Consider the following 230686-nt stretch of genomic DNA (forward strand, 5'->3'; position numbering starts at 1 on the left):
GGTGCGGGCAGCGCGGACGGGCTCGGCGGCACCGGGGCGGGGGTCCCGGGCACCGGGCTCGCCTCGACCGGGCTGGGCGCGGCGCTCGCGGGGGTGGGGGCCGGAGCGGGGGTGGGCTCCGGCGCGCCGTCCACAGCGGAGGCGATGACGGGCACCGCCACGGCGGCGGTCACGGCGACCAGGGCGCTGACGACGAACATGCGGCTCGGCACGTGCGGGCTCCTTCCGGGGGCACCACCGGGCTCGGTGGTGCTGTCACCACTCCCCCACGCGGTGGGCGGGCCGACCGGTTGCCCACGACTTCGCGGTCCCCCTTGCGGCCCGCGCCGGGCACCGCTAACGTACAACCATGTGGTTGTAGATAGCGACCTGAGCAGCGACGAGGTGGACCGGATCTTCCACGCGCTCGCCGACGCGACCCGGCGCGACATCGTCGCCAGGGTGCTGCGGGAGGAGCAGTCGGTGTCCGGTCTGGCCAGCAGCTACGCGATGAGCTTCGCCGCGGTGCAGAAGCACGTGGCGGTGCTGGAGCGGGCCCGCCTGGTCATGAAGCGGCGGCGCGGGAGGGAGCAGCTCGTGCGCGGCGACCCCGACGTGCTGCGGCGCGCCCGCCTGCTTCTCGACGAGTACGAGCGGCTGTGGCGGCACCGCGCGGCGGCGATCGAGGACATCCTCTCCGAGGACCAACCGGAAGACAGGAGCGAGAAGTGACCGTCATCGACGTGCAGAAGGACCCCGAGGCCCTGACGCTGACCTTCACCGCGGAGTTCACCGCGCCGGTCGAGCGGGTGTGGCAGGTCTGGGAGGACCCGCGCCAGCTGGAGCGCTGGTGGGGCCCGCCGACCTGGCCCGCGACCTTCACCGAGCACAACGTCAAGCCCGGTGGGCGCAGCGCCTACTACATGACCGGCCCGGAGGGCGAGCGGGCGGGCGGCTGGTGGGAGTTCACCGCCGTCGACGCCCCGCACTCCCTGGCGTTCCGCGACGGCTTCGCCGACGCCGACGGCAACCCCAACCCCGCGATGCCCACCACGGAGGCCACCGTCGTCCTGGAGGCCACCCCGACCGGCACCCGGATGACCACCACCAGCCGGTTCAGCTCCCTGGAGCACCTGGAGCAGCTGCTGGAGATGGGCATGCAGGAGGGCATGCGGCTGGCCATGGGCCAGATCGACGAGCTGCTGGCGGCCTGAGCCCCGGCGGACCCGCCCACCCGCCCCGGCGCGGCGACCTCGACCTTGGTGGAGGTCGCGCACCGGGTGGGCGGGCGCGCGGGCGCGCCCGCTAGCCTCAGCCCGTGTCGAGGTGGCGGATCAGGGGCGGGCGGTGAGCACGTCGACCCGGGACGGGCGGGTGGCGGTGACCAGGTCCGCGCTGGCGCTCGCCGCCTGCTGGGCGGTGACCAGGGCGGTGCTGGTCGGCATCGTGTTCACCATCGGCGTCGAGGCCTGGCGCGAGGTGACCTACTACCAGCGCTGGCACGACGTGCTCTCCAGCGGCACGTTCCCGGTCGACGACGTGACCTGGCAGTACCCGCCGGGTGCCGCGCTGGTGATGCTGCTGCCCAAGCTGCTGCCGTTCGCCGGGTACGTCCCCGCGTTCGTGGCCTGCGTGGTCGCCGTGGACGCGGTGGTCGCCTGGGCGCTGGCCAGGGCGGTGCTGACCACCGGCGGGCCCACGGCCGCGCCATGGCTGTGGGTGCTGGGCATCCCGGCGCTGCTGACCACCCCGTTCACCCGATACGACGTGATCGTCACCGGGGTCGTGGTGCTCGGGCTGCTCGCGCTGCGCGGGCGGCCCCGGCTGGCCGGGGTGCTCGCCGGGCTGGGCGCGTCGGTGAAGGTGTGGCCCGCGGTGGTGCTGCTCGGCGCCCGCTGGCGGTCGTGGTGGTGGGCGCTGGCGACGGCGGTGGGGCTCTGCGCGGTGCTCGCGCTGACCTCGCACAACGCCTTCGGCTTCCTGTCCGCGCAGAGCAACCGGGGCCTGGAGATCGAGTCCGTGGGCGGGTCGGTGCTCATGGCGGCCGCGCTGTTCGGCTACCCGGCCCAGGTGGAGTACCGGTACGGGTCGTTCGAGGTGCTGGGCCCGCTGGTGCCGCAGATCGCCACCGGGTGCGTGGTGGCCAGCGCGGTCGCGGCGCTGTGGATCGGCGTGTGGCGGCTGCGGACCCGGTCGGTGGGGCCGGTGGTGGCCGCCGACGCGGCGCTGACCGCGGTGCTGCTGTTCGTGGTGACCAGCCGGGTGATCAGCCCGCAGTACGTGATCTGGCTGGTGGGCCTGGGCGCGGTGTGCCTGGTGTCGCGGCAGACCACGCAGCGGCCGGTGGTGGCGCTGATCGCGGTGATGGTGCCGCTGACCTCGCTGGAGTTCCCGCTGCTGTTCAACGAGCTGCTGAAGGGGTCGGCGCCCGCGGTGGTGGCGGTGCTCGTGCGCAACGCCGTGCTGCTGGTCGCCGCGGTGTGGTCGGCAGTGCTGCTGCACCGCGGCTACCGCAGGCGCGCCGCCGAGCCGGTCGCCGTCCTGCCGCCGCCGCGCGAGGAGCCCGCCGAGGCCGAGCAGGAGCCCTCGGAGCGGTCCGCGGGGCGGTAGGGCCGTTCCGGCAGGGCGGGGGTGCGCGATCGGGCGTGCCGGGACGGGGCCGTGGCACGCTAGCGTCGTCGGCGTCGGTGTTCCAGCGGCCCGGGAGGACAGCGTGGGCGGTCCCATCACCTACCTCGACAGCGCGGACGTCGCCGGGCTCTGCGCCGGGCTGCCGCTGGTCGACCTGGCCAGGGACACCCTGCTGGCGGTGCGGCGGGGCGAGGCGGGGCTGTTCCCGGAGACCGGGCTGCGCTGGACCAACCCCGCGGGTGCCGCCGCCCGCAGCCTCATCCTGCCCGCGTGGGCGGGCACCAGCTACGGCTGCAAGATCATCAACGCCTCGCTCGGCAACCAGGCGCTCGGCCTGCCCCGGGCCGCCGGGCTGATCGTCCTCAACGACCCGGAGACCGCCCAGCCGGTGTGCGTCATGGAGGGCGCGCGGATCAGCGCCCTGCGCACGGCCGCGGTCTCGGTGGCCGCGCTGCGCGCCGCGCGCGACCTCGGCGCCGTCACCAGCGTCGCGTTCCTGGGCAGCGGGCGGCAGGCCGAGGTGCACCTGGAGCTGCTGGCGCCGCTGTGCCCGCGGCTGGGCGAGGTCGTGCTGCACGACGTGGTGCGCGGCCAGGCGGAGAAGCTGGCCGAGGCCCTCTCGACCACCCGGCCGGGCGTGCGCGTGGCCGAGGACGCCCGCTCCGCGGTGTCCGGCGCGGACATCACCATCGCCGTCACCACCACCACCGAGCCCTACGTGGACCTCGACTGGGTCGCCCCGGGCGCCACGTTCGTCAACGTCTCCCTCGACGACGCCACCGAGGGCCTGCTGCTCGGCTGCGACCACCTCTTCGTCGACGACTGGGACCTGGTCGTGGACGACGACCACCGCCTGCTCGGCAAGCTCGCCCGCTCGGGCCGGGTCTCCGCGCCCGGCACCGCGGCCCCCGAGGGCGGCCGGGCCGTCGACGCCGACCTGCCCGCCCTGTTCTCCGGCGAGTACACCCGCCCCATCACCGCGACCGACCGCGTGGTCGTCAACCCGTTCGGGATGGGCGTGCACGACGTGGCCATCGCCGCCGCCGTGCACGCCACCGCCCTGGAGCGCGGGATCGGGCTCGCGCTCCCCCGCTGAGCCCTACCGGCCCGCCGGGGCGGGCGCGCAGGCGAGCAGGGCCGCCCCGAGCAGGTCGACGGCCTCGTCCAGTTCCGCCTCGGTGATCGTCAGCGGCGGCAGCAGGCGCAGCACCGCCTCCGCCCGCCCGCCGGTCTCGACGATCAGGCCGCGGTCAAGCGCCGCGCGCTGGGTCGCCGCCGCCAGCTCCGGGGCCGGGGCCCCGGTCGCCGGGTCGGCCAGCTCCACCGCCCACATCAGGCCCAGGCCGCGGGTGTCGCGCACCCACGGGCAGACCGCGGCCAGCCCGGCCAGGCGGGCGGCGAGCTGGGCCTCCCTGGCGAGCACGTTGTCCAGGACGCGGTCGCGGGCGATGACGTCGAGCGCCGCCAGGCCCGCGGCGAACGCCAGCTGGTTGCCGCGGAAGGTGCCGATGTGCGCGCCCGGCGCCCAGGTGTCCAGCGCCCGGTCGTAGAGCAGCATCGACACCGGCAGGCCCACGCCGCTGAGGGCCTTGGAGGCGACGACGACGTCCGGTTCCACGCCGTAGCGCTCGAAGGCGAACCAGGTGCCGGTGCGCCCGCACCCGGTCTGCACCTCGTCGACCACCAGGGGCACGCCCAGCTCCCAGGTCACCGCGCGCAGCCTGCGCACGAACTCGGGGGTGGCCGGGATGCCGCCGCCCTCGCCCTGCACCAGCTCGACGATCACCGCCGCGGGCAGCTCCACCCCGCCCTTGCCGTCGGTGAGCACGTTCTCCAGGTAGGTCGCGCAGTTCGTGTCGCACACCGCCGGGGTCAGCCCCAGCGGGCAGCGCGCGCAGTACGGGAACGGCATGAACTGCACGCCCGGCACCCCGTTGGCCACCGACTCCTTCGGGTACCGGTTGCCGCTGACCGCCATCGCCCCGGCCGTGCTGCCGTGGAAGGCGCCGTGGAAGGCCACCACCGCGCCCCGGCCGGTGGCGAGCTTGGCCAGCTTGATCGCCGCCTCGACCCCGTTCGCCCCGGTCGGCCCGCAGTAGTGCACCTTCATCCGCTCCCGCAGCGGCGCGGGCAGCATGCCCAGCTGCCGCCGGGTGAACTCGTCCTTGACCGCGGTCGGGAAGTCCAGCCCGTGCGCCAGCTCGCCCAGCTGCGCCGAGGCCGCGGCCACCAGCTCGGGGTGCCCGTGCCCGAGCGAGAGCACCCCCGCCCCGGCCAGCAGGTCCAGGTAGGTGTTGCCGTCGAGGTCCTGCACGTAGCAGCCGCGCCCCCGGCGCAGCGCGATCGGCAGGCTGCGCGGGTAGGTGCGCGCACCGGACTCCACCCGGTCCTGCTCGGCCAGAAGCGCGCGGCTGCGCGGCCCGGGGACCTCCGTCCTGCGCACCACCCGCTGGGGTACCTCGTCCGTGCTGGTCACGCGTGCTCGCTCCGATCGGCCGTGGTCGGTGGTCGGCTGCCGGGACCGGCCCGGTGGTGGGCGAGCGGGCGGGGTGACCGGGCAGCGCCTGGGGCCCACGTTGTACACCCTCGGCCCCGGCCCCCCGATCGGGTGTCGGGGATACTGGCGGGGTGGAGCACCGCCGTCCCAGCGTCGACTCGCTGGTCGAGGGACCGCACAACCGCTACCGGCTGGCCAGCCGCGCGGACGACTTCACCATCTGGGGGCTCGTCGAGACCCTGTTCACCGGGGGGCGTGGCCTGCACGGCGACATCCCGCCGCTGCACCCGAGGCTGCTGCGCGACCTGCTCTCGCACGCGCCCGACCCGGAGTTCCTCGGGGTGCTGGCGTGGCGGCGGGCGCTGCGCGCCGATGAGATCGCGGTGACCTTCGGGGACCGGCCACCGGGGCGGGCGGAGTGGTTGCTGCGCGCGGATGAGGTGGCGCGGGCGTGGGGGTGGGGGTTGTTGGGTGAGGACGGGGTGGTGGCGGTGGTGCTGGGGCCGGACGCTCCTGGGCACCTGCCTGATGCGCCTGGGGTGTGAGGGGTCTGCTGGCTTGCCTGGGTGGGGGATCTGCTTGCGCAGATCAAAAGAAGCGGGATTTTGTTGGCTTGCCCGGGTGGGTGGTTCTGCTTGACAGGGGCCCCTGCGGCGATCATGTGCTCGGGGTGGGGAAAAGGTGAGGCCTGCGGCCCCACCCCCCGGCCGTGGGTAGCACATGATCGCCTTCCCCTGTCAAGCAGAACCGCCCACCCGGGCGTTTGCGTAGCCGGGCCGCCGGTTTCGTTGGTGGCGGCTTCTTTGGGAAGCGGGTTGGGTGGGGTGGCTGGGTACTCGGGGGTGGGTGGCGTTGGGAGCGGGGTGGCGTTGGGGGGGAGCGTGGCGTTGGGGGGGGTGAGGGGGGAGCGGGTGGGGGTTAGGACTCGGGTGGGGTGGGCTGGGAATCGGGGTGGGGGGTGGGGCGGGTGAGGCCGTGGGACAGGAGGGCGGTGAGGGTGTCCAGGACCTCGTCGGCGGGGGTGGGGTCGGGGGTGGTGAGCCAGGCCTCGCACAGGGATTCGGTGAGGGTCGCCATGGCGGCGGCGAGGGTGGCCGGGGGGCCTGCGAGGGGGGTGCCGCGGGCGGCCAGGTCTTCCAGGTGGGAGGTCCAGGGGGCCAGTTGGGCGGTGCGGATGGCCTGCATGCGGGCGGCGAGGGTGGCGTCGACCAGGGCCGCTTGGCGCATGGCGGTGATCTCGGGGTGGTGGGTGGTGTAGACCTGCCAGAAGACGGCGAGGTGGCGGCGGAGCTGGCGGGGGTCGGAGAGGTCGTGGGGGGTGCCGTCCGGGGGGCCGATCAGGGTGTCGGCGGTGGTGGCGAGGTCGGCGGCGAGGGCGTCGAGGAGGTCTTCCTTGCTGGTGAAGTGGTTGTAGAAGGAGCCTGCTGAGCGGCCCGCGGCGCGGGTGATGTCGGCGATCTTGGTGTTGAGGTAGCCGCGTTCGGCGAACAGGGTGCGGGCGGCCTGCTTGAGGGCTGCCGCCGTCTGGGCCGCTTGGGCCTGGCGGGATCCGACCAACGTGACCTCCTCCTTGACACCAGCATCGCACAGCGATCACGATGAATCCAGATTCAGTGAATTGAGATTCAGCGAAAGGGGCGGACATGAAGGCGGCGGTGCTGCGGGCGTACGGGGTGCCCGGGTTCGAGGAGTTCCCGGATCCGGAGCCGCGGGAGGGGGCGCAGGTGGTGGCGGTGCGGGCGGCGACGGTCAACGCCGTTGACGTGGCGATCGCCGCGGGGACGCACTACCTGAGCCCCCGGGAGTTGCCGGTGGTGCCGGGGATCGAGGGGGTGGGGGTGCTGCCGGACGGGCAGCGGGTGTACTTCGGGTGGCCGGTGGCGCCGCACGGGTCGATGGCGCCGGTGGCGCTGGTGCGCGACGAGCTCAGCACGCCGCTGCCCGACGAGGTGCCCGATGCCGTGGCGGCGACCCTGGGCAACGCCGGGCTGGCGGCGATGATGCCGATGTCGTGGCGGGCGGGGCTGCGGGCCGGGGAGTCGGTGCTCGTGCTGGGCGCGACCGGGGTGGTCGGGCGGCTGGCGGTGCAGGTGGCGAAGCTGCTCGGGGCCGGTCGGGTCGTCGCGGCCGGGCGGGACCCGGAGGCGCTGGAGGAGTTGGCCGGGGTCGGGGCGGACGCCGTCGTCCGGCTCACCGAGGACGACCTCACGACGCGGTTCACCGAGGCCGCGCAGGGGCGGGTGGACGTCGTCGTCGACTACACCTGGGGCGCCCCCGCCGAGGCGGCGCTGCGGGCGATCGCGACCAACGGGCGGCTGGCGCAGGTCGGTGACCGGGCGGGCGGCACCATCACCGTGCCGTCGCAGGTCATGCGCAGCACCGGCGCGGCGGTGTTCGGGTTCATGCCCACCCACGCGGGGCCGCGGGTGATGGCGGAGTCCTACCGGCGGTTGCTCGGGTGGGGCGCCGCCGGGGAGCTGGACGTGCGGGTGGAGGAGCTGCCGCTGAGCGAGGTGGCCGCGGCGTGGGAGCGGGAGCGGACCTCGCGGCACAAGCTCGTCCTGGTGCCCTGAACCGCCGCCGGGGCCCGGCTCACCCCGGCGCGACCAGCGGGAGTCCGAACGCGACAGTCGCGGCGAACAGGGTGGTGGCGGGCACCGAGCGCAGCGTGCCGTGCAGCAGGGCCTCGGCGGCGGGGTGGCCGTCCCGGTGGTGGGTCGGCGGGGTGATGACCGACAGCAGCACCGGCGCCGTGGCCAGCAGCCCCGCGAGGTGGGTGCCGAGGACGTCCGCGCTGCCCGCGACGGTGACCACGATGCCGACCGAGGTGGCGGCACGGGCGGGCACGTCCCACCACGGCGTGCCGCGCACGGGCACCGCCGCGGGTTCGGCGGGCAGGGCGGCCAGGGCCGCGCCCACGCCCAGCAGCGCGACGGGCACGGCGGCCCACGTCGGGGGCAGCAAGCTGAGCGCCGCCAGGGTCAGCGCGACGGCGCCCAGGGTGGCCGCCAGGGCGACCGGCGGGCGGGTGCGGCGGTGCGCGAGGTGGGCGTAGACCAGGCAGAACACGGCCACGCCCACCTGCCCGACCATCGACCCGCGGGCGGCGTCGGCGGCGGCGGCCGGGCCGCGGGCGACCACGAGCGCGGCGAGGAACGGGACCATCGTCAGTGGCAACCCGACGACGACACCGCCCACCCGGTGCCCGAAGCGGCGTTGCACGAGGGCGACCGCGGTGACGGTGAGCAGCGGGAACAGGATGTGGACGACCGTGACTCCCATGCCGTCGACCCTGCCGCCGATCGCGCCGAAGGTGGCGCGGAGATCACGGCGACACCCCGCGAACCGCCGCGCTTTCCGAGGTGTTTGCCACCGATCACCGAGCTATCCACACTGGGGCTCGTGGATGACATCGATCGGGAGCTCGTGCGGCTGCTGCACGACGACGGCCGCAGCACCTACCACGAGCTCGGCAAGCGGGTCCGGCTCTCCGCCAACACCGTGGCCGACCGGGTGCGCAGGCTGCGCGCTTCCGGTGTGGTCAGCGGCGTGCACGCGCGCGTCGACCCCACCGCGCTCGGCCGGACCCTGCACATGATCAGCGACGTGCGGCTGCGGGAGTCCACCGACCGGGCCGAGTTCGAGCGGGGCCTGCGCGCCATCCCGCAGGTGGTCTCCGGTGCCCGGCTCACCGGCGACTACGACTACCAACTGCGCCTGGCGTGCACGACCCCGGCGGAGTTCGAGTCCACGATCGACACCCTCAAGCACAGCCACGGCGTGTTGCAGCTGCGCAGCAGGCTGGTGCTGCACGACCTGCCCCTGGACGCGACCGGCCTGCTCGGCGCGTGATCAGGGCACGCGCGACAGGGCGGTGATGGCGAACCGGCTGCCGTCGCGGCGCACCTCGACCACCCCGGGGCCTGCGAAGTGCGCGGGCACCACCAGTTCCCGCCGGTCCGCCGCGCGCTCCAGCACCGCGCGCCGGGTGCGCGCGGCCTGGTCGAGGTCTTCGCAGAAGCAGCTGTTGTGCACGGGGTCGAGCACCTGCACCGGGCTGTGCACCAGGTCTCCGACGAACACGGCGCGGTCGGAGCCGGACTCGACGCGCACGAGCGAGGACCCGGGGGTGTGGCCGGGTGCGGGGTCGAGGGTGATCGCGGCGTCGACGCGGTGGTGGCCCTCCCGCAGGACCGCCTGCGGGAGAACGGGTTCCACGCTGTCGCGGTAGAGGATCGGACTGGCGGCGTGGCGCTGCCGCTGCGCCTCGTCGCGGCCCGCGGGCATCCGGCCCGCGTTGGCGGGGTCGTAGAACTCCTTGTCCGCGCGGGGGATCAGGTAGGTGGCGTTCGGGAAGGTGGGCACCCAGGCCGCGCCCTCGGCCCGGGTGTTCCACCCCACGTGGTCGAGGTGCAGGTGGGTGTTGACGACGACGTCGACGTCCTCTGGCCGCACCCCGGCGGCGGCGAGGCGGTCGAGGTAGTCGGTGTCGAGGTGGTCGAACCTGGGCAGGGTGGGGCGGTGGGCACGATGGTGGTCAACGGGGCGATCGGGCCCGCCCACTCGGTGACCCGGGTGATCTCCACGTCGCCGATGCGCGTGACGTCCATGTCGACGACGTTAGGCGGGTCCGGTGAGCAGTTCGATGCGGAGCAAGCTCAAGGTGATGCGCGATCGGCTCACGTGACGGGCGACTTGGTGCTGATCCCGCGCGGTGACGCGCACGTGCTGGCGGATTCGCCCTCCCCGGCTGGGGCGACGCCGTTCGACGACGCGGTGGACAACCCGGCAGGCACCACCGACTTCCTGTGCGGCAAGTACCGCGTGGACACCGCCCGCGCGCACCCGCTGCTGAGCGGGTTGCCCGAGGTGGTGCACCTGCCCACCGCCGACGGGCAGAACCCCACCCTGCGCACGACGATCGACCTGCTGGGCGCGGAGGTGGCGGCGCAGCGCCCGGGGCACGGCAGCGCGGTCCGGGCCCTGCTCGACCTGCTGCTGGTGCACGCCCTGCGCGCCTGGCTCGACGCGGACCCGGCGTCGGGGTGGCACCGGGCGCTCACCGACCCGCCGACCGCCGCCGCGCTCTCGGCCCTGCACGCGGACCCGGGGGCGCCGTGGCGGCTGCCTGACCTGGCCGCGCGCGTCGGGCTCTCGCGGGCGACGCTGGCCCGGCGCTTCGCCGCCTCCACGGGCCGATCCCCGATGGCCTACCTGGCCTGGTGGCGGCTGGCCACGGCCGCGCACCTGCTGCGCGACAGCGACCTGCCGATGCGGGCCATCGCGCGCCAGGTCGGCTACACCTCGTCCTACGCGTTCTCCACGGCGTTCAAGCGGCAGTACGGTCAAGCGCCGACGCACTACCGCGCGGACGCCCTCAGCGGGTGAGCGCGCGCACCAGCAGGTCGACGAGCTTGTCCAGGTAGTCGTCCTCCAGCTCGGCTTGGCGCACGCGCACCCGCCAGTACAGGGGCGCGGCGACGAGGTCCATGGCCAGCTCGACGTCGACGTCGGCGGGCAGCTCGCCGCGGGCGACGGCCCTGGTCAGCACCTCCGCGCCGCGGGCGCGGCGGGGTTCACCGATCATGTCCGCGATGACCCCGGCCAGCGCCGGGGTGCGGGTGGCCTCGGCGGTGAGGTCGGGCAGGATGCGCGAGAGCAGCGGGTGGGTGATCCACTCGTGCACCCCGGCGAGCACCGCGCGCAGGTCGCCGCGCAGCGAGCCGGTGTCGGGGACGCGGGCCATCGGCACGCTCAGCTCGGACACCACCGAGACGACCATCTCCCGCTTGGACGGCCAGCGCCGGTAGAGCGCGCTCTTGCCCACCCCGGCGCGCTTGGCCACGGCCTCCATCGACAGCCGCCCGTAGCCCGCGTCGGCCAGCTCGGTGAGCACCGCGTCAGCGATCGCGGTGGTGACCTGGGGTTGCAGGACGGCGGCGCCGGTGGGGGCGCGGCGGGTGCGGTCGGCCATGGCGCCCAGCATACGACTGGACGGGACGGTCCCGTCCGGCCTACTCTGGTCGGGACGGAACCGTATCGTCCACTTGGAGGGACCCCGATGACCCCGCGCGACCTGCTCGACGAGGCCCTGCGGCTGCTGCTCGCCAAGGACATGGCCGGGTTCAGCGACCTGTGGGCCGAGGACGGGACCATGGAGTTCCCGTTCGCCCCCGAGGGCTACCCGCGGCTGGAGGGGCGGGCGGCGGTGGCCGACTACGTGCGCGACTACCCCGACCTGCTCGACATCCACGAGTTCACCGACCTGGTGGTGCACGAGACCGCCGACCCCCGGACCATCGTGGCCGAGTTCGCCGCCCGGGGCGCCGTGACCGCCACCGGCGCGCCGTACCAGCTGCGCTACATCGCCGTGATCACCGCGGTGGACGGCAAGATCACCAGCTACCGCGACTACTGGAGCCCCGCCGCCGTCGCGGGCATCACCGGTTCGCTGGACGACTTCGCCGCCGGGGTGCGCTCGTGACCACCCTCGTCACCGGCGGCACCGGCACCACCGGCCGCCGGGTCGCCGCGGCGCTGGCCGCGTTGTCCGAGCCCACCAGGATCGCCACCCGAACCCCGCGGGCACCCGGGCAGGTCCGGTTCTCCTGGGCCGACGGGTCGACGTTCGCACCAGCGCTGTCCGGAGTGGACAGCGTGTACCTGCTCGCCCCGGCCGGCTCAGCGGAACCGGCCGAGCTGACCGAGCGCTTCCTCGACGTCGCGCGGGCCGAGGGCGTCCGGCGGGTGGTGCTGCTCAGCTCGTCGGCCGTGCCGGACTCGCCGTCGGGCATCGGCGCCCTGCCCGCGCTGGTGCGGCGGATGCCGGAGTGGGCGGTGCTGCGCCCGTCCTGGTTCATGCAGAACTTCACCGGCGACCACCCGGTCGCGGTGGGCATCCGCGAGCGCGGGGAGGTCCTGACGGCGACGGGTGACGGGCGCGTCGCCTTCGTCGACGCGGGCGACATCGCCGCCGTCGCCGCCCGCGCGCTCACCGATGCCGCGCCGCACAACACCGACCACATCATCACCGGCCCGGAGGCGTTGAGCTACGCCGAAGCCGTCGCCATCGTCTCCCGCCACACCGGGCGACCCGCGCGCCACCGCGCAGTGACAACGGAAGACCTGGTCGCGCTGCTGGAGTCCTCCGGCATGTCCACGCCCTACGCGCGGATGCTCGCCGCGCTCGACGAGCACATCCGCGAAGGCGGCGAGGACCGCACCACCTCGGTGGTGGCGGAGGTGACCGGTCGCCCGGCGCGCTCGTTCGAGCGTTTCGCCTCGACGGACCTGGTGCCTGCGCTGTCCGGCTGACGCCTGTCCGGTCGATTGCCCGCGGCGGGCGCAGGCGCCACGATCTCCGCTGTCGGACATTCACCGGGTGGAGGGCGTGATCGTGATCCGTCGACTGGGCGTGGTGCTGGCGGCCCTGACAACCATGCTGGTGGCCGTCCCCGGTGTCGCGTCCGCGGCGTCCGCGACCGTGGGCCGCACCGACGGCGACGGGCTCACGATCCGGACCGGGCCCACCACGGGCAGCGCCTCGCGAGGGCTGGTCTGGGACGGTCAGGTCGTCGACATCTCCTGCCAGGTGGTCGGCCAGGCGGTGACCAACACCCGGGGCTTCACCAGCGACCTGTGGGACTTCGTACCCGCGCTCGGCGGGTACCTGTCGGACGCCTACATGGCCACCGGCTACGACTACCGGATCCCCGGGGTGCCCGATTGCGGCGGGGCAGGCGGCGGTTCCCTGGTGCCCGTGTCGCAGTTCCAGGGCCAGCCCAACCAGGGCGAGGACTGCGGCCCGACCAGCGTCGTCACCGCCCTGCTCGCCTCCGGCCGGGTGCCGAGGGCCTGGAGCGCGGGCACCCCCGTGGCCGCGATCAACCAGGCGCGCCGGGACATGGGCTTGGACCCGACGTGGAACGACCCGGCGCAGTTCGGCACCAGCGAGACCGACGTGGTGCGCGCCCTGGGCGCCAACGGGGTGTCGGCGTGGACGTCGTGGGACCTCGCGGCGTCGCTGGCGCACGTGCGCGCGGGCGGGCAGGCGGTGATGGCGGGCAACATGATCAGCCTGCCGTGGTCGGGGAACGACGTCGCGCACTTCCTGACCGTCGCCGGGTACGAGGGCGGCCAGTACCTCGTGCTCGACCCGGCGTCGCAGCCGGTCGTCTACCGGGCCACGCAGGCGACCCTCGCCGCGTACTGGGACCACCAGTACGGGCGGGCGGCCGTCCTGTTCTCCTAGGGCCTGTCCTCGGCCGTGTTCCAGGCACGGCCGAGGAGAACAGGACGGCCGCCCGGCAGCAGCGCCCCCGACAGCGGTACCTGCTCGGGCGGGTCGAGCACGGCGACGGGCAGCGGGCTCACCGGTGCACCTCCCCGGACCTGGCCGCCGCGGCCAGGTCGGCGCGGGTGGGCAGGCCCTCCCAGTCGCCGGGGACGGTGCAGGCGTAGCCGCCGACGGCGTTGGCGGTGGCCAGGCAGCGCTCGACGGGTTCGCCGAGGACCAGCTCGGCCAGGTAGCCGCCGACGAAGCCGTCACCCGCGCCCACCGGGTCGACGACCCGCACCGGGGTCGTGGGCGCCGGGACGAACCGGCCGTCCGCGTGCGCGAGGGCGCCCCGCTCCCCCAGCTTGAGCACCGCCGTCGCCGGGCCGAGCGCGGTGAGCCCGGCCGCCAGCTCCTCGTCGGTGCCGCCGCGCCCCAGCACCAGCTCGGCTTCCTCGACCCCGGCGAACACCAGGTCGGCCGACGCGACCAGGCGGGCGAGCACCGGCGCGGCCCGGGAGTCCGCCCACAGCGTGCGGCGGTGGTTGACGTCGAACGACACCGGCACGCCCGCCGCGCGGGCCAGCGCGATGGCCCGCTCGACCGCGCGCAGCGGGCCGGGGCCGAGCGCGGGGGTGATCCCGGTCAGGTGCAGCACGTCCGCGGCGGCCACCAGCTCCGGGTCCACATCGGACTCCGAGAGCCGGGACGCCGCGCTGCCCGCCCGGTAGTAGCGCACCGCGCTCGGGTGCCCGCCGCGCACCTCCTTGACCATCAGGCCGGTGGGCGCACCGGGGTCGAGCGGCGCGCGGACGTCGACGCCCTCGGCCCGCACCTCCCGGGTGACCGCGCGGCCCAGCGCGTCGTCGCCGACCCGGCTGACCCAGGTGGCCCGGCCGCCGAGGCGGGCCACGGCGATGGCGACGTTGGACTCCGCGCCGCCCACCCCGAGCACCGGCGGGCCGGTGGCGACCCCGCTGGCGGGCACGGTCAGCAGGGCCATCGTCTCGCCCAGCGCGAGCACCCCGCTCACGCCGCGCCGCCCAGCCGCAGCACCTCGCCGCCGCCCACCGCGGCGCGCTCCAACACGGGCACGGCGTCGTCGAGGCCGTGCCCACCGGCCCCCAGCGGCTCCAGGTCCGGGCCCGCGCTGGCGGTGATCTCGTCGACGAACCGGTAGCGGTCGACCCAGGTGACCTCGCGGGTGACAAGGTCAACCAGGGCGGCGGGGACCGGGGTGCAGGGGAGGTTGCCCACCTGCCCAGCGTGCCGCGCTGGGCGGTGGCGCGCAGCACCGGGCCGAGCGCGCCGGAGGCCTCCAACACCAGCTCCACGTCACTGGCGGTCTGGGATCAGCCCCGGCGACGACACCGAGTGACCGGATGCCGCTGCGCGGATCACCGACCGGTGGCACCCCCACCGCCGCGCTCGGAGCAGGATGGACGGACCTGTCCCCAACCTTCGAGGGGTGGTCGGCGGTGACGCCAGGGACCAGTGCGGCGGACCTGCTGCGGGGCGTGGCCGAGCGGGCCGCGACCGGTGGGGCGCCGTCCGGCGCGGGGCGCTACCACTACGTGCGGACCTGCGGGTGGTACCTGCGGTCGGTGACGCGGATCTCGCGGCGCGGAGCGGCGCACGGGCCGAGCACCAGCACGGTGGAGCCCTTCGAGCGCGAGCAGTGGATCGCCCCGGACGGGTCGGGGCGGCTGGTGGTCACCAGCAACGGGCACCCCGTGCGGCCCAGCGGCGAGTTCGGCCCCGGCGGCCTGGGCGCCAGGTTCCTCACCGGGACCGACCGGGCCGCGGTAGCCGAGGTGGTGCGCGACGGGGACGGCACCGCCGGAGCCCTGCGGGCGATCACCGGGGTGTGGCTGCGGCAAGTGGTCCCGCCCGACCTGCGCCGGGCGCTGCTGCTCGCCTTGGCCGACCTCGACGGCCTGGAGGTGGTGGGCGAGACCCGCGATCACCTGGGCCGGGCCGGGGTGGCGGTGGCCCACCACGACCGGGAGCGCCGCACCCGGGTGGTGCTGGTGTTCCACGCCAGGCACGGGTGGTTGCTCGGCCGGGAGGAGATCGCCCTGCCGGGGGCGCGGGTGTCCCTGCCGACGCCGGTGTCGACGAGCAACACGCTGGTGACGCTCACCGGCTACACCGAGACGACCACCGAGCAGCCGCAGGCCTAGAGGCTGTCGCGCAAGTGGGGCGGGGTCAGCCCTTGTGCCGGTGTTGCCTCGAACGGTGCCGGGTGCAGGTTGGGGACGCACAGCCTGACTAGGGCATCGGCGGCACGGCGAAGTACCCGCCGCCCACCGCGAGCAGGTACGGGTGCAGCGCGTCCGCGGTCAGCCGGGACTGGGCCAGGGCGAACCCGGCGGCGAGGTCTCGCTGGAAGGCCATGAACACCACGCCCTCGTCCTGCGGCGAGGTGGAGTAGATCCACGAGCGGCGCAGCATCCGGGGTGCCGCGCTGCCGGGCGTGCGCGGGTTCATGGTGCGCACGTGCGAGTCGAGCGGGGTGGTGGCGCCGTCGGGGTCGGCGGTGAAGTCGGGGGTGGCCCCGGCGGCGGTGCCGTCGAGCCAGGTGCCGTCCGGGTGGCGGCCGATGACGGCGGCCTGGCGCTCGGGCGGGTCGGCGCGCCACTGCCCGTGCGCCATCCGGATCACCCGCACGGCCAGCAGCGAGGCGCCCGAGGGCAGCAGCACGTCCGGGGTGTTGGTGTGGCCCTCGACGAAGCCGAACGGGTTGCGCTGCAAGCCCGCGGGCGACCCCTCGCGCGCCACGACCTCGCGCCGCACCGGGCACTGCCAGGCCACGTCGAGCCCACGCACCACCTCGGCCAGGCGCGCCACCGCGTCGGGCCCCTCGACCTGCACGAACGCCTCGGCGCCGGTGCGCTCGCGCATCAGCACCTCGCCGGGGAACGGCGGCATCCCCACCAACCCGGCGGCGTACGGGGTGCCCGCCGCGAGCGCGGGCGAGAGGCCCACCAGCACGTCCGGGGCCCGCAGGCCGAGCAGCTGCGCCGACGACCCGCCCCGCACGAACGCCACGGCCCCGGACGCGTCCGGCGGGCGCAGCGCCGGGTGCGTGGTGGTGTCCTGCGGCGCCTGCTCGCCGGTGGAGCACGCGCCCAGGCACGCCAGCACCGACAACCCGGCCGCCCCGGACAGCAGCGACCGGCGCGACAGCGCCGTCCCCCCGGTCACGGCGCCAGCTTCCCGAGGGCCTTCTTGGCCTCCCGGCGCACGAGCGGGCGCGGGTCGTCGAGCAGCCGCTCCAGGTCCGCGCGCGCGGCCGGGTCCTTCTGCCTGCCCAGGGCGATGACGGCGTGCGCGGTGACGGTGTCGTCGTCGAGCAGGCCCCGCAGCAGGCCGACCACGCGCGGGTCCTTGGACTTGCCGAGCGCCTGCACCACCATCTGCCGGGCCGGGCCCCACTGCCGCTCGGCGGCGATGGTGGCCAGCCCGTCGTAGTGCTTGTCGTCCGCGACGACCGACAGCGCGTTGCCCACCGCCCAGCGCAGGCCGAACCCGGTGTCGTCGGCCACCAGCCGGAACTGGCGCAGCAGCTCCGGGGCGGCCCCGGCGCGCTTGGCCGCGGGCACGCTCAGCGCCCGCACCAGCCCCTCCCGCAGCGCCTCGCACCGCTCCCCCGGCTCCACCCTGTCCTCCAGGGCGGTGAGCCAGTCGAGCAGCACGGGGACGCCCGCGCGGTAGTCGTGCCCGCCGTTGACGAGGTCCCACACGCTGGCCACCGGCACCCCGACCCCGGCGAGCGCGGCGAGCAGGTCGGCGGGGGTGTCGGTCGGGGTGTCGGTGGCCATCGCTACCTTCGGATCACGTTGATCAAGCCGTTGTTCACGGCGTTCTGCAAGCTGGGCGAGAGGGTCGTGCCCGGTCTGACGTACAGGTCGAACCGGTACCCGTTGGCCTGAGCATAGGCGACGTAGTCCTTGAGCTGGTTGGTGTAGCCCAGGTTCTTGACGTTCTTGGCCTCGCTGAGGACCTTCGTCGCCGCGTTGAGCCCGTCGGGGAAGCGGCGGGCCGCCGTGCCGGTCAGCGAAGGGATGGCCTGGCGCGGGCCGCTGAGCCCGAGCGCCTGCTCGAACGCCTTGCCCGCCGCGGCGTTGGCCCGGATGCCGTTCTGGGCGCCGTTCGCCGCGGTGCCCGCCCGGCCGAGCAGCTTGCCCAGCGCCCCGGACAGCCCCGCCCCGAGCCCGCCGCGCAGCAGCGCGCCCAGCCCGCCGAACGCGCAGCCCGCGGCCGCCGCCCCGGCCACCTGGCCCCAGTCGACCTTGCGGCCGGACAACCGCTGGCCCGCGTAGTCGAGCGCGCCACCGGCCAGGCAGCCGAGCAGCACCGGGTTCTCCCCCGAGGGGTCGGAGTAGTTCGCCGGGGAGTTGGCCGCGTAGGTGAACAGGTTCGGGCCGCCGGACATGCCGGTCGGGTCCTCGGAGGTGAACCGCTGCGCGGCCGGGCTGTAGTAGCGGCCCCGGTAGTGCAGCAGCCCGGTGCCGTCGTCCTGCCTGCCGGTGTAGGACAGGTCCGAGCCGCGCGGGTCGCCGGTGGTGGCGGGGACGCCGAACGGGTCGTAGGACTGCGACGCGGCGATGGTGCCGTCCGCGCGGCCGAGCCCGATCACCGAGCCCTGGGCGTCGGTGAGGACGGTGTCGGTGACGCCTGCCTTCGTCCGCGCCGCCCACTGGTCGGTGCCGACGCTGAGCAGCGACGCCGTGAGGGTGCCCGCGCCGTCCTGCTCGGCGATGGCGTTGGAGCCGTCCAGGACGAACTTCGTCGTGGTGGCCCCGACCGTGCGGCTGGTGCGGTCGCCGAGGGCGTCGTAGGTGTAGCTCGCGGACAGGCCCGCCTTGCTGGTGGCGGTGAGCCTGCCCCGGGCGTTCCAGGTGTAGGCGGTGGTGCCGTCGTTGAGCAGGTTGCCGTCGTCGTCGTAGGTCAGGGTCGTCGACCCGGCCGTGACCAGGCGGTTCGCGTCGTCGTACACCAGGCCGGAGCGGGCGGCGGGGAGCCGCACCGCGGCCAGGCTGCCGCCCACCGACGACACCCGCCCGCCCGCGTCGTAGGCGTAGGTCAGCTCGCCCTTGGCGGTGCCGCCCTGGGCGTAGGCGATGCGGGTCAGCTGGTTGGCCGCGTCGTAGGTGCGGGTCTGGGTCCACCCGCCGGGCAGGCTGATCGTGGTCGGCCTGCCCCCGGCGTCGCGGGTGATGGCCACGGCGTCGGAGCCGCGGGCCACCCCGGTGAGGGCACCGGCGTTGTCGTAGGAGTAGGTGGTCGCGGCCACCCCGGGCGCGGTGGTGCCGGTCTGCCGGTCGACCGCGTCGTAGGTGTAGCCCACGGTGCCGGTGGGCCGGGTCTCGGTGACCACCCGGTCGCGGCTGTCGTAGGTGAACGACACCGAGCCGCCCGCGGAGTCGGTCAGCGCGGTGAGCCGGTCGGTGCTGTCGTAGGTGTAGGTCACCTGCGACTGCTGGGCGGTGGTGCTGGTGACCCCGAACCGCACCTTGGTGGGCAGGCCGAGGGTGTTGTAGGTGTACTCGGTGCGCTTGCCCGCCTCCGACACCGTGGCCGTGGTGCGCCCGGCGGCGTCGTAGGTGGTGGTGGCGGTCTTGCCGCGCGGGTCGGTGGTGGACACCGGCAGGTCGGCGCCGTTGTAGGCGTAGGTGGTGACCTTGCCGCGCGGGTCGGTGACCGAGGTCAGGTTCCCGTTGGCGTCGTAGCCGAGCTGCTGGGTGCCGCCGAGCGGGTCGGTGGTGCTGACCGGGAGGTTCTGCGCGTTGTACTTGGTCAGCGTCACCGCCCCGGCCGGGTCGGTGGTCGCCACCGGCCTGCCCGCCGCGTCGAAGAACGTGCGCGACACCCGGCCCAGCGGGTCCTTCACCGAGACCGGCGCGCCCGCCTCGTAGGTGTAGGTGGTGACCCCGCCGGAGGCCGACGTCGCCGTGGCGACCTGCCCGGTGCTGGTGCGGGTGAAGGTGGCCTTGCGGCCCGCGCCGTCGGTGGAGGTGAGCAGGTTGCCCTTGGCGTCGTAGGTGTTGGTCGTGGTCTTGCCCGCCGCGTCGGTGACGACGAGCGGCTGGTCGAACGGGCCGTAGGTGGTCTGCGCCGCGGTGTAGGCGCCCGCCGTGCCCGCCAGCTCGGTGACCGCGGTGGGCCTGCCGGAGGCGTCGTAGGTGTACTCGGTGCGCCGCCCGTACGGGTCGACCTCGGCGTCGATGCGGTTGTCCTGCCCGCGCACGTAGGTGGTCGTCCTGGCCAGGCTGGTGCCGAACGCCTCGGTGTCGGTGGCCACCATCCGGTTCGCGTCGAAGGTCACCCGCCGCACCGACCCGCTGGGCTGGGTCACCCGCGTCTCGGTGATGTTCCCCGCCGCGTCGAGGGTGTAGGCGAACTGGTAGCTGCCGCCGTCGGCGAGGTTCTGCCGCTGCACCCGGCCGTTGGCGTCGTAGACGACGTCGAGGTAGGCCACCCCGCGCGCGTCGGTGATGCGGGTGATCCGGTTGGCGGTGTCGTAGGTGTAGGTGGAGGTCTTGCCCGCCACGTCGGTGACCGTGGCCAGGCGCCCGGCGGTGTCGTAGGTGTAGGACACCGCGCGGCCGATGTTGTCCGTCGCCTTGACCACCCGCGCGGAGGCGTCGTACTCCAGGGCGATCCAGCGGCCGTTGGGCGAGACGATCTGGGTGACCTCGCCGTTGGACCCGCCCGAGCGCACGAACGTCACCTGGTTGCCGTTGCGGTCCTGCATGGCGCGGGCGCGGGAGTACCAGGGGAAGAAGAACTTCGTGCCGTCCCGCAGCGACAGCACCCAGTCGCCGTTGACCTGGGCGATCGTCGAGCCGGTGTAGCGGCCCGGGGAGCCGACGGCGCCGAAGACGGCGTCGCCGTACCCGGTGCCCGGGGAGGTGCGCACGTAGTGGGCGCGCCCGCCGCCGGGGCTGTAGAGGTCGACCTCCTGGTACTGGTTCTCCGAGGCCAGGAACAGGTTGAAGTCCGAGCCGGAGTTGAGGCCGAACTCGCGGTTGTGGTTGTCGCCCTGCCAGTACTCGCGGGTCAGCGAGATCGGCACGGTGTCGTCCACGCCGAGGTCGGTGTGGGCGTCGGTGAGCAGGCCGGTGGACAGGTCCACCGGGTCGCCGGAGAGCTTGTCCAGCAGGTCCTGCCACCACGGCTTGTCCGGCTTGGGGTTGCCGCCGGTGTTGAACATCGCGCCGTCGAGGGTCCACAGCTTCGTGGCCTCGTCGGGCACGACCCTGCTGGCGTCGGCGTTGACCTTGCCGTGGCCGTAGACGTACCACTGCTTGTCGACCGGGTCGTAGTTCCAGAAGTCGACGGTCGTGCCCGCGGGCAGCTTGGTGTAGTTGGGGTACACCACGCTCGCGCCCTGCGGGAAGATCGTCGCCCCGCCCGGCTGCACGGTGAAGTACGTCGGCACGATCCCGTTGCGCGGCAGCGGGTACGGCGGCCGGTCCAGCGGGATGGCGGTGATCCCCAGTTCGGTGACGACCTTGCCGTCGAGGTCGCGCACCACGGTGCCCGCCGGGATGCGCACCTCCAGGCCCGGGATGGCCGGGGTGGACAGCACGGTGTCACCCGTGGTCGGCGCGGCGAGCTTCACCGTGTGCGCCATGTCCAGCTTGGGCAACCACACCGTCGCGTCGAGCGGGGTCGTCTGCCCCGCCACCACGCGGGCGTGGATGCGGAACGTGCCGTAGCGGGTCTTGCCGGTGTCTGCGGCGTACCCGTCCACCACGATCGTCGTGGCGTTGGCGCGGACGCCCGCGAGCAGGAACCGGCCCTGCGCGTCGGTGGTGGTGCGCACCTGGTCGACGCGCACCGGGATGCCCAGCAGGGGCTTGCCGTCCAGGCCGAGGACGTGCCCGCTGATCGCGGTGACGCCCTGGGGCGCGGACAGGTCCCGCACCGGCGCCTGCGCGCCGCGCCGGGTGAGCCAGTCGGCGCCGGAGAGGTTGCCCGCGTCCGGGGTCCAGGCCGGGCTCAGCCGGTCGTCGGGCACCAGGGTGGCGGCGTTGGGCGAGCCGAGGTCGGCGACGCGCTGGGTGCTGTCGTCCGCGCGCGGCTTCTCGGCCGGGCGCTGCACGACCACGCGGGGCTCGCGGTCGGCCTTCGCGGGCGCGCTCTGCTGCTGCTGCGCGCCGGGCTCGGCCTTCGGCGCCGCCTGGGTGCGCTCGGGCTGGGTGGTGGCGCGGTCGGCGGAAGCCGGGGCTGCGGCGAGGCCCGCGGGCTGGGTGATGGTGAAGGTCGAGCCGCCGACGAGGGTGCCGTTGGGCGACATGTACAGCTTGTAGGAGCCCGCGGCGGGCAGGGTGATGTCCAGCGACTCGTTCGGCCAGCGCGCGCCGCCGACGCGGGTGCCCGCGGAGTCCTGCACCCACCAGTTCATCGCGCAGCAGCCGAAGGCGGCCGAGGTCGCCGAGGACTGCACGATGAGCCGCTGCCCGGACGACCCGGTGAACGTGGCGAAGGCGTTGCGGCCCGGGTTGCTGACGCTGAGGGTCTTGGCGGTGCCGGTGGTGATGGCGCCCGCGTCGAGGTCGGCGGGGACGTCGTAGACCTTGAACGTGCCGGAGCCGGTGCTCGCCCCGCCCGGGTCCATCCACACCTTGTAGGTGCCGGTCTGCGGCAGCTCCAGGGTGTCGATGAGCTCGTTGGGCCAGCGGTTGCCGCCGACGTGGGTGGTGCCGTCGGGGGCCAGCAGCCACCAGGTCATGCCGCAGCAGCCGAAGGCGGGGCTGGTGCCGCTGGACTCGACGATCACGCGCTGGCCCGCGGTGCCGGGGAAGCTCGCGAACGCGGCCTGGCCCGGGGTGGTGCTGGTGAGCACCTTGGCCGTGCCGTCGAGCGCCTGCGCGCCCGCGTCGGCGTCGGCGGGCACCGTCCACGCCTTGAACGTCGTGGCGCCGGTGTTCGCGCCGCTCAGCCCGAAGTGGATCTTGTAGGTACCGGTCTGCGGCAGCGTCGTGGTGTCGACGATGTCATTGATCCACTTGTCCGCGAGCCGCGTGCCGTCCGGCGCGAACAGCTGCCAGGACGCACCGCAGCAGCCCAGGTTGGCGGAGCTGTCGGTGGACTGGAGGAACACGCGCTGGCCGGTGGTGCCCGCGAAGGTGACGTAGCCGTCCTGGCCGATGTTGGCGACGGTCACGGTCTTGGCGGTGCCGTCCAGGGGGAGGGTGCCCGCGTTGAGGTCGGCGGGGACGGTCCAGGCCTTGAACGTCGTGGAACCGAGGTTGGTGCCGCTCAGCCCGAAGTGGATCTTGTACGTACCGGTCTGCGGCAGCGTCGTGGTGTCGACGATGTCATTGATCCACTTGTCCGCGAGCCGCGTCCCGTCCGGCGCGAACACCTGCCAGGAGGCGCCGCAGCAGCCGAGGTTCGACGAGCTGTCGGTGGACTGGAGGAACACGCGCTGGCCCGCGGTGCCGGAGAAGGTCACGTCGGCGTCCTGGCCGACGTTGGTGATCGTGACGACCTTGGCGGTGCCGTCCAGCGGGAGGGTGCCCGCGTTCAGGTCGGCGGGGACGGTCCACGCCTTGAACGTCGTGGAACCGAGGTTCGTGCCGCTCAGCCCGAACCAGACCTTGTACGTGCCCGTCTGCGGCAGCGTCGTCGTGTCGACGATGTCATTGATCCACTTGTCCGCCAACCGCGTGCCGTCCGGCGCGAACACCTGCCAGGAAGCACCGCAGCAGCCCAGGTTGCCGGAACTCTCGGTGGACTGGAGCAGCACCCGCTGACCCGCGGTGCCGGAGAAGGTGACGAACGCGTCCTGACCGGTGTTGGAGACCGTGACGACCTTGGCCGACCCGTCCAGCGGCAGCGTGCCCGCGTTCAGGTCGGCGGGGACGGTCCAGCCCTTGAAGGTCGTGGAGCCGAGGTTGGTGCCGCTCAGCCCGAACCAGATCTTGTAGGTACCGGTCTGCGGCAGCGTCGTCGTGTCGACGATGTCGTTGATCCACTTGTCCGCGAGCCGCGTGCCGTCCGGGGCGAACAGCTGCCACGACGCGCCGCAGCACCCGAGGTTGCCGGAACTGGCCGTCGACTGGAGCAGCACCCGCTGACCCGCGGTGCCGGAGAAGGTGGCGAACGCGTCCTGACCGGTGTTGGAGACCGTGACGACCTTGGCCGACCCGTCCAGGGGGAGGGTGCCCGCGTCGAGGTCGGCGGGCACCGTCCACGCCTTGAGCACGACCGACCCGACCAGGGTCGACGACGGGTCGACCACGATCCGGTACGTGCCCGCCTGCGGCAGGGTGGTGGTGTCGAGGGTGTCGTTCGGGTACTTGGTGCTGCCCACCCGCGTGCCGTCCGGCGCCACCAGCCACCAGTACATCCCGCAGCACCCGAACTGCGACGACGCCTCACTCGACTGGATGATCACCCGCTGGTTCACCGCACCGGTGAACGTCGTGTAGGCGTTGCGCCCCGGGTTGGTGAGCGAGACGGTCTTGGCCGTGCCGTCGAGCGGCTGCGCGCCCGCGTTGAGGTCGGCGGGCACCGTCCACGCGCTGAACGTCACCGAGCCGGTGTTGCCGGACCCGGGGTCCATGTAGACCTTGTAGGTGCCCGCCTGGGTGAGCGTGGTCGTGTCGAGGGTGTCGTTCGGGTACTTGGTGCTCCCCACCCGCGTGCCGTCCGGCGCCACCAACCACCAGTACATCCCGCAGCACCCGAACTGCGACGACGCCCCGCTCGACTGGATGATCACCCGCTGGTTCACCGCACCGGTGAACGTCGTGTAGGCGTTCTGCCCGGGGTTGGCGACGGTGACGACCTTGGCGGTACCGGTCAGCGACTGCGCCCCGGCGTTGACGTCGGCGGGCACCTTGTGCACGGTGACGTTCGTGGTGCCCGCGGCCCCGGTGCCGTTGTAGAGCAGCAGCGACCGCAGCCCCGCGCCGCTCACCGGCCCGGTCTCGATCCACCCGTCGGTACCGACGCACCCGGAGCCACCGGTCTGCTGGTTGCGCTCGTTGTACATCCGCGAGTCCAGCCCGCAGGACCCGAACGTCCCCCCGCTCAGGGACACCGCGAACCGCTCACCATCGGCAGCGGAGAAGTACCGCATCACCCACTTGCCCGCCGCCACCGGCACCGAGGTCGCCGTCCCGACCGTGATGGCGCTCGCGGTGTCGATCGACGCCGCGTCGATGCCCGGGGGCGGCACCACGAGCACCGCCGAGCTCGTCGCCGACCCCGCCGGGGTGCTGAGCTGCACGGTCCCGGTACCCGCGTTCGGCGGCAACTTCACCGCCAAGCTGTTGCCCGACCGGGACGTCACCGCCGCCAACACCCCGTTGACCCGCACCAGGTTGTTCGCGAACTCCGGGTCGGTGTTGGTCGCCGTGACCGTGATGGTCGCCCCCGCGGCCGCCACCTTCGGCGTGAAGTCGCTGATCGCGGGCTTGTCGTTGCGCACCACCGTCAACACCGGCCCGGTCGCCGTCCCGGCCCCGCTGGTGATGGTCACCGCCCCGGTCGTGGCCGACGTCGGCACGGTGAACGTCACCCGGTCAGCCGCGGCCGTCTTGACCGTCGCCCCGACCCCGTTGACCTTGACGGTGTTGCCCGCCACCGTGGTCGCGAACCCCTTGCCCGCCAGCGCCACCGTGTCCCCCGGCCGCGCCACGCCCGGCACCACCGACAGCACCACCACCGCGGGCGTCCCCACCCGCTCCACCGCCAACGGGTTCCCCGCGGCGTCGTACGAGTACTTGGCCACCGACCCGTCGGCGGCCACCGCCCCCACCAACCGCCCCGCGGCATCGTGGGCGTAGCTCATCGCCCCCGGCACCGGGTCGACCTGCTGCTGGGCCCGAACCACCCCACCACCGACCCGAGACCCCCCGGGCACCGCGTCCGCCACGCTGACGGTGGCCCCGACCACCGCCACGACAGCCAGCCCCACCGAGAACAACCGTCGTCGCTGTCGCACAGGACTCTCCTCAAGCGGCGTAGCGGACACCGCCCACGCCATCGACCCCCGAACCCCCCGCGTAACACCAAACCGGAATGTTCGGACAACTGCCGCAGCCCACCCCCGCAACCGGCTCACCCACCCCACCCCGAAAGGCCCTATCTCCCGCTCATCGAGACACCCACCCCCTCCTTCCCCCTCCCTCTCCCCTCCCTCTCCTTCTCTCCCCTCCCCCCACCCCCGACCCTCCCCCCACCCCCACGACGCCGAAGGCGAGCCCCCTGGTCCCTAAAGCCGTCGTTCGGCCAACGCACCCGCTCCCCGCAACCCACCGCGCCCAGCCCCACCAACCCCCCGGCACACCCAACACCGCTCAACTGACCAACCAGTCACGGCGTTGCTCAGACCCCCCGGCCTGACCCAGTCCCGGCCGCTCGTAACTCGGTGGAGGCGGTGTCCAGGGTGGGCGAAGCCCATCGCGAAGCGACGCCGAAGGCGCCCTTGACTCCGCCTCCACCGAGTTACACACTCGCGGCCCCCGAGGACAGGCCCCCACGCGAGCGGCCCCTCAAGCGAGCCCACGAAGACACACCCACACGCGCCCGATGTGCGCGAATGCGCCACTTCTGTCGCCCCCCACCCGTATCTTGGCCACGTCGTCCACCCCCGGACGGCGGTCGGTGCGGCAGGAGCACGTCATGTCGGATCCTTTGGCCAACGTCCAGCGCCTGGTGGACGAGTGGGAGCGGGACGCGGTGGAGAAGGCCGCGCGCTACGAGGCGATGCGGCAGGAGGTGGAGCGCATCTCGCTGACCGGGTCGGCCGCGGAGGGGGCGGTGCGGGTGACCGTGGGGTCGAACGGCATCCCGAGCGGGGTGGAGATGACCGACCGGGTGTCGCGGATGCAGCCGCAGGAGATCGCCGCGGCGGTGCTGGCGGCGATGCGGGACGCGCAGTCGCGGTACCCGGCGGAGCTGGCGCGGGTGGTCGGGGAGACGGTCGGGGACACCGAGGCCGGGCGCCACATCGTGGCGACGGCGGAGCGCAACTTCCCGCCGCCGGAGGACCCGGGTGGGGAACTGGGCGGCGCTGGGCCGCGTCCACGACGGGACGGGCCGGACGACGACGGCGACTTCAGCGATCGGAGCTTCATGCGATGACCGCCCCCGACGGCTACGGCGTCCTCACCGGGGAGTTGGACGCCCTCGCGGGCCGGGTCGACGGCCTGGCCGACCGGCTGCGCACGGCCACCGACGCCGCCCGGTCGGTGGCCATGAACGACAGCGCCTACGGCGTGGTGTGCCAGCCGTTCGCCGCGCTGCTGCAACCGTTCGAGCAGCTGGGCGTGGACGCGCTCGCCCAGGCGGGCGAGACGGTCACCGAGCACGCGGCGAAGGTGCGCGGCGCGGCGCGGGCCTACGACGCCAACGAGGTGTCCGAGGCGAGCCGGTTCGACGGGATGGTCCGATGACGAACCCGCTGGTGGCCGCCCCGAAGTCCGACACCACCGCCGTGACCGGCATCGGCATCGCCGAGGCGTGCACCGACCTGGCCTCGGGCATCAGCAGCGGCGACTGGGTCGAGGCGGGCATCGGCGCGGTCGGCGTGGGCCTGGAAGTGCTGTCCATGGTGATCGACCCGGTCGGCACCGTGGCCTCCTACGGGGTGTCCTGGCTGATCGAGCACGTGCAGCCGCTCAAGGACGCCCTGGACTGGTTCGCGGGCGACCCGCCGGTCATCCGCTCGTTCTCCGAGACCTGGGCCAACATCGCCGCCGAGGTCGGCGGGGTGGCGGGCGACCTCGGCGGCGAGGGCGGCGGCGGTGCCCAGCAGTGGCGCGGGGAGGCCGCCGACGCCTTCCGCCGCGGCAGCGCCGAGGCCGCCGACGCGATCTCCGGGGCGGGCGCGCTGGCCGACGGCGTCTCCGCCGGTGTGATGATCATGGGCGAGGTCGTCGCCGCGGTCCGCGAGCTGATCAGGGACCTGGTCGCCGAGGTGGTCGGCAAGCTCATCACCTGGGCGCTGGAGGCGGTGGCCACCCTGGGCCTGGCCACCCCGGTGATCGTCGCGCAGGCCTCGGCCACCGTCGCCAGGGTCACCAACCGGATCGCGGACCTGGTGCGCAAGCTGGTCAAGACGATCGGCAACGTCACGCCGCGGCTGCGCAAGGTCGTCGACAAGCTCGGCGAGATCATGGAGAAGCTGCGCGGCCTGGCCCGCCGCGCCGACGCCCCCGGCGGCACCACCCCGTCGAGCGCCGCCCCCAGCGCCCCGCACGCCGACGCCCCCACCGTGCGCGGCGGCGACGCCCCCACCAGCCCGTCCGGCGCGGGTCCGGACGCCGTCACCCCCTCGGGCAGCACGTCGCCGTCCGGGTCGAGCAGCCCCGGCAGCTCCCCGGACACCAGCCCGAACCGCCCCGCCGACCCGAACGACACCCGCACCCCCGAACCGGACCGGGTGTGCGAGAACGACCCCATCGACGTCATCACCGGCGAGATGGTGCTCGCCCAGACCGACGTCGACCTGCCGGGCGTGCTGCCGCTGGTGCTCAACCGCACGCACGTGTCCTCCTACCGCGCGGGCCGGGTGTTCGGGCCGTCCTGGGCGTCCACGCTGGACCAGCGGCTGGAGTTCGACGCCCGCGGCGTGCTGCTGCTGGCCGACGACGGCGTGGTGCTGGTGTACCCGTCGCCGCCCGTCGAGGGGTCGGTGCTGCCCGAGGTGGGCCCGCGCTGGCCGCTGTCGCGCACCGCGGACGGGTACGCCGTGCGCCTGCGCGGGTCGGGCCGCACCCTGCGCTTCGCGCCATCGGGCCTGCTCAGCGCCCTGGTCGACGACAACGGCAACCGGGTGGAGTTCGACCGCGACGCGGCGGGCACGCCCACCGCGGTGCGGCACAGCGGCGGCTACCACGTCGAGGTGCGCAGCGACCGCGGCCGGGTCACCGCGCTGCGGCTGCGCGGCGCCGACGCCACCATCGCCCGTTTCGGCTACGACGGCGACCGGCTCACCGAGGTGCACAACTCCTCGGGCAGGCCGATGCGCTTCGCCTACGACCACGCGGGCCGGATCACCCAGTGGACCGACCGCAACGGCGAGTGGTACCGCTACCGCTACGACGCCGAGGGCCGCTGCGTCGGCAACGAGGGCTCCGGCGGCTTCCTCGACGGCACCTTCACCTACGACGGCGACCGCACCACCTTCACCGACGCGCTCGGCGCCACCACCACCTACACCCACGACGCGCGCCGCCGCCTGGTCTCGCGCACCGACCCCCTCGGCGGCACCGTGCGCCAGGAGTGGGACGAGCAGGACCGGCTGGTGGCCCGCACCGACGAGCTCGGCGGGGTCACCCGGTTCGAGTACGGCGAGTCCGGCGACCTGGTGGCCACCACCCGCCCGGACGGCGCCCGCGCGCTGGCCGAGCACGACGCCGAGGGCCGGGTCACCGCGTTCGTCGCCCCGGACGGCGGGGTGTGGCGGCAGCGCTTCGACGAGCGCGGCAACCTCGTCGCCGCCACCGACCCGGCGGGCGCGGTCACCTCCTACGGCTATGACGAGCGCGGCCACCGCCGCTCGGTGGTCGACGCGCTCGGCGGGGTGCGCCGGATCGAGACCGACGGGGCGGGCCTGCCCGTCGCGGTCACCGACCCGACCGGCGCCACCACCCGCTACCTGCGCGACCCGTTCGGCCGGGCCGCGGCGGTGGTCGACCCGGTGGGCGGGCGCACCGAGTACACCTGGACGGTCGAGGGCAGCCCGCTCACCCGCACCCGCCCGGACGGCGGCACCGAGCGCTGGGGCTACGACGCCGAGGGCAACGAGGTCGAGCACGTCGACGCCGCGGGCCGCACCCGCCGGGTCAGCAGCACGCACTTCAACCTGCCCGCCGCCGAGGTGCGCCCGGACGGCACCACCGTGCGCTTCGGCTACGACCGCGCCCTGCGGCTGACCTCGGTCACCAACGGCGAGGGCCTGGTCTGGCACTACGAGTACGACGCCGCGGGCAGGCTGGTGCGCGAGGTCGACTTCAACGGCAGGGTGCTGGCCTACCGGCACGACGCCGCGGGCAGGCTCGTCGAGCGGGTCAACGGCGCCGGGCAGGTCACCACCTTCACCCGCGACGCGCTGGGCAACGTCGTCGAGCGGCGCAGCGGCGACGCGGTCACCACCTACGAGCACGACGAGCTGGGCAGGCTCACCCGGGCCCGCAACGGCGACGCCGAGCTGGTCATGACGCACGACGCGCTGGGCCGGGTGCTCACCGAGACCGTCAACGGCCGCACCGTGACCTCCGCCTACGACCCGCTCGGCCGCCGGGTGCTGCGCCGCACGCCCACCGGCGCGCAGGCGTCGTGGTCCTACGACGCCGCGGGGCGCCCGGTGGCGCTGGGCACCGGGGGCCGGTCGGTGGAGTTCGCCTACGACCCGGCGGGTCAGGAGGTGAGCCGGTCGGTGGGCGCCGTGCAGCTCACCCAGGCCTGGGACGCCAACCACCGGCTCGTCGCCAGGACCACCCGGGTCGGCGGGCGGGAGCTGCGCCGCAGGCAGTTCGCCTACCTGCCCGACGACACCCTCGCCGCCGTCCGCGACACCGCGGGCCCGTCCCGCGACTACCAGGTCGACCCGATGGGCCGGGTCACCGCCGTCGACGGCCCCGGCTGGCAGGAGCGCTACGCCTACGACGCGGCGGGCAACGTCGTCACCGGGGACTCGTCCTACACCGGCACCCTGGTGCGCACCGCGGGCGACGCCCGCTACGAGCACGACGGGCAGGGCCGGGTGGTGCTGCGGCAGCGCAAGCGGCTGTCCCGCAAGCCCGACACCTGGCACTACCAGTGGGACGCCGACGACCGGCTGGTGGGCGTGCGCACCCCGGACGGCACCCGCTGGTCGTACCTGCACGACCCGCTGGGCCGCCGGATCGCCAAGCTGCGGTGGGGCCCCGACAGCACCGGCGGCCCCGACAGCTCCGATAGCACCGGCAGCACCGGCAGCACCGTCGTCGAGCGCACCGACTTCACCTGGGACGGGTCGGTGCTCGCCGAGCAGGTGCACTCCGGTGGCCGCGCGACCACCTGGGAGTTCGAGCAGGACAGCTTCCGCCCGATCACCCAGCTCGACCGCGCCGACACCGGGCAGGGCTGGGTCGACCAGCGGTTCTACGCGATCGTCACCGACCTGGTGGGCACCCCGACCGAGCTGCTCGACGACACCGGCGCGCAGGCGTGGCGGGCGGAGTCGACGCTGTGGGGCGTGCCCGCGGCCCGGTCGGGCACCGCCGACACCCCGCTGCGCTTCCCCGGCCAGTACCACGACGCCGAGACCGGGCTGCACTACAACTACCTGCGCTACTACGACCCGCTGGCCGCCCGCTACACCAGCCCGGACCCGCTGGGCCTGTTCGGCGGCCCGTCCCCGCACGGCTACGTGCACAACCCGACCGGCTGGACCGACGCGCTCGGCCTCACCGAGACCTCCGACATCGAGTTCCTGGACCCGAACACCATCAACTTCTCCCAGCGCACCATCACAGCCAACGAGTACGCCGAGGCCATGCGCAACGGCGACTGGCGCTGGGACGAGTCCCCGGTGCGGGTCATGGAGGTCGACGGGCAGCTGGTCAGCTACGACAACCGCAGGCTCGACGCGGCCCGCGAGGCCGGGGTGCCGGTGGGGGTGCAGCGGGTCGACCCCAACGCCCCGCACCCGGACTCCACCACCGGCAAGACCTGGGCGGACAAGTTCCGCGAGCGCTTCAACGACCCCCGCAACCGGCTCAACGGCGAACCGGTGCCCAACACCGGGCTCAACGACAGACCCACGTCCCTGCCCCCCGGGTGCGGCGGCGGCAGGCGGAGGCGGCGGTGACCTCGATGACCCCGATGACCCCGGTGACCCCGATCCAGCGGCTGTGGGCCGAGGGCAGGCTGCCCATCGAGGACGGCGTCTTCTTCGCCGACGGCCGCTCCTACGCCGCCGACGTGGTCGACGGCGGCCTGGCGGTGGTCGAGGAGCTCGACCTCGCGCAGGTGCTGGCCGAGGACCCGGACTGGGTCACCGCCGTCGACGTCCAGCGCGAGGTCCCGATCCCCGGCGGCCTCGTGGTCGGCGGCGAGGGCGCGCACGGCTCCGAGGGCTTCTTCGCCCGCCTCACGGCGGACCGGTCGCTGGTGTGGGTCTGCTACTTCGCCGAGCACAACCCGTTCCTGGACCTGGTGGTCGACGGCCCCGACCTGGTCGCCACCTCCACCTCGGGGGTCGTGGTGCGCGTCGCCCTCGACGCCCCGGTGAGCGGCACCGCCGCGTAGGGGTCGGCCTGCGGGTTCCCCTGGCCGCAGGCGCGTCACGGCTGAACCCGCGCGGGGCTTCCGGCGGGCGACGCGTGGCTCGGCCGCGGCGGTTCGGTCGTGGGTCGGAGTGGACGACGGCGGTCAGGTGCGGGCGTGCCAGGCTTCGTGGGCCGCGCGGGCGTCGTGGGTCTGGGGGTGGTCGGGGCCCAGCAGGCGCTCGGTGTCGTCGGCCAGGTCCGCGAACGCCTTGGCCGCGGCCGCCGCGTCGCCGGTGGCGCCGCGGGCCAGGGCGAGGTCGCCGCGGGTCCGCAGGGTCCGGGGGTGGTCCGCGCCCAGGACGCGGGTGTGGGCGGCGAGCAGGGTCTCGTAGGTGCGGGTCGCCCCGGGGTCGTGGGCGCGCAGTTGCCAGAAGCCGAGCTTGGCGAGGGTGTCGAGGGTGTGGGGGTGCTCGGGGCCGCTGAGGCGGGTGCGGTCGTCGAGGAGCGCCGCGAGGGCGCTGACGGCCTCGACCGGGGTGGTGAGGCCGCGCTGGTGGGCCAGTTGGGCGCGGGTCTCCAGGGTGTCCGGGTGGTCGGGGCCCGCCGTGGCGGTGTGGTGGGCCACCAGGGACTCCAGGATGGCGGTGGCCTGGGCGTGGTGGCCCGCCGCGCCCGCCGCCGCGGCGAGGTTGGCCTGGGTGACCAGCGTGCGCGGGTGCTGGGGGCCCAGGACCTCCACGCAGTCGGTGACCAGCGCGGAGTAGGCCGCCAGCGCCGCGTCCGTCTCGCCCGCCGCGGTGAGCCAGCGCGCGAGGTTGTTCCGGGTGCCCAGGACCGCCGGGTGGTCCCGGGCCAGCAACCGCAGGGAGTCCTCCAGCAGGGCGCCGGTCAGCGCGGCCGCCCCCGCCGGGTCGCCCGCCTCCCCCGTCCACGTGGCGACGTTGCTGCGCGCGGCGAGGGTGTGGGCGTGCTCGGGGCCCAGCAGGCGGGTGCAGGTGGCCAGCAGGTCCTCGAACGCCAGCAGCGCGCCCGCGGCGTCCCCGGCCTCGCCGCGCCAGTACCCCAGGTTGCCCAGCGTGGCGACGGTGGTGGGGTGGTCGGGGCCGAGCGCCCGCGCGCAGTCGGCGGCCAACCGCTCGAACTCCCCGCGCGCACCGGGGACGTCACCGGTGTTGCCGCGCCACCGGGCGGCCTCGCCCCGGGTCTGGAGCGCGTCCGGGTGCTCGGCGCCCAGGTCGCGCGCGCACTCGTCGGCCAGCAGCCGGTACGCCCGCGCCGCCTCGGCGTGCCTGCCGGTGGCGCCCAGCACCGAGGCCGCCGCCAACCGGGCCGTGAACTCCGCTTCGGTCGTCATCCCCACCAGGATGCCCGGCCACCGCAGGTGGGTCCGCGGCGCGCCTGTCGGGCGGGGCGGATGCCCGCTTTGTTTGCCCCTTCGACGTCCCTGTGGACGTCCGCACGAGCTTCCCCCGTCAGTCCACACTGCCCAGCGAGACGACCGCGGGGACCTGGCGGGCGGTCACGTCGAGGCGCGGACGACCAGGACGGGGTCGAACAGCAGGGCCCGGGACGGGGGTTCGCCCAGCAGGGTGACCATCGCGGCGGCCATGTCCTCGACCGGCTGGCGGATGGTGGTCAGGGGCGGGCTGGTGGTGCGGGCGGTCGCGCTGTCGTCGAAGCCGATGACGGCGACGTCCTCCGGGACGCGCCTGCCCGCGGCCGCCAGGGTGCGCAGTGCCCCCTCGGCCATGACGTCGTTGGCCGCGAAGACGCCGTCCAGCCCCGGGTGGTCCAGCAGCAGGCGGGCCATCGCCGCCTCGCCGCTGGCCGGGGTGAACCCGCCCTCGGTCACCGCGCAGGCACCCGCGACGCCCTGGAAGCCGCGCAGGCGCTCCCGACTGGCCCGCACGTCCAGCGGGCCGGTGATCGTGGCGAGCCCGCGGCGGCCGCGCGCCAGCAGGTGCTCGGCCGCGAGCGCCCCGCCCCGCGCGTGGTCGAGGTCCACGTGCGGGAGCGCGGCGCCCCGGGCCGGGCGGGCGAAGGTCACCGCGGGCAGGCCCGCCTCGGCGCAGGCCACCGGCAGCGGGTCCGCCGGGTGGGTGGACACGATCAGCGCGCCGCCGAGGGAGCCCTCGGCCAGCGCGGTGAGCACGTCGGAGCGGGCGGCGCCGGTGTCGGCGTGCACGAGCAGCGGGTAGCGGCCCGTCTCGCCCAGCGCCGCCACCACCCCGCCCGCCGCCCGGCCGAAGAACGGGTCGGCGAACACCTGCGCCGGGGTCGCGTCGTGGGCCCCGGAGAGCACCAGGGCGACCGCGTCGGTGCGCTTGGTGACCAGGGCCCGCGCCGCCTGGTTGGGGCGGTAGCCGGTGGCGAGCACGGCCTCGTCGACCCGGCTCCGCAGGTGCGGGTCGACGTTGCGGGTGCCGTTGACGACCCGCGACGCCGTCGCCCGGGAGACCCCCGCCGCCCTGGCGACGTCCTCCAGGGTGGGTTGCCGCTTCGCGGTTCCCGCCCGCGACGGCGCCGCGCGCCCCACTACCGGTACACGCCGAACTCGTAGAGGGCGTAGCCCCACGCCGTGCCGCGCTGGGTGGCCAGCACGCGCACGTACCGGCCGGACGCGGACACGTCGACGTCGTCGGCGCCGCCGTCACCGGTCGTGGTGGCGTGCACGTCGCGCCAGTCGGTGCCGTTGTCGGAGGCCTGGATGCGGTACGCCTTGCCGTAGGCGGTCTCCCAGATCAGCTGCACGTGCCGGAACGCCTGCACCTGGCCGAGGTCGACCTGGATCCACTGCGGGTCGCTCCAGTCGCTCGCCCAGCGGGTCGCGGCGATGCCGTCGGTGGCGTTGGACGGCGGGTAGGGGGCGCCGTCGCCCTGCTGCTGGTAGCTCGACGCGGTGGTGGGCTTGCCCTTGGCGAGGTTCGTGCCCGGCACCTGCGGTGCGACGACGCGGATCGAGCGGGCCTCGATGCCGGTGTTGCCCTTGCCGTCGCGGGCGTAGAGGTAGAGCTTCCACACCCCCAGCGCCTGCGGCGCGGTGACGGTGAACGAGCCGCTGCCGGTGAAAGCGGCGGAGATGATCCCGCCGGAGCCGTTGATGTACTTGCTGTTGTACCCCATGGTGTAGGAGATGGGGTCACCGTCCGAATCGGACACCGAGGCGTTCACCGCGAACGTGCCACCGGCGGGCACGGTGGTCTGCGGCAGTGCCATGGACGAGATCACCGGCGGGGTGTTCGCCGCGCCCTGACCGCCGTAGATGCCGCGGACGGCGTAGTAGGACAGCCGCTTCTCGTTGTTGGGCAACAGGTTGAACCACACGCCGCCGAAGTCGCCCTCGGTGCCGTAGTGGAACAGCGTGGCGCCGAGCGCGACACCGGTGTGGCCGGTGATGCAGCGCCACGCGTCCCGGTAGCCCTGCGCCTTGGCGAGGTCGGTGGGCTCGCCGGGCACGCCGTTGACGTCGGCTGCGGCCTCCCACTCCCCCAGCGGCCCGCCCTCGGTGACGATGTAGGGCTTGGTGTAGCCGCCCGCCTGCCAGTCGGCCTTGACGTTGCAGACCGCGCCGTAGGCGTTGACGGCGTACAGGTCGAGGTCGGGCGCGTTCGCCTTCAGGTAGGGCCAGGCCCCCGTCCAGGCGTCGGTGGAGGTCACGGGGTGGTTGGGGTCGATGCCGTGGATCGTGCGCGCGGCCTCGTTGACGAACTTCGCATAGGCGGTGCGCTGGGCCTCCAACTGGCTGCCGGAGAAGCAGTTCTGCATGCCCAGGATCGACTCGTTGCCGACGTCCCACAGCAGCACGCCGGGGTGGCCGCGGTACTGGGTGACCCACTTGGTGATCTCGCCCAGCATGGTCGACTTGTAGGTGGTGTCGGTGACGTAGTCGACGCACCCGCCGCTGCCCGGACCACCGCCGGGTTGCAGCCAGAAGCCTGCGACGACGCGGACCCCGTTGGCGGCGGCGGCGTCGAACAGCGGCTGGGACGTGGCGTCGGTGCCCCAGGTGCGGATGGTGTTGACGCCCATCGCGCGCAGGTCGGGCATCCGGGACGCCGCTTCGGACACCGCCGGGCCCCAGGTCAGGCCCTTGACCTGCCAGGGGCGGCCGTTGACGGTGAGCTGCCAGGCGCCGGGACCGCCGGTGACGGCGACCTTGTCCGCGGCGGCGGCGGTGGGGACGGGCTGGGCGTCGGCTGGGCTGGTGGCGGCGGTCAGCAGGCCTGCGGCGAGCAGGGTGGTGGCGAGCAGACCGGTGGCGAGCAGGGTGGGCGGGCGCGTGCGGGCACCACGGGACATGGCGACTCCTCGCGGGGTGGGGGGAGATCGTGGGAGAGCGCTCTCCCGCCGCATCGAGTGTTGCGGCCACGTTGCGCCGGTGTCAACCCCTCACCAACAGCGGCTTGACATGGTGGCCCGCGGCGGCCCACGCTGGATGGGAGAGCGCTCTCCCAGGTTGGCCCGGTCGCCGCCCGGCGGCCGGGTGTCCCACACCCTGGAGGACCCCGTGCCCGCAACACGCACCCTGGTGCTCGCCGCCGTCGGCGCGGCCGCCGCCGCCGCGCTGGTGGCGGTCGGCCCGGCCGCCGCCGACGACCTGGTCACCCACCACGAGTTCCAGGTCAACTGCCTGGTCACCCAGCACAAGGCCGACGACCCGATCGTCTACCCCGGCAAGCCCGGCGCGTCGCACGACCACACCTTCGTCGGCAACACCTCGACGAACGCGAACAGCACCCTGGACTCGCTGCGCGCGGCGGGCGTGGGCGCCACCTCCTGCCTCAACCCCGACGACTTGTCCGCCTACTGGTTCCCCACGGTGTCCAAGGGCGGCGTCCCCGTCCTGTCGACGTGGCGGCAGACCATCTACTACAAGTCCGGCGTGCAGGACTACACCACCGTGCGCCCCTTCCCACCGGGCCTGCGCTACGTCGTCGGCGACATGATGGCCACCCAGGACCAGTTCCGCACCGCACCCGGCGCCGTCGAGGGCTGGGAGTGCGGCGACAGCTTCCACAACTGGGACATCCCCGCCACCTGCCCGGCGGGCACCCAGCTCAACATCCGCTACCAGGCCCCGAGCTGCTGGGACGGGCTGCACCTGGACTCCGCCGACCACAGGTCGCACATGGCCTACCCGGTGGGCGGCGCCTGCCCGGCGACCCACCCGCGGCCGGTGCCGATGCTGGAGTTCAAGATCGCGTTCCCGGTCGACGGCGACATGTCCTCGGTGCGGTTGGCCAGCGGCCGCGGCTACTCCTGGCACTACGACTTCTTCAACGCCTGGGACGAGCCCACCCTGGCGGCCCTGGTGTCGCACTGCATCAACGGCGGTTTGCAGTGCGACAGCCGCGGCTTCGACCTGTACAAGCCCGACCGCGGTGCGGTGCTGGGCGCGAACTACCGCCTGCCTGGCAGGCCGTGAGACCCGGTTGCCGCTGAGGAGTTCCGCGGGGGTGAAAGAGCGCGGGACTTCGTGGCCGGCTCGATGCGGTGGACCCGTTTGGGTGGGGCCCCTACGGCGATCATGAGCTGAGAGAGCGGGAAAAGCTGGGGCCAAAAGAGCCCCGCTCAACCCGGACAGGGTAGCTCATGATCGCCTACCCCACCCAAACAAGTCCACCGCATCGAGCACCCCCGTAGCCGGGCCGCCGGTTGGCCGGTGGTTGCCCTGTGTGCAAACCAAAAGCAGCGCGCCCACCCACGGAACCGCCGGCCCGGCTACGGCCCTGCTCGATGCGGTGGTTGTGCTTGACCGGGGAAGGCGATCATGTGCTACCCACGGCGGGGGGGTGGGGCCGCAGGCCTCACCTTTTCCCCACCCCGAGCACATGATCGCCGCAGGGGCCCCGGTCAAGCGCAACCACCACATCGAGCCAGCAAAGAAAATCCCGCGCTCTTCCAACGCCGAAGCCGAAGGCGAGGCGACCCCTCACACCCTACTCTCAGCCGCCACCCGCCGCCGAGCGCGCCACAAAGACACCCCCGCAGCAGCAACAACCACAGCCGCCAGCGACACAACAAGCACCAAGACGTTCCCAGACTCACCCTCCTCGCCGCTGGCAGCGTTGTGCGGACCATCCTCCGCCCCAGGAACCTGGTTCGTATCGGTCGCGCACAACACCCGCACATGCTCACGCACCACACACGCCGAAGCGGCCAGTCCCGTCGCCCCCGGGCGCGGTGGGCCGGGGACGAACGTGGCCGCCACCGTCATCGCGCCGCCGGCCGGGACGTCGAGCGCCCACATGGCGAGCCACGGCTCGGGGCTCGTGCCGCCGTCCTGCACCCCGGTCAGGCGCACGCCCACCGGCAGGGTCAGTTCGACGTCGGCGGTGGCCGGGGCGTCCGACGGGTTGCGGACGGTGACGCGGTAGGTCGCCGGGCTGTCGGCGGCGACGGTGGTCGAATCGTCCGTCACGGCGATCTCGAACGCCGGTTGCGCCGACGCGGGTGGTGCGCAGAGCAGGAAGCAGGCCACGAAGGCGAGGAGGACACGCACGGCATCTCCTTCCGGTGCCCGCGCATCGGGCGCGATCAACGCTAAGCGCCTCGGCCCACGCCCCGACTGCCCTCGCGGACAGCGGTGTGGGCGGTCTGGACGGTCCGAGCCGCCCTCGGCCCCCGGGTGCGCCAAGCGCTGCCCATCGGGGCAGCGGGCATCCCAGCGGGCCGTGGCGCTGCTCTACTGCTTGCCATGACTGGGAATCCGCAGAGCTGGGCACATGCCCGCGGGGTCGTCGGCCGGGCCGCGCGAGTGGGGGCGGCGCTGGTGGCGCTGTCGGCCGTCGGGCTCGCCGCAGCGCCCGACCGGCAGTCCACCGTGGCCGCGGCCCCCCTGTCGCCGCGCCAGGGGGTCCCGGAACGCGGTGCGGCCGTCGACCCGCCCGCGGGGCCGCGCCCCGTGGGGGCCGATGGTGACGCGCCGGTCGCGCAGGGCACGTCGGCGGGACCGGTGGTGCGGGCCGGGTTCGTGGCGCGGGCGCCGGTGGTCGGCGGGGAGGTGGCGGGCATCCCGGCCTCGGTGCTGGCCGCCTACCAGCGCGCGGTCGCGGGGTCGGCGTGGGAGCAGCCGCGGTGCGGTCTGCCGGTGGCGCTGCTGGCCGCCATCGGCAAGGTCGAGTCGGGGCACGCGCGCGGCGGGCGGGTGGACGCCACGGGGCGCACGGTGCGGCCGATCCTGGGGCCGGTGCTCGCCGGGCAGCCCGGGGTGGCGGCGATCCGGGACACCGACGGCGGGCTGCTCGACGGCGACAGCACCTGGGACCGCGCGGTGGGGCCGATGCAGTTCATCCCCGGCACGTGGCGCCGGTGGCGCACCGACGGCAACGGCGACGGCGCCGCCGACCCGCACAACGTCTTCGACGCCGCCGCCGCGGCGGGCCGCTACCTCTGCGCGGGCGGGCGCGACCTCACCACCGCGGGCGGGTTGCGGTCGGCGATCCTGAGCTACAACCGCTCGGAGTCCTACCTCGCGCTCGTGCTGTCGTGGATGTCCCGCTACGCGGGCGCCACACCGATCCCGGACGCCACGGGTCCCTTCCCCACTGGCACAACGGACATCCCGGCCGACGACGGCACGACCCCCGCGGGCGCACCCGCCCCCGGGACGCCGCCGGGCGCCGAGACCCCTCCGCCCGCGACGCAGGTGCCACCGCCCACGAGCACCCCCGCGCCGCCGACCACCACGACCCCGCCGCCGAGCCCACTGCCCCCGCTGTTCCCGCCCACCACCACTCCCCCGCCCGGCACGGTCCCACCGGGAACGCCTGCGCCGACCACCCCGCAGGCACCGGACCCGCTCGGCACCGTCGCGTGCACCGTGGGCGGTGTGCTCGACGCGGGTCTGGGCCTGGTCGGCGGGCTGGTGGGCGGCCTGGTCGGCGGGCCACCGCCGGAGCAGGCGGACCAGACCTGCGCCGGGTGACGCCGCGGCCGGGTCGGGCACGGCGCCCGACCCGGCCGCGGCCGTCTCACCCCGCCTGCCGCGCCCGGTCGGCCTCCGGTGACCCGACCTGCACCAACCGCACCGCCAGGTGCAGCGCCAGGCGGACGTCCGGGTCGGAGAACTCCACCGACAGCAGCGAGCGGATCCGGTCGAGCCGCTGGAGCACGGTGTTGCGGTGCACCCCCAGCGCGCCCGCCGTCGCGGTGGCCGACGACTCGTTGTCCAGGTAGCAGGCCAGGGTCAGCACCAGCTGCCCGCCCGCGTCCGCGGTCAGCAGCGGCCTGAGCAGCTGCGCGGCCAGTTCGTGCTGGACACCGGTGGTGAAGCGGTCCGCCAGCAGCCGCTTGACGTTGTCCTCGCCCAGTTGCTCCACCGCGCCCTCGGTGTCGCGCGCCGCGGCGACGAGGCTGGCCTGGCGGGCCTCCTCCAGCGACCGCCGCAGCCCCGGCACGCCTTCCCCGGGCGTGCCGACGCCAGCGCACAGCCGCAGGCCGGGGTGCTCCCGCTCGACGGCGAGCAGCGCCGCCCGCACCCGGCGCAGCAGCGCGGTGGTGTCGGGGGCGCCGTCCGGTGCGGTCGTCCACAGCGACCAACCCGGCCGGTGCGCGATGGGGTCGACGCCGATGCCGTGCTCGACCAGGCAGTCGCGCAGCAGCCCGCCCACCACCGCGGGGTGCGCGGTGGCGCTGGAGCGGCGGGTGGTGACGTGCACGGCGGTGTGCGTGCCCGCCAGCCGCCAGCCCAGCGCGGTCGCGCGCTCCAGCACCCGCCGCCGGGGCGCCTCGGCCTCGTCGACCAACCGGTCGAGCAGCACCTCCTGGCGGCGCCCGCGGCGCTCGAACTCCACCGCCGTGGTGGCCAGGTGCGCGGTGAACGCCCAGGCCAGCACACCGAGGGAGAGCGCGGCGGTGTGCGCGCGGGTGGAGTCGCCCGCGGGCACGACCGCCACCAGCCACAGGTTCGCCGGGCCCGCGGGGGTGAGCTGGACCGGTTGGGCCACCAGCAGTTCCTCCCCGGCCGCGCGCACCCACGGCGCCGGGCGGGCGGCGCGCAGGCGCGCCCGGGCGTCGGGCACCGAGCGCGGGACGTCCGGGGCGACGTCGCCCGCCAGCACCCGGCCGGTCGGGTCGACCAGGCCGACCGGGTGGTGCAGGGTCGCCGACACCACGTGCAGCATCTGCTCGGGGTCGGTGCCCGCGGCGCGCAGCCGGTGCGCGATGAGCCCGAGCGGTCCGGTGCCGGAGGTGTCGGGGGTGCGCACGTAGCGGTCCATCGCGGGCACCAGCCGGTCGGTCTCGACGTGGTCGACCAGCACCAGGGGGACGCCGCTCTTCTCGGCCAGCGCCCGGGTGGACAGCGGCAGGGGGTGGGGTGGTCGTTGCAGCACCAGGCCCGCCACCGAGCGCTGGGCCCCCGCCCGGATGGCCAGGTCGGTGCCGACGTCCTCGGCGTGCAGCGCGGCGCGCGGGAACACCACCAGCGCCGCGGGGGCGGCGTCGGCCAGCGCCCGGGGGGTGGCCGCGGCGACCACCGAGCCGACGACGGTGCGCAGGGCGGACTCGGCCCCGACGAGGGTGTGGTCGGCGAAGAAGCCGACGGAGAGCAGGTGACTCAGCATGACGGACATTGCCCCGCTCCTTCGGTTGCGCGTGCGGTCTGCGGTCCGGGGACCGCACCGGGCGCCCGACGGGCGCCGACCGCGGGCGGGGACCGCGTCGTCCCCACCGGTTTGTCGTACCTGCACCCGGTGCAACGACGCGACCGCGCCCGAATGACGATCTTTGTTCGCGTTATCGGGCAACCGGAAGCCCGCCGATCGGGTCAGATCGCGCCCGGCGGGTCGAGGTCGTAGCCGAAGGCGCGCGGGCCCGCCGCGGCGAGGCCGACCGCGGTGCGCCAGCGGCGGTCCGCCGCGGCGGTGACCACGTGCACGCGCGGGCCCTGGGCCAACCGGGTGGCCGGCAGCGGGGTCCCGGTGTCGGCGTCGACGACGCACAGCAGGTCGGGGACCCCGGCGCGCGGCACACCGTCCTCTGTGGCCAGTATCAGGCCGGTGGGCACGAAGTCCAGGCGCAGCGCGCGCCCGGGGGTGCCGGGGTCGAGGACCGTGGCCGTCCCGCGGCCCGCGGCGCCCCCCACGTCGGCGAGCAGGCCGGTGAACAGCGGTCGGATGCCGGTGCCCGCCCAGCGGTCCGCGCGGTCGCGGGCCAGCCGGGCGCCCAGGTCGAGGCAGCCGCTCACGGAGCGGTCCACGGTGCCCGCCGCGCACCGGGCGGCCGCGACCGGGTAGGTGGCCACCACCGCGCCGCCGCCGAGGGTGTCGGCGGCGGCCGCCGCCAGCGCCCGCGCGCGCTGCGGGTCCGCGGTGCTGATCAGCACCAGGTCGCCGCCCGGCCCGGCCAGCGCGACCGGGGTGGGGGCCACGCCCGCCAGGGCCAGCAGGCTCACGTCCCAGCGCCCGAAGCCGCGCCCGGCGCCGTCGGCGTCCACGCACGGCACCCCGAGCACGGCGGCGGCGTGCACCGCGGCCAGCGCCGACGCGCCGCCGATCTCCAGCGGCAGCACCGCGGCGCAGCGCGCGCCGACCCGCTGCTCCACCGCCCGGACCGCGGTTCGGGCGGCCACGTCGGCGCCGGGACCGGCGCGCGGGCCGGGCCCGGCGGCGCCGACGGCGACGACCAGCGCCTCCGGCGGCAGGTCCGCGGCGGCCACCAGCGGCACCGGGCCGCGCTCGCCCAGCGCGGCGCGCAGCGGACCGGCCGCCGCGGCGGGCGAGGCGCCGCCCGCCGCGAGCAGCGCGGCACCGCGGGTGAGGTCGTCGACCAGGTCGGCGCTGATCCGGTCCGGCCGGGCCACGGGCTCAGATCATCCCTTCGCGCATGGCGAAGGCGACCGCGTGCGTGCGGTTGCGCAGCTGGAACCGGGTCACCACGTCGTGCACGGTGTTCTTGATGGTCCGCTCGGAGTAGCACAGCTCGCGGGCGATCTCGCGCACCTCCATGCCCTGCGCCACCATCCGCAGCACCGCGGCCTCGCGGTCGGAGAGCCCGGTGAAGCGCAGGCCCTTGGGCGCGAGCACCTGGTTCTGCAACCGGTTGACCTGCCCGAGGAGCCTGCCGAGCAGCCGGGGCGAGAGCACCCCGCCCATCGCCGCGGCCTGGCGCACCGCCTCGACCAGCCGCTCCGGGGACGCCTCGGCGCGCAGGACCAGCCCGCACACGCCCACCTCGATCGCCGCCAGCAGCGCGCCGTCGTCGACCGCGGAGAGCACCAGCACCACCTGGCGCAGGCCGCGGCCGCGCAGCTCGCGCACCAGGCGCAGCGCGGCGTCGTCGACCACGTCGCTGACCACCACGCACACCGCCGCCGGGTCCACGTCCTCGCGCGGCACCGGCAGCAGCGCCACCTCGGGCCTGCCGCGCAGCTGCGAGGCGACCCCGGTCTCCAGGATCGGGTCGGTTGCGGTGACGTGCACTGCGGTCCTCGCTTGCATCTGGTGCCCCCTTCGAGCGGTCCCTGACCCTGCGCCGCCAGTCTGGGCAGCGGCGCTCAACAGGGGCTCAAACCGCTCGTCACCGCACCAGCGCGGTCGTCGCCACCGCCTGCGGGGTGCACAGCTCGCGGGGGTTGGCGCACTCCACCGCGAGGGTGACGACGTCGCCGGGGGACAGCAGCGGCGCGGGGTCCGGGCGCAGCTGCTGGCCCGCCCCGGTGAGGGCGGCGAGCGGGTAGTCCCCGAGCGGGGTGTCGCCGTGGAGGACCTGGAGGTGCCCGGAATCGCCCGCGGGACCGGACAGCCGCAGCGACAGCAGGCGCTGGCGGGCCCCGTCGGGGACCACGTAGGAGAACAGCTGTGGTCCACCCTGGACGCCCGGCGCGGCGCTCGCCCGGATCGTGAACCCGCCCGTCACCGGAACGGCGGTGGTGGTGCGCGGCACCCGTGTGCTGCCACCGCTGCCGCCCACCGGCAGTGGGTCCGAGCCGACCGGTTGCGCCGCGGGCGGAGCAGTGGGTTGCGCCGATGGCGGCGCGGGTGTGGTGGTGGCCGGTGGGGTGGTGGGGGGTGAGGCGCTCGTCGACGTCGCCTTGGCGGTGGGGGCCGGGCCCGCGATGGAGGTGGGTTGCTGGCGCAGCAGGGCGAGCACCAGCACCGCGACGATGATGATGAGCGCCATCAGCAGGGAGAACAGCCAGAAGAACCGGCGCGGCACCAGCGGTTGCTGGGTGTGGGCCGCCTCGACCTCCACCGGCGCCCCGTCCGGCACCAGCACCGTCAGGCCGAACGGGTGCGAGCGGTCCGGGCCCTTCCAGAAGTACTTGCGCGGCTTGGCCTTGACCCGGACGAACGTCGCGGTGCCCGGCTCCAGCCGAGGCGATCTCGGCTTGACCCGGAAGGTGAGCTTGGCGTCGGGGTCGGCGGCGGTGACCTCCACCCCGTGCGCGTGGTTGCCCAGGTTGTCCACCGCCAGGGTGTGCCTGCCGCGCCTGCGCCCGGTGGAGGTGACCGGCACGACCTGGGCGACCACCTCGGTGAACCGCTCGACCGAGACCACGCCCTCCTGCACCACCGACCCGCCGGGGTCCTCCCGGGAGGCCACCCGCAGCGCGAACGGGTGCGGGCCCGCCAGCACCTGCGGCGAGCGCGGCGGGGAGAAGGTCAGCTCGACGCCGACCTCCTGGTTGGGCATCAGGTTCACCCGCTCGGGCTTGACCTGGGTCCACTCCGCCACGTCGCCGCGCACCGAGAAGGCGAACTGGTCGACCACGGCGGAGTTGTTGCGGATCAGCACGTGGCAGCGGCCCGCGCCGCCGGGGGCCACGGTGACCTCGGTGGTGCGGAGCAGCGCGCTGACGGCCATGCCGCCATGCTCCGCCGCCGCGGTGGCGCGGGCAGCCGGGCTGCGGCCAGACGGGGGGCCGCCGCTCGGGTGACGCGGGGGCAAGCCGGGGGTGCCCTGGGGGCAACGCGCGGTGCTCCGGTTGTGCGAGTTGCCCACGCGCACGTGCCCCGGTGGGCGAAGTGCCCCATGACAGGACGCCCCGCGCTCACCAGACTGCGCGGTGTGATCGTGCCTGCCGCCCCCGCCCGGACGACCGGGCTCCTGCGACGCGACGACCTGGTGGCCAAAGTGGAGGCGGCGGCGGCCGCGCGGGTGCGGGTGGTGGTCGGACCACCGGGCTCGGGCAAGACGGTGCTGCTGCGGCTGCTGGCCGGGCAGCCGGGCGGCGCGGACGTGGTGCGCGGGTGCGCGCTGGACGCCGCGGCGGGCACCGAGGCGGGCCTGGTGGCGGCGGTGGCCGCGGCGTTCGGGCTGCGGGTGCCCGGCGAGGTCGACGCGCTGTGCGAGGCCCTGGACTCGCCGCTGGCGCTGGCGGGCCCGCGCACCCCGCTCAGCGGCGGCCCCGGCGCGCGGGTGCCGGTGGCGGTGTCGCGGGTGGTGCTGCACGTCGACGACGCGCACGTGCTCGTGGGCACCCCCGGCGGCGCCGCGCTCACCCGGTTGGTCGCCCAGGCCCCGCCCGGGATGCGGTTCGTGCTGGCCGGGCGCGACGACCGGGTGGCCGACCTGGTGCGCCCCGGCCCCCGCTTCGACCAGGCCGACCTGCGGCTGCGCACCTGGGAGGTCGAGGAGCTGTTCGCCCGGTCGCACCGCGCGCCGCTGGACCCGGAGACCGCGGCGGCGCTGTGCGCCAGGGCCGAGGGGCTGGTGGGCCCGGTGCGGCTGCTGCACCTGGACACCGCCCGGCTGCCGCCCGCCGAGCGCGCCGCGGCGCTGGCCGCCCCGCTGGCGCACTCGCCCCGGCTGGAGCGCTTCCTCGACCGCGAGGTGCTGGGCCCGCTGCCCGCGCCGCTGCGCGAGTTCGTGCTGGCCGCGGCGCCGCTGGGGGTGCTCGACGGGGCGCTGTGCGACGTCGCGCTGGACCGGGCCGACAGCCACGCGGTGCTCACCGAGCTGACCGCGCGCAACGCGCTGACCACCCGCGTGCCCGGTGGCCGCCTGCACCGCTTCCACGTGCTGCTCCAGCAGCACGCCGAGCAGCGGATGGCCGAGCGCGGCGGCCCGCACCTGACCCGCCGCGCCTACCGCACCGCCGCGGCGCACCTGGCCGACGCGGGCCACTGGGCCGCGGCGCACCGCTGCCACTCCCGCGCGGGCGACTGGGTGGCCGCCGCGGCGGTGCTGCACCGCTTCGGCGCCCACCCCGGCGCGCTGCGCGCGGGCAGCGCCCTGCCGGACGTGCTGCTCGCCGACGACCCGTGGGTGGCCCTGGCCGACGCCCGCAGGCTGCGCGCCGAGGGCCGCCTGGCCGAGGCGCACGACACCTACGCCAGGGCCGAGGCGCTGCTGCCCGACCCGCGGCTGCGCTGGCGCTGCTCGCTGGAGCGCTCCGCGGTGGCCCGCTGGCTGGGCCACCCCGGCGACCCGCTGGTCGACGACGTCTGCGGGCGGGTCGCCGACGCCCTGCGCGAGCGCCCGGCGAAGCTGCTGACCACCGCGGTGCCCACGCAGAGCCCGGGGTGGACGCTGGGGCGCGCGGTGGCCGCGCTGCTCGACGGCCGCCCGGACCGGGCGGTGGAGCTGGCCTCGGAGCTGCCCGACGGCGCGGGGTTCGTGCCGCTGGCGGGCCGGGTGGTGGTGGCCGTCGTGCACGCGGTCACCGCCCGCACCGGCCCGGTGGGCCGCTTCGCCCGGCTCGCCGCCGAGTGCGAGGCGGCGGGCTGGCTGTGGCTGGCCAGGCTGTGCCGGGCCGCGCCCGCGGTGCTCGACCCCGACCACTGCGCCGACGCCGCAGCCGTGGTGGACGAGTGCGTCGAGGTCGACGACCCGTGGGGGGCGGTGCTGGCGGGCTGGCTGCTCTCGGTCGGGCTGGTGCGCGCGGGCCGCGACCCGGTGGCCGCCGTCGAGGCCGCCATCGCCCGCGCGGACGCGCTGGGGGCACGGGTGCCCGCGGCGTGGCAGCGGTTGCTGCGCGCGGAGGCCTTGCGCGAGCAGGGCGACGAGCGCGCCGAGGCCGCGGCGGCGGAGCTGGGCGCGGAGCTGGCGGGGACGGCGCTGGACCGGGCCGCCGCCCTGCGCGGGCGCTTCCTGGACGGCTTGCGCGCGCCCGCGCCCAGGCCGGTGCTGGTGGCAGCGGACCCGGCCGTCGAGGCAGCCGCCACCGTCGTGCTCCCGACAGCGGCGGACGAGCACGTCGACGCGCGCGTCCGCACGGCACTGGCCCCGCCGCCCGGCGCGGCGCTCCCCGCGGAGGCGCACGTGCAGATCCGGTGCTTCGGCCGCTACGCGCTGACCGTCGACGGCGTCCCCGTGCCGCTCGACGGCCTGCGCACCCACCCCCGCAGGCTCCTGCACATGCTGTCCATCCACTGTGGACAACCGTTGCACGACGAGCGGCTGATGACGGCCCTGTGGCCCGACGCGCCGGTGAAGCGGGCCAAGCACCGCCTGCAGGTGGCGATCTCCACCCTGCGCGCGCACCTGCGCGGGCACCTGCCGCCCGACCACGGCGTCGTCCGGCAGGGCACCGCCTACCTGCTGCGCCTGCCGGGGACCGGCGGGGTCGACCTCGTGGCGTTCGAGTCCACCGCGCGCCGGTGGCGCACCGCCCACCGCCAGGGCGACCACCGCGAGGCCATCGCCCTGGGCCGCGCGGCGCTGGAGCTCTACCGGGGCGAACTGCTCACCGAGGAGGGCCCGGCGGAGTGGCTGCTGGCCCGGCGCGAGGCCCTGCGCGGTGAGGCCGCCGCGATCGCCGCCGCCGTCGCCACCGCCGAGCTGACCCGCGGCGACCCCGAGGCGGCCATCGCCACCTGCGAGCGCGGGATCACCATCGACGAGCTCGACCACCGGCTGTGGGCGCTGCTGGCCGAGGCGCGCAGCCGCACCGGCAACCACGCCGCCGCCCTGCGCACCCGCCGCGCCTACCAGGACCTGCTGGCCCAGGCGTGAGCGCGCGGGGGCCGGTGCGGCACCGGCCCCCGCGCGGGGTCACTTGAGGGCGAAGAACTCCACTTCGCAGATGGCGACGGTCGGCTGCTCCGAGCCGGTGTAGACGTCGAGCACCTCCATGGTGATCGAGGAGACCAGCGTGGTGTTCTTCAGCTCGATCGTCTGCTGGCGCGAGGTGTCCTGCGGCAGGACGTTCTCGGTGCGCCCGGTGTTGTAGGTGAGCTTGATGATCGACGGGCGGCCGTTGGCGGTGAACGCGTCGTCGGCGCCGGAGTACATGATGATGCTGCGGACGAGGTAGCTGTCGTCGAACCGGAAGGTGACCTTGGGCCGGGTCGCGCCCATCGTCGCCGACCAGTAGGTGTTGTTGTAGGTGTCCCACATCTTCTCGGGCTCGTGGTCGGGCAGCCCCGCCGCCGAGGTGACCGCGATGGGGCGCACGGGTTCCAGCCGCGGCGCGACCTTGCGGTAGAGCGCGACGGCGTTGTCGCGGACGGTGGCGCGCAGCGGCGGGTAGACCGCGAAGGCGACCGTGAGCAGGATCGCCAGCACCAGGGCGACCGCGCGGATCCGCCGGAACGACAGCGCGGTCAGCCAGGCGCGGTGCTCCCTGGTGCCCTTCTGCCCGGGGCGGGTGCCCGCCGCGTGGCGCTTGCGGCTGCGGAACAGCCTGCGCCACCACTTCTCCCGCACGACGCCCGCGTCGGCCAACCCCTCGCCGCAGCGGCTGCAGAAGTTGCGGGTGGGGGCGTTGCCCTCGCCGCAGACCGCGCACACCAGGTCGCCGGGTTCCAGCCGCCGGGTGGGCTTGGTGCGCACGACCGCCCGCGTCTTCTTGACCTGCTGCGCGGGCTTGACCTCCGGGGGCACCTCGTCGAGCCGGTTCTCCGCCTTGCCCGCGACGGGCGCGGCCAGGGCCGCCACCAGTTCCGGGTCAGGCCCGTCCACCACCGCCACGGCCGCGGGCTCCTCGACGGGCTTCGCGGCGGGCGGCGGAGGCGGGGTCTTCGCGCCCGGCGGTGGGGGCGGGGCCTTCGCGCCCGGCGGTGGGGGCGGTGTCTTGGCGCCCGGGGGCGGGGGCGGGGTCTTCGCACCGGGAGGGGGCGGGGGCGTCTTGGCCCCGGGTGGGGGCGGCGGGGCCTTCGCACCCGGGGGTGGCGGCGGGGTCTTGGCACCGGGCGGGGGCGGCGGCGCCTTCGCGCCCGGTGGCGGAGGTGGCGGTTTCGCCCCGGGCGGCGGGGGCGGCGGTTTGGCCCCGGGTGGGGGCGGGGGCGGCTTCGCGCCCGGCGGCGGGGGTGGGGGCGGCTTGGCGCCGGGGGGCGCGGGGGCCTCGGCGGCGGGCGGCGGAGGGGGCGGGGTGCTCTCCGACGCCCACGCCGCCACCGCCGTCGCGCCGCTGCCCGCGCGCGGTTCGACGTAGGTGCGGGACGGCAGCTTCGCGGCGATCCTCGCCCGCAGCCGCCGCCACCAGCTCCCGCGCTCCTCGGGCGGGGGCGGTGGTGGTTCCTCCACCACGACCACCACCTCCGGCGGCGGGGCCAGCTTCTCCCCGTTCCACTCCAGGAACCGGCCGCAGTCGCCGCAGAAGGCGGCCGCGACGTCGTTGTGGTTGCCGCACATGGTGCACACGATCACGCGATGACCTCCAGGCTGTGCAGGACGTGCACCGGCTTGGCGGCGCGGATGACCGCCTCCAGCGCGCCCTCGGACACCGCGCCGGGGTGGCTGGGGCGCACCTGCACGCGCACCCAGTGCTCGACGTCGGTGGGCGGGTCCGGCCGCGGCCGGGTCGAGACCGAGGTCCCGCCGCTCTCGGTGATGGCGACCTCGCCGTCGACCACCACCGCCAGGTGCCTGCGCAGCCCGGCCATGGTGCCGCGCATGCGGAACAGGTCGACCGCCTCGGACACCACCGCCCGCTGCGCCCGCAGCGGCCACTGCTCGTCGAGCAGGACGCCGAACCAGCCCGCCAGCCAGCGGACGAACCCCGGCGGGGCCAGCAGCGGGTCGACGTAGGCGCCGATGCAGTCGATCGGGTTGATCAGGCTGGCCAGCACGTCGTCGAAGGCCGCGGTGAACCGCTGGGCGAAGCGGTCCTCGGCGAACACGGCGGGCAGGTGGTCGATGAGCGGGTACGGCGAGGGCAGCGGGGCGGGCTCCGGCCGGGGCGCGAGCGCGGTCACGACCGCTCCACCCGCACCTGGTGGTCGAAGGAGAACGCCAGCCCGCCCGGGCCCACCGGCAGCCGGTCGACCTCGGCGCCGCGCTCGCCGGTGACCGGGTTCGCCCCGAAGATCCGCAGGTCCTCGACCACGTCCACGCCGCGCACGGACTGGAGCAGGGCGAACACCTCGCCGTGGCCGACCCGCCTGCCGAAGGGCCAGCCGGTGCCGTCCTCGCCGCCGGTGAGCGGGTTGAGGTAGGCGTAGAGGGCGCCCAGAGCGCGGGCGCGGACCTCCTCGGGGTCGAGCCGGGTGCGGGCGACGAGCCGGGCGACGACGGTGACGCCGCGGTAGCGGGGCGGTTCGACGAGCACCCGGGTGCCGACCAGGCGGACGTCGTCGAGGCGCTCGGCGATGCGCTCCAGGGTGCCCGCGGCGGGCACCAGGTCGGCGAACGGGATGCGGTGGTCGCGCTGGGCGGCGGCGGGCACGACCAGCACCTTGACCGCCCCGTGCGCCACGTCGTCCTCGCCCGCGGTGAGGCAGTGGATCCTGGCGACCTCGGGGGCGGCCTCGCGGGAGATGGCCTCGTAGTCCTCCGCGGTGACCGCGCGGCTGCGGGTGCGCAGCACGATCGGGCCGCGCGCCTTGGCCTCGGCCAGGGTCTCCCCGTCCACCCCGCCGTGCGCGGGCTGGAGGTTGGTCACCCCCGCCACGAACGGGATGGACGACTTGAGCGTGTCCACCGCGTGCCGGGCGACGTTGCCGAGCACGCCGCCGCCGCTGTAGTAGCGGCGCATCCGCAGCGGGGCGCCCGGCGGCGGCACCGCCCCGTACTGGCGCAGCGCCCGGTCCTCCAGCCGGACCGCCGGGCCCAGCTCGACCTCGCCCGCCACGCCGTCGAGGACGAAGTGCCGGTCGCCCGCCTCGCTGCCCGCGAAGTCGGCCACCCGCTGCCAGGTCTGCCACCCGTCGTCGGTGCCGACCTCCAGCACGGCCTCGTGCGCGCCCGCGAGCACCGGGGTGGCGGCGAGCCGGAACCGCTGCCCCGGCACGCCCTCGGACTCGCCCAGCTCCTCGAACTCGACGATCCGCGCGTGCACGGCGGTGGTGGTGGCGCCGACGGTGCCCGCGACGAGCCTGCGCACCCGGGGCGAGGCGCTGTAGGGCGGCTGGCCGGGCAGCGGCTCGACCACCCGCACCCGCAGCCACCCCGCGCGCTGCTCGTCGATGACGCTGGCCTCGTGGCCCGCGGGCAGGTGCACCACGGTGCGCCCCGGCCGGTTGAACCCGCCGGTCTCGTCGGTGGTGACCGCGCAGTCCGACCAGCCCTCCCCCGTCCAGGCCTCCCACACCAGCGGCGGGTGCTTGGGGTTGACGCCGACGCCCTCGGTCTCGCCGTCGAAGTCCAGCCGCACCGCGCACGCGGGCGCCGGGTCGGCCAGGCCGATGAGCAGCGCGTCGTCGACCTGCGGCGGCTCGCCGAAGGCGGAGAACGGCTCGCCCAGCTCGAAGGCGGTGGTCTGGTCCTCGCTGCTGACCCCGGAGCCGACGACCCGGCGCACGGCGACGACCTCGGTGGGCAGCACGGGCAGGTCGGCCAGGGTGGAGAACACCACCGACTCGTCGCCCTCGGTGCGGGTGGTGGCCACCTTCGTGCCGCCGCGGATGACCAGCGGGGCGCGGGCGGGGGTGGACAGCCAGAACGTCACCGGCACCCGCGCCGGGGTGGGCGGCAGCATGCGCACCCCCAGCAGCTCCAGGAACTTGACGTAGAGCCGGTCGGGGACGCGGTTGAGCCGGTAGCACAGCTGCTCGGCCATGAACGCGAACACCTCGACGAGGGTGACCCCGGGGTCGGAGACGTTGTGGTCGGTCCACTCCGGGCAGCGGCGCTGGATGTAGCGCTTGGCCTCGTCGACGAACTCCTGGAACCGCCGGTCGTCGAGCTCGGGGGCGGGCAGCACCATCAGTCGCTCCCTTCGTCGGGGATGGTGTAGAAGGGGTGGACCAGGTTGCGCGGGTCGTTCTCGCCCTTGACCACGTAGGCGATGTCGATGTGCAGCAGGTGGTCCTGGTCGGGTGAGGGGTAGACGGTGACGGAGCGGACCTCGGTGCGCGGTTCCCACAGGGTCAGCGCGTCGCGCACCTCCTGCTCGATGCGCGCGAACACCACCGCCGAGGCGCTCTCGTAGACGAAGTCGCGCAGCCGGGACCCGAACCGCGGCCGGAACGGCCGCTCCCCCGGGTAGGTCGACAGCACGAGGGTCATGGCCTGCTCCAGCTTGCGGGCGCCGCTGACCGCGGCGATGGTGCCGTTGGCGGTGACGCCCAGCGGGAACGCCCAGCCGCGGCCGACGAAGTCGTGCTCCACCGCGCACCTCCTGCCTGGTTCGCTCGGTTCTGCCGCGCCCGGGACCGGTGCGCGGCTACAGCGGGATGGGGATGCCGTTGACCAGCGGCACGCCGAGGATGTTGACCGCGGGTGCTTCCAGGGTGATCGCGGTCGCGGCGCGGATGAGCAGGTTCGCGCCGCCGTCGACCATCATCGTCCCGGTGGGCCCGGCGGCGATGTTGATGAACCCGTTGAGCGCGCTGATGTTGATGTTCGGCAGCGGCACGGTGGTGACCCCGAGCACGGGCGCGGCGCTGATGTTCACCCCGCAGTTGACCTGGTCGACGGTGACGCCGACCTCGCCGCGCTGCGAGCCCAGCCGCACCGCCGAGGCCAGCGGCGGCACCCCCAGCTCGACCCCCGCCGCCTCGGTGCCGCCCCCGGCGTCGACCCCCACGTCGATGCCGGTCTCGGCGGTGACCTGCTCCAGCGGCGCGGCGACCTCGCTGGCCGTCGGCGGTTGCAGCGGGGCGGGGATGTCGTAGAACACCAGGGAGTTGCCGGTGTTGGACACGATGCCGCGGTGGTGGATCTCGCTGACCATGCCCGGGGCGAGCGCCGCCCCGGAGGCGACCTCCACGCCCTCGTTGAGCGCGCTGGTGGCCACCTGCGACCCGACCGCGCCGCCGACGATGCCGCCCAGCGGCCCGGCGACGGCACCGCCGAGGGCGGCCCCGCCCAGCTGCCCGGCCAGCGCGGCGCCCCCGGAGGCCAGGCCGAGCAGACCGCCCGCGGCGATCGGGCCGGAGGTCGCGACGCTCCACCCGGTGTGGTCGTTCATCATCGCGCCGATGACGTAGGGCCTGCGCGGGTCGCCGAACTCGAAGGCCACCAGCACCTCGTCGCCCACCTCGGGCATGAACATCGCACCGCCGCGCGGGCCGGAGCAGAACTGGACGTTGGGCGCCCAGTCGGTGTCGAAGTCCGGGGCCAGCCACGGCAGGGTGACCTTGACCCGCCCCTTGGCCAGCGGGTCCGCCAGGTCGCTGACCACCCCGCACACCACGCCGTCGAGCACCGAGCGCGGGCCAGCCGAGCGGGTGCCGCCCTTGGTGAGGCCGGTGAACGTGCGGTCCTGCCTGCCGTGGACGTTGAACACCGTGCGGTAGCCGTGCTCGCTGTCGTCGAAGACGTGCCGGGCGCGCGAGACCCGCCAAGTGCCCGCGAACGGCGACGGCACGCCCACCACGGACAGCTCGGTGCCGGGCTGGATCGCGGGGTCGCCCTTGGCGGTGCCCTCGGCCTCGGCGACGGTGCCGCCGACGGTGGACCCGAGCGCGCCCGCGGTGAGCGGGCCGGTGGTGGCCATGTCGACCGCGGCGGCGACGGGGTGGTCGACCAGGACCCGGGCGGTGGGGCTCGGCGGCGGGCCGAGGTACCCCACCGGGGAGCCCAGCAGCCCGCCCGCGACGTCGCTGAGCCCGCCGGTGGCCTCCGACAGCGCCCGGCCCGCCTCGTCGCCCGCGAGGTCCAGACCGCGCCGCACACCACCGACGTCGAGTGACGTGGCGGCGTCCACGGCAGCGCTCAGCCCCCCGCTGAGCCCGGACAGCGCGCCGGGGGCGAACTGCCCGCCGAGCCCGGCGGCGCTGGGGTAGGGCCCCGAGGGCGTGCTGTTGTTCTGGGCGAAGGCCTGCCGCGCCATCGGGTCCCACACCCGCACCTCGACGTCCGGGGTGAGGTTGCCCGCGCTGATCCGCGGCCGGAACGACAGCAGCGCCTCCGGGAAGCTCACCCGGGCGCTCCTGGTCGACGACAGCACCGAGTTGGCCGCGCTGCGCACCATGCCCTCCAGGCCCCCGCCCGCCGACGACGCGGTGTTGAGCAGCGGGCGGAAGTGGAACTTGGCGTCGGTGACCTCCACCTTGTAGCCGATCTCCAGCGCCCGCGCGGTCAGGAACTCCCAGTCGGTCTGGTTGACCTGCGGCAGGTAGGCGTGGGTGGTGCTGGTGGGCACGACGGTGCCGATGGCCAGCCCCACCTCGGCGGCGAGCTGGCGGGCCACGTCGGCGTCGGTGACGTTGAGGAAGCTGCGGCTGCGCTTGGCCCGCTGCAACCGGTGCGCCGCGGTGTACCCGCGCACCACCGTCTTCACCGTCAGCCCGGCGATCAGCCCCTCGATCGCGGTGACCTCCCCGACGATCAGCGTGGCCGACGGGCCGGGCACCCCGGTGGTGCCGTCGGCCACCCCGGAGCTGACCGCCACGTCGGTGCCGATGCGGATGCCCGCCCTGGGCAGGGTGTCCCCGTCGACGTCGAGGAAGGTCAGCTCGAACATGCCGGGCAGGTTCACGTCGTTGTCCACCACCACCCGCAGCAGCCTGCTGTCCAGGGTGGGCGGCAGCGGCGTCCCGTCGAGGAACACCGTGGGCCGCACCGACGGTTCGGCGTTGGCGATCGGGTTGTCCGCGGAGATCACGTCGGCACCTCCTGGCCGAGCTCGGTGGGGGCGGGCAGGTGCAGCACGCGGCCGGGCCGCACGCGCAGCGGGTCGTCGATCCCGTTGGCCTCGGCCACCGCCCGCCACGCGGCGGGGGTGCCGTAGGCCTGCGTGGCCACCCGCACCACGTCCTCGCCCTGGGTCAGCACGTGCTTGCCGCGACCGGGGATGCCCCCGGAGGACGGGTTGGTGCCGGGCAGCTCGGCCTGGTGCACCTGCAACGTCATGTTGACCTTGGCCATCACCGGGATGCCGGTCCAGTCGAAGCGCTGGTAGTCCACCGAGACGGCGGTGAGCTGGACCTTGGTGCCGTTGCCCAGCGGCCCGCCCACGCCCCACATGAACAGCAGCACCGGCAGCTGGTAGGACTTGCTCGACGTGCTGCCGGGGCTGGGCACGAACGTGGGCGGCTCGTCGACGGCGGTGATGCCGTTGCGGCCCGCGCTGAACCGGTTGAACTGCCCGGTGACGAGGTCGCTGACCTGGCGGCCGGCGTCGCGGACGGTGTCCATGGCCCGGCCGGGGTTGCGCAGCGCGTTCTGCACCTCGTGCAGCGCCCGCCCCACGCGGTTGGCCAGCCCGATCGTGGGCCGCGGCTGGCACCAGTCGAGCAGCTGGTCGACCGCGGCCTGGGTCACCACGGCGCCGGTGAGCCGGGCGCCGTTGAGGGTGATGGTGACCGGGCTGGTCTCCTTGGCCGACATCGACAGCGAGTCGCCCACGGTGGTGCCGCTGCCCTGGTTCTTCGCCGTGCGCGAGACCTGCACCTGCTCGGGGTTGAAGCTGAACTGCACCGGCACCCCGATGCCCTCGGGGATGAGCATGGCCTTGGCGTTGCCGTTGAGCAGCTGGCCCGCGCGCAGCAGCTCGCCGGTGAACCGGGAGAAGTCCATCACAGGAACCCCTCGTGCACCAGCTCCAGCCGCTCGATGGCGACCCGGCTCTCCTTGGCGCTGAGCTGCGGGCCGGTCCACCCGGAGGGGAACGGGTTGCGCAGCGTCCACGAGCACACCTCGGCCCACCGCGCGTCGAGCAGGGTGATGGTGGCCGTGGTGCCGCCGGTGACGATGCTGAGCAGCTCCGGCATGACCCCGGGCTGGCTCCAGGGGGAGAACCGCTCGGCCAGCCACGACCGCAGCACCGGCGAGGACGTCGCGTCCACCGCCCGCTCCAGCTTGACCACCTCGTAGTCCACGTCGGCGAACAGGATGCGCTTGTGGCTGTAGTCGCCGGGGTCGTAGATGCGCTCGACCTTGGCCTTGATGTCCAGGCCCTTGCACGAGGACCAGGCGCCGAGGTCGAGCCCGTCGATCTGCACGTGGAACCGCATGGCCAGGCCGTGCGCGCCGGTGCCGGGTGGGGTCACTGCCATCTCCTCCGCTACGGGCCGTACTGCGATCCGGGGGCCAGGAACCCGGAGTAGACGACCTCCAGGGTCTCCACGGCCACCTTGGACGCGGCGGCGTCGAACTCGCTGATCTGCCAGGCGATCGGGAACATCTCGCGCAGCGTCCAGGTGAGCACCTGCTCGCCGGAGGAGGTGAGCATGGCGATCGCCCCCTCCTCCGGGGTGCCCCCGGAGGCCTTGACCTCCTCCAGCCACGCCTTCACCGCCGCGGTGGCGGTGCGGTCGGCGGCCCGGCTCAGCTTGAGCTTGTCGAACTTGGGCACCCCGGCGTACTTGGTGTACTGGTCGGAGTCGCCGACCCAGTGCTCGGCCAGGTCCCAGCGCACCGACAGGCCGGACACCTTGGACCAGGCGCCCAGGTCGCGCGACCCGGCCGACACCACGAACCGGTGCGCCATGGCCAGGTCCAGCGGCGCGGCCTGCGGACGGGGCAGGGGTGGGCTCATCGCGGGTTCCTCCTTCCCGTGCTCGGTCGTCCCCAGTGCTCAGTCATCCCCGGTAACCGGTCATCCCCAGTCAGACAGCGACCCGGACCGCTCGCGCTCGACGAGCAGGTCGAACCGCAACCGGCACAGCAGCTCCTGGTAGAGCCGGTTCCCCAGCTCCTCCACCGACCCGGAGTCGTCGAGGTCCACCCACCGCCGCGGCGGGCGCTCCCCCACGACCCGCACGACCTCGTCCACCGACAGCGGCTCGGGCCGGTCCTCGGGCTCGTCGTCGTCCTCGTCCTCCACAGCGGAGGAGCTGTCCTCCTCCTGCTCCCTGGCCAGTTGCAGCAGCAGCTCCACCCCGTCCGGGGCCTCGGACCGCTCCCGCACGACGATGCTGCCGGGCTGCGGCTCTGCTGCCCTGGGGGCGAGCTGCACCTCGGGGTGGCGCACCGGGTTGGCGGGCGGCGCCCACGGCAGCTCAGCGGCCGGTCCGTCCCCGGCGAACCACTGCTCGACGGCGACGGCCTCGGCCTCCAGCACCCGCCCCTCGGGGGTGTCGGGAGCAGGGAGCGCGCCACCGAGCAGGCGCTGCTGCACGGCGTGGGTGAGTTCGTGGGCCAGCACGGGAGCGGCCATCGCGCCGTCGAGGACGCCCAGGGAGTCGGGCAGGTGGACCACCCCGGCCGCGGTGAACCCCCGCGCGTCGAACCGCTGCGCCAACCCGGTTGCCACCGCGCCCCGCCGGACCTGCACGTCGGACACGTCTACGCCGAGCACACGGCGGAGCGGGGCGGTGATCGTGGTGGGGGCGGTGGAGGTGATGGTGGTGGTGGTGGCGTTCATGGGCCGGGCTGGCACTGCGGGGGCTTGTCGTCCCGGCTCTTGCTGAACGGCTTGGAGCGTTGGAGTGCGTCCTGATTGGACCGGAAGCCGCGCGACCCCTGCCGGTGGCGGTTCGATGCTGGTAGTGGCGTCCGGTGCGATTGACGCGGCAGGAACGCTGTCGGCGCCCCGGGTCGTCCCCAGCGGATCGGGCTGTGCTTCAGGGGGCGGCTCAAATTCAGGCTCGACCGGTTCACCAGGCACGAAGACCGCCCCCAGCGGCTCACCCTCCGCTCGCCCGCTAGGCACTTCACGCTCGACCCGGACGTCCGGCTCCTGGAGCGAAGTCGACTCCCGGCGGGCGGGCGCATCCACCAACTCCGGTGCCACGCCCTCGGCCACCCGCGGCAGATTTGCCTGCGCGCCCTGCGTCACGGGAGCCTCGGCAACCAGCCCACCCGACGCACGCTCAACGGCGGTGACCGCCTCTCGACGGCTCGGCGCAGCGGGTTCGGCGTGCACGAGCAGGGCATCCGCGCGGACACGCACCGCGGAGGGCTCGACAGCCGTTACCGTCTCCACGGCATCGTCGCGATCCCGTACCCCGGAGACCTCGCCAACTGCCCCCGGTGAAGCCTGGGCAACCGTGCGGACAGGCGCCGAAACGATGTCCGCGGCCGGCCTGTCATCCGAGCCAGCCTGCGTCGCCTGATCAGCAACGTGTACCGAAGCCTCAGCCACGACAACGGGCGCACTCGGCACCTCGCCCGGTGCCACGTCCTCCACCGACGCGGCCTCACTGGGCGCCGACTGCTCCGGCCGCTCGATCAGCGCAGGCCGCTCGGCTTCCTCCGCAGCAGCGGGCGAAACCACCACCGACGCGGTCGACTCGACGGGGTCCCGCACCAGGACAGCCTCAACCCGAGGTCCCTCCACAGCCTCATCCGCTGCCGCCCCAGGCTCAGCAGCCGCACTCTCTCCGACAACAGCCACACCCCTGGGTGCGTCCACCCCTGGTGCAACTGCCACGTCTCCGGGCGAGTCCACCCCTAGGAAAGTCGTGGTCTCCCCAATCGCCGCCACCTCCGGCACAGCTGCGGTCTCCTCCTCAGCGGCCATCCCGGGTCTATCGACGACACGCCCAACCAAGGACACGTCAGGACCCACAGCGGCATCCTGAACCGGCACCACACCAGTCACGGCCGGGACGTCCTCGCCCGGCACTACTTCACGGGCAGCCGAAAGCCCCACGGTCGACGGCGGCTCAACCTCAGCCGTCACAACCTCCGCCGACGCCACCCCAGGCGAAGCCGTGGCACCATCAGGACCCGGCACTCCGGGATCGGCCGTCACACCCTCCACCGCAGGCGGAGTCGCAGGACCCCGCAGCGACGGCGCCGCAAGCCCGTCCGGCACAGGTTCAGACGAAACCGTGGAACGCGGCAGCACCGGCGTCCCGATCCCGGTCTCGACCCGTTCCACCGCAGGAGAAGCCGCAGCCCCCTGCGGCAGCGGCGGCCGAGGCGCGTTCTCCAGCGGTTCCACCGACGCCACGTCAGGCCCAGTCGCCACCCCCGGAGGCGTCGGCGCACCAATCCCGGCAGCCGTTCTTTCCACAGATGCCGTCGCAGCCGGGGGTGCCACATCCCCGGGTGGTACCGTCCCGCGCCCAGAAGCCACGCCCTCCATCGGAGCGGGTTCAATCTGCGGCCCGACAAGCTCGACAGGTTGGCCCACAGGCGATACCGCCTGAGCCGCGACGACCACATCATCCGTGGCCACCACCCTGAACTCAGCCGCACCTTCATGGGACGACACCCGAAGCGCAGCCGCAGGACTCTCCGAGGGTGCAGCTCCACGCGCAGCAGGCATGTCCTCGTCCGACACCACGGAGGTCGCCACCCGAGCGTCCCTCGCCAACTCGGTGGAGCGCGTCGCTGGCTCAGACTCGACCGCCGCGTCCACGGACACCGAAGATTCAGCTACCCGGCCATCGTCCGGCGCACCGCTGGACGGCGCCGGAGCGATCACCCCAACCGCACCGCGCCCAGCCGCATTCGCTTCGTCCTGCGGTGACTCAGGCCTCTGCGCCTCAGCGACGTTCACCGCTCCGGTCTGCGCCACATCCTCGGGCTCGACGACCCGCGACACCTCGGGCCGCGTGACCGCCTCTGCCACCGGTACAGGGGCCTCAGCAGCAGAAGGCACCCCGACTTCCCCTGCCGCATCATCCTCGGCCAAGTCGGGCTCAGCAGCACTCGGCTCACCGAACTCAGCCGCCTGCTCACGCTCCCCCGGCTCATCGCCCGGCACCGGTTCGACCGTCCGCGCACCCGTGATCGGCCGATCCACCAACACCCCACCGCTGGCCTCGACATCCTCCACCCGTGTCGACGCGGCCACCGCGCCCTCGCCGGACGCCTCAGCCGCAGGCAGCACACTGTCTCCCGCCGACACAGCCCCATCCGCCAGGACAGCCCTAGGCGTCACAACCTCACCCGACGACACGTCAGCCTCACCCACGGAAGCAGCCGCACGCGCTACGACCGCTGGCACAGCCTCAGGCGCAGCACCCCGGCTCTCTGGCACTACCGCGGGCACGACAGCCTGATCGACCAGGGAAGGCACGGCGTCGTTGGCCGGCGCGGGCCCGAAAACCGGGTCCTCCCCTGCCGGAGCAGGCTCGGCGATCCCAGCTCCGGCCGCAGGCGCCCGGTCCACCAAAACGGGGGCAGGCACGGCAGCAGAACCGGGAACAGTCCCATCCGCCGAGCCAGGCTCAGGCACCTGCGCCACAGCCTCGCTCACCCGAGCGGCTTCGGGCACCCCCATCGCACCCACCTGCGCCGAAGCCGAAACCCCTTCTACCACCGCAGCCGCCTGGGGCCTCTCGTCCTGCTCCCCCTCAGCAACCCCGGCGTCACCCGTCGGAGCCACCTCAGCCGCACCGCTGGGCGGCGGCGCGTCGCTCACCCGAGCAGGTTCCGCACTGTCCTGTCGAGATGGTTCAGCCGGGGTGGCGCGCAGTCCACGCCTGCGGCTCTCCGCCAGGCTCGCCCGCCGCGGGACCGGTGGTGCCTGCGGCACGTCGGCCACGGGCGCCGGCGCGGCCGGCGGCACCGGCGGCACCGGCGGCGCGGGGGCCGGGTCCGGTCGGGTGCCCGGTTCCCGCATCGAGTCCATCATGCGGTCCTTCTCCAGGTAGGCCTGGTGCAGGAACGCGGGCGCCCGCCACGGGACGGCGGCGACCCGGGGTTCGGCCACGAACTCCTCGGTCGCCTCGGTCAGCCCCGCGAGCCGCGCCGGGACGGCCGCCCGCGTCGTCGGGAGGCGGCGGGGGCGGTGCGGCAGCTCGACGGGCTCGGGCGCGGCGGCCTCGACCGGGGGTTCGGGCAGGGTCGGCACGACCTGCACGAGACCGCCTACCCGGCCGGGCGACCCGGCGGTCACCAGCTGCGGCGCCCCGCCGAGGTCCCGGCCCACCGCCGTGATCGCCGTGTCCAGGTCGACGACCGGGTGCAGCGGCGGCGTGGTGCGCAGCGGCGGCAACCGGAGCCAGGCCGCGCGACGCCGACCCTCGCCCCCCTCCCCCGCCGCGGGTCCGGCGTGGACAGTTGACCCGTCCTGGTCGACGGTGTCCGCCCGCGGGCCGGGGGGAGCGGGCTCGGGCGGCGCGGCGGGCGCGGGTGGGGCGCTGCGGCGGCGGAAGGGCCAGCGGGGCACGGGTCAGGCCTCCCAACCTTCTCGCGCGGACATGCGGGTGTGGATCGCACCGATCTCCTCGATGACGCGGGCCCGGGTGGGGTGGTCGAGTTCGAGGATGGAGTCGAAGGACCAGTGCAGGTAGTAGGCGATGAACACGACCTCGGCCCACAGGCGGTCGGTCGGGTCGGCGGTGGTCACGGGGTGCCCGCCACGTCCACCAGGAACTCGTGGCCGCAGCCGGGGCAGCTGACCTCGGCCTCGGTGTGGCCCTGCTGGTTGACCCGGCGGTAGAGGTCCTGGAGGAAGGCCAGGTCGGAGGCGAACAGGTGCTCGACGACGAACCGGTCCACCGAGGCCAGGGTGCCCAGCCGCACCAGGGTGCGCATGAGCAGGAAGATCGACAGGTAGGCGGCGTTCTGCCGGACCATGGGCTCGGAGTGCGCGGTGAGCTCATCCTTGGCCGTGGCCAGGCGCAGGACCCCGGCCCGGTGGACCCGGCCCTGCTCGTCGACGTAGCCGCGGGGCAGGGTGAAGGGGTACTCGGTGCGCAGCCCCGCGGTCGGCGCACCGGGCTCCGCCACGGCCGTCACGCCGGGCCGCCGCCGGACTTGAGGTCGATCTGCTCGCAGGTCAGGGTGACCGTGGCGATCACGGCCTCGCTGCCGCCCGCCTTGAGCCCGCCGATCTCCAGCTTCGACGGCCAGGCGTTGGTCAGCCGGTAGACCTGCTTGTTGACCCCGACGGTGTCCTGGAGCAGCAGCGAGCAGCCGCGCCGGGCGCTGGGCTGGCCCGCGAGCACCTCCTGGTGCCAGGTCCACAGCGCGTAGTCCTGGTCGACGCCGCGCTTGAGCACGACGGTGGCGGGCTTGGTCTTGCCGAACTGCTTGCTCATGGTGACGCCGAGGGTGCCGCTGCTCATGTACTCCGAGACCTCCACCTCGGAGGTGATGCCGGTCATCTCGGAGAAGGTGATCTCGCCGCCGCCGAGGTCGAACTGCACGACGAAGCGGGCGGCGTTGACGAGGCTGTCGGTGTTGGTGCTGGCGTTGGACGTGCGGCCGAAGGGCGGGGTCATGGCTCACTCCAGGGGTGTCGGGTCCGGCGGTGGGGCGGGGCGGCTGGCTCACTCCTCCAGCGCGGCGCCCTGGGGCAGCTGGGAGATGCGGAAGACGACGAACTCGGCGGGCTTGACCGGCGCCACCCCGATCTCGATGATCAGGTTGCCCGCGTCCCGGCTCTCCGGCGGGTTGTTCTCGGCGTCGCACTTGACGAAGTAGGCCTCCGCCGCCGAGCGGCCGACGAGCGCGCCGCTGCGCCACACCCGCTGCAGGAACGCGCCGACGACGCGCTGCACGCTCTCCCACAGGTACTCGTCGTTGGGCTCGAACACCACCCAGTTCGTGCCGTTGAGGATGGACTCCTCGATGAAGTTGAACAGCCTGCGCACGTTGACGTAGCGCCACTCCGGGTCGCTGGAGAGGGTGCGCGCGCCCCACACCCGGATGCCCTGGCCGGGGAAGGCGCGCAGGCAGTTGACCCCGAGCGGGTTGAGCAGCTCCTGCTCCGAGCGGCTGATCACCGTCTGCAGGGCGACGACGCCGCGGATGACCTCGTTGGCGGGGGCCTTGTGCACCCCGCGCGTCTCGTCGCTGCGCGCCCACACCCCGGCCAGGTGGCCGCTGGGCGGCAGGCTCACCCGGTTGCCGGTGATCGGGTCCATCGCCTGCACCCACGGCCAGTACAGGGCGGCGTACTTGCTGTCGTAGCCCGCGAACTCGGTGCGCCAGTCGCGGACCTGCTGGGAGTTGAGCCCGGGCGGCGGGTCCAGGATGGCGACCCGGTCCGACATCAGCTCGCAGTGGGCCATCAGCGCCTGCTGCACGGCCTTGACGCCCTCGGCGTCGAGCAGGCCGCGCTGGTAGGCCGACATCAGGTCGGGGACGGCGACCATGGTGATCTCGTCGATGGCCTCGAACCCGCCCAGGCCGGTGCGCTCCACCGGGTCCCCGACGTACTCGGCGGGGCTGAGCGAGCGGGGCGCGGGGGCGCTGCCCGCGAGCGCGGTGGTGGTGTCCTTGCGCGGGGCCAGGGCGGCGGACTTGGTGTCCTCCAGCTCGACGAGCTTGGACTGGCGGGCCAGGACGGTGGCGACGTTGGCGGGGCCGCGCTTGGTGGTGAGGTTGTCGAAGGACTCCTCGACCTTGCCGTCGCGCAGCACGTCGAGGCGGAAGGCGTCCTCGCCGGGCTGGCCCGCCTCGGCGACCACGACGCTGAGCTCACCGGGCCCGGCCGAGGGCAGGGCGCGCACGGCGAAGGCGGCGCGCTTGTCGTCGGCCGCGGCGGGGACGGTGGCGCGCAGGTCGCGGCGGCCGTCGCCCGCGGCCTCGGTGTCGGGCAGGCGCAGCACGTAGGCGGCGCCACCGCCGTTGAGGAAGAACCCGTAGACCGAGTGCGGCAGGTAGGCGCCCTCGGTGAACCCGCCGAACACCCGGGTGAAGTGGGTCCAGTTGGTGATCAGGGTCGGCTCGGACACCGGCCCCCTCTCGGCGAAGCCGACGAAACCCGCCACGGCGGTGCCGACGCCCTCGATGGGCCGGGAGCCGGACGACACCTCCTCGACGTAGACGCCGGGGGCGAGGTAGTTGGGCATCGGGTGTCCCCTTCCGGTGCAGGGCGGCGTGACCTCGACCAGGCTGGCACCCCGCGGCGGCCGGGCGGGGTGTCGCCGGTGCGGCGCGGTGGACCGGCGGGGGTGCCCCCGGGGGCAGCGGGTCCGGGCCGCGCGGCGGTCCCCCGCGCGGCTGCCCCGGGGCCGCCGGGTGCGCAGACTCCGGGGTGTGCTGGCAGACGTCGACTCCTCCCTCCGGGCCTGGCTCACCGACGAGCTCGCGCCCGGCACCGAGATCGGGTTCGACCCGCCCGGGCTGCTCACCGGCATCCCGCGCAGACCGCGGCGGGCGGGCATCGTGAACCTGTTCCTGCACGCGGTCACCGAGAACCTCGACGGGCTCCCGGCGGGCCGGGTGCGGGTGCGCGACACCGAGGGCCGGGTGACCGGCAGCCACGTGGCGCACCGCAGCTACCACCTGTCCTACCTGGTGACGGCGTGGGCGGCGGACACCACCGAGGAGCACGAGCTGCTCGGTGCGCTGATCGGCGCGCACACCGAGCGCGACGCGCTGCACCCGGACCACCTGCGCGGCTGCCTGAGCGTGCTGGACACGGCGTTGCCGGTGCGGCTGGGCTGGACCCCGGCCGCGCGCACGGCCGAGCTGTGGTCGGCGGTGGGGGTGCCCATGCGCACCGCGCTGGACCTCACCATCACCGCCCCGGCCCTGCCCGCCCGGTTCGAGCCGCCCGCCCCGCCCGTCGAGGCGGTCCACCTGGAGGTCCACGGCGCCGTCGCACCCCCACCCGAGGTACCGCGGCGGCGCTGGGAGCGCACCGCGATCAACGAAAGCTGAAACATCCCTTCCCGCCACCCGCCCCCTCGTCCCCGCCCGGCACCGTCCCCGACCTGACACCGGACCGCCCGGCACCGTCCCCGACCTGGCACTAGACAGCCCAGGCACCGTCCCCGACCTGGCGCCGGGCAGCCCGGTGCCGAAGACCGCCCGCGGTTCGGGGACGCGCCCGCGACGACCTGACCGCACGACGACCCCGATCCCGTTGGAGGCACGATGTCAGCACCCGCAGTGGACACGAGCTGGTTGCGCGGTGACCCCACCGAGGGGCTGCGCCCCGCCCGGCCCAGGACGTTCAAGGAACTGGTGACCGCGGACCCGCTGTGGCGGCGGATCTACCAGGAGTGGCTGGCCGAGCACTACGACACGGTCATGCCCGGGTTCGACCACCCGCAGGTGCAGGCGCTGTTCGACCGGCTGACCGACACCACCCGGCAGCGCACCCCGCTCGACGACGCGATGCAGAAGCCGTTCGAGGACGCCTACCGGCGCAAGCCCGACGGCTTCTACGAGCAGTTCGGCGCCATCAAGGACATGCTCAGGGCCCGCACCGAGGCCGCGCGCGCGGCGGACCGCAAGCTCAGCGAGCGGGACGCGCTCAAGGCCGTCGGCAAGCAGGTAGCCGTCGAGGCGGTGCAGGCCGCGCTGGCCGACGCCGCAGGCGACGCGCCCATCGCCCTGCGCGCCTGGACCCAGGTGGAGGCGTTCAAGCAGGAGTTCACCACCGCGCGCAACAAGGCGGTGCAGGAGTTCGCGCACCCGGCCTGGAACAAGCACAGCGAGCACTGGCAGATGGCGCAGGACCTGCTGGCCGAGCGCATCGGGGCCGTGTCGTCGAAGGAGGGCGTGCTCCGCGAGACCGTGCAGCAGGGCCAGGCGATGCTCGGCGCGGGCAGCAAGCCGCCCGCGGTGTACCTGGACAAGCTGACCAACGACCTGGTCGAGTGGGCGAGCGCGATCAACCTGATGGCCGCCGGGTTCGCCGAGTGCGCCAACCTCATGTCGCAGTGGGCCAAGGTCAACGCCGAGAAGCTGATGAAGGACGACTTCGACACCTTCTTCCCCATCACCGGCGGGGTGATGCTGGCCGCGCGCACCGCGATCGGCGTGGCGGGCGTGGTGCTCGGCTTCTTCCCGCAGCTGGCCCCGATCGCGGGCGGGCTGGACCTGGCCGACCAGCTGGTCGAGGGCGGGGTGCGCCGGGCGGTGGTCGCGGTGGCCTCGCGCAACGGCAAGAACAAGGTGGACCTGGCCGGGGTGAAGCTGGAGCTCACCGACGAGTTCAAGAACTCGCGGGCGGGCAAGCTGTACATGAAGAAGGAGGCCGCCAAGGAGTACGCCGAGGGCAAGCTCCAGCAGCTCGGGGACACCGCCGCGGCGTTCAGCGCCGCGGTCGCCAAGGCCGCCGAGGACTACGTGCCCGGGGTCAAGGCCGCCCGCGAGGCCGCGACCCGCTCCGCCGTCGCCGCCCAGGCGGGCATCGACGACCTGCGCAGGCAGATCCTGGAGCGCAAGCCGGAACTGGCCAAGAGCGAGGCGTTCGACGGTGTGATGCGGCGGCTGACGGTGCTGTTCGGCAACCGGCAGGAGGAGGCGACCGAGGCGGAGCTGTCGGCCACCGCCGAGGAGATCAAGGGCCTGCTGTCGCAGGCCGCCGAGCTCGGCGGCCTGGAGGGCGGGCTGCCCTCGCTGGGCGGGATGGTCAAGGACGCCCTGGGCGACGCCTTCACCGCGATGGCGCCCGGGCTGGCCTCGGCCATCAGCACCGCGATGCCGGTGATCGGCGTCGTCAAGGTCACCGTGTCGACGGTGCTCGACGGCGTGGAGTTCTGGGCGGCGATGAACAAGGGGCTGACCCCGGACGGGATGACCACCGAGCAGCTGGCGCAGTTCCAAGCCATTGTCGGGCGCAACGTCCTGGGCACGCACGTGGCGTTCGAGGGGCTGGACTTCTCCAGCGTCAAGTGGGTCGGCAAGCAGGGCAGCGCGCTGGTGGTGGAGGTCGCGGGCGTCCAGGGGACGTTCGACCCGGCCACACTGCGGTTCTCCCCGTTCGACCGCTCGGGCATGCAGGGGCAGGTGCTCTCCCAAGTGCGCCGCTCCTACAGCGTGGGGCTGCACTCGCCCGAGGGCACCGTGCAGCTGAGCTGGGACGGCTGGGAGTGGGGCGACGAGCTGGGCGAGGGCACCCAGTCGGCCGCCGTGCCCGCCACCCACCCCGACGGCCGCGCCTACGACCTGCAACTGCTGGTCTACCCCGAGGGCCGCCTGGTGGTCACCGGCCAGACCATGACCAAGGCCGCCGACCCGGCGCGGCTGGCCAAGCGCGGGGCCGTGGTGATCGGCACCCGCGGGCCGGGGCGGGCGTTCGACCTGATCAACGGGATCGGCTGAGGGGGGCGCGGAGATGACCACAGCGGAGCGGGAACCCGACGAGCTGGCCGACGACGAGCTGCCCGACGAGCTCACCGAGGTCATGGACCAGCTGGTCGCGGTGGCCAACGAGTGCTGGGGGACCCAGGCGCTGTTCCGCCTGCTGGACCCGACGAAGACCGAGTGGCAGGGGCTGCGCGCCGAGGGTGAGCACTTCGTCGACGTCGACGGCGTGCTGGGCGTGCTCGACCTCAACCGCAGGGCGTTCCTGCCCGACGACCTGGTGCTGCTCACCGAGCGGCTGCGGGAGCGCCTGGCCGCCGCCCTGGCCGACACCCCGCTGGCCGTGGGCGACCGCACGGCGGTGGTGGACTGGGGCACGGTGGAGATCGTCGAGGGGCAGGAGCAGCCGTCGGCGACGATCGCGGCGACGGCGACGTCGGTGCCCGAGGCCGACGAGGCGTTCTACCGGCTGACGCTGCTCACCGACCCGGAGGGCGGGGTGCAGGTCACCGCGCACGAGCGGGTCGGCGGGGCCGAGGAGGACGCCGCTGACGGGTCGGCGGAGGGGTCCGCCGAGGGCGGCGGTGTCGACGGCGACTACCTCAACGCCTACTACGGCTCGGACCCGCTGCCCTTCGACGGGATCGGGCTGGTGGTCGACTGGAGCACGTGGGCGCCCGACCAGGTCGCCGACGGCGGGTTGATCGGCTCGCCGGTGACCGGGCGCGACCACGAGGAGCGCGAGTACGACCTGTACGTGTGGTTCGGGCCGGAGACCGGCGCGCAGATCGTCTCCGCCGAGCCCAGGGCCGCCGCGGCCGGTGCCGCGGAGGTGGACCCGCGCGCGTACTTCGCCACCGAGGTCGAGCCGCAGCTGCGCGCCCACTGCGCCGACCGCGGCCGCGCGCTGGAGGCGGCGGGCGGCGAGCGGTTCGACGTGTCCCGCTGGATCGACGGCGACGGCGACTACCAGCCGGAGTTCCTCGACCACGACGGCACGCGCTTCGTGGTGTCGCTGCGCGCGACCCTGCTGGGCGAGGACGAGCGCGAGGTCCGCGCCCGCCTGAGCCTGGCCGCCCTGGACGACGTCCGCGTCGAGGGCCTGGACTCGGTCTGACCGGTGCCCCGGCCGGGTGGCGCCCGCCACCCGGCCCGGCGGGCCCACCGGGTTCCCATTGGGCGGTCGCCCCGCCCGCACGACCCCTGGAGTGATCCCATGCGCGCTTGGGCCGTCCTGGCGCTGGCCGTTGTGCTGGCGCTGCCCGTCTTCCTGCTGGGGCCGTCCGCGCCCGTGCCGACCCCGGTGGCGGCGCCGGGCGTGCTGCCGCCCCCGCCCGCGGCACCGGTCGAACCGGACCTGCGGGAGGCGGTGTACGGCGACTTCCTGCTGGTGGGCAACAGCTCCCTGCGCTGCCCGGTGGCCGGGGAGGTGACGGGCGACCACACCCCCGCCGAGTGCGCGCAGGCCCGCGCCGGGCAGCGCCCGGGTGGGCTGCTGGACAACAGCGCGACGAACAACGGCTACTTCATGCACTTGGCCGACGACGACACCCGACCGGCGACGTTCACCTCCAGCCGGGCGGTCGTCGTGGTCCCGGCGGGCGCGCGGGTGAAGCAGGCGCGGCTGAGCTGGGGCGGGCACACGGGGATGTTCCTCGGCTTCTCCGGCGTCAACTGCGTGCGACCGCTGCTGCTGCAGGGGGACCCGCCCCCCGCGCCCGCCGCCCCGTCCCCCGCGCAGCAGCGGGTCGGGATCTCCCTCGGCGGGGCGGCCCCGGTGGAGTTCGCCCCGCAGGGGTACCGGGCGACGGAGGGGTTGACCGAGCCGAGCCAGGTGTACTCGGCGTGGGCGGACGTGACCTCGGTCTTCACCGGCACGGCGACGGGGGCCGCGGTCGAGGTGTCGGTGAGCGACGTGTGGGTGCCGACGGGGCCGGGGTGCGCGGGTGGGTGGTCGCTGGCGGTGGTGTTCGACTACGGGCAGCCGACCGCGCGGTACCCGCACCCGCGGGTGGTCGACTTCTACTCCGGCACGCTCCCGCAGGGCGGGGCGCTGCTGCCGGGCCTGCTGGAGCCGCTGATCCCCGGCTTCCCGTCCTTCGTGGACGCGCTGCTGCCGGGTCTGGTCCCGGGGTTGACCGGCACGGCCGTGTCCCTGCCCGGGGTGTCCCCGAAGCGCTCCCAGGCCGACGTCGCGGTGGGGTTGACGGCGTTCGACGGGGATTGGGGGCAGGGCGGGGAGCGGTTCACAGTGGACGGTGAGCCGGTGGCCGAGCCGTGCACGGGCGGAGAGGACTTCTTCCGGTCGTGCGCGTTGGGGGCCGTCCCGCCGGTGGTGAACACGATGGGGGTCGACGCCAAGGTCGTGCGGCCGGCGCTGGCGGACAACGACGACGGCTCGATCGAGGTGGGCGTGCAGGGGGTGGAGGACTTCGTCGCGGTGACGGGCCTGGTGCTCGCCGAGACGGTGACCCCGGCGATCTCGGTGGACGTGACCGGGCCGGACGCGCCGGTGCGGGAGGGGGACCTGGCGCCATTCGCGGTGGTGGTGACGAACACGGGGACGATGCCGCTGCGCGACATCCGGGTGGACGCGGGGGCGCAGGCCCGCTGCGCGCCCGCGGCGGTGCCCCCGTTGGCCCCGGGCGGGTCGGCGCGGGTGACGTGCGTGCAGCCCGCCGGGCCGGGGCGGGTGCAGAACCGGACCGTGGTCACCGGCACCTACCTGACGACGTCCACAGGGGACGCGCGCACGGTGTCCGCGACAGGGCAAGCGTTTGCGGAGGTGACCCCGGCGGACCTGGCCGTGCGCCGCGTGCCGGACAAGCTGCTGGTGCACGCCGGGGAGCCGGTGCGGTTCGCGGTGACGCTGGTGAACAACACCGACGTGTTCTACTCGGGTGTGCGCTACGTCGACGGCGCGACGCCGACGTGCACGGGCGTGCCCCAGACCCTGCCCGGCCGCTCCAGCGCCGCGTTCGAGTGCGTGCTGCCCGCGGCGCGGGACAGCTTCGCCAGCCAGGGGTCGATGACCGCCGTGGACGCGGCGGGCAACGAGGTCCGGGTGCAGAGCCAAGCGGTGACCACCACGGTGATCGCGCCGACGGTGGCGCTCACCGGTCGGGCCGAGCCGGAGACCGCGTACCGGGGGTCGCCGGTGGTGTTCAGCCTCTCGGTGACCCACACGGGCGCGGAGTCCGACGGCCCGCTCTACGACGCGGTGATCACGGTGCCCGGGTGCGAGGTCCCGACGATCCCCGCCGTCGAGCCGGGGGCGACGGTCACGGCCTCCTGCACGGCCGAACCCGAGCGGAGCGGGCCGGTCGCCGCCTCCGTGTCGGCCCGCGACGGCTCCGGCTACGCGGTGACGGCCACGACGACGATCCCGCTGACGCTGCTGGAGCCGCGCCTGGAGGTGACGCAGGAGGTGGTGCCGACCGTCGTCCGCACCGGCGCCCCGGTCGAGTTCACCATGACGGCGCGCAACACCGGCACCGCGGCGGACGGCGACCTCACCGACGTCCGCCTGGACAACCCCACGATCCCGCCCAGCTGCGCGCCGGACCCGATCCCCCGGCTCGCGCCCGGCGAATCGGGGTCGGTGTCCTGCACGGCCGTCCCCGACCGCAGCTTCTCCAGCGTGGCCGTGGGGCGGGCGCAGGACTCGCAGGGCCGGGCCATGTCCGTGACCGCCGCCGAGGTGCCGGTGGCGGTCACGCACCCCTCGCTGGCGATGCAGGTCGCGGTCGAGCCTGAGTCGGCCCGGCACGGTGCGCGCGCCGACTTCTCCGTGGTGGTGCGCAACACCGGGGACGTGCCGGTGGAGGTGTCCGTGCGCAACGACCAGGCGGCCGACTGCGACCTGGTCGAGCCCTCGCTGCGGGCAGGCGCCGCCCAGGGCGTGCGGTGCCAGGTGGACCTGCCCAGGGACGAAGCGGTGGACCGGCTGGTGAACACCGCCCGCTACACGGCCAACCCCGTCCCCGGCGACGGCGGCGCCGAGCTGGGCGGCGAGTCCTCCGCCACGGTGCGGGTGCTGGCGGGCCAAGCCCCGCAGGACCCGTCGGCGGGCCCGGACCCGGGCGCCGACCCCGGCACCGACCCGGGCGGTGACCCGACCCCGCAGGACGGCATCACCGGCGGCACCGGCGGCACCGGCAGCCCCACGACCGGCGGGGCCGGGCAGGGGACGACGGACGGCTTGGCGAGCACCGGCGCGTCGGTGGCGGGTCCGCTGGCCCTCGGCGTCGGGCTGCTCGTGGCGGGCGCCATGGCGCTCGTCCTCGCCCGCGGGCGCAGGCGGGGTTAGGGCCTGTCCTCAAAGCCTGCTCTGTGAGAGTCGTGATCAGATCGGACGCAGGCGGTGCCCGGACGAGGGACCTCGTACTGGATGTACTCGGTTCCTCGGCCGGTGCCGCCTGCGTTCGATCTGGCGCGGCTATCGCTGGGCGTGGCTTTGAGGACAGGCCCTAGCCTGCGGCGGCCGGGGCCTTGGCCAGCTCGGCCCGCAGGTGGTCCTCGACCGTCGTGGCGGGGCGGTCGAGGAGGGTGGCCAGCGTCGGGTCCGCCGGGCCGAAGTCGCCCGCGCGGGCGGCGACGAACAGCGTCAGCATCAGCTCGCCCACCGGGGCGGGGTAGGAGGCGCGGTACTCCTCGTCGGGGACGACGACGTGGCGCACGGTCGTGCCGGTGATGTCGGTGGCGAGGGCGGCGAGCCGCGCCATGTCGACGGTCTCGGGGCCGGTCAGCGGCGGGGTGGGGCCGTCGAAGCCGCCGTCGAGCAGGATGCGGGCCGTGCCCTGGGCGAGGTCGGCGTGGGTGGTCCAGGCGACGGGGCCGTCCTCGGGCACGCGCAGCTCGCCGGTGCGCAGGGCGTCGACGAGCAAGCGGACGGCGGTGGAGGCGTAGAAGCCGTTGCGCAGGGCGGTGTGCGCGGTTCCGGTGCCGCCCAGCACCGCCTCGGTGGCCCAGTGGTCGGGGGCGGGCGGGAAGGGCGAGTCGGGGCGGGCGCCCATGTGGCTGGTGTAGAGCACGCGCTGGGCCCCCGCCGCCGCGGCGGCCTCGATGGCGGCGCGGTGCAGGCCCAGCGCCTGCTCCCCGAGGGTGTCGGTGGAGACGACGAGCACCTGGGTGGCGCCCTCGAAGGCGTGCGCGAGGCCGTCGGGGTCGGCGAAGTCGCCGTGGCGGACGCGCACCCCCCGCTCCGCGAGGTGGGCGAGCTTGTCGGGGTTGCGGGCGGTCACGGCCACCTGGTCCGCGGTGGTGCGGGCCAGCAGCTCCGACACCACCAGGCCACCGAGATGTCCACCAGCCCCGGTCACGACGATCATGATTTCCGCCTCTCGACATGCTCTTATCAGTGATACCAGCAAGAGACTATCACTGGAATTATCAGTGATCGCAAGTGTGCGTTACCATCGTTCGCGTGACGACGGGCGAGGGCGACCTGCGGGCGCGGATCGTGACGGCCGCGCTGCACCTGCTCACCGAGGGCGGCGTGGAGGCGGTGTCCACGCGCGCGGTCAGCGCGGCCGCGGGCACCCAGCCACCGACGATCTACCGCTTCTTCGGGGACATGCAGCAGCTGCTCGACGCGGTCGCCGTGCGCGGGTTCGAGGACTACCTGGCCGCCAAGACCCGGCCCGAGCCCGCCGCCGACCCGGTGGAGAACCTGCGCCGCGGCTGGGACCTGCACGTTGACTTCGGCCTGGCGAACCCGGCCGTCTACCGCCTGATGTACGCGCGGCTGCGCACCACCGAGCAGCGCTCGCCCGCCCTGGCGGCCACCACCGACGTGCTGGCCCAGCACATCCACCGCATCGCGGTGGCGGGGCGGCTGCGGGTGCCCGAGGCCCGCGCGGCCGCGCTGGTGCACGCGGCGGGGTCGGGCACCACCCTCAGCCTCATCGCGACCCCGCCGCCGGAGCGCGACCCCGACCTGTCCCCCACCGCCCGGGAAGCGGTGATCGCCGCCATCACCACCGAGGGGGCCGCCGCCACCCCGGGGCCCGGGGCAGCGGCGATCACGCTGCGCGCGTCGCTGGACGACCTTGACCGGCTCAGCGCGGGCGAGAAGGCGCTCCTGGCCGAGTGGCTGGACCGCGTCGCGCGCTAGGTCGCGCTGCGCCTCGGCGTGTCCCTACCACCCGCTCGGGGACCAGGCCTCCGGCGGATCAGTCCCACCACAGGACCACCGCGAGGCCGCGCTCCGCCGCGCCCGCGTAGAAGTCGCGGGTCACGCGGTGCTGCTCCGCCAGCTCCCCGGCCAGGTCGAAGTCGAGGTCGAACTCCGCGGCGAGCGTGCCCAGCAGCGCCACGGCCGCCGACCGCTCCGCGGGCACGAGGGCGCGCACCGCCGCCGGGGTGATCGCGGCCAGCTCCCCGGCCACCCGCGCCACCGCGTCGGGCTCCAGGGAGACGACCGGGTGGTCGAAGACCGTGTCCCTGTGGCCCCGGAAGTCCGGGTTCACCTCGGTGTCGTCGCCGCGGAACGCCCGGTCGGCGGGCAGGTCGTGGCCGAGCAGCCGCCACGCCCGCTCCAGCAGCACCGGCCACCAGTTCAGGTCGGCGTAGTCGGTGCGCGGCAGTGCGTCGAAGGAGCACACCGCGGCCAGCGCGTCCGCCGACCGGCGGGCGTCCTGGAGCACCGCAAGGGGCACACGAGCGAGGTTCTGCACGACGGCCATGCGCGCAGTGTGCGCTGTTCAGGGGCTTGCGCACTGCCGGTTTTCGCCCCGCGCACCCCGTGGTGGGCAACCGGCGCCCACCACAAGGGCAATTTAGGTAGCGGCTACCCATGTTGCTCCGCGCGCACGGGTGCGACGCTGCTCGGCGTGAGGCAGACGGTCGAGAGCGCGCAGCTCGGCACCCCGGACGTGGGGGCCTGGTGGGCGCGGGCGAGCTACCCCGGGGAGGCCCCCGGCCGCCCGGCGTGGGTGGCGCTCGTCGACCGGGTGCTCGCGGACCTGCCCGAGACCGGGGAGCGCCCCGAGCCCGACCCCACCGCCGCGGGCGACCGGGTGTTCGCCCCGGTCGTGCGGCCCTTCCTCGCCGCCACCCGGCAGCTGCTCGCCGCGGGCCTGGAGGAGGTGGACCTGACCGGGGTCGACCTGGCCGCGCTGTGGCCGGGGGTCGAGCACTGGCTGACCGGCAGGCTCACCGCCACCGCCTCGCGCACCCTCGTCGTGCGGCTGCACGCGGCCAAGCGCGCGGGGCGGCTGCGCGGTGCCACCGGCGCCGAGCGGTTCACCGACTTCCTCGGCCTGCTGGCCGGTCGCGCCGAGCTGGCGGAGGTCTTCGACCGCCACCCCGTGCTGGCCCGGCTGCTCGCCGAGGCGTGCCTGCGCACCGCCGACGCCGTGGTGGAGCTGCTGCGCCGCTTCGCCGCCGACCGGCAGGCGCTGTTCACCGGGTTGCTCGCGGGCGGGGACCCCGGCGACCTGGTGGCCGTGACCCCCGGGTCCGGCGACGTGCACGCGGGCGGGCGCTCGGTGGCGGTGCTGGCGTTCTCCGGCGGGGCCAGGCTGGTGTACAAGCCGCGCCCCCTGGGGTTGCAGGCGCGCTGGGCGGAGCTGCTGGACTGGTTCGCCGGGCAGCTGCCGGAGCTGGCGCCGCGCGCGGTGCGGGTGCTGGTGCGCGAGGGCTACGGGTGGGCGGAGTTCATCGCGGCGCTGCCCTGCCCCGACCGCTCGGCCGTGGAGCTGTTCTACCGCAGGCAGGGCGCGCTGCTGGCGCTGCTCTACGCCCTCGACGCCACCGACGTGCACTGCGAGAACCTCATCGCCTGCGCCGCCGAGCCGGTGCTGGTCGACGTCGAGACCCTGTTCCACCCCGCGTGGGCGGCGGCCACGACCAACGGCCCGGACCCGGCGATGCGGGCGCTCACCCGCTCGGTGGTGCGCACCGCGCTGCTGCCGACGCTGATGCTGGGCGAGCACGGTTCGCTGGACGTGTCCGCCGTCGGCGCGGGCAACGACGAGCCCACCCCGGTGGCGCTGCCCCGCTGGGAGGCGGCGGGCACCGACGCGATGCGCCTGGCGCGCGGTCGGCTGCCCTACGCGGGCGGGGCCAACCGGCCGGTGCTCGACGGCGTGCCGGTCGACGCCACCGCCCACCAGCAGAGCCTGCTCAGCGGGTTCCGGGTGGCCTACGACCTGCTCGTGGCCAGCCGCGCCGAGCTGCCCGGCCTGCTGGCCGGGTTCGCGGGCGAGCAGGTGCGGCTGGTGATGCGGCCGACGCAGGTGTACGCGCTGCTGCTGGCCCAGGCCACCCACCCCGACCACCTCGTCGACGGCGCCGCCCGCGCCCGCGCGTTCGCCGCGCTGGCCGAGCAGCCCGCCGAGGCGCACCAGCGGCCGCTGGCCCGCCACGAGGTGCGCGAGCTGCTGGCCGGCGACGTGCCGCTGTTCACCGCCCTGGTCGAAGGCACCGACGTGCGCGCCGCGGGCGGGCACCGGCTGCGCGGGCTGCTCGTGGCCAGCGGGCTGGAGCAGGCCGTGGCCAAGGTGTCCGAGCTGTGCGCGGAGGACCGCCGGGAGCAGGAGTGGCTGGTGTCGGCGACGCTGGCCACCAAGCGGCCCGCGGTCGGGCACGGCGGTGGCGGCCCGGTGCCCGACCCGCCCGCCCCGGCGGTGCCCGACAGCAGGCACCTGCTCGCGCTGGCCTCGGGCATCGGTGACGACCTGGTGGCCCGGTCGCTGCAGGAGGGGTCCCGGGCGAACTGGCTGGGGCTGGAGCTGGTGGACGGCAAGCACTGGGTGGTGCTGCCGATGGGCGCCGGGCTGGCCGAGGGCTACACCGGCACGGCGCTGTTCCTGGCCCAGCTGGCGCACCTGACCGGCACCGCCCGCTACGGCGAGCTGGCCGCCAGGGCCGTGCGCGGGCTGCCCGCCCTGGTGCGGGTGCTGGCGCAGAACCCGGAGCTGGCCCGCGAGGTCGGCAGCGGCGGGTACTTCGGGCTCGGCGGCATCGCCTACGCCACCGCCAGGATCTCCCGGCTGCTCGGCGACGACGAGCTGGCCGAGTGCCTGCCCGCCGCGGTCGCGGCGACGGCGGCGGCCGAGACCGGCGGCGACGCGGGCGTCGGCGAGGGCACCGCGGGCGCGCTCGCGGCCATGCAGGCCGTGCACGCCGAGACCGGGCTGCCCGAGGCCGCCGAGCTGGCCGCCCGGCTGGCTGGTGAGCTGGCCGAGCGGCCGCTGCCCGCCGCCGCCGGGTTCACCTGGGGCCGGGCGGGGGTGCACTGGGCGCTGAGCCGGGGCGAGCGGGCGCTGGCCGACGCCGACGCCGTCGAGGGCACCGGCTGGTGCTCCGGCCTGGCGGGCGCGGTGCTCGCCGCGGGCACCGCCGGGGACCCCGGCGCGCACGCCGACCGGTTCGTCGCCGCCGTGGCCGCCCGACCGCCGCGGCGCGACCAGTCGCTGTGCCACGGCGAGCTGGGCACCCTGGAGGCGCTGGTGGTGCTGGCCGGGCAGGGGCACGACGGCGCCGCGCGGGCGCTGCGCCGGGCCGCGGCTCGCCTGATCGGAGCAGTCGAGCAGCACGGGGTGCACTGCGGAACGCCGGATGGCGTAGCAAGCCCAGGGCTGTTCACCGGAACCGCGGGCATCGGTTTCGGCCTATTGCGCCTGGGATTCCCAGAGCGCGTTCCCTCCGTCCTGCTGCTCCAGCAGGCGGAACGCACCTGATAACACGATCGACACGGGGAGCTGTCATGCGCGACGAAATCCGCGGCACCGAATTCACCGACAGCGCGGCGCAGGAGTGCCCGCTGGCCGCCGCGACCACCGCCACCAGCGCGAAGGTGGGTGTGCGGGCCAAGGTCCTGGCGGGCATCACGCTGGGGATCGCGGGTGGCGTGGTCATCGCCGGGGACATCAGCACGGTCGTCAGCGTGCACGGCCCCGGCGCAGCCTGAGGATTACCGGAGTTGTACCGCACCATTAACCGGGAATGGCGGGTGCGGGGTCCGATCGGCTCGACGGGGGATTCCCCTGGAAGTGGCCGGATCGTCGACTAGAGTCGGACCATGCGCACCCGCTCCCCCGCCATCGTCGGCCGCGAACCGGAGCTGGACGAGATCGCGGCGGCGCTGGCGGGCGCGCAGCGGGCGCGCGGCGGGGCGGTGTTCCTCGTCGGCGAGCCCGGCGTGGGCAAGACCCGGCTGGCGGCCGAGGCGGTCGGCCGGGCGCTGGAGTCCGGGATGGTGGTGCTGCGCGGGCGCGGCAGCACCACCGGGCCCGCGGTGCCGTTCCGGGCGCTGTCGGAGGCGCTGCTGTCGCTGGCCCGCACCGCCGAGCGCGGCCTGGTCGACCAGCTGGGCCCGTACCGCTCGGCGCTGGGGCGGCTGATCCCGGAGTGGGCCGACGGCGACGCCGACGCGGGCGACGGGTCGCTGGTGGTGCTGGCCGAGGCGACGCTGCGGCTGGCCGGGTTGGCCGGGCGCGGGCGCGGCTGCCTGGTGGTGCTCGACGACCTGCAGGACGCCGACGTCGAGACGCTGGCGGTGGTGGAGTACCTGGCGGGCAACCTGTTCGGGCAGCCGGTGGCGCTGCTGGCCACCGTGCGCGCCGAACCGGGGGCCGCGCTCGACCTGGCGCACGCCACCGCGCGCGGCGGCGACGGCGTGGTGCTGGGCCTGCGCAGCCTCGACCGCGGCCAGGTGACCAGGATCATCGCCGCCTGCCTGGGCACCGGCACCGAGCAGGTCTCCCCCGCGGTGGCCGACCGGCTCTTCGCCGACAGCGCGGGCAACCCGCTCATGGTCGAGGAGCTGCTGCACAGCATGGTCGCCGCGGGCGAGCTGGTGCGCGGCGGCGACGAGTGGCGCTTCACCGGCCAGTTCCGCGGCGGGGTGCCGCCGACGCTGGTGCACGTGATCACCCGCCGCGCCGAGCGGCTCGGCCCCCGCGGGGTGCACCTGCTCTCCATCGCCGCGGTGCTCGGGCGCCGCTTCCCGCTGTCGGTGGTGCAGCGGGTCAGCGAGCTCGACGACCGCAGCATGTTCAGCCACCTGCAGTCCGCTGTGGACGCCCAGCTGCTGCACCCGGACGAGCGCGGCGAGGACTGGTACGCCTTCCAGCACCCGCTGACCGCCGAGGCGCTGCTGACCCGGTTGAGCCCGGCGGACCGCGCGTCGCTGTCGGCGCGGGCGGCCGACGCGCTGGTGGCGCTGCACCCGGACCTGCCCGGCGAGCTGTGCAGCCTGGTCGCCTCGCTGCGGGTGGCCGCGGGCGACCGGTGGGCGGCGGCGGGCCTGTACGCCGAGGCGGCCCGGCGCGCGCTGGCCGACGGCGCCCCCGGGTCGTCGATCGTGCTGCTGGAGCAGGCGGTGTCGGTGCTCGACGACGACGCCGCCGAGGACCGCGCGCACGCCGAGGAGCACCGCGAGCTGCACGAGCTGCTGCTGTTCGCCCTGGCCGAGGCGGGCCAGTTCGACCGGGCGGTCCACGTCGCCTCCACCCTGCGCCCGCTGGGCGGCACCCGCGACACCGCCCGCCAGGTGAAGGTGCACGTCCGGTTGGCGTGGGCGGCGCAGGTGGCGGGCCGGTGGGGCGAGGGCGTGGCGCAGGTCGCCGCCGCGCGGGCGCTGCTGCCGCCGGACCCGCCCGCCGAGGACACCGTGGCGATCGACGCCGTGGACGCCTACCTCACCATGTCCGGCCCGCAGCCGGACCGGGTGCGCCGCAGCGAGGAGCTGGGCCGCCGCGCGGTGACCGGCGCCGAGCGCATCGACGACCCGTCCACGGCCTGCCAGGCGCTCTACGCGGTGGGGTTCGTGGTGCGCGAGCGCGACATGGTCGAGTCCGACGCGTGCTTCCGCCGCATGCTCGACATCGCCGCCGAGCACCGCCTCACCAGCTGGCGCACCTACGCCCTCATCGGCCTGGGCGGCAACGCCTGGCTCGCCGACGGCGACCCAGGGCCGCTGGAGACCGCCCGCGCCGAGGCCCTGCGCACCGGCGGCATCAGCCTGGCGCACAACGCCGAGGCCGTCCTGGGCCTGCACACCGCCCTCACCGGCGACTTCGACACCGCCGCCCGCAGGTTGGCCGCCTGCGGCGCCGAGTCCTCCCGCATCAAGCTCGTCGCGGTCACCCGCTACGTGCACATGGCGGGCGCCGTCCTCGCCGCCCACCGCGGCGACCGCGCCCGGATGCGCGCCCGCCTGGACGAGTTCTACCGCACCGGCGGCGGCGAGTCCCCCGAGGCACCGCTGGCCCGCGGCCTGGCCAAGGTCTTCTGCGCCCTGCTGGAGGAGGACCTCACCGGCGCCCGCGCCGAACTGGACGAGATCGCCGCCGACCAGGCCAAGCAGCCCAGCACCTTCTACCTCGCGGGCCCGCACGGCCTCAAGGTCCTGCTCGACGCCCTGCACGGCGCCGCGGACCTGTCCGACGTCCACCGCGTCGCGGCGAGCCCGGCGGGCCGGATGCGCTGGAACCGCCAGTTCCTGCACCTGGCCGAAGCCGTCCTGCACGGCACCCAGGGCTCCCCCGCCGACGCCGACCGCGCCCTCGCCGCCCACGCCGACGCCGCCGCCCGCTTCCCCACCGCCCGCCTGCTCGGCCTGCGCCTGATCGCCGAACCCGCCATCGACACCTCCTGGGGCGACCCGGCCACCTGGCTGCGCGAGGCCGAAGCCCACTTCCACCGCCTCGACATCGCCCCGGTCGCCAGCGCCTGCCGAGCCCTGATGCGCCGCGCGGGCGCCCCGGTCCAACAACGACGGACGGGCACCGAACGGGTACCGGGCAACCTGCGGACGCTGGGGGTGACCGTGCGGGAGTACGAGGTGTTCGAGCTGCTGGCCCACCGCCTCCCCAACAAGGCCCTGGCCGCCCGCCTGCACATCTCCCCCCGGACGGTGGAGAAGCACGTGGCGAGCCTGCTGATGAAGACCCAGATCCGCGACCGCGGCACCCTCGTCGAGTACGCCGCCCAGAGCATGTCCCAAGTCTGACGCCTCCGCCCCGGAACTGGCGCACCACGGTCGAAGAGGACGAGGTGGAGGCGCTGGCTCCAGCGACCTGACCAGACGTTCCCACGCCGGGGTAGACAGTCCCCGGGGTCTTGACCACCAAGTGATCCGCTCAGTCTGGCGGGGTATCGGCGGAGGTCGGGCTGGGCCGTCAGCGGCCGTAGTGGGCGGCGAGGGCGTGGAAGGCGGCCTTGGGTTCCCAGCGCGGGTCCGGGCCGTCCCCGGTCAGCACCTTCACCACGCCGTAGCTCGCGAGGTCCAGGTCATCGCGCGGGTCACCCGTGGTGCGGTGGGGGAAGCTGTTGAGGGCGAAGGAGAACACGAACGCGCTGTCGACGCCGGCGGCGTCGAACGCGTCCAGGTACTCGCCCAGGACACGGGCCTGTTCGGGTTCGTCGCGTTCGAGGGTGCGGTTGAGCCGCAGGGGTTCGCCGGTGTCGGGATCGCTGTCGACGACCTCGTGGCCGCGGCCGCCCAGGTCGGCGGCGCCGCGGTAGGTGGCGGTGCCGAACTCGGTGATGGCCACCGGCTTCTGCTGGCCCGCGACGAACTCCCGCACCCCGTCGGCGAAGTGGTCTGCCACCTCCGCTGAGCGGTACAGGTCGACCGAAACGATGTCGAACAGCGACCAGTCCACCCGTTCCAGCGGGATCGACGCGTACGTGACCGGTCCGCCGAAGTGCTCGCGAACGGCGCTCACCACGCGGCCCAGGAACTCGTTCAGGCGTGCGCTCAGCTCACCGACGCGGGCAGGCAGACCGGCGCGGTCAGCGAGCAGGCCTGCCAACCGCTCCTCCACGGTCCGGCCCGGGAGGAAGCCGTGGACCATCAAGCACAGCTCCGCCCCCGCGACGAACACGACCTCGGCGCCCGACGCGCGGAGGCGTTCCGCGCGCTGGGCGCAGTCCACCACCAGCTCCACCACGGCGTCGGCGTCGAGGTCGAGCGGGTACGGGGAGAACCACACCTCCAGGCCCAGCGCGGCGGCCTGTTCCGCGGCCTGCTCGACCTTCTCCGGGACGCCGCCCAGGACTCGCAAGGCCGTGCAGTGCAACTCGTCGCGGATGACCTGCAGGTCGCGGCGGGCGATCTCGGGGGTGAAGCCGGGTCTGGAGTCGCCGCCTCCCCGGACCCACCCGGTCTCGTAGCTGATGCCCCTGCCGCGCATGCGAACCCCTCTCCGACGCCGGACGGGAGGAGCGTGCCAGCAAACTTGCGCGCACGCAAGTTTGCCGACGCGCAAGTCCTGTGCCACCCTGGCGCCGTGACCGGTCTCCGCGAGCAGAAGAAGCAGGCCACCCGGGTCGCCCTGCGGGAGGCGGCGCTGCGGTTGGCCGTGGAGCGCGGGCCGGAGAACGTGCGGGTCGACGACATCGCGGCCGCGGCGGGGGTGTCGGTGCGGACGTACAACAACTACTACGCCAGCCGGGAGCAGGCGATCGTCGCCGCGATCACCGCCGAGCGGGAGGGCAGGGTGGCCGCCGCCCTGGCCGCCCGCGCGGACGAGCCGCTGGCCGAGGCCGTCGTGGCGGCCGTGGTCGAGCAGTACACCGACCCGGGCGCGGACACCCGCCCGCTGATCGAGGGCAACCCCGCCCTCCGCGCGGCCTTCACCGACACGACGCCGGTCGAGGACCCCTTGGCGGAGGCGATCGGGCACCGGGTGGGCGACCCCGACACCGCCGCCGTGCTCGCCGCCGCCACCGCCGCGGCCGTCCGCGTGGCGCTGCGGCGGTGGACCGCGCCAGGCCCGACGGGGCTCGTGGTGGTGTCCGGGCCCCTGCCGGACCTGCTGCGCCGAGCGCTGTCGCCGCTCGCGCCCGCGCTGGCGGCGGCGGAGGCTCAGTCGGGGAAGTAGCTGGCCACGATCCGGCGCTGCACCCGCCGCCCGGACGTCTCCAGCACCCGCTTGCCCCACGCTGTGCGGCCGAGCACGCCGTAGCGGAGGGCATTGAGCGGCACCAGGTACGCCACCGCCCACGGCGGTCGCACCGGCAACCCCAACTCCCGCAAGCCCTTGCGCCCGAGCAGGGTCGTCACCATGCTCAGCACCCGCTCGCGCTCGAACCACCCACACAGCGCCGGGGCGAACCGGTGTGCGCGCTCGCGCTGGCAGTCCACAGCGGACTGGGCGAGCGGCGGGCCGGATTCCGGGGACAGGTCCGCCGCGGCGAGCAGCACGTGGTAGTTGAGGCGGTGGCGCTCGCGCTCGTCGTCGGTGAGGAAGTCCGGGTGCACGCCGAGCAGCCAGCCGACGTAGCGCCACAGGTGCAGCAGGGCGTGCGCGTCGGCGGCCGGGACGCGGGCGCCGAGCGCGCGGCACCCCAGGATGAGCACGCCGTCGAACAGGCCGAGGGTGCCCGCCTGGTCGGCCTGGTTGACCGGCAGGCCCCAGCGCGCGGTGTCCCAGGTCGGCTCGGTGGCGGAGTTGACCAGGGCGTGCACGACGCGGACGTGCGCGGTGGCCCGCCACCCCTCGCCCCCGGGCCGCAGCGCGTCGCGCCCGGTGAGGCTCAGCGCCCACCGCTGGGTCTCCCCGAGGCGGCGCAGCGCGGTCCCGCCGGTCAGCGCCCCCGTGCGCACCAGCAGGTCGGTGGGGCCGCCGAAGCGGTAGCCGCCGATGAGCGAGAGCTGGAGCAGCACGTCGGCGGCGGTGCGCCCGAGCCGGGTGAACACCCGCGCCCCCTGGTCGACCAGGTCCCAGTCGACCCAGTCGGGCACCTCGCTGATCGCGGCGACGAACGCCGCGAGCGGGGCCGGGTCGTCCGGCGCGACGCCGGTCGCCAGGGCGTCGCGCAGCCGCGCGCGGGACACCGCTCGCGTTCGCATCGCATCGGCGAGGGCCGCGCCGAGTTCGTCGCGCTCGGTCAGCGCGGCCCCGAGCCGGGCCATCAGCTCTTCGTCGACCTCGGCGGGCACGCGGCCGAGCAGGCGCAACGCCCGTCCCAGGCGCCGCCCCCTCCCCTCGGCCTCGCGGTGTCGGGTGGGGGTGGGCCGGGTTCCGGCGGGTGCGCTCATGCGACCACTGTGACGCGAGCCATCGCTCGCATACAATTCGCGTTCGTGCGCAAGGTCCCCCGGCAGCAGCGGTCCCGGCAGATGGTCGAGCGGATCGTGGCGGCCGCCCGCCGGGTGCTGGTCGAGCAGGGCTACGACGCCTTCTCCACCAACCGGGTCGCGGCCGCGGCCGGGGTGAGCCCGGGGTCGCTCTACCAGTACTTCCCGGACAAGTCCGCCGTGCTGGACGTGGTCGTCGACCGGTACTGGGACGAGGTGGCCGACCGGGTGCAGGCCGCGCTGGGCGACCGGGTGGGCCAGACCGGGCCCGCGGTGGTGCGGGCGACGGCGGCGGCCGTGCTCGCCGCGCTGGAGTCCGACCGGGAGCTGCTGCGGGTGCTGCACGAGGACCTGCCGCCGCGCCGGTTGGCCGGGCAGCGGCGGGCGCTGGAGGTGCGCGTGCGCCACCTGCTCGCGGCGGTGCTCGCCGGGCGCGGCGGCGCGGGCGGGCGCTCGGTGGACGCGCAGGCGTGGGTGGTCGTGCTCGCGGTCGAGGCGATCGCGCTGCGCTGGGTGCTCGACGGACCGGGCCCCGACCGCGGCGAGGTCCTCGATGAACTGACCGCCCTGGTGACCGGTTACCTGGCACCGGCGCAGCTCGGCTGAGGACCGTCCCGGGTGGACACCCGGGGCGCTGCGCGATCGCGCAGCCGGTGTGCGCGTTCGGCTGCGCGAACGCACCCCCGCCCGCGGCGCGCCCGCTGCCACGATGGCTGCGGCAACGTCGAACGCGGAGGGGAAGTGGGCCGGTCATGCCCCTGGGAGCCGAAGTGGCGCAGCAGGTGAAGGTCCTGCTGCGCGGCAGTGAACTCGATGAGGTGCGGCAGCTGCGCGAGACGCGCATCAGCGTGCTGCTCGGTGGTGGCAGCGGGTGGCTGGAGGAGTCCGACTCGGCGCTGGAGCGCGACTTCGGCGGGCGGCTGTCCAGCGGGCAGTCCGACGAGCTCTCCACGCTCGTGGGCCGGGCGACCGACGACGACGGCGTCAAGCAGGTCGTGGTGTGGTTCAACGGCGTGCTCGACGGCTGGGCCACCACCAAGCCCGGGCCGCGCTTCAGCGGCGTCGCGCAGGTGCCGGGGTACGCCGACTGGTGGCAGGGCCTCGACAGCACCGACTCGGCCTGGAAGTACGTCCGCAGCGACACCGCGCCCACCGACGCCACCCCCGGCTGGGTCGACCAGGCCACCGCGTACGCGGCCATGGCCCAGCCCGCCGCGGCCCGGTTCTCGGGCGTGGTCCCGGTCAACGGGCACCCCGGCTGGTGGCAGGGCCTCGACGGCACCGACTCGGCCTGGAAGTACGTCCGCAGCGACACCGCGCCCACCGACGCCACCCCGGGCTGGGTGGACCAGGCGACGGCGTTCGCCACCATGGCCGCGCCGCAGGCGCCCGCCGCGCCCCGGTTCAGCGGCATCGCCCAGGTGCAGGGCTACCCCGGCTGGTGGCAGGGCCTCGACAGCACCGACTCGGCGTGGAAGTACGTCCGCAGCGACACCCAGCCGACCGACGCCACCCCCGGCTGGGTCGACCAGGCCACCGCGTTCGCCACCATGGCCCAGCCCGCGGCCGCCACCGCGGCGCCCGCCACCGCCGCCACCGAGGACGCCGAGCCCGCCGAGCCGGTGGTGCCCGAGGAGGACATCGCCGCGTTCGTCGAGTCCGTCGTGGGCCCGTCGCTCACCGACGCGCTCGGCGAGGTCGACGGCGTCGAGGAGCTGTCCGCCGAGGACGTCTACGACGCGCTGAACGAAGCACTGCACCAGCTGACCCTGAACGCGTGAGGTGACCACGATGGCAAGTCCGACCGAAGGTCCCGTCGCCCGCGCCAAGGCGCTGCTCGCGGCGAAGGCCCTGGAGAACATGCGGGGCAAGATGGACGAGGCCCCGGTGTCGCTGCGCAAGCTGCCGGTGGCGAAGGTCGAGGCGGTGGTGGTGGAGACGGTGATGAGCCCGGTGGTGGCGGAGGTGGTCGCGTCGGTGACCACCGAACCGCTCGCCGAGGTGCCGGTCACCACCCCCGGCACGCCGGGCACCCCCGGCACGCCCGGCGGTTCCGGCGGTTCCGGCAGTCCCGATGTCGACGGCGCGGAGGGCCCGATCGCCTCCCGCAAGCCCAAGCCCGCCTGGATGCTGGCGCTGGCGGAGCGCCAGCGCGCCAAGGGCGGCCCGCCCGCCCCGGAGGCGCCGGTCGTCGACCGCGCCCCCGACATCAGCGGCGTGCGCGCCATCTACCGCGGCGACGACCGCCCGCCCCGGGAGATGGCGCTGAAGTACAGCGGTTTCTCCGCCCGGCAGGCGCAGAACGCCGCCTCGGCCGTCGCGCTGCTCAAGGAGATCTGCGCCGACGGGGTGGACAGCTGGATGGGCGAGTGGGTCGGCGGCGGCATGATGGGCATGAAGCCCTGCGTGTCGAGCACGTCGAACCCCAGCGGCTTCGGCCCCGAGAAGAACTACTTCTACAAGGCCGACTTCAACGCCGGGGTGACCCGCAAGCAGTTCACCACCGACGTGCTCGGGTTCATCCCGCCCCGGGACGTGCGGCGCAAGTCCACCCGCAGCGCCCTGTACACCAACGGGGACACGGTCATGGGCTCCTCGGTGATCGTGCTGGCCTACGCCGAGGAGATCCTGTTCCTCACCCCGATCCCGGAGGCGTGGATCACCGAGGCGAAGTCCACCAAGGCGGGGGTCTACAAGCCGTTCAACCCGGTGACCCTGCGCGCCACGCTGCGCCCGATCACCGACGACCTCACCATCTGGTGACCCGGGTGGGGCCGGGCCCACCCGGCCCCACCCGCGGGTCAGGGCGCGGCCGCCCGCTCGGCGGCGGTGCGGGCCCGCTCGGCGGCGGAGCGCAGCACGCAGAACTCGTTGCCCTCGGGGTCGGCCATGACGACCCAGCCGGTGCCGTCGGGCTGCCGCCGGTCGGCGACGACGGTCGCGCCGAGCCCCAGCACCCGCTCGACCTCCTCGTCGCGGTTCCTCGGCGGGTTGAGGCACAGGTGCAGCCGGTTCTTCACCGTCTTGGGCTCGGGGACGCGCAGGAACAGCACCTGCCCCTCCCCCAGCCCCACCTCGTCGTCCCCGGGTTCGTCGTGCTCCCCGAGCGGCAGGCCCAGGACCTCGCTCCAGAACAGGGCCAGGCGGTGCGGGTCGGCGCAGTCGACCGAGATGTGCGCGATGCTCGCTGTCATGGTGCCCACCCTGGCGCGCGACCGGGCGCGGGCACCACCGAATTCCGCCCGGGCCCGCCCCCGGTGGGGCGTGCGGGAGGACTACGCCCAGGTCTCGGGCAGGATCCAGTGCGGGGCCTCGGCGTCGTGCACCGACCGCACCGGGGAGACCGTGACGTGGCCCGCCAGCAGCAGGGCCGCGTCGGTGCCCGGTTCCAGCTCGTCGTCCACCAGGGCGCTGCCCACCTCGATCTGCCCCTCGGCCGAGCGCACGACGCGGCTGCGCACCTGGCCGACGCGGGCCAGCCCGGCCCACCGGGCCGGGCCGACGTCGGCCAGCTCGCGGTCCGGGATGTTGATGTTGACCAGCCTGCCCGGCTCCTGCTCGGCCACCAGCGGCAGCAGGTCGCGCAGCACCGCGGCGGCGGTGTCCCAGTGCGGCGGCTCGACCGGGTGCAGCGGGACGTCGAGGGAGATCGCCGCGGCGCGGGTGTCGTTGATGGAGGCGGTCAGGGCCGCGCCCGCCGTCCCCGAGTGCAGGATCTGGCGGCCGATGTTGGCGCCCAGGTTCACCCCGGAGAGCACCAGGTCCGGCGGCGGGCCGAAGGCGCCGTGGCAGGCGGAGAGCGCGATCAGGCCGGGGTGGGCGGCGACGGCGTGGGCGGGGGTGCCCGGCAGCTCGGGCAGGGTGCGGTCGGCCACGGCCACCCTGCGGTCGGCCGCGGCGGCGGTCAGGCCCGCGCTGGTGCCGCTGGCCTCGGTCTCGGGGGCGGCCACGACGACCTCCCAGCCCTGCTCGGCGGCGCAGCGGGCGAGCACGAGCAGTCCGGGGGCGTCGATGCCGTCGTCGTTGGTCACGAGCACGCGCATGGTCATGGGCCAGACCTACCCCGCCGGTGCGATCTCCACGCGGTCGACCAGCGCGCGGACCGCCTCGCCGCTGCCGCTGCCGAGCCCGTGCCGGGTGATGTTGAGCGCGCCCGCCGCCGCGCCCAGGCGCAGCGCGGCCGCCCGGTCGAGGCCCTGGGCCAGGCCCGCGGCCAGCCCGGCGGTCATCGAGTCGCCGCCGCCGCGGGTGTCCACCGGCTCCAGGCTGGGGCTGGTGACCAGCAGCTCGGCGTCGGCGCTCACGGCCAGGGTCGGCTCGGCCGCGCGGGACACCACGACCAGGCCCACCCCGCCGTCGACCAGCTCGCGGGCGCCCTTGACCAGGTCGGCGAGGTCGTCGGAGGCGGCCCGGCCGTCCTCGACCAGCTCCTCGTGGCTGACCTTGACCACCGCGGGCTTGCCCTCCAGGGTCGCCGCCAGCCGTTCCCCGGCCAGGTCGACGACGACCTCGCAGCCGTTGCGCGCCAGGTCGACGGCGAGCCGCTGGTAGACCGATACCGGCACCACCTCGTCGCAGGCCTCGTCGATGGACCCGCTGAGCACGGCCACCCCCGACTCCAGCCCGGCCACCACCGCCAGCTCGTAGAGGTCGTCCACCTCGTGCCGGGTGAGCCGGTCGGGGCGCTGGTGCAGGAACGGCTCCCGCTCGCCCCCGCGGCGGTCGTGGATGTAGACGCCGTTGCGCGCGGCGACGTCCCTGGCCCGCACGGTCAGCTCCGGCCCGGTGAGCAGGTGGCGCAGCACGGCCCCGGTCTCGCCGCCGAGCGCGCAGCAGAACACCACCGGGGTGCCCAGCGCGGTGATCATCCTGGCCTGCCAGAGCCCCTGGCCCCCGGCGTGCAGGTGGGTGTCCGGCTGCCCGTCGAGGTCTTCGACGGTCACCGTCAGCGTCGGGGACGGGGCGAACACGCTCACCTGTTCGGTCATGGCCCCCAGGTACCCGGAAAGTCCGGATTGCACACCTTCGGGTGATTCGACTGAACGGCGCAGCGGGTTCGGGAGAACGGCGGCCTCCCGGGACCGGGTCTCGCGGCGCGGACGTGGCACCGTCCGCAGCGCGGGCGACCGGCCGATCAGGAGAACAGGGTGGACCAGTCGTCCCAGAAGGCGGTGACGACCAGCGCGAGCACGGCGGCGTACCAGATCGCCAGCACCGACCCTCGCACCCGGCGCAGCCCCGCCAGCGCGGGCCAGGTGTCCACCGAGGTGTGGAGGAACAGCGCGATCGTCACCGCCCACACGACCATGCAGTAGGGGCACAGCGCGTGGATCTCGAACAGGCTGGACGCGATCAGCCAGTGCACGAACCCCACGCCGAAGGCGGTGCCCGCCCACATGCCCACCCGGAACCAGCGCGGCGGGGCGAACCCGATCAGCCCCACCACCCCCACGGTGACCACCACGCTGAACGCGGCCAGGCCGATGAGCGGGTTCGGGAAGCCGAAGGCCGCGGCCTGCGGGCTGTCCATCACCGTGCCGCAGGCGAACACCTTGCCCAGCGTGCAGGACGGGACGTAGCTCGGGTCGCGCAGCTTGGCGATCTTCTCCAGGGTCAGCGCGCCCGCGGCCAGCAGCCCCAGCGCGCCGCCGACCGCCCACCACCACGACAGCCCCCTGCTCAGCGGGGGTGCCCCGGTCTCCTGCGGTGCGGGCACCACCCCGGTCGCCTCAGCCATCTCGCTCACTCCCTGACCCGTGCCTGGTGGACGGCCGCGGGGACCGCCCCCGTCCAGGTTGCCACGGAACCCGGCCGGGACGCGGTCGCCGTCCGCGACCTCACGCCCTACCGGTCGGACGGAGAGCCCTCCCGGTTCCCGCGACCGCCCCCGCGCCCCGGACCAGCGCGGTCGTGCCGCTGTCCGGTTCGCCGGGAAGCGGCTCCGCGTCCGGATCGCCCCTCGGTGGCGGACCCGCGGGAGCGCGCGCACCCTCCGTCCACAGGGGAGGGAGGGTGCGCGGTGGTGCCGACGGTCTGGGGTGGTCAGGCGGCCCCGCCGCCGGGGGTGGCGGGGCCGCCTGGGCTCACAGGTGGGGTTTCCAGCCGGGGGTGCCGCGGTTGGCCCACGACGTGCCCTGGGCACCCGCCGCCGTCCTGGTCCACGACACCTCGCGGCGCGGCTGCGGCGCCTCTTCAGGGCCCTGCTGGGCGGCGAGGGCGTGGAACACCGCCACGACCGCCGCCAGCTCCTCCGGGGTGAGGCCGTCGCCGCCGCGCCGGATCGCGATGGGCGCGGTCACTGCGGCGCGTTCCCGTGCTTGCGCGCCGGGATGGGCGCGTGCTTGGCGGCCAGCACCTCCAGGGCGTCGATCAGCCGGGTGCGGGTCTCCCCCGGCTCGATCACGTCGTCGACCAGGCCGCGCTCGGCGGCGTAGTAGGGGTGCATCAGCTCCCGCTTGTACTCCTCGATGCGGGTGCGCCGGGTCAGCTCGGGGTCGGCCGAGCCGTTGATCTCCCGGCGGAAGATGACGTTGGCCGCGCCCTCGGCGCCCATCACCGCGATCTCGTTGATCGGCCAGGCCAGCGACAGGTCGCAGCCGATGGACCGGGAGTCCATGACGATGTAGGCGCCGCCGTAGGCCTTGCGCAGGATCACCTGGATGCGCGGCACGGTGGCGTTGCAGTAGGCGTAGAGCAGCTTGGCGCCGTGGCGGATGATGCCGCCGTGCTCCTGGTCCACCCCGGGCAGGAAGCCGGGCACGTCCACCAGGGTCACCAGCGGGATGTTGAACGCGTCGCACATGGTGACGAAGCGGGCGGCCTTCTCGCTGGCGTGGATGTCGAGCACCCCGGCGACCTGGGCGGGCTGGTTGGCCACGATGCCCACGACCCGGCCGCCGAGGCGGGCCAGCGCGCACACCACGTTGAGCGCCCACCGCTCGTGCACCTCGAAGAAGTCGCCGTCGTCGACGACCTCCTCGATCACCCGGCGCATGTCGTAGGAGCTGCGCGGGTCGGCCGAGACCACGTCGAGCAGGTCGTCCACCCGCCGGTCCACCGGGTCGTCCACCGGGGCGGCGGGCGGGTTCTCCCGGTTGTTCTGCGGCAGCATCGACAGCAGGTACCGCACGTCCTCCAGGCAGCTCTGCTCGTCGTCGTGCATGAAGGTGGCCACGCCGGAGGTCGCCGCGTGCACCTCGGCCCCGCCGAGGCCGTCGTGGGTGATGATCTCCCCGGTGACCGCCTGCACCACGTCCGGCCCGGTGATGAACATCTGCGAGCTGTCGCGCACCATGAACACGAAGTCGGTCAGCGCGGGCGAGTACGCCGCGCCACCGGCGCAGGCGCCCATGATGACGCTGATCTGCGGGATCACCCCGGAGTTGCGCACGTTGCGCTGGAAGATTCCGCCGTACCCGGCCAGCGCGGACACGCCCTCCTGGATGCGCGCCCCCGCCCCGTCGCACAGCCCCACGATCGGCGCCCCGGCCGCCTCGGCCAGGTCCATCAGCTTGTGGATCTTCTCGGCGTGCGCCTCGCCGAGCGCCCCGCCGAAGATCCGGAAGTCGTGGGCGTAGACGAACACCGTCCGCCCGTGCACCTTGCCCCACCCGGTCACGACCCCGTCGGTCAGCGGCCGCTTGCCCTCCAACCCGAACCCGGTGGCCCGGTGCCTGCGCAGCCCCTCCACCTCGGTGAAGGTGCCCTCGTCGAACAGCAGGTCCAACCGCTCGCGCACGGTCAGCTTCCCGCGGGCCTTCTGCTGCTCGGTCGCCCGCGCGCTCGGCCCCGCGTGCGCCTGCGCCCGCAGCCGCAACAGCTCCTCGGTGGCCGCCCGGGTGTCCGGCGGGGCGCTCGTCCCCGCGCTCGTACCGCTCCCGCCCGTGGGGGCCTCTTGCACGGAAGTCATCGTCACACCCCGGTTCCCAGCGTGGTTCTCGGCGCCGAAGGACCTCCTGAGCCCTCCGGAACCCCATTCACCCACGCCCACGCACCCGAAACCACCGATAGCGCCCCCTGCTAGGGAAAGACCTGTCCCCTACCCCAGCCCCTACCCACACCGCCCACCCCGACCACCCGGCCGCCGCCCCACCACCCCGAACCCGCCACCCACGTCCCCACCAGACAGTCCACCATGGCCCAACTTCGGGCGTTCCCCCTGCTAGACCCCCTCTCCCGCCACCTTCGCCGGCCTGTCCAGCACTCCGCAGCAACCGCCCTCCTGCAACAACCTGCACCCACCGCCTGCCCACATCCCCTACCACAAAACCCGCGCCCGTGGTGGAATCCGCCCACAGGCCCGGGGAACCCCCTGCTTCCATTCTCCCATGAGGACAGCCGCACCGGCGGAATCCATCCACAGCTCTCTCTTCCGCCCGTCGCGCACCGGTATTCGACGCGAGCAGGCCCCAGGCCGAACGGCCGAACCCAGACCGCCGCGCACCCACTGCCCCCGTGCCGACTCCCCCGGGCAGGTCCCACGGCGGAACTCCCCCACGCAGCACGACCCACCAGCACGCCCCACGCTCACGCAGGGGTACCCCCCAGAGGGGAACCCCCGAGATCAATTCTCCCACCGCGCACCGACGTTCCCAGGCCGCCGGAGCGAGTTGTCCACAGGCCCGCACCGCCCACCACCAGGCACGATGCCGCCCGCGGCCGGCGCTGGGATACTCGGGGCGTGGCTTCTGCGGGTTTGCGGTTCGTCGGGCACTCGACGGTGCGGGTGGAGGTCGGTGGGCACGTGGTGCTCACCGACCCGGTGCTGACCGAGCGGGTGTCGGCGCTGAGCCGGGTGGTGGCGCCGACGACGCGCGCGGACCGGGCGGACGTGGACCTGGTGCTGCTGTCGCACCTGCACGGCGACCACGTGCACCTGCGCTCGCTGCGGCTGCTGGGGCCCGGGGTGCGGGTGGTGGTGCCGCGCGGCGCGGGCGCGTGGCTGCGGGCGAAGGGCATCGCGAACGTGTCCGAGCTGGCGCCCGGGGAGCAGCTGGAGCACGGCGGGCTGGTGGTCACCGGCGTCGAGGCCGAGCACTCCGGCCACCGGTGGGGGCCGCGGTCGACGCGGGGGCCGCAAGCGGCGGCGATGGGGCACGTCGTGGAGGGCGACGGGCTGCGCTTCTACGTCGCGGGCGACACCGACCTGTTCGCGGGGATGGCCGACCTCGGGCCGGTCGACGTCGCGATGCTGCCGGTGTGGGGGTGGGGGCCCAACCTCGGTCCCGGCCACCTCGACCCCGAGCGGGCGGCGCGGGCCGTGGAGCTGATCCGGCCGCGGGCGGTGGTGCCGGTGCACTGGGGGACGCTGGCGGTCACGGGCCTGCCGCGGCTGCCCGGCGCCCTCGGCGCGCGGATGCGGCGGCTGCTGCACGCCCCGCCCCGCGAGTTCGCCGCCGCGGTGGCGCGCGGCGGGTCCCCGGCCAGGGTGCTGGTCACCGAACCGGGCGATGACGTGCCGCTCGACCAGTTGATCGGGCAGCGGTGAGCGGGTTCCTCGGGGTCGACTGGGCGCACCCGTCCGCGCTCGGCTACCCGGTGGTCTTCGGCGGGGTGCTGCTGGGGTCGGTGGTGCCCGTGGTGCCGACCGGCGCGGTGGTCGGCGCGGGCGCGGCGATCGCGGTCAGCGGCGGCGACCTCGACCTGGTGCTGGTCGTGCTGGTGGCGACGCTCGGGGCGCTGATCGGCGACCTGGTCACCTTCGGCGCGGGCCGCGGCGGCCGGGGGGTGCTGCGGCGGTTCTTCGAGCGCAGGCAGTCGCCGGAGAAGCTGGCGGGCGCCCGCGAGCGGTTCGCCCAGCGCGGGTGGGTGCTCGTCCTCGTCGGCAGGCTCGTGCCCGCGGGACGGATCCCCGTGCTGCTGGCGGCGGGCGCGCTGGACTACCCGTGGCGGCGCCTGGTCCCCGCCGCGGCCGCCGCCTGCCTGGTGTGGGCGGTGGCGTACTCCCTGCTCGGCGTCCTCAGCGGCGGCCTGTTCGACAACCCCCTGGTCGCCACCCTCGTCGCCACCACCCTGATCCTCCTGGTCAGCCTCGCCGTCGCGGGCGTCCAGAAGCTGCGCCACCGCACCCGCTGACCCGCGGCACCGTCAGACCCGCGCCTCCGGCACGGGGTGGCCCAGGCCGGTCAGCCAGTCGCGCACCACGCGGTGCAGCTGCTCGGCCCCGACGATCTCGGGTGGGTCGGGCAGCTCGGACGGGTAGATGAGGAACCCCCGGGACTGCCCGCCGCCCAGGCCCCCGTGCGAGCCGACGTGCACCTCGAACGGTGAGGCGTCATCGGTGGCCGGGCGGTAGTTGCTGTTGATGAGGATGTCCGGGCAGTGGGCGAACCCGTCGGTGCGGCGGATGAGGTCCGCGGCGTGCGGGCCGTAGTCGGCCAGCGGGTCCCGCTCGCCCAGCACCTCGTCGGTGGCCAGGTCGCGGACACCGTCGCGACCCAGCACCAGCGCCCCCCGGGCGTCGCTGCGCACCAGCATGAAGCCCACCCCGGGGTGGTCGACCAAGGCGGGCAGCAGGTCGGGGTGCTCGCGCTCGATCACCTCGATCGGCACCCGGCCCTCGTGCTCGGTGAACGACACCATCGCCACGTGCCCGGACACCACCACCACGACCCCCGGGGCCGCGCGGGCCGGGCCCGCGGGCTTGCCCGACTCGGTCCGCGAGCGGTCCGGCCGGGCCGCCCCCACGCGCGCCCGCAGCGCCCTGGCGATGGGGCCCGCGCCGGTCGAGGCCTCCGCGATCGTCGCGCCCAGCTGCCAGCCCTCCGCCGGGGAGCGCTTGCGCCGGGCGCGCGGCGGCTGCGCCCCGCAGAGCCTGCCCACCAGCTGCTCGATCGACTCGCCGAAGCGGTGGGTGAACGCCTCGCCCTGGGTGACGCCGTGGTCGGAGAGCACGACGAGGTGGTAGCGGCGCGGGGCGAGCCGGGCGGCCCGGTGCAGGCGGCCGATCTGCTGGTCGATCGAGCGCAGCACGGCCAGCGCGTCGAACCGCTCGACCCCGGTGTGGTGGGCGACCTCGTCGTAGCCGAGGAAGTCGGCGTAGACGACCGGGCGGCCCTCCAGCATGTCCCCGATGAGGGCGGAGACCACCAGGTCGCGGGCGATGACGGTGGTGCCCGCCCTGGCGAACGGGTAGAGGCCGCCGCGGCCGACCCTGGGCACCACCCCGGCGCGGCGCTGGCGGACCGAGGCGCTGACCTCGCGCAGCACGTCGACCAGGGACGAGCCGAGGGTGCGCAGCAGGTTCACCGGGTTGGCGAAGTAGGCGTAGTACCCGGCGCCGATGGTGTCGCCCTTGCGGCTGCCCCTGGTCAGCAGCGGGACGGCGCTCATGGTGAGGCTGGTGTGGTCGGCGTCGCCGGTGAACAGCCCCCCGCGGGCGGCGCCGCCACCGGCCAGCAGGCCCTGCCCGGTGGAGTGCCTGCGCTCGATCTCGGCGGCGTCGGTGGGGTGCGCGCACGCCATGACGTGGTCGCGGTCCTTCTCGTACCAGCGGAAGCCCAGGATGTCGTCGTTGGACCCGTGCAGCAGCGCGCACACGCTGGCCCCGGTCTGCGAGCTCCAGTCGCAGTGCCAGTCGGTGAGGGTGTGGGTGCCCCCGGCCAACCACCGCGCCAGCGTCGGCAGCGTGCCGTCGCGCACCGCCCGCCGCACGGTGTCGTGCCCGAGCCCGTCGATCTGGAGCAGCAGCACCCCGGGCGGCTCCTCCCCCCGGCCGCGGTCCCCCGACCGCAGCCTGCGCGCGGCCCGCCGGGCGAAGATCTCGTCCTCGTCGACCCCCAGCAGCGTCGACACCGCCCCGGCGACGACGGCCACCCCGACCGCCACGAGCACCGCGGTCCGCAGGTTCGCCACCACCACCCCGGGCACCGCCAGCGAGATCGCCAGCACCCCGGCCCCGATGAGCTGGAAGGAGAACAACCCCAGCACCAGCACCGCCCCGCGCGGCGCGAACCGCACGATCAACGGCCACACGACCCCGCTGAGCAGCCCCAGCACCGCCGCCATCGCCGTCGGCTGCCACCACAGCGGCAAGGCGAACCCGCTCAACCACACGTCCAGCAGGTGCAGCGCCACCGCCACCAACACCCACACCGCCACCACCCGAGCCGCGACGCGCCCCCCGCGCACCAGCCGACCGGACCCCTCGCCGCTGTTCACCCGCGCACCTCTCCCCCGACCGCCACCTACCGCTCACGGTAGGCGAACCCGCCGGAGACCCGCACCCACAACACGCCGGACAAACCCGTCAACCGGACCGCTGCGCGGCGAGGAAGTCCCGCAACAACGGCCCGAACACCTCCGGCCGTTCGAGCGGGACGATGTGCCCGCAATCACGGATGCGCCGCCCCACCAGATCCGCGGCGATGGGCCGCAACTGCCGTTCGAGCACATCCCCCACGACGTCGGCCCCCACGGCCATCGCGGGAACGGTGACCTCGCCGATCCCCCGCACCTGCTCGGCACTGCGCGCCATCTCCCGGTAGAACTGGAACGCGCACCGCAACGCCCCCGGCGCCGCGTAGGCGGCCCGCACCGCCTCCCTGATGTCCTCGGGCACCCCCCGCGGCGCCCCCGCGTCGAGGAAGAAGTCGACGTACGCCCGCTCGTTTCCACTGAGGACGGTCTCCGCCAACCCCGGCACCTGGTGGAACCCGAACCACCACGGCGCCGCGAACCCGTGCGCGGGCAACCCGCCGAGCACCGCCTCGCACGCGGTCAAGCTCCGCACCCGCTCAGGGTGTTCCGCAGCGAGGAACACGGCAACAGGAGCACCCGCGTCGATCCCCACGACGTCGAACCGCTCCTCCCGGACGGTGTCGAGCACATCCCGCGCCGACGTCGCCACGTCCTGCCCGTCCACCCGGGGGCTGTCCCCGAACCCGCGCAGGTCCGGCGTGACCACCGTGCTGCCGTCGAGGTGCGGCAGCACGGGGTCCCACACCCGGTGCGTGTGCGGAAACCCGTGCAGCAGCACCACAACGGGCCCTGAGCCGGTGGTGGGCGCGTGCAAATCCATGATCGCTCCTTGGCCGGTTACCATTGGTTACCAGCCAACCGCCGCTGCCCCCGTCGCACAAGAACGCACCCGCACGCCACCAGGTAACCCCGGAGAAACCCCCTCCCACCTCTCCACGCCCGGCCCACCCCAACGCCAAGGAGACCAATGCCCACCCCCCGAGGCGACGCCATGAGCCCCCAGTGCCCCACCCGCCAACTCCTGGACCGCATCGGCACCAAGTGGACCTCGCTCATCATCAAGGTCCTCGCCGAGAACCACCCCACCGAAACCCGCTTCACCGACCTCCGCCGCGCCATCCCCGGCATCTCCCACAAGATGCTCTCCGCAACCCTCCACTCCCTCACCGCGGACGGCCTCACCACCCGCCGCGTGGAACCCACCATCCCCCCGAAGGTCCACTACTCCCTGACCCCCCTGGGCCTCTCCCTCGAAACCCCCCTCGCCGCCCTCCGCACCTGGGCCGAGACCCACATGCACGAGATTGACACCCACCGCCGCTACACTTCCCCCTAGCCCCAACCCCTCCCCCACGATTCACTCGTCCGGGTTGTGGACAAGTGCCCCGAGGCCCCGTTTTCTGTCGTCCCCCTCGATTACGCTTGAGCAGAGGAAGAGCGCGGGGGCGGCGGCCGCACACCGAACACCGAACACCAGGTCCCCACCCCAGCCAGCCCACCACACACCAGAACGACACAGCCGCCAACGCCGCAGACGACCGAACCCGCACCAGCCAGCGGAACGCGGGCGCCCAGGGCGAAGCAGCGCAGGTGACCGAGCAGCGCGCGCGGCGAACCGCGCAGGTCACGCAGCGGCGCAGGCCGCGCAGCAGCACAGGTCGCGCAGCGACACGGCTCCTCGTGCAGCGGCGCCGGTCGGAGGGGCGACGCCGGTCGGAGGGGGGCGGTCAGTGCGCGGGTGGGGTGTAGCGGGCGACGAAGCGCTTCTGCCACGGGGTTTCGACGGCGTGGGGGCGGTAGTGGGCGCGGACGTAGGCGACGGCGTCGGGGGGTGGGGTGCCGTCGAGGATGGCTAGGCAGGCCAGGGCGGTTCCGGTTCGGCCGACGCCTCCGGCGCAGGCCAGCTCCACGCGTTCGGTGGTGGACCGGTCGAGGGCTTCGGTGAGGGCGGCGGTGAGGGAGGTGGGGTCGGTGGGGAGCCAGAAGTCGGGCCAGCGGACCCAGTGGGATCGCCAGGGGGTGTCGGGAGGGGTTCGGCCGAGGAGGTAGACGGCAAAGTCCGGGGTCGGGCCGGGTGGGAGGGGGGCGCGGAGTCCTCGGCCGCGGACGAGGCGGCCGGAGGGGAGGCGGAGGACACCCTCGGCGGTGGGGTCCCAGGTCATGCCGCGATCACCGGTTGATCTCCATGGCCAGCAGGGTAGTCGCGGGAAAGGCGTCGTGGATCGCCACGGCCCCGGCCGGTGGGCACGGCGGGGGTGCCCAGGATTTCGCGTTGAGCACGCTGAGGTCTGCGCACCCAGCGGGCTCGGGCGCCCGCAGTCAGCGCCCCCGGCTACTCGCGCTGGCGAGCCTGGGTGCTCGCGCAAGCTAGCCTGCGTGCTCGCGCAAGCTAGCCTGGGCGTTCGCGTAAGCGAGCCTGGGTGCTCGCGGAAACCCGGTCCAGCCACCAGCGAGCGAGCATGGCGGCTACGCGAAACCGATCGGGTTTCCCCGAAAGCCGCAGCAAGAACCGGATGATCAAGAAGTAGCCGGTCCGCACGCGGCAGGGGGCAGGGGGCACCGGAGTTCGGTGGAGGTGGGTGCGGGCGTGGGAGGCTGGGGGTGTGGGTGGTGCCGAGGGAGAGGATGTCGGAATGGTCCAGGAGCCCGGGTGGGTGCGGCACGCGGTGTGGTGGCACGTGTACCCGCTCGGGTTCACCGGGGCCGAGCGGGCGGCCACGGGGCAGGTCACGCACCGGCTCGGGCAGGTGGAGGCCTGGTTGGACTACGCCGTCGAGCTGGGGGCGTCGGGGTTGTTGCTGGGGCCGGTGTTCGCCTCCGAGACGCACGGGTACGACACGGTCGACCACTTCCGGATCGACCCGCGGTTGGGGGTGCGGGAGGACTTCGACCGGTTGGTGGAGGGCGCGCACCGGCGGGGGTTGCGGGTGTTGTTGGACGGGGTGTTCAACCACGTCGGGCGGGGGTTCGCCGCTTTCGCCGAGGGGCCTTCGCCGGAGTGGTTCCACGTGACCGGAGAGGGTTATGAGCACTTCGAGGGGCACGCGCACCTGCCGACGCTCAACCACGGGTCGGGGGTGGTGCGGGATCACGTGGTCGAGGTGATGTGCCACTGGTTGTCGGCGGGGGTGGACGGGTGGCGGTTGGACGCGGCGTACGCCGTGCCGCGCGGGTTCTGGGCGGAGGTGCTGGGGCGGGTGCGGGCCCGGTTCCCGGAGGCCTACCTGGTGGGGGAGGTGATCCACGGGGACTACGCGGCGTTCGTGGCGGAGACGGGCGTGCACTCGGTGACCCAGTACGAGCTGTGGAAGGCCGTGTGGAGTTCGCTCAACGACCGGAACCTCTTCGAGTTGGCGTGGGCGTTGGGCAGGCACGGGGAGTTCCTGGACTCGTTCGTGCCGCTGACGTTCGTGGGGAACCACGACGTGACGCGGATCGCCAGCCAGGTCGACCCGGCGTTGGTGCCGCACGCGCTGGTGGTGCTGTTCACCACCGGGGGGACGCCTGCTGTCTACTACGGCGACGAGCAGGGCTTCCGGGGTGTGAAGGAGGACAGGGAGGGCGGCGACGACGCCGTGCGGCCGCCGTTCCCGGCTGAGGGGCCGAGCGGGTTGGCGCCGTGGGGTGCGCCGGTGCTGCGGTTGCACCAGGACCTGATCGGCCTGCGGCGCAGGCACCCGTGGCTGCACCGCGCCCGCACCGAGGCCGTCGAGCTGAGCAACACCGGGGTGGTGCTGGTGACCGAGGCGGAGGGGCAGCGGCTCGCCGCGGTGCTGAACATCGGTGACGAGACCGCCCGGTTCAGGGTCCACGGCGATCTCCTGCTCGGTGACGCCCACGTGAGCGGCGGTGCCGTGCAGGTGGGGCCGCGCGGCTGGGCCGTGCTGGGCTGACCCACCGCGGGGGGCACGAGCAGCTCGGCTAGTGGGCGCCACCGAGGTTGAGCAGGACCACGCCCGCCACCACGAGCAGGATGCCCAGGACCTTGGTGATCGACAACTGCTCCCCCAGCAGCACCACGCCGATGGCGACGATCGCCACGGTGCCCAGGCCGGACCAGATGGCGTAGCCGACGCCGACCTCCAGGCCCGCCTTGAGGGCTTGGGCGAGGGCGGTGAAGGCGATGCCGTAGCCGGTGAGGACGGCGAGGGTGGGCCAGAGGCGGGTGAAGCCCTCGGTGTACTTCATGCCGCTGGTGGCGGCGACCTCGAAGGCGATGGCCACCCCGAGCCAGACGAACCCCAGCACCGCGCCTCCTCGTACCGGTCGGGAGCAGCACGACGGTACCCAGGCGCGGGCGAGCGCCCGCACCCGAGGGGGCGGGCGCTCGGGGGTGCGGGTCAGGTGGTGTAGGTGAGGCAGTTGGCCTCGGCGGCGCCCCCGCCCGGGCCGATGCGGACGCCGGAGGCCGAGCACTCCAGGTTGGCGTTGAACTTGCAGTCGGCGCGCGAGCAGGCGCCGACCTGGGCGACGACCTTGTCCAGGCCGCCCTTGCGGGCCATCGGGACGAAGGTGCCGCAGTCGGCGGAGCCGTTGGTGCCGCCGACGGTGATCGCGAAGGCGTGGCAGCCGTCGTGGTTGTAGGAGCAGCCGGTGACGGTGCACTCGTGGACGGCGGGCATCTCGGTGGAGGTCATGACTTCTCCTCGTGGTGGGAAGGGCAGCCAGTTCCCCGACGGTCCCACCCGCCGCGCGACCCCGCAACCGCAGGCGGATAAGGACAGCCTTACCTGATTCCCTTGTGGAGAGCGGGTTTCCCCGTGTCGCAAGAGGATTGTCCGCGGTGGTGCGGGAGTGGTCGCTACCCGTTGGTGGGTCGCGCCTTGGCCGCCGTGCGCAGGCGGGCGCGGACGGCCCGGGTGGCGAGCGGGCCGAGGTCGTCGAGGACGTCGGCGAGGACGGCGAGCCGGGTGAGGGCGGTGAGGGCGGCCGCGCCGCCGTCGGGGTCGACGCTGTCCCAGAGGGTCAGCCCGAGGAAGGACGCGGAGGCGGCGCGGGCGAGGCCGGGGGCGTCGGCGACCTCCGCCAGCGGCGAGCCCGCCAGCACCCGCACCAGGGCGGACTCGACCTCGGTCGTCCACAGGGCGAGGGCGGCGCGGGTGGCCTCGGCCAGCCGCTCGCTGGACTGGGCCCCGGCCAGCGCCTGCGCCAGGACGGTGAGGTTGCCCTCGGCGCGCTCGCCGTCGTGCACGGCCTGGCCCGCCGCGAGCAGGTCACCGAGGGTGGTGACCCCGGCGAACCGCTCGCGGTGGGTGGCGACCCTGGCCTCGGTGGCGCTGAGGCAGGCCTGGGCCAGCAGTTCCTCGACGCTGCCGAAGTGGTAGAAGATCAGCGACTGGTTGACCCCGGCCGCGGCGCCCACCGAGCGCGCGGAGACGGCGGTGATGCCCTGGGTGCGGATCAGGTCGAGGGCACCGTCGATGAGCCGCTGCTTGGTGGTCACCTCAACACCCTCTCGCGCGGTGGCCCCACCGCGCCGCCCACCCCCGCCGCACCGCCAGGCCCCCGGTGCGCTCGTCGAACCGCTCGCGGCGAGCACCGGCGGCAGGCCCACCCCCAGGGGGCCCGCGCCGATCCGGGAGCGGTTCGAGGTGAACCGGGAGCCTGCCGGGCAGCGATCCGGCATCGGGGTCGGACGCGGCGCACGGGCGGTTCTCGACACGGCACGTCCCCGGGGTGGATGAGCGTCCCCGCGTGGGTTCCGCCCACGTCAACCCTCCTTTTGAGCGATCGCTTGAAGCGATCGCTCAAACCGTAGCGCACGGTGCGGCGACCGCTCAAGGGGCGGCTTTCAGGCGGGCAGCAGGGCCAGGACGCGGTCGCGGGCGACCAGCAGCGGGCGCGGGCTGCGCTCGGCGCGGCTGAGGATGATGGCCCCCTCCAGCGCGGCGAGGATGAACGAGGCCAGGTCGTCGTCCCCGCCGAGCGCCGCCGCGATGCCCCGGCGCCACTCCGCGAACGTCTCCCGCACCAGGTCCTCGGCCTCGGGGAAGTCCGCGCGCGGGTTGACCGCCATCGCGACCACCGGGCAGACCACCCGGTGGTCGTTGGCCGCCAGCAGCCGGGTCCAGAAGGTGAAGAGGCGGTCGAGCGCGGCGCGGGGGTCGGTGGCCGCCGCGATGCGCTTGCCGACCTGCGCCGCGGCGGCGCGCCCCGCGGTCAGCAGGATCTCGTCGCGGCCGCCGGGGAAGTGGTGGTAGACCGAGCCGCGCGGGGCGCCCGAGCGGGCCAGCACGGCGTCGATGCTGACCCCGGCGGCGCCGCGCTCCATGAGCAGGGTGACCGCGCTCTCGATCATCCGGTCCCGGGTGCCGCTCACGCCCGCCCCACGATCTCCAGCAGCGTGCGCACGGTGCGCAGCTGCTCCTCGGCGGTCCCCTCGACCTTGGCCAGGAGCGTGCCGATGCCGCGCTCGCGGTACCGCTCGACCCGCTCGGCCACGGTCTCGGGCAGCCCCACCAGGTTCGTCATGGTGCCCAGCTCCAGCGGCACGGCCCTGGCCGCCTCGGCCCGGCGCCCCGCCTGCCACAGCGCCGCCACCTCGGCCACCCGGTCGGCGAACCCGAGCCTGCCGAAGGCCTGGTTGTAGAAGTTCTCCTTGGCCGTGCCCATGGCGCCGATGGTGAAGGCGTACCCGTCCGCGTGCTTGCGACCCAGCTCGGCCGCCCCCTCGGCGGTCTCGGCGAACTCCACGGCCACCGGCGCCACCAGCTCCAGGTCGGACAGGCCGCGCCCGGCGGCGCGGGCGCCCTCGGCCAGCGGGTCGAGGAACACCTCGGCGGACTCGGGGATGAAGGCGTTGCCCAGCCAGCCGTCGGCCACCTCCCCGGTGAGGCGCAGGTTGGCCGGGCCCATGGCGGCGACGTGCACGGGCACGTGCGCGGGCTCCACCAGCGGGGTCAGCGCCCGGCCCCGGCCGCCGGGCAGCGGCAGCGGGTAGACCTCGCCGTCGTGCTCCAGGCGCCGCCCCGCGCTGACGGTGCGGATGATCTCGATGGTCTCCCGGGTCATCCGCACCGGCTTGCGGAAGGGCACCCCGTGCCAGCCCTCCATGACCCGGGGGCCGGAGACGCCGACGCCGAGGACGAAGCGGCCGCCGGAGAGGGCCTGCATGCTCAGCGCGGAGGTGGCCAGCAGCGCGGGGCTGCGCGAGCCCAGCTGCACCACGAACGTGCCGAGCCGCGCAGTGGTGGTGCGGGCGGCGAGGTAGGCCAGGCCGGTGAGGGCGTCGTAGCCCCACACCTCGGGCACCCACAGCGAGTCCACGCCCAGGCGTTCGAGCTCCACGGCCAGCTCCACCGCGCCCGGCGCGCGGGGTTCGACCGCGACTCCGATCTTCACAGCGACCACCTCCCGCCCCTAGTATGGGGTATGACATAGCCAATGGTGGAGGTCGACGTGCGCTACCGGGACTGCCCGACGTTCGAGGTCAGCGAGCGGTACACCACCTCGCCCGCGCGGCTGTGGGAGCTGGTGACCGACATCGAGCTGCCGGTGCGCTTCTCCCCCGAGCTGCAGGGCGTCGAGTGGGTCCACGGGGACTCCGTGGCGATCGGCAACCGGTTCCGCGGGCACAACAAGCACCCGCAGATGGGCGAGTGGACGACCGAGTCCACGGTGGTCGAGGTGGAGCCCGAGCGGCGCTGGGTGTGGCAGATCGCCGGGTTCGACGGCCCGGCGGCCACGTGGGCGTTCGAGATCGACCCCGGTCGCGACGCGGTGACGCTGCGGCAGTGGGCGCGGATGGGCCCGGGCAAGTCCGGGCTGACCATGGCGATCGACTCGATGCCGGAGAAGGAGGGCCGGATCGTGGCCAACCGGGTGCGGGACTGGGAGACCGGGATGCGCGCGAACATGGCGGGCATCAGGGACCTGCTGGGCTGACACCGGGCGTTGCCCGCGGTCGCGCGGGCGGCCCCCGACCCTGGGCGGCGTCAGGGTTCACCCTGGTTTCGCCGGGGAAACGGCCGGTCACCGCCGGTGAGGCGATACTGTGTCCGGCGTCGAGGGTCGGCTCCGGTCGGCAGGGGTTGCGCGAGTTTGGGGCCGCAGGGCATGAGCGATCTGGTCATCACGATCCTGCTGTGCGTGCTGGTCGCGGTGGTGTACGCGACGGCGGCGCTCATCCAGGCGCGGTACGGCCACGTGCCGGTGCGCGAGCTGCTGCGGGTGCCGCTGTGGTGGGTGGCGCAGGCGCTGAACATCGCCGGGGCCGGGCTGCACGTGTGGTCGCTCAACTTCGGCGCGCTGTCGCTGATCCAGCCGCTCGGCGTGCTCACCCTGGTGCTGGCCGTGCCGGTGAACGCCTACACCGCGCACCGGCGGGTGACGCGGCTGGAGGCCAGCGGCATGGTGTGCACCGTGGTCGGCTTGGCGGGCCTGACCATGCTGATCACCACCGGCGGCAAGTCCGACACCCTCACCGGCGGCGAGCTGGTGGGGCTGCTGGTGGGCGTGGGCGCGGTGGTGGTCGCCTGCGCGGTGAAGGGCTCGCGCCGGGGCGTGTCCCCGCTGTGGGAGGCCGCGGCGGGCGGGTTGGCGTTCGCGGTGTGCTCGGCCCTGTGCCAGACCCTCGTGCGCACCGTGGACGCGCGCGGGCTCGGTGTCCTGCTGGAGCTGGCGCCGATCCTGACCGCGGTGGCCATCGCGACCTTCGCGGTGGCCGCGACCGTGCTGACCCAGCGCTCCTACCGGCAGGGCCTCGGGGCGCCGCTGGCGGTGACGAACCTGGCCAACCCGGCCAGCGCCACCGCGATCGGGGTGATCTTCCTGGGCGAGGACCTGGGGACCTCGCCGCTGCAGGTGGCGCTGGCCGTGGCGTGCGCGGCGCTGGCGGCGTTCGGGGTGCGGCAGCTGGCGAAGGCCCGCGACGAGATCCCCGACGTGCCGAACGCGGTGTCCACCCCGGACCGGCACGGGGTCAGCGGCCCGGCGGCCTGATCACCCGCCAGGGCGGATCTGCCCGCGCCCCCGGAGAGACGGGCTACTCGCAGCCGATGCCGTCCTTGTCGTTGTCCAGGCCGTAGATGTCCTTGCCGGTGACGGTGACGGGGCCCTGGACGTAGGCGGGGCCGTTGCCGCTGCCGCCAGCGCAGTCGACGTCGCTGGAGATGGGCACGCACGGGGTGTAGTTGGGGTCGCACCCGGACGACTTGGGCTTGGCCTTGGTGGTCGCGGGCGCGGGTGCCGGGGCCGCGGGCGGCGGCGGGGGTGCCGCCTTGGTCGTGGTGGTCTTCACCGGCTTGCGGGTGGTGGTGACGGCCGGGGGCGCCTGCACGGGCGGGGCCTGCGGCGGCGGGGCCACGGCGGTGGTGGTCGCGGTGACCGCCGTCGTCGTCGTTGTGGTCGTGGTGGTGGTGGTGGTGGTCGTCGTCGCCGCGGTGCTGCTGGAACCCAACGCCGCCAACGTGTTCGGTGTGGACGAACCGCTGCCGCACCCGGTCAGGACCACACCCAACAACCCCGCACCCACCAGGGCTCCGGCGAACCGCGCTCTGCCTGCCGACGACGTGTCCATGACCGCTCCATCCGATGCCGCACCGCGTACGGACCACTACATCGGTCGACCGTCCACACCGTTACCGGACGATCAGCGGGTCAGCAGGAGCTGTCCTTGCCCACGACCTCCTGGACGATGGTGCACGGGTTCTCCCCCGGCGCCGCCGCCACGACGGCCACCTTGCGCAGCAGGTCGCGCAGCACCTCCCGCTCGGCCCCGGTGAGCGGCGACAGCACGTGCTCCTCGGCCTGCCGCAGCGCCTCGGTGGCCTCGGCCAGCCGCGCCCGCCCCGCCGCGGTGGCCGAGAGCAGCCGCGCCCGCCGGTCGGCCGGGTCGGGGCGGCGCTCCACCAGCCCGGACCGCTCCAGGTCGTCGATCAGGTAGGTCATCACCGTGCGGTCGATCCCGAGCCGCTGAGCGATGGCCAACTGCGTGAGGGGCTCGCCGCGCTCGGCCGTCGCGAGCACCTGGTAGCCGCGCGGGCCGCCGGGCAGCCCAGCCAGCACCGCGTCGGACGCGCGCAGGTACGCGCGGAACACCGAGCCCAGCGCCCAGCCCAGGTCCGCTTCGACTGCCGGGGTGGCGTGCACGGTCCCATGCTACGGGACACCCTCGACAGGGTGTACCGTCTGCGTCGAGGATCATCTGTAACGCAGAACATCTCGCCGACAGCACGAGCCATCGATCGCAGGACCAGAGACCAGGAGACGCACGACCATGAGCCTCTTCCGCATCCACAGCAGCATCCGCCAGCAGGGCTCGGTCAGCCGCGCCGTCGCGGACACCCTGGAGAGCGCCTGGCGCGAGGCGCACCCGGACAGCACCACCACCGAGCGCGACCTGGTGGCCGACCCGCTGCCCGGCGACCTGTGGACCACCGCCCTCTCCGCCGCCTACGCCCCCGAGGACCAGCGCACCCCCGCCCAGGTCGACGCCGTCGCCCAGGTCACCGCCCTGGCCGACGAGGTCCTGGCCGCCGACGCCCTGGTCGTCACCGCGCCCCTCTACAACTTCGGCGTCCCCCAGCACCTCAAGGCCTGGATCGACGCCCTCATCCTCGACCCCCGCTTCGGCCCCGGCACCACCCCCCTGACCGGCAAGCAGGTCGCCATCGTCATCGCCCGCGGCGGCGGCTACGGCGAAGGCACCCCCCGCCACGGCTGGGACCACGCCACCCCGTACCTCACCCGCATCTTCGCCGACGTCTGGGGCGCCGACGTCACCGTCGTCGCCGCCGAACTCACCCTCGCCGAGACCAACCCCGCCATGACCGACCTCATCCCCCTGGCCAAGCAGTCCGAGGCCGCCGCCCACGACCTCGCCGCCACCACCGGCCGCACCCTCGCCCAGAAGATCCTCGCCACCACCACCGCCTGACACCACAAACACCAACAACAACCGCCCACCCACCCCCGCCCAACCCGAACACCCAGCCCCCACCCAACCCGCTCCCCAAAGAACCGGAGCACAACGAAACCGGCAGCCCGGCTACGCAAACGCCCGGGTGGGCGGTTCTGCTTGACAGGGGAAGGCGATCATGTGCTACCCACGGCGGGGGGTGGGGCCGCAGGCCTCACCTTTTCCCCACCCCGAGCACATGATCGCCGCAGGGGCCCCTGTCAAGCAGAACCACCCACCCGGGCACGCCAGACAAAATCCCGCTTCTTCCCGCCGCGCAGCGGCAACCGCCCACCCAACACACTCACGTGTCGAACCGCCCCAACTCCCGGATCTTGTTGGTCGCGTCCAACGCCGCGACCTTGTACGCCTCGGACAACGTCGGGTAGTTGAACACCGTGTCCACCAGGTAATCCACCGTCCCCCCGCACGCCATCACGGCCTGCCCGATGTGCACAAGGTCGGTCGCCCCGGTCCCGAACAGGTGCACCCCCAGCAATTTCCGATCCTCAGTGGACACCAACAGCTTCAGCATCCCGTACGCGTCCCCCACGATCGCCCCCCGGGCCAGCTCCCGGTACCGCGCCAACCCCACCTCGTACGGCACGGCCGACGACGTCAGCTCGGCCTCGGTCGCCCCGCAGTAGGAGATCTCCGGGATCGTGTAGATGCCGATGGGCTGCAACGCGGTCAGCTCCCGCGCGGGCTCCCCGAACGCGTGGTAGACCGCCAGCCTGCCCTGGTCCATGGACGTGGCGGCCAGCGCCGGGAAGCCGATCACGTCCCCGACCGCGTAGATGTGCTCCACCCCGGTCCGGTAGTGCTCGTCCACCGACAACCGCCCGCGCTTGTCCGCGGACAGCCCGGCCTTGTCCAGCGCCAGCGCGTCGGTGGCCCCCGTGCGCCCGGCGGAGTACATCACCGCCGCCGCCGGGATCCGCTTCCCGCTGGCCAGGGTGGTCACCGTGCCGTTCTCGGAGACGTCGACGTTGACGACCTTCTCCCCGAACCGGAACGTGACGGCCAGGTCGCGCAGGTGGAACTTCAGCGACTCGACGATCTCGGGGTCGCAGAAGTCCAGCATCCGCTCGCGCTGCTCGACGACGGTGACCCGGCTGCCCAGCGCGGCGAACATCGAGGCGTACTCGATGCCGATGACACCGGCGCCGACGACCACCAGCGAGCTGGGGATGGCGTCGAGGGCCAGCACCTCGTCGGAGTCGAGCACCCTGGCCTCGTCGAAGTCGACCTGCTCGGGGCGGGCGGGGCGGGTGCCGGTGGCGATGACGACCTTGTCGGTGGTCACCGTGTGCCGCTCGCCGCGGTTGAGGCCCTGCACGGCGATGGTGTGCGGGTCGACGAAGCTGGCGGTGCCGGTGAGCAGGTCGACCTGGTTGCGCGCGAGCTGCGCGCGCACCACCTGCACCTCCCGGCCGATGACGTGCTGGGTGCGGGCGTTGAGGTCGGAGATCGTGATGTCCTGCTTGACCCGGTAGCTGGCGCCGTAGAGCTCGCGCTGGCTCATCCCGGTGAGGTAGAGGACGGCCTCGCGCAGGGTCTTGGAGGGGATGGTGCCGGTGTTGACGCACACCCCGCCCACCATGTCGTGCCGGTCGACGACCGCCACCCGCTTGCCCAGCTTCGCGCCCGCGATGGCGGCCTTCTGCCCGCCGGGGCCGGACCCGATGACGACCAGGTCGTAGTCGTGCTCGCTCATCCGTGCAGCCTGGCACACCCAGGTCAGCACCGTGTTGCCGAAACCACATCCGGCGGGGGTCCGGAGGTGACCAGTAGGGTCACGTCGTGGCGATCGCGACGCGCACGGTGACGGTCAACGGCGTGGACTTCACCCTCCTGGAGGCCGGTGGGCCCGGCCCGCTGGCCCTGTGCCTGCACGGCTTCCCGGACACCGCGCACACCTGGCGGCACCTGCTCCCGGCGCTGGCCGAGCAGGGGTTCCACGCCGTCGCGCCCTTCCTGCGCGGGTACGCCCCCACGACCCCGGCCCCGGACGGCGCCTACGAGGTCGGCGCGCTCGCCGCCGACGCCAACGGCCTGCACCAGGCATTGGGCGCGGGATCCAACGCCGTCCTGGTCGGCCACGACTGGGGTGCCGCGGCGGCCTACGCGGCCGCGTCCGCTGCGCCGGAGCGCTGGCGGCGCCTGGTGACGATGGCCGTGCCGCCGCCGGGCCCCCGCCGCCCGCGCAGCTACGAGCAGCACAAGCGGTCGTTCTACATGTACCTGTTCACCCTGCCGGTGGCCGAGCGGGTGGTGGCGGCCGAGGGGTACGCGTTCCTCGACGACCTCTGGGCGGACTGGTCGCCCGGGTACGACGCGGCGGAGGACCTGGCGCTGGTGAAGCGGGCGCTGGCGGACCCCGCGCACCTCACCGCGGCCCTGGGCTACTACCGGGCGCAGTTCGACACCTCCACCCACCAGCCCCGCTACGCCCGGGAGCAGGCCCACGCGGGCCGCGCCCCCGACACCCCCACCCTCTACCTGCACGGCGCGGACGACGGGTGCATCCTGCCGCCGGAACCGCTGGCCGCGCAGGCGCTGCTCTCCCCGGGCTCGCGGGCCGACGTGCTGGCAGGCGTCGGCCACTTCCTGCACCTGGAGTCGCCCGCCGAGGTCAACCGGCGCGTCCTGGACTGGATCGCCTGACCGTGCTCTCCGCCGCCGTCCAGGCCCTCCCTGGCCGAGCCGTCGCCGCGCCCGGCACCGCCCCGAACAGCGCTCACGCACTATCCATATAAGGCATAGGAAATTCGGGAACCAGAGCCTTGTCCGCCCACCTCGGCACCACTGGGCGACCCGGCGCTTCACCTGGTCCGATGGCGGGTAAGGCCACGTCATGACCACCACCCGCACCGTGCCGATCCCCGGCACCGACCTCAGCTCCGACGTGCACCTCCCCGATGACGCGCACGGCGTGGTCGTGCTCGTGCAGGACGGCGGTTGGCGGCACCGGGGCACCGAGGTCGCCACCATCACCGGCGCGCTGCACGAGCGCGGGCTCGGCACCGTCGTCGCCGACCTGCACCCGCACGCCGACCACGCCGCCCGGTTCGAGGTCACCCACGTCGTCGACGGGCTGCTGGCCACGCTCGACTGGATCGCGGACGAGGCGGGCGGGCGACCCGTCGGCGTGCTCGCCGAGGGCATCGGGGCGGCCGCGGCGCTCACCGCGGCGGCCCAGCGCCCGGCGGCGGTGGCGGCGGTCGTGTGCGTGGCCGGGCACACCGAGCTGGCGCGCGAGCCGCTGGAGCTGGTGGCGGTGCCGGTGCTGCTGCTCGTCGGCGACGACCGCCCGGAGGTGGCGGAGCTGAACCGGCGGGTCGCCGGGGGCATCGCCGGGCGGGTCGAGGTGCGCGAGCTGGGCGGCGACGGGCGCGGCGCGGACGAGGTCGCGGCGGCGGCCGCCGGGTGGTTCGGCGAGGCCCTCCCCGCGGGCTGACGGCACCGCGCTGAACGGCATCCGGCACGCGCGCCGGGTGCTGCCGTACAACGACGGACGACCCCCCGAGGATGTCACCGGATCAGGCGACTCTTCGGGGGAGTTCGGCCACGAGGAGCGAAGCACCGGCCGCAGTGGACCGTCCACAGCGGACGTCATTCACCCGGTGCGGCGAAAACCACGCCGGGCGCTGGCACCGGTGGCTCACGCGTGGTGCGCTACTGGCGGCGCCGGACCGCACCGCCCGCCCGCACACCAGAAGCGCTCTCGCGAAAGGCCAGCCGATGCCCAGCTCACGCTCCCGCTTCCTCGCCCCCCTCGCCCTCGCCGCCCTGCTCCCGATCGGGCTCGCCGCCCCCGCCTCGGCCGCGGCCGAGCGCGGCTACGACTGCCTGGTCGCCCAGGTGTCGTCGAGCCTGTTCACCGCCCAGTACTGCCAGCCCCGCGGCGGTGCCCCCACCAGCGGGGTCGTCACCGGCTCGTTCACCGTCACGGCGCTGGTCTTCGACGGCAGGCCGGGGACGGCGGCCTGCGAGGCCCCGGTCCCGCTCACCGGCGTCAGCGCCGTGGCGACCGAGGACGCGCAGGGGACGCAGGTCGTGGCGCTCAAGTGCGTCCGGACGTCGTGACGCCCTGACCGCCCCCGGGGGTGCCCGGGCGGTGGCCGCCCCCAGCGGCCCCGCCCGGGCACCGTCGTTTCGGGGCAGCACAGTTCCGGGGCAGCGCGGTTCCCCGGGCCGTTCGGGCGCACCCGGGTGGGAGACGCGCGGGGGAAGGCTGGGTGAATGCTCGGCTCGCGCGGTGGTCAGGGCGGGCGCGGCGTTGGCAGCATGCCGCGCATGAGACGTTGGGTTCGCAGTGGGGTGGTGCTGGGCGTCGCCGCGGTGGCCGCCGCGGCGCTGGTGGTGCCCGCCGCCGCGGGTGGGCAGCACGGGCGCGGCCGGGGGGCGTTCGACCTGCAGGCGCACCGGGGTGGACTCGGGTTGCGCAGCGAGAGCACGTTGAGCGCGTTCGGCAACGCGCTGCGCCTGGGGGTGAGCACGCTCGAACTGGACGTGCAGATCACCAGGGACGGGCAGGCGGTGGTCACCCACGACCGCAAGGTGGACGGCGCCAAGTGCGTCGACACCGCCCCGGGCGCGCGGTACGTGGGCCAGTACGTCAAGGACCTCACCCTGGCGCAGGTGAAGACCCTGGACTGCGGATCGAAGCGGTTGGCCGCCCACCCGCGGCAGGTGCTCTCGCCGGGCTCGACGATGCCGCTGCTGAGCGAGGTGTTCGCGCTCGTCGAGCGGTACGGGGCCGACGCGGTGCGGTTCAACGTCGAGACGAAGGTCGAGGCGGGCGCCCCGCAGGAGACCGCGCCGCGCGAGCAGTTCGTGCGGGTCACCGCCGCGGAGATCGCGAAGGCGGGCGTGGAGAAGCGGGTCAGCGTCCAGTCGTTCGACTGGGGCGCGCTCATGCTCATGAAGCGGGTGGCGCCCCGCCTGCCGCTGGTGGCGCTCACCAACCACGACTTCCTGCAGACCGGGCAGCCCGGCCGGTCGCCGTGGCTGGGCGGGGTCGACATCGACGACTTCGGCGGCGACCCGATCGCGGCGATCGCCTCCTTCGGCGCGTCGGCCTTCTCCCCCGTGCACGGGTTCCCGCAGGCCGGGACGGTGACCGACCCGGACTACCGGCCGTACGTGACCGCCGACCTGGTGCGCCGGGCGCACGCCGCCGGGATCCGGGTCATCCCCTGGACCGTCGACGACGAGCCGACGATGCAGAAGCTCGTCGACGACGGGGTCGACGGGCTGATCACCGACTACCCGGACCGGCTGCGGGCGGTGCTGGTGCGCAACCGGTTCACCCTCCCCCGCGCCTACGCCTCGCCGTTCGACGTCCAGGCCCACCGCGGCGGGCGGGCGGTGCGCCCGGAGAACACCCTGGCCGCGTTCCGGTACTCGCTGGGGCTGCCCGAGGTGTCCACGCTGGAGATGGACATCGGCATCACCGGGGACGACCGGATCGTCGTCTCGCACGACCGCGCGGTCAACGGCGCGCACTGCGTCGACACCGCCCCGGTGCGGCCCGGCGACCCGCTGTTCCCCTACGTGGGCAAGCAGATCCGGCAGCTGACCCTGGCCCAGCTCAAGACCGTGGACTGCGGCAGCAGGACGCCGCCGGAGCTGCCGGAGCAGGTCGCGGTGCCCGGTGAGCGGATCCCGACGCTGGCGGAGGTGTTCGACCTGGTGCGGCGCAGCGGCCGCGACGACGTCCGGTTGAACATCGAGACCAAGATCAGCCCCACCGCCGACGACACCGCGCCCTACCGGCAGATGACCGCGCAGCTCGTGGCGGCGATCGAGCGGGCGGGGTTCGCCGGGCGGGCCACCGTCCAGTCCTTCGACTGGCGCACGATCCGGTTGGCCAAGGCCATCGACCCGCGCATCGAGACCGTCGCCCTGGTGTGGCAGTACGGGCCGCAGGAGTGCGCGACCGTCGCCGACGAGTGCTCGTTGCAGGCCGTGTACGGCGATCCCTCGGTCAAGAGCCCCTGGACCGGTGGGCTGGACTGGTGGAAGTACCGCGACCTCGGCAAGCTCGTGCGGGCCGCGGGCGCGTCCACCGTCTCCGCGAACTGGCAGGTGCACGACCCGAACCAGGTCAAGGTGCCTGACGCCGACTGGTACCGGCGCACCGACCCCGCCTACTACTCCGGTCCCGGCGTGCCGGTGCTGGAGCAGCGCTACGGGTTGAAGGTCGTGCCCTACACCGTCGACGACGAGGCCACGATGCAGCGCGTCATCGACCTCGGCGTCACCGGTCTGATCAGCGACGACCCCGACCTGCTGATCGCGGTCGCGCGGCGGAGCGGCCTGCGGTGACCGACTCGTAGGCCGCCAGCACCGACGGCACCACCGCGCTCGCGAAGTAGCCGCGCGCGCTCACCCTGCCCGCCTCGCCCATCCTGGCGCGGCGGGCGGGGTCGTCGAGGAGGTCGTCCAGGGCGGCGGCCAAGGCGTCCGGGTCGCCCGGGGGCACCAGCAGGCCGGTGACGCCGTCCTCGACCAGCTCCTGCAGGCCGCCGATGCGGGAGGCCACGACGGGGGTGCCCGCGGCCAACGCCTCCACCGCGACCAGGCCCTGCGGTTCCGGCCAGCGCGAGGGCACCACGACGACCGCGGCGGCGGCCATGGCGGCCATGATCTGCGGGTGCGGCACACCCGAGTGCACCGGCCACGGCAGGTCGGCGGTGTCGCCGGGCGGGCGGATGGCGACGACGGGCACCCGGTGCGACATCCGCCGGTGCGCCTCGGCCAGCACGCCGATGCCCTTGTGCTCGCCCACGGCGCCGACGAAGAGGATGAAGTCGCCGGGGGGCGCGAAGTCCGGCAGCGGGCCGGGGGTGGCCACCTCGTCGGCCACGAACGACGGCACGACGCGCACCCGGTCGCGGGCGACCCCGCGCAGGGAGGCGGCGGCCATGGCCTCGTTGATGGGCAGGAACAGGTCCACCCGGTCGAAGCGGGCGGCGGCCAGGCCCAGCGCGAGCGGCACGCCCTTGACCGCGCCGTAGGCTCCCGCCGCGCAGCCCAGGCACTTGCGCAGGGCCGGGCCCGAGCAGGTGGCGTCGAGCTCGTCGCGGTGCACGAGGGTCTTCTTGGCGCACACCAGCCCGTAGTCGTGCAGGGACACCACGAGCGCGCCAGGGAAGTCCAGCGACAGGCAGGAGTGCAGCATCCAGCTGTGCGCGTGCACGACGTCGGGGCGCACCCGCTCGACCAGCTCCCGCAGCCGCCGCACGAGCACCGGGTCCGGGGCGGTGGGGTGGAACAGGTGGTTGGGGTCGGCGGCGAAGCGGCGCAGGTGGCGGGTCAGCCCGGAGAGCCGGTGCACCTCGACGGCGCCGTCGCGCTCCCGCGCCGGGGCGTCGGGGCGGGCGAGGGTGGCCACGTGCGCCTCGTGGCCGCGGGCGGTGAGCTCGTGGGAGAGCTGGCGCACCACCCGTTCGAGCCCGCCGGTGGCCGGGGCGTAGTTGTCGGTGACGTGCAGGACCCTCATGGCCGCGAGATCCGCCGCCAGGAGGCCGCCACCCACAGCGCCCCCGCGGTCTGGGCGCCGAGCCAGGCCCAGCCGACGGCCTCGATGCCCAGCACGGGCAGCAGCGCCCAGGAGGCGGCGACGGCGGCGACGAGCATCGCGGTGTTCAGCCAGAGCGCGGCGCGCACGCGGGCGGTGGCGCGCAGGACGGCCACGGCGATGTTGGTGACGGCGTCGGGGATGGCCGAGAGGGTGAGCAGGACGAGCAGGAACCGCCCCTGGGCGGGGTACTCGGGGCCGAACAGCGACAGCAGCAGCCCGCCGCCGAGCAGGTAGACCAGGATGGGCAGGGCCAGCAGCGCGCCGATGATGCGGAAGCTGCGCACGGCGGCGCCCGCCGCCGCGGCCGGGTCCTCGGCGGCCTGGGCGAACAGCGAGGTCGACACCGCGGGGCTGACCATGAAGAACACCGCGCCGAGCATCCACGTGGCGTAGAAGTAGGCGTTGGCCTCCGCCGAGACCCTGGCGACCACCAGGATCGGCAGCAGGTAGGTGGCCAGCATGGCGGCGATGGTGACGAAGTGCTGGCCCAGCAGGGACGTGCGCAGCTCCCGCAGCGAGTGGCCGAACCCGGCGAACACCGGGCGCACCGAGCGGCCGTGCTCGCTGCGGCGGAACCCGGCCAGCGGCAGCAGCAGCGAGAGCCCGGCCCCGACCGCCCAGGAGGTGAGCACCTGGTCTCCGGTGCCCGGCAGCAGCCAGGGCAGCACGACCAGCGGGATGCGCAGGCCGGTGAACAGGGTGTTGCGGCCGAGCATGACCGCGCCGCTCTTCTCCGCGACGGCGGCGTAGTCGTAGACGGTGCCCACGGCGAAGAACACCGTGCCCAGGCAGAACAGCACCGCGCCCGCGGGGGGGGTCAAGGCGGGCAGCGTGCCGAGCACGTGGCCGAGCAGCACCACGACGACGATCCCGCCGAGCAGCCCGCCCACGGCCGCGACGACCACTCCGACGGTCAGCCGCGAGCGCCACTGGGTGCTGGAGGTGCTGCGCGGCAACCACTCCACCATCGCGGCGGCGGCGCCGACGGCGGCGAACACCGCGGCCGCCTGCAGGGCGCTGGTGGCCGCGGCGCCCGCGCCGCTGACCCCGGGGCCCGCGGTGCGGGCGACCACGAGCCAGAAGACGTAGCCGAGCAGGGAGGTGACGACGCTGGTCGCCATGATCGACAGCGAGTTGCGCAGCATCGGGTCCGTGGCGAGCCGGGCGCGCAGCCCCGCCGGGGCGGCCGGTGCCGCGGTGCTCACGCGGTCACCTGGAGGCGCAGCACGAGCTCCTGGCCGTCGACGGTCAGGCGCACGTCGTAGAGGCCGGTCACGCTCGGGGCGGCGAAGGTGGCGGTCCCGCTGCGCTCGTCGACACCGCCCGGCGCCGTGCTCGGCTGGCGCGCGCCGCCCGCGGAGGTGGACGGCACCTCGGTGCCCGCCACGGTGACCGCGACGGTGGGCGCGGTGTCGGGCAGGGCGGCGCCGTAGCCGACCAGCGTCCACGGCACCGACACCGGAGCGCCCGCGCGCGCGACCGGCAGGGAGCCCGTGGCCTGCAACTGCTGGTACACCTCGGTCTGCTCCGGGCGCATCGCCGCGGCCCCGGCGACCGCGCCGCCGAGGACGACGACGGCCAGCACCGGGCCCACCGCGCGGCGCAGCCGGGTGGGGAGGGCGGGCGGGCCCGCGACGACGTGGGCGGCGAAGACGAGGGCGAGCGCCAGCACGGCGGTGCCGATGGCGATCCCGGGGGTGCCGATGGGGACCTCGAACACGGTCAGCAGCAGCACGACGGCCAGCGGCACCAGCAGGGCGGTCAGCGCGGGCAGGGTGAAGCGGACGTCGGCGTCCTCGTCCCGCTCGCCGTGCCCGGGATCGCGCCTGCCGAGCACGAGGCGGGTCGCCGCCGAGCCCGCGACGAGGACGAGCACGGGGAACAGCACGGCCGTGCGCAGCGCCGCGGGCAGCGGCAGCAGCGACAGCGCGCCCGCGGCGACCACGAGCCCCGCCAGCGCCAGGGTGCGGTTCACGGTGTGCCCGCCATGCTCGCCTCCAGCAGGAAGAAGTCCAGGTGGTAGACCCGCAGGTGCTCGGTGGTGATGACCCGGGTGGCCCACGGCACGGCGTCGAGCCGGTCGAGGTTGGCCTTCGGGGTGGCCTGGCCGATGAGCGGGTCGGTGGGGCCGAAGTTGTCCCCGATGAACGAGGGCTGCTCGGCCATGCGGGTGTCGACGACGAGGTAGTCGAAGCCGGAGGCGCGCAGGTCGGCGGCCAGCCGCGGGCTCGGCCCGGTGGCCGTCTGCACCAGTTCCCAGGCGGGGAAGCCCTCCGAGGGCGCGGCGACGGTGAGACCGCCGTAGGCGACGAGCTGCAGGGCGGTGTACCGGTCGGCGACGACGCGCACCGCGCCCGCCCGCTCGGACAGCGCCCGCGCCACGGTGCGGGCCTCGGCGCTGGCGGAGTTGGTGTCGGTGCCCCAGCGGAACGGGCCGGGGAAGCGGTACGGGTCGTTGAGGCCCGCGCCGACGTTGCCCACCAGCACCACCGTGAACGCCAGGGTCAGCGCCCACCCGCGGGCGAACCAGCGCACCCGGGGCGCGGCGCGCCAGCGCAGCACGACGAACGCGGCGAGCAGCGCGATGCCCAGGTAGCTGAACGCCCACGAGCGGCGGGCGCCCTCGGCGCCGGAGGGGGCGAGCAGGAACAGCACCGAGGGGAAGTAGACGAACCCGAACGCCATCAGCGTCAGCGTGTCCGCCCGCCACTGGGACAACCGCTTGCGCAGCACCAGGAACGCGGCCAGGCACACCAGCGCGACCAGGACGGGGGCGGCGGCGGTGAGCCCGCGCTCCCAGAACGGCTGCGGCGACTCGGCCAGCACCACCCGGCTCCTGCTCTCCTCGCTGCCCACGGTGGACAGCTGGGCGAGCGAGCCGCCGAAGTACGGGGACAGGTAGGCCACCGTCGGCACGGCCACGGTGGCCACCCACGCGCCGAAGAGCGCGACGGTGCCGCCGAAGACCACCCACCACACCCCGGCGCCCTCGGCCGTGCGGCTGCGCCAGCGCCGGAACGCCACCACGGCGACGACCACGAGCAGCAGCAGCACGAGGAACAGCGTGGTGAGGTGGTGGGTGACGACGCACGCGGCCGAGCACAGCAGCGCCAACCCCGTCATCACCGCGCGCCTGCGCCCGGTGGCGCGCGCGCCCAGGCTGGCGAACACGAGCACCCACAGGAACAGCGCGATCGCGATGCCCTCGTAGGAGTACTGGGTGTCGAAGTACATCTCCGACGGGTTGAGCGCGTAGACGACCGCGGCCAGGGCGCCTGCGGCGGCCGAGCGCAGGTGCACCCGCGCGAGCACCACGATGCCGAACAGGGCGATCATGTGGGCGGTGAACAGCACCAGCTGCCCCGACGCCCACACCGGCAGCCCGGTGAGCGCGCTGACCCAGGCGGTGATCCCCGAGGTGCCGGGGTAGTAGGTGACGATCGGGATGAGCGAGTTGGGCCGGAACAGCTGCCCGGACGCCAGCACGTCCACCGCTTCCCGGTAGTGGGCGTACTCGTCGTGGTAGGCGGGGGCGAACGGGTTGCGCAGGAACTTCGGCACGTAGGTGAGCACGCCGATGAGCGCGACGCCCCAGTAGCCGGACACCCGGTCGCCGGTGGCCACGCGGGCGGTGACCGGGAGCATCGCCAGCAGCATCCCGAGCCAGAAGACCCCGTAGCGGACGTTGGGGTTCCCACCCTCGGTGGCGAGCTGGTAGGACAGGCCGACCACGAGGATGCCGACCGCGGCGGCGCCGACCACCGCGGGCCAGGACGTCAGCGCGGTGAACCACCGGCGCTGCCGGGGCGCCTCGGGGGTGGTCGGGGACTGGGGTGCGGGGGCCAGCGCGGTCATGCCACCACCCCGCGGACCGAGGTGGACTGCGCGGAGGTGTACTGCGCGGCGGTGGACAGCGCGGCGGTGATCCGCTCGACGGCGCCGGTCGTGGCCGCCCACGAGTGCGGGTCCTCGAACCTCCGCGCCCGGTGCTCGGGCAGTTCCAGCAGCGCTGCGCGCAGGGCGTCGACGTCGTCGGGGGGCAGCAGCCGGGCACCGGCGTAGTCGCTGACCGCCTCGACGAGCCCGCCGACGGCGTAGAGCAGCACGTGGATGCCGCGGCTCATCGCGATCTGGAGCGGGCCGGAGGCGCTGCCGCGCCGGTAGGGCAGCACGAGCGCGTCGGCGGCGGCGAAGAACCGGCCCGCCTCCTCGTCGCTGACGTACCGGTTGACGAAGTGGATCCGGTCGGCGTGCGGGCTGGCCGCGATCAGCTCGGCCGGTGCCGTCCAGCCCTCCCAGGTCTCGCCCACGACGGTGAGGTGGAAGCGCGCGGCCTGCTCGGGGGTGAGCGCGTTGAACGCCCGCACCAGGTCCTCCACGCCCTTGTAGGGGCGGATGAGCCCGAAGAACAGCAGGCGCGTGGTGTCGCTGGTGGTGGCGGGCGCCGCGGGCAGGTGGTCGTAGGGGCCGTGCGGCGCGGTCTCCACGGCGAGGTGGTCGACCGCGCTGCCGTAGGTGGCGCGCAGCAGGTCGAGGTCGTGCTGGTTGTGCACGAGCGCGCCGGAGGCCTTGGCCAGCAGCGCGGGCATCACCCGGCGGCAGTAGGCGGCGACCAGCGGCACCCCCGCCTCGCCGGTGTCCTGGGTCTCGTGGAACTCCAGCACCACCGGCACCCCGGCCGCGCGCGCGGCGCGGGCGAGCACCAGGTAGGTGTGCAGGGTCGCCGCGGTCCACCACTGGAGCACGAGCACGTCCGGCTTCTCGCGCTTGAGCAGGCGCACGACCCTGGCCAGTTCCGCGCCCCAGTAGTAGTCGACCTCACCGGCGAGGCGCACCCGGGGGTCGTAGGACAGGCTGGTGAGGTCCTGGCCGGTGCGGGCGCCGCCGGGGTAGAGGCGGGCGGGGATGAGCTTGCCGAGCAGCACGGCGGTGACGTCGTGCCGCTCGACGAGGGCGTTGGCGAGCCTGCAGGTGTAGACCGACAGCCCGCTGAGGAACTCGAACCCGGGGCCGACCAACCAGACCCGGCGGCGCGCGGCGGCGCCGTCCACCTCGACCACGTCCACCTCAGATCGCCAGCGGCCGTTCGTCCCCGCCCAGCGAGCGGGGCGCCTGCTCCACCTCGACGGCCACGGGGGTCACCACGACGGCCGCGACGTGCGGGGTGCGGGTGGTGGTGGCGTAGGACAGCGGCTGCGGCCTGCGCTCGGCGCGCACCCTGGTCAGGATGGACAGGCAGCGCAGCCCGTCCCGCCAGTTGATCTTCTTGCCCTCGGCGACCGAGCGGCCGTCGTAGCTGACCGGCACCTCGTAGGGGCGCACGCCGCCGCGGATGAGCCGGGCGGTGAGCTCGGTGTCGAGGCCGAACCCGTCCTCGCTGAGGGTCAGCGCGCGGAAGTCGGCCACCGGCAGCAGCTTGAGGCAGGTGTGCATGTCGGTGAGGCAGGAGTCGTAGAGCACGTTCGCCGCCAGGGTCAGCGCGCGGCCGCCCACGGCGAACCGGAACGACTGGTAGCGGGTGTTGACCCCGAAGACCCGGGAGCCGAAGACGTGGTCGGCGCGACCGCGCAGCACCGGGTCCAGCATCGCCGGGATGTCGTCCGGGGAGTACTCCAGGTCCGCGTCGAGGATGATCATGTGGCTGCCGCGGGCCTCGGCGACCCCGGAGCGCACCGCGGCGCCCTTGCCCAGGTTGCGCGCGTGCACCACCAGCCGCAGCCCCCGGCCGACGAGCTCGCGCAGCACCGGCAGGGTCGCGTCGGTGCTGCCGTCGTCGACCACGATCAGCTCCACCGGGCACGGGTAATCGACGGCCAGGACCCGTTCGATCGCGGCTCTGATCGTGCGGCTCTCGTTGTACACCGGCATGACGATGGACAGGTGCACCATCACTTCTCCCACGTCCGCAATCGTCAGGGCCGACCGCTCGGACCCCCTCGAACGGCAATTCGGAAACTAGCTCGGCGGCGTCGCGGTCCACAGCGGAAAGTGCGCCGACTCACGTGGTGATGTCCTCAGCTCCGAGGTCACCCGAACGAGGTCCGTCCCGAACACCCTGGGATACATAACCACGCTCTGTGTCATCACGCCACCCGGGGGGTGAAGTTTTACCGGAGTGACATACCTTGGTCGGGTGGCTGTGGCCAGGCAACACTACTGAACGAAACGAGACGGCGACCACACCCCGACGTCCGACAATACCGTCCACACTGGACATAAAGACGGCTGGCGCCATTCTTGGCACCACGCCGACCGCATTCGTAGTACCCTCCTGCACAGCACGCAGAAATTGCAGGTGAGGACACCGGGTGACGCCGTGGCGACACGGTGCGCCGCACTTTTCCTGCAATGTCTTTCACCTTCGTCGCTCACCGCGGAGTGGCGCACGTCGCGCCGGCGCCCCCGCCGCCGGTGATCGCCATACCCGCGGTAGGAAAGGAAGTCCGCCGGTGCCCCGTCGCCTGTTCGCGCTGGCCATCGCCGCCGTGACCGCGGTCTCGGGCTGCGCGGTGGCCGCCACCGCCGCCGACCCCGGCACCCGGTACTACGTCTCGCTCGGCGACTCCTACGCCGCGGGCTACCGACCCACCGGCACCGATTCCGGCGGTACCTCCACCGACGGCTTCGCCTACCAGGTCGCGGAGAAGACAGTGGTGCACGGGCTGCCGATGCAGCTGGCCAACTTCGGCTGCACCGGCGTCACCTCCACCCAGCTGCGCTCGGAACCGGGCTGCGCCGAATCCGCGCTCGGCCCGAACCCCGCCCCCTACGGCGGACTGTCCCAGGCGGCGGCCGCCGTGGAGTTCGTCAAGCAGCACAAGGGCCGCATCGGGCTGGTGACGGTCGTGGTGGGCGGCAACGACGTCCGGCCCTGCCTGCCGATCCAGGCCGCGCCCCGGCCCGACGCGGTGCCCTGCCTCCAGGCCGCCGTGCAGCAGCTGCGGACCAACCTGTCCGCCGTGCTCGGCGCGCTGCGGGAGGCGGCGGGCCCGGACGTGCCCATCGTCGGCCTGACCTACCCGGACATGCTGCTCGGCGCCTGGGTGTCCGGCGGCGCGGGCGGCCAGGAGATCGCCGCCGCGTCCGTCGCGGTGTTCCGCGACCTGCTCAACCCGGCGCTGCAGGCGGAGTACGCCGCCGTCGGCGCGGAGTTCGTCGACGTCACCTCCGCCACCGACGCCTACGTCCCGCTGGCCCAGACCACGACGGTGCCGGGCTACGGCGTGCTGCCGACCGCCGTTGCCGCCGCGTGCCTGTACACCTACTACTGCCGCTACGGCGACGTGCACCCGACCTTCGACGGGCACCGGGTGATCGCCGAGCACGTCGTCCGCGCGGCCCGCATCGCGTGAGCGGCACGCCATGACCACCGTCGCCGTCGTCACCCCCGGCTTCCCGCCCGAGCGCGGGGGCGTCGAGGCGCACGTCGGCAACCTGGTGCGCGAACTGGCGGCGCGCGGTGCGCGCGTGCGCGTGCTCACCGCCCGGCGCGGCCTCACCGCCCCGGTGGACGAGGTCGTCGGGGGCGTGCCGGTGCGGGTGTACCCGGCGTGGCGCACGACGGCGATGTCCCTGTCACCGCGGCTGCTGCTCGCGGGGTTGCGCGCCGGGCGCGACGCCGACGTGGTGCACGTGCACAGCTACCACGCCGCCTGCGGGTTCGCGGCGCTGGCGGGCTTCCGGCGGCGGGTGGTGTTCACCCCGCACTACCACGGCGGCGGGCACACCACCGGAGCCTCGCTGCTGCACCTGGGCTACCGCTTCGTCGGCAAGCTGCTCTTCCGCGCGGCGGCCCGGGTGATCTGCGTGTCCGAGGCCGAGCGCGCCGCGCTCGTCGCGGACTTCCCCGCGGCGGCGGCGAAGGCGGTGGTGCTGCCCAACGGCGTGGACACCGCCGCGCTGCGCGCCGCCGAGCCGTTCCCCGGTGAACCGCGCACGGTGCTGAGCCTGGGGAGGCTGGAGCCGTACAAGCGGGTCGACGAGCTGGTGCGCGCGGTCCCGCTGCTGCCCGCCGACGTGCAGGTCGTGGTCATCGGCACCGGGTCGCAGGCCGGGCCGCTGCGCGCGCTGGCCGCCGAGCTGGGCGTGGCCGACCGGGTGCGGCTGCTCGGCGGCCTCGACGACCACGCCGTCCACCGCTGGCTGCGCACCGCCGCCGTGCTGGTCTCGCTCTCGGCGCACGAGGCGTTCGGCATGGCCCCGGTGGAGGCCGCCGCCGCGGGCGCGCACGTCGTGCTCAGCGACATCCCGGCGCACCGGGAGATCACCATCGCGCACCTGGGCACCGCGGCCAGGGTGGTCGAGGTCGACCCGACGGCGGTCGCCAAGGCCGTCGCCGCCGCGCTCACCGCCGGGCCCCCGACCGGGGTCGACGCACCGGACTGGGGCCGGATCGCCGAGGACACCCTCGCCGTGCTCCGGGGAGAGGACACCCGATGACCAGCACCCAGCGCCCCCGGCGCGTGCAGCCGCTGGACCGGCCCTGGCTCGGCCAGCGCTCGGTCCTGCTCGCCACGCCGGTGCGCACCGACGTCGCGGCGATCCGCGCGGCCCTGCTGCGCTTCGCCCACCTGCACCCCGACTCCCCCATCGCCTCCCGCCTGGACGCGGCCACCGGCCGGTGGCTGCCGGTGCCCCCGCACCAGCGGGCCGCGCACGTCGAGCGCCTGGTCACCACCGCGCCCGACCCGGACCCCGACGACCTGGAGGCGCACGTGCGCCGGTACCGGGTCACCGCCCCGGACCTGCCGGTGGTCGTGGTGGTGAGCCCGACGGCGGTGCTCACCGAGATCAGCCACGCCGTCGGCGACGCCGCCACCTTCACCCGGTTGACGATGGCGATCTCCCGGGCCTCCGGGTTGGACGAGCTGGCCCACCGCACCGGCACCCGCACCGTGCTGCGCGCCCTGCGCTCCGGGCTGCGCGCCCACCGCCAGGACTGGGCCGACTTCGTCCGCCACCGGGTCGCCCCGCCGCGCACGACCACCTCCGGCCCGCCGCAGCAGTGCCGCCCCGACTTCACCGGCACCGTCGTGCCCGCCGCGGCGCTGCGCGAGATCACCCGCTGGCGCAACGCCCACGCCCGCGGCACCTCGATCACCAGCGTGCTCACCACCATGACCCACCGCGCGTTCACCGACCTCGGCGTCCCCGTGCGCGACGACGGCCTGTGGGCGCTCATCGACATCCGCGGCCTGCTGCCCGACGCCCCCCACCGCTGGGGCAACCTGTCCAAGAGCCTCTACCTCACCGCCGCGCTGCGCGACCCCGCGGCGGTCGAGGCGGCGATGAAGCAGGCCCGCGACACCTCCCGCGCCCTGCCCGCCCTCGTCCTGGGCTCGCTCACCGGCGCCGTCGCCACCCCCCAGCAGCCGCCCACCCGCGCGCCCCGCCCCGACGCGGTGACCCTCACCTTCAACTCCATGCCCACCCTGCCCGGGCTGGCGGACATGGACTGGGTCGAGGGGGCGGGCCCGCGCCGCTTCTTCGGGTTCGGCCCGTCCATGGGCCCCGAGGGGCTGACCGTGTTCGCCATCCGCACCCGCGAGCACCTGGAGCTCAGCGCCAGCTACGACTCCTCCGTCATCAGCACCGACACCGCCGCCAAGGCGCTCGCCGCGCTCACCGACCCCGCCGCGCTGCTCGCCGCGATGGGCTGATCACCGGGCGGCGTGAAATGCCCGCCCGGCCACCGGCGATACCCCCGTGGAGCGAAGGGGGGCGCCCGTGCCCGAGGTCGTCGTCGTCCAGGACCCGGCGTCCGCGGGGGTCGACCCCGACTCCCTCCGGCGGGCCCCGGGGCTCGGGGTGGAGGTCGTCGACTGGGCGGCGGCCGTGCCGGTCGAGCCGTGCTCGGCGGGCGACATCACCTCCGCCCGCGAACTCGACCTGCTGGCGGCCTGGTGGGCGCGGGCCGCGGAGATCGACCGCTCGATCCCCCTCCCCGACGGCGACACCCTCATCCGCCCGGGGCGGTTGGTCGAGCGCGCGCTGCCCTACCTGGTGGGCCGCCACTTCGAGTCCGACACCGCGCTGTTCACCGCGCTGCGGCGCACCACCGGGTACCTGTCCGACCCCGCGCGCCGGGCGGCTGCCCGCGGCGCCGTCGCGGACGCGCTGCCGGGCGCGCGGGCCGTCGTCGCGTCGGGGTTCGGGTCGGTGGTCGCCTACGAGGCGCTGTGCGCCGCCGCCCACAAGGTGGGCGCGTTCGTCACGGTCAACTCCCCGCTGGGCGCGCGCGACCACGTCTTCCCCCGGCTGGACCCCCGGCCGGACGTGGTGGGAGTGTGGCCGGGCCCCGCCGACCTGGTGTGGACGAACATCGCCGAACCCGGTGACGTGGCCGCGCTCTCCCCCGACCTGCGCCCCTACTTCGGGGACTCCGTGCGCACCCACGTGCTCGGCGCGTCCGACCGGGCCCGCGGCACGCTGGCGCGCCTGGTGGCCGACGCCGTGGGGGCCGCCTTCGCCTGACCGCGGCGGGCCGTCAGACCCGCCAGGGCATGTGCTGCAACGTCCAGGTGTTGCCGTCCGGGTCCGCGAACGACGCGTACAGCACTCCCCCGCCCACGTCCTCCACCTCCCCGACCTCGGTGCCGCGCTCGACCAGCGCCGCCCTGGCGCGCTCGATGTCGGCCACCACCAGGTGCAGGCCGCGCACGGTGCCGAGGGCGCCGTCGAGGTGGGGCAGGCCCTCCGAGAGCAGGATCGAGCAGGCCGAGCCGGGCGGGGTGAGCTGGCAGATGCGCACGCCCTCGGCCGGGCTCATGTCGACGTCGACGTGGAAGGCGAGCCGGTCGGTGTAGAAGGCCTTCGCGCGGTCGACGTCGGCGACCGGGAGCGGGACCAGTTCGAGCAGGTACTCACCCGGCAGCACGGTGCGGTTGGGCAGCGGCGCGGCGAACTCCGTGGACATGGGGGGCATCCTGCCGGGAGGCTGGCCGCTGCCGGTGGCGCAACGCCGCATACCGGACGGTCCCGGTCGGGGGAACCCCGGGCGGAGCACCGGAATGTCGGTGGGCACCGGCAGAATGACCGGCACAGGCCCGGTCCGGGTCTGGACCGGGGGCGGCGGACCGGCCGCGCCCGGCGGAGGGATGGCCAGGGGGAGTCGTGAGCGGGCAGCGGACGTTCCAGGTGGACCTGCGGGGTGTGGTCGACCTGCTGAGCCACCACCTCTACTCCAGCCCGCGCGTGTACGTGCGGGAGCTGATGCAGAACGCCGTGGACGCGGTCACCGCGCGGGGGGACGCCTGCGCGCCCCGGCGGATCTCGATGGTGGCCGACGGGCGCGGCCTCGTCGTCGAGGACACCGGGATCGGGCTCACCGAGGAGCAGGTGCACGAGTTCCTGGCCACGATCGGGCGCAGCTCCAAGCGCGACGAGCTGGGGTTCGCCCGGCACGAGTTCCTCGGCCAGTTCGGCATCGGGCTGCTCTCGGCGTTCCTGGTGGCCGACGAGGTGCGGGTGGTGACCCGCGCCGAGGGGCGGCCCGCGGTGGCGTGGACCGGGCGGTCCGACGGCACCTACGGCATCGGCCCGGCCGAGCGCGCCGAGACCGGCACCACGGTCACCCTGGCCGCGCGGGCGGGCGCCGAGCAGTGGTTCGACCCCACGACGGTGGCGGAGCTGGCGGCGCTGTACGGGTCGATGCTGCCGTTCGAGGTCACCGTCAACGGCGCGGCGGTGACCGGGGGCGGGCTGCCCTGGGCCCGCGACGAGCGCCCGGCGGGTCAGCGGCGGGCGGACCTGGTGGGCTACGCCCAGGACGTCCTGGGCACCACCCCGTTCGACGTGGTGGACCTGGACGTGCCCGAGGCCGCGCTGACCGGGGTGGCGTTCGTGCTGCCGTTCCCGGCCAACCCCGCCGACCGGGGCGGCAACCGGGTGCACCTCAAGCGGATGCTGCTGTCGGAGGGCGTGGCGGACCTGGTGCCGGACTGGGCGTTCTTCGCCAGGGTCGTGGTCGACTCCGGTGAGCTGCGGCCGACCGCCAGCCGCGAGGGCCTCTACGCCGACGACCTGCTCGACCGCACCCGGGAGGCCATCGGCGAGCAGCTGCGCGGCTGGCTGGTGAACCTGGAGCGCACCGACCCGCGCAGGCTCACCAAGTTCCTCGGCGTGCACCACCTGGGCGTCAAGGCCCTGGCGCTGCACGACGACGACATGCTCCGGCTGGTCGACCAGTGGTGGCCGGTGGAGACCAACACCGGCCGGATGACCACCGCGGAGTTCCGCGCCCGGCACGGCGAGCTGCGCTACACCGCCACCGCCGACGAGTTCCGGCAGCTGGCCGGGGTGGCCGCCGCCCAGGGCCTCGCGGTGATCAACGGCGGCTACACCTACGACACCGAGCTGATCGAGCGGCTGGCCGACCTCGACCCGACCACCGCGGTCACCCGGCTGAGCCCCACCGACCTGGCCACCCGGTTCGACGCGGTGGACCCCGAGGTCGAGCTGGGGCTGCGCGGGTTCCTCGGCACCGCCCAGCGCGCGGTGGACGGCCTGGGCTGCGAGGTGGTGCTGCGCGCGTTCGACCCGCCGAGCACCCCGGTGCTGTTCCTGGTCGACCGCGACGCCGCCTTCCGCGCCGAGCTGCGCGCCACCCGCGAGCGCGCCGACGAGCTGTGGGCGGGTGTGCTCTCCGCGTTCGACAAGCCCACCGACGACCGCCCGCAGCTGGTGCTCAACCACCGCAGCCCGCTGGTGCGCCGGGTGTGCGCGCTGGGCGACCCGGCCGCGGTGGCGCTGGCCGTGGAGGCCCTCTACGGCCAGGCGCTGCTGCTGGGCCACCACCCGATCCGGCCCGCCGACGCCGCACTGCTCAACCGCTCGTTCCTCGGCCTGCTGGAGCGGGCCGTCCCCGGGGAGGACTCCGACCGATGACCGCACCGCAGGACCTGGCCGACCGCCTCGACGCGGTGTGGTCGATGCCGCACGGGCGGGCCCAGGTGGCGGCCGTCGAAGCGCTGATCCGCGACGCCGACGCCGCGCACGACGGGCACGTCGCCTACGGCGCGCGGCTGGTCGCCGTCACCGCCTACATCAAGGGCGCCGAACCGGCCAAGGCGTTCGTGCCGTTCGCCTGGGCGGTGGCCGCGCACGACCGGGGCGAGGGCGACCCGCGCCTGGAGGACCACCTGCTGTGGCTGTTCAAGAACGTGACCGGCTCGCTGCTGCGCCACCCCGAGGTGCCGCTGGACCGGACGATGGCGGTGCTGGAGGACATGGAGCGCCGCTACCGGGCGGCGGGGCACACGATGAACCCGGTGCACATGTACCGCACGCGCATCGCCGACCACGTGGGCGACCGGGCCACCGCGGACGAGCAGTACCGGCTGTGGTGCGCGACCCCGCGCGGGGAGATGGCCGACTGCGTCGGCTGCGAGCCCACCCGCAAGGTCGCCTACCTGACCGCCCGCGGGCGCCACGAGGAGGCCGTGGCGGTGGCCGACCCGGTGCTCACCGGTGAGCTGTCGTGCGTGGAGCAGCCCGCGGCGATCCTGACCGCGCTGCTGGAGCCCTACGTGCGGGTCGGCAGGGCGCAGGACGCCGCCGACGCCCACCGCAGGGCCTACCGGCTGCTGCAGGCCGACCGGTCCGAGCTGGACACCATCGCCGACCACGTCGAGTTCTGCGCCCGCACCGGCAACCCGGCCAGGGCGCTGGAGCTGGTGCAGCGCCACCTGTCCTGGTTGGACGAACCCGGCTCGCCCATGGCGGAGATGGCCTTCAGCGCCGCCGCGGCGCTGGCCCTGCGCACGGTGGTCGAGGCCGGGCACGAGGTGACGCTGACCCGCGACGCGGTGGAGGTCCCGGCCGCCGAGCTCGCCACCGAGCTGCGGGAGCGGGCGCTGGCGCTGGCCGCCCGGTTCGACGCCCGCAACGGCACCACCGCCCAGGGCGACCAGGTGCGCGCCGTGCTGGCGGCCGACCAGCTGGTCGAGCACCTGCCGCTGACCGGCACCGCCCGCCGGATCGAGGCGGCCGAGGCGGGGATGCCCGCGCGGGCCGAGCAGGCGCCCGCGCTGCCCGACGACCCCGACGAGCTGCTGGCCTTGGCGCTCGACGGCGAGAACAGCGAGAACAGCGGGAACGGCGAGAACAGCGCCGTCGGCGCGGTCAGCGCGGCAGGCGGGGTCGAGGCGGTGTGGGCGCGCTTCGACGAGGTCTGCCCCGAGCCCGAGGGCCTGCGCCTGGCGCACCGCACCGCGCGCCGGGGCGTGGAGGCGTGGGAGCGCGAGGACCTGGACGAGGCGCTGGCCCGCTGGCAGGAGGCCGTCGAGCGCTACGACGAGCTGGGCGAGCCGGAGCGGGCGCTGGGCGTGCGCGGCTGGGTGGGCACCGCGCTGTGCGCCGCGGGCCGCACCGACGAGGGCGTGGCCGAGCTGGAGTCAGCGCTGGCCGCGGCGGGCGGGGCGGGTGCCCGGCCGCGCGTCGGCGCGCAGCTGCGGCTGAGCCAGGGGCTGTGGCTGGCCGGGCGGCACGAGGAGTCGGTGGCCAGCACCCGCGCCGCGATCGAGCAGGCGGGCGACGAGCCCGCGCTGCTCGGCGAGGCGACCTCCGACCTGTCCCGGCAGCTGCTCGCGCTGGGCGAGGTCGACGAGGCGGCCGAGCACGCGGCCGCGGTGCTGGAGCTGGTGGCCGAGCCGGGGCAGGTCCGCCACCAGGCGGCGCTGCTGGTCGGGCGCGCCGCCGCGCGCGCGGAGGACTTCGAGCGCGCCGGGGCCCTGTTCGCCGAGGCGTGCGCGTCCGAGGTGCCGGAGGTGCTGGCGGAGGCGTTCACGCTGCGCGGGCACGTCGCGGGCGACCTGGGGCGCCCGGAGGAGGCGGTCGAGCACTACGCCGAGGCCGTGGCCCAGCACACCAGGGCGGGCGACATCGCCGCGGCGGCCGAGCTGTCGCTGCGCCTGGCGTTCCTGCACTCGGAACTGGAGCGCCCGGAGGAGGCCGCCGACGCCGCCGACGAGGCGCTGCCGTTCCTCACCGACCCGGAGGAGGTCGCGCAGGCCCGGTACGTGCTGGCCACCTCGCACAGCGCGCTCGGCGCGACCGGGCAGGCGCTGGAGCTGTTCGCGGAGGTCCGCGACCACTACGCGGGCACGCAGGAGGACGCGCCGCTGGGGCAGGTCCTCGCGGACACCGCCGACGTGCTCGACCGGCTCGACCAGGACGCCGAGGCCGCTCGGGTCTACGCCGAGGCCGCCGCGGCCTACGGCCGCGCGCAGCTGCCCGCCAAGCAGCTGGAGAACCTGCGGCACGCGGCCATGTCCGCGCACTGGGCGGGCGACGGGGACACCGCCCTGCGCACGCTGGCCGAGGCCGACGCCCTGGCGCCGGTGCTCGACGAGGACGAGCAGCCGTGGGCGCGGGCGCAGCGGGGGTTCCTGGACCACGCCGCGGCGCGGTTGTTCGCGGCGGTGGACCGGTTCGAGGAGGCGGTGGTGCGCGCCGCCGCGGCCGCGGCGCGGTTCGAGGAGCTGGAGGCGGCGCAGTTCGCGGCCCCGGCGCACGCGCTGCACGGGCGGCTGGCCGGGCAGCTCGGGCGCACGGCGGAGGCCCGCGCGGCGGTGGAGCGGGCCCTGGAGCTGGTGGACGACGAGGACGAGGAGACCAGGGAGGAGCTGCGCGAGCTGCTCGCCTCGCTGTGACCCGCCGCCCCGCTCGGCCGTCCACAGCGGCCGGGCGCGGTGGCGGGTCACCCGGTCGCCGGGGCGGTGTTCCCGGTCGAGGCGGTGCCGACCTCGGCCGATCGAGTGGTGTTGTGGCCGGGGTCACACGCGGTGGGACCAGGGGTGCCACGCTGCGGGGATGACGCGTGCGGTGGTGGTGGGCGGGGGCTTCGGCGGGCTGTGCGCGGCGCGGGTCCTCGCCGAGCACGGCGCCGACGTCGTCGTGCTGGAGCAGGACGAGGTGACCGCGGAGTCGTTGCAGCGGCGGGGGGTGCCGCAGGCCCAGCACCCCCACGCGCTGCTCGCCCGGGGGCTGCGCGAACTGGAGGCGCTGTTCCCCGGCCTGGGGGACGAGTTGACGGCGGTGGGGGCTCCGGAGGCCGACTTCGGGGAGGTCGTGCGGTACCGGGTGCCCGCGGGCTGGGCGCCCCGGGTGCCGGTGGGGTTGCCCATCCGGACGGTCACCCGCCCGGTGCTGGAGCGGTTGCTGCGGCGGCGGGTGCTGGCCGACCCCCGGGTCACCACGCGGGGCGGGTTCACCGCGGAGGACCTGCTGTGGCGGGGTGACCGGGTGTGCGGGGTGCGGGGGCCGCGGGTGGTGGACGCGGACCTGGTGGTCGTCGCCACCGGGCGGCACAGCCGGGTCGGGACGTGGTTGCGGTACGGGGGGTTCGAGCCGCCGAAGGCGCTGGTGGTGGACGCGGGGACCGTCTACACCACGCGGGAGTTCAGCGCGGGGTCCACCCGCGACTGGACCGCAGTGGCCGAGTTCCCGCGCGCGCCCGGGGTGCGGCGGGGCGGGTTGGTGGTGACGACCGAGTCGGGCACGCGGTTGGTGACGCTGGTGGGCGCGGACGGGCAGGTGGCGCCGACCACGGAGTCGGGGTTCCTCAACTACGCGCGCGGCCTGCGGGCACCGGAGTTCGCCGACGTGATCGGCAGCGGGGAGCCGGTGGGGACCGTGCACCGGATGGCGCGGCTGCACAGCCGGTGGACGCTGCTGCACAGGATGCCGCGGTGGCCCGCCGGGTTGCTGTGCCTGGGCGACGCGGTGTGCGCGCTGAACCCCGTGCACGCGCAAGGAATGACCGTCGCCGCCGTGCAGGCCGCGGTGCTGCGCGACGGGCTGGCCGAGGGGGTGGCGGAGGTCGAGCTGCAACGGCGGATCGCCGGGGCGGTGGGGCAGGCGTGGGCGCTGGCGACCGGGGCCGACCGGGTGTGGGACCCGTTCCCGACGCCGTGGCGGTCGAGGGCGCTGGTGCGGGTGCTGGCGCGGGTGGACGAACGGCTGCCGGGCGACCCCGGGCTCTTCCGCGACTTCTCCCGGGTGGCGCACCTGGTGGACCGACCGGGCCCCGGGCTGCTCTGGCGGGCGCTACGGCCGGTCCGCCGAGGCCACCAGCGCGGTGCAGTGCTCGACCAGCCGCTCGCGTGAGACCGCGAGGGTGCCGTCGAGGTGGGCGGCGAACAGCGCGGTGAGGGCGCCGACGACGCCCAGGGCGGTCATCTGCCGCTCGTCGGGGTCGGCGGTGGCCAGGTGGTCGTGCACGAGGGTCACGAAGGCCGGGACGAGCTGCTGGCCGCGGGCGCTGAGCACGGGCTCGGCCGCGGGCGCGAGCAGCAGCACCCGGCCCACCGCGGGCTCGTCCACGACCAGGTCCACGAAGGCCTCCACCGCCGCGCGGGGCAGGTCGGCCTGGTGAGCACCGGCGGTGGCGGTGACCAGCGCCTCGTGCGCGCGCTGCCCCACATGGTCGTAGACGGCGCGGACGAACTCGTCGCGGTCGGTGAAGCTCTCGTAGAAGTAGCGCTCGGTGAGGCCGGTGGCCCGGCAGACCGCGCGCACCGAGACACCGGGGCGGGTGGGGTCGCCGAGGATCGCGACACCCGCCGCCAGCAGCGCGGCGCGCCGGGCGGCTCGGCGGTCGGCCAGCGTCGATCCCATCGCCGCCATCCTCCCACGCGCGGACACCGGGTACCCGAGGGACACTCGTTGACAACGGTCGTTGTCAGCCCCTAGCCTGACAACACCTGTTGTCAGCGTGGGCGGGGAGGGCGCGGTGGGTGGTCCGGGACCGGGATCGGTGACCTGGAAGTACTTCGGGGACTGGCGCGGCCTGCTCCAGGGGCTGTGGGCCGGGTCGATGCAGAACATGCACCCCAAGCTCGGGGCGGCGGTGGAGCAGCACTCGGAGTTCTTCTCCGAGCGCTGGGCGCGGCTGTTCCGCTCCCTCTACCCCATCGGCGGGGTGGTCTTCGACGGCGACCGCGCCGAGGAGACCGGCCGCGAGGTCCGCGACTACCACCGCGACATCAAGGGCGTGGACTCCCGGGGCAGGCGCTACCACGCCCTCGACCCGGACGTCTTCTACTGGGCGCACGCCACCTTCTTCTACGGCACCCTGCTCACCGCCAAGCACTTCTGCGGCGGCATCTCCGACGCCGAGGTGCGCGCCCTCTTCGACGAGCACAAGCAGTGGTACGCCCGCTACGGCGTCAGCACGCGGCACGTCCCCGACACCTGGGAGGACTTCCAGGTCTACTGGGACACCACTTGCCGCACCGTCCTGGAGGACAACCGCGCCACCCGCGAGGTCCTCGACCTCACCACCCTCGACGCGCCCCCCGGCCTGCCCGCACCCCTCTGGCGCCTCGTCCGCCCCGCCATCGCCAAGGGCTTCGTCTGGCTCACCGTCGGCATGTACGACCAACCCGTCCGCGACCTCCTCGGTTACCGATGGACCCCCCGCGACGAACGCCTCCACCGAGCCCTGGGCACCGCGATCCACTGGGCCTTCGCACTCGTCCCCGAACGAGCCCGCAAACACCCCCGCGCCCGGGACGGCCTGGACCGCGCCTCCGGCCGCCTCCCCGCCGACACCCCCCTCATCCACACCCCCACCCGCCACCTCCCCCGGGACCACACCGACCCCCGACACTACTGCCCGGTCCACGCGGAACGCCGCGGCTGACCCTCCCCTATGGACAATCCCCCTTCGGGGATCCGCCACGAAGCACCACGCGGCCGTGGCAGATTCCCTGAAGTCCTAGTTGCCTGAAGACCTAGTTGCCGAAGAAGCGGCCGAACACGGACTGGGCCGCGGAGCCGGGGTCAGCGATGGCGTCCTGGGCTTGGGAGAGGAAGCCCTGGCCCTGCTCGGCAGCAGCGGAAGCCTGGGTGGTGGCGGTGTCGGCGAAGGCCGATGCCTGCTCACCCGCCTGGCCCGCGAAGTCACCGGCCTGCGCCGTGGCGGCATCGGTGAAAGCCACTGCCTGCTCGCCCGCTTGGCCGGTGAGATCACCGGCCTGGGCCGCGACATCGCCCGCCTGGGCCGTGGCGGCGTCCCCGAACGCGGACACCTGCTCTCCCGCCTGGCCCGCGAAGTCGCCGGCCTTGGTGGTGGCGGTGTCGGCCGCCGAGGCCGCCTGGTCGGCACCGGCCCCGAGGGTGGCGGTGTTGTCCTCGATGAACTGGGTGGCCTTGTCCCGCAGGGAGTCGAAGAAGCCCATTGGTGTCCTCTCGTTGATCGGCGTTCTCCTGGAGAACGAACGAGGTGTCCGTTTTGTCCCCGAACTCCGGGTGATCACCCCGCGTGGTTGAATGAGTTATGTCCGCAATGTCGGTTTCCCCGGGTGTGCAGGGCCCGATCCCGCGGCGGGTGGCGGTGGCCAGCGCGATCGGGACGACGATCGAGTGGTACGACTTCTACCTCTACGCCACGGCGTCGGCGCTGGTGTTCAGCCGCTTGTTCTTCCCCTCGGTCGACCCGGCGACCGGGACGTTGGCGGCGTTCGCCGCGTTCGCGGCGGGGTTCGGGGCGCGGCCGCTGGGCGCGGTGGTGGCCGGGCACCTGGGGGACCGGGTGGGGCGCAAGAGCGTGCTGGTGGGGGCGCTGCTGCTCATGGGCGGGGCGACCACGCTCATCGGGGTGCTGCCGACCTACGGGTCGATCGGGGTGCTGGCGCCCGTGCTGCTGGTGGTGCTGCGGACGTTGCAGGGGATCGCCGTGGGGGCGGAGTGGGGTGGGGCCGCGATCCTCACCGTGGAGCACGCGCCGCACGGGCGGCGGGGGTGGTTCGGGGCGTTCACGCAGATCGGGTCGCCCGCGGGGATGCTGCTGGCGACGGGGGTGTTCTGGCTCGTGCGGGTGAGCGCGGGCAACGAGGCGTTCCTGGCGTGGGCGTGGCGGATCCCGTTCCTGCTCAGCGTGGTGCTCGTCGGCGTGGGGTTGGCCGTGCGGTTGCGGCTGCACGACGCGCCGGAGTTCCAGCGGTTGCGCAGCCGGGGGGAGGTGGCCCGGTTGCCGGTGCTGGACGTGCTGCGGGCGGCGCCGGGGCCGGTGCTGCTCACCACCGGGCTGCGGCTGTCGCAGATCGGGCTCTACGTCCTGCTCACCACCTACGGCCTGACCTACATCGCGAACAACCTCGGCGCGGACAGCGACGCCGGGTTGATCGCGGTGGTGGTGTCGTCCGCGCTGTCGATCCCCACGACCCTGCTGTGGGGGCGGCTGACGGACCGGTTCGGGCGCAAGCGGCCGTACCTGTTCGGGGCGGTGGGCGCGGTCGGGGCGCTCGCGCTGTTCTTCCTCGCCGTCGACACCGGGTCCACGGTGCTCATCGTGGCGTCGGTGGTGCTGGCGACGAGCCTGTTCTTCGACGCGATGGCCGCCGGGCAGCCCGCGTGGTTCTCCGAGCTGTTCCCGCTGCACCTGCGCTACAGCGGGGTGTCGCTGGGCTACCAGGTGGGGTCGGTGATCGCGGGCGGGCTCACCCCGCTGATCGCCGCGGCGCTGGTGCTGCTCGGGGACGGGCGGCCGTGGTGGGTGCTGGCCTACTACGGCGGGTTGGCGGTGCTGACGATCACGGCCGCGCTGCTGGCGCGGGAGACGGCGTTCGCCGAGCTGGACCGGCCGCGCCCCTGACGAGCAGGGCCAGCCCCGCCCCCGCGCACGCCAGGCCCGCCAGCACGAGGAACGGCCCGTCCGCGACGAGGAAGCCGACCACCAGCGGCCCGAGGATCCCGCCGACGCGGCCGAACCCGGTGCACCAGGCCACCCCGGCCCCGCGCACGGCGGTCGGGAACGCCGCCGCGGCCAGGCCGATGACCAGGATCTGCGTGCCGGTGGTGCCCAGCCCGACCACCGCCACCAGCACGACCACCGCGGCGGCGGGCGGTGCGGTGCCCAGGGCGAGCAACCCCAGCGCGCCCAGGGCGAAGCAGCACGCGACCACCCGCCGGGGGCCGAAGCGCTCGGACAGCGGCGCGGCCAGCAACGCCCCCGCGATCGCGCCGCCGTTGAGCACGAGCAGCAGCACCAGCGACGCGCTCGTGCCGAAACCCGCGCGCCCCATCAGCTCCGGCAGCCACGTGCCGAGCGCGAAGACCAGCAGCAGCCCGATGCCGCTGACGAACCCCAGCACCACGGCGGGGACGCGCGCGGGTCCGGTGAACAGCCCGGCGAAGCCCGGCCTGCTCCCCCGGTCCGCGCGCCAGGACGGCGATTCGCGCAGCTTCCACGCCGCCAGCGGCAGCAGCGTCACCAGCGGCAGCGCGCCGAGCCAGAACAGCCCGCGCCAGGTGAGGTCGTCGAGCAGCCACAGCGCGGCGAGGGTGCCCAGCACGCTGCCCAGCGGGATGCCGCAGTAGGTGGCCGTGGTGGCCAGCTGCGCGCGGCCCGGTGGGGCCAGCTCGGACACCAGGGTGCCGGTGGTGGCCACGACCGCGCCGATGCCGATCCCGGTGATCAGCCGCCACGCCCCGAAGGCGGGCACCGACGAGGTGAGCGCGGTGGCGGCCATGCCGACCGAGAACCAGGCGTAGCCGGTGAGCAGGACGGGCCGCCTGCCCCACCGGTCCGCGACCGCGCCCGCCGCCAGCGCGCCGACGAGCACCCCGACGAGCGCGCAGCTGCCCAGCAGCCCGGCGGTCTGCGGGGTGAGCTGGCCGAGCTCGCCGGGCGAGCGCAGGAACAGCGGCACCAGGGTGCCGTAGACGACCAGGTCGTAGCCGTCGAAGACCAGCCCGGCCGTGCACAGCGCCACGGCCCACGCCGCGTCGCGGCCGGTGGCGGGGGTCGTCATCGGCCGAACCGCACGGGCAGGGCGGCGAGGTTGAGGTGGCGGCCGTTGGCGTAGTGCCGCTCGACGGGGCCGTCGAGGCGCATCGGCGGCGCGGCGGCCAGCTCGGCGAGCACGGCGGTGATCTGCCTGCGGCCGAGCTGGGCGCCCAGGCAGTAGTGGATGCCCTGCCCCAGCGACAGGTGGCGGGCGGCGCCGCGGTCGAGGCGGAACTCCTCGGGCGCGGTGAACTCGTCGGGGTCGCGGTTGGCCGCGCCGACGGCGAGCAGGACGCGCGAGCCGCGCGGGAGGGTGGTGGTGCCGACGACCACGTCCTCGGTGGTGACCCGGCTGCCGTGGTCGACGGGGGCGTCCAGGCGCAGGGTCTCGTCGACGGCGGCGAGGCGGTGGCGGGCGTCGGGCAGGACGCGGGCGGCCAGCTCCGGGTCGCCCGCCAGCCGCCAGAGCAGGTGGCCGGTGGTGTTCATGGTGGTCTCGTGGCCCGCGATGGCGAAGGCGACGAGCATGACGCGCAGCTGCTCGTCCGGGACCGGGGCGCCGTCGACCCGGGTGCGCACCAGCTCCGCGAGGTAGGAGCCGTCGTGCGGGCCGCGGGCGCGGGCGATCTCGGCGTCGAGCAGCGCGGCGAACTGCGGCCAGAACTGCCCGCCGGAGGCCATGCTCGCCCACGTGGTGCGGGTGAGATCGAGGATGGCGCCGCGGGCGGCGGCGGAGAAGCCGATGGTGGTGGCGAGCACGGCCAGCGGCAGGGTGGTGGTCAGCTCGGCCACCAGGTCGGCCGAGCCGCGGCGCACCAGCGGGCGCACCACCTCGGCGGCCAGCTCGTCGATGCGCGGTTCGACCGCGCGCACCGCGGCGGCGGCCAGCGCCGGGCGCATGAGCGAGCGGAAGGCGGTGTGCTCGGGCGGGTCGTACTCCAGCGGGGCGAACCGGGGCTGGTCCGCGGCGCGCGGGAAGAACACCCCGGAGGCCGAGGAGAACCGGCCGTGGTCCTTCAGCGCGGCGAAGACGTGCCGGTAGCGGGCCAGGACCCAGAACCCGCCGTGGGCCTCGCTGTGCACGGGCTCGCCGCGCTCGCGCAGCCCCCGGTGCACCGCGACGGCGGTGTCGGGGGTGAACCCCGGGTCGTGGTGGTCGAACCGCGCCACCAGGCGCTCCACTGTGGACATCTGCGTGGTCATGGGCGCTCCACCAGTGCGGCGGTCCAGGTGTAGCCACCGCCGCCGTTGAACACGACGGCCTTCTCCCCGGGGGTGAGCAGGGCCGTGAGGTCGGCCAGGTTGGCGAGCAGGTCGCCCGCGCCGAGGTGGCCCGTGCCGTCCCCGAGGTCGAGCACCTCGGCGGTGGTCACCTCCGCGAACACCGGGCGGTACAGCTCGAAGGTGAGCCTGCCGATGCGCGGCAGGAGCAGGTACCGCAGGGTCGGGTCGTCGAGGGCGACGCCCGCGCGCTCGGCGGCGGTGACCACGACCCGCTTGGCGGTGGCGGTGGCCGTGCCGGTGAAGGCCTCGCGGGAGTGCTCCGCGAAGAAGGCCTTCTTGGTGCGTGCGAGGTCGATGGGCGCGCCCTGCTCGTGGCGGGCGGTGCTGAACGGGTCGTCGCCGCGGTGCATGCCCTCCAGCTCGGGCGCCGAGGCGCTGGCGAGACCGCGCAGCACCAGGGCGTCGCCCGCGCGCTGGGTGGCGGTGAGGACCATGGCGGTGCCCGCGTCGGCGTGCACCAGGCCGCGGTCGGAGCGCCAGCGGTCGAAGCCGGGCAGGCAGAACCGGTCGCCGGTGGTGACCACCGCGGCGGAGCCGGGGTTGGCGCGCAGCCACGCCACGGCCAGCTCGGTGGCCGCGGCCCCGCCGTTGGACAGCTGCCGGACGCCGATCGGCAGCGCCGCGCCCGCCCCGACCTGGTCGGCCACGTAGTGCGGGGGCGACCACAGGTCGTGGCCCTGGTAGGTGGTCCAGGCGTGCAGGAGCAGGCCGACCTGGTCGGGGGCGACGCCGGAGGCCGCGAGCGCGCGGCGGGCGGCGTTGACGGCGAGGACCGGGCCGGGCAGGTCGGGGCCCGCGACCGGGACGCGGGTGTAGCCGGAGCGCTCGGCGTCGGCCTCGGTGAGGCGGCCGTCGGCCAGGGCGTCGGCCAGGCTCTCGCGGGTCTCGGGCAGCCAGGTGGCCACCGCGCGCACGGAGATCACGCCGTGACCCCCTGCCGGTGCGGGGGGAAGACGACGTCGAGCGGGTCGGCGCCCTCGGGCAGGTGCTCGTCGGTGGCCCAGCGCACCATCCGGCGGACGGGCTCGAACCCGTCCTGCGGCAGGGCCTGGTGCACGCTGACGGCGCAGCCGAGCTCGACGGTGCGCTGCACGCCGACCAGCGGCAGCACCTCGCGCAGCTCGCGGCGCAGCGACGCCGGGTAGACCCCGACGGTCTGGGTGGCGGCGTCGAGGTGGCGGGCGGCGTCGGCGGCGGAGTCGACCGGGACGACGTTGGCCACCCGGCCCGCCAGCGACACCGCGAAGTCGACCGGCTCGTCGAGCTGGGAGACCACCACGGCGCCCTCGTCGCCGGTGCCGCCGACGACGGTGTGGAAGCCGCTGGTGCGCACCGCCCGCAGCTTCGCGCGCAGTTCGGGGTCCAGCGGCGCGGGCGTGGACACCTCGGGCGGGAGCAGGGCGAGGTGGGCGTGCACGCGGCGGGCCAGGTCCTCGGCGGCGGCGACCCCGGCGGGGCCGGTGCCGCAGGCGGCGTAGACGACCCGGGCGTTGACGCAGCCGACCTGGTTGAACGCGCCCACGTCCAGCGCCAGGCGCCGGGCGACGTCGTCGACGGCGTCCGGGTGGAACGCCTCGGGGCCCAGGATCGTGGCGCTCTGCTTGGGGTCGAAGGTGACCAGCTCCAGCCCGGGTGCCAGGTACCCGACGACGTGGCGCACCGAGGCCATCCCGCCCCAGGCGACGATCTTGTCGAACGCGCCGGGGTGGTAGAGGCGCCGCTCGACCCCGGTGTCGCCGCCCTTCCAGTAGGCGACCGACAGCGCCCGGGTGAGCGGGTGGTCGGGTGCCACCTCGGCCATGGTGCGGGCGAGCGCGACCATCGTCAGCGGGTCGTTGGACGGGGTCTTCACCACCGCCTCGCCGCGGGTGATGGCGGTGCGCACCAGGGTCATCGCCGCGATGAGGGGGCTGTTGCCCGCGATCACGTGCACCGAGCGGACGCCGAAGGCGTGCACGGCGCCGACCCGCCCGTCCGCGGTGCGCCGGGCGGGCCAACCGGTCAGGTGGTCGCGGCCGACGGCGGCCACGACCTCCTCGGTGGCCGCCCGGGTGAACAGCGCGGCGAGCAGGCGGTAGTTGGAGCGGACGAGCTGCGGGGGCACGTCGGCCAGCCCCTCGGACTCCGCGACGGCCTCGGCCAGGTGGGGGTTGCTGTCCGGGTCCAGGCGCTGCCCCAGCTCGGCCAGGTAGTCCAGCACCTCGTCGAGGTCGAGCGCGTTGAGGGCGCGGGCGAGGTCGAGGTCCCGCGCGGCGAGGCGGGGGACGACCGCGGCCGGGTCCGGCGCGGCGAAGGGCTTGGCGCCCCGGCCGCCGAACTCCAGCAGCGGGCCGTCGACGAGTTCGCCGCGCACGACGGCGGGCACGGTCAGCACCATCAGCCCTCCCCGGTGAGGTGGTCGAGCGCGGCCCGGTGGGCGCTGTCGGTGGCCGCGCAGTTGATCTTGTCGCCGTCCGGGAGGTCGGCCAGCCTGCGGATGCCGTCGTGCACCTGCGGGGTCGCCCGGCCGCAGTCGCACGGGTCGAAGGCGACGGTGATCCGGTCCTCGGAGCGGAACCCGCCCCAGTGCGTCCTGGCCAGCAGGTCGACGAACGCCCCGCGCCCGGTGCGCGTGCCGGTGCGCGGCAGCGGCCGGTCGGTGGCCGGGTCGAGGACGAAGGCGATCGTCCACGGCTCCAGGTGGTAGCGGCCCGAGGGGCACATGGGGTGCAGCGCGGTCGTCTCGGTCATGGCGTAGATGTGCTGGAGGCGGTCGGCGCCGGTGAACCGGCGCACCCGGTCCTGCCAGTCGTCGGGCATGTGCGCGCCCTTGGTGCCCCCGCCCGGTTCGACGAGCGAGTCGGCGGCGAAGACCCCGGTGCGGCCCGCGTCCAGGCCCGCGGTGGCGAGCTGGTGCAGGGTGTTCCAGGTGTTCATCAGGTAGACGCGCTCGCCCGCGAGGGTGTCGGCGAGGCGTTCGGCGAAGGCGGGCATGGCCGCCTCGGACTCGCGGCGCAGCCGCTCGAACTCCGCGCGCCTGGCCAGCAGGTCCGGGTCGGCCTCGACGGCCTCGCCCCGGGCCCTGGCGGCGGCGAGCTGCCCGGCGAGCAGCATCACGTCGGCGCTCATCCGCCCCGGGTGCATGGCGTGCACGTTGTGCTCGCCGCCCGCGACGTGCGCGGCGAGGGCGTCGGCGCAGCGCATGATGCCGCTGCGGCCGTGCCGGATCATCGGCCACACCACGGGCACCGGGTCCCCGCCGCCGCGCACCCTGGCGCCCACGACGGCGAACATCGCGTCGACCTCGGCGTGGGTGTGCGGGACGAACGACATCGTCCCCGAGGTCACCGACGAGTGCTGCACGCGCAGGTCGGTGTGCTCGTCGAGGGAGGCCAGCCAGTCGTCGACGCTGCCCGCCGCGGTGTCGGCGCCGGAGACGTCGACGGTGGTGAGCCTGCCCAGCCAGGCGGTGAGCACGTCGAAGCGCTTCCGCCGCAGCAGGACCGACGGGTAGGACTTGTAGACCTGCGGGGAGAACAGCAGCGGGACGACGTCGTCGAGCTCGTGCAGCTCCGCCACGCCGGTGTCGGCCACGGTGGCGCCCAGCACCTCGACCCGCTCGCGCAGGTCCGCGAACCGCTCGCGCAGCGCGGCCAGTTGCAGCTCGGCCAGCTCGGTGCTGCCGAGCCGGTGCAGGGCGCGGTAGTCCCCGCCCGCCCAGGTCAGCGGGTCGTCGGCAAACGACCGGGCGTCGCTCGCCGTCGTGGTTCCTGCTGTCGTGGTTCCTGCCGTCGTCGTGCGCGGTGTCACTGGGCGGGTCCTCCCTGCTCGTGGTCCGCGGGGTGCGCGGGGATGGTGGTAGCGAGGTGCTGGGCGATCGCGGCGGCGGAGGGGTGGTTCCACAGCAGGGTCGGCGCCAGCGCGGTGCCGACCAGCCGTTCCAGCCGCACCCGCAGCACCGCGCCCAGCAGCGAGTCCACGCCCTGCTCGGCCAGCCCGGCCCCGGCGTCGACCGCGGCGGGGTCGGTGCCCAGGACGGCGCCTGCGCACTCGCGGACGCGCGCGGTCAGCTCCGCCACCAGGGCGGGCCCGGTGAGCCCGGCCCAGGAGGGCGTGTCGTCACCCGTGCCCGCGGTGTCGACGGCGAGGGCGGCGAGCAGCGGCGGCCGCGCCCCGGCGTGGTCGGTGCGCACCGGCAGCACCGCGACCGGCCCGCCGCCGAGGTCGTGGCGCCGGGCCAGCACCCGGTCGAGGGCGGCCAGCGCGCGCTCCGCGGTGAGGTCGGCGCTGCCGCGGGCGTCCAGTTCGACGTCGGTGGCCGCGGCGGCGGTCGCCATGCCCAGCCCGCGCCAGGACGTCCACGCGATCGACACGCACCCGGTGTCGCCCTGGTGCCTGCGCCGGGCGGCGAGCCCGTCCAGGCACCCGTTCGCCGCGGCGTAGGCGGCCTGGCCGGGCAGGCCCAGCAGCGGGCCCGCCGAGGAGAACAGCACCAGGAAGTCCAGGGTGCCCACCGGGAACAGCGCGTCGAGCACGTGCGCGCCGTCGACCTTGGCGCCCAGCACGACGTCGAGGTCGGCGGCGGTGAGGTCGGCGGCGGGTCCGCTGCGCACCTGCCCGGCGGCGTGGACGACCCCGCGCACCGGCGGCACGGGCAGGGCGGCGAGCGCGGCCCGCACGGCGTCGGCGTCGGTGATGTCGACGGCGGCGGTGAAGACGGTGGCGCCCGCGGCCTCGATGGCGCGCACGGCCGCGACCCTCGGGTCGTCGCCCTCCCGCTCCTGGAACGGGTTCGCCCGGGGCAGCGGGGTGCGGCCGAGGAGCACCAACCTGCGCGCGCCCCGGGCCGCGAGGTGGGCGGCCACCTGGAGGCCGAGCGCGCCCATCCCACCGGTGATCAGGTATGTGCCGTCGGGGCGGCAGGAAGGGGTCTGCGCGGTGCGGCCCAGTGGCACGGCCCGGGGACACAGCGCCGCGTCCGCAGTCACGGCGGTGACGGGTTCGGCGCCGGGGTGGGACAGGCGCGCGCGCAGGCGGGCGGTGACGGCCGGGTCCGGGGTTTGGTCGGGCAGGTCCAGGACGCCGCCGAAGCTCTCCGGGTGTTCGGTGGCGAGCACCCGGCCCAGGCCCGCGATCGCGGCGGACCCGGGGGTGGCCGTGCCCGCGTGGACGCCGGTGGTGACGGCCCAGACCCGCTTGCCCTCGGCGCCGCGCAGGACGTCGATCAGGGCGGGCACGGCGTCCCTCGGGTCGGGCGGCGCGGCGACGAGCACGTTGTCGGCGCCGGGTTCCGAGCCCAGGGCCTCGGCCAACCCCGGTGCACCGAGCAGGGTCAGCGGCGCGGGCGGGCCGTCGTCGGGGACGGGCTGCCACTGGACGACGAACGCGGTCTCGGGGAGTTCGGGGCGGGCGGTGCGGGTGCCGTCCGGTTCGGCGTAGCGCAGGCCGGACAGGCGCAGCAGCGGGGTGCCGTCCTCCCCGAGCACGTTGACATCCACAGTGGACTCCGCGACCCGGCGGGCGACGACGACGGCGCGGTCCGGCGCGTCGGCGGCGACCACCAGGTCGTCGAGGGCGGCGGGCATGCGCAGCACCGGGTCGCCGCCGAAGACCACCGACGCCGTGGACAGCGCCGCGTCGAGCAGCGAGGCCCACCCGGGGTGGCGCAGCGCGCCGTCGGGGTCGGCGGCGACCTCGGCCACCAGCAGGTCCGGGCCGCCGGTCAGCTTGTCGACCCGCCACGGGAAGCCCATGGCGGCCACCCCGAGGTGGGCCAGCCGGTCGACCACCGCGCCGGCGTCCAGCGGTTCCGACGCGGCGGAGACGTCGACCTCCGGCAGGTCCACCGGCGTGCCGGGGCGGGCGGAGGAGTGCACGGACCACTCCCCCTCCGGCAGGCGGGAGGCGATGCGCAGGGACCCCGCCTCGCGCACCACCTGCACCTCGCGGGCGGGGTCCTCGTCGTCGGGCACCGCGACCGGGCGCAGCAGGCGCACGTCGGACAGCGCCTCGCCGCCCGAGGCGCACAGGTAGGTCAGCAGCGTCACCGCCGCGGGGACGATCTCGGTGCCGAGGACGGGGTGGCGCCCGGGGTACGGGCGGGTGCGCACGTGCACGGTCGTCGTCCACACCCGGGCGGCGACCCCGTGCACGTCGACCCCCGCGCCCAGCAGGGTGTTGGGCGGGCCGGGCGGGAACGCGGGCGGGTGCTCCACCCAGTGCTCGCGGTGCTGCCAGACGACCCCCGGCAGCCGGACGCGGCGGCCCGGCGGGGTGCGCAGGTCGACCTCGACGCCGCGGCAGTGCAGGGCCGCGACCGCGTGCGCCAGCACGGCGCGCTCGGGCTTGCCGCGCCGCAGGCTCGGGATGACCACCCCGTCGTCGACGCCCTGCGCGGCCAGCGCCTCGGTGATGGAGTGCGCGACGACCGGGTGCGCGGAGACCTCCAGGAAAGTGCGGTGCCCGTCCTCCAGGGCCGCCGCCACCGCCTCGGCGAAGCGGACCGGGTTGCGCAGGTTCGCCGCCCAGTAGGCGGCGTCGTGCCGGTGGTCACCGCGCGGGTCGGGGAACGCCGTGGCGTAGAGGGGGATCCGCGGTGGCCGGGGGCGCAGGTCCGCCACGGCGTGCGCGAGGTCGGCGGCGAGCGGGGTCATGTGCTCGGTGTGGAAGGCGACGTCGGAGTCGACGCGGCGGACCGTGCGGCCGTCGCGCTCGAACGCCGCACCCGCCCGGACGACGGCGTCCACGTCGCCCGCGACCACGGTGGAGTGCGGCGAGGCCGCGATCGCCGCCGACGCGCCGGGGGTGTCGCGGAGCTGTGCCGCGCACTCGTCGAAGGGCAGGTCCACCAGCACCATCGCCCCGCGCCCCGCCACCCGGGGCAGCAGCGCCGAGCGGCGGCAGATCAGGCGCGCGGCGGACTCCTCGTCCAGCGCCCCCGCGGTGACGGCGGCGGCGATCTCCCCGACCGAGTGCCCGATGACCGCGGCGGGTTCGAGGCCGCGGGCCCGCCACGACGCGGCGAGACCCAACTGGACCGCGACGAGCGCCGCCTGGACGCGGTCGACGCCGCCGAGGTCGTCCGCCTCGATGACCTCGCGCGGGGTGACGCCCAGTTCCTCGCGGTAGACGGGGCCGAGGCGGTCGACGACGGCGGTGAAGTCCGGGTCGGCGCCGAGCAGGCCGCGGCCCATGCCGACCCACTGCGCGCCGTGGCCGGAGAACACCCAGACGGCGCCGCCCGCGCGCGCCGTGCCCGTCGTCCCCGAGCCGCCTGCGACAGCCCGCAGGCCCTCGACCAGCTCGTCGCGGTCGGCGGCCGTCACCACGGCCCGGTGCCGCAGGGCCGCTCGACCGCGCACCAGCGTCGTCGCCACGTCCGCCAGCGACGGCGCGCCGGGCTCGACGAGGTCGTCCGCGAGGTTCGCGGCAGCGGCGGTCAGTGCGGCGGGTGAGGCGGCCGAGAGGGGGAAGTGCGCGGGCTCGACCAGACCGTCCTCACTAGACTTGACGATCGGGTCCGCTTCCTCCAGGACCACGTGCGCGATGGTGCCGCCGTAGCCGTAGCTGGCGACCCCCGCGCGCCGGGGGTGCCCGGGGTCGGGCCACTCGGCGCCCTCGGTGCTCGGCCGCACACCGGACTCCGCCCACGGCACGTCGGCGCGCAGCGACACCAGGCCCGCCACCGCGGGGACCCAGCGGTGCCGCAGCACCTGGATGGCGGCGATGACGCCCGCGACCCCGGCGGCTGCCTCCGTGTGCCCGATCGTCGCCTTCACCGCGCCGACGCGGCACACGGGCAGGTCGGCCGGGCGGGCGTAGGCGGCGCAGAGCGCCGCGCCCTCCACCGGGTCGCCCGCCGCGGTGCCGGTGCCGTGCGCCTCCACGTAGCCCACGGTGGTGGGGTCGACGCCCGCCGCCGCGCACGCGGCCCGCACCAGGTCGGCCTGCGCGGCGGAGTTGGGGGCCATGATGCCGTCGGTGCGGCCGTCCTGGCGCACGGCGCTGCCGCGCAGCACGGCCAGCACCTCGTCGCCGTCCGCGCGGGCGTCGGCCAGCCGCTTGAGGACGACCACGCCGCAGCCCTCGCCCCGGCCGTAGCCGTCGGCGGCGGCGTCGAAGGGGGTGCTGCGCCCGTCCGGGCCGAGCGCGCCCGCCTCGGCGAGCACGGCGGTGAGGTGGGGGCCGTTCATCAGCATGACCCCGCCTGCCAGCGCCACCCGGCACTCCCCCGCCCGCAGCGCCGCGGCGGCCGAGTGCACGGCCACCAGCGAGGACGAGCACGCGGTGTCCACCGCGACGCTGGGCCCGCGCAGGTCGAGCGCGTGCGAGACGCGGTTGGGCACCCCGCACAGAGACGCGCCGATGCCCGTCCACGGGCGCACGTGCGGCAGGTCCTCCAGCAGCCTGCGCCCGTAGTCGTCGGTGCCGACCCCCAGGAACACCCCGGTGTCGGAGCCCGCGAGGGCGGTCGGGGCGATGCCCGCGTCCTCCAGGGCCTCCCAGCACACCTCCAGCGCCACCCGCTGCTGCGGGTCGAGCTGGTCGGCCTCACTGGTGGAGATGCCGAAGAAGGCGGCATCGAACCCGGCCACGTCGTCGAGGAAGGAGCCCAGCGCCGGGACCCGGGCCAGGGCGGCGGCGTGCTCGCGGGAGAGCGCGGCGGTGGGGCGCCAGCGGTCCTCGGGGACGGTGGTCGTGGTGGTGGCGCCCGCGCGCACCAGCCGCCAGAGGGCGTCGGCGGAGGTGGCGCCACCCGCGTAGCGGCAGCCGATGCCCACCACCGCGATCGCGTCGGGGCTCATCGGGCCGCTCGCCGGGTGGAGGGGGCGGGGAGGGTGCGCGCGTGCGCCACAGGGGCTCCGTTCTGCTCCGGGGGACGGGGGTCTGGCCGGGTCGGCGTGTTCCACCAGTGGGCGGCGTCAGCTCGTTCGCCGTGTGCCGGGCTATCCCGGGTGGACCAGGCGGGTGGGGCGAGCACGGTCTAGCGGGCCCAGACGACCCCGCCGAGGTCCCGCCCGCCCGCCCGCAGGACGGCGGCGCCCACCTCGGCGGCCCCCGCGTCGACCAGCGCGGTGAGCAGGTCCCAGCGGGTGGCGCCCGCGGCGGTGCCGTGGCGCAGGACGAGCAGCCCGCCCGCCCGGTCGACCACCTCGGGCGGGCCGTCGGTGGCGTCGAGGTGGTGCACCGGCTCGTCGTCGCGGCGCAGGCGCTCGACCACCCGGTCGACGAGCGCGGCCCTGGCCTCGCGTGCCGCGGCTTGCACCGCGTCCGGAGTACCGGTGCCCAGCAGGCGCGCCCAGCGGCTCGGGCTCTCCCGCCCGGCGGCCAACCCGCGGCCCATCGCCGTGCGCTGCGGCTTGCCGGTGGCCGTGGCGGTGAACGCGCCGAAGGCGAAGGCGGCGGGGCGCACCGCGGCGACCTCGGCGACCCGGCGCGCCGCGGCCAGGGTCGCCGCGGACACCTCCGCGGTGACCAGGCCGACCTCGTGGCCCAGCACGTCGTCGGGGACCCCGACGGCGGCGAAGGTGCCGGTGAGCCCGGCCTCCCGCCAGTCGCGCTCGACCTCCAGCGGGTAGTGCTTCTCCCCGCCCCGGTCGATGCGCTCGCTGCGGCGCCCGGTGAGCACGAGCAGCCCGTCGCGCTCGACGCCGAGGTCGCCGGTGCGCAGCCAGCCGTCCGGGGTGAGGGCGGCCGCGGTGGCCGCCGGGTCCTCCCAGTAGCCGCGCATGCGGTCGGCGGAGCGGATCCACACCTCGCCGGACTCCAGGCGCAGCTCGGTGCCCGGCAGCGGCGCGCCCACCGGCGGGTGCTGGGCCAGGTACCGCTCGGCCCAGGGCCCGGGGTCCAGGCGCGGGGTGGTGAAGGAGAAGTTGACCAGCTCGGTGAGCCCGTAGCCCTGGCGCAGCCGGGGGCCGTAGCGGGCGTGGAAGCGGCGGGCGAGGTCGGCGGTGAGCGGGGCCGCCGCGGTGATCAGGTACTCCAGCCCGTCCGGCCACGGCGGGGCGGCGTCGAGCAGGTCGGGCAGCAGGGCGGGCACCACCGAGGCGGTGGCGACCTCCTTGGCGCGCAGGTCGGCGAAGTAGGCGGCCGGGTCGAACCCGGTGTGCAGCACCAGCGGCGTGCCGGTCAGGTGCGTGCCGACCAGGGACATGACCAGGGCGTTGCAGTGGTGCAGCGGCAGGCAGGTCGCGTGCGGGCGGTCGGGGCGGAAGCCGTGCAGCGCCGCGGTCTTGCGCGCGTTGCCGAACACCGCGTCCCTGGGCAGCATGACGCCCTTGGGCACGCCGGTGGAGCCCGAGGTGAACATGATCAGCCCGAGACCGGCCGCGTCGGGGTGCTCGGGGTCGGCCCCGGTGGTGGTGATCGCGTCGGGGGTGACCACGGCCGAGGCGCGGACCCGGGCGGCGACCTCCGCGCGGCGAGCTTCGGGGGTGCGCGGGTCGAGCGGGACGGCCACCAGTTCCCGGTCGAGGCAGTCCAGCAGCAGCTCGGCCAGCCGGTCGCCGCTGGGCAGGGCGAGCACGACGCGGGCGCCGGGCGGCAGGTCGGGCAGCTCGGATCCGGAGCGGGACACGGGCGACTCCTCCAGTCGTCGGTTCTCGCAGGGGGTCCGGGGCTCATCGCTCGGCACCGGGAAATCGCGGGACAATGGCAGGGCGGGTGGGGCGGGACAATGGCAGCACGGGCAGGGCGGGGACAATTTCAGCGCAGGCGTCGAACCGATTCCCGGGGCGGCCGCGGCACGGGCTGCCCCGATCTCCCCGACTGCCGCGGGTACGTCCGGCGCCAGTGGCACTGATAGTACATATCGGTCATAACAGGCGCCACCTGCGGGTGACAGTTCACCAACGCACCGGAGTATGGGCAGCTCAGCACGTGATCAACCCGCGGCTCCCCAGCCCCGGCCGTCGTCCGACCGGGGGTAACCCGAGGGGGTGACGAGCCGCCGCGGCGGCAGCGGTCGCCGGGGAAACGCACCGGGAATGCGCGCCGACCCGTTCCTCCGCTACCGTGGGAACCATTCCGTCGGCATTCCCCGCCGGCAGGTCCCCGACATTCCCGCGCCCACCCCAGGACCGGTGCGCGGTGCCGAGGAAGGATTTCCCATGCCGACCCCGTTCGTGCTCAGCGCGCCCACGCGGGCGGACCTGCTCGCGCTCGCCGGGTCGGTGGGCGGCGGGGTGGACCCGCGCGACCTGGCCGCCCGCGCCCGCCAGGACCACCCCTTCCGCGTCGTGCTGCTCGCGGAGGGGCCCGCCGACCTCGACCGGCTGCCCGCGCTGGCGGCGGCGGCCACCGCACGACCCGAGCCGGGGCCGCTCGCCCTGCTGTTCTCCGGCCAGAGCAGCCAGCGGCTCGGCATGGGCGAGCAGCTGCGGCGGGCGTTCCCGGTGTTCGACGCGGTGCTGGCCGAGGTCGAGGAGCAGGTGCGCCCGCTGCTGCCCGCGCCGCTGCGCGAGGTGGTGGCGGGCGACGACCCGGACCCGCTCGACCGGTGCGCCAACGCCCAACCAGCGCTGATGGGCGTGGGCCTCGGGCTCGCGGAGCTGCTGCGGGTGGCGGGGGTGCGGCCCGACTACGTGTGCGGGCACTCCTTCGGCGAGTACGTCGCCGCCGCGGCCACCGGTGTCTGGTCCACACAGGACGCCGCCACCATCGTGGCCCGGCGCGGCCTGCTGATCGACGACCTGCCGCCCGGCGGCGGGATGGTCGCGGTCGAGGCGCCGGAGGCCGACGTCACCGCCGAGCTGCCACCCGGGGTGACCATCTCGGCCGTGCACAGCCCCACGTCGGTGGCGGTCGCCGGTCCGGTCGAGCTGGTCGAGCGGGTCGCCGCGGTCTTCGCCGCCCGCGGCGCGCGCACGGCCCGGCTCGGGGTCGGCGGCGCCTACCACTCCCCCGCCGTGGAGCCGGTGCTCGCGCCGCTGGCCGAGGTGATCGCCGCGCACCCCGCCAAGCCCGGCGGCGTCCCGCTGGTCAGCAACACCACCGGCGGGGTCGTGCCCCCCGGGGACCTGGCCACCCCCGAGCACTGGGTGCGGCACTGCCGCCAGCCGGTGCTCTGGTCGGGCGTGATGAGCACCCTGGTGGCCCAGGGCGTGGGCACCTTCCTGGACGTGGGGCCCAGCGGCGCGCTGGGCAGGCTCGCCGCCGCGTGGCTGCCCGAGGACCGGCGGGGGTCCGTGGTGGCCTCGCTGGGCGCCGAACCCGACGAGGTGACGGCCCTGCTCACCGGGCTGGCCCGGCTCGACGCCCGCGGCCACCACGTCGACTGGGCGGCCGTCCTCGACGCCCTGGCCTGAACCGCGGCCCGCGCGCCGGGCAGGATGGCGGGGTGGACCTCAAGCAGCTGGAGTACTTCGTCGCCGTGGCGGAGGAGCTGAACTTCACCAGGGCCGCCGCGCGCGTGTACGCCACCCAGTCCACTGTGTCCTCCGGGATCCGGTCGCTGGAGTCGGAGCTGCGGGCCACCCTGTTCGAGCGGTCGAGCAGGCAGGTGTCGCTCTCCCCCGCCGGGGCGGCGTTCCTGCCCGAGGCCCGCGCGGCGCTGGCCGCCCTGCGCCGCGCCCGCGACTCGGCGCAGGAGGCCGCCGCCGGGCTGCGCGGCAGCCTGCGGATCGGCGCGCTGACCCGGATCGCCGTGCTGGACCTGCCCGGGCTGTTCCGGGCGTTCCGCAACCGCTACCCGCTGGTCGACCTGCACGTCACCGCCTCGCCCACCGGGTCGACCGGGCTGGCCGACGACCTGCGGCAGGGCAGGCTGGACGTGGCCGTGCTCGGCCTGCCGCCCGCCGAGCTGACCGGGCTGCGCGTGCGGGAACTGGCGAGCAGGCCCTACGTGGCGGTGCTGCCCGCCGCGCACCCGCTGGCGGGCGCGACCGCGCTCGACCCGCGTGACCTGCTGGCCGAGCCGTTCATCGACACCCTGCCCGGCTTCGGCAACCGGGTCGAGGTCGACCGCCACTTCCAGGCGCTGGGCACCCCCCGCCGGGTCGCGGTCGAGGTCGCGGACCTCACCACCGTGCCGGACTACGTGGCCGCCGACCTCGGCGTGGCGGTCGTCCCGGACGTGGCGCTGCCCCGCTCCCCCGCCGTGGCGGTGGTCCCGCTGGTCGACGGCCCCCCGGACTGGTCCTTCTCCGTCGCCACCGCCGACCCCACCCGCGCCGCCGCGGCCTTCATGGACCTGGTCACCGACCATAGGGTGTAACTACTCCCGCCACCCGCTGTGCACATTCCTCCCGCCACCCACTGTGCACATTCCTCCCGCCACCCACCCCCACGTCCCCGCCCGGCATCGTCCCCGACCTGGCACCACGACCGGCGGTGACGCGCAACGCCCCCAGCGCGAACGACGGTGCCGGCTCTCCCCGCACCCACGGCCACTCCCCGCTCGGCTCCGTCCTTGACGTGCCGTCGTGGTCGGTGGGGGCGGAGGATGGGGGTATGCGCGCAGTGCTGGTCACCGGTGGGTCCCGTGGTATCGGCCGGGCGACGGCCGTCGCCTTCGCCGCGGCCGGGGACCGGGTCGTCGTGCACTACGGGAGCGACCGGGACGCCGCCGAGGCGACGGTGGCGCTGCTGCCGGGCACCGGGCACGCCGCGGTGCGGGCGGACCTGGGCGGGCCGGGCGCGGCGGGGTTGCTGGACGCGGCCGTGGCGGCGGTCGGACCGCTCGACGTGCTGGTCAACAACGCGGGCGTGGCGCCGACCGAGGACAACCGGCACCCGGTGGCGGAGACCGACCTCGACGCCTGGCAGCGGGCGTGGCGGCGGATGGTCGAGGTGAACCTGCTCGGCGCCGCCGACCTGACCTGGGCCTTCGCCCGGCACCTCATCGACCGCGGCGCGCCGGGGGCGGTGGTCAACGTGGGCTCGCGCGGGGCCTTCCGCGGCGAACCCGACCACCCCGCCTACGCCGCGACCAAGGCCGCCCTGCACGCCTTCGGGCAGACCATGGCCCGCGCGCTCGCCCCGCACGGCATCACCGTCGCCTCGGTCGCGCCCGGGTTCATCGCCACCGAGCGGCAGCGGCCCAAGCTCGCCGGGGCGGGCGGCGACGCGCTGCGCGCGCAGAGCCCGTTCGGGCGGGTGGGGACGCCGGAGGAGGTCGCCGCCACCGTCCACTTCCTCGCCTCCCCCGGGGCCGCGTGGGCCTCGGGGGCGGTCGTGGACGTCAACGGCGCCTCCCACCTGCGCCCGTGAGGGGTCGGCTCAGGAGAAGTTGCGCCGGTGGTCGTTGGTGTAGGTGATGATCTCGTCGGTGCGCCCGGAGAGCACCTTGTCGACCCACTCCGGGTCCGACAGCAGCGTCCGCCCCAGCGCCACCAGGTCGAACTCGCCCGCCTCGAACTGCTCCAGCAACCGCTCCACGCCGGAGAACTGGGCGATGCCGTTGTCGCCCTTGGTGCCGCCGAGGAACGCCGAGTCGAGCCCGACCGAGCCCACGGTGATCACCGGCAGGCCGGTCACCTTCTTCGTCCACCCGGCCAGGCCCAGTTCGCCGTCGCGGCCTCCCAGCTCCGGGAACGCCGCCTGGTAGTGCCGCCGCGTCGACGGGTGCAGGGCGTCGACGCCCGCCCGGACCAGCGGGGTCAGCACCTCCTCCAGCTCGGCGGGGTCGTCGGCGATGCGGGCGGCGAAATCGGCGTCCTTCCACTGCGAGAACCGGTAGACGATCGGGAAGTCCGGGCCCACCTCGGCGCGCACCGCGGCCACGACCTCCGCCGGGAAGCGGGTCCTGGCCGCGAGCGGGCCGCCGTAGGCGTCGGTGCGCCGGTTGGTGGGGCCCCAGAGGAACTGGTCGAGCAGGTAGCCGTGCGCGCCGTGCAGCTCCAGGCCGTCGAAGCCGACCGCCTTGGCGTTGGCCGCGGCCTCGGCGAAGGCGGCGATGAGGCCGTCGAGGTCGGCGGTGGTCAGCTCGCGGCCCACCGGGGTGCCGTTGGTGGCCAGCCCGGACGGGCTCACCGTGGCGACCTCGGGGTTGTGGGCGGGCTCGGCGCCGCGCGAGGACCCCAGGTGCCACAGCTGCGGGATGATCTTGCCGCCCTCGGCGTGCACCCGCTCGACCACCTGCCGCCAGCCCGCGAGCTGGGCCTCGCCGTGCAGCCGGGGCACGTCGGTGTCCGGGCCCGCGGCCGGGTCGGGGACGTAGGTGCCCTCGGTGATGAGCAGCGCGGTGCCGCCCCGCGCGCGGCGGGCGTAGTACTCGGCCACCTCCGGGCCGGGGATGCCGCCCGGCGAGTGCCGCCGGGTCATCGGGGCCATGGCGAAGCGGTTGGCCAGCTCCAGGGTCCCCAGGGTGTACGGGGTGTCGAGCGCTCTGACGTCGGTCACGGTTTCTTTCTAACCGCAGGCGCGCGGCCGTGTCGAACGACCGTGGCGAACGGCTCGGCCGATGGGAGCGATCGGGAATCCCCGTTGGACGGCGTACCCTGCGCGGGCGCAGGCTCGGGGCATGTCCACAGCACTGCTGACCCGCCCGGCGGCGCGCCGCCACGCGGTCGGGTTCCACCTGGTCGCGGCCGTGTTCGCGATCGCGCTGGTGTTCTCCACGCTGCCCACCCCGCTCTACGGGCTCTACCAGCGCAGGGACGGGTTCGCCGCCCCGGTCGTCACCGTGATCTTCGCCGCGTACGCGGTCGGGGTGGTGCTCGGGCTCTACTTCGCCGGGCACGTCAGCGACTGGCTCGGCAGGCGGCGGGTGGTGGCCGCGGGCGTCGGTGCCGAGCTGGTGTCGGCCGTGGTGTTCCTGCTGTGGCCGGACGTGCCGGGGCTGCTGCTGGCCCGCCTGCTGTGCGGCACGGGCATCGGGGTGCTGACCGCCACCGTGACCGCGCACATGGGCGAGCTGCGCGCGGCGGCCCGACCCGAGGAGCACCCCTCCCGGGCGGCGCTGGCCGCCACCGCCGTGACCATGGGCGGCCTGGCGCTCGGCCCGGTGGTCGGCGGGCTGCTGGCCGACCACCTGCGCGACCCGCTGGCGGGGTCGTTCGAGCTGTTCATCGGGCTGTTCGCGGTGAGCATGGCGGTGCTGGCGCTGGTGCCGGAGACGGTGGTGCGGCCCGAGATCGCGCCGGGCTACCGGCCGCAGCGGGTGGCGGTGCCGGAGGCGTCCCGGGCGGCGTTCGCCGGGGCGGCGGTGCAGGCGTTCGTGGCCTTCGCCGCGACCGGGCTGGCCACCGCGCTGGCGCCGACGGTGCTCTCGGCCGTGTTCGGCGAGACCTCGCGGATGGCGGGCGGGCTGGTGGCCTTCAGCGTGCTCGGGTCCGGGGCGGCGGCGCAGGTGGGGTTGGCCGGGCTGCCCGCCGGGGTGCGCGCCCGCCTGGGCCGGGCGGCGATGGTGGTCGCGCTGGTGCTCATGCCGGTGTCGGCGCTGCTGGTGTGGCAGCCGGTGTACTGGGTGGCCGGGGTGCTCTCCGGCGTCGGCTCGGGGCTGATGTTCAAGCGTTCGGTTGAGGTCGTCGCCGGGATCGCCGGGGCGGGGCGCAAGGCCGAGAGCCTGGCGGCGCTGTTCCTGGCCGCCTACGCGGGGATCGCGGCACCGGTGCTGGGCGTGGGGCTGGCCCTGGTGTGGCTGCCCGCGCAGGCGGCGCTGGTGGTGTTCGCCGCGCCGATGATGGCGCTGGTGTGGTGGTCCTCCCGGGACCTCAGCGGGCGTTCGGCGGTGCGACGGGGGTGAGCAGCTGCTCCCGGAGGATGTCGGCGTGGCCGGAGTGGTGGGCCAGTTCCCGGATGACGTGCAGGTAGACGACCCGCAGCGGCAGGGGGCCGCGGCGGTTGAAGGGCAGCAGGTCCTCCAGGTCGAGGTCGGCGCAGCGGGCGCGGGCGTCCGCGCAGGCCTCGGCGTGGGCCCGCAGCACCGAGTCGATGGTGTCGGAGCCGGTGAGCAGGAAGGACTCGTCGGGCGTGGCGGGGATCCCGATCTCCGCCCGGGACCGGCCCGTCACGGCCTCGTCGAACCAGACCCGCTCGACGAACGTGGCGTGCTTGACCAGCCCCAGCAGCGTGGTCTCCGAGGCGACGAGGCGGGCGCGGGCCTGCTCCTCGGTCACCCCGTCGAGCGCGGCGGCGGTCATCGCGCGGTGCTCGTCGAGGAACGCGTCGAACTGCGCGCGCAGGTCGGCGTGCGCGACGTCCAGTGACCCCATGGCGCCAGCATCCCGAGAGCGGCGCAGGCGTGGCAAGCCGATTCCCGCTCAAGCCGATTCCCGCAGACGTGAGCCCGTCGACGTGCTCTACCTCCGGCGGCAGGGGGCTGATCCAGGCGAGCTTCACCGTCCGCTGAGCGCGAGCGGGCCGGGCGCGGTCGCCTGCCGCCAGGTGCGCAGCCCGTAAGCGCACCCGGCGGCAGCGACCGCGCCGAGCACGGCCAGGGCGGCGGGGAGGCCCAGCTCCGCGACGAGGACACCCGCGAGCAGGTAGGTCACCAGCCACTCGGCGTGCGAGAGCGAGTAGTGCGCGGCGAACAGGCCAGGCAGCCTGCGCGCGTCCGACGACGCGCGCAGCACGCGGCCCACCGGCGTCAACACGGTCGAGTAGCCCACGCCGATCAGCACCCACAGCACCAGCACCGACGCCCAGTCCAGGCGCACGGCCAGCGCCGCGGCCCCGATCCCCAGGACCACGGCCAGCCCGCCCGCCGCACCGGTCATGACCGTGCGGTCCGCGACGCCGCGCAGCAGCCGGGGCAGGGCGAGGGCGGCGAGCGCCGAGCCCGCCCCGAAGGCCGCGAGGGCGATCGCCACGGCGGAGTCGCCCAGCCCCAGGCCGTCCCGCACCACCACGACGGTGTTCACCAGCACCACGGCCCCCGCCGCCGAGGCCGCCAGGTTCAGGCCGAGCTGCGCGCGGACCGCCGGGGTGCGCAGGTAGTCGCCGGTGCCCGCGAGCGCGCGCCGCCGGAAGCACTCCGGTGAGGACGCCTGGGCGGGCAGGCGCAGCCGCAGCACCAGGGCCGCGGAGGCGAGGAAGCCCAACGCGGTCCCCGCGAACAGCCCGGAGAACGGCACCACCGCCAGCAGGGCCGCGGCCAGCACGGGCGTCAGCGCGCTCTCGGTGTCGTAGGCCAGGCGCGACAACGACAGCGCGCGCGTGTAGTCGTCCTCGTCGGGCAGCACCGCCGGGATGACCGCCTGGTACGCCGGGGTGAACGCGGCGGAGGCCACTTGCAGCACGAGCACCAGGGCGACCACCTGCCACACCTGGCCCACCCACGGCATCGCCAGCGCGGCGGCGGCCCGCACGAGGTCGAGCGACACGAGCAGCGCCCGCCGGGGCACCCGGTCCACCAGGGCCGCCGCGAGCGGGGCCACGACGACGTTCGCCGTCATCTTCACCGCGAGCACCACGCCGAGCACCACTCCGGCGCCCGCCCCCGCGAGGTCGTGGGCGAGCAGGCCCAGCGCGACCGTGGCGAGCCCGGTGCCCGTCAGCGCGATCACCTGGGCCGCGAACAGGGACCGGTACACCTGGTTCGACAACGCGGACATCGGCACCACCTCCCGGGTCGGGGGCGATGCTAGGAGCGGGGACCGGTTTGCGTCGACGCCGCAGTTGCCTGCCACTGGCAGCAGCAAATCCTTCCACCGCAACAGTTGTGCACCTGCACACCGGTGGCGCGCGCGAGTGGGGGCGGTAGGGGTCACGGCCCCCGGCGCCCCGACGGTACGGTGTACCCCGTGCACTTGACGGGCGGGTCGACGCGGCTGCGCGAGGTCAGGACCTCGGACCTGGCGGACTCGCTGGCCGTGGTGGGCGACGACCGGGTGACGGCCTGGCTGTCGTTCGACCCCCTCGACCCGGCGCAGCAGGCCGACCGGTTGGCCGCGGTGGTCGAGCGGGCGGCCCACCGCCCCCGGCAGGAGTACTACCTGGCGGTGACCGCGCTCGACAACGACCGGCTGGTGGGGGTGGCCCGGCTGGGGCTCGGGCGGTTCCGCTCCGCGGAGGTCGGCTACGCCATCGCCCACGACCACTGGGGCCGCGGCCACGCCACCGACGCGGTCGGCGCGCTGCTCGCCTTCGGCTTCGCCGACCTCGGCCTGCACCGGGTGACCGCCGCCATCAGCCCGGACAACGCCGCCTCGATCCGCGTCGTGCGCAAGCTGGGCTTCGAGCTGGAGGGCCGGATGCGCGACCACGTGCACGCCGGTGGCCGCTGGCGCGACTCGCTGCTCTACGCGAAGGTCGCCCGCGGCGAGCCGTGACGGGGGGTGCCCCATCCAGCATGTGGACACCGGAATGCCGGGTGGGCGGCGGCGTTGCACCGGCTGCCGGGTTCGCACCGACCGTGGAGGGACGCGATGAGCTTCGAGACCGAGTGGCGGCAGTGGAAGGCCGAGCGCGAGGAGGCGCTGGTGGAGCCGCACGGCTGGCTGGCGCTGGTGTCGCTGGACTGGCTGGGGCGCGAGCCGCGCGCCCACGACGGCGTGCCCGGCCTGTGGTGGCAGGACGACGAGGCCGCCTACCTCGACCCGCAGGGCGCCGAGCTGGAGCACGACGGGGTGGCGCTGACCGGGGTGACCCGGTTCGAGCTGGTCAACAGCGGGGCGGGCACCCGGGTGCTGTCCGGGGACGTCGAGATCGAGGTGGCCCGCCGGTCGGGGTACCTCATCCGGGTGCACGACCCCAAGGCCGAGGCGCTGCGCGCCTTCCACGGCGTGCCGTCCTACGACCCGGCCGAGTCCTGGGTGGTCGAGGCCCGCTACGAGCCGTTCGACGAGCCGGTGCCGACCACCGTGGGCGCGGTGGTGGAGGGCCTGACCCACGTCTACCAGGCGCCGGGCCGGGTGCGGTTCACCCGCGACGGCCGCGAGCACGCGCTGACCGCCTTCAACGGCACCGAGGGCGGGCTGAGCATCCTGTTCACCGACGAGACCAGCGGCGTCACCACCTACGGCGCCAACCGCTCGCTGAAGACCACCGCCCCCGACCCCGACGGCCGCGTGCTGCTCGACTTCAACCGCGCGGTGAACCTGCCGTGCGCGTTCACCCCGTACGCGACCTGCCCGCTGCCGCCCGAGGGCAACCGGCTGCCCTTCCCCGTCGAGGCGGGCGAGAAAACCCCGCACGAGGCCGTGTGACCCCCGGCCCGGCCGGCGCGGGGTCCGGCCGGGCCGCGGTCAGCCGCGCAAGCGGGTGTTGAGCCGGGCCGCTTGGCGGACCAGGTGGTCGCGCTCGGCCAGGGTGGGGGCGTCGTGCGCGGCGGCGGCGTAGAGCCGCGCGGCCGTGGCCAGGTCGCCGTCGCGCTCGTGCAGGTGCGCCGCGACGGCGGTGTGGCGCGGCAGCGAGCTGTCCAGCTCGGCCAGGGCCGCCAGCCCGGCGCGCGGCCCGTCCGCCTCGCCCACCGCGACCGCGCGGTTGAGCCGGACGACCGGGCTGCCGGTGAGCGCGACCAGCTCGTCGTACCACTCCACGACCTGCACCCAGTCGGTCTCCGCGGCGGTCGGCGCGTCGGCGTGCAGCGCGGCGATGGCCGCCTGCGCCTGGAACTGCCCGAGCCGGTCGCGGGCCAGCGCCGCCTGGAGCACCGCGACGCCCTCGGCGATCATCGCGGTGTCCCACCGGCCCCGGTCCTGCTCGGCCAGCGGCACCAGGGCGCCGCCCGCGGTGGTGCGGGAGGCGCGCCGGGCGTGGTGGAGCAGCATCAGGGCGAGCAGGCCGGAGACCTCCGGGTGGTCGACGGCGGCCGCGAGCTGGCGGGTGAGCCGGATCGCCTCGGCGGCCAGGTCGACCTGCCCGGAGTAGCCCTCGTTGAACACCAGGTAGAGCACCCGCAGCACGGTGCCGACGTCACCGGGCCGGTCGAGCCGGGTGCCCGCGACGGTGCGCTTGGCCCGGCTGATCCGCTGGGCCATGGTCGCCTCGGGCACCAGGTACGCCGCGGCGATCTGCCGGGTGGTCAACCCGCCGACCGCCCGCAGCGTCAGCGCCACCGCCGAGGACGGGCTCAGCGCCGGGTGCGCGCACAGGAAGTACAGCGCGAGCGTGTCGTCCACCCCGCTCGCCTCGCCCGGCCCCGGTTCGGCGTCCACCACGTCCTCGCGCCTGCGCCGGGCGGCGTCGGCCCTGGTCGCGTCGAGGAACTTGTGCCAGGCGGCGGTGACCAGCCACCCCTTCGGGTCGCGCGGCGGGTCCACCGGCCAGACCTCCAGCGCCCGCAGCAGCGCCTCCTGCACCGCGTCCTCGGCCGAGGCGAAGTCCGCCCCGCGCCGGACCAGGGCGCCGATCACCGCCGGGACCAGCTCGCGCAGCAGCCGCTCGTCCACGTCCACCGGTCCCGGCGCCCCGCTCACCCGTCCACCGCGACCGGGCTGCCCATGAACGGGCGCAGCTCCAGCCACTCGTGGATCGGCCTGCCCCCCTTGCCCGGCGCCGCCGACAGCTCCCCGGCCAGCTCGACGGCCCGCGCGTAGCTGTCGACGTCGATCACCATCCAGCCCGCGATGAGGTCCTTGGTCTCGGCGAACGGCCCGTCGGTCACCGGCGGGCGGCCCTCGCCGTCGAAGCGCACCCAGGTCCCGCCGGACCCGAGGGCCTGGCTGTCGACGAACTCCCCCGTGCCCTCCAGCCTGCGGGCGAAGTCGGCCATGTACTCCATGTGCGCCGAGACCTCCTCGGGCGTCCACTGGTCCATCGGCGTGTCCTCCACCGGGGTCGGGGCGCCGCGGTAGTGCTTGAGCAGCAGGTACTTGGCCATCGTCGGTCTCCTCCGTGCCGGTGCGGCCCCATTCTGGCCGCTTCCACCCCGGGGACGGAGCACCGCGCGCGTTCTCGACATCCCCGCCCGAGAATTTTTCCCGCCACCACCGCACCGGCCCTGACCTGGGCGGTCGTAGAGTCCTCGCGTGCGGGTGGTCATCGCGGGCGGACACGGCGGAGCCGGGCTGGAGCTGGCCGGGCGGCTCGTCGACCGGGGCGACTCGGTGGTGGTGCTGGTGCCCGAGGACCGGTTCACCGAGCGGGTCCGGGCCACCGGCGCGCACGCCGCGGTGCTGGGGCCGCGCGGCCTGCTGGAGTCCCTGCCGGGCGCCGACGCGCTGGTGTTCACCGGCGGGACCACGCGCGGCCCGTCCGAGCGGCCCGGGTCGGTGGTCTACGCCGAGGGCGCCGCGGCGGTGGGGGTGCGGCGGTACGTGGTGCTGTCCACGGCGGTGCCGGTGGCGCGGCCGGACGACACCCCCGAGCGGATCGCCTACCTGCGGGCGCGCGCCGAGAGCGAGGCCGAGCTGACCCGGCACGACCTGGACTGGACGGTGGTGCGGGCCGGGCGGATGACCGACGCCCCGGCCACCGGCCTAGTCACCGTGGGCGACGTGGCGGACGTGCGCGCCGGTGAGGTGCCGCGGGCGGACGTGGCGGAGGTCCTGGCCGAACTGGTGCGCGGCGGGTGGGGCGCGCGGCGCGAGGTGGGCGTGGGGGCCGGGTCGGTGCCGGTGGCGGCGGCGGTGCGCGCGCTGGGGTGACCGCGCTGGGGTGGAGGCCGAGCCCGGCCCGGTGATCCGACCGTTACCCCGGGGCAGCACGCGCGGGCGCGCCTCGTGGCAGCGTGGGCACCATGGACCAGAACAGCGTGCTCGCGGTGGTGGACCCCGGCGCCCCCTGGCGACCGGGCGACGCCTGGCTGGCGGGCGGCACGCAGCTGTTCTCCGAGCCGCACCCGCACGTGCGCCGGTTCCGGGACCTGACCCGCGCGGGCTGGGAGCCGCTGACCTGGGACGGCGACGCGCTGGAGGTGGCCGCCACGTGCACCGTCGCGGAGCTGTCGCGCTTCGCCGGGCAGCGGGGCGGGGCCGTCGGGCAGCTGGTGGAGCAGTGCTGCCGGGCCTTCCTCGCCTCGTTCAAGGTGTGGAACGCGGCCACGGTGGGCGGCAACCTGTGCAACGCGCTGCCCGCCGGGCCGATGATCTCGCTGTTCAGCGCCCTGGACGGGTCGTGCCTGCTGCTGCGCGACGGGCAGCGGCGGCGCGTGCCCGCGGTGGGGTTCGCGCGGGGGCCGGGCGAGTCGGTGCTCGCGGACGGGGAGCTGCTGCGCTCGATCACCGTCCCGGCCGCCGCGTGGGACCGGCGCTACGCCTTCCGGCAGGTGTCCCTGCACGCCCAGGGCCGCTCCGCCGCGCTGCTGATCGGCAGCTCGGACGGCGGCTTCGCGCTGACGATCACCGCGTCCACCCCGCGCCCGGTGCGCCTCGCCTTCCCCGGCACCCCGACCGCGGCCGAGCTGGCGCGGGCGGTCGAGGAGGGCGTCACCGAGTGGTATGACGACGTCCACGGCCTGCCCGCCTGGCGCAGGCACATGACGCTGCGGTTGGCCGAGGAGATCCGGGGGGAGCTGGCGTGAGCTTCAGGGTGGAGGTCAACGGCCGGGAGCACCGCGACGAGCCGGGGGCGGGCCAGTGCCTGCGGACCTACCTGCGCGGCCAGGGGTGGTTCGGGGTCAAGAAGGGGTGCGACGCGGGCGACTGCGGGGCGTGCACCGTGCACGTGGACGGGGTTCCGGTGCACAGCTGCCTGTACCCGGCGCTGCGGGCGGACGGCAAGGCCGTGACCACCGTGGAGGGCTTGGCCGCCGACGGGCACCTGCACCCGGTGCAGCAGCAGTTCCTGGAGGCCCAGGGGTTCCAGTGCGGGTTCTGCACGGCCGGGTTCGTGATGACCACCGCGGCGCTCGACGACGAGGCGCGGGCGGACCTGCCGCGCGCGCTCAAGGGCAACCTGTGCCGCTGCACCGGCTACCGGGCCATCGAGGACGCGATCACCGGGGTGAAGCACGTCGAGGACCCGGCCCCGGGGGACGCCGTGGGGCGCAACCTCGCCGCCCCGGCGGGGCCGCAGGTCGTCACGGGCACCGCCCGGTACACCTTCGACGTCGACGTCCCCGGCCTGCTGCACCTCAAGCTGGTGCGGTCGCCGCACGCCCACGCGCGCGTCACGCGCATCGACGCGACCGACGCGCTCGCGGTGCCGGGCGTGCGGCTGGTGCTGACCCACGAGGACGCGCCCGACCGGTGGTACTCCTCCGGCCAGCACGAGCACGTGGGCGACGACCCGGCGGACACGCGGGTGTTCGACGACGTGGTGCGGCACGTGGGGCAGCGGGTGGCGGCCGTGGTCGCCGAGACCGAGGCCGCCGCGGAGCGGGCCGCCCGGCTGGTGCGGGTCGACTACGAGGTGCTGCCCGCCGTGCTCGACCCGCACGAGGCGATGCTGCCCGGGGCGCCGGTGGTGCACGACAAGGACGGCGCGGTGGCCGGGATCGCGCGCCCCCAGGACAACGTCCTCGCCGAACTGCACGAGGAACTGGGCGACGTCGCGGCGGGCCTGGCCGAGGCCGACGAGGTGTACCGGGGCACCTACCGCACCCAGCGCGTCGCCCACGCCGCCCTGGAGACCCACGGCGCGGTGGCGTGGTTCGACGACTCCGGGCGGCTGGTGGTGCGGTCGAGCACGCAGGTGCCGTTCCTGGCCAAGCGCACCCTGTCGCGGCTGTTCGACCTCGACGACGTGCGGGTGGTCGCGGGCCGGGTCGGCGGCGGCTTCGGCGGCAAGCAGGAGGTGCTGGTCGAGGACGTGGTGGCGCTCGCGGCCCTGCGCCTGCGCGAACCGGTGAAGCTGGAGCTGACCCGCGCCGAGCAGTTCTGCGGCACCACCACCCGCCACCCCTTCACCGTCGAGGTCGAACTGGGCGCCACGCGCGACGGCACCCTCACCGCCCTGCGCGTGCACGCCGTCAGCGACACCGGCGCCTACGGCAACCACGGCCCGGGTGTGCTGTTCCACGGCTGCGGGGAGTCCACAGCGGCCTACCGCTGCCCGAACAAGCGCACCGACGGCTACGCCGTCTACACCCACAACGTGCCCTCCGGCGCCTTCCGCGGCTACGGCCTCGGTCAGGTGACCTTCGCCGTCGAGAGCGCGATGGACGAACTGGCCCGCCGCATCGGCATGGACCCCGTCGACTTCCGCGCCCGCAACGTGGTCCGCACCGGCGAGACGCTGCGAACCGCCGCGGGCGACGAGAACGACCTGCTCGTCAGCAGCTCCGGCGTCGACCAGTGCCTCGACGTGGTGCGGCGCGTGCGGGACGAACCCGTGGGCCCGGTACCGGAGGGGTGGCTAGTGGGCCAGGGATCGGCCCTGGCGATGATCGCCACCGTGCCACCCCGGGGCCACTTCGCCCACGCCGCCCTGGAACTGGCGGGCGAGGAGTTCGTGCTGTCGGTGGGTACCGCCGAGTTCGGCAACGGGTCGACGACCGTCCACCGGCAACTGGTGGCGTCCACCTTGGGCATCGCGGTCGACCGCGTGCGGGTCGCGCAGTCCGACACCGACCTGGTCGCGCACGACACGGGCGCGTTCGGGTCCACGGGGGTGGTGATCGCGGGCACCGCCGTGCTGCGGGCCGCCGAGGCGATGAAGGAGCAGCTGGCTGCTTCCGGTGCGCGGCCAGGGCTTCGCACCACGGGCTACTTCGACGGCACGCCGCGCGCCGTGGCGTTCAACGTGCAGTGGTTCCGTGTCGCGGTGGACCCCGGGACCGGTGAGGTGCGGGTGCTGCGGAGCGTGCACGCGGCGGACGCGGGGGTGGTGATGAACCCGATGCAGTGCCGGGGGCAGGTCGAGGGTGGGGTGGCGCAGGGGTTGGGGGCGACGGTGGCGGAACACGTGGACGTGGGGGCCGGTGGGGAGGTGACCACGGCCGCGTTCCGGCAGTACCGGGTGCCGACGTTCGGGGACGTACCGCGGACTGAGGTGGTGTTCGCCGATGTGGTGGACCCGCTGGGGCCGTTGGGGGCGAAGTCGATGAGCGAGAGCCCGTTCAACCCGGTGGCGCCCGCGTACGCGAACGCGGTGCGGGATGCCACGGGGGTGCGGTTCCGGGAACTGCCGATGACGCGGGACCGGGTGTGGCTGGGGTTGCAGGGGTGACGCGCTGGGGGGCTCTGCTGCGCAGGGCGTGGGATCTTGTTGGCGTGCAGGGGTCTCTGCTGCGCAGAGTGTGAAAAGAAGCGGGATTTTGGGGGCTTGCCCGGGTGGGTGGTTCTGCTTGACAGGGGCCCCTGCGGCGATCATGTGCTCGGGGTGGGGAAAAGGTGAGGCCTACGGCCCCACCCCCCGCCGTGGGTAGCACATGATCGCCTTCCCCTGTCAAGCACAACCACCCACCCGGGCAGACCCGTAGCCGGGCCGCCGGTTGCGTTGTGCTCCGGTTCTTTGGGGAGCGAGTTGGGTGGGGGGTGAGGGCGGGCGGGGGTTAGGGAGGGGGGTGGGGGGCTGTGGGTGGGGCACGCCTGGGCCGGCTTCGGGCGGCCCAGGCGTGCGAGGAGTGAGGTTGGGGGACGGGGTTAGGGCTTGGCGACCTTGTCGCCGTAGGCGTAGGTGGAGGCGGGGGGTGTGGGGGCGGCGGGGTTGGTGAGGACGGCGGTGTCGCCCTTGTCGTTCCAGATGGGGCGCTTGATGCCGTAGTTGAACCCGCCCCACTCGGGGTGGTTCTCGTTGGTGTAGACGCGGATGCGCTGGCCGGGGGCGAGGACGGTGCCCGGGGGGAAGGTGAAGTCCTGGCCCCGGTCGTCGGCGCCGAGCTTCCAGCCGCTGATGTCGGCGGGGGCGGTGCCGCGGTTGACGATCTCGACGTACTCGTCGGCCTGGGAGCCCTTGACCTCGCCCTTGAAGCGGACGTTGGTGATGACCGGGTCGGGTTTGCCCGCGACGGCGAACAGGGCGACGATGTCGGCGCTGTTGGCGGAGTTCTCCTGGCTGACGAAGCGGCGGACGACCTGGCCGCCCTGCTTAAAGCCGCTGATGAGCACCGCGTACTCGGTGCCGTCGATGGTGACCGTCTGCGGGGAGACGAACGTGGGCAGGTCGACCAGGTCCTCCGGGGCGGGCCCGACGTTCGGGGTCTCGTTGTGGTGGAAGGTGAAGCTGAAGTCGGCCTTCGTGCCGTCCTCGAAGGTGACGACCACGGTCAGGTTGACGTCGAACTCCTGCTGGGGCAGGCCCGTGATCGGGAAGTTCTCGTGCGTGAAGGTCCCCAGGGTGAACTCCGTGCCGTCCGTGCGGACCTCGACCTCACCGCCGCGGAAGACGTACCCGCTCTGCCCGCTCCCGCCCGCCGGGACCCCCCAGGTGATCCGGTCGGTGGTGAGCCCGTTCAGGTTCGGCGGGGCGATGCTGATGGTCGGCCAGGAACCGCCGGTGACTGCCTTGCTCAAGCGCTCTCCTCGGTCGTGTGCGTGTGGCACCAGCACTTGCACCTGCACGACCGGGCCCGGTCGGTGGCAACACCAGGACCGCCCCAAGATCACCGCGTACCGCTGGACGAGTGAGCCTCACCGTGGTGGTTTCCGGACGCCATCCCTTGTGCGGCAACGACCTTGGGCCGAACCGGTGATCTTGTCCGGGCGCGGGTGCCGAACCGGGTTCAGGGCCAAGGGGTGGCCGCGTCGAGGAGGCCGATCATGCCGGACACGAGGCGCATCTGGGGGATGGTGCGGATGTCGGCCTCCACCAGGCGGGGGGAGCAGACCAGCACCGCCAGGGCCTGCGCCCGGGAAAGCGCGACGTTGAGGCGGTTGCGGGAGAGCAGGAAGTCCAGGCCGCGCGGCAGGTCGGTGGCCGAGGAGGAGGTCATGGTGGCGATGACCACGGGCGCTTCCTGGCCCTGGAAGCGGTCCACCGTGCCCACACGGGCCTCGCCGTGCCCCGCTTCGGCCAGGGCCTGGGACACCACGCGCTGCTGGAGGTTGTAGGGGGCGACCACGAGCACGTCCGCCGCCGTCAGCGGGCGCACCGCGCCGCGGTCGTCCCACGAGCGGCCCACGAGGGAGTCGATGACGCGCACCACCTCGCGGGCCTCCTCCACCGAGCGGGTGGTGTTGCCCTCGTGCTCGACGGTGTGGGCGTAGAGGCCCTGCGGGATGCCCTCGATGGCGCGGCCCGCGGCGGTGGGGTGCGATTGCAGCAGGCCCGCGTAGGACAGGTGGGACACCGGCTTGCAGACGGCCGGGTGCATGCGGCGGGTCTCGTCGAGGAAGTAGCCCAGTTCGGGGGGCACGACGTCGGCGGCGCCGATGAGGTGGCCCAGGGCGGAGGCCTCCGCGCCCGCGGGGTGGGTGCCCTGCACCACCTGCGGCAGCTGCTGCGGGTCGCCCAGCAGGACCACCGAGGTCGCCGAGGACGACACCGCGAGCGCGTCGGCGAGGGCGAACTGGCCCGCCTCGTCGACCAGCAGCACGTCGAAGGGCTCCTCGCGCAGCAGCGGGTTCGCCAGGTTCCAGGCGGTGCCGCCGACCAGGTGGCCGTCGGGGTGGTCGGCGCGCCAGGCCGCCAGCGCCCTGGGGGTCTTCGGCTGGTCCCAGGCGACCTCGCCCGCCTGGCCGGACTTGGGGATCTTGGCGGTGGGCACCGCGGGGTCGGCGGCCAGCGCGGCGGACAGCACGTTCTCCACCGCCTTGTGGCTGGTGGAGGTGACCGCGACGGTCTTGCCGCCGCCGACCAGGTGCGCGATCAGCCGCGCGGCCAGGTAGGTCTTGCCCGCGCCGGGTGGGCCCTGCACGGCGAGCACCGAGCGGTCGAGCCGGTCGACCGCCTCGACGACCGTCTCCACCAGCTCGAAGCTCGGGTCCGGCAGCCGGGTGCCGCGGCGGGTGCGCGGGGCGAGCCTGCGCAGCAGGTCGACGCCGGGGTGGGCGGGCAGCGCGGGCAGGGCCGCGATCACCTGCCGCACCAGGTCGTGCAGGGCCTGCTCCTTGACCTTGGTCGAGATGGGCCTGCCGGGCAGCACAGCCTGCGGCGCCCCGGCGGGCTCGGCGTCGACCGGGGCGGTCTCCTCCAGCTCCAGCCGGTCCGCGCGGGCGGCGACGACGGTGGCCTCGGTGCTCGTGCCGTCGTGGCGCAGCAGCACCTGGTCACCGACGGCGAACGGGTGCGGGCGGTCCTGGTCGGTGCTCATCCGGACGGTGCGGCGGGCCTTCTTCTGCCTGCCGGTGGGGGCGACCCACTCCCCCACCTCGGTGGTGACGGGGACGGCGCAGGTGGTGTCGGACTCCAGGTCGGTCAGCGGCGCCTCCATCCGGTGGAAGAACTCCCACCACGCCGGGTTGGCCTCGCGCCGGTAGTAGCCGACGAGCGCGGCCAGCAGCGCCCGCGCCCGGTCGTCCGGGGACTGCTCGGCCGGGTCCTCGGGCAGCCCGTCGAGCAGCGGCCCCACCAGGGCGGCGATCTCGGCCTCGCGGGCGGCTCGCTCCTCGGCGCGGGAGTCGTCGGGCAGCTCCAGCGGTTCCGGCGCCACGGTCTCGATGCCGTGCTCGGCGCGCACGCGGTGCAGGAAGCGGAACAGCTCAAGCGTGGACACGCAGTCGTACTCGTTGTAGTCGCCGATGCCGCGCAGCACCTCCCCCGCCCGCTCGTGCTCGCCGAGCTGGGTCAGGGTCAGGTACTCCTCGTAGGCCTCGATCGACGACGCGGCCGTCTTCACCTCGCCCTCGCGCGCGGTCTCCATGTAGAGCGGTTCGAGGTGCTTGATGGAGTACGACCGCTGCGACACCCGCAGCGCCTTGCGCACCACCGCGTACAGGTCGACCAGGGCGCCCCGGCGCAGCAGGTCGTCGACCTGGGCCTCCCGGGTGCCGTGCAGCGCGGCCAGCCGCTTGACGGCGGTGACCTCGTAGGGCGCGTAGTGGTAGACGTGGGCGTCGGGGTGCTCGGCCAGCCGGGCGGTGGCGAAGTCGACGAAGTCCTCGAACGCCTGCTTCTCCTGCCGCCGCGAGTGCGCCCAGAACGGGTGGAACGTGCGCACCCCGTCCGCGGTGACGGCGCCGAACAGGTACTCCAGGCCGTCGCCGTCGAGCGCGTACGGGTCGCCCTCCATGTCGAAGAAGACGTCGCCGGGGCTGGGGGCGGGCAGCGCGGCCAGCACCGCGGGGGCGACCAGCTCGTAGCTGATCCGGCCGGTGGCGTCCTGGCGCACCTGGATGGCGGCCTGGGCGCGCAGCGCGGTGAACGAGCCCGGCGACATCGAGGCGGGCCGCTCGGTGGCCGCCGCGAGCGCGTCGATGGTGGCCACCCCCGCGGCGGTGAGCTTGCGCCGCTGGTCCTGGCTGATCCCGGCGACCAGCGACAGGTCGCGGTCGGTCGAGCGCCCGTCGGCGCAGTGCTGGGCGAACGAGCAGGTGCCGCAGGCGGGGCGCTCGTCGGCCCACAGGCGCGCGGGCAGCGCCACCGCCCGCCTGCGCAGCCGGGCGCGCAGCCTGCGCAGCAGCGGCAGGAAGTCGTCGACCCGCAGCGTCTCGGTGGACCCGTCGCCGAGCAGCAGGTGCATGTGCGGCCCGGCCGGGTGCCCGCTGCGGCGCAGCGCGTCGGCGTAGGCGGCGAGCTGGATCACCGCGCCGGGCCGGGCCCGCCTGGCCAGCTTGGTGTCGTAGACCTCGTAGCGCCCGTGCGCGTCGCGCTGCAGGAAGTCGGCGCGGCCGGAGAACTCGCCGTCGACGAACACCGCCTGGTAGACGACGTCGGCGCCCGCGCGCAGCGCGGCCTCGGTCTCCTTCGCGGCCAGCACGGGGTCGCGCTCGTCGATCTCGACCAGGGTGGCGGTGCGCTCGCGCAGCCGCCCGAGGGTGGCCCGCTCGTGGGCCTGCCCGTGCTTGGCGGCGAGCTGGTCACCCCCGCGCTGGGGGGCGGGGGCGCCGGGGAGACCGGCGCGGTGGGCCTGGGTGAGCACGCTCCGGTGGTCGCAGTCCAGGAGGTCGGCGAGATCGGAGGGCGTGTGCACCGCAGGGAGCCTGCCACCCCCGGTGCCCCAGGCGGCTCAGCGACACGCGTCCGGTCAGGCCCCGACCAGCCCCGTGCCGAGCAGGCCCCACGCCAGGAGGGCGAGCACCGCCGCGGTCGGCACGAGGGCGGCGGTGGCGCGCAGCCGGGCCCGGCCGTCGCGCGGCAGCAGCGCGAGCAGCGTCGCGGCGATGGCGGCGTGCAGCAGGGCGTGGCTGGCACCGCCGGGTGCGGTGGCGTCGTGCGCGGAGGACCAGCCGAACGCCGCCACGGGGAGCGCGGTGCCCAGCGCGACGTGGACGGCGCGGTCTTCCGAGCGCCACCAGCACCCGGCCGTCGCGACCAGGGCGCCGCCCAGGGCGGCGCCACCCACGAGGACGAGCGCGTGCGGCCCGCCCGCCTGGCGCGCGACGTCGCCGGTGAGCCAGACGATCAGGGAACAGGTGCCCAGCCCGATCAGCTCGGTGAGCGCGCCGGTGGCCGCGGCGGCGAGCGGGCCCGGCACCACGACCCCGGCGGCGAAGGCCCACAGCGCCCAGAAGGCGGGCGCCTGCACCAGGAACCCGATGGGGGTCACCTGGAACACGAAGGCGACCACGCCCAGCGGCAGCCCCAGGCCGATGGCGGTGGACAGGACGCTGGTCACCGGCACAGCGGGCCGGACGCCGACAGCTACCACGAGAACCCCTCCCCGATGTCTTCGCAGCGAGTATACATACGGTGTATACACCTCGCGTGCACCAGTCATGGGCCGCTCGGCCCAGCGGCGCGGGGCGGCGGTACTCCAGTTGGTTGAACTTTCTAATTACTACCCTGGGTGCACGCCCCATCACCTTGACCGCGCGCGCGGGGTGGCGTTCGGTGGGGACCGTGCCCGGACCCCCTCCCCCCGACGCGGCCGACCGGTTCCGGTTGCTGCTGGTGGAGGACGACGGTGAGCTGGTGGAGCTGCTGACCGCGGCCCTGGGCGACGAGGGCTACGCCGTCGACGTGGCCACCGACGGGCAGCGGGGCCTGCACCTCGGCCTGACCCGCCGCTACGACGTGGTGGTCATCGACCGGGTGCTGCCCGCGCTCGACGGGGTGCAGCTGCTGATCCGGTTGCGCGCCAAGGCCGTGCGCACCCAGGCGCTGCTGCTCACCGCGCTGGGCACCGTGCGCGACCGGGTCGACGGGTTGGACGCGGGCGCCGACGACTACCTGGTCAAGCCGTTCGACCTCGACGAGCTCAGCGCGCGGCTGCGGGCGCTGTGCAGGCGGGCGCTGGAGGCCAGGGCGGCGCTGCGGATCGGGTCGGCGGAGCTGGACGTGCACCACCGGGAGGTGCGCCTGCCCGGCGGGGAGCGGGTGGCGCTGTCGGCGCGGGAGTTCGAGCTGCTGCGGGAGCTGGCCACCGACCCGGAGGCGGTGCACTCGCGGGAGGCGCTGCGGCGGGAGGTCTTCCGCGACACGTCCTCGGCCTCGGTCGTCGACACCTACGTGCACTACCTGCGGGCCAAGCTGGGGCGCACGGCGGTGCGGACCGTGCGCGGGTTCGGCTACCGGCTCGGCGCCCTGTGAGGCGGGCCGCGGCCGACGCCGAGGAGGCCGCGATCCACCGCGCCCGGCTGCGGGTGGGCGGCCTGGTCGCCGTCGCGGTCACCCTGCTGGTGACCCTCACCGGGGGCCTGGCCTACGAGGTGGTCGCGCACGCGCAGACAGACCAGGTCATCCGCGAACTCCGGTACACCGCAGACCACGCCGTCCCGACCCAACTGCCCGGGTGCACCTTCCTGTACTTCCCCGGGGAGCCCGGGGGCGGCGCGCTGCCACCCGGGTTCCCGCTGCGGGCGGACCTGGACGCGGTGCGCGCGTCCGGTGGGGCCGTGGAGCGGTCGGTGGACGCCAACGGCACGACGTACCTGGTGCGCACCCAGACCCAGGCGGGCGGGCGGCTCGTGCAGGCCGTGTTCGACACCCGCTACCAGCTCGCCGACCGGGAGCACCTGCTCGTGGCGCTGCTGATCGCCGAGGGGGTGGGCCTGCTCGCCGCCGCCGCGACGGGGTGGGCGGTGGGCAGGCGGGCGGTGGCGCCGCTGGCGGAGGCGCTGGCCCGCCAGCGCCGCTTCGTCACCGACGCCAGCCACGAGCTGCGCACCCCCATCGCCCGCGCCCGCACCCGCGCGCAGCTGCTCGCCCGCCGCGCCGCCGCCGCGGGGCTGCCCGCGGAGCACCGCGACGGGCTCGACCGGCTGAGCGGGTCGCTGCGCGGGCTCGGGGACATCGTCGACGACCTGCTCCTGTCCGCCCGCATGGCGGCCGGGCAGGCCAGCGCCGACGGCACCGACCTCGACCTGGCGGCGTTGACCGAGGCGGCGGTGACCGCCGAGCGGGAACGGGCCGAGCAGGAGGGGGTGGTGCTGACCGTCGCCCGCCCGCCCGAGCCGCTGTACGTCACGGGGGTGCAGACGGCCCTGCGGCGCGCGGTGGGCGAACTGCTCGCCAACGCCGTCCGGCACACCCCCGGCGGCGGCCGGGTCGAGGTGTCGCTGCGGCGCGCGGCGGGCCAGGTGGAGCTGACCGTGTCCGACACCGGCGAGGGCTTCGCCCAGGACGAGGCCGCGCACCTGTTCGACCGCTTCCACCGCGGGGCGACCGGGCGCGACCGCCAGTTCGGCCTGGGGTTGGCGCTGCTGCGCGAGGTGGTGACGAGCCACCGGGGGACGGTGGAGGCGGTGGGGCACCCGGGGGCGGGCGCCCGGTTCACCCTCCGCTTCCCCGAAGCCGTCCCCCGCGTCGTCACCTGAGCCGGGCGGCGCGGGTCAGCAGCCCGGCCCTTCTCAGCGCCCCAGCCCTTCTCAGCAACCCAGCCCGGTCACCAGCTCGGCGGCCAGGCGCACCTCCGCGTCGAGGGGCCGGTCCGGGTCCACGGGCGGGATCGCGGCCGCCAGGCGGTCCAGCAGCGCCGCGGTCCCGGCCGCCGTGGGCCGCCGGGCGCCGACGTGGGCGGCCTGCCGCAGCCCCAGCGCCAGCGACCCGCACAGCAGCCACAGCAGTTCGGCGCCGTCGTGCGAGCGCAGGGCCGCCTGGGTGCCGAACGGCACGACGTCCTGGTTGTGCAGGTTCGTCGGCAGGCTCTGGGTGGAGGCGGGCACGGCGGTGCGGCGCAGCTCCGCGACCAGCGCGGTCGTGGCCAGCTGCACGCCCTGCAGGCCGTGCTGCTGCCCGGGTCCCGCCGCGAGCATCGGCGGCAGGCCGGTGTTGCGGCCCGGGTCCACGAGCAGGTCCAGCTGCCGCTCGACGAGGTTGCCGACCGAGGCCGCCACCGCCGCCAGCACGTCACCGGCGTAGGCGGCGGGCTGGCCGAAGAAGTTGCCGCCGTGCACCACCGCGTCGTCGTCGGGGAAGAACAGCGGGTTGTCGCTGACCCCGGCCAGGTCCGCCGCCACCACGCCGTCGGCGTAGCGCAGCGCGTCCTCGGCCGCCCCGAGCAGCTGGGGTGAGCAGCGCAGGCTGTAGGGCTCCTGCAACGGGCGCTCGCCGCTGGCCCGCACCCCCGCCAACACCCCGCGCATCCGCTCCCCGACCACCGCCGCGCCGGGGTGGGCGAAGGCGCCCAGCAGGCGCGCGTCCAGGAACGCCGGGGCGCAGCCGAGCAGGTCCGCGAGCAGGCACGTCAGGTCCTGGGCGGCCCGGTGGCAGGCGCGCACCCGGTCGAGCGCCAGCGACAGCGCCGCCGTCGTGACCGACGTGCCGTTGACCAGCGCCAGGGCGTCGCGCCCGTCGAGCTCCAGCGGCGCCAGCCCGACCCGCTCCAGCGCGTCCGCGGCGGGCAGGCGGACCCCGTCGACGTAGGCGGACCCGCGCCCGCGCAACGCCTGCGCCGCGTACGCCAGCGGGATGAGGTCGCCGCTGGCGCCCACCGAGCCGTGGCGCGGCACGGCCGGGGTGAACGTCGAGCCGAACATCGCCGCCACCCCCTCGACGACGTGCGGGGACACCCCGGACAGCCCCTGCGCCAACGACCACGCGCGCACCAGCAGCGCCGCGCGCACCACCGGCAGCGGCAGGTCCGGCCCCTGCCCGGCGCCGAGGTGGGCCAGGGTGTTGTCGCACTGGTCGGCCTCGTCGGCGCGGCCCGCGAACCCCACCAGGGCGCCGAACCCGGTCTTGGCGCCGTAGACGGGGCGCTCGTCGTCGGCCAGCACGGCGCGCAGGTGCTCGCGGCCCCGGCCCAGGCGCGCGGCCACCCGCTCGTCGACGGCGACGTGCAGGGGGCCCGCGGCGGCGCGCAGGTCTTCGCCGCGCAGCGGTCGGGACAGCTGGACGGTCGGTGTGGTGGCGGTGTGCGTCACGGCGCGAACCTAGGTGGCGAATCTCAGAGAACTCTGAGATCGCGTGGGTAGCTTGCGGGCCATGGCGCACGACTACCTGATCATCGGTGCCGGGCCCGCTGGGCTCCAGCTCGGCGCCCTGCTGGAGCGCGCGGGGCGCGACTACGCCGTGCTGGAGCGCGCGTCCGCGCCCGGGGCCTTCCTCGCCCGCTACCCCCGGCACCGCAAGCTCATCTCCATCAACAAGGTGCACAGCGGCTACACCGATCCCGAGCAGCGGCTGCGCATGGACTGGAACTCGCTGCTGTCCGACGACCCGGACCTGCTGTTCACCCGCTACAGCGACCGCTACTTCCCGCACGCCGACGACATCGTGCGCTACCTGGCCGACTTCGCGGAGAAGACCGGTGTGCGCGTCCAGTACGACACCGAGGTCACCCGGATCTCCCGCGACGACAACGGGTTCACCGTCACCGGCGCCGGGGGCGGGGTGTGGCGGGCGCGCACGCTGGTCATGGCCACGGGGGTCTCGAAGCTCAACGTCCCGGCCATCCCGGGCATCGAGCACGCCGAGCGCTACGACACCGTCGACACCGACCCCGGGTCGTTCACCGACCAGCGCGTGCTGGTGATCGGCAAGGGCAACTCCGGGTTCGAGACCGCCGACGCGCTGGTGGAGAACGCCGCGGTGATCCACGTCGCCGGGCCGAGCTCGGTGCGCCTGGCCTGGCAGACCCACTACGTCGGGCACCTGCGCGCGGTCAACAACAACTTCCTCGACACCTACCAGCTCAAGTCGGAGAACTCGGTGCTCGACGGCACCGTCGAGGACATCGCACCCCGGCCGGGAGGCGGGTTCCGCGTCCGGTTCCGCTACGCGCGCACGGTGGAGAAGGTGCGCGAGCTGGAGTACGACCGGGTCATCGCCTGCACCGGGTTCCGGTTCGACGCCTCGGTGTTCGACGAGTCGTGCACCCCCGCGCTCGCGGTCAACGGCCGCTTCCCCGCCCTGACGCCCGCCTACGAGTCCACCACCGTGCCGGGCCTGCACTTCGCCGGGACCATCACGCAGTCGCTCGACTTCAAGAAGTCCACCAACGGCTTCATCCACGGCTTCCGCTACGGCGTGCGGGCCCTGCACCGCATCCTGGAGCAGCGCGACCACGGCACCCCGTGGCCCGGCCGGGACCTCGCGGCGGCACCGGAGGCGATCAGCGACGCGCTGGTGGCCAGGGTCAACCGCTCCTCGGCGCTGTGGCAGCAGTTCGGCGTGCTCGGCGACGTCGTGACCGTGTCCGGCGGCACCGCCACCTACGCGGAGGAGGTGCCGGTCGCCCACGTCGCCGCGGGCGGGTTGGGCGAGGCGGCGCACCGGTTCACCATCACCCTGGAGTACGGGCCGCACCACGACACCGTGGACCCGTTCGACATCTCCATCCCGCGCGTGGCCGAGAACGACGCAGCCAACGCCCACGACGCCGGCTACCTGCACCCCGTGGTCCGCCACTACCGCGACGGGGCGCTCACCGCCACCCACCACCTCGCGGAGAACCTGGAGAACCACTGGGACCTGCCGGACGTGCACGTCCAGCCGCTCACCGTCTTCATCAAGGACCGCCTTGCCAACTCCTGAGCCACGACCCGCGCGAGTGTTCCCCGGCGCCGTGCTCGACGCCCTCGCCGCCGCGGGCGACCGTCCGGTGTTCGAGCACGGCGGGCGCGAGGTCTCCGGGGCCCGCGTGCTCGCCATGGTGGGCCCGGTGGCGGCCGGGCTGCGGGCGGCGGGCGTGGGGCCCGGCACGGGGGTCGCCCTGCTGCTCGGCGTCACCCCCGAGGCCTTCGCCGCCATCCTCGCCGCGCACGCCGTCGGCGCCCGGCTCGTCGGCATCCGGCCGGGGCTCCCGCCCGACCAGGTGCGCCACCTGCTCGGCCTCGACGTCGCGGCGGTGGTGGTCGACGCCGACGCGCCGCCCGGCTCGCCGCCGGTGCTGCGCCTGGACGACCTGCTCGCCACACCCGCCGACGGGCCGCCCGAGCCCGCGGGCCGGGCGGCCGACGTGGCGCGGCTGGTCCACACCAGCGGCAGCACCGGGATGCCCAAGGCGTGCGCGCACACCTACGCGGCGATGACGGACGCCTGGACCACCCGCCCGCCGCTGTGGCCGCCGGTGATCCGGGACTTGGCGCCGCGCCTGGGCAGGCACCTGGTGTTCGGCACGCTGGCCAGCCAGGTGATGTTCGAGTACGCCACCCTGGCGCTGGCCGCGGGCGGGCGCGTGGTGGCGGCGGACCCGCCCGCGCTGCCCGAGGCCGTGGTCCGGCACCGGGCGACCTCCAGCGTCATCACCGTGCCGAAGCTGGCCGCCCTGGTCGCCCGGCAGCGCAGCGACCCCGCCGACCTGTCGACGCTGCGCGCCCTGGTCGTGTCGGGGTCGCCGCTGGGAGCCGCCCGCCACGCCGAGGCGCTGGAGGTGCTGGGGCCGGTGGTGTTCCACGGGTACGGGCAGACCGAGACGGGCATGATCTCCATGGCGGGCCCGGCGGACCCGCCCGGCTCGGTGGGCGTGCCGCCGCCCGCCGTGGACGTGCGGGTGCGCGACGCCACCGGGCGGGACGTGCCGCCCGGCACCACCGGCCAGCTGTTCGTGCGCACCCCCGCGCAGGGCTCGGCCTACTGGGGCGACCCCGAGCAGTCCGCGGAGGTCTTCACCGGCGGCTGGGTGCGCACCCGCGACCTGGGCCACCTCGACGCCGACGGCGTGCTGCGGCTGTCCGGGCGCACCCGGGACGTGGTGATCGTCAACGCGAACCTGCACCACCTCGGCCCCGTCGAGCGGGTCATCGCCGAGCACCCCGACGTGGCCGAGGCCTACGCCGTCGCCGCGCCCGACGACGCGACCGGGGAGGCCGTGCACGCCTTCGTCGTCCCCGCCGCCGGGCGCGCGCCCGCCCTGGCCGAGCTGCGCGCGCTCGTCACCGCCCGCCTCGGCGCCGCGCTCGCCCCGGTGCGGGTGACCGCCATCGACCACCCGCCGCTCGCCCCCAGCGGCAAGCCGGACAAGCGGCTGCTGCCGCGCTGAGAGAGGAACACCGCTCGTGAGCACCGACACCACCACCGACCACGTCGTCCTCGGCGCGGGCCCCGCCGGGTTGCAGGCCTCGCACCTGCTGGCCAGGGCCGGCCGCGAGCACCTGGTGCTGGAGGCGGGGGCGGCACCCGGGACGTTCTTCACCCGCTACCCCCGCCACCGCACGCTGATCTCCATCAACAAGGTGCACACCGGGTGGTCGGACCCGGAGCTGAACCTGCGCACCGATTGGAACTCGCTGCTCACCGACGACCCGGAGCTGCTGTTCACCCGCTACACCCCGCGTTACTTCCCGCACGCCGACGACATGGTGCGCTACCTCGCGGACTTCGCCGCGCGCAACGACCTCCCGGTGCGCTACGGCACCCGGGTCGAGTCGATCTCCCGCGACGACCGCGGTTTCACGCTGCGCGACCAGCACGGCACCACCTACCGGGCCGCGCGCGTCACCGTCGCCACCGGCGTGTCGAAGACCTACGTGCCGCCGATCGAGGGCGTGGAGCTGGCCGAGGGCTACGACGAGGTCCCGGTGGACCCCGCGGGCTTCACCGGCCAGCGGGTGCTCATCATCGGCCGCGGCAACTCCGCGTTCGAGACCGCCGACAACCTCATCGAGACCGCCGCGGTGATCCACGTCGCGGGCCCGGGGTCGCTCAAGCTGGCCTGGCAGACCCACTTCGTCGGCCACCTGCGCGCGGTCAACAACAACTTCCTCGACACCTACCAGCTCAAGTCGCAGAACGCGCTGCTCGACGGGCAGGTGCTCGGCATCCGCCGCGACGGCGACGGCTACGCGGTGCGGGTCAGCTTCGCCAGGGTCGACGAGGTGGTCAAGGAGATCCACTACGACCGGGTCATCCTCGCCACCGGGTTCCGGTTCGACGCCTCGATCTTCGACGAGACCTGCCGCCCGCGGCTGACCATCAAGGACCGGTTCCCCGAGTTGACCCCGCAGTGGGAGTCGGTCGACGTGCCGGACCTCTTCTTCGCGGGCACGATCACCCAGTCGCTGGACTTCAAGAAGTCCACCAGCGGGTTCATCCACGGCTTCCGCTACGGGGTGCGCGCCCTGCACCGCATCCAGGAGCGGCGCTACCACGGCGTCGAGTGGCCGGTGCGCTCGTTCGCCGCCACCCCGGAGGCGATCACCGACGCCGTCATCGAGCGGGTCAACCGCACGTCGGCGCTGTGGCAGCTGTTCGGGTTCCTCTCCGACGCGGTGCTCATCGGCCCGGACGGCACCGCCCGCTACGCCGAGGAGGTGCCGGTGGCCCACCTGCACGAGGCCGTGGCGCGCGGCGACTTCGGGGCCGTGGAGTCCCACCTGGCCATCACGCTGGAGTACGGGGCGGACCACGACAAGGTCAACCCGTTCGACGTCGAGGCCGGGCGGGTGTCGCAACAGGACACCCGGGGGCTGGACGGGCGGTACCTGCACCCGGTGGTGCGGGTGTTCCGCGGCGGGGAGCTGACCGCGGAGCACCACCTCACCGAGAACCTGGAGAACGAGTGGGACAGCGAGCAGGTGCACCGCGCCCCGCTGCGCCGGTTCCTGGCCGAGCGGGTCACCCGGGCGGTCGAGGCGGTGTGAACCCGGTGCTCGCCCGGCTGCACGAGGAGGCGCGGCGCGCGCTCGACCCGGTGCACCACGACTACTACGCGGGCGGGGTCGGCGCGGAGGTCGTGCTCGCGGAGAACGAGGCGGCCTTCGCCCGGCTCGCCCTGCTCCCCCGGGTGCTGCGCGGCAGCTCCCGGCGCGACCTCGCCGTCGACCTGCCCGGCGGGCGGTCGGCGGCCCCGGTGGTCGTCTCCCCCACCGCCTTCCACCGCCTCGCCCACCCCGACGGCGAGGTGGCGACCGCGCGCGCCGCGGCCGCCGCGGGCGCGGTGCTGATCACCGGCGTCGCGTCCACCACGGCCGTCGACGAGGTCGTGGCGGGGGCGCGCTCGGTGGCCTCGCACCCGGCGGTGTGGTTCCAGCTCTACCTGGACCCGGCGCCCGGCGTCACCGACAGCCTGGTGGGGCGGGCGGAGGACGCCGGGTGCGGGGCGCTGGTGGTGACCGTCGACTCCCCCGTGTTCGGCAGGCACACCCGCGACGCGGCCAACGGCTTCCACGACCTGCCCGCCGGGCTCGCCGCCGCGAACATGCGCGACCTGCCGGGCGGGCCGCCCGGGGGCACCCGCGACATCGGGATGTCCGCCGACCAGTCCTGGGACGACCTGCGGCGGGTCGTCGAGCGGACGGACCTGCCGGTGTGGGTCAAGGGCGTGCTGCACCCGGCGGACGCGGCCGAGGCGGTCGCGGTCGGCGCCGCGGGGGTCGTGGTGTCCAACCACGGCGGCAGGCAGTTCGACGTGGTGCCCGCCGCCGTGGACGCGCTGCCCGCGGTCGTCGACGCGGTCGCGGGCCGGGTGCCGGTGCTGCTCGACGGCGGTGTCCACGGCGGCGGGGACGTGGCGCTGGCGCTCGCGCTCGGGGCGCGCGCCGTGGGCGTCGGGCGCCCTGTCCTCTGGGGACTGGCGGCCGCGGGCGAGGCGGGGGTGCGGCAGGTGCTGGACTCCCTCGTCGACGAGTTCGACCACGCGCTCGCCCTGTGCGGCGGGCAGCGCCCGTCCGACCTGACCCGGGACATGGTCGTGCGGCGGGGGGCTTTCGGATGAGGGCGGCCGTGGCGGTGGCCGCCGCGGCGGCCCTGGTGACCGCCCCGCGCTGGCTGCCCGGCCGGGTGGTCGCGCTGCGCGCGGGGGTCTTCGCGAAGGTCAACGGCGACAACGTGATCACGTTCCCGAACGCCGAGGTGGGGCCCGAGCGGTTCCAGGAGGTCTACGGGCACCCGGCCGCGGGCGGGCGCAGCCGCGGCGCGGGGTTGTCGGACCTGTTCTGGTACTGGCTCTCCCCCGGCCCGGAGGTGCACCAGGAGCACCTGGAGGCGGGTCCCCGCTACGACGACGTGGCCGCCACGACCCTCGCCCTGCTCGCCGGGCGCGGCGACGACCTGAGCGCCCGCGCCGCCGCGTGCGCGGGCCGGGTGCTCGACGAGCTGGTGCCCGGCCGCGCGGCCCTGGTGCGGCTGCGCGACCTGATGATGCCGGTCTGGGCGGAGTTCTTCCACGAACTCGTCTTCGGCGAACCGTGCCCACCCGGGGCCCGCGACCTCGTCGTCGGCCACGCCGACGACGTGGTGACGGCGCTGAAGTGCACCGGCTTGCGCCACCCGAGGCGGCGCGCCCGCCTCACCCGGTACCTCGCCGGGCGGCTCGACGACGTGCGGGTGGCGCTGCCCGGGTCCCTGACCCCCCGGGAGCGGGTGCACTACCTCCAGGGCACGTTCTTCAACACCGCAGTGGTGCAGATGTCCGAGGCGATGGCGCACCTGCTGCTGACGATCGCCCAGCACCCGGAGACGGTGCCCCGACTGGACGACGACCGCTACTTCCAGCACGTCCTGGACGAGGTGATGCGCCTCTACCCGCTGTTCGGCATCGCCCACCGCATCACCACCGCGGACATCGATCTCGACGGCGTGCCGCACATCCCGGCCGGGTCGGTGCTCTGCTTCAGCTACCCCGACTACCACGCCACCGGGTACGCCGATCCCGAGCGGTTCGACCCATCCCGCTGGGAGCGCACCTCCGCGCGCCACGCCCACCACATCCCGTTCGGCATCGCGGCGAACCGCCCGTGCCCGGCGTGGCGGGTGGCACCGCTGGCGATGCGCGCCGCGACCCGGGAGGTGCTGCGCCGCTTCTCCGCGCACTCCACGGTGTCGCACACGCGCTCGCTGCCCCACCGCGGCCCGTGCCTGCTGGTGCGGCACGGCACCGCGCTTCCGTCGCGGGTCCGCACGGCCGTCGGCGTCGCCCTGCGGGTGCGCGACCGGTGGGAGGACGTGGGGCGCAGCCTCGCCCAGCTGGTGCTGGGCACGGTCATGGTCCTCGACGCCCGCAGGCTGCGCCTGGCGGGCCGCTACTTCGACGAACAGGATCACGGCGACGGGCGGGTAGCGGGCTGCCCGGTCGCGCACGGGAAGGCGGAGGTCGCACGGTGAGCCAGATCGAGTTCGCGCTCAAGGTGTTCGCCGCGCTGGCGGTCGTGCTCGCCGCGACCACCGCGTGCGGTCGACTGGTGCAGCGCGTCGGCCAACCCCGGGTGGTCGGGGAGATGGTGGCGGGCGTGCTGCTCGGCCCGGCGCTGCTGGGGGCGGTGGCACCGGGCGCGCAGGCGGCGCTGTTCCCGGCGGACGTCAAGAACGTCCTCTACGTGCTCAGCACGATCGGCCTGACGTTCTACATGTTCCTCGTCGGGTCCTCGCTCGACCACGGCACGACCGGGGGACGGCAGCTGCGGCAGGCGGGTGTGCTCGCCGCCTCCGGGATCATCCCCGCCTTCACCCTCGGCGCGGGCGCCGCGGCGCTGTTCTTCAGCACGCTGAGCCCCGAGGGCAGCAACCGCTGGGAGTTCATGCTCTTCGTCGGCGGCGCGCTGTCCATCACCGCGTTCCCGATGCTCGCCCGCATCCTGCAGGAGAACGGGATGGCCAACACCCCGGTCGGCGGGCTCACCCTCGTCGCCGCGGCCATCGACGACGCCGTGGCGTGGGTGGTCTTGGCGCTCATCATCGCCGTGGGCTCCGCGGGTGGGCTGCTGGACGCGGTGGGCACCGTCGTGGGCGCCGCGGTCTTCGCCGTGCTCATGCTGACGGTGGGCCGCAGGCTGCTGGCCAAGCTCGGTGAGCGCGTCGAGCGCGCGGGGACGATGAGCCGGGACGTGGTCGCGCTGGTGCTGTTCCTGGTGCTCGCCGCGGGCTGGTTCACCGACTACATCGGCATCTTCTCGGTGTTCGGCGGGTTCGTGACCGGGCTGGCCATGCCGTCGTCCGCGGTGCTGCGCCGCGAGCTGCACGCCCGGTTGAGCGACTTCAACTCGATCCTGCTGCTGCCGGTGTTCTTCGCCTTCACCGGGCTGAACACCAGCGCGGCGGGGTTCGGCTCCGGCGGGGCGCTGTGGTTGCCGCTGCTGGTGATCACGGCGGCGGCGGTGGTCGGCAAGTACGCGGGGTGCGCGGCGGTGGTGCGGTTGCAGGGGCACGGGTGGCGGCACGCCTCGGCGGTGGGCGGGCTGATGAACGCGCGGGGGTTGATGATCCTGATCTTCATCAACATCGGGTTGGCGCACGGGCTGGTGACGCCGGAGCTGTTCGCGATCCTGGTGGTCGTGGCGGTGGTGACGACGGCGACGGCGATGCCGATCTACCGGGCGTCGCTGCGGGAGAGGGGTGGGGTGGTGCGGGAGGAGGTCGTGGGGTGAGGGTGCGGGGTGCTGGATCTGCTTGCGCGGGTTGGGGGATTGCTTGCGCGGGGTTGGGGGGATCTGCTTGCGCAGATGGCTGGAAGAGCCGGGATTTTGGGGGCTTGCCCGGGTGGGTGGTTCTGCTTGACAGGGGCCCCTGCGGCGATCATGTGCTCGGGGTGGGGAAATGGTGAGGCCTGCGGCCCCACCCCCCGCCGTGGGTAGCACATGATCGCCTTCCCCTGTCAAGCACAACCACCCACCCGGGCATCCCCGTAGCCGGGCCGCCGGTGACGTTGTGCTCCGGTTCTTAGGGGAGCGAGTGGGGTGGGGGGTCGGGTGCTCGGGAGGGGTGGCTGTAAGGGTGGGGGGAAGAGGGGATGGGGAGTGGGGGGTGGGACTAGTGGGTGGGGGTGTGGGTCAGGTCGGACAGGTGGTGTTGGACGCGGGTGAGGTCCTCGGTGCGGTCCTGGTGGCGCATGAGGGTGAGGGCTTCCTCCCAGGCCTCGCGGGCGGCTTGGTGGTGGCCCAGGGCCTTGAGGGGGTGGCCCAGGTTGTCCAACGTGGTGGCGACCTCGTAGACATCGCCCTGGGTGCGGAAGAGGGCGAGGGCTTCTTGGTAGAGGGTGACGGCGGTGTGGTGGTCGTGGGTGTGGTGGGCGATGTAGCCGAGGCTGTCCAAGGCGATGGCGGTGCCGACGTCCTCGTTGTTGGTGCGGTAGCGGGTGAGGGCTTCGGTGCAGAGGGCCTTGGCGGTGTCGTGGTCACCGAGGCGGGCCTTGTGCCAGCCCGCGAGGTTGAGGGCGTCGGCGGTGAAGACGGGTTGGCCGAGGGTCTTGGCGGCGGTGAGGGCGTTGAGGGAGTGGTCGGAGGCGGCGCGCAGGTCACCGAGGTGCTCGTAGGCCCTGGCGAGGGAGAAGTGGGTGTGGGCCTGCTGGTCGAGGTCTTCGAGCTGCTCGGCCAGGTTCAGGGCGCGGTGCAGGTGGGTGATGCCCTCGCCGTGGTGCTCCAGGCGGGCGTGGGCGATGCCGATGAGGCGGTGGGCGAGGATGCGGTTGCCCCGGTGCGGCAGGCGCTCGGCGGCGGTGACCGCGCGCTCCCACATCAGCAGGGACTCGTGCCGGTGGCCCTGGCGCAGGTGGTAGGAGCTGGCGTACCAGGCCAGCTGCCACACCAGGTCGTCCCAGCCGTGCTGGGCGGCGGTGGCCTGGGCGGCGAGCAGGTTGGCGTGCTCCAGGTCCGACCAGGCCAGTGCGTCCGCGATCGAGGTGATCGGGTGCGGTTCGACGCCCGCGACCAGGGGGGCGAGGTCGACCGGGCGGCGGTGCGGGGACAGCGCGGCGTCGACGGCGCGGCTGGTGTGCAGGTAGAACAGCACCAGCCTGCGCTGGGCCGCCACCCGGTCCGGGTGGTCGAGGTCGGCGGCGTAGCGGCGGATCAGGTCGTGCACGCGGTGGCGGCCGCCGAGGTCCTGGGTCACCAGCGACGCCTCCGCGAGGCCGCGCAGCGCCGCGCGCGCCGCCCGGACCGGCACCCCGGCCAGCGCGGCGGCCGCCTCCTGGCTGAAGTCCGGGCCCGCCGCGTCCCCGAGCAGGGCGAACAGGTCGGCCTGCTCGGTGCTCAGCGAGCGCATCGACCAGGACAGCACCGCGGGCAGGCTGGCGCTGGGGTCGTCGCCGTCGAGGGCGTCGATGCCCAGCTCGCGCAGCTCGGCGGTGACCGCGGCCAGCGGCAGCCGCGGCTGGGTGTGCGCGCGGGCCGCCACGATCGCCAGCGCCAGCGGGAACCCGGCGCACAGCGCGATCAGCTCCGCGACCGCAGCGGGCTCGGCGGCGGGCCGCTGCGGGCCGAGGTGGTCGACCAGCAGCGCGCGGGCCTCGGCGTCACCGAGCACGTCCAGCGGCAGGTAGCGGGCGCCGTGCCCGGCGACCAGCCCGGCGAGCCGGTTGCGGCTGGTGACCACGACGGTGCAGCTGGGCGAGCCGGGCAGCAGCGGGCCGACCTGGGCGCTGTCGACGGCGTTGTCCAGCACCACCAGCACCCGCCGCCGCGCCACCAGGCTGCGGAACAGCGCCGACTGGGCGTGCGGGTCGACCGGGACGCGCCCCGGGCTGACCCCGAGCGCGGCGAGGAACCCGCGCACCGCCACCGCCGGGTCCATCGGCGCGCCATCCGGGCTGAACCCGCGCAGGTCCACGAACAGCTGCCCGTCGGGGAACCGGTGGGCGTTGCGGTGCGCCCAGTGCAGCGCCAGCCACGTCTTGCCGATCCCGCCCGCCCCGGAGATCGCGGAGATGACGACGGGGGCGCCGCCCGCGGCGGCGATCCGGTCCAGCTCGGCGTGCCTGCCGACGAACGGCGCTGGCGCGGCGGGCAGCTGCCGGGGCACGTCCGCCGCGGTGTCGGCCACACCGGGGTCCGGGTCCTGGCGGGGCGCGGCGGCTCCGTCGAGGTCGAGGTCGAGGCCGGGGTCGCCGGTGAGGATGCGCTGGTGCAGCGCGCGCAGCGCCTGGCCGGGGTCGGCGCCCAGCTGCTCGGCCAAGCGCTCCCGCACCCGCTGGTAGTGGGCGAGGGCGTCCGCCGCCCGGCCGTCGCGGTGGAGGGCGAGCACGTACTGGGCCGCGGTCCGCTCGTCCAGCGGCGCGTCCTCGGCCCGGGTGGCCAGCTCGGCCAGCACCTCGCGGTGGCGGCCCAGCGCCAGCGCCCAGTCCACCCGGTCGACCGCGGCGGTCGTCCGCTCCCGGGCGAGCCGGTCGCGCACGGTCCCCGCCCACTCGGTGTCCACGTCGGCCAGCGCGTCGCCGGTCCACAGCGCCAGCGCCTCGTCCACCAGCTCCAGCGCCCGCTCGGGGTCGTGGGCCGCGCGCGCCCGGCCCACCAGGGCGGTGAACCGGTGCAGGTCGACCGACTGCGGGTCGAGGGCGAGCTGGTAGCCCGAACCGCGCCAGGTGATCGCCAGCCCCGCCGGGGCCAGCGCCCGCCGCAGGTGCGACATGTAGGTGCGCACCACCGAGTTCGCCCGCAGCGGCGGGTCCGCGCCCCACACGCGCTCCACCAGCCGGTCCACCGGCACGATCCGGTCGGCCTCGACGAGCAGCGCGGCGAGCACCGCCCGCTGCCGGGCGTGGCCGAGGGCCAGGGGCGTGCCGTCGACCAGCACCGCGAGTTCGCCGAGCACGCGCGCGCGGACACGCCGCGTGCCCCCGCCATCCCGCTCCGTCACCCCTCCTGTGTACCGCGCTTGAGCAGCGGATTCAACGCGGCGTGAACCGGGGTTGAACCCACCGGTGCCACAGTGGCCACCGGCCACCCGGACCGGTGCGGGGCAGCTCCGGTGGGTGGGGACTCACAGGGGTGGCCACCGGGGGCGCGGGTCTGTCCGGTTGGGGGAGCGGACAGACCCGTGCCCCGCCCGGTCAGCCGGAGGCGGCGAGCTGGTGCTCGTGCGACCTGGCCTCGGGGACCTCGGCCAGCACCTGCGGCAGCTCGGTCCGCTTGCCCACGTTGAGCTTGCGGTAGACCCGGGTCAGGTGCTGCTCCACGGTGCTCACCGTGATGTAGAGCTTACGACCGATCTCCCGGTTGGTGTGGCCGTCGGCCGCCAGCTCCGCCACCTTGCGCTCGGCGTCGCTGAGCACCGGCGCCTGCGCCACCACCGCCGAGCGGGCCGCGGTGATGGCCGTGGGCCGCACCTCCGCCGGGCGCCCGGGGCGGACGGGGTCGGGCACCCGGGGGGCGGGCTCCGCCTCGCACGCCCGGCTGAGCTGGTCGGCCTTGCGCAGCACCAGCCGCGCGCTGGAGAGCTGGCCCAGCTCCCGGTGCGCCCGGCTCAGGTCGGCCAGCGCCCTGGCCAGCTCCACCCGGTCACCGGACCACTCCAGGTGCTGCACCGCCTCGCGCAGCACCGGCACCCGCTGCTGCGGGTCGCCGCACAGCGCCAGCACCCGCAGCGAGATGCCGCGCAGCCGCGAGCCGCCGCCCGCGCACCGGCCGAGCTGCTGGTTGGCCAGCTCGCGGGCCTCCTTGCGGCGCCCGACCAGCAGGTAGGCCTGGGCCAGCGAGCTGCGCCACGGGATCGTGGCGGGGATGCCGGTGTCGCGGCCCCACATCCACGCCGCGCAGTCCTCGAACGCGTCCAGCGCCGCCAGCGCGTGCCCGGTGGCCAGGCTGTGTTGGCCGCAGGCGTGGGCGTAGCGCACGCCCAGCACCGTCGCGGGCAGCGCCGCGGGCACCGGGCGGGCGACCAGCTCGGCGGCCTCGTCGTGCCTGCCCTGCGCCGAGCGCGCGGCGATCAGCGCCGCCAGCGGCAGCCCGACGAGCACCCCCCAGCTCTGCGCGGGCAGCAGCTCCAGCGCCGCGGTGGCCTCCGCGGCGGCGGTCTGCGGGTCGCCGCGGCGCACGGCGATGTCCGCGCGCACGGCGGCCAGCACCGCCTGCCAGGTCACCGCGCCCTGCCGCGCGGCCTGCTCGGTGAGCACCTCGCACCAGTAGCGCACCCGGTCGTGCCGGTCGACGTGGTCGAGCGCCAGCAGCGCCAGCGCGCCGACCTCGGGGGCGACGTCGCCCAGGCAGCTCTGCAGCACGTGCTCGGCCGCCCGGCTCGCCTCCTTGGCCGAGCCGCGCGACCACGCGTCGAGCAGCCCCGCCGTGCGCTGCCAGGAGTGCACCGCGGTCTCGGCGCGGTCGGCGGTGGTCAGCGCGGCGCGCACGCCGTCGCGGTCGCCCTCGCGCAGCCGCCCGAAGATCCACTCGGTCGCCAGCCGCAGCTCGGCGGCGGTGCGCGCGTCCGGCGGGCCCGCGTGCGCGCGGGTGGCGCGCATCCGCGCCCCCGCCCCGGCCAGGTCGCCCTGCCAGAGCAGGTGGCGGATCACCGGGACGGCCTCGCGCCAGCCCAGCCCGTCCACCGCGCCGCCGAGCGCGGCCAGGTGGCGCGCGGAGGCGGTGGGGTTGACCCGCCAGGCGATGCGCACCAGCGCCGCGCGCAGGGCGGTCAGCTCGGCGGGGTCGGCGCAGGCGGCGACGGCCAGCTCCAGGCAGCGCACCGCGAACGCGGCGTCGTCCACGGCGGACTGCTCGGCCGCGGCCCGCAGCGGCGCCACCGCCCACGGGTCGGGGACGCCGCCCGCGCGGGTGAGGTGCCGGGCGACCTCGGTGGCGTCGGCGCCGCGGCGGTAGTGCAGCAGCGCGGCCCTGGCGTGCAGGTCGGCGGCGGTGCGCGGGTCCAGCCCGGCCAGCAGCGCGTCGACGACCTCCGGGGCGCGCACCCGCCCGTCGAGCACCAGGCCCGCCTCGGCCAGCACCGACAGCGCCTGGGCGACCGGGGCGGGGGGCAGCTCGACCAGCTCGGGCAGCAGCTCGGCGTCGCCGAGGACGGCCAGGCCGCGGGCGATGTCGAGGAAGCCGGGGTCCCAGCGGGCGGCGCAGTCGAGCACCGCCTGGTGGAAGGCCGGGCCCACCACCGGGGCGTCGGCGTCGGGGGCCGCGGCGCGCTGGTCCTCCACCAGGGCGCTCACCAGGTACGGGTTGCCGCCGGTGAGGTGGGCGCAGGCGGGGGCGAGCCGGGTCGCGGCCTCGTGGTCGACGGTGGTCGCCAGCAGCTCGGCCACGCCCGCGCCGGTCAGCGGCGCCAGCGGGACCCGGGTGTCGGGCTGGCGGACCAGGTCGGCGTGCGGCTGCGGGCGCACCAGCGCGGGGCGCTCCCACTCGGCGAGCACCAGCAGCAGGGGGGCGCCGCGGACCCGGCGCCGCAGGTGCAGCAGCACCTGCACCGACTCCTCGTCCGCGTGCTGGACGTCGTCGACCACCAGCACCACCGGCGCGCGCCGGGTCAGCGCCAGCACCAGCGCGCCGAGGCCGTCGACGACGTCGGGGGTCAGCGGGCCGTGCCCGGCACGGGCCCCGGCCACCGGGCCCGCCGCGTCGGGCACCGCCCGGGTGAGCTGGGCGAGCACGCCCAGCCGCAGGTCGCGCTCGGCCCGCGAGGCCGCCGCGGTCAGCAGCACGACGTCCTCGCCCGCCCACGTGTCCGCGAACGCCCGCAGCACGGCGGTCTTGCCGCTGGCGGGTCCACCGCTGACCAGGGCGAGCCCGCCCCGACCAGCCGCACACCCCGTCGCGGCCTCGCCTAAGCGGGCCAGTTCACCACCGCGTTCGGTCAACAACACCGTGCACCCTCCTCTGCTACCCCGGATCTCACGTTCCGCACCCCGTGCCCGCGCACCGCACACCCCCGGCGCCGAAGCCGCGCTCGCGCGCCGCCCCGTGCAGCACGCACGCGACCAGGTCCAACCCGGCCGCGCCGACCAGGTCCACCAGCACCACCGCGTCGGCGGTGGCCCGCCCCGGGTGCGCGCCGGTGAGCACGTCGGCCAACCGCACCGCGTCCCCGGCGGCCGCCGGGTCGTCGGTGAACCGCTGGTCGACCGCGGCCGCGGCGGCGCGCACCGGGCACGCCCCGGCGCGCACGACCAGCGCCCCCGGCGCCAGCCGGTCGGCGGGCACCACCCACGCCCCGTCGTGGGCGAACACCAACCGGGCACCCTCGACCGCGGCGCCCACGTCCTCGGCGACCGACAGGGTCACCGACGTCAGGTCGACCTCGGCCAGCGCGCCGGGATCGATGCGCGCGCCCGCCGGGTGCACGGTGATGTGCCGGACCGTCGGCAGCCGCCGGACGATCATCGTCAGCTGCGGGCGCAGCACCGCGCCCGTCCCCAGCACCACCGCCCGCACCGGCCCCGGCGCCACCAGTTCCCGCGCGGCCAGGGTGGCCAGCGCGGCGGCGTGCACCGCCCGCAACCCCGCGGCGGGCACGAGGAAGCGCGCGTCGTCGTCCTCGACGAGCAGCAGGCCGTCCCCGTCCTGCCCGGCGGGGTCCAGGACCGCGGGGTCCAGGTCCACCGGGGTCGGGTCGACGGCGGCGTCGTCGCCCGCGGGGGGTCCGGTCCACGGCCGCACCCGGCACGCCGGGACGGGTGCGCGTCCCGCCAGCGCGGCGGACAGCACGCCGACGAGGTCTGCGACCGCCGTGGCGGCGGACAGCTCCTCGACCCCCAGAGGCAGGATCGGCGCGCCCATCCCGTGCACCCCTTCCGTGTGTCGCGCGGGTGCCAGCAGGGTGCCGCACCGCGCTTTCACCTCGCTGCCACGGTGGTGAAAGCCGACCGGAAGCCGGCCGAAAGCGGTGAAGTGTCCACTGGACGCACGGTCCCCGACGGCGGCGAGGGAGGTCAGGCGCGATGTACCCGGACGACATGCACTGGTGACCCGGGGTTCTCCCGGCGTTCACCCCAGGCGGCACCCACCCACGAGCGGACAGGTCCGGGCGCGACGCGGCACCCGGTCCCGCCGCCGGGATCGGGTGGGGCGCACCAGGACCGGGCACCGGCCCGGGGCGCTCAGCTCACGCGCAGCTCGGCGCGCGCGTCCTCGGGGAGCGCCGCCTCCAGGGCGTCGAGGTGGTCGGCCCAGCGGGCGGCTTCCTTCGACGGGACGCCGTCGAGCAGCTGCCTGGCCCGCCTCAGCTCGTCGCCCACCGGGCCACCGGCACCGGACTTCGCCGCCGCCAGCAGCACCAGCGCCTTCGCGTGCCACAGCGCCGATCCCAGCTCCGCGAACAGCCCCACCGCGGTCGACAGCTCCGCCTCGGCGGCGCGCTGGTCGCCCAGGGCCAACCGGATCTCGCCGATGGCGACCATCGTCTGCCCCTGCACCAGCCGCTCGCCCACCCGCACCGCCAGCGCCATCGCGTTGCGCAGCACCGTCTCCGCGTCGACCAGCCGCCCCTGCCGGTACCGGGCCACGCCGAGCCCGTAGAGGGCGTAGGTCTCCCCGATCCGGTCACCGATCGAGCGCACTATCCGCAGCACGCCGGTGAACTCGCGCGCCGCCGCGGCGTGGTCGCGGGTTCCCAGGTGCAGGTGGGCGAACTGGTGCAGCACCTGCGCCTCGCCGCGCACGCAGCCGACCTCGCGGCAGATGCGCAGCGCGGACTCCAGCAGCTGCTTGCCCTGCTCGTGGTCGTGCTCGTCGATGCGGAACCGGGCGATGCTGCGCAGCACCTGCGCCTCGCCCATCCGGTCGCCCACCTCGCGCATGAGCGCCAGCGCGGAGTCCAACCGGGACACCATGGTGGTGACGTCGCCGAGCAGGCCGTCGGTGATGGCCATGTTCCGCAGCGCCAGCGCCCGGCCGTGGGTGTCGCCCCTGGCCTCGAACAGCGCCATGGCCGCGGCCAGGCAGCGCTGCGAGTCGGGCAGCCGCTTCTGGAACATGTGCAGCGTGCCCAGGGAGTAGAGCATCGCGGCCTGCCCGGTGCGGTTGCCGGTGCGCTCGCACAGGTCGAGCCCGAGCCGGGCGGTCTCGTGCCAGTCGTCGAAGTAGCCCTTGGTCTCGAACAGGGTCACCGCGGTCAGCGCCAGGTCCCAGCACAGCTCGTCGAGGCCCTCGGCGGCGGCCTGGCGCACGGCGGCCACCAGCGACCGGCGCTCGCTCTCCCACCAGTCCGCGGGCACGTCGAGCTCGTCGAGCAGGGTGCGCCCGGGCGGCAGCGGCGGCTGCCAGCGCGGGGCGGTGCCGTGCAGGATCGTGTAGTCGCCGCCGTACTCGGCGCGGTGGGCCTGCTCGGCCAGGCCCATCCAGGCGCCCAGCACTCGCTGGAGCGCGGCGTCGCGCTCCTGCCTGGTCTCGTTGTCCAGCAGGCGTTCCAGGGCGTAGACCCGGATCAGGTTGTGCAGCCGGTAGCGCACCTGCTCGCCGGGGAACTCCACGGTGTCGAGCAGCCGGGCGTCGATCAGCTGCTCCAGCACCTCCTCGGCGTGCGGCAGGTCGGTGTCGAGCAGCGCCGCGGCGGTCCAGGCCGGGAAGTCGGGGGCGCGCAGCAGGGCGAACAGCCGGAACAGCCGCTTGGCCTGCGCGCTGAGCTCGTCGTAGGTGAGGCCGATGTTGAACCGCAGCTCGAAGCCGCGGTAGTTGAACTCGTCGAGCCTGCTGGTCTCGTCCTGCAACCGGCGCACCAGCGAGGCGATCCGCCAGTGCGGCTTGGACGCCAGCCGCGCCCCCGCGATCCGCAGCGCCAGCGGCAGCCCGCCGCAGAACCCGACCAGCTCGGCCGCGGGCCCCGGCTCGGCGCTGACCCGCGCCGGGCCGACGATCCTGGCCAGCAGCACCATCGACCGGGTGGTGTCGAAGGCGTCGACGTCCACCCAGTGCGCGCCGGGCAGCCCGGTCATCCGCATCCGGCTGGTGGCGATCACCGCGCAGGTGGGGCTGCCGGGCAGCAGCGGGAGCACCTGCTCCTCGCCCACCACGTCGTCGAGGACCACGAGCACCCGCTTGGTGGCCAGCAGGCTGCGGTAGAGCTCGGCCTGCTCCTGCACGTCCTCGGGCACCATGGCGCCGTTGACGCCCAGCGCGCGCAGGAACCGCTCCAGCAGCTTGCCGGTGCGGTCGTCGCCGGGGAAGCGGAAGTCCCCGTAGAGCTGCCCGTCCGGGAACTCCTCGCGCAGCTCGTGGGCCACCCGCACGGCGAGGCTGGACTTGCCCACCCCGCCCTTGCCGGAGATGGCCACGATCCGCACGGCGTGGTCGGCGTGGTCGGCGCCGTCGCCGCCGCGGTCGAGCAGCACGTCGCGGATCTCGGCCAGCTGGTCCTCGCGGCCGGTGAAGTCCGCGATGCTCGCGGGCAGCTGCCGCGGCACCACCACCTGCTCCTCGACGACCGGCTCGCGGGCAGGCGCGGCCTCGGCGGGCGGGCGGGCGGCCAGCGCCGGGTCGCGGTTGAGGATGGCCTCCTCCAGCTCGCGCAGCTCCTGCCCCGGCTCGACGCCCAGCTCCTCGACCAGGGTCGCCCGCGCCCGCCTGGCCACCTCCAGCGCCTCGGCCTGCCGCTCGGCCCGGTAGAGGGCGAGCATGAGGAACCCGTACCGCCGCTCGCGCAGCGGTTCCTCCGCGACCAGCGCGGTCAGCTCACCGATGATCTCCTCGTGCCTGCCCAGGGCGAGGTCGAGGCGCACCCGCCGCTCGACCGCGGCCAGCCTGCTGTCCTCCAGGTGGGCGGCACCGCGCTGCACCAGCGCGCTGTTCACCCCGGCCAGCGCGGGCCCGCGCCACAGCGCCAGCGCCGCCCGCAGCTCCCCCGCGGCGTCGGCGAGCCTGCCCTCGGCCTCCAGGTCCACCGCCGCGGCCACCCCGCTGGTGAACCGCGCGCTGTCGAGGTCGAGGTCCGCGGCGTCGAGCAGGTACCCGGCCGGGTCGGTGACGATGACCCCGCCCCGCCCGGCGTCGGTGAACACCTTGCGCAGGGCGGAGATGCAGAACTGGATCTGACCGCGCGCGGTCGAGGGCGGCTCGTCGTCCCAGACGGCGTCGATCAACTGCTCCAGCGGGGTGACCCGCCCGGCGTTGAGCGCGAGCATGGACAGCACGACCCGCTGGCGCGCACCCCCCACGTTCAGCGCGCGCCGTCCATCGCTGAGTTCGAGCGGTCCCAGCAACTGGAGCCTCAAAACGCCCCCAACAAGGTTTTCGAGCAGTCGTCGAATCACACGCTCTCAGCGTATACCGGGCCATTGAACCGGCACCAGAGACGCTGTCGCGGCAAAAAGACGTTAACACGCCAACACCCAGCCCAATGCCCGCTCGCCCCCGCCGACCACCCCCGGCGCCCCGCCCCGCCCGCACCCCCACCGGACCCGCGCGCGCCGCGCACGAGGGGCAGATCACCTTCGATGTCGCAGGTCGATAGGGGTGCCCCCCACGCGGTGACCGACCGCCCGGACCCCGTGCCCGGAGCACAGCGCTCTGCTCCGAACAGGCCAACCGGTCCATCCGGGCACCCGCGCGCCCGAACCCCGGAACAGCCGGAACACCATCGGGTAAATCAGCGGTGACCCACACCCGGAATGGCATGGATCACCAATGGAAATCGTTTCACGACCACGCAAGAATGCCCCACAGCAATCACGCGACCACTCCCCGCGACCCCCCTGCACCCCGCCCACGAACCGCAGGTAGTACCCCCCGGACCACCCGTCGGCCCCCGCCCGCTCGTCGCGGTCCAACCAGGTGACGCCCCGCGGGGAAATGTCGACCCCGACACCGGTGAACGCCCTGCCCCCGACCCCGGATCGCATGACCGCGCCGCCACCGGTTCCGGCGCCGCCCTTCACTCGAACGCGCCGATCCCCCATCCCCTCGCCCGCCGCGGGGACGCGGACCAGCGACCCCCGCCCCTGCGGGTGACCCCGGGCAGATTAGGGGTTGACATCTCACCGATACCGGTTCCACCACCCACGCCGCGACCCCACCCCGGACCACCCGATCGCCGCCCGAGCCCCCACTCGCAGGCCCCTCGCCCCCCAAAGTTTCCCGTCCACAATGGGACACCCCCGAAAATCCCACTACAACGCGTACGCCGAAAGCACCACTCCCCTACCCCGAACGCCCCGAGCACACCCCCACCTGACTGCTGGCCAACCCACCCCCGAAACCCCACCACACCCCCAACATCCTCAAACCGCGTGCGCCTCACCAAACCCTCGGCGAAAGGCTCCGACCTGCCATCGGCGCCTGCGACCCACCAGGGCGGTCCCTGCCGCACATCGACACCCACGCCCGGTGCAGGCTCCAAGAGCGACCAACTGCATCGTCACCAGGGGAAGAGTCGCGGTGGCCAACGCCCGACCGCGCGTCGATCGCTCAGGCTGGATCGCAGGAGGCCGAGCAATGAAGCACCCAGCGTGCGCCGCCAGGGCAGGGTGCAGTCCTGCTGCCGCTGGCGGGAGAGCCACCGTCACAGAGGTAGACCCCGTAGCGATCATCGGGGCGGGAAGTCGGCCGCACCGGTCAGCCGAGCGGGAGTGACCGCGGCGGGGAGTGGGCAGCGTGGTGGTCGAGCCGAGCAGCGGGCCTCGGGGGAGGTGTCACCCGCGGCCGTCGCGGCGCGCGGTGGTGATCTCGTGTCGGATGCGGGTCGTGCGGACGACGACCGCGTCGACCTGTTCGGCCAGGGCGGGGTGGTGCACCAGGTAGGTGCGGATGTCCACCAGCGGGCCCACCAGCCGAGCGGGGTCGCTGCCCCCCAGGGCCTCACCGACGCGGGCGGCGTGCCTGCGGGCCGCGTTGTCGAGGTCGGCCAGCGCCAGGATGCGGGCGGCCAGGGTGCGCAGGGCGGCGGCGTTGTCCTGGGCCCACGCCGAGGTCGCGCGCTCCACGGCCCGCTGATCGCGACGGGCGTGCACCCGCCCCTCCGCAGTCTGCTCGCCGGTCTCCGGGTGCAACCGCAGGAAGCGGCGCTCGGCGGCCTGCCTGCTCGCCACCCCCAGGGCCGGGGCGAGGGCCGCCCAACTGGCCCCGGCCGCGCGCGCGGCCTGGATCAGCTCGGGCTCCCACCCGGCCATCTCCTCGCGCAGCTCGCGCAACTGCGCCAGGGCGGACAGCAGCTCCTCGGGGTCCGCGGTGCCCGACCGGGCCTCACCGAGGCGGGCGACCAACCCGCGCACGACCTCATCGGGCTCCTGCTCCACCTCGACCACCTCCACGCGATCACCCTGCCGACGACCGGCCCGCCGACGACCAGCCTGCCGGCACCCGGCCGAGCGCGGACCAGCCCACCGGCACCGAGCCTGCCGGCCCCAGCGCCCACGGCACCACGTCAATCAGCACCAGGTCGATCAGCACCGGTCGATCAGCACCGGTCGATCAGCACCGGGTCACTCGGCACCGGGTCACTCAGCACTGCGCCGCTCACGGCATCGGTGCCGACGCCCGCGGTGGGGGCGGAGGACCGCCCCCACCGCGTCGGACGGGGGTTCGCGGGAACACCGCCCGGGTCAGGCGTCGATCTCCTTCGGGGCCGAGCCGACGGTGATGCGGCGGGCCTTGGCCTGCTCGGCCACCGGGATGCGGAGGGTGAGGACACCGGCGTCGTAGTCGGCGGAGATGCGGTCGGTGTCGAGGGTGTCGCCGAGGAACAGCTGGCGGGAGAACACCCCCAGGGGCCGCTCGCTCACCTGGACCTGCACGTCGTCGCCCAGGGTGGGGCGCCGCTCGGCCTTGACGGTGAGGACGTTGCGCTCGACGTCGACCTCGATGGCCGAGGGGTCGACGCCGGGCAGGTCGAAGCTGACGACCAGCTCGCCGCCGGAGCGGTAGGCGTCCATCGGCATGGACGACGGCTTGGACCAGGTGCCGGACCCCGCGCCGCCGAACAGCTGCTGGGTCAGGCGGTCGAACTCGCGGAACGGGTCGGTGCGCATCAACATCGCGGATCCTCCTGTGTCCCGACGGCCCCCGTGGCCGTCGCTCGACACCATTTGTACCCCGTCATCAACCCGATGACAAGTCTCGTGTCGTCCGGAAGATGACATGTCTGCGGTGTCACACCCCGCCGCTACGGTCACCCCGTGATCGAGCCCCACCACCTGAGCGCCACCCGCGCCGGCTACGACGCCATCGCGGACGAGTACGCCGAGGCGTTCGCCGCCGGGTTGTCCGACCAGCCCTACGCCCGGGCCATGCTCACCGCCTTCGCCGAGCTCGTCCGCGGCGGCGGCCCGGTCCTCGACGTCGGCTGCGGCACCGGCGACGCGACGGGGCACCTGCACGCGCTGGGCATCCCCGTCAGCGGCCTCGACCTGTCCGCGTCGATGCTCGCGATCGCCCGCCGCACCCACCCGGGCCCGGACTACCGCCTCGGCTCCCTGACCGACCTCGACGTCGCGGACGGCTCCCTGGGCGGCATCTGCGCGTCCTACTCGCTCATCCACGTCCCCCCGCCGCACGTGCCCGCGGCGCTGGCCGGGTTCCACCGCGCCCTGCGCCCCGGCGGCCACCTCCTGCTCGCCTTCCAGGTCGGCACGGGCGTCCGCCACTTCGACGAGGCGTTCGGCCACCGGGTCGACCTCGACTACCACCGCTTCACCCCGGACGGGCTCACCCGCCTGCTGGCCGACGCGGGGTTCACGACGGAATCGGTGCTGCGGCGGACCGCGCGCGGCACCGAGCTGACCCCGCACGCCCACCTGATCGCCCGCAAGCCGCCCGGGTGAGCGGGAATCCGCCGCCCACGGGCGGGAGCGGACAGCAGAACGGCCCGGCGGGACAGTCCCGCCGGGCCGTTCTGGGGTTCTGGTGTCAGCGCACGGATCGGCGCCCGTACACACCCGCCACGAGGGCGACGCCGACAGCGGCGAGCACGACCTGGATCAGGATCTCGATCCAGTCGATCCCCCTGGTGTCACCCACGCCGACGGCGCGGGCGATCAGGGTGCCCACCAGGGCGGCCACGATGCCGATGACGATGGTCAACCAGATCGGGATGCTCTGCTTGCCCGGCACGACGAGCCTGCCGAGCGCCCCGATGATCAAACCGATGATCAACGCACTGATGATTCCGGCGACAGTCACGTCCACTCCTAGCGGGTCGATTCAGGTTAGCGCTGAGATACCCACTCGGAACCCCCACCAATCACCGCGGGCCGCGGCAACGAACAACCTGTCCCGTTGGTCCGGTTCCTGGCCCCGCCGGGCACCCGGGTGGTCGCGAGTGGACGCGGGGGTACCGTCGATCGGAGCACCCGATCGGAGAGAGCACACATGTCGACAGCGCAGCACCCGGCGCGCAACTGGGCGGGCAACGTCACCTTCGGCGCACGCGCCGTGCACCGCCCGCACACCCTCGACGCGCTGCGCGAGGTCGTCGCGGAGTCCCCGCGCGTGCGCGCGCTCGGCAGCGGCCACTCCTTCAGCGCCGTGACCGACACCACCGGCGACCTCGTGGCCCTCGACGCCCTGCCGCCGCTGGTGGAGGTGTCCGGGTCGACGGCCACCGTCGGCGCGGGCATGACCTACGGCGAGGTGGCCGCCCGGCTGCACGCCGAGGGCGTGGCCCTTGGCGCGCTGGCGTCCCTGCCGCACATCTCCGTCGCGGGGTCGGTGGCCACGGCCACGCACGGATCGGGCACCGCGCACCGGTGCCTGGCCGCGGACGTGCGCGCGGTGCACCTGCTCACCCCCGAGGGCGACCTGACCACGATCTCCCGCGACACCACCCCGGACACCCTGCCCGGCGCGGTGGTCGCCCTGGGCGGGCTGGGCGTGGTGACCGCGCTGACCCTGGACGTGGAACCGACCTACGAGGTCGCCCAGGACGTGCTCCTGGACGTGCCGCTGGACGAGGTGGAGCGGGACTTCGCGGCCGTGCACACCGCGGCCTCCAGCGTGAGCACCTTCACCCGCTGGCAGGACGGCACGGCCTCGGTGTTCCTCAAGAACCGGGTGGGGCACACCGGGAGCGGCTGGCGCGCGGGGACCCCGGCGACCACGACCGTCCACCCCGTCCCCGGCATGTCCACCGCGTCGAGCACCCAGCAACTGGGCGTGCCGGGCCCGTGGTTCGAGCGCCTGCCGCACTTCCGCCCCGAGCTGAAGCCGAGCAGCGCGGGCGCGGAGCTCCAGTCGGAGGTGTACGTGCCGCTGGCCGGGGCACGGGAGGCGATCGGCGCCCTGCGCGCCATCGCGGACGTGGTGGCGCCGGTGCTCCAGATCGCCGAGATCCGCACGGTGGCCGCGGACGACCTGTGGTTGAGCCCGGCCCACCGGCGCGACTCGCTGACGATCCACTTCACCTGGGTGCACGACACCGGCGCCGCGCTGCCCGCGGTCAAGGCGGTAGAGGACGCGCTGCGCCCGCTGGGGGCCCGCCCGCACTGGGGCAAGCTCACGACGATGGCGCCGGAGGAGGTCGTGGCGCACTACCCGCGCGCCCAGGACTTCACCACCCTGCTGCGGACGATGGACCCCGGCGGCAAGTTCACCAACGACCTGCTGGACGCGCACTTTCCCCGCGGCTGACCCCACGCGCCCTCCAAGCCGAGGTGCGAGTGGTGGCCGGGGCGTCACCTGGGGCTTGTCCTAGCCCGGGACGGACTCGGTGACGGTGCGGGCCAGCTGGGCGAGCTTGACGTTCATCCGCTGGGAGGTGTCGCGCAGCAGGGCGAAGGCGTCGTCGGCGGAGATGTTCCTGCGCTGCATGAGGATGCCCTTGGCCTGCCCGATGACGTCGCGCGACTCCACGGCCTGCCGCAGCTGGGTCTCGCGCAGCGCGGCCCGCTCCGCGGCGCGGGCGCCCTGGATCGCCAGGGAGGCGTGCGTGGCGAGCACCAGCGCCATGTCCACCGCCTCGCCCGCGAGGGCGCCCGGCGTCCTGCTGTAGATGTTGAGCGCGCCGGAGCAGTCCGCGAGATCACCGTCGAGGACGAGCGCGGTGGCCAGCACCTCGCTGAACCCCGCGGCGGCCGCGGCGGGCCCGAACCGCGGCCAGTCCTGGCCGGAGGCCAGGTCGACGGCGCGCACGTAGCCCAGCCCGCTCTCGTCGGCGGCGTCGACGCACGGGCCCTCGCCCGCCTCGTACTGCACCCGGTCGAGCTCCAGCGCGAGCGGGTCGGACTCGGTGGGGGTGTGGTAGCGGCCGTCGGTGGTGCGCAGGGTGAACGAGACGAGGTCCGCGCCGGGGATGAGCCTGCAGGTCAGCGACACCACGCGGTCCAGCACCTCCCCGACGGTGCCTGCGGACATCAGCGAGCGGGTCAGGTCGCGCAGGTGCCGGGTGGCGTCCCACTGGGCGGCGGGGACCGCCGTGCTCTCCTCGGACATCGGGCCTCCTGGGGTCCGTGCGGTCTGGCGGCGACCGGCGCCGTGCTCCTGCGCTGCTGAAGAGCGGCTGCGCACCGGCCACCTCGCGGCGCGGCAGGTGCAGCCGACCCGGCGGGCCGCTGGTGCTCTCTTACCCACTTCGCCACCGCGTCACGCCTGGCCGGGCGGTCGTGGCGGCGCTCACCCCGTGGCCCGGCCCTGGTCGGCCCGGCCGGGGTGGCCCGTTCGACCGAGGCGGGACCGGTGGGGTGCCCGGCCAGGTCGGGCACCCGAACGGCGGCGGGTCAGGGCAGCTGCCGGGTGAAGAACGCGCTGTGCGGGTCGGGCCGGTAGTCGCCGAACGGCGGGCACGGGGTGAACCCGAACCGGGTGTAGAGCGTGCGCGCGGGCCGGAAGAACTCCGCCGACCCCGTCTCCAGGCTGATCCGGGTGCACCCCAGCGCGGTCGCCTCGGTGAGGATGTGGGTCAGCAGCAGCGAGGCGATCCCGGTCCGCCTGCGCGCCGGGTCGGTGCGCATGGACTTGAGCTCGGCGTGCTCGGGGGTGAGCAGCTTCAGCGCGCCGCACCCGAGGACGGACCCGTCGTCGTCGAGCACCGACCAGAAGGTCACGCCCGGCGCGCGCAGGCCGTCGAGGTCGAGGGCGTGCTTGCTCTCCGGCGGGCTGGTCGCGCGCATCTGCGCCAGGTGGGCGCCCAGGAACTCCGCGATCGCCGCGCCGGACAGGTCGTCCACGACGACCCGGGGGGTCATGAGGCCGCGCCGCCGCGCACGACGGTGGGCAGCGAGGCGCGCAGGTCGCCCGCCCACCGCTCCAACCACGGCGGGACGGTGGGGCCCGCGCCGAAGGCGGGGACGGCCCCGGCCAGCTCCGCCGGGGTGATCGAGCCGCCGCGGCGGCTGAGGAACCGGGCGGCCACGAACGCCCTGGCGCACTCGTCCTGCCCGGCGCGGAAGACGTGCTCGAGGTAGGCGTTGCGGGTGTCCACCCCGACGAACCGGCTGGTCACGGTGAACCGCTCGAAGGGGAGCAGCGACCGCCGGTACTCGATGGTCTGCGCGGCGACGACCGGGTACCAGCCCCGGCGGGCGAGCACCGGCCACAGCCGCGTCCTGGTGTAGAGGTCCATCCTGGCCGCGTCGAGGGTGGACAGGTACTTGCCGTTGTTCATGTGCCGCAGCACGTCGAGGTCGGTGGGCGCGACCCGGAACCGGGTGGTCACCGGGGACCACAGGTCCGCGCGCCGGGCGAACCGCCCCGTGACCATCGTCCGCGCCATCCGCAACGCCATCAGCACCCCACGCCTCCTCGACCGTGTCGCCAGAGTCTGCCAAACCGGGCACCGGGAGCGGAACGAGCCCGATCTCACAGCTCGCGCCCGGTCGCACAGCCCCAGCGCCCGATCGCACAGCCCGCGCGGCCCCCGACTAGGCCAGGTGCCGCAGCGCCCACTCCAGCGCCTCGGGCAGCTCCCGCAGGATCGACACGTGCCCGTCGTCGGGCCGGTACCACAGCTCCGCGTGCGGCAGCAGCGCGGCGAGGTGCCTGCCGTGGTCGGGGGGCACCACCCGGTCCAGGCCGCCCTGCACGAGCAGCACCGGCGTGCGGACGGCCGCGAAGTCGACCCCCCAGTCCCCGGCGAAGGCGACATCGTCGTCGACCTCTCCCCCGCCGCCCTCCCGCCCGGCGCGCTGGGCGTCGCGGCCCATCTCGCCCCACGGCCCGGCGAGCAGCTCGTAGTCGGCCTCGACGAAGCTGTCCGGGTCGAACTCCGGCGTCACCGCCTCCCGGGCGGCCAGGCCCGACCGCCCCGCGCGCAGGGCCTGCGGCGCCACCATCCCGCCGTACCAGTCGAACGCGTCGGACCAGGGCGCGGGCGCGGCGAACGCGACAGCCGCGAAGACCCGGTCGCCCAACCCGGCGGCGCACCCCAGCGCGTGCGAGCCGCCCCCGGACGCCCCCACCACGCAGAACCGGTCGACCCCGAACGCGTCGGCGACGGCGGCCGCGTCCACCGCGGCCGACACCACCTGCCGCCCCGGTTGGCGGGTCGACCCGCCGTACCCGGGTCTGCCATAGGAAAGAACCCGCACGCCCGTCGCTCGCGCGGCCCGGGCGACGGGTTCGATCGGGAAACCGGTTTGGGGCGTGCCGTGGTGCCAGAGCACCACAGCACGCCCCTGTTCACCGCTGTCGTGGGCGCGGACCACTCGGTCACCGACCCGCACGTCCAGGGATGTCACTGACTCCACGCGCCAGACCCTAGCCGCGACCCACGACAGGGACGGGTCACGAGGTCGGGGTCAGCACCGTGTCGATGAGGTACACGGTCGCGTTGGCGGTCTTGACGCCACCGCAGATGACGTTGGCGTCGTTGACCTTCAGGCTGTCGCCCGAGCCGGTGACGTTGACGGTGCCCTTCTCCACGGTGGTCTGGGTGCCGACGATCTTGTCCGGCGCGATCTGGTTGGGGACCACGTGGTAGGTCAGGATCTTGGTCAGCAGGGCGTCGTCGGTCTTGAGCTTCTCGATGGTCGCCGGGTCCAGCTTGGCGAACGCGGAGTCGACCGGCGCGAAGACGGTGAACTGGCCGCCGTTGAGGGTCGAGACCAGGTCGACCTTGGGGTTGAGCTTGCCGGACACGGCCTGCACCAGGGTCTTGAGCAGCGGGTTGTTGCTCGCGGCGGTGGCGACCGGGTCGGCGGCCATGCCCTCGACCGAGCCCGCGCCGGACGGGACCTGCTTGGCGTAGTCCGCGCAGCCGGGGCCGACGAGGCCGCCCGCGGCGGCGTCGGAGGCCGAGGAGGACGCGGCGGCGGTGGTGGTCGTCGTGGCGGCACCGGTGGAGCCCGACGCACCGGTGTCGCTGCTGCTGCACGCGGCGGACAGGGCGGCGGTGAGGGCGATGCCGGACACCGCGGTGACGACGCGAAGGCTGCGCTTCATGGTGTATTCCGCTCCATTGCTGAGACGACAGGTAAATCCACTTAGGACTTGCACCACCCGGTTCCCCGGGCGGTTCGCGTCCCCGGTGGGTCCGGGGCTCGCTGACAACCGGCATTCGGGGGTGGGTCGGGGAGCGGATGGGTCCGGACGCCCACCGTTACCCTTCCGTTACCGGAGGCGGGAAATCCACCCCAGCCCCAATCCACCCGCCGGAGGGCAACGAAAGCTTTCCCCACCGGCCCGCCGCCCGCACGCGGGACCATCCTCTGTGGAGGGTGATGGGCGGGCTCCGATCACTGGTCAGCGGCCACGAAGAGCCGACCACCCAGCGCCTTGAGTCCCTCGATCAGGTCGTCTGGACCCGGCGCGCGGTCCGGGTCGATCACCCACTGCATGAGCACCCCGGTCACCAGGGCCATCTGCACCGACCCGACCGAGCGAACTTCGCCGGGCCGGACGTCCACTTCGGCGACACCCAGCACGCCCGCGGCCAACCCGCCGCGCGCCTCGGCGATGGCGTCCGCGATCAGGTCGCGGACGCGCTGGTTGCGCTCGGCCTCCACCGCGGCCTCCACCGAGGCGACCCACAGGTTGCGGTGGGCGAGGACCGAGGCGATGACCTGCTCCCAGAACCCCCGGTAGCGCTCCAACGGCGAGGCCTCCCCCGCGAGCCGGGCGCCCGCCGCCCCCAGTTCGTCGCCCCACTCCTGCATGGCCAGGTTGAACGCCTCGGTGAGCAGCGCCTCCCGGGAGCCGAAGTGGTAGCCGATGGCCGCGTGGTTGACCCCCGCCGCGGCGGCGATGTCGCGGACGGTGCTGCGCCACCCCTTGTCCTTGAGGCAGCGCACCGCGCCGTCCAGCAGGTCTTCCCGGTTGCCCATGGCCGCAGAGCCTAGTCCGGGCGGTTCATCCGGCTGGTTTATCCATATGGATTGACCAACCGGATGAACCGGGGCTACCGTGGCCGCGCACCACCGGGAGCGAGGAGAGGGGCGGACATGGGCAAGCGGGTCCTCATCAGCGGGATGGGCATCGCCGGACCAGCACTGGCGCACTGGCTCGGCCGGGCCGGGCACGAGGTCACCGTCGTCGAGCGCGCACCGGGGCCGCGGACTACCGGCGCCGCGGTCGACTTCCGCGGCGACCAGGTGGCGCTGCTGCACCGCATGGGCGTGCACGGCGCCCTGCACGCCCGGCGCACCGGCATGGGCGACCTGGTGGTCGTCGACCGCGCGGGCCGCGAGCGCGCCCGGGTGCCCGCCGCGCTGTTCAGCGGCGAGCTGGAGGTGGAGCGGGCGGACCTGGCCGAGGTGCTGGCCGCGCGCTGCGCGCCGGTCTCGACGCCGGTGTTCGGCGACCGCGCCACCGCGCTGCGCCAGGACCCCGGCGGGGTGGAGGTGGAGTTCGAGCGCGGCCCGGCGGCCCGGTACGACCTGGTGGTGGGCGCCGACGGGCAGCACTCCGGGGTCCGGGCGCTGGCCTTCGGCCCCGAGGAGCGCTACCGGCACGACCTCGGCCACCTCACCGCCACCTACGGCGTGCCGAACACCTTCGGCCTGGAACGCGCGGGCGTCATCCACAACGCGCCGGGCCGCTACGCCAACGTCTCCAGCTGCCGCGACCCGCGCACGGCCACGGTCAGCCTGGTCTTCGCCTCGACCGCCCGGCCGGGCCGCGACCCCGGGGCGCAGCGCGCGCTGATCACCGAGCGGTACGCCGACCTCGGGTGGCGGGTGCCGGAGCTGCTGGCGGGGCTCGCGTCCGCCGACGACCTCTACTTCGCCCCCATCACCCAGCTCCGCCTGCCCGCCTGGTCGACCGGCAGGGTCGTGCTGCTCGGCGACGCGGCCTGGGGCGCGGGCCCGGGCGGCAACGGCAGCGGGCACGCCCTGCTCGGCGCGTACGTGCTGGCGGGCGAGCTGGAGGCCTCGGGGTGGGACGTCCCCCGCGCCCTCGCCCGGTACGAGGCGGCGCTGCGCCCGGCGGTCGAGCGCTCGCAGCGCCAAGCGGCGTCGATGCCGGGGTTCCTCGTGCCACCCACCGCGGCCCGGATCGCGCTGCGCAACGCCTCTTACCGCGTGCTCGGCTCCAAGCCCATGACCGCGCTGTTCGAGCGCCTGTCAGCGCGCACCGCCAACACCGGCGCGCTGCCCGAGTACCCCCTGCCGGTCACGGCCTGACGCGAGGGGTCACACCGGCTCGCCCAGGACGCGCTTGAGGGCGGGGACGACGGCGTCGAGGTCCTTGGACGTGCGGAAGACGACGATGCCGCCCTCCGGGCCCGCGGCGGAGGGCGCGGTGAACAGGTCGACGGTCGTGGCCATCGCCGCGTCGAACTCCTGCTCCGGGCGCTCGGTCAGCCCGCGCAGCCAGCGGCGCAGCACGTGGTTGTGCGCGGTCACCACCGCCGCCGCCATCAGCTCCGCCTTGAGGGCGCTGTCCGGGGCGCCCCCCATCCAGCTCACGATGAACTCCCGGAAGATGCGCTGGAAGTGCTGCATCCCCGCGAACTCCCGCGAGCGCAGCGCGGGCACGCTGCGGGTGAGCCGGTAGCGGGCCAGCGCCAGGTCGCCCTCGGCCAGGTAGTGCCGCAGCACCAGGCGGGCCGCGTCGACCACCGCGGTCAGCGCCGTCTCGTGGCTCGACCCGCCCAACCGGGCCTCGATGGCGCCGAGCAGGGTGTCGCGGTCGGGGAAGATCACATCCTCCTTCGACCGGAAGGTCCGGAAGAAGGTGGTGCGCCCGACCTGCGCGCGCTCGGTGATGTCGTCGACCGTGGTCTGGTCGTAGCCGCGCTCCTCGAACAGCGCGAACGCCGCCTCGATCATCCGCTCCTTGGCGGGCCGCTGGGACATCCGCGCTCCTCCGTCCGGTCCAACCACCCTAGTGGGTGTTCCCCCGAAGGGGCGGCGCCAGCTCGTTCGTCGTCGTGCCGAGTGAGGACGCGAGGGGTGGTGGCGGGTCGTGGGGCGCAGCCCGGGTGTGCCACGCGTCACCGGAACCCCGTGGTCCCACGCCGAGGACACCAAGTACCGTGAGAGCGGTATCGAGTTCCAAGGTGCGCTCTCCCAGTGGAGGACGGGACGACATGGGTGTGACGCGGGTCGGCGTTGTGGGCTGCGGGTTGATGGGCGCGGGGATCGCGGAGGTCTGCGCCCGCGCGGGGCTGGACGTGGTGGTCGTCGAGTCGACCGCCGAGGCGCTGGAGGCGGGCCGCGCGCGGCTGACCGGGTCGCTGCGGCGGGCCGAGGCCAAGGGCAAGGTCGACGACGCCGCGGCGGTGCTCGACCGCGTGCGGCTCACCGGCTCGCTCGACGAGCTGGCCGACCGCGAGGTCGTCGTGGAGGCCATCGTCGAGGACGAGAAGGCCAAGGTCGCGCTGTTCCGGGAGCTGGACAGGATCGTCACCGCGCCGGACGCGCTGCTGGCGTCGAACACCTCCTCCATCCCCATCATGAAGCTGGCCACCGCCACCACGCGGCCCACGCACGTGCTGGGCATCCACTTCTTCAACCCGGTGCCGGTGCTCGAACTGGTCGAGCTGGTGCCGAGCCTGCTCACCCTGGACGAGACCACCGACCGGGCCGCGGAGTTCGTCGGCTCGGTGCTGGGCAAGCACGCCATCCGCTGCAAGGACCGGGCCGGGTTCGTGGTGAACTCGCTGCTCATCCCGTTCATCCTGGCCGCGATCCGGATGCTGGAGTCCGGCTTCGCCGAGCGCGACGACATCGATCAGGGCCTGGTGCGCGGCGCCGCGCACCCGCAGGGCCCGCTGGCGCTGGCCGACCTCATCGGCCTCGACACCACCAAGGCCGTCGCGGAGTCGCTGTACGAGGAGTTCAAGGAGCCCCTCTACGCCCCGCCGCCGCTGCTGGCCCGGATGGTCGACGCGGGCCTGCTCGGCCGCAAGGCCGGGCGCGGCTTCTACACCTACGACAAGTGAGGGGGGCCGACGTGTTCGACCTGTTCCGCACCACCGACGACCACGACGCCCTGCGCGCGGCGGTCCGCGAGCTGGCCGAGGAGCGCATCGCGCCGCACGCCGCCGAGACCGACGAGCGCGCCGAGTTCCCCAAGGCCGCCTACGACGCGCTGGTCGCCTCGGACTTCCACGCCCCGCACGTGCCGGAGGAGTACGGCGGCGCGGGCGCGGACGCCCTGGCCACCTGCATCGTCATCGAGGAGGTCGCGCGGGTGTGCGCGTCGTCCTCGCTCATCCCGGCGGTGAACAAGCTGGGCAGCCTGCCGCTGGTGCTGGCCGCCTCCGACGACCTCAAGCGCAAGTACCTGCCGCCGCTGGCCTCCGGCGAGGCGATGTTCTCCTACGGTCTGTCCGAACGCGACGCGGGCTCCGACACCGCGTCCATGCGCTGCAAGGCCACCCCGTCCGGCGACGGGTGGGTCCTCAACGGGCAGAAGTCGTGGATCTCCAACGCGGGCGAGTCGCAGTTCTACACCGTGCTGGCCGTCACCGACCCGCAGGGCGAGCGCGGGCGCAACATCTCCGCCTTCGTCGTGGAGCGCTCCGACCCCGGCTTCAGCTTCGGCGCCAAGGAGAAGAAGCTCGGCATCAAGGGCTCCCCCACCCGCGAACTGCTCTTCGACGACGTCCCCCTCCCCGGCGACCGCATGGTGGGCGAGCCGGGCCAGGGCCTCAAGCTCGCCCTGCGCACCCTCGACCACACCAGGGTCACCATCGCCGCGCAGGCCGTCGGCATCGCCCAGGGCGCGCTCGACCACGCCCTCGCCTACGTCAAGGAGCGCAAGCAGTTCGGCAAGCACATCGCCGACTTCCAGGGCATCCAGTTCATGCTCGCGGACATGGCCATGGCCGTGGAGAGCGCCCGCCAGCTCGTCTACGTCGCCGCCGCCAAGTCCGAACGCGGCGACGCCGACCTCCCCTTCTTCGGCGCCGCCGCCAAGTGCCAGGCCTCCGACACCGCCATGCGCGTCACCACCGACGCCGTCCAGCTCCTCGGCGGCTACGGCTACACCCAGGACTTCCCCCTCGAACGCATGATGCGCGACGCCAAGATCACCCAGATCTACGAGGGCACCAACCAGATCCAGCGCGTCGTCATGGCCCGCCACCTGCTCAAGGGCTGAGACCACCGCTGGCGGGCGCCCGGGGGCGCCTGCCGGGGTGGGGTCAGCTGTGGTGGACGGACTCCACCGTGTAGAGGTTGGGCTCGAAGCCCTCGGCCAGGGCGGCGGCGCGGCCCATGTGGGCCTTGGCGCGGTCGTCGGTGAAGACCGCCTGGTAGGCGTCGGGGGTGGCCCACTGGGCGTAGTTGATGACCTTGGTGCCGTCGGTGCTGGCGTGGATGTTGGCGGAGATGAAGCCGGGGACGTGGCGCATCACCTCGTCGGTGGCGGTGGCGAGGACGGCGACCAGGTCGGCCTGCTTGTCCGGGGACACCGTGAAGACGTTGACCAGGGTGGTGAGCCGGGCGGACTCGGTGATCGTCGTCGTGCCGGTCATGGTGCGCTCCTCCGTGTCAGGATCCTTACAGCAGCCATTATGTGTAAGGTTCCTGCCATGAGTCAAGCGGGACCGCTGGACCGGGCGGGGTACCTGGTGAAGCAGGTGCAGCAGGCGTTCCACCGGGCGTGCGAGGACCGGCTGCGGCCGCTGGGGGTGTCGATGTCGCAGTACGCGGTGCTGCGGGCGGTGGCCGACACCGGCGGCGCGCCCGCAGCCGAGCTGGCGCGGCGGACCTTCGTCACCCGGCAGTCGCTGCGCGACGTGCTGGCGGGCCTGACCGCCGCCGGTCTGGTGGAGGTCGGGGCGGTCACCACCGGCCGCGCCCGCCCGGTGACGCTCACCGGGCGGGGCGAGGACGTGCTGGCGCGCGCCGAGCAGGTGGTGCTCACCGTCGACGACCGGATGACCGCGTCGCTGACGGCCGAGCAGGTTGGTCAGCTCACCGCCCTGCTGCGCTCGTGCGCGGCCGACCTCGCCGCGCCCGACGAGGGCTGACCCGCCACGAGCGGCCGAGCCCGGCACGGGGGCAGGCGCGTCCGGGGTGGCAGGTGGGGGACCATGCCGGGTGGGGACGCGGGTGAGTGGCGGGTCCGCGCAGCCCGGCCTAGTCCGCGAAGAGCTGGACCCAGCGGCCGTCGAAGCCGCCGTTCTCGGGCCGGTCCCACCCCGCGGGCAGCCACGTGCCCGACTCGGTGCGCTCGCCGGTGTCGACCACGCCGGTGTGGACGAAGAAGTCGTGCTGGCGCCAGTAGGCGCCGTGGGAGGCCGGGTCGCCGCTGGCGGCGCCGCGGGTGCGGCCCTGGCTGTCGGTGCCGAGGCCCGCGAAGCCGCCGAAGTCGTCCGAGCCGGAGATGGTGTCGGCGTTCGCCTCGCCGGAGTAGGCGCCGTAGAACCAGGCCTTGGACAGGACGCCGTCGCGGCCGTCAGTGAGGTCGCCGGCGGCGGAGTCGCGGGAGGCGGTGTAGAAGCGCTGCGTTCCGGCGGGCACCTCGGCCGCGCCGGACTCCCCCACCACCGGGGTCTCCAGCAGCACGTCGACGGAGGTGTCGGGGAGCCAGTGGGTCGCCCAACCCCCGCCCGACCAGTGCGTCGGCACGACGTCGGCGAGGTCTTGCAGCTCGTAGGTCACCCGCTTCACCGCCGTCCACGGCACGTCGGTGTCGTCGTCGACGTTGGCCGCGAGGGCGCCCGCCGTGGCCCCGGTGATCGGCTGCGCGCCCCACGCCGAGACCGCGCCCGCCGAGCCGGCGGGGACGAAGGCGTAGTGGACGTTCTTGTCGCTGTCGTTGTTGATGTCCACCTCCGCCTTGGCGCCGGTGTTCATCCTCCCCGCCACGGTGGCCCAGCTGTCGGTGGCGAAGCGCAGCTCGTGGCCATGCCTGTTCACCGTCACCGAGTCCAGGTCGCTGCCGTCGGCCTGCCACACCATGAGGTGCCTGCCGGTGCCCGCGGGCATGAAGTTCAGCGACGACGCGGGCCGCATCACGTGGTCCTTGTGGTCGGTGATGGTGGCGTAGACGGGGGTGTCGCCGGTGCCGGGGTCGCCGGTGACCCCGGTGATGCGCAGCTCGACGCGCTCCCAGTCGTGGATGTCCTTGAAGTCCTTGTCCGCCGCGTTGTACAGGTGGTAGATCAGCACCAGTTCCTTGGTGCCCGCGGAGGTGTACTCGATCAGCGCCGTGTAGGCGGTGGGGCGGATCTGCCAATCGGGGTGCGCGCCCGCGAGGTAGGCGGGCACGTCGCGCCAGTGGGCGCGGTTGTCGGAGAAGTCGCCGTCGCGGTCGAAGTCGTAGTTGCTCAACCAGTCGGTGCCCTCGCGCCCGGAGCTCTCGTCGGCGCGCTTGAGGATGAGCGGGGCGTAGTACGTCAGGTAGGCCTGGCGCTGGGCCGTGGTCAGCGTCCACGCCGCGGTCTGCGCCTGGGCGTGGCCTGGGACGGCGAGGGCGGCGGCGGTGAGGACGGCGGCGAGCAGGGCTCGGGGGGTGCGCACCTGGGGGCTCCTCTGGCGGGGCACGGGTCGCAGCCGAGCCTAGTGGTGGGACATTCACCAGATGAGACCCAAATGAAGTGATCTGTGCGCATCCAGTCGGCCTAGCCGGGCAGCACCACCGTCCGCTGGAAGGGCCCGCTGTGCGCCGCGGCGTGCTCGACGGCCTCGTTGACCTGTGCCAACGAGAAGGTCGTGACGCTGTCCCCGGTGAGGTCCAGGCTGCCCGCGCGCACCAGGTTGAGCAGCGGCTGGACGGCCTCGCGCGGGCACATCCACTGCCCGCGCAAGGTGATGCCGTTGCGCATCAGCCACGGGTAGGGCAGGGCCAGGTCGTCGCCGCCGAGCATGCCCACCCCGCCCATGAGCACCACCCTGCCCTGCTCCCGCACCGCCATCACCGCCGTGCGCACCACGTCCGCCCCCGCCGAGGGCGGCAGCAGGTCGATCACCACGTCGACCGGGCCGTGCGCGCGCAAGGCCTCCTGGTCACCCCGACCCGTCAACGGCACCGGGACGAACCGCGGGCCGAACCGGGCGGCGAGGTCGTCGAGCACCCGCCGGTTGCGGCCGGGGCCGATGACGGTGGTGGCGCCCATCGCGAACGCCACCGCCACGGCGGCGCTGCCGAAGTTGCCGGTCGCGCCGCTCACCAGCACCGTCTCCCCCGCTCGCAGGCCGACCGCGCGCAGGCCGCCGTAGGGGACGAGCGGCACGCTGATGCCCGCCCACCGGGCCGCGTCCTCGTCGCTGAGCGCGTCCACCCCCAGCGGCACGGCGCACTCGGCCGGGATCAGGGCGCGCTCGGCGTAGGCCCCGTCGTGGTAGTGCCGCGACAGGCGCAGCCCGCCCTCTCCGCGACTGCTCCACCCCTGCAGGGTGATGTCGGGGGTGTGGGCGTCGTCGCGCGAGCGCACCGTTGGGTCGCACCAGACCAGTGCCCCGGGCCGCAGGCGGGTCAGGTCCGGCCCCACCTCGCGGACCCTGCCGATGCCGCCGACGCCGGGGATCACCGGTGTCTCCAGCGGGTAGCGGCGGGCCCCGCTGAACACCTCCGCCGCGTACGGCAGCACCCCGGCGGCGAGCACGTCCACCACGACCTCACCCACGCCGGGGTGCGGGTCGGGGACGTCCACGACGGACAGCGGGACACCGAAGTCCTCCAGCACAGCTGCTTTCACCGGACACCTCTCCTCGTGATCAGGTTCTCCCTCAACACAAGCAGCGGACAAGCCATGCGTCCAACGACTGTTGCGGATGTCTGGTATGCACAACGGTCATGGACCTGTCACCGCTGCCGCTGCGCACCCTCTGCGCCATCGCGGACCGCGGCACCTTCACCGCGGCGGCCGAGGAACTGGGCTACACGCAGTCGTCGGTGTCGCGGCAGGTGGCCGCGCTGGAACGGGAGGTGGGCGCGCGGCTGTTCGACCGCAAGCAGGGCGGGCCCGCCCTGACCGCGGCGGGCCAAACCCTGCTGAGGCACGCGCGGGCCATCCTCGCCGCGCTCGACGCCGCCGAGCGGGACCTGCGCGGGACGCCCGCGCAGGAGCGCCGGGTGCGGCTCGGCGCGTTCCCCGCCGCCGGGTGGGCGCTGCTGCCCAGGCTGCTGGCCACCCTGGGCCGCACCCACCCGTCGCTCACCGTCACCTCGCGGGAGGCGACCAGCCCGGCGCTGCTGCGCGCGGTGCGAGCGGGCACCCTCGACGTGGCCGTGGTCTCCTCCCGGCCGCCGCACCGGCCGCGCGACACCGGGCTGCCTCAGCTCACCGTCGTCGACCTGGCCGACCTGGGGCTGCGGGTGGCGGTGCCCGCCACCGGGCGGTTCGCCGGGCGCGGCGGCGTCACCGCCGAGGAGCTGGCCGGGCAGCCGTGGATCGCCTCACCGCAGGTGGGGGCCGAGCCGCTGCTGGGCGTGTGGCCGGGCCTGCCCGGCAAGCCCCGGGTGGCCCACCGCACCCGCGACTGGCTGACCAAGCTGCGCCTGGTCGCGGCGGGCTGCGGGGTGACCACGGTCCCCGACGGCCTCGACCTGGACCTGCCGCCCGGGGTCGTGGCCCTGCCGGTCACCGGCGCGCCCCCGGAGTCCCGCCGCCTGCACGCGGTGCACCTGGCGGGCTCCCCCGAGGTGGGCGCCACTGTGGACGCGCTGCGCGCGGTGCTCGCCGGGTCGGGCGGGTCGCATCCCCGAGCCCGGACGGCGCAACCGGGTTAGGGTCGGGGCGTGGCGACCAGCGATCACCCAGAGCACTCCCAGGGCGGGCAGTACACCGTCAAGGGCAAGGAGTTCACCCGCGACACCAACTACATCACCACCCGCATCACCGCCGACGGCGCGGACGGCTTCCCGGTGGAGCCGGGCCGATACCGGCTGATCGCGGCGCGGGCCTGCCCGTGGGCCAACCGCGCGATCATCGTGCGGCGCCTGCTCGGCCTGGAGGACGTGCTGTCGATGGGCCTGGCGGGCCCGACGCACGACGAGCGGTCGTGGACCTTCGACCTCGACCCCGGCGGCAAGGACCCGGTGCTGGGCATCGAGCGGTTGCAGGAGGCGTACTTCCGCCGCGACCCGGACTACCCGCGCGGCATCACCGTGCCCGCCGTCGTCGACACCACCACCGGCGCGGTCGTCACCAACGACTTCCCGCAGATCACCGAGGACTTGTCGACCCAGTGGCGCGAGCACCACCGCGACGGGGCCCCCGACCTGTGGCCCGAGGCGCTGCGCGAGGAGATGGCGGCGGTGAACAAGCGGGTGTTCACCGAGGTCAACAACGGGGTGTACCGGTGCGGCTTCGCGGGCAGCCAGGAGGCCTACGACAGCGCCTACGACCGGCTGTGGACGGCGCTGGACTGGCTGGAGGAGCGGCTGAGCACCCAGCGCTACCTGGTGGGCGACACCCTCACCGAGGCCGACGTGCGGCTGTTCACCACGCTCGTCCGGTTCGACCCCGTCTACCACGGCCACTTCAAGTGCAACCGCTCCAAGCTCAGCGAGCTGCCCGCGCTGTGGGCCTACGCCAGGGACCTGTTCCAGACCCCCGGCTTCGGCGACACCGTGGACTTCGAGCAGATCAAGCGGCACTACTACGTGGTGCACGCCGACATCAACCCCACGGGCATCGTCCCCCAGGGCCCGGACCTCTCCGGCTGGCTCACCCCGCACGGCCGCGAGGCGCTGGGTGGTCGCCCGTGGGGCGACGGGACGCCGCCGGGCCCGGTCTCCGACGACGAACGGGTCCCGGAGTCGGCCACCCCGCTGCGCTGAGGTGCACGGACCGTGGTGGAGAAGTAACCTGGGATGACTCTCGGTGGTGAACGGGCACCGCCGGGCCGGGCACGCGGAGGGCTCTGTGCGGGGAGCGCTGGCGACGATCTCGAACGAACGGGCCCCCGACCGGGTCACCGTGCGCGTGCGCGGCGACATCGACATGACCACCGCGGGGTCGCTGCGCGCCACCCTCGCGGACGCCGTGGCCGAGGAGGGCCCGCGGGAGGTGGTGGTGGACCTGTCCGCCACCACCTTCTTCGGGTCCTCCGGCCTGGCCGCCCTGGTCAGCGCGGGCGAGGACGCCACCGCGGCGGGCAAGGGCTACCTGGTCGTGGCCCCGCTGGGCACCGTCGCCCACCGCGCCATCACCGCCACGGGCCTGGACGAGCTGATCCCCGTCTCCGCCTCGGACTGAGTCATTCCGCGAGCAGGCGCTCCAGCCGCTCGTCGACGCCCGTGTGCAGCTCGCGCAGCGCCGAGGCGTGCGCGCGGACGTACTCCGCCAGCTGCACCAGCGCCACCACCTCCGGTGCCTGGTGCCCGGCGAAGCGCCCGGTCTCGGCCACGTGGGCGATCAGCTCGGCGGCCCGCTCCAGCACCTGGTGGTGGCCGGCCAGCTGGTGCCGGGCGATGCCCTCGCCCTCGTGGTCGGGCAGCTCCCCCGGGCCGGGCGAGGCGCCGAGCAGCAGCGCCGCCAGCTCCCGCACCCGCTCGACGAGCCTGCGCCCGCCCTCCCCCAGCCGGGGGGTCGCGGCCAGCTCGGCGCTGAGGTAGGCGCCCAGGTCAGCGAGCCTGGCCACGCCCCGGTCGGCGGGCGGCACCGGGTCGCGCAGCGCCGCGACCCGCCCGCAGTCGGCGGCCACGCACGCCAGCCGCTCGGCGTCGGCCAGGCCCCCCGGCCTGCGCGCGGCCGCGTTCGCGGCGGCGAGGAACTCGGCGGCCAAGGCGCGCAGCCTGCCTGCCGGGTGGTGCCCACCCGGTGGCAACGGGGCTGTGGCGGACAGGGCTGCCTCCTCGGGACGTCCGACAGCGTTCATCGGGGGTTCACCTTAGGCGCTGCACCCCGGGAAAGCTCCCGGATCCGCAGGCAGACCACCAGGACAGGCGAATCCGCCGCGCTTGCCGGTGGTGCGCGGCGGGCGGGCACCGGATCGGGGCCGTGTTGCTCGTTCACCGACCGTTAACCGCAGGTGGGTACGCCTTGGCTGTCCGGTGACAGGAGGAGCCATGACCGACCAGACCGAATCGACGATCGACGCCCTCACCTCGGAGGGGTTGGACGCGCACAAGCACCAGCTGGGTGAGCGACTGGCGGGGGCCTACCAGGACGTGCCGGAGCAGCAGGTGCGGGCGCGGGTGAACGCCGGGTTCGAGCGGTTCGAGGACGCGAAGGTGCACGCGTTCGTGCCGATCCTCGTGGAGCGAAGGGTGCGCGCTGAGCTGGACGGCGCTTGAGGGGGGTTCAAGGCCTCGGGTGGTCGCCTCGCCTTCGGCTTCGGGGGGAAGAGCCCGGTCGTTTGGTGGCTGGCTCGATGCGGTGGTCTCGTTTGGCCGGGGCCCCTGCGGCGATCATGTGCTCGGGGTGGGGAAAAGGTGAGGCCTGCGGCCCCACCCCCCGCCGTGGGTAGCACATGATCGCCCACCCCAGCCAAACAAGACCACCGCATCGAGCACTGGCGTAGCCGGGCCGCCTGTTGCGTGGGTGTTGCGTTGTGGGCAAAGACGAAGACAGGGGCTGGGTTGGGGGGGGAATGGCTGCCTGGTGCGTGGGGGTGGCGTTGTGGGCAAAGACCATCACATTGAGGCAGTGCTCAGGGTCGGCTTCCTGGTGCTCCGACCGTTGCGTGTGGAGCGAGGCAGGGGTGGGAGCTGGAAGTCTTGGGGGGGGCGGGGAAACACCCGTGATCCGCCCCGCGCGGGGGGACGCGGGACGGATCACGGGGATGGAGGACCTTCGGCCGGGGCTCCCGGGTCAGGGGATGGCGGCGGCCTGGGCGCGGGCGATGGCCTCCGCGCGGTCCTCGGGGAGGAGGAAGCCGGACCGCTGCGCGGAATCCGCGGCGGCGGTGAACTTCTTCACGTAGGTGGCGTGGTCGGGGTAGAGCTGGGTGATGCGGGACCGGGGCAGGGGTTTGGTGGTGCCGAGCAGGAGGCAGGCGCCCAGGACGTTGCCGCCGGAGTTGTTGGGGCCGTAGGTGTTGACCGGGACCGCGAGGTCGGGCAGGCGGACGCCGCCGAGGGCGTTGCCGTCCTTGTCGCGTTGGACCAGGACGCCGAAGGTGGTGGTGATGGGTTGTGCGGTGGGCGGGGGTGTGCCGCCCTGGGCCCAGCGGGTGAGGTGGTCGAGGGCGGCGTTCTCCGCGTAGCGGAAGGTCATCGCGTTGATGGGGGTGTCGCAGACCGTGGGGGCGCCGTTGTTGATGGACTTGTCGCGGGCGTTGACCGCGTCGTAGAGGTCCATGCCGTAGCGGTCGGCGTGGGCGGTGCCCGCGACCTCCCAGGTGCGGACGCGGTCGCTGTCCTGGCGGACGCCGGAGGACAGCGGCACGTCGGTCTCGGACTGGAGCACGAAGACCGGGGCGGTCAGGTCGGTGCGGATCCTGGCGTTGGCGTTGGGCAGCAACCCGGAGATGCCGGTGGAGAAGCTCGCCCGGCCGTGGACCAGGAAGCCGTCGTAGGCCTTCTCCTGGGGCTGCACCGCGTTGACGTAGGTGACCAGGCGGGCCGCGGACTGGGAGTGGCCGGTGGCGAGCACGGTGCGGACGGTGCCGCCGCCGGTGATCGCGGGGTCGGCGCGCACGGCTCGGGCGGCCTGGGTGAGCACGTCGTAGGAGATGTCGTCGTTGGGCAGCGACACCCCCTGGTAGCGGGCGGGGTCGAGGGCGACCAGCTTGTCCGCGCCCGCCTTCTGCGCGGTGACGCCGACGTAGGCGTAGCCGTGCTTGGCGGCGTAGGTGTAGGACTGCGACAGGTCGACGGGGATGTCCACGCCGAAGGTCACGTTCATCCACTCGACGATGACCGTGCCGTTGAACTTCGCCGGGTCCTTCGGGCGCTCCACCAGCAAGCGGGTCTTGTACGGGGTCGGGCTGCCGGTGGCCTTGGCGTCCCAGAAGCCGTTGTCGGTCCAGAAGCCCTGCTGCCCGTAGGTCGTCGCGCTGCCGGACATCAGGTACTCGGCTTCCTCGTACCCCATGCCGTCGAAATCGACGACGCCCGCGCCACCGCTGAGGGCGTGCCCGCCACCCGCGCCCGCCGGGACCTCGACGACGGTGGGCGCACCCCGCTCCGCTGCCTCGGCGCCCGGCACGGCCACCGCGGCGGCACCCGCCACCAGGCAGGACACCGCGGTCACCACCCACGGCCACCGGGAACGGAGCTGTGCACCCATGGTTCGCCCGACCTCCGGTTCGACGCTGGCCCGGACCCGCGCTGGTCCGTGTTCCGAGTGTTCCACCGGGGATTGCGGCGCCGCAATCACCCTGCGCCGGAATAATCCTATCAATTCCGCGATAATGCGGAGGCTTCTTTGCGCGTTCAACGCACAGCTTCGCCCGCTGGTGACATCCCGCGCGGTGGACAGCGCAACGCAATGACAAACCCAGTCCGCAGCATATCCACACGTGACCCTCGGCTTGCGGGGACCCCTCGGAGAAGATTGGCCGCCCCGCAGCCTCCTGACCCGCCAGCGTTCCGCACCGCGAGCACGGAACCGGGAGACGATCCGCGTGGCGGCGTGGGGGCTCTCCCCCGCGCGTCGAGGCTGACCTGGTAGGACGCGGGTATGCGCAGTGACGGGGCCGTCGTGGCGGCCATCTCGGCGGGCGGGGTGCTCGGGGCGCTGGCCCGCTACGGGCTCAGCCTGCTCCTCCCGGTGCCCTGGGGCACGTGGGTGATCAATGTGACGGGGTGCCTGCTGATCGGCGTGCTGATGTCGGTCATCGCGCACGGCCGACCGCGGCACCCGCTGCTGCGCCCGTTCCTGGGCATCGGGTTCCTCGGGGGCTACACGACGTTCTCGACAGCGATGGTGGACGCGCTGCACCTGGCGCTGCCCGTGGCACTGCTCTACCTGGTGGGGACGCTGGTGCCCGCGCTGGTCGCCGTGGCGGCGGGGTGGGCGCTGACCGCCCGGGTCGTGCGGTGACGCCGCTGCTGGTCGCGCTCGGGGCCGCGGTGGGGGCGCCCGCCCGCTACCTGGTGGACCGCGCCGTGGACCGGTGGGTGGGCACCCGGTTCCCCGCGGGGACGGTGGTGGTGAACGTCGTGGGGAGCTTCGTGCTCGGGGTCGTGGCGGGGCTCCCGGCCGGGCCCGCGGTGTCGGCCCTGGTCGGCACCGGCTTCTGCGGCGCGTTGACGACGTACTCGACGTTCGGGTTCGACGCGTTCCGGCTCGCGCGGGAGAAGCGGGTCGTGGTGGCGGCGGCCTACGTCGTGGGGAGCTTGGTGCTGGGGCTGACAGCGGCCTGGGTGGGCATGCGCGTCGCGTGAACTTCAGCAGGCCCGGTCCATGGCGGCGCGCTGTCCCAGTGGGCAGTCATGGCACGTGGTCGCCGCGCTGGTGCGGTAGTGCAGGCAGCAGCTGCGGCGGACCCCCTCGGATGTGAGCGCCCCGCGCAGCTCGGGCAGCTGGACGAGGCCCCGGGTCGCGGGATCTGGTGAGGCGGCGAGGCGGTGGGCGAGCGACGCGGCGACGTTGCCCCACATCAGCGGCACCGGAAGCTTGGCGGTGGTGCGCAGCGCGTCGTGGAGGGGGTGCAAGCGGTCCCGCAGGACGCGGGTCAGCAGCGGGAGGGCCGCGGGCGTCCGCCAGCCCCTCGGTTCCGGCAGTGAGAGCCGGATCGTGGTCGTGGCGTCGGCGCGCACCCGCAACCTGCTGAGGTCCGGCACCACGCCCGGGGCGCCCAGGGCGAGCGAGACCAGCGCGGCCACCAAGCGGAAGTGCAGCAGCGACGCGGCCACCCGGCGCTCCTGGGTGCCGACGACCGCCGCGGCCGAGTCGATGAGCTGGGACAACGCGGCAGACCCCGCGGTCAGCCGGGGCAGGGGCACGCCCTCGTCGGCGGTGTCGAGGTAGCGGCAGCCAGCGGCGGCCTCCGCGATGGCGCGGCGGACGTCCTCCTCCGGGGCGACCCGGATCTCCCGCGCGGCGGCTTCCTCGGCGGGTTCGGTGGGGACCGGGTGCCAGCGGGGGCGCTGCGCGACGGCCAGGGCGGGCCTGCCCGCGCTCACGTGCGGGAGCAGGCCCGCGCGGGTCAACTGCTCCGGGGTGCCCGTCCGCAGGCCACCCGCCTGCGTGAGCAGCCAGACGGAGTCCGCCAGGTCGCGGACCAGGTGCGGGTCGCGGGTGCTCACGAGCACCGTGCGGTTGCGGGCGCGGGCCAGGCCGTGCAGGTGGTCGGCCAGGCGGGCGCGGGCGTGCGGGTCCAGCGCGGTCTCGGGGCTGTCGACCAGCACCAGGGCGGGCGGCACCTGCGCCTCCGGGAAGGTGACGAGCCGCGCCCGACGGGGGCGTTCAGCCGCGGGCAGGGCCGTGAGGTCGGTGCCGTCCAGGGACACCGCGCCCGCGAGGACGGGGTGCAGGCCCGCGAGGGCGCCCAGCAGCGTCGACTTTCCCGTGCCCGCAGGGCCCAGCACCACCGTCACCGCGCCCGCGCGGGCGTGCGCGGTGCGGTCGCGCAGCACCACGCGGTCGCCGTGGCCGACGCTGAGGTTCATCAGGTGGACACACACAGGGGTGAATCCTCGCTCACATGAGGTAATTTTCGGTACCTGGAGAAAAGGGCCGTTCACGAATCTGCTCACACCAGGCTGGATGGCATTTCGCGCGTCGATGGGACGAGATTTTGACGAACCTCCCGACATTTCGCGAGTCGGCGTGACGCGGATCACTTCTGACGCGGCAATTCGGGTGAACACCAAGAAATCCGCGCGAACGCGGGAACTGGACGGCGTCGCGGTACGACGCGCACGCGGGCGGGAACCGAACCGCCCCTGCGCCCGACCACTGGGTGTCGGTTGGGGCGGACGAGGAGGTCTGGTGGCTGTCGCGGCGCTGGAGGCGTTGACGTTCGGGCTCGGGCGGCTGGTGGACGCGGCCGAGGACGCGGGCCACCGGCTGTGGCTGCTGACCGGCGTGCGCGGGGTGTACCGGCACGAGCTGTCCACACTGGACCCGGCCAGGCTGGAGGTGCTGGACATCGACACCCACGACACCGCGGCCTGCGAGGACGCGCTCAAGGGCATCCCCGACCTGGCAGGCCTCGTCAACTCCACCGACACGTGGCTGCGCGCGGGCGCCGACCTGGCCGCGCGCTTCGGCCTCCCCGGCCCCGACCCCGCCGCCGTGCGCACCATCCGCGACAAGCACGCCGTCCGCACCGTCCTGCGCGAGCGCGGCCTCACGCGGGTGCGGTCGGTGGAGGTGCCTGGCGGTGCGCGGGCGCGGGAGGTGCTGGCCGATTTCGGCTACCCGTTCGTGCTGAAGGACTCCGCGGGCACCGGGTCGAAGAACGTGTGGGCGGTGCGCTCAGCCGACGAGCTGGAGACCGCGCTCGCGGAGTCGAGCCGCGCGGCGCTGATGGGCGGGCTCTTCGCCGAGTCGCTGGTGCTCGGACCGGTCTTCAGCGCCGAGACGCTGAGCTGGGCCGGTGAGACGCGGCTGCTCGGCGTCACCGGGCGGCTGATCTCGCACCGGTGGTTCGGGCGCGAGGACCTGATGTCCTTCCCCGCCGACCTGCCCGCCGCCGACCGCGACGCCGTCGCCGCGTGGGTGGCCGACGTGCTCGCCGCGGTGGGCCACGACCGCGGGTTCGCCCACGTCGAGTTCGCGCTGACCGACGAGGGCCCCGAGCTGGTGGAGGTGAACGCGCGCATCGGCGGGTGCCTGGCGGGCGAGGCGCTGTGCCGGTCGCTGGGCACCAACGTCTACCGCGCGGTGGTGGACGTGGCGCTGGGGCGGCGCCCCGCGCTGCTCGACGCCGACCTGCCCGAGCACGGGCGCCCGTCGGCGGTCGTGCTGGTGTACCCGGAGCGCACCGGCACCTTCACCGGGGTCGAGGGCGTCGACCGGCTCGGCGCCTACCCCGGGTCGCCGGAGTGGTTCCCCACCATGGCCGAGGGCACCGAGGTCACCCAGCTGGGTGATCAGCGGGCCAGCTCCGGGCTGCTCATGGCGGAGGCGGGCACCACGGAGCTGGCCATCTACCGCGCGCTCGCGGCGGCGAACGCGCTGCGGCCGCTGACCTGACCACCGCGGGCCGGTGATGTTCGCCAAGCTGCGCCAGGTCAGCGGGGTCCAGCGCTTCCTGCTCGCCAGCTCCTTCGTGACCACCCTGGGCAGCTTCGCGGTGCTGCCGTACATGTCGGTGCTGCTGGAGCGGCGGTTGGGCTTCGGCCTGGGCGCGGTGGGCACGGTCCTCGCCGTCACCTCCTTCCTCCAGTTCGCTGGGTGCGTCGCGGGGGCCGGGGTGGCGGAGTGGGCGGGTCTGCAACGCACGCTGCTGGTGGCGCTGGTGCTGCACGTGCTGGGCTTCGGCGGGTTCCTGGCGGGCCTGCACTGGCCCGCGGCCACCGTCGCCGGGCTGATCAGCATCTCCTGCGGGTCCGCGCTCTACCTGCCCGCCGCCAAGGCGTACCTGGTCGCGGGCGTGGACGAGGAGCGCCGCCCGCTGCTGCTGTCGATGAGCAACTCGGCGCTGAACTCCGGGCTGGCGCTGGGACCGGTGGTGTCCGGGCCGTTCGTGCTCGACCGGTCGGGGGTGGTGTTCGGCGTTGTCGCGGCCTTGTTCGCGGTGATGGCGGTCGGGCACGCGCTGCTCCCGCGGGAGGGCCCGGAGGCGCGCGAGGGCGTCGGCGGGCAGCCGTGGCGGGTGCTGAGCGGGATCGCGGTCGTCCCGTTCTCCGTGACCGGGTTGACGATCTACCTGCACATGTTCTTCTACTACTACCTGCCGGTGTTCACCGTGCCGCGCGTGTCGTCGTCGTTCTACGGCGCGGTGCTCATGGCGCACTCGATCGGGCTGGTGGTGCTGCAACCGCTGCTGGCCGAGCGGGTCGGGCGGATGCGGTACTCCACCGCGGTGCTGCTGGGCTTCGGCGCGATGGCCGCGGGGATGGCGGTGCTGGCCACCGGCGGGGCCGCGGGCATCGCGGCGGGGACCATGGTGATCTGCGCGGGCGAGGCGGTGCTGTTCCTCAAGAACGACCTGGAGGCGCTGGGGCGGTCCCGGCGCTCCTCGGCCGTGGTGTTCGGCCAGCAGCGGCTCGCCTACGGGCTCGGCGCGTTCGCCAGTTCCCTGCTGGGCGGCGCCGGGTACGCCGCGCTCGACGGCGCGGGCCGGGCCCCGGTGTTCTGGTTGGCGGTGGCCGCGCAGTGCGTGGTGCTGCCCCTGGTGTTGCTGGCCGCGGTCCGGGTCGACCGGGTGCCGCGCGCGGAGATGGTGAGGGGAACATGAGCGAGCACCTGGCCGCCGCGGCGGCCGTGGCCGACCGGCTGCGCGCCGACGCCGCCGAGCGGGACCGGGCGGCCCGGCCGCCGGTGCGCGAGGTGGGCCTGCTGCGCGACGCGGGGCTGCTGGGCGTGCGGCCCGACGACCACGCCACCACGCACGCGGTGGTGCGGGTCGTGGCGGCGGCCGACGCCTCGATCGGGCACCTGCTGGCCTACCACTACCTGCACCTGTGGCGGGTCGGACTGTTCGACCACGGCGGCGCCGCGCGGCGGATCTGGCGCGACACCGCGGCCCGCGGCTGGTTCTGGGGCGGGGCCAGCAATCCCGGTGACGTGCTCACCGTCCGGCCCGAGGGGGGCAGGCTCCTGCTAAGCGGCACGCGGGCCTTCGCCACCGGCTGCGCGGTGGGCGACCGGCTCGTGGTCAACGCGACCCGCACCGACACCGGCGCCAAGCTCACCCTCGACGTCGACGCGCGCGCCCCCGGCGTCCACCACCCGCACGACTGGGACAACACCGGGCAACGCCTCACCGCCAGCGGCAGCGTGCGGTTCACCGACGTGGTCGTCGACGAGGACCAGGTGGTCGGCATCCTGCCGACGGACCCGGACGACCCGCGCACGCCGCGGCTGATGCTGTCCTCGATCGGCTACCAGTCCGGGCTGGCGCAGGTGCTCGTGGGGCTCACCGAGGGCGCGCTGGCGGCGGCCGCCGAGTACACGCGCACGACCACGAAGCCGTTCGCGCTCAGCGGGGTGGACAGGGCGGTCGACGACCCGTACGTGCTGGCGGGCTACGGCGGGGCCGTCGCGCAGACCCGCGGCGCGCAGCTCGCCGTCGAAGCTGGGATCGCCGCCCTGCAAGCCGCGTCCGACGCGGGCCCGGCGTTGACACCGCGGCAGCGCGGCGAGACCGGCGTGGTCGTGTCCGTGGGCAAAGTGCTGGCCTGCGACACCGCCAACCGGGTCACAGCGGAAGTCCTGGAGTTCACCGGTGCCCGCGCCACGGCCACCGAGCACGGCTTCGACCGCTTCTGGCGCAACGCCCGCACGCTCACCCTGCACGACCCCGTGGCGTACAAGGCCAAGGAGATCGGCGCGCATTACCTGACCGGGCAGCTGCCCACCACCACCGCCTTCAGCTGACGCGCGCGAACCGGGGTGGCGCCGAGAGGCACCACCCCGGTTCGCGCTGCTCCGCTAGCGGACCGCCACCAGCACGACGTCGTTGCCCGAGCGCCACACCGTGCCGACCTCGCTGAACCCGGCGTCGCGCAGCAGCTGCTCGTGCGGGCCCACGCCCCACTCGGTGATCCCGTGCCGGGGCCCGCGCCGCGCACGCTCGGCGAACGCCTCCGCGAGCTGCGGCTCGGCCGCGGCGGCGTCCCACCAGCTGGTCCACTCCTCGTTGTCGGTCACGCCCACCCGCTCGGCGCGCGCGTCGAGGACCGCGGTCTCCAGCTTGGCCACGGTCGGCTGGGCGTCGTAGAGGTTGTCCCCGTTGACCAGCACGCCCCCCGGGCGCAGCAGCGCGAACACCTCCTCGTACACCGCGCCGAGCCGGTTCTCCGGCAGCCAGTGCAGCGCCGTGGTGGACACCGCGACGTCCACCGGACCGGGCAGGTCCAGGCCACCGGACCACCCGGCGGCGGCCAGGTCGCCGTCGACGAAGCGCACGGTGTCGCCGTACCCGGCGCGGGCCAGGGCGAGCAGCACCGGGTCCTGGTCCACGCCGACCACCCTGGCCTTGGGCAGCCGCGCGGCCACCCGGGTCGCCAGCGAACCGGGGCCGCAGCCCAGGTCCAGCACCAGCGGCTCGGCGGCGTCGGCGGTCACCGCCGCCACCACGTCGCCGATGACGGTGAAGCGCTCCTCGCGGTCGGCGATGTAGCGCTCCTGCTGGCGGTCCCACCGGTCGACCCAACCGCGCGCGGTCTGGGTGTCCATGCCTGCTCCCTCCCCGAACCGGGTCGTGGGTGCGCGTCCGCGGCGCGGGCGCCCCCAGGGGTTGTCGGATCGCGCAGGGGTGTGGTTCCCGTTGCTCATCCCGGGAAGATCCGCATCCCGCCGGGAACCAACCGGGCGATCGCCCCGACTGCTCACCCAACAGCGACCGGGGGTCCGGGTCAACCGGCGACAGCGGGAGGCGCGCATGCAGTGGTTCGAGGACGACGTGCTGTGGTCCGGGTTCTCGGAGGTCGTGTTCTCCCCGGCGCGGGCGGCGCGCGCGGCCACCGCGGTCGAGGAGTCGCCCCTGCTGCGCTTCCCCGCCGGTGCGCGGGTTCTCGACCAGTGCTGCGGCCCGGCGGTGTTCACGGTGCCGCTGGCGGCCGAGGGCTACCGGGTGACGGGGATCGACCTGAGCCCGGTGATGCTCTCGCGCGCGGAGAAGGCGCTGGCCGACGCGGGTGTGGAGGCCGAGCTGGTCCAGGCGGACATGCGCGAGTTCGCCCGCGCAGGCGCGTTCGACGCGATCGTCAACCTCTACACCTCGTTCGGCTACTTCGACGACCACGAGGACAACCAGCGCACCTTGCAGAACGCCTACGACTCACTGGCCCCCGGTGGTGTCCTCGTCATCGACCTGATGGGCAAGGAGACCTACGCGCGCTGGGCGGGTGAGGCCAAGGCGGTGCCCCTCCCGGATGGTGGGAAGGTCTTCATGCACGACCAGATCCTCGACAACTGGACGCGCTACCGCACCGACTGGACCCTGGTGCGCGGTTCCGAGGCCCGGTACACCCACCTGCTGTGCTGGGTCTACTCGGGAGCCGAGCTGATGGCGATGTTCCGCCAGGCGGGTTTCACCGAGGTGGAGTGCTTCGGGGACTTCGACGGCTCCCCGTATGACAACAACGCGGACCGGCTCATCGTGCGCGGCAGGAAGGCCGCTTGACAGCGGCCGTCGATCACCGGTTGGTTCCAGGGGGTGGACCGGTGACCGCCGTCACCCGCCAGCGCCCCGCGATCACCGCCCGGACGAGCACCCGAGAGGACCCGCCGTGACGAGCGCCCGAACCGAGACCGCGACCGGTGCCGCGGCCGACCCCGCCACGACCGGCCCCCCGTCGGTCCGGCCCTCCCCCGCCGAGGCCGAGCGCGCCAAGCAGCGCAGGCTGGTGTGGGTGACGGCCGGGTTGTCCGCGCTGCTCGCGGTGTCGGTGCTGGTGGCGATCGCGTTGGGCGCCAGCGTGATCCCGTTCCGCGAGACGCTGCACTACCTCGGCGTGGCGCTGACCGGCGGCACGATCTCCCCCGACGAGGTGCCGCGCTACTCGGTGGTGTGGCAGGTGCGCACCCCGCGCGTGCTGCTCGCGGTGCTGGTGGGCGCCGGGCTGAGCGTCATCGGCGTCGCGTTGCAGGCCATGGTGCGCAACGCCCTCGCGGAACCGTTCGTGCTCGGCATCTCCTCCGGCGCCTCGGTGGGCGGCTCGGCGGTGGTGATCTTCGGCGCCACGGCCGGGTTGGGCGTCTACACCACCTCCGTCGCCGCGCTGGCCAGCGCCCTGGCGGCGGCGGTGCTGGTGTACCTGGCGGCGCGCACGCGCGCCGGGCTGACCCCGCTGCGGCTGGTGCTGACCGGCATCGCGATGGCCTACGGCTTCCAGGCCGTGACCGGGCTGCTGGTCTTCCTGTCCCCCAACTACACCGACGCGGTGTCCGGGGTGCTGTTCTGGTTGATGGGCAGCCTGGGCGGGGCCACCTGGGGCGCCCTCCCGCCGTCGGCCATCGGCGTCGTGACCTGCGTGGTGGTGCTGCTGTGGCGCAGCCGCACCCTCGACGTGCTCTCGCTGGGCGACGAGACCGCGGCCAGCCTGGGGGTGGACGCGGGCAGGACGCGGCGCTGGGTGTTCGTGCTCACCTCGGTCGTCACCGGGCTGCTGGTGGCGGTCAGCGGCGCGGTCGGGTTCGTGGGCCTCATCATGCCGCACCTGGTGCGCATGGTCGTGGGCTCCAGCCACCGGCGCGTGCTGGTGGTGGCCCCGCTGGCGGGCGCGGTGTTCATGGTGTGGGCCGACGTGGTGGCCCGCACCTTCTTCTCGCCGCAGGAGCTGCCGCTGGGCGTGGTGACCGCGCTCGTGGGCGTCCCGGTGTTCGTGGTGCTGCTGCGGCGGCGCGGCTACCTGTTCGGGGGCCGGTGATGGACCTGCGGCTCGACGCCCTGTGCGTCGACATCGACGGCGCGCGGCTGGTGCACGAGCTGGACATCGACGTGCCCAGCGGCAAGGTCGTGGGGCTGCTGGGCCCCAACGGCAGCGGCAAGTCGACCGCGCTGCGCTGCGTCTACCGCGCGCTGCGGCCCAGCGCGGGCGCGGTGCTGCTCGACGGCACCGACCTGGCCGGGCTGGCCCTGCGCGACAGCGCGCGCTCCATCGCGGCGATGACCCAGGACAGCCACGCCGAGCTGGACTTCACCGTCGAGGAGATCGTCGCCCTGGGCCGCGCCCCGCACCTGCGCGACAGCCAGGCCCTCGGCGCCGAGGAGCACGAGCTGTGCCGGTGGGCGATGGAGCAGACCGAGGTCGGGCACCTGGCCGACCGCAGCGTGCTCACCCTCTCCGGCGGCGAGCGGCAGCGGGTGCTCATCGCCCGCGCCCTGGTGCAGCAGCCCCGGGTCCTGGTGCTCGACGAGCCGACCAACCACCTCGACATCCGCCACCAGGTCGACCTGGCCGCGCTGCTGCGCCGCCTCGGCGTCACCGTCGTCGTCGCCCTGCACGACCTGAACCTGGCCGCGGCGGCCTGCGACGCGTTGGCCGTGCTCAGCCGCGGGCGCCTGGTCGCCACCGGCACCCCGCACGAGGTGCTCACCCCCGAGCTGGTGCACCAGGTGTTCGGGGTGCAGGCGTCCATCGTGCGCCACCCCAGGACCGGCGCGACCCAGCTGCTCTACGACCTCTCCCCCGTCGAGGCCGTCGAGGGCCCCGGCACCGACCCCGACCCCGCAGCCGTCCCGGAGGGCAGCCGTCCATGACCCGCACCCCACGCCGCCACCTCGTCGCGACCCTCGCGGTGGTCGGCGCGCTCACCGCCGGATGCGGTGCCACCGTCGCGGACACCGGGCGGCCGTCCGCCGACGTCAGCGTCACCGACTGCGGCGAACAGCTGTCCTACCCCACCCCGAAGCAGCCGGTCGCCTACGACGTCAGCGCCATCGAGAAGATGTTCTCCCTGGGCCTGGCCGACCGGATGCGCGGCTACGTCGTCAACGCCCTGTTCGACGGCTCGATCGACAGCTCCCCCTGGGCCGCGGACTACCGCAAGGTCCCCCGGCTGGGCACCGGCCGCATCTCCAAGGAGATCGTCGTCGACGCCAAGGCCGATTGGGTGATGTCCTACTGGGGCGGCGGGTTCAGCGAGGAGCGGGGCATCACCCCCGCGCTGCTGAAGCAGATCGGCATCAACAGCTACGTGCAGACCGAGAGCTGCTTCGGCTACGGCGACCGCAAACCGGTGGCCCCCATGGACTCGGTCTTCCTGGACCTGGAGAACCTGGGCCGCATCTTCGGCGTGGAGCAGAAGGCCACCGAGGTCGTCTCCGGGCTCAAGGCGCGCCTGGACAAGCTCAAGGCCGGCATCCCGCGGGGCACCACCCCCGCTCGCGTGCTGGTCTACGACTCGGGGCAGGACGCGCCCTACACCGCGGGCAAGTACGCCTCCCCCACCGGCGTCATCGAGGCCGCGGGCGGCAGGAACGTGCTCGACGGGGTGGAGAACGGGTGGACGACGGTGGGCTGGGAGACCGTCGCCGCGGCCAACCCCGAGGTCGTCGTGGTCATCGACTACGGCAACGAGTCGGCGGGGGACAAGGAAGCGTTCGTCAAGGCCCACCCCGCGCTCAAGGGCGTCCCGGCGGTGACCCAGGACCACTTCGTCGTGCTCAACTACGGCGAGGCGGTCAGCGGTCCGCGCAACGTCGACGCGGCCGAGAAGCTCGGGGCCTACCTGCGATCCATCGGGAAGTGAGCCGCCGTGACCACCGCAGCGCAGACCTCGCTCGCGCCTGACCCGCCCGTGCACGCCCGCACGCCGCTGACCACGGTGTCCGGGGTGTGCAACGGAACCCTGGGCGAGCTGTTCCAGGGCCCGGTGCGCCACCGCGGGCAGCCGGGGATCGGCCTGGTGTCCTTCCCGGTCGACCGCTACGCCTTCGCGCACTTCAGCCCGGACGGCTCGGCGGCGGGCGACCCGCTCCCGGACCAGGCCAAGTCGGCCGCCGCGGTGCGGCTGTTCTGCGAGCACTACGGGGTGGTCCTGCCGCCGGGGCGGTGGTCGCGGCACACGGAGCTGGACGTGGGGGTGGGCATGGCCAGCTCCACAGCGGACATCGTCGCCACGCTGCGCTGCCTGTTCGCCCTGTTCGGCCTGCCCTGGGACACCGGGGTGGTGCGGGCGGTGCTGCACGGCATCGAACGCGCCGACAGCGTATTCCTCGACGAGTTCGCGCTCTACCTGTCCGACCGGCACGAGGTCGTCGCGCCGCTGGGCGACGGCATCGGGTTCCACACCTGCTACGTGGTGGAGCCCGGCGCGGTCGACACCACGGCGGTGACCCCGCTGCTGCTGGAGCACTACCGGCGCCGGGTGGAGCCCTACCGGCGCTGCCTGGACGGGATGCTGGCCGCCTTCCGCCGCGACGACCCGGTGGGGGTGGCCCGCGCCGCGTCCACCAGCGCGGCGCTGTCGCAGGAGGTGCTGCCCAAGGCGAGCTACGACGCCGTCATGGGTCACCGCCGCGAGTTCGGCGCGGACGGGGTGTTCGTCGCCCACACCGGCCGGGTCATCGGCTACCTGTTCGCCCGGCGCCTGGGCCGCCGCCGGATGGACGAGCTGTCCGCGTTCTTCCACGGTCTCGGCCACCAGTGCTCGTTCGCCTGGGGTGGCCATGGTCGTGCATGAGCACATCACCGACGCGGTCAAGGTCCCGCACCTGGTCCGGCTGGGGCCCGGGGTGGTGCTGGCCCGGTTCGAGACCATCAAGGTCTACTCGGCGCTGGCCGCGGTGCGGACCCTGCTGGAGCGCGGCGTGGTGCGGCCGGGGCAGACCCTGGTGGACAGCTCCAGCGGCATCTACGCCACGTCGCTGGCGCTGGCCTGCCACCGCTACGGGATGCGCTGCCACATCGTCGCCTCCACCACCGTCGACGCCGCGGTGCGCGCCCAGCTGGAGGTGCTGGGCGCCACGGTGGACCCGATGCCGCCGTCGGACTCGCTGGAGCTCGACCAGCGGGCGCGGGTGGCCAGGGTGCGCGAGCTGCTGGCCACCCACCCGGACGCGCACTGGATGCGCCAGTACCACGACGGCGTGCACTACCACGGCTACCGGGAGTTCGCCGACCTCGTGCGCGTCGAGCTGGGCACCGACGGGCTCACCGTGGTGGGCGGGGTCGGCTCGGGCGCCTCCACCGGCGGGGTCACCGGCTACCTGCGCGAGACCGACCCCGCCGTGCGCCTGGTGGGGTTGCAGCCCTTCGGCAGCGTCACCTTCGGCTCGGAGGACTTCCACGACCCGGAGGCGATCATCGCGGGCATCGGCAGCTCGATCGTGTTCGACAACGTCCACCACGAGCTCTACGACGAGGTCCACTGGGTCGACTTCCGGCACGCGATGGCCGGGGCGGTGGCGCTGCTGCGCGGGCACGCGGTGTTCGCGGGCCTGTCCACCGGGGCGGCGTACCTGGTGGGGTCGTGGCTGTCCCGGCGCGACCCCGACCGCACGCACCTGGTGATCGGCGCGGACACCGGGCACCGGTACGTGGAGAAGGTGTTCGCCCGGCACCGGGAGGCCCCCGACCCCGCCGACCTCGCGCCGCGGCAGATCGGGGCGCTGTCGGAGCTGAGCATGCCCTGGTCGGCGCTGGCCTGGAACCGCCGCCGCCACACCCCGCCGACCCCCACGCCGGTGTGACCGGTTCGTCTGGTTGGAACGGTGCGGCCGATTCCCGCGTCCCACCCGCATGAGCCACCCGCAGCAGCCGCCGCACGACCCCGGCCACCCGCAGTTCGGCCAGCCGCAGCTCGGTCAGCCCCAGTACGGTCAGCCGCAGTTCGGTCAGCCCCAGTACGGCCAGCCCCAGGGTCAGCCGCAGCCCGGCGGGTTCGGCGCGCCGCCGCCGGTGCCGCCCAAGGGCAAGACCGGGCCGATCGTCGCGGTGGTGGCGGTCGTGCTGCTGCTGGGCGGGCTGGCGTTCACCGGGTTCGTCGCGCCGGGCTTCTTCCTGTCCGACGAGACCCCCACCGGGCAGCCGCCCACCTCCGCCCCCACCTCGTCGAGCGCCCCCGCGGACAAGGGCGCCCAGGACGCCGTGAAGGCGATCGTGGCCGGTTTGGACTCCGGCGACAAGGACGCGCTGGAGGAGCTGGTCTGCTCGAACGCGGACAGCAACGTCGAGAGCGCGATCCGCAGCATCAGCGCGGTCAAGGGCGCCGAGCTGGTCAAGACCAAGGAGGACGGCGACGACGTCGTCGCCACCGTCAAGGTCACCACCGCCCGGGGCGACGAGGAGGACGACGTCACCGTCACCGAGTCCGGCGGTCGCTGGTGCTGGAGCGACATCGCCCGCGCCCGGGGCACCACGACGGGCAAGCCCACCGCGAGCGCCCCCAGGACCACCGCGCCCAGGTCGAGCGCCCCCGCCGGGGACGACACCCCCACCGCGGGCGGCAAGCCGATCGACCCGCAGGCCCTGGCGTTCATGCGCGGCTTCCTCGACGACCTCAACGCCGGTCGGCTGGAGGGCATGACGAGCAAGCTGTGCGCGGACAGCACGGTCACCCCCGACAAGCTCAAGCAGTTCGTCGAGGACAAGACCTCGCTGTCCATCGACGCGGCCGAGGACGGCATCTCCTCGGGCCCCGAGTCGTTCCAGGCGTACCTGAAGGGCACCTCGAAGGGCCAGGACATCGAGGGGCCGTCGGGCAACCTGTGGGTCACCAGCTACGACGGCCCGTGGTGCGTCCACAACCTCCGCGTGGTCACCACCTGAGCTGTCACCGGCGTCACCCGGCCGTCAGGACGGCGCCAAGAACGCCCGCCCCGGCGTCAAGGTCGCGTCCGGACCAGGTGCGGGGTGGACCCCGCGGGCGTGTGCTGGGGGCACGCACACGAGGAGGACACGGTGACACTGGCGGAGTTGCTGCCCAGCCTGGGCGCGGTCGAACCCCTGACCGGGCAGTGCTGGCCCCGCGGGACCCACCTCGGCCCGGACGCCGACCTGGTGGTCGACGGCACGGGCCTGGTGGGCCTCGCGGCGCGCTTCGGGACCCCCTGCCACGTCCTGTCGGAGGGCCACGCCCGCGCGGCCGCCCGGGACTTCCGGCGGGCCCTGCCCAGGGCCGAGGTGCTCTTCGCGGGCAAGTCCGCCCCGATCCGCGCCGTCTACTCCTGGATGGCCGACGAGGGCCTGTCCCTGGACGTCTGCTCGGCGGGCGAGGTCGAGGTGGGCCGGGCGGCGGGCGTGCCCGGCGCCCGGATGGTCCTGCACGGCAACGCCAAGACCGACGACGACCTCAAGGCCGCCGTGGCCCACGGCGTCCGCCGCGTCGTCGTCGACTCCGCCAGCGAACTGCCCGCCCTCGCCGCGCTGTGCCCGGCGGGCCAGGAAGTCCTCATCCGCGTCATCCCCGAGGTCGACGCCCACACCCACGCCGCCATCACCACCGGTGTCCGCGGCCAGAAGTTCGGCGTCCCCGCCGAGGACCTGCCCGCCGTCGCCGCCGCCATCGCCCGGCACCCCAACCTCACCCTGGTCGGCCTGCACTGCCACATCGGCTCCCAGGTCACCCGCGTGGCGGCCTACGAGACCGCCGTGCGCAGGATGGTCCACCTGCTGCCCGGCCCGCTGCGCGACCTCGACCTCGGCGGCGGCTTCGCCGCCCCCTACCACCCCGGCGAACCCACCTTCGACGTCCAGGGCTTCGCCACCCGCGTCCAGATCGCCCTCCAGCAGGAGTGCGCCGCCCGCCGCCTCCCCCAGCCCACCCTCCTGGTCGAGCCGGGACGCTCCATCGTCGCCAACGCGGGCATCACCCTGTACCGGGTGGTCTCGGTCAAACCCGGCTTCGCCGCGGTGGACGGCGGCATGAGCGACAACCCCCGCCCCTCCCTCTACGGCGCCCGCTACGCCCCCCGCCTCCTCGGCCGCACCACCCGCGCCCACCGCACCCCCACCACGGTCGTCGGCCGCCACTGCGAATCCGGCGACATCATCGCCGAGAACGCCCCCCTCCCCGCCGACCTCCACCCCGGCGACCTCCTGGCGGTCCCCGCCACCGGCGCCTACCACACCGCCCTGGCCAGCAACTACAACATGGTCTGCCGACCCCCCGTCATCTCAGTCCACAACGGACACGCCACCCCCCGCATCCGCCGCGAGTCCCTCTCCGACCTCATGGCGAGGGACCTGGGCTGACTCCCCCGCTTCCCCTCCCTCTCCAGCACTCTCCCCCCACCCCATCTCTCGCACCTCATCCCAAGCCGCTCACTCTCTTCTCGTGCAGCAGCGCAACCACCACCTCGACGCAACACGCCCCACCCGACCTGCTCGATGGGGTGGTCCTGTGTAGCTGGGGAAGGCGATCATGTGCTACCCACAGCGGACGGGCGGGCATCTTTTCAGCCCGCCTTTTCCCGCCCGACAGCACATGATCGCCGCAGGGGCCCCGGCCACACAGGACCACCCCATCGAGCCCCCACAGCAATCCGCGTTTCCCCCAGGCGGGGCGAAGCCCCGCGCCCCACGCACGCAAAGCCCCCACACCCCCAAAGCGAACCCCCAGCACAGCCCTGTCAAGCCTGGAACCGGTACCCCATCCCCGGTTCCGTGATCAAGTGCCGCGGCCGCCCCGCGTCCACCTCCAACTTCCGCCGCAACTGCGCCAGGTACACCCGCAGGTACTGCGTCTCGTGCACGTACGACGGCCCCCACACCTCGGTCAGCAGCTGCCGCTGCGGCACCAACCGCCCCGGGTTGCGCACCAGGATCTCCAGGATCCCCCACTCGGTCGGCGTCAGGTGCACCTCCGCCCCCTCCCGCCACACCCGCTTGGCGGTCAGGTCCACCGAGAAGCTGCCCGCCTCGACCACCGGCTCCCCCGCGGGCAGGTTCGCCGACCGGCGCACCGCCGCCCGCAGCCGCGCCAGCAGCTCGTCCATCCCGAACGGCTTGGTGACGTAGTCGTCGGCGCCCGCGTCCAGGGCGGCGACCTTGCCGCCGGAGTCGGTGCGCGCGGACAGCACGATGATCGGCACGGGGTTCCACCCGCGCAGGCCCGCGATGACCTCCACCCCGTCCATGTCCGGCAGCCCGAGGTCGAGCAGCACGAGGTCGGGGCGGCCGTCGGCGGCCAGGTCGAGCGCCGAGCGGCCGGTGTGGGCCACCGACACCTCGTACCCGCGGGCGGTGAGGTTGATCCGCAGGGCGCGGGCGATCTGCGGTTCGTCGTCGACGACGAGGACCTTGGTCATGGTGCCACCGGTAGGGAGACGACGACGGTGAGCCCGCCGCCGGGGGTGTCCTCAAGGGTGATCTCGCCCGCCATGGCCGCCACGAAGCCCTTGGCGACGGTGAGGCCGAGGCCGGTCCCGGTGGCCGAGCGGTCACCGAGGCGCTGGAAGGGCTCGAAGGCGGCCGCGCCGGACTTCTTCGGCAGGCCGGGGCCGCGGTCGACCACGCGCAGCTCCACCCGGTCGCCGTGGGCGCTGGCGCGCACGGCGACCGCGGCGCGGCGGCCGTGGCGCAGGGCGTTGTCGACCAGGTTGGCCACCACCCGCTCCAGCAGGCCGATGTCGGCGAGCACCAGGGGCAGCGCCTCGTCGACGGCGACCTCCACCGCCGCCCGGTCCTGGGCCGAGCCCAGCGAGGCCAGCGCGCGGGCCACCACCTCGTAGTAGCCCACCGGCTTGAGCGCGGGCAGCACGGCGCCGGTGGCCAGCCGCGAGGAGTCCAGCAGGTTGTCGACCAGGGCGGTGAGCCGGTCGGTGGACTCCTCCACCGTCT

Annotated in this window: 193 protein-coding genes and 2 pseudogenes (1 of these 195 running past the window's edge); 92 read left to right on the forward strand and 103 right to left on the reverse strand. The window is 74.8% G+C overall.

What is annotated here, in order from left to right:
* Positions 1 to 212 (reverse strand): annotated as a pseudogene (locus BJP25_RS34165) (hypothetical protein); the annotation flags it as partial.
* A 139-nt stretch (positions 213 to 351) separates the two neighbouring features.
* Between BJP25_RS34165 and BJP25_RS14765 the strand changes: the two are divergent.
* From BJP25_RS14765 to BJP25_RS14780, 4 genes are all read left to right on the forward strand, one after another.
* Positions 352 to 711, forward strand: a complete 360-nt coding sequence (locus tag BJP25_RS14765) for an ArsR/SmtB family transcription factor (RefSeq protein ID WP_075975501.1) — start codon at positions 352 to 354, stop codon at positions 709 to 711.
* Positions 708 to 1193, forward strand: coding sequence for an SRPBCC family protein (locus tag BJP25_RS14770; RefSeq protein WP_075975502.1), 486 nt, complete (start codon positions 708 to 710; stop codon positions 1191 to 1193). Before BJP25_RS14765 ends, BJP25_RS14770 begins: the two co-directional genes overlap by 4 nt.
* A 217-nt stretch (positions 1194 to 1410) precedes the next feature.
* On the forward strand, positions 1411 to 2589 hold the full coding sequence (locus BJP25_RS14775; RefSeq protein WP_075975503.1) for a glycosyltransferase family 87 protein: 1179 nt from the start codon (positions 1411 to 1413) through the stop codon (positions 2587 to 2589).
* Positions 2590 to 2692: 103 nt separating this feature from the next.
* On the forward strand, positions 2693 to 3706 hold the full coding sequence (locus BJP25_RS14780) for an ornithine cyclodeaminase (RefSeq protein ID WP_075975504.1): 1014 nt from the start codon (positions 2693 to 2695) through the stop codon (positions 3704 to 3706).
* A gap of 3 nt (positions 3707 to 3709) precedes the next feature.
* Here BJP25_RS14780 and BJP25_RS14785 read toward each other — a convergent pair whose 3' ends face one another.
* Positions 3710 to 5086 carry an aspartate aminotransferase family protein gene (locus BJP25_RS14785; protein WP_075975505.1) on the reverse strand — a complete coding sequence of 459 codons (1377 nt, stop codon included), beginning with the start codon at positions 5084 to 5086 and terminating at the stop codon, positions 3710 to 3712.
* Between the two features lie 152 nt (positions 5087 to 5238).
* Here BJP25_RS14785 and BJP25_RS34170 point away from each other — a divergent pair, with 152 nt between their 5' ends.
* Entirely contained in the window at positions 5239 to 5652 is a 414-nt protein-coding gene (locus BJP25_RS34170; RefSeq protein ID WP_075975506.1) for a hypothetical protein, read from the forward strand.
* A gap of 373 nt (positions 5653 to 6025) precedes the next feature.
* On the opposite strand, the gene BJP25_RS36215 is transcribed toward BJP25_RS34170, so the two are convergent.
* Positions 6026 to 6664, reverse strand: a complete 639-nt coding sequence (locus tag BJP25_RS36215) for a TetR/AcrR family transcriptional regulator (protein ID WP_075975507.1) — start codon at positions 6662 to 6664, stop codon at positions 6026 to 6028.
* 86 nt (positions 6665 to 6750) lie between these two features.
* On the opposite strand from BJP25_RS36215, the gene BJP25_RS14800 reads away from it, so the two are divergent.
* Positions 6751 to 7680, forward strand: a complete 930-nt coding sequence (locus tag BJP25_RS14800) for a quinone oxidoreductase family protein (RefSeq protein ID WP_075975508.1) — start codon at positions 6751 to 6753, stop codon at positions 7678 to 7680.
* A 19-nt stretch (positions 7681 to 7699) separates the two neighbouring features.
* Here BJP25_RS14800 and BJP25_RS14805 read toward each other — a convergent pair whose 3' ends face one another.
* Entirely contained in the window at positions 7700 to 8389 is a 690-nt protein-coding gene (locus tag BJP25_RS14805) for a hypothetical protein (protein WP_075975509.1), read from the reverse strand.
* A gap of 120 nt (positions 8390 to 8509) precedes the next feature.
* On the opposite strand from BJP25_RS14805, the gene BJP25_RS14810 reads away from it, so the two are divergent.
* Positions 8510 to 8959: an Lrp/AsnC family transcriptional regulator gene (locus tag BJP25_RS14810; protein ID WP_075975510.1), complete on the forward strand. Its 450-nt coding sequence runs from the start codon at positions 8510 to 8512 to the stop codon at positions 8957 to 8959.
* On the opposite strand, the gene BJP25_RS14815 is transcribed toward BJP25_RS14810, so the two are convergent.
* Positions 8960 to 9670, reverse strand: coding sequence for an MBL fold metallo-hydrolase (locus BJP25_RS14815; RefSeq protein ID WP_233158086.1), 711 nt, complete (start codon positions 9668 to 9670; stop codon positions 8960 to 8962). It lies immediately after the preceding gene.
* Positions 9671 to 9790: 120 nt separating this feature from the next.
* Here BJP25_RS14815 and BJP25_RS14820 point away from each other — a divergent pair, with 120 nt between their 5' ends.
* Complete coding sequence (locus BJP25_RS14820) at positions 9791 to 10495, forward strand: AraC family transcriptional regulator (RefSeq protein ID WP_075975511.1); 705 nt, start codon at positions 9791 to 9793, stop codon at positions 10493 to 10495.
* Here BJP25_RS14820 and BJP25_RS14825 read toward each other — a convergent pair.
* Positions 10485 to 11081, reverse strand: coding sequence for a TetR/AcrR family transcriptional regulator (locus BJP25_RS14825; protein WP_075975852.1), 597 nt, complete (start codon positions 11079 to 11081; stop codon positions 10485 to 10487). The genes BJP25_RS14820 and BJP25_RS14825 overlap by 11 nt on opposite strands.
* A gap of 87 nt (positions 11082 to 11168) precedes the next feature.
* Here BJP25_RS14825 and BJP25_RS14830 point away from each other — a divergent pair, with 87 nt between their 5' ends.
* The 3 genes from BJP25_RS14830 to BJP25_RS14840 all read left to right on the forward strand — a co-directional run bounded on the left by BJP25_RS14830 (position 11169) and on the right by BJP25_RS14840 (position 13358).
* A complete protein-coding gene (locus BJP25_RS14830; RefSeq protein WP_075975512.1) occupies positions 11169 to 11591 on the forward strand; it encodes a nuclear transport factor 2 family protein in 423 nt (140 codons plus the stop codon).
* Positions 11588 to 12421 carry an NmrA family NAD(P)-binding protein gene (locus BJP25_RS14835; protein WP_075975513.1) on the forward strand — a complete coding sequence of 278 codons (834 nt, stop codon included), beginning with the start codon at positions 11588 to 11590 and terminating at the stop codon, positions 12419 to 12421. The genes BJP25_RS14830 and BJP25_RS14835 overlap by 4 nt, the downstream gene beginning before the upstream one ends.
* A gap of 82 nt (positions 12422 to 12503) precedes the next feature.
* Positions 12504 to 13358 (forward strand): hypothetical protein, encoded by an 855-nt coding sequence (locus BJP25_RS14840; RefSeq protein ID WP_233158087.1) that lies wholly within the window; start codon positions 12504 to 12506, stop codon positions 13356 to 13358.
* Here BJP25_RS14840 and BJP25_RS36220 read toward each other — a convergent pair.
* From BJP25_RS36220 to BJP25_RS14850, 3 genes are read right to left on the reverse strand one after another with little or no spacing between them, the layout of a single operon-like run.
* Positions 13355 to 13480, reverse strand: coding sequence for a hypothetical protein (locus BJP25_RS36220; protein ID WP_269844547.1), 126 nt, complete (start codon positions 13478 to 13480; stop codon positions 13355 to 13357). The genes BJP25_RS14840 and BJP25_RS36220 overlap by 4 nt on opposite strands.
* Positions 13477 to 14415, reverse strand: a complete 939-nt coding sequence (locus tag BJP25_RS14845; RefSeq protein WP_233158088.1) for a sugar kinase — start codon at positions 14413 to 14415, stop codon at positions 13477 to 13479. The genes BJP25_RS36220 and BJP25_RS14845 overlap by 4 nt, the downstream gene beginning before the upstream one ends.
* Positions 14412 to 14639 carry a hypothetical protein gene (locus BJP25_RS14850; protein ID WP_075975515.1) on the reverse strand — a complete coding sequence of 76 codons (228 nt, stop codon included), beginning with the start codon at positions 14637 to 14639 and terminating at the stop codon, positions 14412 to 14414. Before BJP25_RS14850 ends, BJP25_RS14845 begins: the two co-directional genes overlap by 4 nt.
* 221 nt (positions 14640 to 14860) lie before the next feature.
* Between BJP25_RS14850 and BJP25_RS14855 the strand changes: the two genes are divergently transcribed.
* On the forward strand, positions 14861 to 15565 hold the full coding sequence (locus BJP25_RS14855; protein WP_075975516.1) for a hypothetical protein: 705 nt from the start codon (positions 14861 to 14863) through the stop codon (positions 15563 to 15565).
* An 88-nt stretch (positions 15566 to 15653) separates the two neighbouring features.
* Here BJP25_RS14855 and BJP25_RS14860 read toward each other — a convergent pair whose 3' ends face one another.
* The 3 genes from BJP25_RS14860 to BJP25_RS14870 are packed head-to-tail and all read right to left on the reverse strand — an operon-like array spanning position 15654 to position 25350.
* Positions 15654 to 16589 carry a Dyp-type peroxidase gene (locus BJP25_RS14860; RefSeq protein WP_075975517.1) on the reverse strand — a complete coding sequence of 312 codons (936 nt, stop codon included), beginning with the start codon at positions 16587 to 16589 and terminating at the stop codon, positions 15654 to 15656.
* Entirely contained in the window at positions 16586 to 17206 is a 621-nt protein-coding gene (locus tag BJP25_RS14865; protein WP_075975518.1) for a HEAT repeat domain-containing protein, read from the reverse strand. The genes BJP25_RS14860 and BJP25_RS14865 overlap by 4 nt, the downstream gene beginning before the upstream one ends.
* A gap of 2 nt (positions 17207 to 17208) precedes the next feature.
* Positions 17209 to 25350 (reverse strand): RHS repeat-associated core domain-containing protein, encoded by an 8142-nt coding sequence (locus BJP25_RS14870; RefSeq protein WP_158075651.1) that lies wholly within the window; start codon positions 25348 to 25350, stop codon positions 17209 to 17211.
* 680 nt (positions 25351 to 26030) lie between these two features.
* Here BJP25_RS14870 and BJP25_RS14875 point away from each other — a divergent pair.
* Genes BJP25_RS14875 through BJP25_RS14890 form a run of 4 tightly spaced genes read left to right on the forward strand, consistent with a single transcriptional unit; the run spans position 26031 to position 31646 of the window.
* The gene (locus BJP25_RS14875) at positions 26031 to 26492 is read left to right on the forward strand and encodes a YbaB/EbfC family nucleoid-associated protein (protein ID WP_075975520.1); all 462 of its coding nucleotides are present in this window, start codon (positions 26031 to 26033) and stop codon (positions 26490 to 26492) included.
* A complete protein-coding gene (locus BJP25_RS14880; RefSeq protein ID WP_075975521.1) occupies positions 26489 to 26803 on the forward strand; it encodes a type VII secretion target in 315 nt (104 codons plus the stop codon). The genes BJP25_RS14875 and BJP25_RS14880 overlap by 4 nt, the downstream gene beginning before the upstream one ends.
* Positions 26800 to 31206, forward strand: a complete 4407-nt coding sequence (locus BJP25_RS14885) for a DUF6531 domain-containing protein (RefSeq protein ID WP_075975522.1) — start codon at positions 26800 to 26802, stop codon at positions 31204 to 31206. Before BJP25_RS14880 ends, BJP25_RS14885 begins: the two co-directional genes overlap by 4 nt.
* Positions 31203 to 31646 (forward strand): hypothetical protein, encoded by a 444-nt coding sequence (locus BJP25_RS14890; protein WP_158075652.1) that lies wholly within the window; start codon positions 31203 to 31205, stop codon positions 31644 to 31646. Before BJP25_RS14885 ends, BJP25_RS14890 begins: the two co-directional genes overlap by 4 nt.
* 123 nt (positions 31647 to 31769) lie before the next feature.
* Here the strand turns inward: BJP25_RS14890 and BJP25_RS14895 are convergent, their stop codons facing one another.
* The 3 genes from BJP25_RS14895 to BJP25_RS14905 form a co-directional block, all read right to left on the reverse strand.
* Positions 31770 to 32960, reverse strand: a complete 1191-nt coding sequence (locus tag BJP25_RS14895; protein ID WP_075975523.1) for a tetratricopeptide repeat protein — start codon at positions 32958 to 32960, stop codon at positions 31770 to 31772.
* Between the two features lie 165 nt (positions 32961 to 33125).
* Positions 33126 to 34142, reverse strand: a complete 1017-nt coding sequence (locus BJP25_RS14900; protein ID WP_075975524.1) for a LacI family DNA-binding transcriptional regulator — start codon at positions 34140 to 34142, stop codon at positions 33126 to 33128.
* Complete coding sequence (locus tag BJP25_RS14905; protein ID WP_084794023.1) at positions 34142 to 35905, reverse strand: discoidin domain-containing protein; 1764 nt, start codon at positions 35903 to 35905, stop codon at positions 34142 to 34144. Before BJP25_RS14905 ends, BJP25_RS14900 begins: the two co-directional genes overlap by 1 nt.
* 208 nt (positions 35906 to 36113) lie before the next feature.
* On the opposite strand from BJP25_RS14905, the gene BJP25_RS14910 reads away from it, so the two are divergent.
* A complete protein-coding gene (locus BJP25_RS14910) occupies positions 36114 to 37031 on the forward strand; it encodes a DUF1996 domain-containing protein (protein WP_075975855.1) in 918 nt (305 codons plus the stop codon).
* 507 nt (positions 37032 to 37538) lie between these two features.
* Here the strand turns inward: BJP25_RS14910 and BJP25_RS14915 are convergent.
* Complete coding sequence (locus BJP25_RS14915) at positions 37539 to 38108, reverse strand: cupredoxin domain-containing protein (RefSeq protein ID WP_075975525.1); 570 nt, start codon at positions 38106 to 38108, stop codon at positions 37539 to 37541.
* A gap of 195 nt (positions 38109 to 38303) precedes the next feature.
* On the opposite strand from BJP25_RS14915, the gene BJP25_RS35555 reads away from it, so the two are divergent.
* Positions 38304 to 39533 (forward strand): lytic transglycosylase domain-containing protein, encoded by a 1230-nt coding sequence (locus BJP25_RS35555; RefSeq protein ID WP_143219088.1) that lies wholly within the window; start codon positions 38304 to 38306, stop codon positions 39531 to 39533.
* A gap of 46 nt (positions 39534 to 39579) precedes the next feature.
* Here the strand turns inward: BJP25_RS35555 and BJP25_RS14925 are convergent, their stop codons facing one another.
* The 4 genes from BJP25_RS14925 to BJP25_RS14940 all read right to left on the reverse strand — a co-directional run bounded on the left by BJP25_RS14925 (position 39580) and on the right by BJP25_RS14940 (position 44413).
* Positions 39580 to 41181, reverse strand: a complete 1602-nt coding sequence (locus BJP25_RS14925; RefSeq protein ID WP_075975527.1) for a PucR family transcriptional regulator — start codon at positions 41179 to 41181, stop codon at positions 39580 to 39582.
* 194 nt (positions 41182 to 41375) lie between these two features.
* Positions 41376 to 42410, reverse strand: a complete 1035-nt coding sequence (locus BJP25_RS14930) for an S-methyl thiohydantoin desulfurase domain-containing protein (protein WP_075975528.1) — start codon at positions 42408 to 42410, stop codon at positions 41376 to 41378.
* Positions 42411 to 42414: 4 nt separating this feature from the next.
* The gene (locus tag BJP25_RS14935) at positions 42415 to 43029 is read right to left on the reverse strand and encodes a response regulator transcription factor (protein WP_408607150.1); all 615 of its coding nucleotides are present in this window, start codon (positions 43027 to 43029) and stop codon (positions 42415 to 42417) included.
* A gap of 97 nt (positions 43030 to 43126) precedes the next feature.
* On the reverse strand, positions 43127 to 44413 hold the full coding sequence (locus BJP25_RS14940; protein WP_075975530.1) for a COG1470 family protein: 1287 nt from the start codon (positions 44411 to 44413) through the stop codon (positions 43127 to 43129).
* 204 nt (positions 44414 to 44617) lie between these two features.
* Here BJP25_RS14940 and BJP25_RS14945 point away from each other — a divergent pair, with 204 nt between their 5' ends.
* Positions 44618 to 47506, forward strand: a complete 2889-nt coding sequence (locus BJP25_RS14945; RefSeq protein ID WP_075975531.1) for a BTAD domain-containing putative transcriptional regulator — start codon at positions 44618 to 44620, stop codon at positions 47504 to 47506.
* Positions 47507 to 47545: 39 nt separating this feature from the next.
* On the opposite strand, the gene BJP25_RS35030 is transcribed toward BJP25_RS14945, so the two are convergent.
* The 13 genes from BJP25_RS35030 to BJP25_RS15020 all read right to left on the reverse strand — a co-directional run bounded on the left by BJP25_RS35030 (position 47546) and on the right by BJP25_RS15020 (position 63519).
* Complete coding sequence (locus tag BJP25_RS35030; RefSeq protein ID WP_198943499.1) at positions 47546 to 49141, reverse strand: NADase-type glycan-binding domain-containing protein; 1596 nt, start codon at positions 49139 to 49141, stop codon at positions 47546 to 47548.
* Complete coding sequence (locus BJP25_RS14960) at positions 49138 to 49689, reverse strand: phage tail protein (RefSeq protein WP_084794026.1); 552 nt, start codon at positions 49687 to 49689, stop codon at positions 49138 to 49140. Before BJP25_RS14960 ends, BJP25_RS35030 begins: the two co-directional genes overlap by 4 nt.
* Entirely contained in the window at positions 49686 to 51638 is a 1953-nt protein-coding gene (locus BJP25_RS14965) for a putative baseplate assembly protein (RefSeq protein ID WP_075975534.1), read from the reverse strand. Before BJP25_RS14965 ends, BJP25_RS14960 begins: the two co-directional genes overlap by 4 nt.
* Complete coding sequence (locus tag BJP25_RS14970) at positions 51638 to 52042, reverse strand: GPW/gp25 family protein (RefSeq protein ID WP_075975535.1); 405 nt, start codon at positions 52040 to 52042, stop codon at positions 51638 to 51640. The genes BJP25_RS14965 and BJP25_RS14970 overlap by 1 nt, the downstream gene beginning before the upstream one ends.
* 55 nt (positions 52043 to 52097) lie before the next feature.
* The gene (locus BJP25_RS34175) at positions 52098 to 54482 is read right to left on the reverse strand and encodes a phage baseplate assembly protein V (RefSeq protein WP_075975536.1); all 2385 of its coding nucleotides are present in this window, start codon (positions 54480 to 54482) and stop codon (positions 52098 to 52100) included.
* Positions 54479 to 55396 (reverse strand): LysM peptidoglycan-binding domain-containing protein, encoded by a 918-nt coding sequence (locus BJP25_RS14980; protein ID WP_075975537.1) that lies wholly within the window; start codon positions 55394 to 55396, stop codon positions 54479 to 54481. Before BJP25_RS14980 ends, BJP25_RS34175 begins: the two co-directional genes overlap by 4 nt.
* The gene (locus BJP25_RS14985) at positions 55396 to 55869 is read right to left on the reverse strand and encodes a phage tail protein (RefSeq protein ID WP_075975538.1); all 474 of its coding nucleotides are present in this window, start codon (positions 55867 to 55869) and stop codon (positions 55396 to 55398) included. The genes BJP25_RS14980 and BJP25_RS14985 overlap by 1 nt, the downstream gene beginning before the upstream one ends.
* A 14-nt stretch (positions 55870 to 55883) precedes the next feature.
* Positions 55884 to 56357 (reverse strand): phage tail protein, encoded by a 474-nt coding sequence (locus BJP25_RS14990; protein WP_075975539.1) that lies wholly within the window; start codon positions 56355 to 56357, stop codon positions 55884 to 55886.
* A gap of 60 nt (positions 56358 to 56417) precedes the next feature.
* The gene (locus BJP25_RS34180) at positions 56418 to 58070 is read right to left on the reverse strand and encodes an eCIS core domain-containing protein (RefSeq protein ID WP_158075653.1); all 1653 of its coding nucleotides are present in this window, start codon (positions 58068 to 58070) and stop codon (positions 56418 to 56420) included.
* 2820 nt (positions 58071 to 60890) lie between these two features.
* The gene (locus BJP25_RS33425; RefSeq protein WP_198943500.1) at positions 60891 to 61067 is read right to left on the reverse strand and encodes a DUF6760 family protein; all 177 of its coding nucleotides are present in this window, start codon (positions 61065 to 61067) and stop codon (positions 60891 to 60893) included.
* Positions 61064 to 61450 (reverse strand): phage tail assembly protein, encoded by a 387-nt coding sequence (locus BJP25_RS15010; protein WP_233158089.1) that lies wholly within the window; start codon positions 61448 to 61450, stop codon positions 61064 to 61066. The genes BJP25_RS33425 and BJP25_RS15010 overlap by 4 nt, the downstream gene beginning before the upstream one ends.
* Before the next feature lie 5 nt (positions 61451 to 61455).
* Positions 61456 to 61944 carry a phage tail protein gene (locus BJP25_RS15015; protein ID WP_075975544.1) on the reverse strand — a complete coding sequence of 163 codons (489 nt, stop codon included), beginning with the start codon at positions 61942 to 61944 and terminating at the stop codon, positions 61456 to 61458.
* A 48-nt stretch (positions 61945 to 61992) separates the two neighbouring features.
* The gene (locus tag BJP25_RS15020) at positions 61993 to 63519 is read right to left on the reverse strand and encodes a phage tail sheath family protein (protein WP_075975545.1); all 1527 of its coding nucleotides are present in this window, start codon (positions 63517 to 63519) and stop codon (positions 61993 to 61995) included.
* A 187-nt stretch (positions 63520 to 63706) separates the two neighbouring features.
* On the opposite strand from BJP25_RS15020, the gene BJP25_RS15025 reads away from it, so the two are divergent.
* The 4 genes from BJP25_RS15025 (at position 63707) to BJP25_RS15040 (ending at position 71018) form a co-directional block, all read left to right on the forward strand.
* A complete protein-coding gene (locus BJP25_RS15025) occupies positions 63707 to 64333 on the forward strand; it encodes a Pvc16 family protein (RefSeq protein ID WP_075975546.1) in 627 nt (208 codons plus the stop codon).
* Positions 64334 to 64549: 216 nt separating this feature from the next.
* Positions 64550 to 66727, forward strand: coding sequence for a hypothetical protein (locus BJP25_RS15030; RefSeq protein WP_143219091.1), 2178 nt, complete (start codon positions 64550 to 64552; stop codon positions 66725 to 66727).
* Positions 66728 to 66740: 13 nt separating this feature from the next.
* On the forward strand, positions 66741 to 67826 hold the full coding sequence (locus BJP25_RS15035) for a hypothetical protein (protein WP_075975548.1): 1086 nt from the start codon (positions 66741 to 66743) through the stop codon (positions 67824 to 67826).
* 99 nt (positions 67827 to 67925) lie between these two features.
* The gene (locus BJP25_RS15040; RefSeq protein ID WP_075975549.1) at positions 67926 to 71018 is read left to right on the forward strand and encodes a COG1361 family protein; all 3093 of its coding nucleotides are present in this window, start codon (positions 67926 to 67928) and stop codon (positions 71016 to 71018) included.
* A 160-nt stretch (positions 71019 to 71178) separates the two neighbouring features.
* Here BJP25_RS15040 and BJP25_RS15045 read toward each other — a convergent pair whose 3' ends face one another.
* Positions 71179 to 72039: an NAD(P)H-binding protein gene (locus BJP25_RS15045; RefSeq protein ID WP_075975550.1), complete on the reverse strand. Its 861-nt coding sequence runs from the start codon at positions 72037 to 72039 to the stop codon at positions 71179 to 71181.
* A gap of 95 nt (positions 72040 to 72134) precedes the next feature.
* Here BJP25_RS15045 and BJP25_RS15050 point away from each other — a divergent pair, with 95 nt between their 5' ends.
* Positions 72135 to 72824 (forward strand): TetR/AcrR family transcriptional regulator, encoded by a 690-nt coding sequence (locus BJP25_RS15050; RefSeq protein ID WP_075975551.1) that lies wholly within the window; start codon positions 72135 to 72137, stop codon positions 72822 to 72824.
* Positions 72825 to 72882: 58 nt separating this feature from the next.
* On the opposite strand, the gene BJP25_RS34185 is transcribed toward BJP25_RS15050, so the two are convergent.
* Positions 72883 to 73395 (reverse strand): hypothetical protein, encoded by a 513-nt coding sequence (locus BJP25_RS34185; protein WP_158075654.1) that lies wholly within the window; start codon positions 73393 to 73395, stop codon positions 72883 to 72885.
* A gap of 147 nt (positions 73396 to 73542) precedes the next feature.
* Here BJP25_RS34185 and BJP25_RS15060 point away from each other — a divergent pair, with 147 nt between their 5' ends.
* The 3 genes from BJP25_RS15060 to BJP25_RS15070 all read left to right on the forward strand — a co-directional run bounded on the left by BJP25_RS15060 (position 73543) and on the right by BJP25_RS15070 (position 79670).
* Entirely contained in the window at positions 73543 to 76395 is a 2853-nt protein-coding gene (locus BJP25_RS15060; protein WP_075975553.1) for a type 2 lanthipeptide synthetase LanM family protein, read from the forward strand.
* Between the two features lie 26 nt (positions 76396 to 76421).
* Positions 76422 to 76625, forward strand: coding sequence for a hypothetical protein (locus tag BJP25_RS15065; protein WP_075975554.1), 204 nt, complete (start codon positions 76422 to 76424; stop codon positions 76623 to 76625).
* A 111-nt stretch (positions 76626 to 76736) separates the two neighbouring features.
* Positions 76737 to 79670 (forward strand): helix-turn-helix transcriptional regulator, encoded by a 2934-nt coding sequence (locus BJP25_RS15070; RefSeq protein ID WP_075975555.1) that lies wholly within the window; start codon positions 76737 to 76739, stop codon positions 79668 to 79670.
* Between the two features lie 169 nt (positions 79671 to 79839).
* Here BJP25_RS15070 and BJP25_RS15075 read toward each other — a convergent pair whose 3' ends face one another.
* A complete protein-coding gene (locus BJP25_RS15075; RefSeq protein ID WP_075975556.1) occupies positions 79840 to 80856 on the reverse strand; it encodes a hypothetical protein in 1017 nt (338 codons plus the stop codon).
* A 96-nt stretch (positions 80857 to 80952) separates the two neighbouring features.
* Here BJP25_RS15075 and BJP25_RS15080 point away from each other — a divergent pair, with 96 nt between their 5' ends.
* A complete protein-coding gene (locus BJP25_RS15080) occupies positions 80953 to 81546 on the forward strand; it encodes a TetR/AcrR family transcriptional regulator (protein ID WP_075975557.1) in 594 nt (197 codons plus the stop codon).
* Here BJP25_RS15080 and BJP25_RS15085 read toward each other — a convergent pair.
* Positions 81531 to 82706, reverse strand: coding sequence for an oxygenase MpaB family protein (locus tag BJP25_RS15085; protein ID WP_075975558.1), 1176 nt, complete (start codon positions 82704 to 82706; stop codon positions 81531 to 81533). The genes BJP25_RS15080 and BJP25_RS15085 overlap by 16 nt on opposite strands.
* Before the next feature lie 45 nt (positions 82707 to 82751).
* Between BJP25_RS15085 and BJP25_RS15090 the strand changes: the two genes are divergently transcribed.
* The 3 genes from BJP25_RS15090 to BJP25_RS15100 all read left to right on the forward strand — a co-directional run bounded on the left by BJP25_RS15090 (position 82752) and on the right by BJP25_RS15100 (position 85508).
* The gene (locus tag BJP25_RS15090; RefSeq protein WP_198943501.1) at positions 82752 to 83351 is read left to right on the forward strand and encodes a TetR/AcrR family transcriptional regulator; all 600 of its coding nucleotides are present in this window, start codon (positions 82752 to 82754) and stop codon (positions 83349 to 83351) included.
* 164 nt (positions 83352 to 83515) lie between these two features.
* Positions 83516 to 84526 carry a hypothetical protein gene (locus BJP25_RS15095; RefSeq protein WP_075975560.1) on the forward strand — a complete coding sequence of 337 codons (1011 nt, stop codon included), beginning with the start codon at positions 83516 to 83518 and terminating at the stop codon, positions 84524 to 84526.
* Positions 84527 to 84536: 10 nt separating this feature from the next.
* A complete protein-coding gene (locus tag BJP25_RS15100; protein WP_075975561.1) occupies positions 84537 to 85508 on the forward strand; it encodes a hypothetical protein in 972 nt (323 codons plus the stop codon).
* 38 nt (positions 85509 to 85546) lie between these two features.
* Here BJP25_RS15100 and BJP25_RS15105 read toward each other — a convergent pair whose 3' ends face one another.
* From BJP25_RS15105 to BJP25_RS15130, 6 genes are all read right to left on the reverse strand, one after another.
* A complete protein-coding gene (locus BJP25_RS15105; protein ID WP_075975857.1) occupies positions 85547 to 85939 on the reverse strand; it encodes a VOC family protein in 393 nt (130 codons plus the stop codon).
* 81 nt (positions 85940 to 86020) lie between these two features.
* On the reverse strand, positions 86021 to 86794 hold the full coding sequence (gene surE, locus BJP25_RS15110) for a 5'/3'-nucleotidase SurE (protein ID WP_233158090.1): 774 nt from the start codon (positions 86792 to 86794) through the stop codon (positions 86021 to 86023).
* A 9-nt stretch (positions 86795 to 86803) separates the two neighbouring features.
* The gene (locus BJP25_RS15115; protein WP_075975562.1) at positions 86804 to 87733 is read right to left on the reverse strand and encodes a PfkB family carbohydrate kinase; all 930 of its coding nucleotides are present in this window, start codon (positions 87731 to 87733) and stop codon (positions 86804 to 86806) included.
* Positions 87734 to 87879: 146 nt separating this feature from the next.
* Positions 87880 to 88482 (reverse strand): vitamin K epoxide reductase family protein, encoded by a 603-nt coding sequence (locus tag BJP25_RS15120; RefSeq protein ID WP_075975563.1) that lies wholly within the window; start codon positions 88480 to 88482, stop codon positions 87880 to 87882.
* Between the two features lie 346 nt (positions 88483 to 88828).
* Complete coding sequence (locus tag BJP25_RS15125; RefSeq protein WP_075975564.1) at positions 88829 to 89044, reverse strand: acyl-CoA carboxylase subunit epsilon; 216 nt, start codon at positions 89042 to 89044, stop codon at positions 88829 to 88831.
* Positions 89041 to 90654: an acyl-CoA carboxylase subunit beta gene (locus BJP25_RS15130; protein WP_075975565.1), complete on the reverse strand. Its 1614-nt coding sequence runs from the start codon at positions 90652 to 90654 to the stop codon at positions 89041 to 89043. Before BJP25_RS15130 ends, BJP25_RS15125 begins: the two co-directional genes overlap by 4 nt.
* 771 nt (positions 90655 to 91425) lie before the next feature.
* On the opposite strand from BJP25_RS15130, the gene BJP25_RS35560 reads away from it, so the two are divergent.
* Positions 91426 to 92232: an MBL fold metallo-hydrolase gene (locus BJP25_RS35560; protein ID WP_075975566.1), complete on the forward strand. Its 807-nt coding sequence runs from the start codon at positions 91426 to 91428 to the stop codon at positions 92230 to 92232.
* Positions 92229 to 92819 (forward strand): DedA family protein, encoded by a 591-nt coding sequence (locus tag BJP25_RS15140; protein WP_075975567.1) that lies wholly within the window; start codon positions 92229 to 92231, stop codon positions 92817 to 92819. Before BJP25_RS35560 ends, BJP25_RS15140 begins: the two co-directional genes overlap by 4 nt.
* 12 nt (positions 92820 to 92831) lie before the next feature.
* Here the strand turns inward: BJP25_RS15140 and BJP25_RS15145 are convergent, their stop codons facing one another.
* Positions 92832 to 94904 (reverse strand): phage holin family protein, encoded by a 2073-nt coding sequence (locus BJP25_RS15145; protein WP_075975568.1) that lies wholly within the window; start codon positions 94902 to 94904, stop codon positions 92832 to 92834.
* An 88-nt stretch (positions 94905 to 94992) separates the two neighbouring features.
* Positions 94993 to 95763 carry an alpha/beta fold hydrolase gene (locus BJP25_RS15150; protein ID WP_233158091.1) on the reverse strand — a complete coding sequence of 257 codons (771 nt, stop codon included), beginning with the start codon at positions 95761 to 95763 and terminating at the stop codon, positions 94993 to 94995.
* Positions 95764 to 95910: 147 nt separating this feature from the next.
* Between BJP25_RS15150 and BJP25_RS15155 the strand changes: the two genes are divergently transcribed.
* Complete coding sequence (locus BJP25_RS15155; protein WP_075975570.1) at positions 95911 to 96279, forward strand: winged helix-turn-helix transcriptional regulator; 369 nt, start codon at positions 95911 to 95913, stop codon at positions 96277 to 96279.
* Between the two features lie 391 nt (positions 96280 to 96670).
* Here BJP25_RS15155 and BJP25_RS15160 read toward each other — a convergent pair whose 3' ends face one another.
* On the reverse strand, positions 96671 to 97105 hold the full coding sequence (locus BJP25_RS15160; RefSeq protein ID WP_075975571.1) for a protein-tyrosine phosphatase family protein: 435 nt from the start codon (positions 97103 to 97105) through the stop codon (positions 96671 to 96673).
* Positions 97106 to 97576: 471 nt separating this feature from the next.
* Here BJP25_RS15160 and BJP25_RS15165 point away from each other — a divergent pair, with 471 nt between their 5' ends.
* A complete protein-coding gene (locus tag BJP25_RS15165) occupies positions 97577 to 98836 on the forward strand; it encodes an alpha-amylase family glycosyl hydrolase (protein ID WP_075975572.1) in 1260 nt (419 codons plus the stop codon).
* Positions 98837 to 98864: 28 nt separating this feature from the next.
* Here the strand turns inward: BJP25_RS15165 and BJP25_RS15170 are convergent, their stop codons facing one another.
* The 5 genes from BJP25_RS15170 to BJP25_RS15190 all read right to left on the reverse strand — a co-directional run bounded on the left by BJP25_RS15170 (position 98865) and on the right by BJP25_RS15190 (position 102284).
* A complete protein-coding gene (locus BJP25_RS15170; protein WP_269844548.1) occupies positions 98865 to 99191 on the reverse strand; it encodes a DMT family transporter in 327 nt (108 codons plus the stop codon).
* Positions 99192 to 99283: 92 nt separating this feature from the next.
* Complete coding sequence (locus BJP25_RS15175) at positions 99284 to 99580, reverse strand: DUF1540 domain-containing protein (RefSeq protein WP_075975573.1); 297 nt, start codon at positions 99578 to 99580, stop codon at positions 99284 to 99286.
* Between the two features lie 164 nt (positions 99581 to 99744).
* Positions 99745 to 100386, reverse strand: a complete 642-nt coding sequence (locus BJP25_RS36225; protein WP_075975574.1) for a TetR/AcrR family transcriptional regulator — start codon at positions 100384 to 100386, stop codon at positions 99745 to 99747.
* A 348-nt stretch (positions 100387 to 100734) separates the two neighbouring features.
* Positions 100735 to 101262 carry a TetR/AcrR family transcriptional regulator gene (locus BJP25_RS15185; protein ID WP_233158092.1) on the reverse strand — a complete coding sequence of 176 codons (528 nt, stop codon included), beginning with the start codon at positions 101260 to 101262 and terminating at the stop codon, positions 100735 to 100737.
* Positions 101259 to 102284, reverse strand: a complete 1026-nt coding sequence (locus tag BJP25_RS15190) for an LLM class flavin-dependent oxidoreductase (protein ID WP_075975575.1) — start codon at positions 102282 to 102284, stop codon at positions 101259 to 101261. The genes BJP25_RS15185 and BJP25_RS15190 overlap by 4 nt, the downstream gene beginning before the upstream one ends.
* A 42-nt stretch (positions 102285 to 102326) precedes the next feature.
* On the opposite strand from BJP25_RS15190, the gene BJP25_RS15195 reads away from it, so the two are divergent.
* Together BJP25_RS15195 and BJP25_RS15200 are read left to right on the forward strand one after the other, a co-directional pair.
* Positions 102327 to 102827, forward strand: coding sequence for an SRPBCC family protein (locus BJP25_RS15195; RefSeq protein WP_198943502.1), 501 nt, complete (start codon positions 102327 to 102329; stop codon positions 102825 to 102827).
* Positions 102828 to 102998: 171 nt separating this feature from the next.
* Positions 102999 to 103883: a DMT family transporter gene (locus BJP25_RS15200; protein ID WP_075975576.1), complete on the forward strand. Its 885-nt coding sequence runs from the start codon at positions 102999 to 103001 to the stop codon at positions 103881 to 103883.
* 43 nt (positions 103884 to 103926) lie between these two features.
* Here the strand turns inward: BJP25_RS15200 and BJP25_RS33440 are convergent, their stop codons facing one another.
* Both BJP25_RS33440 and BJP25_RS15210 read right to left on the reverse strand, forming a co-directional pair.
* Entirely contained in the window at positions 103927 to 104340 is a 414-nt protein-coding gene (locus BJP25_RS33440; RefSeq protein WP_143219095.1) for a hypothetical protein, read from the reverse strand.
* Positions 104341 to 104540: 200 nt separating this feature from the next.
* Positions 104541 to 105032 carry a MarR family winged helix-turn-helix transcriptional regulator gene (locus BJP25_RS15210; protein ID WP_075975578.1) on the reverse strand — a complete coding sequence of 164 codons (492 nt, stop codon included), beginning with the start codon at positions 105030 to 105032 and terminating at the stop codon, positions 104541 to 104543.
* Positions 105033 to 105159: 127 nt separating this feature from the next.
* Between BJP25_RS15210 and BJP25_RS15215 the strand changes: the two genes are divergently transcribed.
* Positions 105160 to 105819: an FMN-dependent NADH-azoreductase gene (locus BJP25_RS15215; protein WP_075975579.1), complete on the forward strand. Its 660-nt coding sequence runs from the start codon at positions 105160 to 105162 to the stop codon at positions 105817 to 105819.
* 325 nt (positions 105820 to 106144) lie between these two features.
* Here the strand turns inward: BJP25_RS15215 and sthA are convergent, their stop codons facing one another.
* A complete protein-coding gene (gene sthA / locus BJP25_RS15220; RefSeq protein WP_075975580.1) occupies positions 106145 to 107557 on the reverse strand; it encodes a Si-specific NAD(P)(+) transhydrogenase in 1413 nt (470 codons plus the stop codon).
* An 86-nt stretch (positions 107558 to 107643) separates the two neighbouring features.
* Between sthA and BJP25_RS15225 the strand changes: the two genes are divergently transcribed.
* From BJP25_RS15225 to BJP25_RS35575, 5 genes and pseudogenes are all read left to right on the forward strand, one after another.
* Positions 107644 to 108507, forward strand: a complete 864-nt coding sequence (locus BJP25_RS15225) for an alpha/beta fold hydrolase (protein WP_198943503.1) — start codon at positions 107644 to 107646, stop codon at positions 108505 to 108507.
* A 190-nt stretch (positions 108508 to 108697) separates the two neighbouring features.
* Positions 108698 to 109300: a hypothetical protein gene (locus BJP25_RS34190; RefSeq protein ID WP_075975581.1), complete on the forward strand. Its 603-nt coding sequence runs from the start codon at positions 108698 to 108700 to the stop codon at positions 109298 to 109300.
* A gap of 284 nt (positions 109301 to 109584) precedes the next feature.
* A complete protein-coding gene (locus BJP25_RS15235; protein WP_075975582.1) occupies positions 109585 to 109929 on the forward strand; it encodes a hypothetical protein in 345 nt (114 codons plus the stop codon).
* 210 nt (positions 109930 to 110139) lie between these two features.
* A pseudogene (locus BJP25_RS35570) lies at positions 110140 to 111171 on the forward strand (glycerophosphodiester phosphodiesterase family protein); the annotation flags it as partial.
* A gap of 42 nt (positions 111172 to 111213) precedes the next feature.
* Positions 111214 to 112173 carry a glycerophosphodiester phosphodiesterase family protein gene (locus BJP25_RS35575; protein ID WP_075975863.1) on the forward strand — a complete coding sequence of 320 codons (960 nt, stop codon included), beginning with the start codon at positions 111214 to 111216 and terminating at the stop codon, positions 112171 to 112173.
* Here the strand turns inward: BJP25_RS35575 and BJP25_RS15250 are convergent.
* The 6 genes from BJP25_RS15250 to BJP25_RS15275 are packed head-to-tail and all read right to left on the reverse strand — an operon-like array spanning position 112118 to position 119332.
* A complete protein-coding gene (locus tag BJP25_RS15250; RefSeq protein WP_075975583.1) occupies positions 112118 to 113350 on the reverse strand; it encodes a glycosyltransferase in 1233 nt (410 codons plus the stop codon). The two genes, BJP25_RS35575 and BJP25_RS15250, sit on opposite strands and share 56 nt — an antisense overlap.
* A complete protein-coding gene (locus BJP25_RS15255) occupies positions 113347 to 114636 on the reverse strand; it encodes a lipopolysaccharide biosynthesis protein (protein ID WP_075975584.1) in 1290 nt (429 codons plus the stop codon). The genes BJP25_RS15250 and BJP25_RS15255 overlap by 4 nt, the downstream gene beginning before the upstream one ends.
* Entirely contained in the window at positions 114633 to 115406 is a 774-nt protein-coding gene (locus BJP25_RS15260) for a hypothetical protein (protein ID WP_075975585.1), read from the reverse strand. Before BJP25_RS15260 ends, BJP25_RS15255 begins: the two co-directional genes overlap by 4 nt.
* Positions 115403 to 117286, reverse strand: coding sequence for a hypothetical protein (locus tag BJP25_RS15265; RefSeq protein WP_075975586.1), 1884 nt, complete (start codon positions 117284 to 117286; stop codon positions 115403 to 115405). Before BJP25_RS15265 ends, BJP25_RS15260 begins: the two co-directional genes overlap by 4 nt.
* Positions 117283 to 118497 (reverse strand): glycosyltransferase, encoded by a 1215-nt coding sequence (locus BJP25_RS15270; protein WP_198943504.1) that lies wholly within the window; start codon positions 118495 to 118497, stop codon positions 117283 to 117285. Before BJP25_RS15270 ends, BJP25_RS15265 begins: the two co-directional genes overlap by 4 nt.
* 1 nt (position 118498) lies before the next feature.
* Positions 118499 to 119332, reverse strand: a complete 834-nt coding sequence (locus BJP25_RS15275) for a glycosyltransferase family 2 protein (protein ID WP_198943505.1) — start codon at positions 119330 to 119332, stop codon at positions 118499 to 118501.
* 548 nt (positions 119333 to 119880) lie between these two features.
* On the opposite strand from BJP25_RS15275, the gene BJP25_RS15280 reads away from it, so the two are divergent.
* From BJP25_RS15280 to BJP25_RS15295, 4 genes are all read left to right on the forward strand, one after another.
* The gene (locus BJP25_RS15280) at positions 119881 to 120783 is read left to right on the forward strand and encodes a GDSL-type esterase/lipase family protein (protein ID WP_075975588.1); all 903 of its coding nucleotides are present in this window, start codon (positions 119881 to 119883) and stop codon (positions 120781 to 120783) included.
* Positions 120784 to 120793: 10 nt separating this feature from the next.
* Positions 120794 to 121870 (forward strand): glycosyltransferase family 4 protein, encoded by a 1077-nt coding sequence (locus BJP25_RS15285; protein WP_075975589.1) that lies wholly within the window; start codon positions 120794 to 120796, stop codon positions 121868 to 121870.
* Positions 121867 to 123090: a hypothetical protein gene (locus BJP25_RS15290; RefSeq protein WP_075975590.1), complete on the forward strand. Its 1224-nt coding sequence runs from the start codon at positions 121867 to 121869 to the stop codon at positions 123088 to 123090. Before BJP25_RS15285 ends, BJP25_RS15290 begins: the two co-directional genes overlap by 4 nt.
* 67 nt (positions 123091 to 123157) lie before the next feature.
* A complete protein-coding gene (locus BJP25_RS15295; protein ID WP_075975591.1) occupies positions 123158 to 123904 on the forward strand; it encodes a hypothetical protein in 747 nt (248 codons plus the stop codon).
* A 13-nt stretch (positions 123905 to 123917) separates the two neighbouring features.
* Here the strand turns inward: BJP25_RS15295 and BJP25_RS15300 are convergent, their stop codons facing one another.
* Entirely contained in the window at positions 123918 to 124346 is a 429-nt protein-coding gene (locus BJP25_RS15300; RefSeq protein WP_075975592.1) for a VOC family protein, read from the reverse strand.
* A 197-nt stretch (positions 124347 to 124543) separates the two neighbouring features.
* Here BJP25_RS15300 and BJP25_RS15305 point away from each other — a divergent pair, with 197 nt between their 5' ends.
* From BJP25_RS15305 to BJP25_RS15315, 3 genes are all read left to right on the forward strand, one after another.
* Entirely contained in the window at positions 124544 to 126316 is a 1773-nt protein-coding gene (locus BJP25_RS15305) for an HSP90 family protein (protein WP_075975593.1), read from the forward strand.
* Positions 126313 to 129081, forward strand: coding sequence for a tetratricopeptide repeat protein (locus BJP25_RS15310; protein WP_075975594.1), 2769 nt, complete (start codon positions 126313 to 126315; stop codon positions 129079 to 129081). The genes BJP25_RS15305 and BJP25_RS15310 overlap by 4 nt, the downstream gene beginning before the upstream one ends.
* 160 nt (positions 129082 to 129241) lie before the next feature.
* A complete protein-coding gene (locus tag BJP25_RS15315) occupies positions 129242 to 130537 on the forward strand; it encodes an FAD-dependent oxidoreductase (protein ID WP_084794034.1) in 1296 nt (431 codons plus the stop codon).
* Here BJP25_RS15315 and BJP25_RS15320 read toward each other — a convergent pair.
* On the reverse strand, positions 130478 to 131047 hold the full coding sequence (locus BJP25_RS15320) for a TetR/AcrR family transcriptional regulator (RefSeq protein ID WP_084794035.1): 570 nt from the start codon (positions 131045 to 131047) through the stop codon (positions 130478 to 130480). The genes BJP25_RS15315 and BJP25_RS15320 overlap by 60 nt on opposite strands.
* Positions 131048 to 131162: 115 nt before the next feature.
* Here BJP25_RS15320 and BJP25_RS15325 point away from each other — a divergent pair, with 115 nt between their 5' ends.
* On the forward strand, positions 131163 to 132074 hold the full coding sequence (locus BJP25_RS15325; protein ID WP_198943506.1) for an oxygenase MpaB family protein: 912 nt from the start codon (positions 131163 to 131165) through the stop codon (positions 132072 to 132074).
* Positions 132075 to 132165: 91 nt separating this feature from the next.
* Here the strand turns inward: BJP25_RS15325 and BJP25_RS15330 are convergent, their stop codons facing one another.
* Complete coding sequence (locus BJP25_RS15330; protein ID WP_075975597.1) at positions 132166 to 132612, reverse strand: hypothetical protein; 447 nt, start codon at positions 132610 to 132612, stop codon at positions 132166 to 132168.
* Between the two features lie 107 nt (positions 132613 to 132719).
* Between BJP25_RS15330 and BJP25_RS15335 the strand changes: the two genes are divergently transcribed.
* Positions 132720 to 134027, forward strand: coding sequence for an MFS transporter (locus tag BJP25_RS15335; RefSeq protein ID WP_143219097.1), 1308 nt, complete (start codon positions 132720 to 132722; stop codon positions 134025 to 134027).
* Here the strand turns inward: BJP25_RS15335 and BJP25_RS15340 are convergent.
* The 7 genes from BJP25_RS15340 to BJP25_RS15370 all read right to left on the reverse strand — a co-directional run bounded on the left by BJP25_RS15340 (position 133966) and on the right by BJP25_RS15370 (position 147000).
* A complete protein-coding gene (locus tag BJP25_RS15340; protein ID WP_075975599.1) occupies positions 133966 to 135186 on the reverse strand; it encodes an MFS transporter in 1221 nt (406 codons plus the stop codon). The two genes, BJP25_RS15335 and BJP25_RS15340, sit on opposite strands and share 62 nt — an antisense overlap.
* The gene (locus BJP25_RS15345; protein ID WP_075975600.1) at positions 135183 to 136364 is read right to left on the reverse strand and encodes a cytochrome P450; all 1182 of its coding nucleotides are present in this window, start codon (positions 136362 to 136364) and stop codon (positions 135183 to 135185) included. The genes BJP25_RS15340 and BJP25_RS15345 overlap by 4 nt, the downstream gene beginning before the upstream one ends.
* On the reverse strand, positions 136361 to 137368 hold the full coding sequence (locus BJP25_RS15350; protein ID WP_084794037.1) for a ketoacyl-ACP synthase III family protein: 1008 nt from the start codon (positions 137366 to 137368) through the stop codon (positions 136361 to 136363). The genes BJP25_RS15345 and BJP25_RS15350 overlap by 4 nt, the downstream gene beginning before the upstream one ends.
* Positions 137365 to 138822: an acyl-CoA reductase gene (locus tag BJP25_RS15355; protein ID WP_075975601.1), complete on the reverse strand. Its 1458-nt coding sequence runs from the start codon at positions 138820 to 138822 to the stop codon at positions 137365 to 137367. The genes BJP25_RS15350 and BJP25_RS15355 overlap by 4 nt, the downstream gene beginning before the upstream one ends.
* Positions 138822 to 140234: a hypothetical protein gene (locus tag BJP25_RS15360; protein WP_075975602.1), complete on the reverse strand. Its 1413-nt coding sequence runs from the start codon at positions 140232 to 140234 to the stop codon at positions 138822 to 138824. Before BJP25_RS15360 ends, BJP25_RS15355 begins: the two co-directional genes overlap by 1 nt.
* A complete protein-coding gene (locus BJP25_RS15365; RefSeq protein ID WP_075975603.1) occupies positions 140231 to 145228 on the reverse strand; it encodes a type I polyketide synthase in 4998 nt (1665 codons plus the stop codon). The genes BJP25_RS15360 and BJP25_RS15365 overlap by 4 nt, the downstream gene beginning before the upstream one ends.
* Before the next feature lie 179 nt (positions 145229 to 145407).
* Complete coding sequence (locus BJP25_RS15370; protein WP_075975604.1) at positions 145408 to 147000, reverse strand: class I adenylate-forming enzyme family protein; 1593 nt, start codon at positions 146998 to 147000, stop codon at positions 145408 to 145410.
* 532 nt (positions 147001 to 147532) lie between these two features.
* Here BJP25_RS15370 and BJP25_RS15375 point away from each other — a divergent pair.
* The 3 genes from BJP25_RS15375 to BJP25_RS15385 all read left to right on the forward strand — a co-directional run bounded on the left by BJP25_RS15375 (position 147533) and on the right by BJP25_RS15385 (position 150632).
* Positions 147533 to 148729: an acyltransferase domain-containing protein gene (locus BJP25_RS15375; protein WP_075975605.1), complete on the forward strand. Its 1197-nt coding sequence runs from the start codon at positions 147533 to 147535 to the stop codon at positions 148727 to 148729.
* A 32-nt stretch (positions 148730 to 148761) separates the two neighbouring features.
* The gene (locus BJP25_RS15380) at positions 148762 to 149637 is read left to right on the forward strand and encodes a LysR family transcriptional regulator (protein ID WP_075975606.1); all 876 of its coding nucleotides are present in this window, start codon (positions 148762 to 148764) and stop codon (positions 149635 to 149637) included.
* 236 nt (positions 149638 to 149873) lie between these two features.
* Positions 149874 to 150632: an SDR family NAD(P)-dependent oxidoreductase gene (locus tag BJP25_RS15385; RefSeq protein WP_075975607.1), complete on the forward strand. Its 759-nt coding sequence runs from the start codon at positions 149874 to 149876 to the stop codon at positions 150630 to 150632.
* Positions 150633 to 150641: 9 nt separating this feature from the next.
* Here BJP25_RS15385 and BJP25_RS15390 read toward each other — a convergent pair whose 3' ends face one another.
* Positions 150642 to 151763, reverse strand: a complete 1122-nt coding sequence (locus BJP25_RS15390) for an NADH:flavin oxidoreductase (protein WP_075975608.1) — start codon at positions 151761 to 151763, stop codon at positions 150642 to 150644.
* 121 nt (positions 151764 to 151884) lie between these two features.
* Between BJP25_RS15390 and BJP25_RS15395 the strand changes: the two genes are divergently transcribed.
* Positions 151885 to 153108, forward strand: a complete 1224-nt coding sequence (locus tag BJP25_RS15395) for an MFS transporter (RefSeq protein ID WP_084794039.1) — start codon at positions 151885 to 151887, stop codon at positions 153106 to 153108.
* Here the strand turns inward: BJP25_RS15395 and BJP25_RS15400 are convergent.
* Together BJP25_RS15400 and BJP25_RS15405 are read right to left on the reverse strand one after the other, a co-directional pair.
* Positions 153077 to 153577: a DinB family protein gene (locus BJP25_RS15400; protein ID WP_075975610.1), complete on the reverse strand. Its 501-nt coding sequence runs from the start codon at positions 153575 to 153577 to the stop codon at positions 153077 to 153079. The genes BJP25_RS15395 and BJP25_RS15400 overlap by 32 nt on opposite strands.
* Positions 153578 to 153700: 123 nt before the next feature.
* Complete coding sequence (locus BJP25_RS15405) at positions 153701 to 154918, reverse strand: MFS transporter (RefSeq protein WP_084794040.1); 1218 nt, start codon at positions 154916 to 154918, stop codon at positions 153701 to 153703.
* A gap of 189 nt (positions 154919 to 155107) precedes the next feature.
* Here BJP25_RS15405 and BJP25_RS15410 point away from each other — a divergent pair, with 189 nt between their 5' ends.
* Both BJP25_RS15410 and BJP25_RS15415 read left to right on the forward strand, forming a co-directional pair.
* Positions 155108 to 155635, forward strand: a complete 528-nt coding sequence (locus BJP25_RS15410; protein WP_233158093.1) for a GNAT family N-acetyltransferase — start codon at positions 155108 to 155110, stop codon at positions 155633 to 155635.
* Positions 155636 to 155731: 96 nt separating this feature from the next.
* Positions 155732 to 156511, forward strand: coding sequence for a DUF1684 domain-containing protein (locus tag BJP25_RS15415; RefSeq protein ID WP_075975613.1), 780 nt, complete (start codon positions 155732 to 155734; stop codon positions 156509 to 156511).
* 39 nt (positions 156512 to 156550) lie between these two features.
* On the opposite strand, the gene BJP25_RS15420 is transcribed toward BJP25_RS15415, so the two are convergent.
* Positions 156551 to 157696 carry an RNA polymerase sigma factor gene (locus BJP25_RS15420; protein ID WP_075975867.1) on the reverse strand — a complete coding sequence of 382 codons (1146 nt, stop codon included), beginning with the start codon at positions 157694 to 157696 and terminating at the stop codon, positions 156551 to 156553.
* Between the two features lie 23 nt (positions 157697 to 157719).
* The gene (locus tag BJP25_RS15425) at positions 157720 to 158127 is read right to left on the reverse strand and encodes a YciI family protein (RefSeq protein ID WP_075975614.1); all 408 of its coding nucleotides are present in this window, start codon (positions 158125 to 158127) and stop codon (positions 157720 to 157722) included.
* Between the two features lie 148 nt (positions 158128 to 158275).
* Between BJP25_RS15425 and BJP25_RS15430 the strand changes: the two genes are divergently transcribed.
* From BJP25_RS15430 to BJP25_RS15440, 3 genes are all read left to right on the forward strand, one after another.
* Positions 158276 to 158893, forward strand: a complete 618-nt coding sequence (locus BJP25_RS15430; protein ID WP_075975615.1) for an NAD(P)H-binding protein — start codon at positions 158276 to 158278, stop codon at positions 158891 to 158893.
* 92 nt (positions 158894 to 158985) lie between these two features.
* Positions 158986 to 159768: an FAD binding domain-containing protein gene (locus BJP25_RS15435; protein ID WP_075975868.1), complete on the forward strand. Its 783-nt coding sequence runs from the start codon at positions 158986 to 158988 to the stop codon at positions 159766 to 159768.
* Entirely contained in the window at positions 159765 to 162356 is a 2592-nt protein-coding gene (locus BJP25_RS15440; RefSeq protein ID WP_075975616.1) for a molybdopterin-dependent oxidoreductase, read from the forward strand. Before BJP25_RS15435 ends, BJP25_RS15440 begins: the two co-directional genes overlap by 4 nt.
* Positions 162357 to 162772: 416 nt before the next feature.
* On the opposite strand, the gene BJP25_RS35035 is transcribed toward BJP25_RS15440, so the two are convergent.
* The 3 genes from BJP25_RS35035 to BJP25_RS15455 form a co-directional block, all read right to left on the reverse strand.
* Complete coding sequence (locus tag BJP25_RS35035) at positions 162773 to 163642, reverse strand: lamin tail domain-containing protein (RefSeq protein ID WP_075975617.1); 870 nt, start codon at positions 163640 to 163642, stop codon at positions 162773 to 162775.
* 209 nt (positions 163643 to 163851) lie between these two features.
* Positions 163852 to 167199 carry a TM0106 family RecB-like putative nuclease gene (locus BJP25_RS15450; protein ID WP_075975618.1) on the reverse strand — a complete coding sequence of 1116 codons (3348 nt, stop codon included), beginning with the start codon at positions 167197 to 167199 and terminating at the stop codon, positions 163852 to 163854.
* 54 nt (positions 167200 to 167253) lie between these two features.
* Entirely contained in the window at positions 167254 to 167844 is a 591-nt protein-coding gene (locus BJP25_RS15455; protein ID WP_143219098.1) for a hypothetical protein, read from the reverse strand.
* A gap of 266 nt (positions 167845 to 168110) precedes the next feature.
* Here BJP25_RS15455 and BJP25_RS15460 point away from each other — a divergent pair, with 266 nt between their 5' ends.
* Both BJP25_RS15460 and BJP25_RS15465 read left to right on the forward strand, forming a co-directional pair.
* Entirely contained in the window at positions 168111 to 168758 is a 648-nt protein-coding gene (locus BJP25_RS15460; RefSeq protein WP_075975869.1) for a response regulator transcription factor, read from the forward strand.
* On the forward strand, positions 168755 to 169984 hold the full coding sequence (locus tag BJP25_RS15465; protein ID WP_198943507.1) for a sensor histidine kinase: 1230 nt from the start codon (positions 168755 to 168757) through the stop codon (positions 169982 to 169984). Before BJP25_RS15460 ends, BJP25_RS15465 begins: the two co-directional genes overlap by 4 nt.
* Positions 169985 to 170035: 51 nt before the next feature.
* On the opposite strand, the gene BJP25_RS15470 is transcribed toward BJP25_RS15465, so the two are convergent.
* Positions 170036 to 171532, reverse strand: coding sequence for an aromatic amino acid ammonia-lyase (locus BJP25_RS15470; protein ID WP_075975620.1), 1497 nt, complete (start codon positions 171530 to 171532; stop codon positions 170036 to 170038).
* 61 nt (positions 171533 to 171593) lie between these two features.
* Between BJP25_RS15470 and BJP25_RS15475 the strand changes: the two genes are divergently transcribed.
* From BJP25_RS15475 to BJP25_RS15500, 6 genes are read left to right on the forward strand one after another with little or no spacing between them, the layout of a single operon-like run.
* Positions 171594 to 173144 (forward strand): NAD(P)-binding domain-containing protein, encoded by a 1551-nt coding sequence (locus BJP25_RS15475; protein ID WP_075975621.1) that lies wholly within the window; start codon positions 171594 to 171596, stop codon positions 173142 to 173144.
* 16 nt (positions 173145 to 173160) lie between these two features.
* Positions 173161 to 174591: a class I adenylate-forming enzyme family protein gene (locus BJP25_RS15480; protein WP_198943508.1), complete on the forward strand. Its 1431-nt coding sequence runs from the start codon at positions 173161 to 173163 to the stop codon at positions 174589 to 174591.
* Between the two features lie 16 nt (positions 174592 to 174607).
* On the forward strand, positions 174608 to 176191 hold the full coding sequence (locus BJP25_RS15485) for an NAD(P)-binding domain-containing protein (protein WP_075975622.1): 1584 nt from the start codon (positions 174608 to 174610) through the stop codon (positions 176189 to 176191).
* Entirely contained in the window at positions 176188 to 177264 is a 1077-nt protein-coding gene (locus BJP25_RS15490) for an alpha-hydroxy acid oxidase (protein ID WP_084794041.1), read from the forward strand. Before BJP25_RS15485 ends, BJP25_RS15490 begins: the two co-directional genes overlap by 4 nt.
* Positions 177261 to 178652 carry a cytochrome P450 gene (locus tag BJP25_RS15495; protein ID WP_075975623.1) on the forward strand — a complete coding sequence of 464 codons (1392 nt, stop codon included), beginning with the start codon at positions 177261 to 177263 and terminating at the stop codon, positions 178650 to 178652. Before BJP25_RS15490 ends, BJP25_RS15495 begins: the two co-directional genes overlap by 4 nt.
* Positions 178649 to 179911: a cation:proton antiporter gene (locus BJP25_RS15500; RefSeq protein ID WP_075975624.1), complete on the forward strand. Its 1263-nt coding sequence runs from the start codon at positions 178649 to 178651 to the stop codon at positions 179909 to 179911. Before BJP25_RS15495 ends, BJP25_RS15500 begins: the two co-directional genes overlap by 4 nt.
* A gap of 382 nt (positions 179912 to 180293) precedes the next feature.
* Here the strand turns inward: BJP25_RS15500 and BJP25_RS15505 are convergent, their stop codons facing one another.
* The 7 genes from BJP25_RS15505 to BJP25_RS15530 form a co-directional block, all read right to left on the reverse strand.
* Positions 180294 to 183116, reverse strand: a complete 2823-nt coding sequence (locus tag BJP25_RS15505; RefSeq protein ID WP_075975625.1) for an AfsR/SARP family transcriptional regulator — start codon at positions 183114 to 183116, stop codon at positions 180294 to 180296.
* Between the two features lie 193 nt (positions 183117 to 183309).
* Positions 183310 to 186057 (reverse strand): helix-turn-helix transcriptional regulator, encoded by a 2748-nt coding sequence (locus BJP25_RS15510; RefSeq protein ID WP_158075656.1) that lies wholly within the window; start codon positions 186055 to 186057, stop codon positions 183310 to 183312.
* A gap of 28 nt (positions 186058 to 186085) precedes the next feature.
* The gene (locus BJP25_RS34200) at positions 186086 to 186970 is read right to left on the reverse strand and encodes a hypothetical protein (RefSeq protein WP_075975626.1); all 885 of its coding nucleotides are present in this window, start codon (positions 186968 to 186970) and stop codon (positions 186086 to 186088) included.
* 320 nt (positions 186971 to 187290) lie between these two features.
* Entirely contained in the window at positions 187291 to 190341 is a 3051-nt protein-coding gene (locus BJP25_RS15520) for an AfsR/SARP family transcriptional regulator (RefSeq protein WP_075975627.1), read from the reverse strand.
* Between the two features lie 1473 nt (positions 190342 to 191814).
* On the reverse strand, positions 191815 to 192432 hold the full coding sequence (locus tag BJP25_RS15525) for an HSP18 transcriptional regulator (protein WP_408607151.1): 618 nt from the start codon (positions 192430 to 192432) through the stop codon (positions 191815 to 191817).
* A 4-nt stretch (positions 192433 to 192436) separates the two neighbouring features.
* The gene (locus BJP25_RS36230) at positions 192437 to 192571 is read right to left on the reverse strand and encodes a hypothetical protein (protein WP_269844550.1); all 135 of its coding nucleotides are present in this window, start codon (positions 192569 to 192571) and stop codon (positions 192437 to 192439) included.
* 152 nt (positions 192572 to 192723) lie between these two features.
* On the reverse strand, positions 192724 to 193155 hold the full coding sequence (locus tag BJP25_RS15530) for an Hsp20/alpha crystallin family protein (protein WP_075975628.1): 432 nt from the start codon (positions 193153 to 193155) through the stop codon (positions 192724 to 192726).
* Between the two features lie 141 nt (positions 193156 to 193296).
* Between BJP25_RS15530 and BJP25_RS15535 the strand changes: the two genes are divergently transcribed.
* Positions 193297 to 193941, forward strand: a complete 645-nt coding sequence (locus BJP25_RS15535; protein ID WP_075975629.1) for a class I SAM-dependent DNA methyltransferase — start codon at positions 193297 to 193299, stop codon at positions 193939 to 193941.
* An 85-nt stretch (positions 193942 to 194026) separates the two neighbouring features.
* Here the strand turns inward: BJP25_RS15535 and BJP25_RS15540 are convergent, their stop codons facing one another.
* Positions 194027 to 194299 (reverse strand): GlsB/YeaQ/YmgE family stress response membrane protein, encoded by a 273-nt coding sequence (locus BJP25_RS15540; protein ID WP_075975630.1) that lies wholly within the window; start codon positions 194297 to 194299, stop codon positions 194027 to 194029.
* Between the two features lie 189 nt (positions 194300 to 194488).
* Between BJP25_RS15540 and BJP25_RS15545 the strand changes: the two genes are divergently transcribed.
* Entirely contained in the window at positions 194489 to 195745 is a 1257-nt protein-coding gene (locus BJP25_RS15545) for a D-arabinono-1,4-lactone oxidase (protein WP_075975631.1), read from the forward strand.
* Between the two features lie 60 nt (positions 195746 to 195805).
* On the opposite strand, the gene BJP25_RS15550 is transcribed toward BJP25_RS15545, so the two are convergent.
* The 6 genes from BJP25_RS15550 to BJP25_RS15575 all read right to left on the reverse strand — a co-directional run bounded on the left by BJP25_RS15550 (position 195806) and on the right by BJP25_RS15575 (position 200373).
* Entirely contained in the window at positions 195806 to 196546 is a 741-nt protein-coding gene (locus BJP25_RS15550) for a GAF and ANTAR domain-containing protein (RefSeq protein ID WP_075975632.1), read from the reverse strand.
* A gap of 284 nt (positions 196547 to 196830) precedes the next feature.
* On the reverse strand, positions 196831 to 197298 hold the full coding sequence (locus BJP25_RS15555) for a GNAT family N-acetyltransferase (protein WP_075975633.1): 468 nt from the start codon (positions 197296 to 197298) through the stop codon (positions 196831 to 196833).
* Positions 197295 to 197837 (reverse strand): acyl-CoA thioesterase, encoded by a 543-nt coding sequence (locus BJP25_RS15560; RefSeq protein WP_084794096.1) that lies wholly within the window; start codon positions 197835 to 197837, stop codon positions 197295 to 197297. Before BJP25_RS15560 ends, BJP25_RS15555 begins: the two co-directional genes overlap by 4 nt.
* 136 nt (positions 197838 to 197973) lie before the next feature.
* Positions 197974 to 198798, reverse strand: coding sequence for an alpha/beta fold hydrolase (locus BJP25_RS15565; RefSeq protein ID WP_332888637.1), 825 nt, complete (start codon positions 198796 to 198798; stop codon positions 197974 to 197976).
* Between the two features lie 37 nt (positions 198799 to 198835).
* Positions 198836 to 199492, reverse strand: coding sequence for a fasciclin domain-containing protein (locus BJP25_RS15570; RefSeq protein WP_075975635.1), 657 nt, complete (start codon positions 199490 to 199492; stop codon positions 198836 to 198838).
* Positions 199493 to 199785: 293 nt separating this feature from the next.
* Complete coding sequence (locus BJP25_RS15575; protein ID WP_075975636.1) at positions 199786 to 200373, reverse strand: TetR/AcrR family transcriptional regulator; 588 nt, start codon at positions 200371 to 200373, stop codon at positions 199786 to 199788.
* A gap of 117 nt (positions 200374 to 200490) precedes the next feature.
* Between BJP25_RS15575 and BJP25_RS15580 the strand changes: the two genes are divergently transcribed.
* Positions 200491 to 201672, forward strand: coding sequence for an FAD-dependent monooxygenase (locus BJP25_RS15580; RefSeq protein ID WP_075975637.1), 1182 nt, complete (start codon positions 200491 to 200493; stop codon positions 201670 to 201672).
* 9 nt (positions 201673 to 201681) lie between these two features.
* On the opposite strand, the gene BJP25_RS15585 is transcribed toward BJP25_RS15580, so the two are convergent.
* A complete protein-coding gene (locus tag BJP25_RS15585) occupies positions 201682 to 202347 on the reverse strand; it encodes a TetR/AcrR family transcriptional regulator (protein WP_075975638.1) in 666 nt (221 codons plus the stop codon).
* A gap of 233 nt (positions 202348 to 202580) precedes the next feature.
* Between BJP25_RS15585 and BJP25_RS15590 the strand changes: the two genes are divergently transcribed.
* Both BJP25_RS15590 and BJP25_RS15595 read left to right on the forward strand, forming a co-directional pair.
* The gene (locus BJP25_RS15590; protein ID WP_075975639.1) at positions 202581 to 203435 is read left to right on the forward strand and encodes a 3-hydroxybutyryl-CoA dehydrogenase; all 855 of its coding nucleotides are present in this window, start codon (positions 202581 to 202583) and stop codon (positions 203433 to 203435) included.
* Positions 203432 to 204598: an acyl-CoA dehydrogenase family protein gene (locus BJP25_RS15595; RefSeq protein ID WP_198943509.1), complete on the forward strand. Its 1167-nt coding sequence runs from the start codon at positions 203432 to 203434 to the stop codon at positions 204596 to 204598. The genes BJP25_RS15590 and BJP25_RS15595 overlap by 4 nt, the downstream gene beginning before the upstream one ends.
* Before the next feature lie 43 nt (positions 204599 to 204641).
* On the opposite strand, the gene BJP25_RS15600 is transcribed toward BJP25_RS15595, so the two are convergent.
* Positions 204642 to 204974: an antibiotic biosynthesis monooxygenase family protein gene (locus BJP25_RS15600; protein WP_075975641.1), complete on the reverse strand. Its 333-nt coding sequence runs from the start codon at positions 204972 to 204974 to the stop codon at positions 204642 to 204644.
* A 57-nt stretch (positions 204975 to 205031) separates the two neighbouring features.
* On the opposite strand from BJP25_RS15600, the gene BJP25_RS15605 reads away from it, so the two are divergent.
* Entirely contained in the window at positions 205032 to 205472 is a 441-nt protein-coding gene (locus BJP25_RS15605) for a MarR family winged helix-turn-helix transcriptional regulator (protein WP_075975642.1), read from the forward strand.
* A 109-nt stretch (positions 205473 to 205581) separates the two neighbouring features.
* Here the strand turns inward: BJP25_RS15605 and BJP25_RS15610 are convergent, their stop codons facing one another.
* The gene (locus BJP25_RS15610) at positions 205582 to 206967 is read right to left on the reverse strand and encodes a hypothetical protein (RefSeq protein ID WP_198943510.1); all 1386 of its coding nucleotides are present in this window, start codon (positions 206965 to 206967) and stop codon (positions 205582 to 205584) included.
* 101 nt (positions 206968 to 207068) lie between these two features.
* On the reverse strand, positions 207069 to 208145 hold the full coding sequence (locus BJP25_RS15615; protein ID WP_075975643.1) for a zinc-binding dehydrogenase: 1077 nt from the start codon (positions 208143 to 208145) through the stop codon (positions 207069 to 207071).
* A gap of 98 nt (positions 208146 to 208243) precedes the next feature.
* Between BJP25_RS15615 and BJP25_RS15620 the strand changes: the two genes are divergently transcribed.
* The 3 genes from BJP25_RS15620 to BJP25_RS15630 all read left to right on the forward strand — a co-directional run bounded on the left by BJP25_RS15620 (position 208244) and on the right by BJP25_RS15630 (position 210650).
* On the forward strand, positions 208244 to 209179 hold the full coding sequence (locus tag BJP25_RS15620) for a LysR family transcriptional regulator (protein WP_075975644.1): 936 nt from the start codon (positions 208244 to 208246) through the stop codon (positions 209177 to 209179).
* 9 nt (positions 209180 to 209188) lie between these two features.
* Positions 209189 to 210232 (forward strand): glutathione S-transferase family protein, encoded by a 1044-nt coding sequence (locus BJP25_RS15625; RefSeq protein ID WP_075975645.1) that lies wholly within the window; start codon positions 209189 to 209191, stop codon positions 210230 to 210232.
* 85 nt (positions 210233 to 210317) lie between these two features.
* Entirely contained in the window at positions 210318 to 210650 is a 333-nt protein-coding gene (locus BJP25_RS15630; protein WP_143219100.1) for an STAS domain-containing protein, read from the forward strand.
* 1 nt (position 210651) lies between these two features.
* On the opposite strand, the gene BJP25_RS15635 is transcribed toward BJP25_RS15630, so the two are convergent.
* Positions 210652 to 211272 (reverse strand): hypothetical protein, encoded by a 621-nt coding sequence (locus BJP25_RS15635; protein WP_143219101.1) that lies wholly within the window; start codon positions 211270 to 211272, stop codon positions 210652 to 210654.
* 190 nt (positions 211273 to 211462) lie between these two features.
* On the opposite strand from BJP25_RS15635, the gene BJP25_RS15640 reads away from it, so the two are divergent.
* A complete protein-coding gene (locus tag BJP25_RS15640) occupies positions 211463 to 211690 on the forward strand; it encodes a three-helix bundle dimerization domain-containing protein (protein ID WP_075975647.1) in 228 nt (75 codons plus the stop codon).
* 517 nt (positions 211691 to 212207) lie between these two features.
* Here BJP25_RS15640 and BJP25_RS15645 read toward each other — a convergent pair.
* Entirely contained in the window at positions 212208 to 213626 is a 1419-nt protein-coding gene (locus BJP25_RS15645) for an alpha/beta hydrolase domain-containing protein (RefSeq protein WP_075975648.1), read from the reverse strand.
* Between the two features lie 393 nt (positions 213627 to 214019).
* On the opposite strand from BJP25_RS15645, the gene BJP25_RS15650 reads away from it, so the two are divergent.
* Positions 214020 to 214382: a fluoride efflux transporter FluC gene (locus tag BJP25_RS15650; protein WP_075975649.1), complete on the forward strand. Its 363-nt coding sequence runs from the start codon at positions 214020 to 214022 to the stop codon at positions 214380 to 214382.
* Positions 214379 to 214726 carry a fluoride efflux transporter CrcB gene (crcB, locus tag BJP25_RS15655; RefSeq protein ID WP_075975650.1) on the forward strand — a complete coding sequence of 116 codons (348 nt, stop codon included), beginning with the start codon at positions 214379 to 214381 and terminating at the stop codon, positions 214724 to 214726. The genes BJP25_RS15650 and crcB overlap by 4 nt, the downstream gene beginning before the upstream one ends.
* A 3-nt stretch (positions 214727 to 214729) precedes the next feature.
* On the opposite strand, the gene BJP25_RS15660 is transcribed toward crcB, so the two are convergent.
* Positions 214730 to 215968: an ATP-binding cassette domain-containing protein gene (locus tag BJP25_RS15660; protein WP_158075657.1), complete on the reverse strand. Its 1239-nt coding sequence runs from the start codon at positions 215966 to 215968 to the stop codon at positions 214730 to 214732.
* 307 nt (positions 215969 to 216275) lie between these two features.
* On the opposite strand from BJP25_RS15660, the gene BJP25_RS15665 reads away from it, so the two are divergent.
* Genes BJP25_RS15665 through BJP25_RS15675 form a run of 3 tightly spaced genes read left to right on the forward strand, consistent with a single transcriptional unit; the run spans position 216276 to position 219833 of the window.
* On the forward strand, positions 216276 to 217484 hold the full coding sequence (locus BJP25_RS15665; protein ID WP_075975652.1) for an ATP-grasp domain-containing protein: 1209 nt from the start codon (positions 216276 to 216278) through the stop codon (positions 217482 to 217484).
* A gap of 16 nt (positions 217485 to 217500) precedes the next feature.
* Positions 217501 to 218691 carry an MFS transporter gene (locus BJP25_RS15670; RefSeq protein WP_075975653.1) on the forward strand — a complete coding sequence of 397 codons (1191 nt, stop codon included), beginning with the start codon at positions 217501 to 217503 and terminating at the stop codon, positions 218689 to 218691.
* Positions 218688 to 219833, forward strand: a complete 1146-nt coding sequence (locus BJP25_RS15675) for an acyl-CoA dehydrogenase family protein (RefSeq protein WP_075975654.1) — start codon at positions 218688 to 218690, stop codon at positions 219831 to 219833. The genes BJP25_RS15670 and BJP25_RS15675 overlap by 4 nt, the downstream gene beginning before the upstream one ends.
* A 54-nt stretch (positions 219834 to 219887) precedes the next feature.
* Here the strand turns inward: BJP25_RS15675 and BJP25_RS15680 are convergent, their stop codons facing one another.
* Positions 219888 to 220634, reverse strand: coding sequence for a class I SAM-dependent methyltransferase (locus tag BJP25_RS15680; protein WP_075975655.1), 747 nt, complete (start codon positions 220632 to 220634; stop codon positions 219888 to 219890).
* 205 nt (positions 220635 to 220839) lie between these two features.
* On the opposite strand from BJP25_RS15680, the gene BJP25_RS15685 reads away from it, so the two are divergent.
* The 8 genes from BJP25_RS15685 (at position 220840) to lysA (ending at position 229099) form a co-directional block, all read left to right on the forward strand.
* Positions 220840 to 221583, forward strand: coding sequence for a class I SAM-dependent methyltransferase (locus BJP25_RS15685; RefSeq protein WP_075975656.1), 744 nt, complete (start codon positions 220840 to 220842; stop codon positions 221581 to 221583).
* A gap of 223 nt (positions 221584 to 221806) precedes the next feature.
* Entirely contained in the window at positions 221807 to 222829 is a 1023-nt protein-coding gene (locus BJP25_RS15690) for a FecCD family ABC transporter permease (protein WP_075975878.1), read from the forward strand.
* Entirely contained in the window at positions 222829 to 223662 is an 834-nt protein-coding gene (locus BJP25_RS15695) for an ABC transporter ATP-binding protein (RefSeq protein ID WP_075975657.1), read from the forward strand. Before BJP25_RS15690 ends, BJP25_RS15695 begins: the two co-directional genes overlap by 1 nt.
* Positions 223659 to 224654: an ABC transporter substrate-binding protein gene (locus BJP25_RS15700; RefSeq protein WP_075975658.1), complete on the forward strand. Its 996-nt coding sequence runs from the start codon at positions 223659 to 223661 to the stop codon at positions 224652 to 224654. Before BJP25_RS15695 ends, BJP25_RS15700 begins: the two co-directional genes overlap by 4 nt.
* Positions 224655 to 224660: 6 nt before the next feature.
* Positions 224661 to 225587: a GHMP family kinase ATP-binding protein gene (locus BJP25_RS15705; protein WP_198943512.1), complete on the forward strand. Its 927-nt coding sequence runs from the start codon at positions 224661 to 224663 to the stop codon at positions 225585 to 225587.
* Positions 225574 to 226596: a cysteine synthase family protein gene (locus BJP25_RS15710; protein WP_075975659.1), complete on the forward strand. Its 1023-nt coding sequence runs from the start codon at positions 225574 to 225576 to the stop codon at positions 226594 to 226596. The genes BJP25_RS15705 and BJP25_RS15710 overlap by 14 nt, the downstream gene beginning before the upstream one ends.
* 49 nt (positions 226597 to 226645) lie before the next feature.
* Entirely contained in the window at positions 226646 to 227674 is a 1029-nt protein-coding gene (locus tag BJP25_RS15715; protein ID WP_075975660.1) for a Tim44 domain-containing protein, read from the forward strand.
* A gap of 132 nt (positions 227675 to 227806) precedes the next feature.
* Positions 227807 to 229099, forward strand: a complete 1293-nt coding sequence (lysA, locus tag BJP25_RS15720) for a diaminopimelate decarboxylase (RefSeq protein WP_075975880.1) — start codon at positions 227807 to 227809, stop codon at positions 229097 to 229099.
* A gap of 377 nt (positions 229100 to 229476) precedes the next feature.
* Here the strand turns inward: lysA and BJP25_RS15725 are convergent, their stop codons facing one another.
* A complete protein-coding gene (locus BJP25_RS15725; RefSeq protein WP_075975661.1) occupies positions 229477 to 230154 on the reverse strand; it encodes a response regulator in 678 nt (225 codons plus the stop codon).
* On the reverse strand, positions 230151 to 230686 hold the final stretch of the coding sequence (locus BJP25_RS15730) for a DUF4118 domain-containing protein (protein ID WP_075975662.1). Its footprint extends 1963 nt past the window's final position; only the last 536 of its 2499 coding nucleotides appear in the window; the start codon falls outside the window, past its right edge; its stop codon occupies positions 230151 to 230153. The genes BJP25_RS15725 and BJP25_RS15730 overlap by 4 nt, the downstream gene beginning before the upstream one ends.

Source organism: Actinokineospora bangkokensis, assembly GCF_001940455.1.
Lineage (GTDB): Bacteria > Actinomycetota > Actinomycetes > Mycobacteriales > Pseudonocardiaceae > Actinokineospora > Actinokineospora bangkokensis.

Excerpts from the sequence above, each read along its gene's own strand:
- BJP25_RS14965 (WP_075975534.1), bottom strand. The coding sequence starts at position 51,638 with ATGGTGCTGCCCGCCCCCGAGCTCGACGACCGGCGGTTCCAGGAGTTC.
- BJP25_RS15400 (WP_075975610.1), bottom strand. The coding sequence starts at position 153,577 with ATGGGGTCACTGGACGTCGCGCACGCCGACCTGCGCGCGCAGTTCGAC.
- BJP25_RS15155 (WP_075975570.1), top strand. The coding sequence starts at position 95,911 with ATGCCCACCCCCCGAGGCGACGCCATGAGCCCCCAGTGCCCCACCCGC.
- BJP25_RS14800 (WP_075975508.1), top strand. The coding sequence starts at position 6,751 with ATGAAGGCGGCGGTGCTGCGGGCGTACGGGGTGCCCGGGTTCGAGGAG.
- BJP25_RS15330 (WP_075975597.1), bottom strand. The coding sequence starts at position 132,612 with ATGGGCTTCTTCGACTCCCTGCGGGACAAGGCCACCCAGTTCATCGAG.
- BJP25_RS34190 (WP_075975581.1), top strand. The coding sequence starts at position 108,698 with ATGACCACCACCCGCACCGTGCCGATCCCCGGCACCGACCTCAGCTCC.
- BJP25_RS15100 (WP_075975561.1), top strand. The coding sequence starts at position 84,537 with ATGGCAAGTCCGACCGAAGGTCCCGTCGCCCGCGCCAAGGCGCTGCTC.
- BJP25_RS15175 (WP_075975573.1), bottom strand. The coding sequence starts at position 99,580 with ATGACCTCCACCGAGATGCCCGCCGTCCACGAGTGCACCGTCACCGGC.
- BJP25_RS15315 (WP_084794034.1), top strand. The coding sequence starts at position 129,242 with ATGACGCGTGCGGTGGTGGTGGGCGGGGGCTTCGGCGGGCTGTGCGCG.
- BJP25_RS15550 (WP_075975632.1), bottom strand. The coding sequence starts at position 196,546 with ATGTCCGAGGAGAGCACGGCGGTCCCCGCCGCCCAGTGGGACGCCACC.
- surE (WP_233158090.1), bottom strand. The coding sequence starts at position 86,794 with ATGACCATGCGCGTGCTCGTGACCAACGACGACGGCATCGACGCCCCC.
- BJP25_RS15580 (WP_075975637.1), top strand. The coding sequence starts at position 200,491 with ATGGGCAAGCGGGTCCTCATCAGCGGGATGGGCATCGCCGGACCAGCA.
- BJP25_RS15640 (WP_075975647.1), top strand. The coding sequence starts at position 211,463 with ATGACCGACCAGACCGAATCGACGATCGACGCCCTCACCTCGGAGGGG.
- BJP25_RS15685 (WP_075975656.1), top strand. The coding sequence starts at position 220,840 with ATGCAGTGGTTCGAGGACGACGTGCTGTGGTCCGGGTTCTCGGAGGTC.
- BJP25_RS15435 (WP_075975868.1), top strand. The coding sequence starts at position 158,986 with ATGGACCAGAACAGCGTGCTCGCGGTGGTGGACCCCGGCGCCCCCTGG.
- BJP25_RS14865 (WP_075975518.1), bottom strand. The coding sequence starts at position 17,206 with ATGGCCACCGACACCCCGACCGACACCCCCGCCGACCTGCTCGCCGCG.
- BJP25_RS14830 (WP_075975512.1), top strand. The coding sequence starts at position 11,169 with ATGACCCCGCGCGACCTGCTCGACGAGGCCCTGCGGCTGCTGCTCGCC.
- BJP25_RS14885 (WP_075975522.1), top strand. The coding sequence starts at position 26,800 with ATGACGAACCCGCTGGTGGCCGCCCCGAAGTCCGACACCACCGCCGTG.
- BJP25_RS15675 (WP_075975654.1), top strand. The coding sequence starts at position 218,688 with ATGAGCGAGCACCTGGCCGCCGCGGCGGCCGTGGCCGACCGGCTGCGC.
- BJP25_RS15600 (WP_075975641.1), bottom strand. The coding sequence starts at position 204,974 with ATGACCGGCACGACGACGATCACCGAGTCCGCCCGGCTCACCACCCTG.
- BJP25_RS15340 (WP_075975599.1), bottom strand. The coding sequence starts at position 135,186 with ATGACGACCCCCGCCACCGGCCGCGACGCGGCGTGGGCCGTGGCGCTG.
- BJP25_RS15715 (WP_075975660.1), top strand. The coding sequence starts at position 226,646 with ATGAGCCACCCGCAGCAGCCGCCGCACGACCCCGGCCACCCGCAGTTC.
- BJP25_RS15585 (WP_075975638.1), bottom strand. The coding sequence starts at position 202,347 with ATGTCCCAGCGGCCCGCCAAGGAGCGGATGATCGAGGCGGCGTTCGCG.
- BJP25_RS14990 (WP_075975539.1), bottom strand. The coding sequence starts at position 56,357 with ATGAGCCCACCCCTGCCCCGTCCGCAGGCCGCGCCGCTGGACCTGGCC.
- BJP25_RS15150 (WP_233158091.1), bottom strand. The coding sequence starts at position 95,763 with ATGGATTTGCACGCGCCCACCACCGGCTCAGGGCCCGTTGTGGTGCTG.
- BJP25_RS15570 (WP_075975635.1), bottom strand. The coding sequence starts at position 199,492 with ATGAAGCGCAGCCTTCGCGTCGTCACCGCGGTGTCCGGCATCGCCCTC.
- BJP25_RS15650 (WP_075975649.1), top strand. The coding sequence starts at position 214,020 with ATGCGCAGTGACGGGGCCGTCGTGGCGGCCATCTCGGCGGGCGGGGTG.
- BJP25_RS15265 (WP_075975586.1), bottom strand. The coding sequence starts at position 117,286 with ATGACCGCGCTGGCCCCCGCACCCCAGTCCCCGACCACCCCCGAGGCG.
- BJP25_RS15670 (WP_075975653.1), top strand. The coding sequence starts at position 217,501 with ATGTTCGCCAAGCTGCGCCAGGTCAGCGGGGTCCAGCGCTTCCTGCTC.
- BJP25_RS15555 (WP_075975633.1), bottom strand. The coding sequence starts at position 197,298 with ATGACCCCCCGGGTCGTCGTGGACGACCTGTCCGGCGCGGCGATCGCG.
- BJP25_RS15425 (WP_075975614.1), bottom strand. The coding sequence starts at position 158,127 with ATGGCCAAGTACCTGCTGCTCAAGCACTACCGCGGCGCCCCGACCCCG.
- BJP25_RS15545 (WP_075975631.1), top strand. The coding sequence starts at position 194,489 with ATGTCGACAGCGCAGCACCCGGCGCGCAACTGGGCGGGCAACGTCACC.
- BJP25_RS15195 (WP_198943502.1), top strand. The coding sequence starts at position 102,327 with ATGGTGGAGGTCGACGTGCGCTACCGGGACTGCCCGACGTTCGAGGTC.
- BJP25_RS15605 (WP_075975642.1), top strand. The coding sequence starts at position 205,032 with ATGAGTCAAGCGGGACCGCTGGACCGGGCGGGGTACCTGGTGAAGCAG.
- BJP25_RS15385 (WP_075975607.1), top strand. The coding sequence starts at position 149,874 with ATGCGCGCAGTGCTGGTCACCGGTGGGTCCCGTGGTATCGGCCGGGCG.
- BJP25_RS15120 (WP_075975563.1), bottom strand. The coding sequence starts at position 88,482 with ATGGCTGAGGCGACCGGGGTGGTGCCCGCACCGCAGGAGACCGGGGCA.
- BJP25_RS15495 (WP_075975623.1), top strand. The coding sequence starts at position 177,261 with ATGAGGGCGGCCGTGGCGGTGGCCGCCGCGGCGGCCCTGGTGACCGCC.
- BJP25_RS15200 (WP_075975576.1), top strand. The coding sequence starts at position 102,999 with ATGAGCGATCTGGTCATCACGATCCTGCTGTGCGTGCTGGTCGCGGTG.
- BJP25_RS34200 (WP_075975626.1), bottom strand. The coding sequence starts at position 186,970 with ATGGGCGCGCCGATCCTGCCTCTGGGGGTCGAGGAGCTGTCCGCCGCC.
- BJP25_RS14880 (WP_075975521.1), top strand. The coding sequence starts at position 26,489 with ATGACCGCCCCCGACGGCTACGGCGTCCTCACCGGGGAGTTGGACGCC.
- BJP25_RS15415 (WP_075975613.1), top strand. The coding sequence starts at position 155,732 with ATGAGCTTCGAGACCGAGTGGCGGCAGTGGAAGGCCGAGCGCGAGGAG.
- BJP25_RS15235 (WP_075975582.1), top strand. The coding sequence starts at position 109,585 with ATGCCCAGCTCACGCTCCCGCTTCCTCGCCCCCCTCGCCCTCGCCGCC.
- sthA (WP_075975580.1), bottom strand. The coding sequence starts at position 107,557 with ATGAGCGAGCACGACTACGACCTGGTCGTCATCGGGTCCGGCCCCGGC.
- BJP25_RS14980 (WP_075975537.1), bottom strand. The coding sequence starts at position 55,396 with ATGGACTTCTCCCGGTTCACCGGCGAGCTGCTGCGCGCGGGCCAGCTG.
- BJP25_RS15085 (WP_075975558.1), bottom strand. The coding sequence starts at position 82,706 with ATGAGCGCACCCGCCGGAACCCGGCCCACCCCCACCCGACACCGCGAG.
- BJP25_RS15355 (WP_075975601.1), bottom strand. The coding sequence starts at position 138,822 with ATGGTGCTGACCGTGCCCGCCGTCGTGCGCGGCGAACTCGTCGACGGC.
- BJP25_RS15320 (WP_084794035.1), bottom strand. The coding sequence starts at position 131,047 with ATGGGATCGACGCTGGCCGACCGCCGAGCCGCCCGGCGCGCCGCGCTG.
- BJP25_RS15365 (WP_075975603.1), bottom strand. The coding sequence starts at position 145,228 with ATGAGCCCCGACGCGATCGCGGTGGTGGGCATCGGCTGCCGCTACGCG.
- BJP25_RS15040 (WP_075975549.1), top strand. The coding sequence starts at position 67,926 with ATGCGCGCTTGGGCCGTCCTGGCGCTGGCCGTTGTGCTGGCGCTGCCC.
- BJP25_RS15165 (WP_075975572.1), top strand. The coding sequence starts at position 97,577 with ATGGTCCAGGAGCCCGGGTGGGTGCGGCACGCGGTGTGGTGGCACGTG.
- BJP25_RS15045 (WP_075975550.1), bottom strand. The coding sequence starts at position 72,039 with ATGATCGTCGTGACCGGGGCTGGTGGACATCTCGGTGGCCTGGTGGTG.
- BJP25_RS15020 (WP_075975545.1), bottom strand. The coding sequence starts at position 63,519 with ATGCCCAACTACCTCGCCCCCGGCGTCTACGTCGAGGAGGTGTCGTCC.
- BJP25_RS15590 (WP_075975639.1), top strand. The coding sequence starts at position 202,581 with ATGGGTGTGACGCGGGTCGGCGTTGTGGGCTGCGGGTTGATGGGCGCG.
- BJP25_RS15115 (WP_075975562.1), bottom strand. The coding sequence starts at position 87,733 with ATGACCGAACAGGTGAGCGTGTTCGCCCCGTCCCCGACGCTGACGGTG.
- BJP25_RS15070 (WP_075975555.1), top strand. The coding sequence starts at position 76,737 with ATGCGCACCCGCTCCCCCGCCATCGTCGGCCGCGAACCGGAGCTGGAC.
- BJP25_RS14940 (WP_075975530.1), bottom strand. The coding sequence starts at position 44,413 with ATGGCCGTCAGCGCGCTGCTCCGCACCACCGAGGTCACCGTGGCCCCC.
- BJP25_RS14825 (WP_075975852.1), bottom strand. The coding sequence starts at position 11,081 with ATGGCCGACCGCACCCGCCGCGCCCCCACCGGCGCCGCCGTCCTGCAA.
- BJP25_RS14875 (WP_075975520.1), top strand. The coding sequence starts at position 26,031 with ATGTCGGATCCTTTGGCCAACGTCCAGCGCCTGGTGGACGAGTGGGAG.
- BJP25_RS15300 (WP_075975592.1), bottom strand. The coding sequence starts at position 124,346 with ATGTCCACGGAGTTCGCCGCGCCGCTGCCCAACCGCACCGTGCTGCCG.
- BJP25_RS15105 (WP_075975857.1), bottom strand. The coding sequence starts at position 85,939 with ATGACAGCGAGCATCGCGCACATCTCGGTCGACTGCGCCGACCCGCAC.
- BJP25_RS35555 (WP_143219088.1), top strand. The coding sequence starts at position 38,304 with ATGACTGGGAATCCGCAGAGCTGGGCACATGCCCGCGGGGTCGTCGGC.
- BJP25_RS15015 (WP_075975544.1), bottom strand. The coding sequence starts at position 61,944 with ATGACCCCGCCCTTCGGCCGCACGTCCAACGCCAGCACCAACACCGAC.
- BJP25_RS15725 (WP_075975661.1), bottom strand. The coding sequence starts at position 230,154 with ATGACCAAGGTCCTCGTCGTCGACGACGAACCGCAGATCGCCCGCGCC.
- BJP25_RS14805 (WP_075975509.1), bottom strand. The coding sequence starts at position 8,389 with ATGGGAGTCACGGTCGTCCACATCCTGTTCCCGCTGCTCACCGTCACC.
- BJP25_RS15700 (WP_075975658.1), top strand. The coding sequence starts at position 223,659 with ATGACCCGCACCCCACGCCGCCACCTCGTCGCGACCCTCGCGGTGGTC.
- BJP25_RS15030 (WP_143219091.1), top strand. The coding sequence starts at position 64,550 with ATGTCAGCACCCGCAGTGGACACGAGCTGGTTGCGCGGTGACCCCACC.
- BJP25_RS15285 (WP_075975589.1), top strand. The coding sequence starts at position 120,794 with ATGACCACCGTCGCCGTCGTCACCCCCGGCTTCCCGCCCGAGCGCGGG.
- BJP25_RS15250 (WP_075975583.1), bottom strand. The coding sequence starts at position 113,350 with ATGAGGGTCCTGCACGTCACCGACAACTACGCCCCGGCCACCGGCGGG.
- BJP25_RS34185 (WP_158075654.1), bottom strand. The coding sequence starts at position 73,395 with ATGGCCGTCGTGCAGAACCTCGCTCGTGTGCCCCTTGCGGTGCTCCAG.
- BJP25_RS15710 (WP_075975659.1), top strand. The coding sequence starts at position 225,574 with ATGGTCGTGCATGAGCACATCACCGACGCGGTCAAGGTCCCGCACCTG.
- BJP25_RS15645 (WP_075975648.1), bottom strand. The coding sequence starts at position 213,626 with ATGGGTGCACAGCTCCGTTCCCGGTGGCCGTGGGTGGTGACCGCGGTG.
- BJP25_RS15405 (WP_084794040.1), bottom strand. The coding sequence starts at position 154,918 with ATGTCCGCGTTGTCGAACCAGGTGTACCGGTCCCTGTTCGCGGCCCAG.
- BJP25_RS15065 (WP_075975554.1), top strand. The coding sequence starts at position 76,422 with ATGCGCGACGAAATCCGCGGCACCGAATTCACCGACAGCGCGGCGCAG.
- BJP25_RS15475 (WP_075975621.1), top strand. The coding sequence starts at position 171,594 with ATGGCGCACGACTACCTGATCATCGGTGCCGGGCCCGCTGGGCTCCAG.
- BJP25_RS15620 (WP_075975644.1), top strand. The coding sequence starts at position 208,244 with ATGGACCTGTCACCGCTGCCGCTGCGCACCCTCTGCGCCATCGCGGAC.
- BJP25_RS15695 (WP_075975657.1), top strand. The coding sequence starts at position 222,829 with ATGGACCTGCGGCTCGACGCCCTGTGCGTCGACATCGACGGCGCGCGG.
- BJP25_RS15560 (WP_084794096.1), bottom strand. The coding sequence starts at position 197,837 with ATGGCGTTGCGGATGGCGCGGACGATGGTCACGGGGCGGTTCGCCCGG.
- BJP25_RS15290 (WP_075975590.1), top strand. The coding sequence starts at position 121,867 with ATGACCAGCACCCAGCGCCCCCGGCGCGTGCAGCCGCTGGACCGGCCC.
- BJP25_RS15075 (WP_075975556.1), bottom strand. The coding sequence starts at position 80,856 with ATGCGCGGCAGGGGCATCAGCTACGAGACCGGGTGGGTCCGGGGAGGC.
- BJP25_RS15215 (WP_075975579.1), top strand. The coding sequence starts at position 105,160 with ATGAGCCTCTTCCGCATCCACAGCAGCATCCGCCAGCAGGGCTCGGTC.
- BJP25_RS15575 (WP_075975636.1), bottom strand. The coding sequence starts at position 200,373 with ATGGGCAACCGGGAAGACCTGCTGGACGGCGCGGTGCGCTGCCTCAAG.
- BJP25_RS15395 (WP_084794039.1), top strand. The coding sequence starts at position 151,885 with ATGTCCACAGCACTGCTGACCCGCCCGGCGGCGCGCCGCCACGCGGTC.
- BJP25_RS14925 (WP_075975527.1), bottom strand. The coding sequence starts at position 41,181 with ATGTCCGTCATGCTGAGTCACCTGCTCTCCGTCGGCTTCTTCGCCGAC.
- BJP25_RS15530 (WP_075975628.1), bottom strand. The coding sequence starts at position 193,155 with ATGTTGATGCGCACCGACCCGTTCCGCGAGTTCGACCGCCTGACCCAG.
- BJP25_RS15345 (WP_075975600.1), bottom strand. The coding sequence starts at position 136,364 with ATGACCACGCAGATGTCCACAGTGGAGCGCCTGGTGGCGCGGTTCGAC.
- BJP25_RS14895 (WP_075975523.1), bottom strand. The coding sequence starts at position 32,960 with ATGACGACCGAAGCGGAGTTCACGGCCCGGTTGGCGGCGGCCTCGGTG.
- BJP25_RS15310 (WP_075975594.1), top strand. The coding sequence starts at position 126,313 with ATGACCGCACCGCAGGACCTGGCCGACCGCCTCGACGCGGTGTGGTCG.
- BJP25_RS14905 (WP_084794023.1), bottom strand. The coding sequence starts at position 35,905 with ATGTCCCGTGGTGCCCGCACGCGCCCGCCCACCCTGCTCGCCACCGGT.
- BJP25_RS15635 (WP_143219101.1), bottom strand. The coding sequence starts at position 211,272 with ATGAACGCTGTCGGACGTCCCGAGGAGGCAGCCCTGTCCGCCACAGCC.
- BJP25_RS15160 (WP_075975571.1), bottom strand. The coding sequence starts at position 97,105 with ATGACCTGGGACCCCACCGCCGAGGGTGTCCTCCGCCTCCCCTCCGGC.
- BJP25_RS15375 (WP_075975605.1), top strand. The coding sequence starts at position 147,533 with ATGCCGACCCCGTTCGTGCTCAGCGCGCCCACGCGGGCGGACCTGCTC.
- BJP25_RS15035 (WP_075975548.1), top strand. The coding sequence starts at position 66,741 with ATGACCACAGCGGAGCGGGAACCCGACGAGCTGGCCGACGACGAGCTG.
- BJP25_RS15335 (WP_143219097.1), top strand. The coding sequence starts at position 132,720 with ATGTCGGTTTCCCCGGGTGTGCAGGGCCCGATCCCGCGGCGGGTGGCG.
- BJP25_RS15680 (WP_075975655.1), bottom strand. The coding sequence starts at position 220,634 with ATGGACACCCAGACCGCGCGCGGTTGGGTCGACCGGTGGGACCGCCAG.
- BJP25_RS15130 (WP_075975565.1), bottom strand. The coding sequence starts at position 90,654 with ATGACTTCCGTGCAAGAGGCCCCCACGGGCGGGAGCGGTACGAGCGCG.